200 protein-coding genes, 5 tRNA genes and 6 rRNA genes (1 of these 211 only partly in view) are annotated in these 230,686 nt (G+C 36.3%); 101 read left to right on the forward strand and 110 right to left on the reverse strand.

The window, feature by feature from the left end; all coding sequences use genetic code 11:
* Positions 1–45: 45 nt before the first annotated feature.
* The 5 genes from AC52CF_RS00530 to AC52CF_RS00550 all read left to right on the forward strand — a co-directional run bounded on the left by AC52CF_RS00530 (position 46) and on the right by AC52CF_RS00550 (position 4,772).
* Positions 46–996, forward strand: coding sequence for a LysR substrate-binding domain-containing protein (locus AC52CF_RS00530; protein WP_076396233.1), 951 nt, complete (start codon positions 46–48; stop codon positions 994–996).
* Positions 997–1,236: 240 nt separating this feature from the next.
* Complete coding sequence (gene metK, locus AC52CF_RS00535) at positions 1,237–2,517, forward strand: methionine adenosyltransferase (protein ID WP_214587543.1); 1,281 nt, start codon at positions 1,237–1,239, stop codon at positions 2,515–2,517.
* Positions 2,518–2,598: 81 nt separating this feature from the next.
* A complete protein-coding gene (locus AC52CF_RS00540; protein ID WP_214587542.1) occupies positions 2,599–3,090 on the forward strand; it encodes a hypothetical protein in 492 nt (163 codons plus the stop codon).
* A gap of 192 nt (positions 3,091–3,282) precedes the next feature.
* Entirely contained in the window at positions 3,283–3,873 is a 591-nt protein-coding gene (locus tag AC52CF_RS00545) for an RNA polymerase sigma factor (protein ID WP_214587541.1), read from the forward strand.
* Positions 3,874–4,076: 203 nt separating this feature from the next.
* The gene (locus AC52CF_RS00550) at positions 4,077–4,772 is read left to right on the forward strand and encodes a YjjG family noncanonical pyrimidine nucleotidase (RefSeq protein WP_375181678.1); all 696 of its coding nucleotides are present in this window, start codon (positions 4,077–4,079) and stop codon (positions 4,770–4,772) included.
* Between the two features lie 54 nt (positions 4,773–4,826).
* On the opposite strand, the gene trpS is transcribed toward AC52CF_RS00550, so the two are convergent.
* The 7 genes from trpS to ileS form a co-directional block, all read right to left on the reverse strand.
* Positions 4,827–5,795 (reverse strand): tryptophan--tRNA ligase, encoded by a 969-nt coding sequence (gene trpS, locus AC52CF_RS00555; protein ID WP_375182212.1) that lies wholly within the window; start codon positions 5,793–5,795, stop codon positions 4,827–4,829.
* Positions 5,796–6,116: 321 nt separating this feature from the next.
* Complete coding sequence (locus tag AC52CF_RS00560; RefSeq protein ID WP_375182210.1) at positions 6,117–6,761, reverse strand: SanA/YdcF family protein; 645 nt, start codon at positions 6,759–6,761, stop codon at positions 6,117–6,119.
* A gap of 15 nt (positions 6,762–6,776) precedes the next feature.
* On the reverse strand, positions 6,777–7,415 hold the full coding sequence (locus AC52CF_RS00565) for a lipoprotein signal peptidase (protein ID WP_235131598.1): 639 nt from the start codon (positions 7,413–7,415) through the stop codon (positions 6,777–6,779).
* Positions 7,415–7,606 (reverse strand): DUF2683 family protein, encoded by a 192-nt coding sequence (locus AC52CF_RS00570; protein WP_235131599.1) that lies wholly within the window; start codon positions 7,604–7,606, stop codon positions 7,415–7,417. The genes AC52CF_RS00565 and AC52CF_RS00570 overlap by 1 nt, the downstream gene beginning before the upstream one ends.
* 18 nt (positions 7,607–7,624) lie before the next feature.
* Positions 7,625–7,870: a DUF6576 domain-containing protein gene (locus AC52CF_RS00575; RefSeq protein WP_375182209.1), complete on the reverse strand. Its 246-nt coding sequence runs from the start codon at positions 7,868–7,870 to the stop codon at positions 7,625–7,627.
* Positions 7,871–7,951: 81 nt separating this feature from the next.
* Positions 7,952–8,332, reverse strand: coding sequence for a TraR/DksA family transcriptional regulator (locus AC52CF_RS00580; protein WP_050019754.1), 381 nt, complete (start codon positions 8,330–8,332; stop codon positions 7,952–7,954).
* A gap of 59 nt (positions 8,333–8,391) precedes the next feature.
* Positions 8,392–11,781: an isoleucine--tRNA ligase gene (ileS, locus tag AC52CF_RS00585; RefSeq protein WP_375191032.1), complete on the reverse strand. Its 3,390-nt coding sequence runs from the start codon at positions 11,779–11,781 to the stop codon at positions 8,392–8,394.
* 562 nt (positions 11,782–12,343) lie between these two features.
* Between ileS and flxY the strand changes: the two genes are divergently transcribed.
* Both flxY and AC52CF_RS00595 read left to right on the forward strand, forming a co-directional pair.
* Entirely contained in the window at positions 12,344–13,639 is a 1,296-nt protein-coding gene (flxY, locus tag AC52CF_RS00590; RefSeq protein WP_214587535.1) for a flexirubin biosynthesis putative acyl-CoA ligase FlxY, read from the forward strand.
* Positions 13,640–13,711: 72 nt separating this feature from the next.
* Positions 13,712–14,278, forward strand: a complete 567-nt coding sequence (locus AC52CF_RS00595) for an SHOCT domain-containing protein (RefSeq protein WP_214587534.1) — start codon at positions 13,712–13,714, stop codon at positions 14,276–14,278.
* Between the two features lie 56 nt (positions 14,279–14,334).
* Here the strand turns inward: AC52CF_RS00595 and AC52CF_RS00600 are convergent, their stop codons facing one another.
* Positions 14,335–15,579, reverse strand: a complete 1,245-nt coding sequence (locus AC52CF_RS00600; protein ID WP_375181033.1) for an NAD(P)/FAD-dependent oxidoreductase — start codon at positions 15,577–15,579, stop codon at positions 14,335–14,337.
* A 99-nt stretch (positions 15,580–15,678) separates the two neighbouring features.
* Between AC52CF_RS00600 and flxA the strand changes: the two genes are divergently transcribed.
* From flxA to AC52CF_RS00635, 7 genes are all read left to right on the forward strand, one after another.
* Positions 15,679–17,199 (forward strand): flexirubin biosynthesis tyrosine ammonia-lyase FlxA, encoded by a 1,521-nt coding sequence (gene flxA, locus AC52CF_RS00605; RefSeq protein WP_375181032.1) that lies wholly within the window; start codon positions 15,679–15,681, stop codon positions 17,197–17,199.
* 75 nt (positions 17,200–17,274) lie between these two features.
* Positions 17,275–18,006, forward strand: coding sequence for a flexirubin biosynthesis SDR family reductase FlxB (gene flxB, locus AC52CF_RS00610; RefSeq protein WP_076396267.1), 732 nt, complete (start codon positions 17,275–17,277; stop codon positions 18,004–18,006).
* 74 nt (positions 18,007–18,080) lie between these two features.
* Positions 18,081–19,301, forward strand: coding sequence for a beta-ketoacyl-[acyl-carrier-protein] synthase family protein (locus AC52CF_RS00615; protein WP_290265876.1), 1,221 nt, complete (start codon positions 18,081–18,083; stop codon positions 19,299–19,301).
* Positions 19,302–19,305: 4 nt separating this feature from the next.
* The gene (locus AC52CF_RS00620; protein WP_235131609.1) at positions 19,306–19,560 is read left to right on the forward strand and encodes an acyl carrier protein; all 255 of its coding nucleotides are present in this window, start codon (positions 19,306–19,308) and stop codon (positions 19,558–19,560) included.
* Between the two features lie 34 nt (positions 19,561–19,594).
* On the forward strand, positions 19,595–20,479 hold the full coding sequence (locus tag AC52CF_RS00625) for a lysophospholipid acyltransferase family protein (protein ID WP_290265871.1): 885 nt from the start codon (positions 19,595–19,597) through the stop codon (positions 20,477–20,479).
* 246 nt (positions 20,480–20,725) lie between these two features.
* Positions 20,726–22,264 carry a phytoene desaturase family protein gene (locus tag AC52CF_RS00630; RefSeq protein WP_214587528.1) on the forward strand — a complete coding sequence of 513 codons (1,539 nt, stop codon included), beginning with the start codon at positions 20,726–20,728 and terminating at the stop codon, positions 22,262–22,264.
* On the forward strand, positions 22,254–24,047 hold the full coding sequence (locus AC52CF_RS00635; protein ID WP_250902060.1) for a C45 family autoproteolytic acyltransferase/hydrolase: 1,794 nt from the start codon (positions 22,254–22,256) through the stop codon (positions 24,045–24,047). The genes AC52CF_RS00630 and AC52CF_RS00635 overlap by 11 nt, the downstream gene beginning before the upstream one ends.
* Before the next feature lie 5 nt (positions 24,048–24,052).
* Here AC52CF_RS00635 and AC52CF_RS00640 read toward each other — a convergent pair whose 3' ends face one another.
* The 24 genes from AC52CF_RS00640 to AC52CF_RS00755 form a co-directional block, all read right to left on the reverse strand.
* On the reverse strand, positions 24,053–25,225 hold the full coding sequence (locus AC52CF_RS00640) for a DUF2062 domain-containing protein (RefSeq protein WP_214587527.1): 1,173 nt from the start codon (positions 25,223–25,225) through the stop codon (positions 24,053–24,055).
* 23 nt (positions 25,226–25,248) lie between these two features.
* The gene (locus AC52CF_RS00645) at positions 25,249–25,725 is read right to left on the reverse strand and encodes a hypothetical protein (protein ID WP_214587526.1); all 477 of its coding nucleotides are present in this window, start codon (positions 25,723–25,725) and stop codon (positions 25,249–25,251) included.
* Entirely contained in the window at positions 25,722–26,102 is a 381-nt protein-coding gene (locus tag AC52CF_RS00650; RefSeq protein ID WP_214587525.1) for an ApeI family dehydratase, read from the reverse strand. Before AC52CF_RS00650 ends, AC52CF_RS00645 begins: the two co-directional genes overlap by 4 nt.
* Positions 26,103–26,234: 132 nt before the next feature.
* Entirely contained in the window at positions 26,235–26,846 is a 612-nt protein-coding gene (locus tag AC52CF_RS00655) for an outer membrane beta-barrel protein (RefSeq protein WP_375181028.1), read from the reverse strand.
* Between the two features lie 6 nt (positions 26,847–26,852).
* A complete protein-coding gene (gene lolB2 / locus AC52CF_RS00660) occupies positions 26,853–27,488 on the reverse strand; it encodes a flexirubin biosynthesis protein LolB2 (RefSeq protein WP_214587523.1) in 636 nt (211 codons plus the stop codon).
* Positions 27,454–28,080: a flexirubin biosynthesis/transport protein LolA2 gene (lolA2, locus tag AC52CF_RS00665; RefSeq protein WP_496517724.1), complete on the reverse strand. Its 627-nt coding sequence runs from the start codon at positions 28,078–28,080 to the stop codon at positions 27,454–27,456. Before lolA2 ends, lolB2 begins: the two co-directional genes overlap by 35 nt.
* 109 nt (positions 28,081–28,189) lie before the next feature.
* The gene (locus tag AC52CF_RS00670; protein ID WP_375181026.1) at positions 28,190–28,933 is read right to left on the reverse strand and encodes a polysaccharide deacetylase family protein; all 744 of its coding nucleotides are present in this window, start codon (positions 28,931–28,933) and stop codon (positions 28,190–28,192) included.
* Positions 28,934–29,215: 282 nt separating this feature from the next.
* The gene (locus AC52CF_RS00675; protein ID WP_375181025.1) at positions 29,216–30,277 is read right to left on the reverse strand and encodes a beta-ketoacyl synthase N-terminal-like domain-containing protein; all 1,062 of its coding nucleotides are present in this window, start codon (positions 30,275–30,277) and stop codon (positions 29,216–29,218) included.
* Positions 30,274–31,473: a beta-ketoacyl-[acyl-carrier-protein] synthase family protein gene (locus tag AC52CF_RS00680; RefSeq protein ID WP_496517725.1), complete on the reverse strand. Its 1,200-nt coding sequence runs from the start codon at positions 31,471–31,473 to the stop codon at positions 30,274–30,276. The genes AC52CF_RS00675 and AC52CF_RS00680 overlap by 4 nt, the downstream gene beginning before the upstream one ends.
* 79 nt (positions 31,474–31,552) lie before the next feature.
* Positions 31,553–31,810: a phosphopantetheine-binding protein gene (locus tag AC52CF_RS00685; protein ID WP_116099687.1), complete on the reverse strand. Its 258-nt coding sequence runs from the start codon at positions 31,808–31,810 to the stop codon at positions 31,553–31,555.
* A 97-nt stretch (positions 31,811–31,907) separates the two neighbouring features.
* Positions 31,908–32,447, reverse strand: a complete 540-nt coding sequence (locus AC52CF_RS00690) for a 3-oxoacyl-ACP synthase (RefSeq protein WP_375181023.1) — start codon at positions 32,445–32,447, stop codon at positions 31,908–31,910.
* Between the two features lie 9 nt (positions 32,448–32,456).
* On the reverse strand, positions 32,457–32,744 hold the full coding sequence (locus AC52CF_RS00695) for a type II toxin-antitoxin system RelE/ParE family toxin (RefSeq protein ID WP_214587517.1): 288 nt from the start codon (positions 32,742–32,744) through the stop codon (positions 32,457–32,459).
* Entirely contained in the window at positions 32,741–32,992 is a 252-nt protein-coding gene (locus AC52CF_RS00700; RefSeq protein ID WP_214587516.1) for a hypothetical protein, read from the reverse strand. The genes AC52CF_RS00695 and AC52CF_RS00700 overlap by 4 nt, the downstream gene beginning before the upstream one ends.
* A gap of 39 nt (positions 32,993–33,031) precedes the next feature.
* Entirely contained in the window at positions 33,032–34,204 is a 1,173-nt protein-coding gene (locus tag AC52CF_RS00705) for a beta-ketoacyl synthase N-terminal-like domain-containing protein (protein WP_290265848.1), read from the reverse strand.
* A complete protein-coding gene (locus AC52CF_RS00710; RefSeq protein WP_290265847.1) occupies positions 34,204–34,629 on the reverse strand; it encodes an acyl-CoA thioesterase in 426 nt (141 codons plus the stop codon). The genes AC52CF_RS00705 and AC52CF_RS00710 overlap by 1 nt, the downstream gene beginning before the upstream one ends.
* Positions 34,630–34,818: 189 nt before the next feature.
* On the reverse strand, positions 34,819–36,087 hold the full coding sequence (locus AC52CF_RS00715; protein ID WP_290265845.1) for an ABC transporter permease: 1,269 nt from the start codon (positions 36,085–36,087) through the stop codon (positions 34,819–34,821).
* On the reverse strand, positions 36,074–36,829 hold the full coding sequence (locus tag AC52CF_RS00720; RefSeq protein ID WP_214587512.1) for an ABC transporter ATP-binding protein: 756 nt from the start codon (positions 36,827–36,829) through the stop codon (positions 36,074–36,076). The genes AC52CF_RS00715 and AC52CF_RS00720 overlap by 14 nt, the downstream gene beginning before the upstream one ends.
* A 1-nt stretch (position 36,830) precedes the next feature.
* Positions 36,831–37,826 carry a BtrH-related acyltransferase DarH gene (gene darH / locus AC52CF_RS00725; protein ID WP_214587511.1) on the reverse strand — a complete coding sequence of 332 codons (996 nt, stop codon included), beginning with the start codon at positions 37,824–37,826 and terminating at the stop codon, positions 36,831–36,833.
* A gap of 107 nt (positions 37,827–37,933) precedes the next feature.
* Complete coding sequence (gene DarG, locus AC52CF_RS00730) at positions 37,934–38,335, reverse strand: flexirubin biosynthesis protein DarG (protein ID WP_235131630.1); 402 nt, start codon at positions 38,333–38,335, stop codon at positions 37,934–37,936.
* A gap of 3 nt (positions 38,336–38,338) precedes the next feature.
* Positions 38,339–38,782 carry a hotdog family protein gene (locus AC52CF_RS00735; protein WP_496517726.1) on the reverse strand — a complete coding sequence of 148 codons (444 nt, stop codon included), beginning with the start codon at positions 38,780–38,782 and terminating at the stop codon, positions 38,339–38,341.
* A gap of 69 nt (positions 38,783–38,851) precedes the next feature.
* The gene (locus AC52CF_RS00740; RefSeq protein WP_496517727.1) at positions 38,852–39,283 is read right to left on the reverse strand and encodes a hotdog family protein; all 432 of its coding nucleotides are present in this window, start codon (positions 39,281–39,283) and stop codon (positions 38,852–38,854) included.
* Entirely contained in the window at positions 39,283–40,422 is a 1,140-nt protein-coding gene (gene darB, locus AC52CF_RS00745; protein ID WP_185207106.1) for a dialkylresorcinol biosynthesis protein DarB, read from the reverse strand. The genes AC52CF_RS00740 and darB overlap by 1 nt, the downstream gene beginning before the upstream one ends.
* Position 40,423: 1 nt before the next feature.
* Complete coding sequence (locus AC52CF_RS00750; protein ID WP_496517728.1) at positions 40,424–41,338, reverse strand: dialkylresorcinol condensing enzyme DarA; 915 nt, start codon at positions 41,336–41,338, stop codon at positions 40,424–40,426.
* A gap of 43 nt (positions 41,339–41,381) precedes the next feature.
* Complete coding sequence (locus tag AC52CF_RS00755; protein ID WP_496517729.1) at positions 41,382–45,035, reverse strand: MMPL family transporter; 3,654 nt, start codon at positions 45,033–45,035, stop codon at positions 41,382–41,384.
* Between the two features lie 191 nt (positions 45,036–45,226).
* Here AC52CF_RS00755 and AC52CF_RS00760 point away from each other — a divergent pair, with 191 nt between their 5' ends.
* The 12 genes from AC52CF_RS00760 to AC52CF_RS00815 all read left to right on the forward strand — a co-directional run bounded on the left by AC52CF_RS00760 (position 45,227) and on the right by AC52CF_RS00815 (position 60,189).
* Entirely contained in the window at positions 45,227–46,234 is a 1,008-nt protein-coding gene (locus tag AC52CF_RS00760; protein ID WP_496517730.1) for a hypothetical protein, read from the forward strand.
* A complete protein-coding gene (locus AC52CF_RS00765) occupies positions 46,231–47,370 on the forward strand; it encodes an EpsG family protein (protein WP_214587503.1) in 1,140 nt (379 codons plus the stop codon). Before AC52CF_RS00760 ends, AC52CF_RS00765 begins: the two co-directional genes overlap by 4 nt.
* Before the next feature lie 311 nt (positions 47,371–47,681).
* Positions 47,682–51,149: a T9SS type A sorting domain-containing protein gene (locus AC52CF_RS00770; RefSeq protein ID WP_496517731.1), complete on the forward strand. Its 3,468-nt coding sequence runs from the start codon at positions 47,682–47,684 to the stop codon at positions 51,147–51,149.
* 137 nt (positions 51,150–51,286) lie between these two features.
* On the forward strand, positions 51,287–52,435 hold the full coding sequence (locus AC52CF_RS00775; protein ID WP_375181365.1) for a hypothetical protein: 1,149 nt from the start codon (positions 51,287–51,289) through the stop codon (positions 52,433–52,435).
* A gap of 51 nt (positions 52,436–52,486) precedes the next feature.
* Entirely contained in the window at positions 52,487–55,063 is a 2,577-nt protein-coding gene (gene topA / locus AC52CF_RS00780; RefSeq protein ID WP_375181364.1) for a type I DNA topoisomerase, read from the forward strand.
* 152 nt (positions 55,064–55,215) lie between these two features.
* Positions 55,216–55,827, forward strand: a complete 612-nt coding sequence (locus tag AC52CF_RS00785) for a Crp/Fnr family transcriptional regulator (RefSeq protein ID WP_375181363.1) — start codon at positions 55,216–55,218, stop codon at positions 55,825–55,827.
* Positions 55,828–55,893: 66 nt separating this feature from the next.
* Complete coding sequence (locus AC52CF_RS00790; protein ID WP_375181362.1) at positions 55,894–56,472, forward strand: NAD(P)H-dependent oxidoreductase; 579 nt, start codon at positions 55,894–55,896, stop codon at positions 56,470–56,472.
* A 62-nt stretch (positions 56,473–56,534) separates the two neighbouring features.
* Complete coding sequence (locus AC52CF_RS00795; RefSeq protein WP_496517732.1) at positions 56,535–57,233, forward strand: type 1 glutamine amidotransferase domain-containing protein; 699 nt, start codon at positions 56,535–56,537, stop codon at positions 57,231–57,233.
* Positions 57,234–57,242: 9 nt separating this feature from the next.
* The gene (locus AC52CF_RS00800) at positions 57,243–58,187 is read left to right on the forward strand and encodes an aldo/keto reductase (RefSeq protein ID WP_496517733.1); all 945 of its coding nucleotides are present in this window, start codon (positions 57,243–57,245) and stop codon (positions 58,185–58,187) included.
* A gap of 129 nt (positions 58,188–58,316) precedes the next feature.
* Positions 58,317–58,580, forward strand: coding sequence for a muconolactone Delta-isomerase family protein (locus AC52CF_RS00805; protein ID WP_076396619.1), 264 nt, complete (start codon positions 58,317–58,319; stop codon positions 58,578–58,580).
* A 141-nt stretch (positions 58,581–58,721) separates the two neighbouring features.
* The gene (locus tag AC52CF_RS00810) at positions 58,722–59,099 is read left to right on the forward strand and encodes a cyclophilin-like fold protein (protein WP_496517734.1); all 378 of its coding nucleotides are present in this window, start codon (positions 58,722–58,724) and stop codon (positions 59,097–59,099) included.
* On the forward strand, positions 59,089–60,189 hold the full coding sequence (locus tag AC52CF_RS00815; RefSeq protein ID WP_214587493.1) for an alpha/beta hydrolase: 1,101 nt from the start codon (positions 59,089–59,091) through the stop codon (positions 60,187–60,189). The genes AC52CF_RS00810 and AC52CF_RS00815 overlap by 11 nt, the downstream gene beginning before the upstream one ends.
* 727 nt (positions 60,190–60,916) lie before the next feature.
* Here AC52CF_RS00815 and AC52CF_RS00820 read toward each other — a convergent pair.
* Positions 60,917–61,051 (reverse strand): hypothetical protein, encoded by a 135-nt coding sequence (locus AC52CF_RS00820; protein ID WP_336711091.1) that lies wholly within the window; start codon positions 61,049–61,051, stop codon positions 60,917–60,919.
* Between the two features lie 10 nt (positions 61,052–61,061).
* Here AC52CF_RS00820 and AC52CF_RS00825 point away from each other — a divergent pair, with 10 nt between their 5' ends.
* Both AC52CF_RS00825 and AC52CF_RS00830 read left to right on the forward strand, forming a co-directional pair.
* Entirely contained in the window at positions 61,062–61,166 is a 105-nt protein-coding gene (locus tag AC52CF_RS00825) for a hypothetical protein (protein ID WP_336711089.1), read from the forward strand.
* Positions 61,147–61,473 carry a helix-turn-helix domain-containing protein gene (locus AC52CF_RS00830; RefSeq protein WP_214587492.1) on the forward strand — a complete coding sequence of 109 codons (327 nt, stop codon included), beginning with the start codon at positions 61,147–61,149 and terminating at the stop codon, positions 61,471–61,473. The genes AC52CF_RS00825 and AC52CF_RS00830 overlap by 20 nt, the downstream gene beginning before the upstream one ends.
* Before the next feature lie 247 nt (positions 61,474–61,720).
* Here the strand turns inward: AC52CF_RS00830 and AC52CF_RS00835 are convergent, their stop codons facing one another.
* Together AC52CF_RS00835 and AC52CF_RS00840 are read right to left on the reverse strand one after the other, a co-directional pair.
* Positions 61,721–62,452: a hypothetical protein gene (locus AC52CF_RS00835; RefSeq protein WP_496517735.1), complete on the reverse strand. Its 732-nt coding sequence runs from the start codon at positions 62,450–62,452 to the stop codon at positions 61,721–61,723.
* Positions 62,453–62,474: 22 nt separating this feature from the next.
* On the reverse strand, positions 62,475–62,858 hold the full coding sequence (locus AC52CF_RS00840) for a hypothetical protein (RefSeq protein WP_214587490.1): 384 nt from the start codon (positions 62,856–62,858) through the stop codon (positions 62,475–62,477).
* A 166-nt stretch (positions 62,859–63,024) separates the two neighbouring features.
* Here AC52CF_RS00840 and AC52CF_RS00845 point away from each other — a divergent pair, with 166 nt between their 5' ends.
* From AC52CF_RS00845 to AC52CF_RS00905, 13 genes are all read left to right on the forward strand, one after another.
* Entirely contained in the window at positions 63,025–64,095 is a 1,071-nt protein-coding gene (locus AC52CF_RS00845; protein ID WP_214587489.1) for a formimidoylglutamase, read from the forward strand.
* 3 nt (positions 64,096–64,098) lie between these two features.
* The gene (locus AC52CF_RS00850; protein ID WP_214587488.1) at positions 64,099–65,100 is read left to right on the forward strand and encodes a glycosyltransferase family 2 protein; all 1,002 of its coding nucleotides are present in this window, start codon (positions 64,099–64,101) and stop codon (positions 65,098–65,100) included.
* A 90-nt stretch (positions 65,101–65,190) separates the two neighbouring features.
* On the forward strand, positions 65,191–66,321 hold the full coding sequence (locus AC52CF_RS00855) for a glycosyltransferase family 4 protein (RefSeq protein WP_214587487.1): 1,131 nt from the start codon (positions 65,191–65,193) through the stop codon (positions 66,319–66,321).
* 33 nt (positions 66,322–66,354) lie between these two features.
* Positions 66,355–67,209: a polysaccharide biosynthesis/export family protein gene (locus AC52CF_RS00860; RefSeq protein WP_214591151.1), complete on the forward strand. Its 855-nt coding sequence runs from the start codon at positions 66,355–66,357 to the stop codon at positions 67,207–67,209.
* A 4-nt stretch (positions 67,210–67,213) separates the two neighbouring features.
* A complete protein-coding gene (locus AC52CF_RS00865; protein WP_496517736.1) occupies positions 67,214–69,715 on the forward strand; it encodes an exopolysaccharide transport family protein in 2,502 nt (833 codons plus the stop codon).
* A 213-nt stretch (positions 69,716–69,928) separates the two neighbouring features.
* Entirely contained in the window at positions 69,929–70,822 is an 894-nt protein-coding gene (porG, locus tag AC52CF_RS00870) for a type IX secretion system protein PorG (RefSeq protein WP_214587485.1), read from the forward strand.
* Position 70,823: 1 nt separating this feature from the next.
* Complete coding sequence (gene uppS, locus AC52CF_RS00875) at positions 70,824–71,573, forward strand: undecaprenyl pyrophosphate synthase (RefSeq protein ID WP_214587484.1); 750 nt, start codon at positions 70,824–70,826, stop codon at positions 71,571–71,573.
* A gap of 28 nt (positions 71,574–71,601) precedes the next feature.
* Positions 71,602–74,139 carry an outer membrane protein assembly factor BamA gene (gene bamA / locus AC52CF_RS00880; RefSeq protein WP_214587483.1) on the forward strand — a complete coding sequence of 846 codons (2,538 nt, stop codon included), beginning with the start codon at positions 71,602–71,604 and terminating at the stop codon, positions 74,137–74,139.
* Positions 74,140–74,147: 8 nt separating this feature from the next.
* Positions 74,148–74,693: an OmpH/Skp family outer membrane protein gene (locus AC52CF_RS00885; RefSeq protein WP_087708479.1), complete on the forward strand. Its 546-nt coding sequence runs from the start codon at positions 74,148–74,150 to the stop codon at positions 74,691–74,693.
* Positions 74,694–74,755: 62 nt separating this feature from the next.
* A complete protein-coding gene (locus tag AC52CF_RS00890) occupies positions 74,756–75,259 on the forward strand; it encodes an OmpH/Skp family outer membrane protein (protein ID WP_087708419.1) in 504 nt (167 codons plus the stop codon).
* 72 nt (positions 75,260–75,331) lie between these two features.
* Positions 75,332–75,817 (forward strand): acyl-CoA thioesterase, encoded by a 486-nt coding sequence (locus AC52CF_RS00895; RefSeq protein WP_214587482.1) that lies wholly within the window; start codon positions 75,332–75,334, stop codon positions 75,815–75,817.
* Positions 75,817–76,677, forward strand: a complete 861-nt coding sequence (gene rfbD / locus AC52CF_RS00900) for a dTDP-4-dehydrorhamnose reductase (protein WP_214591150.1) — start codon at positions 75,817–75,819, stop codon at positions 76,675–76,677. The genes AC52CF_RS00895 and rfbD overlap by 1 nt, the downstream gene beginning before the upstream one ends.
* A 13-nt stretch (positions 76,678–76,690) precedes the next feature.
* Complete coding sequence (locus AC52CF_RS00905; protein ID WP_214587481.1) at positions 76,691–77,377, forward strand: hypothetical protein; 687 nt, start codon at positions 76,691–76,693, stop codon at positions 77,375–77,377.
* Here AC52CF_RS00905 and AC52CF_RS00910 read toward each other — a convergent pair.
* Entirely contained in the window at positions 77,346–77,537 is a 192-nt protein-coding gene (locus tag AC52CF_RS00910; RefSeq protein WP_214587480.1) for a hypothetical protein, read from the reverse strand. The genes AC52CF_RS00905 and AC52CF_RS00910 overlap by 32 nt on opposite strands.
* Positions 77,538–78,182: 645 nt before the next feature.
* On the opposite strand from AC52CF_RS00910, the gene AC52CF_RS00915 reads away from it, so the two are divergent.
* From AC52CF_RS00915 to rrf (AC52CF_RS00960), 10 genes are all read left to right on the forward strand, one after another.
* Positions 78,183–79,699 (forward strand): 16S ribosomal RNA (locus AC52CF_RS00915).
* Between the two features lie 195 nt (positions 79,700–79,894).
* Positions 79,895–79,968, forward strand: a tRNA-Ile gene (locus tag AC52CF_RS00920).
* 83 nt (positions 79,969–80,051) lie between these two features.
* A tRNA-Ala gene (locus tag AC52CF_RS00925) sits at positions 80,052–80,128 on the forward strand.
* 154 nt (positions 80,129–80,282) lie between these two features.
* Positions 80,283–83,038 (forward strand): 23S ribosomal RNA (locus tag AC52CF_RS00930).
* Between the two features lie 164 nt (positions 83,039–83,202).
* A 5S ribosomal RNA gene (rrf, locus tag AC52CF_RS00935) occupies positions 83,203–83,310 on the forward strand.
* Between the two features lie 1,873 nt (positions 83,311–85,183).
* Positions 85,184–86,700, forward strand: a 16S ribosomal RNA gene (locus AC52CF_RS00940).
* Positions 86,701–86,895: 195 nt separating this feature from the next.
* Positions 86,896–86,969 (forward strand) — tRNA-Ile (locus tag AC52CF_RS00945).
* Positions 86,970–87,052: 83 nt separating this feature from the next.
* A tRNA-Ala gene (locus tag AC52CF_RS00950) sits at positions 87,053–87,129 on the forward strand.
* Positions 87,130–87,283: 154 nt separating this feature from the next.
* Positions 87,284–90,039: ribosomal RNA gene (locus tag AC52CF_RS00955) — 23S ribosomal RNA — on the forward strand.
* Positions 90,040–90,203: 164 nt separating this feature from the next.
* Positions 90,204–90,311, forward strand: a 5S ribosomal RNA gene (gene rrf, locus AC52CF_RS00960).
* Together the 16S, 23S and 5S rRNA genes with 4 tRNA genes alongside form the textbook arrangement of a ribosomal RNA operon.
* A 335-nt stretch (positions 90,312–90,646) precedes the next feature.
* On the opposite strand, the gene AC52CF_RS00965 is transcribed toward rrf (AC52CF_RS00960), so the two are convergent.
* The 11 genes from AC52CF_RS00965 to AC52CF_RS01015 form a co-directional block, all read right to left on the reverse strand.
* Positions 90,647–91,159, reverse strand: coding sequence for a hypothetical protein (locus tag AC52CF_RS00965; protein ID WP_214587479.1), 513 nt, complete (start codon positions 91,157–91,159; stop codon positions 90,647–90,649).
* Between the two features lie 7 nt (positions 91,160–91,166).
* A complete protein-coding gene (locus AC52CF_RS00970) occupies positions 91,167–91,700 on the reverse strand; it encodes a hypothetical protein (RefSeq protein WP_214587478.1) in 534 nt (177 codons plus the stop codon).
* Complete coding sequence (locus AC52CF_RS00975; protein ID WP_214587477.1) at positions 91,697–94,426, reverse strand: COG1470 family protein; 2,730 nt, start codon at positions 94,424–94,426, stop codon at positions 91,697–91,699. The genes AC52CF_RS00970 and AC52CF_RS00975 overlap by 4 nt, the downstream gene beginning before the upstream one ends.
* Positions 94,419–95,219 carry a WxL protein host-binding domain-containing protein gene (locus AC52CF_RS00980; protein ID WP_375181271.1) on the reverse strand — a complete coding sequence of 267 codons (801 nt, stop codon included), beginning with the start codon at positions 95,217–95,219 and terminating at the stop codon, positions 94,419–94,421. Before AC52CF_RS00980 ends, AC52CF_RS00975 begins: the two co-directional genes overlap by 8 nt.
* Positions 95,220–95,316: 97 nt before the next feature.
* Positions 95,317–95,895 (reverse strand): hypothetical protein, encoded by a 579-nt coding sequence (locus AC52CF_RS00985; protein ID WP_375181270.1) that lies wholly within the window; start codon positions 95,893–95,895, stop codon positions 95,317–95,319.
* 253 nt (positions 95,896–96,148) lie between these two features.
* Positions 96,149–97,753, reverse strand: coding sequence for a BamA/TamA family outer membrane protein (locus AC52CF_RS00990; RefSeq protein WP_375181269.1), 1,605 nt, complete (start codon positions 97,751–97,753; stop codon positions 96,149–96,151).
* 340 nt (positions 97,754–98,093) lie between these two features.
* On the reverse strand, positions 98,094–98,894 hold the full coding sequence (locus tag AC52CF_RS00995; RefSeq protein ID WP_375191126.1) for an SDR family oxidoreductase: 801 nt from the start codon (positions 98,892–98,894) through the stop codon (positions 98,094–98,096).
* Positions 98,895–99,016: 122 nt separating this feature from the next.
* Complete coding sequence (locus AC52CF_RS01000; protein ID WP_214587472.1) at positions 99,017–100,246, reverse strand: 3-phosphoshikimate 1-carboxyvinyltransferase; 1,230 nt, start codon at positions 100,244–100,246, stop codon at positions 99,017–99,019.
* Positions 100,247–100,334: 88 nt separating this feature from the next.
* Positions 100,335–100,661, reverse strand: coding sequence for a nucleotide pyrophosphohydrolase (locus AC52CF_RS01005; protein ID WP_076396420.1), 327 nt, complete (start codon positions 100,659–100,661; stop codon positions 100,335–100,337).
* Positions 100,662–100,853, reverse strand: a complete 192-nt coding sequence (locus AC52CF_RS01010) for a hypothetical protein (RefSeq protein ID WP_214587471.1) — start codon at positions 100,851–100,853, stop codon at positions 100,662–100,664. It lies immediately after the preceding gene.
* 3 nt (positions 100,854–100,856) lie between these two features.
* The gene (locus AC52CF_RS01015) at positions 100,857–102,269 is read right to left on the reverse strand and encodes a hypothetical protein (protein ID WP_214587470.1); all 1,413 of its coding nucleotides are present in this window, start codon (positions 102,267–102,269) and stop codon (positions 100,857–100,859) included.
* 182 nt (positions 102,270–102,451) lie between these two features.
* On the opposite strand from AC52CF_RS01015, the gene AC52CF_RS01020 reads away from it, so the two are divergent.
* From AC52CF_RS01020 to guaB, 7 genes are all read left to right on the forward strand, one after another.
* The gene (locus tag AC52CF_RS01020; RefSeq protein ID WP_002976190.1) at positions 102,452–102,703 is read left to right on the forward strand and encodes a type B 50S ribosomal protein L31; all 252 of its coding nucleotides are present in this window, start codon (positions 102,452–102,454) and stop codon (positions 102,701–102,703) included.
* A gap of 105 nt (positions 102,704–102,808) precedes the next feature.
* The gene (locus AC52CF_RS01025) at positions 102,809–103,969 is read left to right on the forward strand and encodes a GlmU family protein (protein ID WP_214587469.1); all 1,161 of its coding nucleotides are present in this window, start codon (positions 102,809–102,811) and stop codon (positions 103,967–103,969) included.
* Between the two features lie 99 nt (positions 103,970–104,068).
* Entirely contained in the window at positions 104,069–104,578 is a 510-nt protein-coding gene (locus tag AC52CF_RS01030) for a GFO_1088 family ECF-type sigma factor (RefSeq protein ID WP_290265701.1), read from the forward strand.
* Positions 104,553–105,221, forward strand: coding sequence for a hypothetical protein (locus AC52CF_RS01035; RefSeq protein WP_214587467.1), 669 nt, complete (start codon positions 104,553–104,555; stop codon positions 105,219–105,221). The genes AC52CF_RS01030 and AC52CF_RS01035 overlap by 26 nt, the downstream gene beginning before the upstream one ends.
* Before the next feature lie 59 nt (positions 105,222–105,280).
* Positions 105,281–106,552 (forward strand): DUF4252 domain-containing protein, encoded by a 1,272-nt coding sequence (locus AC52CF_RS01040; protein ID WP_214587466.1) that lies wholly within the window; start codon positions 105,281–105,283, stop codon positions 106,550–106,552.
* 25 nt (positions 106,553–106,577) lie between these two features.
* Complete coding sequence (locus tag AC52CF_RS01045; RefSeq protein ID WP_214587465.1) at positions 106,578–107,084, forward strand: DUF4252 domain-containing protein; 507 nt, start codon at positions 106,578–106,580, stop codon at positions 107,082–107,084.
* A 167-nt stretch (positions 107,085–107,251) separates the two neighbouring features.
* Positions 107,252–108,712, forward strand: coding sequence for an IMP dehydrogenase (guaB, locus tag AC52CF_RS01050; RefSeq protein WP_076396406.1), 1,461 nt, complete (start codon positions 107,252–107,254; stop codon positions 108,710–108,712).
* A gap of 58 nt (positions 108,713–108,770) precedes the next feature.
* Here guaB and AC52CF_RS01055 read toward each other — a convergent pair whose 3' ends face one another.
* The 5 genes from AC52CF_RS01055 to AC52CF_RS01075 form a co-directional block, all read right to left on the reverse strand.
* Positions 108,771–108,968 (reverse strand): KTSC domain-containing protein, encoded by a 198-nt coding sequence (locus tag AC52CF_RS01055; protein WP_214587464.1) that lies wholly within the window; start codon positions 108,966–108,968, stop codon positions 108,771–108,773.
* A 60-nt stretch (positions 108,969–109,028) separates the two neighbouring features.
* On the reverse strand, positions 109,029–109,211 hold the full coding sequence (locus AC52CF_RS01060) for a bacteriocin-like protein (protein WP_214587463.1): 183 nt from the start codon (positions 109,209–109,211) through the stop codon (positions 109,029–109,031).
* Between the two features lie 143 nt (positions 109,212–109,354).
* Positions 109,355–110,053, reverse strand: a complete 699-nt coding sequence (locus AC52CF_RS01065; protein WP_214587462.1) for a T9SS type A sorting domain-containing protein — start codon at positions 110,051–110,053, stop codon at positions 109,355–109,357.
* A 9-nt stretch (positions 110,054–110,062) separates the two neighbouring features.
* Entirely contained in the window at positions 110,063–110,656 is a 594-nt protein-coding gene (locus tag AC52CF_RS01070; RefSeq protein WP_214587461.1) for a phage tail protein, read from the reverse strand.
* Between the two features lie 123 nt (positions 110,657–110,779).
* Positions 110,780–111,850 carry a DUF4407 domain-containing protein gene (locus AC52CF_RS01075; RefSeq protein ID WP_496517737.1) on the reverse strand — a complete coding sequence of 357 codons (1,071 nt, stop codon included), beginning with the start codon at positions 111,848–111,850 and terminating at the stop codon, positions 110,780–110,782.
* Between the two features lie 169 nt (positions 111,851–112,019).
* Here AC52CF_RS01075 and AC52CF_RS01080 point away from each other — a divergent pair, with 169 nt between their 5' ends.
* On the forward strand, positions 112,020–112,430 hold the full coding sequence (locus AC52CF_RS01080) for a DUF8479 domain-containing protein (protein WP_496517738.1): 411 nt from the start codon (positions 112,020–112,022) through the stop codon (positions 112,428–112,430).
* Between the two features lie 42 nt (positions 112,431–112,472).
* Here AC52CF_RS01080 and ruvC read toward each other — a convergent pair whose 3' ends face one another.
* Positions 112,473–113,027 (reverse strand): crossover junction endodeoxyribonuclease RuvC, encoded by a 555-nt coding sequence (gene ruvC / locus AC52CF_RS01085; protein ID WP_076396396.1) that lies wholly within the window; start codon positions 113,025–113,027, stop codon positions 112,473–112,475.
* 57 nt (positions 113,028–113,084) lie between these two features.
* On the reverse strand, positions 113,085–113,612 hold the full coding sequence (locus AC52CF_RS01090; protein ID WP_496517739.1) for a 2'-5' RNA ligase family protein: 528 nt from the start codon (positions 113,610–113,612) through the stop codon (positions 113,085–113,087).
* A gap of 82 nt (positions 113,613–113,694) precedes the next feature.
* Between AC52CF_RS01090 and AC52CF_RS01095 the strand changes: the two genes are divergently transcribed.
* The 3 genes from AC52CF_RS01095 to AC52CF_RS01105 are packed head-to-tail and all read left to right on the forward strand — an operon-like array spanning position 113,695 to position 115,367.
* On the forward strand, positions 113,695–114,018 hold the full coding sequence (locus AC52CF_RS01095) for a PadR family transcriptional regulator (RefSeq protein ID WP_116099402.1): 324 nt from the start codon (positions 113,695–113,697) through the stop codon (positions 114,016–114,018).
* Positions 114,015–114,632: a hypothetical protein gene (locus tag AC52CF_RS01100; protein ID WP_235131692.1), complete on the forward strand. Its 618-nt coding sequence runs from the start codon at positions 114,015–114,017 to the stop codon at positions 114,630–114,632. Before AC52CF_RS01095 ends, AC52CF_RS01100 begins: the two co-directional genes overlap by 4 nt.
* Before the next feature lie 9 nt (positions 114,633–114,641).
* Positions 114,642–115,367 carry a hypothetical protein gene (locus AC52CF_RS01105; protein WP_214587454.1) on the forward strand — a complete coding sequence of 242 codons (726 nt, stop codon included), beginning with the start codon at positions 114,642–114,644 and terminating at the stop codon, positions 115,365–115,367.
* 1 nt (position 115,368) lies between these two features.
* On the opposite strand, the gene AC52CF_RS01110 is transcribed toward AC52CF_RS01105, so the two are convergent.
* The 3 genes from AC52CF_RS01110 to AC52CF_RS01120 are packed head-to-tail and all read right to left on the reverse strand — an operon-like array spanning position 115,369 to position 118,217.
* Entirely contained in the window at positions 115,369–116,517 is a 1,149-nt protein-coding gene (locus tag AC52CF_RS01110) for a serine hydrolase domain-containing protein (protein WP_214587453.1), read from the reverse strand.
* A gap of 60 nt (positions 116,518–116,577) precedes the next feature.
* Positions 116,578–117,474, reverse strand: a complete 897-nt coding sequence (locus AC52CF_RS01115) for a peptidase associated/transthyretin-like domain-containing protein (protein WP_214587452.1) — start codon at positions 117,472–117,474, stop codon at positions 116,578–116,580.
* 35 nt (positions 117,475–117,509) lie between these two features.
* On the reverse strand, positions 117,510–118,217 hold the full coding sequence (locus tag AC52CF_RS01120; RefSeq protein ID WP_214587451.1) for a Dph6-related ATP pyrophosphatase: 708 nt from the start codon (positions 118,215–118,217) through the stop codon (positions 117,510–117,512).
* Between the two features lie 208 nt (positions 118,218–118,425).
* Here AC52CF_RS01120 and AC52CF_RS01125 point away from each other — a divergent pair, with 208 nt between their 5' ends.
* Positions 118,426–119,178: a phage tail-like protein gene (locus tag AC52CF_RS01125; protein ID WP_214587450.1), complete on the forward strand. Its 753-nt coding sequence runs from the start codon at positions 118,426–118,428 to the stop codon at positions 119,176–119,178.
* Positions 119,179–119,233: 55 nt separating this feature from the next.
* Here AC52CF_RS01125 and AC52CF_RS01130 read toward each other — a convergent pair whose 3' ends face one another.
* From AC52CF_RS01130 to AC52CF_RS01145, 4 genes are all read right to left on the reverse strand, one after another.
* Positions 119,234–120,358, reverse strand: coding sequence for a polysaccharide deacetylase family protein (locus AC52CF_RS01130; protein ID WP_214587449.1), 1,125 nt, complete (start codon positions 120,356–120,358; stop codon positions 119,234–119,236).
* The gene (locus tag AC52CF_RS01135) at positions 120,358–121,518 is read right to left on the reverse strand and encodes a DUF2135 domain-containing protein (protein ID WP_214587448.1); all 1,161 of its coding nucleotides are present in this window, start codon (positions 121,516–121,518) and stop codon (positions 120,358–120,360) included. The genes AC52CF_RS01130 and AC52CF_RS01135 overlap by 1 nt, the downstream gene beginning before the upstream one ends.
* Positions 121,519–121,625: 107 nt before the next feature.
* Positions 121,626–122,666: a hypothetical protein gene (locus tag AC52CF_RS01140; RefSeq protein ID WP_290265674.1), complete on the reverse strand. Its 1,041-nt coding sequence runs from the start codon at positions 122,664–122,666 to the stop codon at positions 121,626–121,628.
* A gap of 129 nt (positions 122,667–122,795) precedes the next feature.
* On the reverse strand, positions 122,796–126,143 hold the full coding sequence (locus tag AC52CF_RS01145; RefSeq protein WP_290265672.1) for a methylmalonyl-CoA mutase family protein: 3,348 nt from the start codon (positions 126,141–126,143) through the stop codon (positions 122,796–122,798).
* Between the two features lie 240 nt (positions 126,144–126,383).
* Between AC52CF_RS01145 and AC52CF_RS01150 the strand changes: the two genes are divergently transcribed.
* Positions 126,384–126,716, forward strand: coding sequence for a hypothetical protein (locus AC52CF_RS01150; RefSeq protein WP_214587445.1), 333 nt, complete (start codon positions 126,384–126,386; stop codon positions 126,714–126,716).
* Here the strand turns inward: AC52CF_RS01150 and AC52CF_RS01155 are convergent.
* A complete protein-coding gene (locus AC52CF_RS01155) occupies positions 126,713–127,819 on the reverse strand; it encodes a DUF3667 domain-containing protein (protein WP_214587444.1) in 1,107 nt (368 codons plus the stop codon). The two genes, AC52CF_RS01150 and AC52CF_RS01155, sit on opposite strands and share 4 nt — an antisense overlap.
* A 328-nt stretch (positions 127,820–128,147) precedes the next feature.
* On the opposite strand from AC52CF_RS01155, the gene rplM reads away from it, so the two are divergent.
* The 3 genes from rplM to rpsB all read left to right on the forward strand — a co-directional run bounded on the left by rplM (position 128,148) and on the right by rpsB (position 129,964).
* Positions 128,148–128,603 carry a 50S ribosomal protein L13 gene (gene rplM, locus AC52CF_RS01160; protein ID WP_027381190.1) on the forward strand — a complete coding sequence of 152 codons (456 nt, stop codon included), beginning with the start codon at positions 128,148–128,150 and terminating at the stop codon, positions 128,601–128,603.
* 5 nt (positions 128,604–128,608) lie between these two features.
* A complete protein-coding gene (gene rpsI, locus AC52CF_RS01165) occupies positions 128,609–128,995 on the forward strand; it encodes a 30S ribosomal protein S9 (protein WP_072883409.1) in 387 nt (128 codons plus the stop codon).
* A gap of 207 nt (positions 128,996–129,202) precedes the next feature.
* The gene (gene rpsB / locus AC52CF_RS01170) at positions 129,203–129,964 is read left to right on the forward strand and encodes a 30S ribosomal protein S2 (protein ID WP_076396348.1); all 762 of its coding nucleotides are present in this window, start codon (positions 129,203–129,205) and stop codon (positions 129,962–129,964) included.
* A gap of 66 nt (positions 129,965–130,030) precedes the next feature.
* Here rpsB and AC52CF_RS01175 read toward each other — a convergent pair whose 3' ends face one another.
* From AC52CF_RS01175 to tsf, 13 genes are all read right to left on the reverse strand, one after another.
* The gene (locus AC52CF_RS01175) at positions 130,031–130,195 is read right to left on the reverse strand and encodes a bacteriocin-like protein (RefSeq protein ID WP_214587443.1); all 165 of its coding nucleotides are present in this window, start codon (positions 130,193–130,195) and stop codon (positions 130,031–130,033) included.
* Positions 130,196–130,309: 114 nt separating this feature from the next.
* Complete coding sequence (locus tag AC52CF_RS01180; RefSeq protein WP_214587442.1) at positions 130,310–130,759, reverse strand: DUF6759 domain-containing protein; 450 nt, start codon at positions 130,757–130,759, stop codon at positions 130,310–130,312.
* 29 nt (positions 130,760–130,788) lie between these two features.
* The gene (locus tag AC52CF_RS01185; RefSeq protein ID WP_214587441.1) at positions 130,789–131,433 is read right to left on the reverse strand and encodes a DUF6759 domain-containing protein; all 645 of its coding nucleotides are present in this window, start codon (positions 131,431–131,433) and stop codon (positions 130,789–130,791) included.
* 176 nt (positions 131,434–131,609) lie between these two features.
* Entirely contained in the window at positions 131,610–132,287 is a 678-nt protein-coding gene (trmB, locus tag AC52CF_RS01190) for a tRNA (guanosine(46)-N7)-methyltransferase TrmB (RefSeq protein WP_214587440.1), read from the reverse strand.
* Between the two features lie 70 nt (positions 132,288–132,357).
* Entirely contained in the window at positions 132,358–133,158 is an 801-nt protein-coding gene (locus AC52CF_RS01195; protein ID WP_214587439.1) for a DUF6759 domain-containing protein, read from the reverse strand.
* Between the two features lie 208 nt (positions 133,159–133,366).
* Positions 133,367–134,155 carry a hypothetical protein gene (locus AC52CF_RS01200; protein WP_496517740.1) on the reverse strand — a complete coding sequence of 263 codons (789 nt, stop codon included), beginning with the start codon at positions 134,153–134,155 and terminating at the stop codon, positions 133,367–133,369.
* A gap of 162 nt (positions 134,156–134,317) precedes the next feature.
* The gene (locus AC52CF_RS01205) at positions 134,318–137,719 is read right to left on the reverse strand and encodes an FIDD domain-containing protein (RefSeq protein ID WP_496517741.1); all 3,402 of its coding nucleotides are present in this window, start codon (positions 137,717–137,719) and stop codon (positions 134,318–134,320) included.
* Between the two features lie 120 nt (positions 137,720–137,839).
* The gene (locus AC52CF_RS01210) at positions 137,840–140,659 is read right to left on the reverse strand and encodes a T9SS type B sorting domain-containing protein (protein WP_290265655.1); all 2,820 of its coding nucleotides are present in this window, start codon (positions 140,657–140,659) and stop codon (positions 137,840–137,842) included.
* 139 nt (positions 140,660–140,798) lie between these two features.
* Positions 140,799–143,891, reverse strand: a complete 3,093-nt coding sequence (locus tag AC52CF_RS01215; protein WP_214587435.1) for an FIDD domain-containing protein — start codon at positions 143,889–143,891, stop codon at positions 140,799–140,801.
* A 138-nt stretch (positions 143,892–144,029) separates the two neighbouring features.
* Entirely contained in the window at positions 144,030–147,122 is a 3,093-nt protein-coding gene (locus AC52CF_RS01220; RefSeq protein WP_214587434.1) for an FIDD domain-containing protein, read from the reverse strand.
* An 81-nt stretch (positions 147,123–147,203) separates the two neighbouring features.
* On the reverse strand, positions 147,204–150,560 hold the full coding sequence (locus AC52CF_RS01225; protein WP_496517742.1) for an FIDD domain-containing protein: 3,357 nt from the start codon (positions 150,558–150,560) through the stop codon (positions 147,204–147,206).
* A gap of 196 nt (positions 150,561–150,756) precedes the next feature.
* Positions 150,757–155,511 carry an FIDD domain-containing protein gene (locus AC52CF_RS01230; protein WP_496517743.1) on the reverse strand — a complete coding sequence of 1,585 codons (4,755 nt, stop codon included), beginning with the start codon at positions 155,509–155,511 and terminating at the stop codon, positions 150,757–150,759.
* 276 nt (positions 155,512–155,787) lie between these two features.
* On the reverse strand, positions 155,788–156,612 hold the full coding sequence (gene tsf, locus AC52CF_RS01235) for a translation elongation factor Ts (protein ID WP_116100114.1): 825 nt from the start codon (positions 156,610–156,612) through the stop codon (positions 155,788–155,790).
* A gap of 145 nt (positions 156,613–156,757) precedes the next feature.
* On the opposite strand from tsf, the gene AC52CF_RS01240 reads away from it, so the two are divergent.
* A complete protein-coding gene (locus tag AC52CF_RS01240) occupies positions 156,758–157,456 on the forward strand; it encodes a DUF6759 domain-containing protein (RefSeq protein ID WP_214587432.1) in 699 nt (232 codons plus the stop codon).
* A gap of 58 nt (positions 157,457–157,514) precedes the next feature.
* On the opposite strand, the gene AC52CF_RS01245 is transcribed toward AC52CF_RS01240, so the two are convergent.
* Complete coding sequence (locus tag AC52CF_RS01245) at positions 157,515–157,907, reverse strand: helix-turn-helix domain-containing protein (RefSeq protein ID WP_214587431.1); 393 nt, start codon at positions 157,905–157,907, stop codon at positions 157,515–157,517.
* 173 nt (positions 157,908–158,080) lie between these two features.
* Between AC52CF_RS01245 and AC52CF_RS01250 the strand changes: the two genes are divergently transcribed.
* The 4 genes from AC52CF_RS01250 to AC52CF_RS01265 are packed head-to-tail and all read left to right on the forward strand — an operon-like array spanning position 158,081 to position 160,962.
* On the forward strand, positions 158,081–159,340 hold the full coding sequence (locus AC52CF_RS01250) for a hypothetical protein (RefSeq protein ID WP_214587430.1): 1,260 nt from the start codon (positions 158,081–158,083) through the stop codon (positions 159,338–159,340).
* Positions 159,341–159,352: 12 nt separating this feature from the next.
* Positions 159,353–159,943, forward strand: coding sequence for a DUF6705 family protein (locus AC52CF_RS01255; protein WP_214587429.1), 591 nt, complete (start codon positions 159,353–159,355; stop codon positions 159,941–159,943).
* A gap of 37 nt (positions 159,944–159,980) precedes the next feature.
* Positions 159,981–160,286: a hypothetical protein gene (locus tag AC52CF_RS01260; RefSeq protein WP_496517744.1), complete on the forward strand. Its 306-nt coding sequence runs from the start codon at positions 159,981–159,983 to the stop codon at positions 160,284–160,286.
* Positions 160,287–160,344: 58 nt separating this feature from the next.
* The gene (locus AC52CF_RS01265) at positions 160,345–160,962 is read left to right on the forward strand and encodes a hypothetical protein (protein WP_496517745.1); all 618 of its coding nucleotides are present in this window, start codon (positions 160,345–160,347) and stop codon (positions 160,960–160,962) included.
* Positions 160,963–161,122: 160 nt separating this feature from the next.
* Here the strand turns inward: AC52CF_RS01265 and AC52CF_RS01270 are convergent, their stop codons facing one another.
* Positions 161,123–162,079 (reverse strand): acetyl-CoA carboxylase carboxyltransferase subunit alpha, encoded by a 957-nt coding sequence (locus tag AC52CF_RS01270; RefSeq protein WP_076390571.1) that lies wholly within the window; start codon positions 162,077–162,079, stop codon positions 161,123–161,125.
* 47 nt (positions 162,080–162,126) lie between these two features.
* Positions 162,127–163,632, reverse strand: coding sequence for a glutamate--tRNA ligase (gltX, locus tag AC52CF_RS01275; RefSeq protein ID WP_496517746.1), 1,506 nt, complete (start codon positions 163,630–163,632; stop codon positions 162,127–162,129).
* Positions 163,633–163,817: 185 nt separating this feature from the next.
* Between gltX and AC52CF_RS01280 the strand changes: the two genes are divergently transcribed.
* From AC52CF_RS01280 to AC52CF_RS01295, 4 genes are read left to right on the forward strand one after another with little or no spacing between them, the layout of a single operon-like run.
* The gene (locus AC52CF_RS01280) at positions 163,818–164,753 is read left to right on the forward strand and encodes a glycosyl transferase family 90 (RefSeq protein ID WP_214587426.1); all 936 of its coding nucleotides are present in this window, start codon (positions 163,818–163,820) and stop codon (positions 164,751–164,753) included.
* A 16-nt stretch (positions 164,754–164,769) separates the two neighbouring features.
* Positions 164,770–165,114, forward strand: coding sequence for a phosphomannose isomerase type II C-terminal cupin domain (locus tag AC52CF_RS01285; RefSeq protein WP_214587425.1), 345 nt, complete (start codon positions 164,770–164,772; stop codon positions 165,112–165,114).
* A gap of 9 nt (positions 165,115–165,123) precedes the next feature.
* Positions 165,124–166,305, forward strand: coding sequence for a glycosyltransferase family 2 protein (locus tag AC52CF_RS01290; protein ID WP_214587424.1), 1,182 nt, complete (start codon positions 165,124–165,126; stop codon positions 166,303–166,305).
* Positions 166,305–166,961: a glycosyltransferase gene (locus tag AC52CF_RS01295; RefSeq protein ID WP_214587423.1), complete on the forward strand. Its 657-nt coding sequence runs from the start codon at positions 166,305–166,307 to the stop codon at positions 166,959–166,961. The genes AC52CF_RS01290 and AC52CF_RS01295 overlap by 1 nt, the downstream gene beginning before the upstream one ends.
* Before the next feature lies 1 nt (position 166,962).
* Here AC52CF_RS01295 and AC52CF_RS01300 read toward each other — a convergent pair whose 3' ends face one another.
* The 10 genes from AC52CF_RS01300 to pdxA all read right to left on the reverse strand — a co-directional run bounded on the left by AC52CF_RS01300 (position 166,963) and on the right by pdxA (position 176,527).
* Entirely contained in the window at positions 166,963–168,255 is a 1,293-nt protein-coding gene (locus tag AC52CF_RS01300) for a glycosyltransferase (RefSeq protein ID WP_214587422.1), read from the reverse strand.
* Position 168,256: 1 nt separating this feature from the next.
* A complete protein-coding gene (locus tag AC52CF_RS01305) occupies positions 168,257–169,222 on the reverse strand; it encodes a glycosyltransferase family 2 protein (protein WP_214587421.1) in 966 nt (321 codons plus the stop codon).
* Between the two features lie 11 nt (positions 169,223–169,233).
* The gene (locus AC52CF_RS01310; protein ID WP_214587420.1) at positions 169,234–170,226 is read right to left on the reverse strand and encodes a WaaS/CpsH family glycosyltransferase; all 993 of its coding nucleotides are present in this window, start codon (positions 170,224–170,226) and stop codon (positions 169,234–169,236) included.
* Positions 170,227–170,229: 3 nt separating this feature from the next.
* The gene (locus AC52CF_RS01315) at positions 170,230–171,027 is read right to left on the reverse strand and encodes a DUF5672 family protein (RefSeq protein WP_290265621.1); all 798 of its coding nucleotides are present in this window, start codon (positions 171,025–171,027) and stop codon (positions 170,230–170,232) included.
* 7 nt (positions 171,028–171,034) lie between these two features.
* Positions 171,035–172,276 carry an ornithine--oxo-acid transaminase gene (rocD, locus tag AC52CF_RS01320; RefSeq protein ID WP_214587418.1) on the reverse strand — a complete coding sequence of 414 codons (1,242 nt, stop codon included), beginning with the start codon at positions 172,274–172,276 and terminating at the stop codon, positions 171,035–171,037.
* Between the two features lie 225 nt (positions 172,277–172,501).
* Entirely contained in the window at positions 172,502–173,857 is a 1,356-nt protein-coding gene (accC, locus tag AC52CF_RS01325) for an acetyl-CoA carboxylase biotin carboxylase subunit (protein WP_214587417.1), read from the reverse strand.
* 93 nt (positions 173,858–173,950) lie between these two features.
* Positions 173,951–174,436, reverse strand: a complete 486-nt coding sequence (gene accB, locus AC52CF_RS01330) for an acetyl-CoA carboxylase biotin carboxyl carrier protein (protein ID WP_116098646.1) — start codon at positions 174,434–174,436, stop codon at positions 173,951–173,953.
* A gap of 127 nt (positions 174,437–174,563) precedes the next feature.
* Positions 174,564–174,767, reverse strand: coding sequence for a 50S ribosomal protein L32 (rpmF, locus tag AC52CF_RS01335; protein WP_076390581.1), 204 nt, complete (start codon positions 174,765–174,767; stop codon positions 174,564–174,566).
* Positions 174,768–174,826: 59 nt separating this feature from the next.
* Positions 174,827–175,351, reverse strand: a complete 525-nt coding sequence (locus AC52CF_RS01340; protein WP_214587416.1) for a YceD family protein — start codon at positions 175,349–175,351, stop codon at positions 174,827–174,829.
* Positions 175,352–175,435: 84 nt separating this feature from the next.
* Entirely contained in the window at positions 175,436–176,527 is a 1,092-nt protein-coding gene (pdxA, locus tag AC52CF_RS01345; RefSeq protein ID WP_214587415.1) for a 4-hydroxythreonine-4-phosphate dehydrogenase PdxA, read from the reverse strand.
* A gap of 49 nt (positions 176,528–176,576) precedes the next feature.
* Between pdxA and AC52CF_RS01350 the strand changes: the two genes are divergently transcribed.
* From AC52CF_RS01350 to AC52CF_RS01360, 3 genes are read left to right on the forward strand one after another with little or no spacing between them, the layout of a single operon-like run.
* Entirely contained in the window at positions 176,577–177,161 is a 585-nt protein-coding gene (locus AC52CF_RS01350; RefSeq protein WP_214587414.1) for a riboflavin synthase, read from the forward strand.
* Between the two features lie 3 nt (positions 177,162–177,164).
* Positions 177,165–178,619, forward strand: coding sequence for a sensor histidine kinase (locus AC52CF_RS01355; RefSeq protein ID WP_214587413.1), 1,455 nt, complete (start codon positions 177,165–177,167; stop codon positions 178,617–178,619).
* Positions 178,619–179,314, forward strand: a complete 696-nt coding sequence (locus AC52CF_RS01360) for a tRNA1(Val) (adenine(37)-N6)-methyltransferase (protein ID WP_214587412.1) — start codon at positions 178,619–178,621, stop codon at positions 179,312–179,314. Before AC52CF_RS01355 ends, AC52CF_RS01360 begins: the two co-directional genes overlap by 1 nt.
* 135 nt (positions 179,315–179,449) lie before the next feature.
* Here AC52CF_RS01360 and AC52CF_RS01365 read toward each other — a convergent pair whose 3' ends face one another.
* Both AC52CF_RS01365 and rpmH read right to left on the reverse strand, forming a co-directional pair.
* The gene (locus AC52CF_RS01365; RefSeq protein ID WP_214587411.1) at positions 179,450–180,160 is read right to left on the reverse strand and encodes a cell division ATP-binding protein FtsE; all 711 of its coding nucleotides are present in this window, start codon (positions 180,158–180,160) and stop codon (positions 179,450–179,452) included.
* A 153-nt stretch (positions 180,161–180,313) separates the two neighbouring features.
* Entirely contained in the window at positions 180,314–180,472 is a 159-nt protein-coding gene (rpmH, locus tag AC52CF_RS01370) for a 50S ribosomal protein L34 (RefSeq protein ID WP_007843334.1), read from the reverse strand.
* 236 nt (positions 180,473–180,708) lie between these two features.
* On the opposite strand from rpmH, the gene AC52CF_RS01375 reads away from it, so the two are divergent.
* Positions 180,709–181,716, forward strand: a complete 1,008-nt coding sequence (locus AC52CF_RS01375) for a DHH family phosphoesterase (protein WP_214591148.1) — start codon at positions 180,709–180,711, stop codon at positions 181,714–181,716.
* Positions 181,717–182,003: 287 nt separating this feature from the next.
* Here AC52CF_RS01375 and AC52CF_RS01380 read toward each other — a convergent pair whose 3' ends face one another.
* From AC52CF_RS01380 to tilS, 16 genes are all read right to left on the reverse strand, one after another.
* A complete protein-coding gene (locus AC52CF_RS01380; protein WP_235131730.1) occupies positions 182,004–182,798 on the reverse strand; it encodes a patatin-like phospholipase family protein in 795 nt (264 codons plus the stop codon).
* Between the two features lies 1 nt (position 182,799).
* On the reverse strand, positions 182,800–183,582 hold the full coding sequence (locus tag AC52CF_RS01385; protein WP_214587410.1) for an alpha/beta fold hydrolase: 783 nt from the start codon (positions 183,580–183,582) through the stop codon (positions 182,800–182,802).
* 10 nt (positions 183,583–183,592) lie between these two features.
* A complete protein-coding gene (locus AC52CF_RS01390) occupies positions 183,593–184,102 on the reverse strand; it encodes a hypothetical protein (RefSeq protein WP_214587409.1) in 510 nt (169 codons plus the stop codon).
* 75 nt (positions 184,103–184,177) lie between these two features.
* A complete protein-coding gene (locus AC52CF_RS01395; RefSeq protein ID WP_214587408.1) occupies positions 184,178–184,687 on the reverse strand; it encodes a toxin-antitoxin system YwqK family antitoxin in 510 nt (169 codons plus the stop codon).
* Between the two features lie 54 nt (positions 184,688–184,741).
* The gene (locus AC52CF_RS01400; RefSeq protein ID WP_256038889.1) at positions 184,742–185,269 is read right to left on the reverse strand and encodes a biopolymer transporter ExbD; all 528 of its coding nucleotides are present in this window, start codon (positions 185,267–185,269) and stop codon (positions 184,742–184,744) included.
* A gap of 358 nt (positions 185,270–185,627) precedes the next feature.
* A complete protein-coding gene (locus AC52CF_RS01405; protein WP_496517747.1) occupies positions 185,628–187,703 on the reverse strand; it encodes a protein-disulfide reductase DsbD family protein in 2,076 nt (691 codons plus the stop codon).
* Between the two features lie 51 nt (positions 187,704–187,754).
* Positions 187,755–188,807, reverse strand: coding sequence for an ATP-grasp domain-containing protein (locus AC52CF_RS01410; RefSeq protein WP_214587405.1), 1,053 nt, complete (start codon positions 188,805–188,807; stop codon positions 187,755–187,757).
* Positions 188,782–189,492 carry an NRDE family protein gene (locus AC52CF_RS01415; protein WP_214587404.1) on the reverse strand — a complete coding sequence of 237 codons (711 nt, stop codon included), beginning with the start codon at positions 189,490–189,492 and terminating at the stop codon, positions 188,782–188,784. The genes AC52CF_RS01410 and AC52CF_RS01415 overlap by 26 nt, the downstream gene beginning before the upstream one ends.
* Positions 189,493–190,002 carry a DinB family protein gene (locus AC52CF_RS01420; RefSeq protein WP_214587403.1) on the reverse strand — a complete coding sequence of 170 codons (510 nt, stop codon included), beginning with the start codon at positions 190,000–190,002 and terminating at the stop codon, positions 189,493–189,495.
* The gene (locus tag AC52CF_RS01425; RefSeq protein WP_059136181.1) at positions 189,995–190,363 is read right to left on the reverse strand and encodes a DoxX family protein; all 369 of its coding nucleotides are present in this window, start codon (positions 190,361–190,363) and stop codon (positions 189,995–189,997) included. Before AC52CF_RS01425 ends, AC52CF_RS01420 begins: the two co-directional genes overlap by 8 nt.
* Before the next feature lie 97 nt (positions 190,364–190,460).
* Positions 190,461–190,889 carry a DM13 domain-containing protein gene (locus AC52CF_RS01430; protein WP_214587402.1) on the reverse strand — a complete coding sequence of 143 codons (429 nt, stop codon included), beginning with the start codon at positions 190,887–190,889 and terminating at the stop codon, positions 190,461–190,463.
* A gap of 45 nt (positions 190,890–190,934) precedes the next feature.
* On the reverse strand, positions 190,935–191,849 hold the full coding sequence (locus AC52CF_RS01435) for a hypothetical protein (RefSeq protein WP_214587401.1): 915 nt from the start codon (positions 191,847–191,849) through the stop codon (positions 190,935–190,937).
* A gap of 28 nt (positions 191,850–191,877) precedes the next feature.
* Positions 191,878–192,327 carry a YHS domain-containing (seleno)protein gene (locus tag AC52CF_RS01440; RefSeq protein ID WP_271159670.1) on the reverse strand — a complete coding sequence of 150 codons (450 nt, stop codon included), beginning with the start codon at positions 192,325–192,327 and terminating at the stop codon, positions 191,878–191,880.
* Positions 192,328–192,495: 168 nt separating this feature from the next.
* Positions 192,496–193,458, reverse strand: a complete 963-nt coding sequence (locus tag AC52CF_RS01445) for a redoxin domain-containing protein (protein WP_375180802.1) — start codon at positions 193,456–193,458, stop codon at positions 192,496–192,498.
* 99 nt (positions 193,459–193,557) lie between these two features.
* Positions 193,558–194,112, reverse strand: coding sequence for an RNA polymerase sigma factor (locus tag AC52CF_RS01450; RefSeq protein ID WP_214587398.1), 555 nt, complete (start codon positions 194,110–194,112; stop codon positions 193,558–193,560).
* The gene (gene tilS, locus AC52CF_RS01455; protein ID WP_214587397.1) at positions 194,109–195,431 is read right to left on the reverse strand and encodes a tRNA lysidine(34) synthetase TilS; all 1,323 of its coding nucleotides are present in this window, start codon (positions 195,429–195,431) and stop codon (positions 194,109–194,111) included. The genes AC52CF_RS01450 and tilS overlap by 4 nt, the downstream gene beginning before the upstream one ends.
* An 87-nt stretch (positions 195,432–195,518) precedes the next feature.
* On the opposite strand from tilS, the gene AC52CF_RS01460 reads away from it, so the two are divergent.
* Entirely contained in the window at positions 195,519–196,352 is an 834-nt protein-coding gene (locus AC52CF_RS01460; protein ID WP_214587396.1) for an OmpA family protein, read from the forward strand.
* Positions 196,353–196,612: 260 nt separating this feature from the next.
* Here AC52CF_RS01460 and AC52CF_RS01465 read toward each other — a convergent pair whose 3' ends face one another.
* Positions 196,613–196,747, reverse strand: a complete 135-nt coding sequence (locus AC52CF_RS01465; RefSeq protein ID WP_262899422.1) for a hypothetical protein — start codon at positions 196,745–196,747, stop codon at positions 196,613–196,615.
* Between AC52CF_RS01465 and AC52CF_RS01470 the strand changes: the two genes are divergently transcribed.
* The 6 genes from AC52CF_RS01470 to AC52CF_RS01495 all read left to right on the forward strand — a co-directional run bounded on the left by AC52CF_RS01470 (position 196,746) and on the right by AC52CF_RS01495 (position 200,761).
* Positions 196,746–197,393, forward strand: a complete 648-nt coding sequence (locus AC52CF_RS01470) for an O-methyltransferase (RefSeq protein ID WP_214587395.1) — start codon at positions 196,746–196,748, stop codon at positions 197,391–197,393. The genes AC52CF_RS01465 and AC52CF_RS01470 overlap by 2 nt on opposite strands.
* An 82-nt stretch (positions 197,394–197,475) precedes the next feature.
* Positions 197,476–198,192: a C40 family peptidase gene (locus AC52CF_RS01475; RefSeq protein ID WP_214587394.1), complete on the forward strand. Its 717-nt coding sequence runs from the start codon at positions 197,476–197,478 to the stop codon at positions 198,190–198,192.
* 18 nt (positions 198,193–198,210) lie between these two features.
* Positions 198,211–198,678, forward strand: coding sequence for a DUF1648 domain-containing protein (locus AC52CF_RS01480; protein ID WP_214587393.1), 468 nt, complete (start codon positions 198,211–198,213; stop codon positions 198,676–198,678).
* A complete protein-coding gene (locus AC52CF_RS01485) occupies positions 198,675–199,016 on the forward strand; it encodes a cupin domain-containing protein (RefSeq protein WP_214587392.1) in 342 nt (113 codons plus the stop codon). The genes AC52CF_RS01480 and AC52CF_RS01485 overlap by 4 nt, the downstream gene beginning before the upstream one ends.
* Positions 199,017–199,019: 3 nt before the next feature.
* Positions 199,020–199,535: a hypothetical protein gene (locus tag AC52CF_RS01490; RefSeq protein WP_496517748.1), complete on the forward strand. Its 516-nt coding sequence runs from the start codon at positions 199,020–199,022 to the stop codon at positions 199,533–199,535.
* Complete coding sequence (locus tag AC52CF_RS01495; RefSeq protein WP_214587390.1) at positions 199,535–200,761, forward strand: 3-deoxy-D-manno-octulosonic acid transferase; 1,227 nt, start codon at positions 199,535–199,537, stop codon at positions 200,759–200,761. The genes AC52CF_RS01490 and AC52CF_RS01495 overlap by 1 nt, the downstream gene beginning before the upstream one ends.
* On the opposite strand, the gene AC52CF_RS01500 is transcribed toward AC52CF_RS01495, so the two are convergent.
* The 3 genes from AC52CF_RS01500 to AC52CF_RS01510 are packed head-to-tail and all read right to left on the reverse strand — an operon-like array spanning position 200,753 to position 203,134.
* A complete protein-coding gene (locus AC52CF_RS01500; protein ID WP_290265552.1) occupies positions 200,753–201,379 on the reverse strand; it encodes a deoxyuridine 5'-triphosphate nucleotidohydrolase in 627 nt (208 codons plus the stop codon). The two genes, AC52CF_RS01495 and AC52CF_RS01500, sit on opposite strands and share 9 nt — an antisense overlap.
* A gap of 9 nt (positions 201,380–201,388) precedes the next feature.
* Positions 201,389–202,147: a glycosyltransferase family 2 protein gene (locus AC52CF_RS01505; protein ID WP_214587388.1), complete on the reverse strand. Its 759-nt coding sequence runs from the start codon at positions 202,145–202,147 to the stop codon at positions 201,389–201,391.
* A 9-nt stretch (positions 202,148–202,156) separates the two neighbouring features.
* On the reverse strand, positions 202,157–203,134 hold the full coding sequence (locus AC52CF_RS01510; protein ID WP_214587387.1) for an acyltransferase family protein: 978 nt from the start codon (positions 203,132–203,134) through the stop codon (positions 202,157–202,159).
* Positions 203,135–203,332: 198 nt separating this feature from the next.
* On the opposite strand from AC52CF_RS01510, the gene AC52CF_RS01515 reads away from it, so the two are divergent.
* The 14 genes from AC52CF_RS01515 to AC52CF_RS01580 form a co-directional block, all read left to right on the forward strand.
* Positions 203,333–203,806 carry a lipocalin-like domain-containing protein gene (locus tag AC52CF_RS01515; RefSeq protein WP_214587386.1) on the forward strand — a complete coding sequence of 158 codons (474 nt, stop codon included), beginning with the start codon at positions 203,333–203,335 and terminating at the stop codon, positions 203,804–203,806.
* A 185-nt stretch (positions 203,807–203,991) separates the two neighbouring features.
* On the forward strand, positions 203,992–206,805 hold the full coding sequence (leuS, locus tag AC52CF_RS01520; RefSeq protein ID WP_496517749.1) for a leucine--tRNA ligase: 2,814 nt from the start codon (positions 203,992–203,994) through the stop codon (positions 206,803–206,805).
* Between the two features lie 240 nt (positions 206,806–207,045).
* The gene (locus AC52CF_RS01525; RefSeq protein WP_214587384.1) at positions 207,046–207,909 is read left to right on the forward strand and encodes a MotA/TolQ/ExbB proton channel family protein; all 864 of its coding nucleotides are present in this window, start codon (positions 207,046–207,048) and stop codon (positions 207,907–207,909) included.
* Positions 207,910–207,971: 62 nt separating this feature from the next.
* A complete protein-coding gene (locus tag AC52CF_RS01530; RefSeq protein ID WP_214587383.1) occupies positions 207,972–208,580 on the forward strand; it encodes an ExbD/TolR family protein in 609 nt (202 codons plus the stop codon).
* Between the two features lie 12 nt (positions 208,581–208,592).
* Entirely contained in the window at positions 208,593–209,168 is a 576-nt protein-coding gene (locus tag AC52CF_RS01535) for an ExbD/TolR family protein (protein WP_214587382.1), read from the forward strand.
* Between the two features lie 24 nt (positions 209,169–209,192).
* Complete coding sequence (locus AC52CF_RS01540; protein WP_214587381.1) at positions 209,193–210,035, forward strand: energy transducer TonB; 843 nt, start codon at positions 209,193–209,195, stop codon at positions 210,033–210,035.
* A 75-nt stretch (positions 210,036–210,110) separates the two neighbouring features.
* The gene (locus tag AC52CF_RS01545; RefSeq protein WP_250902056.1) at positions 210,111–210,308 is read left to right on the forward strand and encodes a DUF308 domain-containing protein; all 198 of its coding nucleotides are present in this window, start codon (positions 210,111–210,113) and stop codon (positions 210,306–210,308) included.
* A complete protein-coding gene (locus tag AC52CF_RS01550) occupies positions 210,298–211,170 on the forward strand; it encodes a PstS family phosphate ABC transporter substrate-binding protein (protein WP_214587380.1) in 873 nt (290 codons plus the stop codon). The genes AC52CF_RS01545 and AC52CF_RS01550 overlap by 11 nt, the downstream gene beginning before the upstream one ends.
* Before the next feature lie 95 nt (positions 211,171–211,265).
* A complete protein-coding gene (locus AC52CF_RS01555; protein ID WP_214587379.1) occupies positions 211,266–212,915 on the forward strand; it encodes a tetratricopeptide repeat protein in 1,650 nt (549 codons plus the stop codon).
* 78 nt (positions 212,916–212,993) lie between these two features.
* Positions 212,994–213,713, forward strand: coding sequence for a bacillithiol biosynthesis deacetylase BshB1 (gene bshB1 / locus AC52CF_RS01560; RefSeq protein ID WP_375180805.1), 720 nt, complete (start codon positions 212,994–212,996; stop codon positions 213,711–213,713).
* Positions 213,714–213,748: 35 nt separating this feature from the next.
* Positions 213,749–213,824 (forward strand) — tRNA-His (locus AC52CF_RS01565).
* Positions 213,825–214,360: 536 nt separating this feature from the next.
* Positions 214,361–215,521, forward strand: a complete 1,161-nt coding sequence (locus tag AC52CF_RS01570) for a serine hydrolase domain-containing protein (RefSeq protein WP_375180806.1) — start codon at positions 214,361–214,363, stop codon at positions 215,519–215,521.
* 236 nt (positions 215,522–215,757) lie between these two features.
* Positions 215,758–216,258 (forward strand): UpxY family transcription antiterminator, encoded by a 501-nt coding sequence (locus AC52CF_RS01575; protein ID WP_214587376.1) that lies wholly within the window; start codon positions 215,758–215,760, stop codon positions 216,256–216,258.
* A gap of 435 nt (positions 216,259–216,693) precedes the next feature.
* Positions 216,694–230,686 carry the 5' portion of an amino acid adenylation domain-containing protein gene (locus tag AC52CF_RS01580; RefSeq protein ID WP_496517750.1) on the forward strand. Its footprint extends 1,928 nt past the window's final position, so 13,993 of the gene's 15,921 nt are visible here — the first part of the coding sequence; it begins with the start codon at positions 216,694–216,696; the stop codon falls past the right edge of the window.

The following is a 230,686-nucleotide window of genomic DNA, read 5'->3' on the forward strand; positions in this document are numbered from 1 at the left end:
AAATGGCAAAAACATTTTATCTTTGTCATAGATAATATTAATCAGATGAACATTCAGCAACTCGAGTATCTTATCGCGGTTGATAAGTACAAACATTTTGGGAAAGCGGCTCAAGCATGCTTCATTACGCAACCTACACTAAGTGCAATGATACAGAAATTTGAGGACGAACTGGATGTGAAGGTTTTCGACAGGACAACGCACCCGATCCGTACCACAGATGTGGGGCTTCAGATCATTGATCAGGCGAAGGTGATTATAGAATCTGTCAATGAACTTAAAAATAAAGCCAATCTTTTAAACAATATTTTAGGAGGAACCATCAATATCGGAATCATTCCTACCGTTTCTTCTTTCATCCTGCCTACGGAAATTTTCAAATTTTTGGAAGAAAATCCGAAAATCCAAATGAATGTAAAAGAAATGACAACGGACAACATCATCAAAGCTTTGAAAGCTGGGGAATTGGATGCCGGAATTATTTCAACACCATATGATGCGGCAGATGAATTTTATCAGGATTTCTTATTTAATGAAGAATTAATGATCTACAGTTCTGAGAAAGAAGCCAACAAGAAAAACTCTTATGTCGTTCCTGAAGAACTGAATGTAGAAAAAGTGTGGCTTCTTGAAGAAGGAAACTGTCTGAGAAACCAATTCGAAAATATCTGTCACTTAAAAGAAAATACATTAAAGCCCAAAAACTTAGATTTTCTCGCTTCTAATATCCAGACTTTGGTTCATATGGTGGATAAAGTGGGAGGAATCAGTATTTTGCCTGAGTTGGCTCTTAACCAGCTTTCAGATGTACAGAAGGAGAATGTTTTCAGATTTAAGAAGCCTTTCCCGTACAGAGAAATCAGCATTATTTACTACAAACCAACCTTTAAGCAGAAAATTATTGATGAATTGTCGCATTCTATTAGAAATTCTTTAGAGAAAAAACTGAATTATCACGAGAATCCGAAAGAATTTGTAAGCATAAAACCGCAATAGTGTTTTATGTTAAATATCATCAAATCATCAATTTAAAGAAAAGATAATAAGTAGACAAAAATTTTGAGTATTAAAAAATAGTACTTAAATTTGCCAACGTTTACGAACGAGGAAAAATTTGACCTGATTGCAACCTCTATAAAAATATGCTAAAACAGTATTCTTTTTTAGACCTTCATTAGACAATTTATTCTTATTTTTCTTCGTATATTTTTTTAATCTAAAAACAAATAGAATAATATGTCTTATTTATTTACATCTGAATCTGTTTCAGAAGGACATCCGGACAAAATTGCCGATCAGATTTCCGACGCATTAATTGATCATTTTTTAGCATACGACAAAAACTCAAAAGTAGCTTGTGAAACTCTTGTAACAACAGGACAGGTGGTTTTAGCCGGTGAAGTAAAATCTGATGCTTATCTTGATGTTCAGACGATCGCGAGAGAGGTAATCAACGGGATTGGTTATACAAAAGGAGAATATATGTTCAACGGAGATTCTTGTGGGGTTATTTCTGCGATCCACGAACAGTCTCCGGATATCAATCAGGGAGTAGACAGAGTAGTAACGGATGAGTCTTTCGAAGCTAAAGCGAATGCACAGGGAGCGGGAGATCAGGGAATGATGTTCGGATACGCAACCAACGAAACGGCGAATTACATGCCTTTGGCTCTGGATCTTGCACATACTATTCTTAAGGAACTTTCTGCGATCAGAAGAGAAGATTCAGAAATTAAATATCTTCGTCCTGATGCAAAATCCCAGGTTACTATTGAATATTCTGACGATCATAAACCAATCAGAATCGACTCTATCGTAGTTTCTACACAACATGACGATTTCGGATCTGAAGAAGAAATGCTGAACAAAATCAGAGAAGACATCAAAAATATTCTGATTCCTAGAGTAGTTGCTTTACAGACAGAAGAAATTAAAGCGTTATTCAACGATCAGATCAAATATCATATCAATCCGACAGGTAAATTCGTAATCGGTGGTCCTCACGGAGATACAGGTCTTACAGGAAGAAAGATTATCGTAGATACGTACGGAGGAAAAGGAGCTCACGGTGGAGGTGCATTCTCAGGAAAAGATCCTTCAAAAGTAGACAGAAGTGCTGCTTATGCAACAAGACACATTGCTAAAAATCTGGTGGCTGCAGGAGTTGCTGACGAAGTTTTGGTACAGGTTTCTTACGCAATCGGGGTTGCTGAACCTTGCGGATTGTACATTAACACGTACGGAACAGCAAAAGTAGATCTTAACGATGGAGAAATTGCTAAAAAAGTTTCTACCATCTTCGATTTGAGACCTTACGCAATCGAGCAGAACTTAAAGCTAAGAAACCCGATCTATCAGGAAACAGCTTCTTACGGGCACATGGGAAAAGAGCATTATGTTGCCAGCAAAACTTTCAATAAAGGTCATAAAAATGAGCTTACTCTGGAAAACCTTGAGTTCTTTACATGGGAAAAATTAGACAAAGTAGAAGAAATTAAAGCTTCTTTCGGAATTTAATTTAAACTTATACAATATAAATAGCTGCTTTATCTTTTGATAAGGCAGTTTTTTTTATTTTTACATTAAATAAATTTGAAGATGATAAACGCCAGATTTGCAATCGCAATCCTTTCCGTATTTTTCCTGAGTACATTTGCTAAAGCCCAGTTAACCGTACATAAAATGATAAGCGTAGGATATACGTACCAAAACCAGAGTTTCGGGGAAATAGGAGGGAAGCTGCTTTTCTTAAAAAATGATGATGTTATTTACCGTTTGGGAGCTTCCGCATTAATGGGTTCTGCGCATTCCCAATTTGCTGTCATGCCTAAAATTTCAGCCGATGTTCTGTTAAATTTTGAAAAAAATGTAGATTTCAACCATTCTTACTATTTTCTGATGGGAGCGGAAGGAACCAACAAATATATTGCTCCGAAGGTAGGTGTTACGCTTTTCGGGATTCTTGATCTTACGGGAGGATATGCTTTCCCGATCGGAAACAGCGGAATAAATGGTAAGGAACTGAAGGGGATAAATGTTAATTTTACATTAAATATCCCTACTGTATTCATTCACGATATGTTTAAGTAGATTTTTTTAAATTTTTCTCGTAAAAAGTTAATAAATGGTTAACAGTTATTAAAAATTTATTATATTTACACCATAGAAAAATTGTATCCGCCTATTGATTCGACTTTACTCTGAAGAATTGTTTTGTATTTACAGCTGAAGCCAGATAAAATATCTGGAATTACAGTCAGCAATATTTATTGAGAAGAAGTTATGAAATCAAAATCGGATAGTTTACTAATTTCCCTTTACCAAAAAGGAGACGAAGAGGCGTTGTCTACCCTTATACACCGCCATCAGAGAGAGTTGTTTACATTTATTTTTTACAAAATTAATGATGAAGATTTAGCAAATGATGTGTTTCAGGATACCTTCATGAAAATTATCATTATGCTGAAGGAAGGACGCTATAACGAAGAAGGAAAATTCATTCTTTGGGCGAAAAGAATTGCCCATAATCTTATTATCGATCATTTCAGGTTAAAATCTAAAAATATGAAAGTTTCAGAAACTACTTTTGAAACGGACGAATATTCTGTTTTTGATCTTTTGAGAGAGCCTTCCGAAAATATCGAGGATCAGCTTGTAACCAATCAGATTCAGGAAGATCTTTTAAAAATGCTTCAGTTTTTGCCTGAAAATCAGCAGGAAGTAATTAAACTAAGATTTTTTGACGGGTTAAGTTTTAAAGAAATTGCGGATCATACCGACATGAGTATCAATACTACACTGGGAAGAGTGCGCTATGCTTTAATCAACCTGAGAAAAATCATGGATGAAAATAATATTATCTTAACTAGATAAATAATAATTTCTGAAAATTCCCGTTTTTAAGGAAAAACATTTTCGCCTATGAAAAAAAATGATTCCTTAAAAGTGAAAGCTTTGAAACCTAAGAAACAAACCATTGAGTTTTTACTCAACTTTTCAAAGAGCGTCGAGGTAGTGAAAGCCAAAGGCAAGAATTATCCTGTATCCAAAAATTAAAATTATTAATTTTGTGCTGTATGAAAATTCAGCACATTTTTTTTGATCTTGATAATACACTTTGGGATCATCGCCGCAATGCGTATTTAACGATAAAAGATCTTTTTGAGAAGGAAGAAATCGGGTTAAAGTACAATATCATGTTTGAAGAATTCCATTCTGTTTATCATGAAATTAATGAAAAACTCTGGGAAGATATCCGCGATGGAATTATCGATAAAGAATATCTCAGGAAACACCGTTTTTACGATACCTTTAACCATTTTGGGGTTGATGATCCGGAATTGTCGATGTATTTTGAAGAACATTTTTTAGATAAAATTCTCAATTATAATGAGCTGGTAGAAGGAGCAGAATATATTCTGGAATATCTTAAAGTAAAAAGTTACACACTGCATATTATTTCAAATGGGTTCAAAGAAGTTACGGAGAGAAAGTGTATTTTGTCCGGAATTGACAGGTATTTTCAGACCATCACAAGCGCAGATACAGTTGGTGTAAGAAAGCCACGTCCCGAAATTTTTGAATACTCCCTGAACCTTTCAGATGCCACAAAAGAAAACAGTATTTTAATTGGCGATGATTGGGTTGCAGATGTTGTCGGTGCTCAGAATTTTGGTATGGATGTGATTTTCTTTGATGTTTTTAAGGAAAACAAATCTGAAGAAGGCTTGAAAGTGATTACGCATCTTTTGCAGATTAAAGAGTATTTATAAGAGTTTCGGCGGCACCGAAGGTGCCGCCGAAACCATATCTTAAAGCTCAGTACATTAAATTCCCAAACTTTCTCTCACTCTTTTCATCGTTTCCGTAGCAATCACTCTCGTTTTTGCTGCACCTTCCTGAAGTTTTGCTTCAAGTTCCTCAAGATTGTTCATATAATAAGAAAAAAGTTTTCTTTCTTTTTCAAATCTTGTTAAAATAAGATCCAGAAGTTCTTTTTTCGCATGACCATAACCAAAGTTTCCGGCTAAATATTTCGCTCTCAGTTCCTCAGTCTGTTCCGGAGTAGCAATTAACTGATAGATGGCAAACGTTTTATCCGTTTCCGGATCTTTTGGCTCTTCAAGTGTCTTAGAGTCAGATTCAATGCTCATCACCTGCTTTTTCAGTTCCTTTTCAGGCAGGAAAATATTGATGATATTTCCTCGCGATTTAGACATTTTGTGTCCGTCAACTCCGGGAACATACTTTGTATTTTCCTGAAGTTCAGATTGAGGCAAAACAAAAACTTCACCCATCTGATTATTAAATCTGGAAGCGACATCACGCGCAATTTCCAAATGCTGAAGCTGGTCTTTTCCTACCGGAACAATTTCCGCATCGTATAACAAAATATCTGCAGCCATTAAAATAGGGTACGTAAACAAACCGGCATTCACATCCTGCAAACGGTCTGCTTTATCCTTAAATGAATGCGCCAAAGTTAATCTCTGATAAGGAAAAAAACATGATAAATGCCAAGAAAGTTCACAGGTTTCAGGGATGTCGCTCTGTCTGTAAAAAAATGTTTTTTCGGTATCTAATCCACAAGCAAGCCAAGCCGCAGCAATCTCGTAGGTATTCTGTTTCAGTTCTTTCGCGTCTTTAATCTGCGTTAAAGAATGCAGATTCGCGATGAATAAAAATGATTCGTTTCCTTCCTGTTTCGATAATTCTATCGCAGGAATAATTGCACCCAACAAGTTTCCCAAGTGAGGTGTTCCGGTGGCTTGAATGCCGGTAAGAATTCTTGACATTGTTTAAAATTTATATTTAAAAATTAATGAACTGCAAATTTAATTAATTCTCTCACAGATTCCATGGATTTACAGAGATGTTTATATTTTATTGTTTGTGGTATTCGTGAAAACATTAACGTTATTTGTGTTTGGAAAATTTAAACGCAAAGATTTTATTCAAAAGCTATTATTTTTAGAAGGCAAAGCAAATAAATTTGCTGCGCGAAGCTTGAAAACGGAGCTTCATCAAATCAACTTGTTGATGATTTTTTGCACACTTAAAAAAGTAATTATTATCCACTTAAAAACTTTGCGTTAAAAATCTGCAAGAAAAAAATATTAAGGAATCAAAACCTTATCCCCTCCAAACTTCGGCTCTACACCCAAAATTAAATCCAGATACGCTTTTGCTTTCGCAAAATATTCTCTCAGATTCGTCTTCAGGCCTGCATACTTGTTCACATCGGGAGCATTGTAGCCGAAAGCTTCCATTCCGTTTTGTTTGGCTAAGAATACCGCCCTTTCATTATGGAATTTCTGTGAAACAATGATTAATTGATTTTGCCCGAAAATCTCCTTCGCGCGTACAACAGAATCCAGTGTTCTGAAACCGGCAAAATCAAGAAAAATATTATCCTTTGGAACTCCGTATTCCATCAAAGCCATTTGCATATCTTCAGGTTCATTATAGTTTTTCTGGCTGTTATCACCGCTTAGAATAATGTATTTCGCCTTTCCGCTTTTATACAGATCGGCTGCAGCCTGAATTCGGTTATAAAAATAGGCATTAGGTTTTCCGTTACTCAGTGTTTTTCCTGTTCCCAGAAGTAGTGCCGTTTTCATTTTAGGAACTTCTGAGATTTTATAAGAAATATGGGCTTCGCTGTCTTTTTTAATGCTGTAATTCGCCCAGGCAATAAAAATAATTCCTGCCACAAAAAGAAGCAGGAAAATTTTAAAAATGTTTTTAATTAATTTTTTCATCAACAGTATATTCTTTTAAAATTCCAGACCGTTCGGAAATGCTTTTTTTCTGAAAATCAATAATAAAGCAGCTCCCACTGTAATCGCCGAATCGGCTACGTTGAAAATATATTTAAAAAATTCTATATGTTTTCCTCCGATTAAAGGCCAGCTTTCAGGAACATTCCAGTCCACCAGCGGAAAATGCAGCATATCGACCACGCAGCCTTTCATGAACGTAGAGTATCCTTCCCCGAAACTGGTGAATTTCGAAATTCCTCCGTATCCGATCCATCTGTTGATGCTCTCATCATAAACCGTTCCGCTGTCAAAAATAAGTCCGTAAAACATTCCGTCTATTAAATTTCCGATTGCTCCCGCAAAAATCATTGCCATCGGTATCAGAAGATAGTTGGATTCTCCTTTCTGTAACCATTTTTTAAATAAATAGATCATTCCGCCGATCAGGATAATTCTTACCAGAACAAGAAAATATTTTCCGATAATACCTCCGAAATGCAGTCCGTAAGCCATTCCCGGATTTTCAACAAACGTTAATTTAAACCCCGGAAGCACAGAAATGCTGTCATCAAGATTAAAATGCGTTTTTACATAAATTTTTGAAGCCTGATCTATCAATAAAATAAGCAAGGTTACAAATGCTATCTTCTTCATTATAATCCTTTTGGTTTGTAAGGTTTTCCTATTTTTTCGTTCTTTTTCTCAACGATCTTTTTTACGGTTTTCTCGTTGTGATGGGTATTCTTGGTATGGAATTTTTCGAACTTAATGTTCATTTCTTTCAAAACACTTTTCAGGGCAGTAAGCTCCATTGCGTTTTTGGTGTGGACTATTATAGATTCCATTTTTTTTAAATTTAAATTTTACTTTTTAGACAGTTCATCGAGTCTTTTTCTGCCTTTTGCAGACAGGTCATTCACTCCGTTTTTTCCCATCTTACTCAGAAGACGGTCGATTTCTTTTTCCCTTTCCCGTTTATCAGAATTAAACTGATCGTCAATCGTGTAATTGCGTTTTTCATCCGGAAAGAACCTGTTTTTGATCCGGTCTCTGTTGAAAAATGCCAATACGACGGCAACGATAATTGCTAAAATTAATAATTCATTCATGGGTAGATATTAAAAATTAGGTTTATAAAGTATTCCTTGAAATACGATATAAACCCAAATTTATTGTAGCTAACCTTGTGGTTATTTCTGCATATTTTTCGCTTCGATGCTCAGCGTAGCATGAGGAACAGCCAACAGTCTTTCCTTCGGAATAAGTTTACCCGTTACTCTGCATACACCGTAAGTTTTGTTTTCAATTCTTATCAAAGCGTTCTTCAGGTCACGTACGAATTTTTCCTGTCTTCCGGCTAAAATAGAATTCTGTTCTTTACTTAACGTTTCAGCGCCTTCCTCAAATGCTTTGAAAGTAGGGGAAGTATCATCCGTCCCGTTATTCTGATCGTTGATAAAACTTTCTCTGATCAGTTGTAAATCTTTTTCAGCTTTTTCTATTTTTTCCTTAATAACTGCTTTAAATTCTTGTAAATCAGCATCACTGTATCTTACTCTTTCGTCTGACATGTTCGTTTCTCTTTTTTAATAAAATTATGAAATGGAATTTGAAAAACAATAACTATAAGTTAAATTTTTTCAACATTTATCTTAAAATTAACCTCATCTATTTCGATTTCGTTAAAATTTGAAAGTGAAGATACAATTTCTATTTTATTTGACAAGACTTCGGATGAAATATATTCTCCATTCTTCTTGATATCATCAATGAAAGGAGCATTTTCTTCCAGAGAGATGATAATTCTGTCCGTCAAATCGAAATCTTTCTCTTTTCGCAGATTCTGAACCCTGTTGATGAATTCTCTTGCGATACCTTCAGATTTTAATTCATCTGTTAGCGTCAAATCTAATGCCACAGTGGTTTTTCCGTCGGAAGTTACTGTCCATCCCGGAATATCTTTTGTTGAAATTTCAACATCTTCCGGTGTAATTTCGTAACCCTGCACATCAATTTTTCCTTCTTTTTCCAAAGTGGAGATCTGTTCTGCAGTGAAATTGGTAATTTCTCCACCCACCGTTTTCATGTCTTTTCCTAATTTGGGACCTAAAGCTTTGAAGTTCGGTTTGATCTGTTTTACAATTAAATGCGATGCTTCTTCAGCATTAATTAACTGTAATTCTTTAACGTTTACTTCCTGCTTAATTAAATCTGCAACCGCGGAAATCTGCTCTTCCGTTTTCTTATCCAAAACAGGAATCAATACTCTTTGAAGAGGCTGTCTTACTTTTAAACTTTCTGCACGTCTGATGGAAAGCACTAAACTCGTTATTGTTTGCGCCAAGTGCGTTTTTTCAACCAGATCTGCATCAATTAAACTTTCATCAGCAACAGGGAAATCTGTTAAGTGGATCGATTCCGCAGTTTCCTTTCCGGTTACTTTATTTAAATCCTGATACAACTGATCCATAAAGAATGGAGCGATTGGTGCAGATAATTTAGCAACCGTTTCAAGACACGTATATAAAGTCTGGTAAGCAGAAATTTTATCTTCTGAATAATCTCCTTTCCAGAAACGTCTTCTGCAAAGTCTTACGTACCAGTTAGATAAATTGTCATTCACGAAAGTATTGATCGCTCTTGCTACCCTTGTCGGTTCGTAATCTTCGTAGAATGATTTAACTTCTTTAATTAACAAATTCAGTTCAGAAAGAATCCATCGGTCGATTTCCGGTCTGTTCTCAACTTCTTTTTCAGAATAATTAAATCCATCCACATTCGCATACAGTGCAAAGAATGAATAGGTGTTGTATAACGTTCCGAAGAATTTTCTTCTCACTTCATCAATTCCTTCGATGTCGAATTTCAGGTTTTCCCAAGGATTCGCATTGGAAATCATGTACCAACGTGTTGCATCCGGACCGTAAACCGCTAAAGTTTCAAACGGATCCACTGCATTTCCTTTGGATTTTGACATTTTCAGCCCGTTTTTATCCAAAACAAGCCCGTTACTCATTACATTTTTATAAGCAACAGAATCAAAAACCGCTGTTCCGATTGCATGAAGCGTGTAGAACCAACCTCTTGTCTGGTCAACACCTTCCGCAATGAAATCTGCAGGGAACGCTTTATTATTATCAATTAATTCTTTATTTTCAAAAGGATAATGCAGCTGCGCATAAGGCATTGAACCGGAATCGAACCAAACGTCGATCAGATCGCTCTCACGCTTCATCGCTTTTCCTGAATCTGAAAGCAGAACGATTTTGTCTACAATATTTTTATGCAGATCCACAGACGCATAATTGTTCTCAGACATATCTCCGATGATGAAATCCTTAAACGGATTTTCAGTCATCAATCCTGCTTCTACAGATTTTTCAATCTCGTTGTATAATTCTTCTACAGATCCGATGATTTTTTCCTCCTTCAAGTCTTCTGTTCTCCAGATTGGCAAAGGAATTCCCCAATATCTTGAACGCGAAAGATTCCAGTCGTTTACATTCTCAAGCCAGTTCGCAAAACGTCCTTCTCCTGTAGATTTCGGCTTCCAGTTGATTTCTTTGTTTAAATCTACCAAACGGTCTTTTACAGCCGTCATTTTTACAAACCATGAATCCAGCGGATAATACAATACAGGCTTGTCTGTTCTCCAGCAATGCGGATAGCTGTGAACATATTTTTCTACTTTGAAGGCTTTATTTTCAGTTTTCAGCAAAATTGCCAGTTCCACATCCCATGATTTTTCGGGCGCAGTTCCTTCATCGTAATATTCGTTCTTGATGTATTTTCCTGAGAATAATTCAGGAACATTTTCTCCCTGAATAAACCTACCCTGTAAATCTACCAGAGGAACAAGATTATCATTTTCATCTTTTATCAACATAGGCGGAACTCCGGCTTCTTTTGCCGCTTTCGCATCATCCGCACCGAAAGTAGGCGCAATGTGAACAATACCTGTTCCGTCTTCCGTGGTTACAAAATCTCCTAAAATTACTCTGAAAGCTTTTTCAGATGTGTCGTTTGGCGTAAACCATGGAACCAACTGTTCGTATTGCGTTCCGGTTAATTTTTCTCCGGTAAATTCTTTTAAAATCTGGTAAGGAATGGTCTTGCTCTCCGAAGTATAATTTGCGAAGTCTTCATCAGTTCCTTCCGCATATTTTTTTCCGAAATTTTTATTCAGAAGAACTTTTGCCAGAACTACAGTTACCGGCTGAAAAGTATACTGGTTAAAAGTTTTAACCACAACATATTCAATATCTCTTCCTACAGCCAAAGCTGTATTGGAAGGCAAAGTCCATGGTGTTGTCGTCCATGCAAGAATATTTACATCTCCTTCAACATCATTAAACAGATCGGTAGATTCTTTTTTTACTTTAAACTGTGCAACAATCGTAGTATCCGAAACATCGTGATACGTTCCCGGCATATTTAACTCCGCAGAAGAAAGTCCGGTTCCTGCTTTTGGAGAATACGGCTGAATCGTGTAACCTTTATACAGCAAATCTTTGTTGTACAATTGTTTCAGAAGCCACCAAACCGTTTCCATGTATTTTGATTTGTACGTGATGTACGGATCATCAAGATCTACCCAATATCCGATTTTTTCAGTAAGGTTATTCCATACATCTGTATAACGCATTACCGCTTCACGACACGCTTTGTTGTAATCCTCAATCGAAATTTTTCTGCCAATATCTTCTTTAGTGATTCCTAATTCTTTTTCCACACCAAGCTCTACCGGAAGTCCGTGCGTATCCCAACCCGCTTTACGGAAAACCTGCTTTCCGTTCTGGGTCTGATAACGACAGAAAATATCCTTCAACGCTCTGGCCATTACGTGGTGAATTCCGGGCATACCGTTTGCTGAAGGCGGACCTTCATAAAACACAAACTCAGGTTGCCCCTCACGAATCTCAACACTCTTATTGAAAGTTTTATTCTGCTTCCAGAATTCTGCGATGTTCTCGGCTACGTCAATAAGGTTGAGGTTTTTGTACTCTTTAAATTGGCTCATTGTAATATATCAATATCGTTGATTAATTAAGTTGGCAAATTTACTAAAATTTGTCGGTTTATAATATATGTTTTATTTTGATATTTCCTATTAAAAACTTCTGTTTCAGAAAAATAAATGAAAAGATTAATTTTTTGTGAACAATCAGGGGTTGATTATAAACTTTTGAAGAGTTTTTTAAACACAGATAGCACGAATGTTTTCACAAATACTGCGGATTTCTTATGGGTGTTTATCGATAGGGGCGGGCTTTAGCCCGCTTCAATAGTAGTATTTCAAATTGGTTTTAACCGAAACTTACATTTTTGTTTATAAATTAAACGCAAAATTTATTTAATAAGCGATATTTCCAGGCTTCGCGAAGCAAATTATTTGCCTTTACCTTCTAAAATAAAAAAATACAGAACAGGAACTTTGCGTTAACACTTATCGCAAAATGCTTTTCAAGAATAATAAAAACAAGTCATCATCGAAATCTGCAGGAAAATAAATCTGCATAATCGGCAAAACCTGCGACAAATTAAAATAAACTAATAAATTTGTCCTTTAAAAATAAAAACCATTGGACTTTTATCCATCCATCGAAAGATCAGACATTCAGGAAATAAAAAAGTTTCAGGAGCAAAAACTTCAGGAGCTTTTGGCTTATCTTGAAACTTACTCGCCATTTTATCAAAGATTATTCAAAGACAGCAATATCAATATTGCTGATATTCAGACTTTGGAAGATTTGCAGAAAATTCCGAACACGACGAAGAACGATATTCAGCAGCATAATGATGATTTTTTCTGTGTGACTCCCGATAAAATTGTGGATTACAGTACGACTTCAGGAACACTGGGAGATCCTGTAACATTCGGATTGTCAGATAACGATCTTGAAAGATTAGCGTACAACGAAGCTATTTCCTTTGCGTGTGCAGGAATCAAAAAAGGAGATGTAGTACAGATGATTACCACGATCGATAAAAGATTTATGGCGGGACTTGCCTACTTTTTAGGGCTTAGAAAAATGGGAGCAAGCGTAGTAAGAATGGGACCGGGAATTCCCGAACTTCAATGGGATTCTATTTTCAGATACAAGCCGAAATATTTAATCACCGTTCCGTCTTTTTTGCTAAAAATGATCGATTATGCCGAAAAACACGGAATTGATTATAAAAATTCAAGTGTTCATGGAGCTGTGTGCATCGGAGAAAGTATCAAAAATCAGGATTTTACCGATAATATTCTTTCACAGAAAATTAAAGAAAAGTGGGATATTAAACTTTTCTCAACCTATGCTTCGACGGAAATGAGCACCGCTTTTACAGAGTGTGAAGAACAAGTTGGCGGACATCACCATCCGGAATTAATTATCACCGAAATTCTTGATGATGAAGGAAATCCCACGAAAGAAGGCGAAAGCGGAGAATTAACGATCACTACGTTGGGCGTTGAAGCGATTCCGTTGCTGAGATTTAAAACAGGAGATATTGTAAAAGCACATTATGAGCCGTGTAAATGCGGAAGAAATACGATGAGGTTGGGTCCTGTAATCGGACGAAAACAGCAGATGATCAAATACAAAGGAACCACATTATATCCGCCTGCGATGAATGATATTTTAAATGATTTCAATAAAATTCTCTGTTATCAGATTGTTATTCAGTCGAATGAAATCGGGTTGGATGAAATCATCATTAAAGTAAGCACAGACAGCGATTCCGAGAGTTTTGTAAATGAAGTAAGAGATCATTTCAGAGCAAAATTAAGAGTGAGTCCGAAAATTGAACTGGTAGATTTTGATGTTTTATCTAAAACGGTATTTAACCCGAACAGCAGAAAGCCGATTGTCTTTTTAGATTTACGAAACTAAAAATAACGGAGATTACGGGATGGCGTAAGGTTATCGCTTTCTTAGAAATTAAATTTGGGAAAAATTTTAAACATGAAAAAAATAATCTCAATTTTAATCTTTCTTTTTACATTGATCTGTCATGCTCAACATGAACCAAAGTTCGAAAATGATACTTTAACGACTTCAACAGGATTTAAAGTCTATGAAGGGCTTAGTATAAAAATAGGAACAGGCTCAATGAATGACGGGGATTTTAAGTTTATCAGGACAAATGCATCGTCACTTTTCAATTATTATTCAACAACAGGATATCAGGGATTGGCAAATCAGGCGAATTCATTTCGAAGAAGCAATTCAGGTCTTACTTTTAAAGTTAAAAAAATAATGACCAGAGGAAATAAGAAGAACGGATATGTGTATTATGCGAAAATCGGTCAAAGTTTAATTAACTATGAAATGGATGTTGAAAATGCAATTAAATCGGGTGAAATTGTTGTTCCCGAAGAATTTTTACCTAAAACAAAAAATCAGATTCAGGAAATTATAAAAGAATCAAAATACGATAAACTTAAAAAAATTAAAGAGCTGAAAGATTCAGGAGTTCTTTCCGAAGAAGAATTTCAAAAGGAGAAAGAAAGAATCATGAGCGAAAACTGATTTAGAAATCAATTATTCAAATAAACAAAAACGGTCTGAAAATCTCAGACCATTTTTTATGCTTGTTGCTTTTCTGTTTTAATAAATTCCGCCAGATTTTTAATCGCCGTATCATGAATTCTCACAAAAGTATTCTTCTTGTTCCAGACATAACCCGCCAAAACTGCACAGATTTTTCTTTTCACATCAGGATTTTCCGGCTGGTGAAAAAATAATTCCTGAAGATTTCCTGTGTACCATTCTTTTACATAGGTTGTGAAAACATCAACGCCGTACAGAATATAATCGGCAAATTCTTTTTGCCAGTCTACTTTTTCGCCGTTCAGTTGTCGTAAGGCTAATTTTGCTGCGGTCATTCCGCCTTCTGTGGCAAAAGCCATTCCTGAAGAGAAAACCGGATCTAAGAATTCCGAAGCATTTCCTGTTAAGGCAAATCCGTCTCCGAATAATTTTTTTACTGAGCACGAATAATCTTTCAGATGTTGAGGTTCAAAAAGAAAATCTACATCCCCGAAACGTTTTACATAATAATCCGAAAGGGAAATTGCTTTTCTCAAGGCTTCAGTTGTATCGCCGTTTTCAGAGAGTTTATCAATAAAATCGGTTGGTCCTACGATTCCTACGCTCGTGTTTCCGTTGGAGAAAGGAATTACCCAAAGCCAGACTTCCGTTTCGATAATATCAAAAGAAATCAGAGTTCCTTCCGTTCCTTCTTCCCGGTTAATATCTTTTACATGAGAGAAAATCGCAGAATGAGGAGAAAGTTTTGAAGGTTTTTCTAAATCTAAAAGTCTCGGTAAAACTCTTCCGTAACCGCTAGAATCAATCACAAATTTGGCATGAATTTCTTTTATTTCGCCGTTCTTATTTTTTACAGTCGTTACAGAATCTGTTCCGTTGAACTCAATGCCGATCACTTCCGTTTCGAATTCAAGGTCAATTCCTTTATTAATGACTTCCTGAGCTAAAACATTATCAAAATCAGCTCTCGGAACCTGCCACGTCCAGTCCCATCCTTCCCCGAATTTATTACTGAAATCAAAAATGCAGACCTCGTTGCCTCTTAAAAATCGGGCTCCCAGTTTCTTCTCAAAGCCCATTTTATCAAGAGCAGGAAACAGTCCGGCTTCATCAAAATGATCCATCACACGCGGAATCAGGCTTTCTCCAACAACCAGTCTCGGAAATTTTGTTTTTTCAACAACTTTCACGTTGACGTTGTTCTTCTTTAAGTATGAAGAAGATACGCAGCCAGACGGTCCGGCGCCGATTACAAGAACGTCAACAAATTCTTTGCTCATCTTTGATTTTTTATTTTAATAATAACTTCTATCTTTGCCGCAAAATTAATGACAATTAATTAATAATTACAAAATTATCTATTTATTACTTTTTAATTAATGAAAATAAATAACTTTTTAGAACTGAGTGACTTTAAGAAAGTCATCATCAACAATGAGAAAATAGAACTGGATGATACACTTCTTGCCAGAGTGGATGAGAGTTTTCAGTTTTTAAAAGAATTTTCAAAAAATAAAGTAATATATGGGGTGAACACGGGGTTCGGGCCGATGGCGCAGTTCAAGATCAGCGATGAAGATACCCATCAGCTTCAGTATAACTTAATCAGAAGCCATTCTTCGGGGATCGGAAATCCGCTTCCGGCAGACGAAGCAAAAGCCTGCATGCTGGCAAGACTGAATACCTTATCATTAGGAAAATCGGGCGTTCATCATTCTGTAGTAAATTTACTTAAAGAATTAATAAACAGAGATATTACGCCGCTTATTTTTGAACACGGTGGAGTTGGAGCAAGCGGAGATCTGGTTCAGTTGGCGCATCTTGCGTTGGTATTGATCGGGGAAGGAGAAGTTTACTACAAAGGAGAAAGAAAATCAACGAAAGAAGTTTTTGAAATTGAAAACTTACAGCCGATTCAGGTAGAAATCCGTGAAGGTTTAGCTTTGATGAACGGAACTTCCGTAATGTCCGGAATTGGAGTCGTTAATGCACATAAAGCGAATCAGTTAACTGATATTTCAATCAAATTATCTTGTGCAATCAATGAAATTGTTCAGGCGTACGACGATCATTTATCAGAAGTACTGAACGGAACCAAACTTCACGAAGGACAGCAGAAAATTGCAGAAAAAATGCGTGCTCATTTGTCTGACAGTCAATTGATCAGAAAAAGAGCCGATCATTTATATACTCACTTTGAAGAGCAGGAAAAAGTTTTCAAGGAAAAAGTTCAGGAATATTATTCTTTACGATGTGTTCCTCAGATTTTAGGACCTGTTCTCGATACGTTGGAATATACTGAGAAAGTATTGGAAAACGAGATCAATTCAGCGAACGATAATCCGATCATCAATGTAGAAGATCAGCATGTTTACCACGGCGGAAATTTCCACGGCGATTACATTTCCCTTGAAATGGATAAGCTGAAAATTGTAGTCACCAAATTAACAATGTTAGCGGAAAGACAATTAAATTATCTTTTAAATTCTAAAATCAACGAAATTTTGCCTCCGTTTGTCAATTTAGGTAAATTAGGATTCAATTTCGGGATGCAGGGTGTTCAGTTTACAGCAACTTCTACGACGGCAGAAAGCCAGATGTTATCAAACCCGATGTATGTTCACAGTATACCAAATAATAATGATAATCAGGATATTGTAAGCATGGGAACCAATGCTGCGGTAATTTGCAGAAAAGTAATCGAAAATGCTTTTGAAGTTTTGACAATTGAAGCGATTACCATTGTTCAGGCAATAGAATATCTTGGTTTTCAGGATAAAATTTCATCAGCAACCAAAGAATTGTACGATGAAATAAGAAAGATTATTCCTGCGTTTTCTGATGATATGGTGATGTATCCTTATCTGGAAGAAGTGAAGAAATATTTAAAGGCAATGTAATTTTTTAAGGAAATTAATTGTCTTACTTAAGGAAAGAAAATATACATAAAAAAACTAAAACTACATAAGCAACACATGAAATGTGCAATCGTCACAGGAGGCTCAAGAGGAATCGGAAGAGCCATCTGTATAAAACTGGCTGAAGAAAAAAACTATCATATCTTAATCAACTACACTTCAAACGAAGCGGCAGCTAAAGAAACGCTGGCTAAAGTGGAAGAACTGGGATCTACCGGAGAAATTTTGAAATTTGATGTAGGAAATGCCGAAGAAACCCAAAAAGTTTTAACAGAATGGCAGGAAAATAATCCTAAATCCGTTGTTGAGGTGATCGTAAACAATGCCGGAATTACAAGAGACGGATTGTTCATGTGGATGCCGAGTGAAGACTGGAACGCGGTGATTAACACCAGTTTAAATGGCTTTTTCAACGTAACGAATTTCTTTATTCAGAAACTGTTGCGCAATAAATACGGCAGAATCATCAATATGGTTTCTGTTTCCGGAGTAAAAGGAACGGCAGGACAGACCAATTATTCTGCGGCGAAAGGAGCTTTGGTAGGAGCTACAAAAGCGCTGGCTCAGGAAGTGGCGAAAAGAAACATCACCGTAAACGCGGTTGCACCGGGATTCATAAAAACAGATATGACGCAGGAATTTAATGAAGACGAATTAAAAGCAATGATTCCTGCAAACCGATTCGGGGAAGCAGAAGAAGTGGCAGATTTAGTCGCATTTTTAGCGTCTAAAAAGTCATCGTACATTACTGGCGAAGTCATCAATATTAACGGAGGAATCTACTCATAAAATCAGGTGGCAGATAAAAGGAAGCAGTTGTGAGCTGCAACCTAAAACCTAAAACCTAAAACCTTGAACATTACATGGAAAATAGGGTTGTCATTACCGGAATGGGAATTTATTCCTGCATCGGAACTTCTTTGGAAGAAGTGAAAGAATCTTTATTTCAGGGAAAATCCGGAATTCATTTAGTAGACGAAAGAAAAGAATTTGGTTTCAGATCGGGATTAACAGGTGTGGTTCCGAAGCCTGATCTCAAAAATCTTCTCGGCCGCAGACAGCGCGTAAGCATGGGTGAAGAAAGCGAATATGCCTACATCGCAACGCTTGATGCTTTACAACAGGCGAATATAGACCAAGATTTTTTAGATAAGAACGAAGTCGGAATTTTATACGGAAACGACAGTGTTTCCAAGGCGGTGGTAGAATCTATCGATATTGCGAGAGAGAAAAAAGATACAACGTTAATGGGTTCAGGAGCTATCTTTAAATCCATGAACTCTACGGTTACCATGAACCTTTCGACTATTTTTAAACTGAGAGGGATCAATTTAACCATCAGTGCAGCCTGCGCAAGCGGATCTCACTCTTTGGGACTGGCTTACATGATGATTAAAAACGGTTTTCAGGAGATGATTATTTGCGGAGGAGCACAGGAAACCAATAAATATTCAATGGCGAGTTTTGACGGTTTGGGCGTTTTTTCAGTACGCGAAAATGAGCCCACAAAAGCATCAAGACCTTTTGATAAAGACAGAGACGGATTAATTCCGAGTGGAGGAGCAGCAACTTTAATTGTTGAAAGCTTAGAATCTGCCCAAAAAAGAGGAGCCAATATCATCGCAGAAATTGTCGGGTATGGTTTTTCTTCCAACGGAGGACACATTTCCACCCCAAATGTAGACGGGCCTGCTTTAGCAATGGATAGGGCTTTAAAACAATCCGGATTATCGGCAAAAGATATCGATTATATTAATGCTCATGCAACGTCCACACCAATTGGTGACGCCAATGAAGCAAAAGCCATTTACGAAATTTTCGGAAGCGAAGTTCCTGTGAGTTCCACAAAATCAATGACCGGTCATGAATGCTGGATGGCAGGTGCGAGTGAAGTTATTTATTCTATTCTGATGATGCAGAACGATTTTGTAGCCCCGAATATCAATCTGGAAAATCCTGATGATGAGGCGAAAAGGATAAATTTGGTTGCTGAAACAAAAAGTCAAAAAATTGATGTATTTTTGTCGAATTCTTTCGGATTTGGGGGAACCAACTCCGCATTAATTGTTAAAAAATTTAATTAAAAACATGGAAAGGGAAAAAATTGTTGCTGTTGCCAACGACTTTTTAATCAACGAATTTGAAGTAGACGGCGATGAAATAAGCAATGATGCAAACTTTAAAAAAACGTTAGGATTAGACAGCTTAGATTATATTGATCTTGTGGTAGTTATCGAATCTAATTTCGGAGTGAAATTAGGCGAAGCAGACTTCAAAAACATCGTTACTTTTGACGATTTCTATACCGTGATCGAAAACAAGATTACTGAAAAAAGCCTATAATTGATTTAGCTTCTTTGCGTTAAGAACAAAAAATATGAACAAATGGAAAGGTAAATCTAAAGGGACGATTCTGGGCTATAAAATTTTCGTCTGGTGCATTAGAAATATCGGAATCAGAAGTTCATATGTGGTGCTTTACTTTGTTGCGTTCTATTATTTTTTGTTCGAAAAAAACAGCAACAAGTACTACCGTTATTATTTTTCAGAAAGACTGAAGTATGGCTTCTGGAAAACAAAAATTTCTTTATTCAAAAGCTATTTCACTTTCGGAACCGTGCTTATTGATAAAACTGCTATTTCAGCAGGACTACGTGATAAATATACCTACGAATTTGATGGCATCGAAAACCTCAGAAACCTTTTAGCAGAAAAAAAAGGCGGCGTTCTCATCAGTGCGCACATCGGGAATTTTGAAATTGCCGAACATTTCTTTGCCGATATCGATTTCGACTGTCAGATTAACTTAGTAACAACAGATCAGGAAGTTACAGTCATTAAAGAATACCTTGAAAGTGTTTCCGTAAAAGCGAGCAGCATTAAATTTATTTACGTGAAAGAAGATATGTCCCATATTTTCGACATCAATGAAGCCTTGTCTAAAAACGAGCTCATTTGCTTTACCGGAGACCGTTATTTTGAAGGATCTAAATTTTTAGAGGGCGAATTGCTGGGTAAAACAGCGAAATTTCCTGCAGGACCTTTTCTCATTGCTTCCAGATTAGGCGTTCCGGTCGTGTATGTGTATGTGATGAAAGAAAAAAATCTGCATTATCATTTGTACGCAAGAGTTGCCCAAAACGTCAAAAAACGCGATGCACAGGGACTCTTGAACTCTTACACCCAAAATCTCGAATCCATGATCAAAAAATATCCGCTCCAATGGTTCAATTATTTTGATTTTTGGGACGATATTAATTAAATTTCCTACTTTTACCTTCAGAAAACTAATATTTAACTCAAACATTAAATGATTTAGAGATTTAAAATAAAGTCCTGAGTTTCCTTTTATCTTTGCTGAGTGTTAACGCCTTTGCCTCAATTTTATGATTGATTCATTGGATTCGGCGAAACTTCGTTTTGCGAACCTAAAAACAGGAAGCGATTAAGAAAAATCTTTGTGGGCTTTGCGTTTTAAAATTCAAAATCATTAAAGACACTTTCCTCCTTGAAAAAAACGTTCGACATACTCGTAATCGGCAGCGGATTGGGCGGTCTTGTTTCTGCGCTTGTTCTGGCGAAGGAAGGCTTAAAGGTATGTGTTCTGGAGAAAAACAACCAGTACGGCGGAAATTTACAGACCTTTTCCCGCGACAAACTCATTTTCGATACCGGAGTTCATTATCTCGGCGGACTTTCCGAAGGGCAGAACCTTCATCAGTATTTTTCCTATCTGGAAATTATGAACGAACTCCAGCTTCATAAGATGGATGAGAACGGCTACGACAAAATTACTTTCGGAGACGATGAAACCGAATATCCTCACGCACAAGGCTACAGGAATTTTGTTGAACAGTTATCAAAATACTTTCCTGAAGAAAAAGACAATTTAGAAGACTATTGTGAAGAAATTCAGAGAGTTTGCAGTCAGTTTCCCAGATATAATCTTGTGGGAAAAGACAATTATAACGAGGAAATTCTTCACTTAAATACCAAAAGATTTATTGAATCTTTAACCTCGAATAAACAGCTCCAGTCCGTTTTATTGGGTTCTAATTTTTTATACGCAGGAGATTCTGAAAACGTTCCGTTTTACGTTCATGCACTTACTGTAAATTCTTATATTCAAAGTGCTTACAAATGCATAAAAGGAGGAAGCCAGATTTCAAAACTTCTGATTCGCAGGCTTCGTGAATATGGAGCGGAAGTACACAAACATGCTGAAGTTTCCGAATTTATTTTTAATGAAAACAATATTTTATCAGGAGTAAAAACTTCAGGAGGAAAAGGATATTTTGCAAAAAAATTCATTTCAAATATTGAAATTCGTACAACCCTGAAACTTCTTGGTGAAGAAAGGCTTAAAAAATCATTCATCAACAGAATTATAAGCTGGGAACCGGTTCCGTCATGTTTCAGTGTTTATCTCGTGATGAAACCGCAATCTTTTAAGAATTTTAATTATAATATTTACCATTTTACCAATGAGGAAATGGTCTGGAATGCCCATCGTTATCAAAAAGAAAAATGGCCTGAAACGTATATGCTTTCTTCCACAGAATCAAGAAATAATCCCGGTTTCGCAGAAAGTCTTACTGCTATTTCCTACATGGATTTTCAGGAAGTGGAAGCATGGAAAGAAACCTTTAACACTGTTGCAGACGAAAACGAAAGAGGAGCATTGTATGAAAAATTTAAGCTGGAAAAAGCTGAAAAAATGATCGACGCTTTAGAAAAGAAATTCCCTGATTTAAGAAAATCGGTTAAGCGTTTTTATACGTCTTCACCATTATCTTATCGCGATTATATCGGAAGTTTTAACGGAAATATGTACGGCTACATGAAAAGTTCCGAAAATCCTCTGAAAACAATGGTTTCTCCACGCACGAAAATCGACAATCTCTTTCTTACGGGACAATCCGTCAATATGCACGGAATTTTGGGCTGTACGATCGGCGCATTCAATACCTGCGCAGAAATTCTCGGAAAAGAGCTTATTGATGAAAGATTAACACAACTGATTAATAAAAATAAAGGTGAAAAATAGCGAAAATGATATACCGTTTGTTGTCATCCGGAACGAAATGAAATGGAGTGAAAAATCTAAATTGTTTTTTTTGAGATTCTTGCTTCGTCAGAATGACAAGATTCAATGTTTTCGAAGTAGCGGATCTCTAATCTTAATTTTTCTCAGTCTAAACCTTATCCTTTTCCTCAACTCTTGCGGAATAAGAAAATCCATCAAACATATTCCCGATGTAAAACAATATTCGCTTGATGTTCCGAAGGTTAACAAAATAAACGATTCCACTTTTAGTTTTAATCAGAATTATTTAACAAAAAATAAGCAGCAGATCTGGGAACTGTATATTCAGGGAAATCCTCTGCAATTAGGTTACAATAACGGAGCTTTAACCCAAAATCTGATGCAGAAACAGGAAGAAATTTTCTTTTCCAAAATTGAAGGATTTGTCCCGTCAAAGTTTAAACAAAATTTACTGAGAGGTTTCCTGAAATGGTATAACCGTAAAATGTATCTCAATGTAAGGGAGAATTTTCAGGCAGAAATCTACGGAATGTCTCAATATTCTTCGGACAAATATAATTTTATCGCACCAAAGTTTCTGCGAAGTATGTATCTCCACGGTGCGCACGACATTGGTCATGCCATGCAGGATTTAATGATGGTGGGCTGTACTTCTCTTGCGGTCTGGAATGAAAATACAGAAGACGGAGATCTGCTTATTGGAAGAAATTTCGACTTTTACGTGGGAGACGATTTTGCTAAAAATAAAATCATTGAATTCGTTCAGCCCGAAGACGGAATCCCTTATCTTTCTGTGACTTGGGCAGGAATGATCGGTGTAGTTTCAGGGATGAACAAAGAAGGGATTACCGTTACCATTAATGCCGGAAAATCTAAAATTCCATTGACCGCAAAAACACCGATTTCTCTGGTGACAAGAGAAATTTTACAATATGCCAGAACCATTGATGAAGCAATTGCCATTGCCAAAAAGAGAAAAGTCTTCGTCTCGGAATCTATTCTGGTCGGAAGCGCGAATGATAAGAATGCAGTAATTATTGAGGTTTCTCCGGATAATTTTGGTGTTTACAAAGTGAAAAATACGAGCCGTGTTTTATGTACCAATCATTTTCAATCAGAGGCTTATAAAAATGATAAAAGAAATCTGGAACATATTGCGGAAAGTCATTCAGAATACCGCTACGAAAAGCTGCAGGAATTTTTAGCAGAAAATAAAAAGCTGAATCCCGAAAAAATGGCTGTGATTTTAAGAGACAAATCCGGCTTGAAAGGAGAGAAGATAGGGTTTGGAAACGAAAAAGCCATCAATCAGCTTATTGCGCATCATGCTGTAATTTTTTCACCACAGAAAAAATTAGTCTGGGTTTCTGCGAATCCTTATCAGTTAGGAGAATTTGTCTGTTATGATCTGAATGAAATTTTTTCGGATAAAAGATTAAAAAGTGGTGCGTTTGCAAAATCTGAACTGAATATTGCAAAAGATCCTTTTCTCGACTCTCCGGAATTTAAAAATTACGAACAGTACAAAATGATGAGTGGAGAAGTAGAAAAGGGAATTGAAGGAGATGTTTTGCTTACCGACGATTTTCTGCCCCATTATCAATCTTTAAATCCTGATTTCTGGCTCGTTTATTTTCAGGCAGGAAAATATTATTTTAGCAAGAAAGAATATGCCAAAGCAAAAACAGAATTTGAAAAGGCTTTAACCAAAGAAATTACCACCGTTCCGGATAGAAAAAATGTGGAAAAATATCTGAGAAAAACAGTGAAAAAACTGAAATAAGGAGTTTAATCTGTATCAGGACTTACTTTATTCAGGAAAAGAAAAGTTGCTACCCCTAAAATTGCAGAGGCTGAAGTTGCCAGAATAAAACTTCCGATAACGTACTGCAAAAGATTATTTTTTACCAGATCGAAGTTCAGTTCCTGACTGAAAATATTGCTGTCTCCATGTACAAAAGGAGAACCTAAAAACAGGGATGCCGCAATGATAAACGGTATAAAAGGAGGTAAACTTACATTGGATGCAAAAAAGGCAAGTACTTTATTTAGTTTGAATAATACAGCCAGAGAAATTACAATCAGCGTATGAAATCCCCAGAACGGAGAAAAGCCCACAAAAACGCCCAGAGCAATCGAAAAGGCTTTAATCCTGTTGCTTCCGTCACTTTCCAGAACATCTTCTTTTATGAATCTTTTAATGCTTTTTTTTTTGAAATTATTCACGAAGTTTCGCGGAATAATATAAAGTAAAGTGATGGTAACCAGAATAGTATTCAGAATACTGATCCTCGTAAAATCTTTAAAAGGTCTGAAATGAGAAACTCTTTCCGCGGGATCGTAAAGCACCTTCACCGGAACATTTTTTACCGGAACGTGTCTCCACGCAGTTCTTACAATAATTTCAATTTCAAATTCAAATTTTGGTGTAAAATATTTCTTGGGAATTTTGTGTAAAGGATATAATCGATAACCAGATTGGGTGTCTTCAAGCTTGATTCCGGTTTCAAACCAGAACCAGAAATTAGAAAAACGGTTTCCGAAACTGCTTTTCTTCGGAATTCCGTCCTGAGACATATTTCGGTTCCCAATCAATAAAACATCTTCCTTTTCATTCAGCAAAGCCTCCACAAAAACAGGAATGTCATCCGGATAATGCTGTCCGTCGGAATCAATCGTAATGGCGTAATGATAACCGAGTTCTTTAGCCTTTCTAAAGCCAATTTTTAAACCATTTCCTTTTCCTTTATTCTCCGGTAAATCAATGACTTCGATCTGCGAATAACTTCTTAAAATTTCTCTCGTAGAATCCGTAGAACCGTCATTTACAATAATAATGTCTTCCGTATAATCCAGAACACCATCGATTACCCTTTTCAGAGTTTTTTCATTGTTATAAGTAGGAATTAAAACACAAATTTTCTTTTCAGAGATTGCATTTCGTACTTCGGAAAGGTTCATGTAAATAGTTGGTTAATAGTGTTTTATTTAAAATTTAACTTTTCAGTCTCCGTCATGGTTTTAGACTGTGCTGCAAATTTTTTAATATAACTTTTTAAAGCTGAATTCTGTTTGCTGTAATTATTGATTAGAAATACCTTATCATCTTTAAGACTTCCTCTGTATCCGACGATTTTCGGAATGTTTTCCTGAACGCTTATGCGGATCAGTCTTAATTCAGCATTATTCGGATTGCTTTTAATAACCGCTTCAAGATTGGTTGCTCCCGATTTTACCAAAGCTTTCCTGTTGTTTTTGGAAATTTTTGCCTCCATAATCTGCGCCGCTGCTTTGTATCCCTGAATGGCTGCATCCGATCCTGAAGTTTTTTCAGCTAAACTGATGAATGCTTCTGTGTTTGCATTGGAACTGCTGGCTTTGGCGTAGCTTTCTCTCAAAGATTCAAGACCCGACTGAAAAACAAGCATAAAAGCGGTGATGAACGAAAAAATTAATTTCATTTTGTCAATTTTTGATAATTTACCGACATTTTTAATGCAATAGTCTCGCCAAAAGAAGTCGTGTTCTTTACTTTTACATCTTGTTCATTTTCAGTGATATCAAGCTGAATTTTAAGATCAGGCGTTTCAAAAGGATTGATGATTGCCATGAACTTTACATTCGATGCCGTTTTTAAGAATAATGAAGATCCTGTGAATTCTTCCGTAAGTTCCTTCACGATCTGCATCATACAAACTCCCGGTGTTACAGGATTTCCCGGAAAATGTCCCTTAAAAATATCGTGATCTTTATTCAGGGAAATCTGAGCGGTAAAGCTTCCGTTTTCCGTCTTTTCGTAGGATTGTAACGTATAAAAGTCTGTAAGTATTGTCTGCATGATGTATTCTGTTTCAGTTGTTTGAAATCTTTTTCTGAATTTTAAAATTTCAAAAAATTTAGTATTTAAACCTTCGCGAAGATATGTTTTTTTGAAAGGAAAAGAAAATGGTTTTGGTCATCAACATCAATTCTATTTCTTAAAATGGAACGTGTAATAACCGCCAATCTGAAAAACCATATTTGAATTGGAAAACAGGAAGGAGGAATTTTCGTGATCCAGCATCGACGCAAAACCTTTTTTAATTCTTACTTCAATCCCCAGATTTTTAAAAATATCATAACCAAGACCCCCTGAAAAACCAAGATCGAGTCCGGAATTGTTTTCGCCGACAGCCAAATCCAGAAACGGACCGGCAAAAACACTGAAATTTTTGATATAAATTTTGTTTGTAAGCTGTACTCCGATAAAATTGTAATGCAGTCTTTTTTCCGGAAGAACTCCGTTTTCTGTAGTGTACTGTAAATTGGTTCCCTGTCTGGAATAGTTAACTTCCGGTTGCAAAGCATAACGTTCTGTAAATCTAATGTTTCCCTGTAATCCAATATAAAAATCGGTTATCGTTTTCAGGCTTGTATGAATTACTTTTTCCGGATTTTCATCTTCATGGAGATAAAAGGTTTCATTGCTTCGGTTCGTAAGATTGGCAAAATTTACTCCCGCTCTTATTCCGGGATTGAAAGTAACCTGGGCTGATAAAAATCCGGAGATCAGAATCAGCAAGGCAAAAATCTTTGTTTTCATGTAAGGTTATTGGTTTTCGGTGATCTGGAATAGTTTTATATTGATTTTAAAATCTTTATGTTGTAAATTAAGACTGTCTGCAAACGTATTTTTCTTTGCATCAAATGTAAAATCGATCTTTTCCTTCTTGTTTTTCGTATAAACGATTTGTTTTAACAGATTATTTTCTTTGTTGAAGAACAAATAATACCCCTTCTTATCCATTTTAGAAAGGTAAATCTTAGAATTTTCGTTTTCAAAACTTTCTGTTACCGGATATTTCTGCTTCAGAAGCTGCTGAAAATCATTCCTTAAAAAATTAATCACGATTTTCTTATCCAGATCCGGAAGAACATAATTCAGCTTAAAATCATCCTCAGAAATCTCAAAATCAATCAGTTTATTCCCAAAATCAGAAGTCAGAACCACACGATGGGTCGTTTCGCTGATTTTTTTGATAATTAAAATTCCGCTCACATGATTTTTATAAATATCCATCTGACATTTATACACATAATCTTCTTTGGATGAAAAATATAAATTTTCCACCGTTTTTTCAGAAGACGGAATCGGTTTTACAGCAGTTAGCGTGTACGTTTTACACGATGTAAACAGAATGAAAATCAGGCTATAAGCTAAATTCCGAAGCTGCAACAGGCGCATTGATCTTGGTGTTTTTGAAAACAATATTCGTGGTGTCTCCCGAAGCTTCCGTCATATTAACCTGTGAAACCGTGGATTGATTTTTCGGAAAATGAAGCTCGATCTGCTTGATATATTTCAGAAGCTGAGCCGATTTTGGAGTGAATTTAGCAATGTTTGAAGTCGCATTCTTCAGGTAAGAAACAGAGAATTCCGGATCATTGAACATCTGTCCGTTTGAGCTTCCGACAATTAATTTGTTGATTTTTTCAAATGTTTTACTTTTTGCATCCACTGAAGATTTTTTACCCTGATCATTAATCAATATTTTGTTGTCCTTAAAAACAATACTGTATTGATAGGGTTTTGTGTACTTCCAACTCAGCATATTCGGTGTTTTCAGAGACATTCTTCCGTAGGTGACAATGTTCTTATCCAAAAAATCCATCTTTTTGGTCTGGATAAAATCTGCCTGTAACGTTTTTATTTCTTTGGTTTCCGAAGAAACTTTAGCTACAAAAGCTTTTGATTCTGTCGCTGACATCGCCGTGTTTTGAGCAAAAACAAAAGTCGAAATTAATAAAAGAGTGCTTAAAGCTATATTTTTAATCATTGTTTAACGTCTTTAAATTTAACCACATGGATGACAAGGGTTTCATAAAGGACACTATTAAAGAATATTTATTAATAATTCTTGTCTTCCTGGTGAAATCCCTGTGGACTTAGTGGCGTACAAATTTATCAATTGTAAAAGTTGAATAATTTTTCTGTTTCAAAAATACTAATAAATCCTCCAAAACATTGTACGTTTTTTGTGAAGTATCGTGAAGAAGTACAATGCTTCCTTTTTTTAAATTTTTCGTTACTTTCTGGTATATTTTTTTTTCATCTTCCGTAATCGTATCAAGAGAACGGACGTTCCATCCGATGCTTTTTTTGCCGGTTTTTTTGATGGCTTTGGCAATATTCGGATTGGTAACTCCGAAAGGCGGTCTGTACAAATTGGTTGTTAGATTTCCAATTTTAAGCATCACTTCATCACATTTCTTAATTTCCTCAACCATTTTTGAAGTCGATAAAAATCCGGTATTGTTAGAATGTGAAAGAGTATGATTTCCAACGGTATGACCTTCCGCAATGATCCGTTGAAAAGTTTCAGGATATTTTTCAATCTGTTTTCCGATGCAGAAAAAGGTTGCTTTTACCTCGTTTTCTTTTAAAAGATCTAAAAATTTGGGGGTAAATTCAGTCGGACCATCATCAAAAGTCAGCGCTACTTCTCTGATTTTCGTTTTTTTATGAGTAATGCTGTTGACAAAATATCCCAGTTCAATATCGAAAGAACCCCAGATTACAAGCGCAGAAAACAGCAAAAAACAGAACAGATACACCCAAAAACTTCCGTGAAACGCGTAAATGAAAACGTTGCAGAAAAGATAAAATAGGATAAATAGATAATGCTTCATCTGTATTGTCTTTAAATTTTTGGTTTAAAATATTCACAATCTGTATCCATGCTGTCATTCTGATTGGAGCTAAGCGGAATGAAGAATCTCAAATTAATATTCTTAATGTTTACGCTAAAATAAACCATTAAGTTTTAGTTTAGAAGTTAAGATTATTAAGAGATTTCTCCTTCGTCGAAATGGTAATTATGCTGTTTTTCTTTGCTAAATAGAATATTCCTGCGAACGGAGCCTATTTTCAATCAAACCTCACAGGTTTTAAAAACCTGTGAGGTTTTAATTTTAAGCTTTCCCCAACAAAACCAGACTGTGATCATTTCCTCCTAAATGATTGTAAAGCAGAACATTTTTAATTTCTTCTTTCTTCAGATCATTAATCATCATCACTTCCGGAATCTCCTGATTTTTAAGAATATGACAAGCCATAAACGTAGAAAAACCACTTGCCGTATTATATTCTCCACTTAAATGTTTATAATACAGCAAAGCCGAATTTTCAAACGAACCCATTGCATTTTTATAATAAACATCCGATTTTGAATCTCCGCTGAAACCTAAAATAACCGCATCGATATCATTATTCGTTAAATTATTTTTAGCTAAAAAATCTTCAATAAACTGCTGAGTTTCTTCCAAATCTAATTTGTTAGTGATCTGAATATCCGTTAATTGAGCGTAAGAGCTTTCTGTTTTTTCCTTTCCTAAGACAAAAAAACTGGCACCCTCTCCCCAAATGACACCTTCAGTTTCAGAATTCAGAAAGTCAACGGGAAGATTTTCTTCTTTTTTAATGGTTTTGTTTAATTTGTACAGTTCCATCACTCTTTCGGTCTGTTCGTCTGTGGAACCGACCAGAACGTTTTCAGCTTCACCGTCATTGATCTGTAATTTTCCATCTAAAAACGAAAATTCCAGAGACGACGAAGTGTTTACATACGTGAAATTGTACGCGTGACATTGCAAACCTAAAGCGATTTGTCCTGCAACCGTATTGTGGGTAGACTGAATAAAATAGGTTGGAGTCAGAAACTCTTCATGATTATCCAGCACATTTTTCAGAAACTTTTCCGAATCCTGAGAACAGCCCATTCCGGTTCCTGTGATGATCGCATCGGGATTTTCAATTCCTGCTTCTTTTAAAGCGTATTGAGAAGCTACGGAACTCATTTTTACTGTTTTAGACATTCTTCTGCTTGCTGCTGGCGGAATGAATTCCTTGTAATTGGGTTCAATTGCTTTTAAAACCTGAACCGAATTTTCAGGCTTGAGATTCCTGAAAAAATCTTCATTTAAAGTGTCCTGAGCTGAAATACAGGCTGCACTGTTGATGTAAACGGGACTCATGATTTTGAGAAAATTAAAGTGGAACAATTTCCTCCAAAACCAAACGAATTGGAAAGAACGTGATTGATGTTTTTCTCTTTAAGCTCCGTTACAGGCGTTAAATCAAACTCTGCCATTTTTGTTTTAAAGTTCAGATTCGGGAAAATGATATTATTTTGAATCGCCAAAAGAGAATAGACGGCTTCAATTCCCGCCGCAGCAGCCAGCGTATGACCTGTAAATGCTTTTGTAGAACTGAATTCGGGAACATTGTTTTCCCCGAAAATCCGGATCATCGCAATTCCTTCCGAAAGATCATTATTGGGCGTTGCCGTTCCGTGAACGTTGATGTAATCGATATTTTCTTTATCTAAGCCCGAAACTTTTAGTGCTTTTTCCATCGCTAAATAAGCTCCCTGTCCGTTTTCCGAAGAAGCAGTTTGGTGATGTGCATCATTGGCATTTCCGTATCCTGAAAGATATCCTAAGACTTTTTTATTTTCTTTTTTTACGACTTCATCAGATTCTAAAACGATGAAAGCGGCAGCTTCACCCAGATTCAGTCCTTTTCTGTCGTTGTCGAAAGGCGTGTTGTAAGAATCCGTAAGAATCATCAACGTATTGAAACCGTTCAAAGTAAATTTTGAAAGAGAATCTGTTCCGCCGACAATTACCCGGTCTAAAACACCGTTTTTAATGAGTTTTGCGCCCATCATAATCGCATTTGCCGCCGATGAGCAGGCTGTACTGATGGTGGAAACCATACCTTTTAATCCGAGATAATCTGCAATTAGTAAGGATGAATTTCCTGCATCGTGTGAGTCAATGTATTTTTGCTTTTCAGGAAAGTCTTCGTAGGAATAGAAATATTTTTCGGTAACATCCATTCCTCCAACACTGGTTGAAGAAATCAGTCCCGTTTTATATTCATTGATATCAGAAATTCCGGCACTTTCTACGGCTTCTTTTGTAGCCGTCATCCCCAAAAGAGCAGTTCTCGTTGCATGATGATCTTTTTTGAGCTGAAGTTTTGCGGCAAGTTCCTCATTAGACAATTTGATTTCGCCTGTTTTGATATTTCCTTTATGGCGTGTTTCAAACAAAGTAATGTCTGAAATCCCGTGCTTTCCGGAAGTCAGCGAACTCAGATTTTCCTCCACATTGTTTCCAATGGCGGAAATGATGCCCATTCCTGTTATGGCAATTTTTTGACCCATCTTTACAAAATGTATCAATGTATCAATGTAACAGTTTACCAATTACTAAACTGTTGCATTGATACATTGTTAGATTGAATTATTTTGTTCTGTTTTCTTCGATGAATTTTGCCATGGTTTCGATGGACGTAAAAATTTCCTTTCCTTTTTTCGGATCGGCTAATTTTATTCCGTATTCTTTATCCAAAAGCACGATCAGTTCCAGAGCATCAATAGAATCCAAACCAAGACCACCGCCAAAAAGAGGATCTGTATCTTTAATTTCTTCTACTGCGACGTCTTCTAAATTAAGAACTTCTACGATTTTGTGTTTTAATTCTTCTCTTAAGTTTTCCATAAAATTAATTTGAAAATATGTTAATGAGACAATTTGAAAATGTATAACTAATTGTTATGCTTTATTGACATGATTTTACATTTTCAAATTATCAAATTTATAATGTCAGCAAATATACAAAAGCTTTGTAACTTTCCTGATATAGTTCTACCCAGCCGCACAATACTTTATCTGCCTTTCCGGACTGTAAAAGCTGTGCTGAATAATTGCTTAAAAATTCTTCATCCAATTCATCCAAAACAAAAAAAGCATTTTCGGTCTGCATTTTGTGTCTGATGCTGATTTCGCCCACACAGATATTCGGTAAAGTATACACAAAAACCGCGGGACTCGGAAAGTAATTTTCCTGAGAATTGATGCTTTCCTGATATTTGAAATCTGTGTCTAAACTTGATGATCTGTTCGCAAAAACCAAAGCCGTTCTGCTGTGATCTTCATCTTTTAAAATCATTTCAGAAACAAGAAATGCGAGTTTGCTTAAGTTATCCATTTTATGAAATTTCGGATAATTCAGCGCTAAACTTTTATAAGCTTCTTTCGCAAAGTCTGAAAAATTTTCAGTTTGGATTTCAAAAATAATGTCATTATTGAGTACTATTTTTGAATTTTCTATGGTGCAGATGTCTGTTTTCTTCATGAATAAAGTTTAAGGCTTTTTTGTTGGATTTTGATGGGTGTTGAAAACAGCAAAAACAATAATATGATCTCCTATAATTTGATAAATGATCACATAAGGAAACTTCTGAATGTAAGCCTCACGTAAGTTTCCTTTTTTTAAGGGAAAGTGAAATGGATGATTTTGAATTCTTAAAAAATAGGATTCAACTTTTTGTATAAATTTTTCACCAAGTCCGGTCTGTTGATTTTCGTACCAAAGAGCTGCTTCTAACAAATCATTTTCAGCATTCGGAGATAAAGAAAAGTGGTAAATCATAATTTTTTCATCAATCTTTCTTTCACCTCTTCCCAGCTCGATGTTTTTACTTCTCCTTTCATATATTTTTCACATTCTTCTTCAATCCGATCATAAACATAATCAGGAACTTGCGGATAATCTAAAGATTCTAATTCTTGATCTCCCTCTTCAGCATCAATAATTCCTTTGAAAATGCGCAAAATTCTTTCATCTGCACTATCAATGAATTCGTGAATTCTTTTTCTGATGTCTACTGTAGATTCCATTTCCTAAAACTTTAATTTTATAAAATTACAAAATTATTTCTAGCATTTTTCCAAAACAATCGCGGCATTGCATCCTCCAAAACCGGAAGCTGTTTTCAGAATATATTTAATTTCTGTGGATTGGTTTTCTCTGATAATATTCAAAGGTTGAGAAGTTCCGGTTTCTTCAAAATTTTTGGATGGGATTAAAGTATTTTTCAATGCACTTTCCATGGAAATGATGCTTTCCAGCAATCCCGATGCTCCTAAACAGTGTCCGTAATACGCTTTTAAACTATGTAGAGGAATGTTTTGTAAATTCATTCTGTTGAAAGCGATCGCTTCCATTTCGTCATTATAAATGGTTGCCGTTCCGTGTGCGGAGATAAAGTCTATTTTTTCTGCTGAAAGCTGAGCTTCTGTCATTGCGTTGTTGATGCTTGCAAATAATCCGTCTCCCGTTCTCGAAGGTCCGGAAATATGGTTCGCATCGTTAATAGCGGAGTCTCCTAAAATTTTAAAACTAAATTTTTCGTTTTCATCTCGTTTTGAAGTGATGTAAACCGCCGCTGCCGCTTCGCCGATATTAATTCCGTCACGGTTTTTATCATAAGGTTTGCAAATCTTGGTTCCGATTGCCTGAAAAGAATTAAAACCTGAAATTACAAATTCTGAAATTTCGTCTCCGGCAACAACAAAAGCATCTTTATATTTTCCTGCCAAAATCATATTTTTGGCAACACTTATTGCCATTACTCCCGAAACACAGGCGTTGGAAACCACAATGGGCTTTGTTTGAAATCCGAAAAAATCAGCCAGTTTTTGTGCTAAATTGGAAAGAAAAACGCTTTCCGGTAATGTTTCCTGATTTTTTAATAAGCTGATGTTTCCTTTTGTGGTAGATAGAATTAAAGCGGTTTCTTCTGAAATCAAGTGTCTTTCAACCAAAGGTTTTAAGCTCAGTAAAAACATTTTTTCAAGCCTTGTAAAGCTCATGTTGTCATTGGCTAAACGCTGAATCTCCGATTTCTGAGGGGAGTCGAAGAATATATTGAATTCGTTATCTAATTTCTCAGAATCAATCATCGAAGCATAAAAAGGCTTCTGATTTTCGATGATTTTATGTAAACCTACACCAGATTTTCCTTCAACAAGAGCATTCCAGTTTGAAGAAACATCAAAACCCAAAGGTGTGATGCAGTTGTAGTCTGTAATGTAAACTTCTTTCTTCATCAGAGTCCCATTTTATCTTTCCATTCCTGAAAAAACTCAGGATTATACAAGCATAAATTGTTATTAGAATCCAGAAAAACCTGAATGGTTTCACCTGAACAGACCAATTTATTTTCTTCGTTGAAAAGCTCGTATTTATAGATCAATTTTGCAGAATTTGAATTGACGAAAGTCGTTACAATTCTGAAGGTTTCGCCATATTTTAAAGGCAGAAAATGTTCGCAGGTGCTTTTTACAATCGGCGTTACAAATCCCGCTTTCTGAATATCAAGATACGTTAAACCGTGCTGTCTTCCAAAAGCTTCTCTTCCGTCTTCAAAATAAACGATATAATGTCCGTGCCAAACAATTCCCAACGGATCTGTTTCGTTGAATCTTACTCGGACTTCCTCTGTACAGCTTAATATATTTTGACTTTTAGCCATTTTTCTATTTGAAACATTAAGATTTTATTTTAAGAAGTTAAGCGATTTAAGCTTAATGTTCTTAAATAAAATCAATCTATTGATTTCTTAATTATAGTTTAAATTCTTAAATCTTCTTAATGGTTAAAATTATTTAGGTAAGAGAATTAAGATTAAAAACATCTTTTATTATATAATTAATGTCAGTATTTACACTGCATTCTGTTTTCTTTCGTAGAATAATGAAATTGCGACCATTGCTATATAAAATAAAAACAGGAAAATGATTTCTTTCGCAATTCCTCCGATTCCGCTGTTTCTTAAAATAATATCATAATAAGCATTTAATCCCCAATTCATAGGAGAAAATTTAGCGATGGTCTGCATAAATTCAGGCATTAAAAATACGGGAACCCAGATTCCGCCGATTGCAGCCAAAACCACCACAGAAGTCGCACCAAACGGAGCCGATTGTTCCTGCGTATTGGCAACCGTTCCTAAAAGTACACCAAATCCGATGGCTGCCAAACCTGCAAAAATGGTGACGACAATAAGCGGAAACATTTTTCCGGTAACATCAAATTGTGGAAGATCCATGTATGGGAAAAGATAAATTCCCACTGCAACCATTAGCAAAAATTGGATCACACAGATGATGAGATACGTAAATGTTTTTCCTAAAATATGAACGAAATAGGGAGTCGGGCTGATTCTTGCTCTTACGCTTGTTCCCTGACTTTTTTCTTTCACAAGGTTAATAGACAAAGGAACGACAATGAAAAATATAGCAAACAGTGCCCAAGCCGGAACGTTGTGCTGAACGGAATTCGGCATGATGTCTGTTTTTCCTTTTTTCGGAGTGATTTCTTTAAAACAGATTAAATTTTTAGTTTTTCCTAGATCTTCCGTAGTTCCCAACTGATCCTGAAAGGCTTTGTAAATTTTTTTGTTCTCAATCTCAAAAACCATTTTGTTGACGGCGGTCATCACATTGTTTTTGAAACCGATATTGGTTGCCGGATCAAAGTACAGATGAATATCATCAGATTTAACGGGACTTTCCTTCACAGATGTCGAGTCATTTTCAAGCCCAAACGAACTGACGATTGCCTGAACTTTAGATTCTACATTGGAATTGATGTTCTTTGTTAAATTTTTCGGAATAACAATCGCCATCTGATAATCTCCTCCGAAAACCGCTTTTTCAGCAGATTTTTCCGTAAAATTGGTAAGAAGTTCGAAGGTTTTACCATTTTCGAATTCTTTTTTGATGTTTTGTGAAATCTCAGATTTGTCGTTATCAATAAAAATAATCGGAATTTTTGTGCCTTCCAGATTTTTAAAGGTAGAATCCTGAATTAAAGTAATGGTAATAATCAACAGCAAAGGCATCACAAAAATGATGACAATTCCTCCGATATCTCTTTTCAGCAAAAGAATCTCCTTAATGAAACTCCGCCACAATTTATACAACAACATCTCGTAATTCTTTTCCGGTTAATGATATAAAAACGTCTTCTAAATTTTCCGCATTGGAAACCTTACTGATTAATTCTTCAGGTGTTCCGACAGCGTGAATTTTCCCATGATCGATGATGGCGATTTTGGTACAGAATTCTTCCGCTTCCGAAAGGTGATGGGAAGTGTAGATAATGCACGTTCCTTTTTTATTTAAATCCAAAAGATAATCGATAATCGCTTTTTTAGACTGAACATCCACACCAACGGTCGGTTCATCCAGAAATAGAACTTTCGGGTTATGAAGGGTTCCTGCAATCAGATTACAGCGGCGCTTCATTCCTCCGGAAAACTGTTCCACTTTTTTGTCTGCAAATTTCGACAAACCCATGATTTCCAAAGATTCAGTGATCGAATTCTTTAAATTTTTGTGACTTAATCCGTAAAGACTCCCGAAAAACATTAAATTTTCTCTTGCCGTTAAAGTCGGGTACAAAGCATACTCCTGTGGAACAATCCCGATGATTTGTCTCAGCCTAAAACCGTTTTTCTGTGGCGAAAGTCCGTCAATTGTAAAATGTCCGGAAGTCGGTTTTATCAATCCGGAAAGCATGGAAATCAATGTTGTCTTTCCTGCGCCGTTGGGTCCGAGAATTCCGTAGATTTCGTTTTTGGCAATACTCAGCGAAATATTGTTTACAGAAAAGTCTTCTGCATTTTTATATTTTTTGTAGAGATTTTTTATTTCTATGAAATGTTCCACGTTATATTGCTTTTCTCAGTTTTTTATAAAAAGCTTCTTCCAGATCGGCAATGTGAAGCATTGATTTTGATAATTGGTTATAAATATCGCTTTTGGAGTTCCTGTTTTTGTACACTCTTGCAATATCCACCGCAAAATCTCTCCAAAGATCACCAATTGCCGTAATTTCTTTAGAAAGTTCTCTTAATTCATCGTTTTTAAGAATAACGGCTGCTTCCTGCAAAAATGCACCGTAAATAAACCTGAATCCGCCGCCGCCGGTTCCGATTTCTTCCTGCATTCTGATCAGTTGTCCCAGATAATGATTGGTAGTTTTCGTACCTTTTTTGGCTGCCCATTTCGGAATGCTTCTTGCTACCCATCTCATGGCTTTCACCCCGATAATAGGAACCGGAGCCAGCATATTTTTACAGGTGTCTTTGATTCCTTTTTTTATGGCTTCTTCCAGATTTACATGATCCGGAATGTAAGTAGGGTAGTACATATGACCTTTCGGCGGAAGTGCTCCTTTGGCGTATCTCACTTTTTCCAGCTCGGCTTCAGTAAGGGTTGTGGTGTAATCCATCACAGGATCGCTGATCAGGAATTTTCCGTTTTCTTTTCCGTAAACCACGAGATTGTGAGCGTTAAAATGGAATTTATATTCTTCTGGAAAATAAGTAAGGTTAAAAACACCCACCTGTAAACCTGTCGGAATATTATTATTGAGGTTTCTTTCCAAAGCTTTTTGTGCTTCAGCAGGATTGGAGAATTTTTCTCTTTTGATTTTAATTCCCAGTCTTTTTGCGGCTTTGCTGAAAATGGCTCCCGGCATCGGACGATAGCTGAAACCCGGAGCAAAATTAACTTTCAGGAAAGGTAAATACACAAAGAATAATCCGGAACCAATTCCGAAGATCATAGGCTCGCTGAGCTTCAGTCCTTTATTCAATAATAAATTGGAGGCAACACCGTTTTCGCAATGGGCAGTCTGGTGATGTTCAAAATTAAGTTCCATTAGTCTCTTCTCTTTTTATCGCGGGAAATACTTGGTTTTCATATTGTAGAGGTTCTTTCTTCGTCAGAATGACAAGCTAAGCAGCTCTCTACTTTTAAACTAATTATTTAACCCTTGAAGTTTTTTAGTTCATCCACCGAAATACCGAAAGCATCGGCATATTTTTTCAGTACGGAATCGCTTAGTGTTTTAAATATTTTTGGTTTTCCGTGTCTTTTCACGCGCCACTGCCACATTCCAACATAGGCAGCAAGAACCTGCATATCCATTTTATTCAGCTCCATGAAATAGACAATCGGGCTTGCTGTATTGTTAGCAACATTTTGTCTTGCTTCTTCAATTCTTTCATTAATCAAAGCCAAAGATTCGTCCAAAGCAGCTTTTTTAGCTTCCCAGCCGGTGCTGTTTGCGGTCGTGTAGTTGTTATTTTCATCTGTAACGTACAAAACCTCAGTCATATTCGCTGACTTTAAGTTGCTTTCGTCTTGTGGAAGGTCTTGTTTTTTCATTGCTTAATTTTTTACTTCCTGAATAAATAGAGTAATTTCTGCTCTTATCAGCAATTCATCATCATTGAATGTCTCACAAAAAATCTGACAGATATTTTCAAACTGCGAAACCAATGATGCTTTTGAAATGATTTTGTTGCCGACTTTGGGCAAAGTAAATATTTCAATTTTTTTTATGTTGGTAATGAAGCCAATTACTTTTGTTTCTGTTTCAGGATTTTCAAAAAAGCTCTGCCCTAAAATTGAGGAGCAGGTTTGTGCTGCATTTTCTATGAGTCCTGCTTCAACGAATACATTATCGTGAACAAAAATATTGTCTTCTTTTATTTCAAAGGAAGTAATCACTTTTTCTTTCGTCAATTCCAGAATGTAATCTGTCATCAGCATCGGTTCGCGATGCGGGAGAAAGTTGTGGATATTGATGATGTTTTCTTCCTTGATTTTCATTGAAATTTCTATTTTATTTTACCAGACCTCATAGGTTTCAAAAACCTATGAGGTCTACCTAAGTATACATTACATTACAACCGTTTTCATTTGAGATTTTGCAATAACCTCATCGTTTAGCTTTGTTACAACATCTACTAAAGTTACGCCCATCATTTCATTGATAATAGAAACTTCGGAAGTTAAGGTATCGCCCAATTTTGGTAAAGTATACGCTTCAAAGGTTTTAATGGCTCCGATATATCCTGTAGGAGCTTCTTTTCCTAAGAGGTAAAATTTATAGCCGGTGTGTAAAGCAACACTCTGCGCCTGATGTTCTATCAAACCTGAAGCCTGAAAAATGCCGTTCTGAACAAAAATATTGTCTTCTTTAATTTCAAAACCTGAAATCAGGTGGCTTTCTAAATATTCTGAAATGCTGTTGACCATCACAAAAGGAAATCGCTGCGGAATTAAGCTTTCCACAAAGTCCTGATCGGAGGTTGGTAATTTGTTTTCCATTAGCAAACCGTTAGCAAAGCACAGGAATAAGCGAATCTTCCGCTTTCAGGAACACAAAGCAATACTTTTTCTCCTTTTTTCAGCTTTCCGGAATTCATTAATTCTTCTAAAGCGATGAAGATAGAACCTGCTCCGATGTTTCCAACTTCAGAAAGGTTGTAATACCATTTTTCCCAAGGGAAATCCAATCCTACATTGGCAAATTCTTCTTTAAGCCCTTCTTTAAAGTATCCTGAAGAAATATGCGCCAAAACATGGTCGACTGATTCCGGATCAAGTTCATGCTTATCAAAAGATGATCTTAAACTTTCAGCACCTTTTACCAGAATATATTTATCTAAAATTTTTGTGTCCTGTTTCAATGCAAAAATAGACTGTTTCAGCCATTCGTCGGACGGATAATCTGCCCATGATTTCAGGCTTCCGTCTTCCTGTTTTTCGCATCCTGCATACATACAGGCTTCGATCTCGTGTGCGTAAGAATAGAAATCAATCCATTCTACTTTAAGATTTGTTGCGTTTTCTCTTGGTTTGTTTTCAAGTAAAAAAGCGCCTGCTCCGTCGGAAAGCATCCATCTTAAAAATTCTCTTTTGAAAGCAATGATGGGTCTTTCTTCCAGTAAAGCCAGATTTTCTGCTTCATGGTTGAATTTATCTGCCGTCATCCAAGCCGACATTCTCTCGGAACCTGCGCAGACTGCTTTATCCTGAACTCCTGCTTTTACAGAAAGGAATCCGTAGTTCAAAGCATTCATTCCGGAGTTGCACAATCCGGTTGCGGTATTTATTTCGATAGATTTCCCGATGTTCAGTTCGCCGTGTACCATGGATGCGTGAGAAGGCTGAAGCTGATCCGGAGAAGTAGTTCCCACAGACAATAGTTTCATGTCTTCCTTTTTGAAGTTTTCATCAAAAAGTCCTTCAATGGCTTTTGCCGTAATCTGGGCATTGGTATGTGTAGGATTTCCTTCTTTATCTAACGCGTAGTATCTTGTCGTAATTTTGTTATTTCTTAAAATAAGAGCTTTCGCTTTAGATTTTGCACCGTTTATATAACCAAGATACGTTTCCATTTCATCATTAGAAACCGGCTCATTGGGTAGGTATTTTGATGCTTTTGTTATAAATACGTCGTACATTCTATTTTAAATTAATTCCTTGTAAATATTCTCTTTGTTTCTTTCTTTTAAACCAGAAAACAGGTGTTGTTAATAAGTGTAAAACCAATACGATAGGTGAAATGATCCATATCGCAGCCATCAAATATACCTTAAAGAATTTAATAAGCAATGGTCGTTTTTCTTTTTTCTTCATGATGAGGTTTGACCAGATGGTGAAAATTTTGTTTCCCACTTTTTCCACTCTTACCAGAAAAGCGCGGATTTCCACGGCTCCGTTTCTCACCAGATCAGGCTGTAAAGTATCCAGATCATTTCTGCTGAAATGTTTTTCAATAGTTTCTCCGTATTTTACAGAACCTTTTATTTCTTCATCCGAAACTCCGGCGGCAGGAAGAATTCCCGATTTTTCTTTTTTTCCGGTGGTCATCCAGCGAAGAATCGTAAGAACACTGGTGTAATTGTCGTGTCGGTCTACCAAAGCGATATTTCCTACCAATTTGGCGTTTAAGTTCTTTAAATATACTTTCAGTTTTTCCTGAGAATACATCCACATATTTCTCGTTGCCGAAACGGTAACAACCGGAGTATCTTTCAGGATGTTTTCCGCAAAACCACTTTTCAGGAATGAAATGATCGGGATGGACGGTGTTAAATACCAAACCTGATAACCAAAGATAATCAAATCAAACTTTTTGTTAACCACTTCTTCCGGTGGCGGCAGAATTTCACTCGGGATCTGAAGATAAGATTCCGGAAAGGTATTGAAGAATACATCATTCGGCCACGGAAAAGGGAAGTCTTTTTTCAGCGTAATGTTGTAGTATGTTACACGGTACTCTTCCTTTTTGGCTTCAAAAGGGCGGGCAATATTTTTTACAATATCGGTAAGCTGTCCGGTTTGTGAATAGTATATAACGAGTATATCTTTTTGCATGGGTTCTCCTTAATCGTTTACAAAAATATGCTTTTCATATTTATTATTCAGAACGAAATACTTTTAAAGCTTCTGAACTGAATTTCAGTGTATAATTATTATTTTCCGGTAACGTATTTTCCACATTCATAAAAATGATGGTTTCAGGAAGATTTTCCATTCGGTCTGCTTTGAAGTTTTTATCTGAAACCAGAAGAATATCTATCTTTTTATCAATTTCCGTACTGTTTTTTATGTATTTAATTTTCCTTCTTTTTACCAAATAAATCTGTTCGGCGATTTGTCTTTTTTCTTCATCTTTCATTAAGCTGAAGATTCTTCGGCTCGCCTGCTGAAGCGAGAGTAAAACATCTTTCTGCCCGAAATCATCTGCAATGTGCAGAATATTGGCGTCTTTCGGAAGGTGTTTATTCAGTTCAAAACAAACCGATTTATTTTTGTTAAAATCTTCTTTTACTTCCTGTACAACTTCGTTATCTTTATACAGATAGCTCAGGAAGAGTTTTTTCTTAAAATAATTTTCATCCTCCAGCTCACTTCGTAACTTCGCAAACTGCTCCCTGAAAAAAGCATTGATCTTTTTCGTTCTTTCGGAATAGTTTTTCCCGAAGCGTTCGTCATTTTTATCAATTCTGTCGCCCACTTTTACGGTAATTGAACCGTCATAAATGATAAAGTCTCCTTTCGGCTGTACTTCAGAATTTCCATGAATGTATACCGGAACCACATCCAGTCCGAATTCTTCTGCGATATAAAAAGCTCCTTTGTGAAATCTTTTGATATCATTGGTGTAAGACCGTTCTGCTTCCGGAAAAACAACCAGAGAATAACCCTGATCTACTTTTTCTCTCAGCTTTTCCATTCCGTTTTCAATACCCTGAGAAACGGGATAAAATCCTAATGCTCTCACGATTTTTCCGAAAACAGGAGAGTTGTACACCCAGTCATTCACCAGATAAATGATTTTATGCGTTGTCATGGCTAGAGCCAATGTATCCAGAAACGAAGTGTGATTGGCGATAATGACTGCAGGTGTGATGAAATCTTCATTCGGGTTTTTAATGAGCTTTTTCTTTACAAATGGATTCGTATAAAGAACAGAAGTTAAAAACTTCGCTAAAATTAATTTAATAAAGTTTAATGTTTTGCCTTTCGATCGCTTCACAAAGATGCTTCCGATGGCGGAAAACAGCAATCCGCCCAATCCATAATACAGGAAAGACAATACTGCATTGAAAAATAATCTGAAGGTAACCGGCGAAAGTCCTTTTTTAGCCCTGTTCGTAATCAGCAAACGGAACCAGAACGGATATAAGGTTGAGGTGATGATGATCACGGAGAACATCCCGATTAAAGCCACCAAAGCTAATGAATGCAAAGCAGGATGTTTGGCGAAAATTAATGAACCGATGGATAAAATGGTCGTGAAAACCGCCAGAATAATGGATGTTCTGTACGTTGGAAGTTCGTTTTTTCCTGTCGTATGCTCTTTCTGCATCGCCTGCGTAAGAAAAATACTGAAATCGTCTCCGACTCCGAAAACCAAAGTACAGACAACGGTGCTGAAAATGTTCAGTTCCAGACCTAAAAAGTAAAGAATTCCCGCTGTAACGACTCCCGTTAAAACAATCGGGAACATCGTGAGAACCGTTAATTCAAAATTACGGAAGAACACAATAATCGTTAAAATAATCGCCAAAAGGGAATAATTGATTAACGTGTTAAAATCATTTTTCAACAAACCCAGAAAGTTTTCGTTCATTTGTTGACGGTCGATTGCCAAAGCATCATGCTTTTTTTCAACGTCTTTAATGAAGGCATCTCTTTTCTTTTCGTCTACTTTTACCACATTGGAAACCGTGTAAAAATTGTTTTCCTGACTCAGAAATTCAGAAATCTGGAGTGCTTTTACCTTTTCGTAGTCTTTTAAAGTTAATGTAGAATAGTTTTTATTTAAATTTTCATTGAACTGATCAAAGGCAGAATTGTTAAATCCGAATTGATTTCCGTTTTTAATTAATTCAGAAACAGTTTGATTCTTTTTATTTTCATCCCAGAATTTTTTCCAGTTTTCAATTCTTTTTTGCTGATCTTTTTCAGACAAAACTACATTTCCGAGAGAATTGTAGCTTAAAATTTTTCCTTCTTTTTTTTCTTTTTCTAAAAATTGGCTCAGCTCAGAATTTCTCGATAAAGCCTGTTCTTCGGAATCGCCGTAAGAAATCGTGTAGATGGATTTTGACGTAATATCGGATAACTTCTGAAGTTTTGCTTCGCTTATTTTTAAATCTTTCGGAATATAATTCAGATCGCCAATGTCTTCGTTAAAACCTACTTTCCTGAATCCGAAAAGACACGCAATGATAATAACCGAACATATAATAATTAAAGGTTTGTTTTTTTCGTACGGATACGAACCGATTTTATCGATGAAATTTGCATTGACTGCTTTTTCTTTTTTCTTCGGATGATACAGTTGCGGAATGATAATTAAAGCCGTAACGGAAGATAAAATAACCGTTATGGCAGCGAAAAGTCCCAGATCTTTCAATGCTTCCGAACGTACAAAAACAAGGCATAAAAAAGAAACGGCTGTTGTTGCGCTGCTTAAAATAATAGGCTGCGTAATTTCTTTGTAAAGCTCTTCAATATTGTTGTTGTGTTTGTAATGCGTCAGAATGTGAAGGGCGTAATCAATCGTAATTCCTATCAAAATGGCTCCCACGCTCAGAGAAATTGCTGAAATTTTATCTTTAACAAAGTACAAAATCAAAAGAGCGAGTAAAACCGAAAAAACCGTCGGAAGAAATACAATAATCGGTGTAAAAACATTCCTAAAATAATAAATAAGGATCAGAAGAAGCACAGTCATTGAAATAATAACCGTATTCTGAATGTCTTTTTTGATCTGTTGTGCATTCGCAACCGCAATGACAGGCGAACCAAAATAGCTGATTTCTGTTTTTCCTCTGAATTTTGCGTTGAGGTTTTCTTTGATGGTATTTAGCTGATTAACAAATGTTTCGTTGTTTTTGGTGTCGTTGCTTTTGTTTTTGGGATCAATAAAAAGCAGCAGGTTTTTTCCGTCTTTGGTTACGATGTAATTGTCTTCCAGCTTAAAATCTTTGCTGATGTTTAAAGCATTGAGTTTTTTGATTCCCAGAAAAGTTATTCCGAGCGGATCTTTTTTAATGAATTCTTTGGTAACAAGACTGGTGGGCGAAACCAGAGAAACGTAGTTGTTTTCAACCTGTTTGGCAATGCTGTCTTTCTGAAGTTTTCTCTCAATTTCTTTGTAATCGTTTTCATTCAGAAATAAAGGCAGATTCTGATTGACGAAATCAAAGGTTTCCGAAATTTCACTGTCATTTACTTTTCCCTGAACCGAACCGATGTATTTTTCCAGAGGTTCAATTTGATGTAAAAAGGCATCCGCAGTCTCCGAAAGCTGAAAATTTTCTTCTTTGGATCTGTTTTCGATAATCACGATGATCTTGTCTGAAAAATTGAGCTGTTTCAGAACTTTTGCGGTAAGATCGGATTTTTCGTTTTTAGGAATAATCTGATTGATGTCTTCCTCAAAATTGATTTTTGAAGCGAAAAAGACACACAAAACGGCGATTCCGACCGAAAAAAATACGGACAGAAGTTTGTTTTTAGAGATCAGATAATATAAAAATATGAAAAAACGATGCATTACATTATAAAAATCAGGTTTGCAAATTTAAATTTTTCGGGGGGAGTTCAAAATTTTTTATCACAAGTTTTATCTGAAAATCAATAAAATATTTAGTAAAAATGAAAAAAAAATATACTTTTGCAAAAGTTCCCAATTGATGAAGCGTGTTTTAAAACAAAAATTGACTAAGTCTGAACTTAGGTTTTGATATGTTTAAACTATTTGATGAAAAAATAAACGGATTTTTATTTATTATAATCTTTCCTTTCCTTCTCTTTTTCATGTCCTATTACGGATTTGAGACTTCTTACGTTGTAGGAATCAAGTCTTGGGAAAAAGCGCCGGATTTTATGTTTTCGTCGGTCTATGCATATCGTGTAATCCCGAATTACCTCAGTGTACACGTTACAGAAGCGATAACCTCCATTGTAAATAATGATCTTCCTTTTGCAAAAAGTTTTCTTTTGAAGCAGGGTTCGTTGTTTTACCACAGTACATTTTTAATCAATGTTTTCTTTTTTCTTCTGACTTCAGTAATTTTAGATAAAATTCTTGAACTGAAGCCCGTAGAAATTCTTTCAAACCGGAAAATCAGAAGAATGGTTCATCTTATTGCTGTATTTTTTATCGTTATTCTTCAGTATGTTCCGACCAATTGCGACTGTATCGCGATCTTTTTCTATGTTTTTGGAATGTTTTTAACGTTAAAATATTTACAGCATAAAAAACCTACGGATTTATTGGGATTAAGTATTGTGATATTTATTTCAACTTTTGTGCGGGAAACTGCCTGTCTCAATATCGCTTTTTTTGCAGCGGTTTTTATTGATCCTGAAAATCTGAAGAACAGGAATTTCGCTTTCATAAAAGAAACTTTTTTGCTGGTGATTGCGTTTGTGCTTCCTTACATTGCTTTAAGGCTGGTTATTCCGCAGAAAGCTTCTTTTGTGGAGGGAATTTATTTAATTAAAAATTTCACAAGTCCTTATAATCTTACAGGACTTTTATTCGGAATTTTAGGTATCTATTTCAGTTACAGTTTTTCTGATGATACCGGAAAAATAATGATGAAAAAATATTTGTTTTTTGCGCTGCCGTATCTTTTAATGATTACTTTAGTAGGGCTTTTCTGGGAAACCAGATTGTTTATGCCTTTGCTGATTACGGGAATCGTAACGGCTTCTTATCAGTTTAAAAATAGTTTACCGGAAAGATGAGTTTACTGCATCCATATTATATTATTGCCATTCTCTATATGCTGTTTTTCAGCTATCAGGAAGTTTTTCATGGTAAGGTTGAAAAAAAATGGCTTTGGTTCTTGGGAATATATCTCATGATTATTGCAGGACTTCGCGATCAGGTAGGGCCGGATTACGGTAGTTATCGTGGGATTTACGTGTATTCGGATACCAAAGATTACATCTCGCTCATTATGAAGGGTTTGGGAATGAAGGGGCCTCAGCCGATTGAAGTAGAGTGGCTGTATGTATTCATCAATAAAATTTTGCTGAATGTCTTCGATGCGCCGTTTTATATTCTAACCTTGGTTATTGCCATTCTCGCCGTTTACTTTAAAGTAGAATATACGGATGATAATACGTTTTATCCGTTTACCTTTATGCTTTTCATGTTCATTCCCGGCTTTTTTATCGGGGAAAGCGGTCAGATCCGGCAAAATCTTGCTTCATTTATTGCTTATTTTGGAATAAGATACATTAAAGAAAGAAAACTGATTGCTTATCTTCTCTGTATCTATCTTGCAGCGGGGGTGCATACGGTTTGTTATATCCTAATACCGATGTACTGGTTGGTAAGAATACCGCTGAACAGATTTGTAATGCTTTTTATGATTATTACCTCTGTTTTCCTGTCTCCGTTTGAAGTGTATCGCGTCTTTGGGGATTTTATGACGAGTATTGCTTCAGACAGTACCGTTTCCATAGGTTTTAACGGTTATGTAGATGAAACGGTGGAAAGGCTTAACGGGGCGATCGGTATTCCTGAAGTGATGATGGCAATTCTCACCTTTTTCCTTTTTGTTTTTGATGAAAAGATGAAAGAGAAATTTCCTTATTATGAATACCATCGTGCTTATGTTGTAATCGGGGTTTGTTTTTATTTCATTTTCAGAGATAATCCTATTTTCTCTTCAAGACTTGCGGGAGTATTCATCGGTTTTGCATATATTATCATTCCCAATGCAATGTACGTGGTTTCGGAAAATACAAAAAAGTTGATCTATGCTTTTATAATCGCTCTTACAGTGTTCAACTTTGTCGTTTTCTCAAGCTTTAAGAATATTGTAAACGGAAACTTCACATGGGATCTTTATAAGAATCATATTTTACCATAAAATGGCTTCAGACCTTTATAAATAAAAAAGACAATGCTGTTTTGCGTTGTCTTTTTTATTTAATTATCTGCCGAATTATCAGAGTATTAAAATTAATTCAACTTTATAACTAATATGTAAAAAGTTGATGAAAAATGCCTTAATTTCGTATAACCTAAGTTTGAAATGAGATATTAGCATCTGTAATTATAAATTGTAGATAATTGTTTTATAAATTTATTTTATTATAATGTACTTTTATAAAATAATCTGATTTTTTTAATAAGGGTTTAAATGTTGTACTAGTTTGATAACATCACAAATTCAAGGATATGAAAAAGTCATTTACAAATCTTGCGGCACTTATAAGTTGCCTGTTTGCATATGAAGCTTATGCAAAAGAAAGTCCTGAAACAAAGAACTCTGGTTGGACAGTATCAAAAAAAATATATTCCTCATATTCAGATTCTTTAGTGAAATCTTCACAAAAAGAAGATCATCTTGTTACCATTAATGGAAAATTATTAGCTGCGGATTGGACAAAAGCGCCCAACAGTTATATTTTTGACCCAACACAAAGCAGCAGTGGTATTTACATTCCAGTAAAAAAAGCTTATGCAATGTGGGGACAGGATAAATTACTGGGCGGAACAGGAATTCCTTCCGGTAAAATAACGGCAGATGTTCTCTGGGAGGATGTTCATGGCTTAATAAAATCGGATCCTGTTTATCAGCTTGAGATAATAGATTCCGGAGAATATGCTAAAATTAAAGTTCCGGTAAATAAATCTAAAAAGGGAAATGCTGTCATTGCCTTCAGGGTAGATGGAGAAATCTATTGGTCGTGGCACGTTTGGGTTACAGATGACCCTTCCAACGGATCTGCCTATAAAAGTTATCCCGAGGTGAAAAGACAAAAAGCAGACGGAACCATCGAAACGATTCCCGATGAGGAATGGAAATGGATGGACAGGAATCTTGGAGCGATAAGCAGTTCTATCACTGCAAACGACTGGAACAGGAACGGAGGACTGTTGTATCAGTGGGGAAGAAAAGATCCCATTCCGCCATTGGTTTACCGGGGGAATGATTTCTACGAAGTTTCAGGATCAATAGGAAGGGTTAGACATAGGGGAGCCAAAAACTTTACAGGAGCTGCTAATTTTGATAATTTAAGAAAATTTGTACTGCTTTCCAATGCAACGGTTTCCAATAATCTGAAGCTGTCGGTAAAAAATCCTTTGAGTTTAATCTACGTCAATAAAGATGATAACTCAGGAATTGCTTATTATAACAACAATGCAAATCTTATGGTTAATTGGTTTGGCAGAATGCCGGGCTTAAATGACAGCCAGCTACCGGAACTCAATCTTTGGTCAGATAATTCTCTTGGAAAAGTTACTTCAGGATATAATAAAGATATTGGTGCGCAGCCTTACCGGAGCAAATCTCCTTACGATCCCTGTCCGAACGGATGGCGTATTCCTTCGGTATTGGTAGCCAATTTAGCGTCGCCTGCTTATGTTGATGATATCCGTGTAGATTTTTCTCCTTTTGGCGTAAGAACAAATATGTCCAAAAATGTTTTCGAAAGCAATAATTACCATAAAATAAAGCCTACGGATTCAGTAACACCAGGTTTTATGACCAATTTTAAGCTGTATCCAAATTTCGGTTTTGATCTTTCAAATGCGGGAGGTTTGGATATGGGAATTTTTCCCGGAACGGGAGCAATTGTTTGGAATGCGCATCAGGGGCAGTTTACGGATCAGCATCAGACCACCTTATGGACCGCAACGATGGCAAGACATTTTGATTCCACGCCTTCGGTAGGAGCAAGAACACTGTTTTTAATTCCTGATAAAATGCAGTCGGATATTCCGGATTCTAATTATCCTGATGTAAAAGGTCGGTACTGGTATTTTCCGCTTGCCGGAAATTCTACAACAGATGCTGCAGGCTGCAGATGTATAAAAGATCCTCTGTATGTGGTAAACGAATATGATTTCCCTACAGAATATATCGTTTCCGAAACTGAATATCGTGAAGGTTTGAATAACCCGAATACGTATCAGGTGGTAAAAAATACTTCAGCTTTTACCGTGGAAATTCCTGTTAGCAAAGCCTTTTCTGTACAAAGTCAGCTTCTGAATAACAAAGATATTTTAAACTCAGTTAACTTTAATAATCTTAAAGCCAATGTTCTGTGGACAACCAATACAGGTTTAGTGAATAGTGTTACCATTGTTAATCCTTCACCGGCTTCTCTGGGGGCAATTTCTTCCTCCAAAATTGCAGTTACCATTAATCCAAACCAGAGCGGAAATGCGGTGGTAACTCTGCATAACGGTAGCATCACCAATCCGGTGTACTGGTCATGGCATATCTGGATAACTGATACGGCGGTAGGTTCTTATAATTATACAACAGAATTACCCATAACTTCAGTAACGAACTATGTAAATTACGTTCCGAAGGCAGATAATGTTTTTCAGACAGAATTTATGGATAGAAATCTTGGCGCGACCGATGCTTTTCCTGTTGTGGCGAATCCGTTAACGCCAACTGCAGCAGAACTGGCAAAAATTAAAGCTTCCACAGGACTTCATTATCAGTGGGGAAGGAAAGATCCGTTGCCGATCTTCCAATATGCAGACGACAGAACGTCTTATCCTGTTTATCTTGGAAATACCGCAAATGGAACTTTAACCTACACAACACTTTCTGCGGCTTCCTATAATGATTTAGCCGGAAATTATATTGTGCCCTACAATACCTACAGCAATTCGGCAAACGCCAATGTTTTGGCGGCGGATAAAATTTCAGACAAAGTTTCAAAAGTATTGTCGTACTCTGTGAAAAATCCTTTGGTTTATATGATTCCGAGTGCATTTGCACCGTATAACAGCACAACTCCGGTTTATACCAACGGAACAGACTGGCTCGCCAATGAGCCCAATCTTGCTCCCGACCGATGGGGAAGAGGAGGCAAAAAATCGCCGTTTGATCCTTGTCCGGAAGGATGGAGAATTCCTGATCTTACCGGAGTTATGATATCAACGGGACAGGATTTCGGATTCACTCCATGGTATAAAAAAGATAAAAATGCAGCCACTTCATACAGCATCATTACAGATTATCTGGGACAGAGAGTTAGAAGAAGTGCTTCTGCGAGTTATACCATCGGATATATGTTTAACGATTCGTCTTACAAAACAGGAAACTATCCGAATTCCGGATCGCGTGGTTTCAGAAGTGTAACAGCAAACCAAACGGCAACAGGAACGTATAATTTCATCAATTATCAGTATCCCGGAGTGTGGACTGCCGCTCTGAATTCAAATTATATCGGAAGACCGGTTAATATTTTATTTGATGCCGCTTCTACCGCCAACCGAATGATCGCTTTTCATGATAACAACGATCCGTATTTCGGGATGAGCTGCCGTTGCGTAAAAATTAAATATGATGCCGAAGGAAATGAAGAAGGGGTAATTCCTAAGCTTCAGATCACTTCTTTGCCAGCTTCAAAGCCTTCTGCGGCTCTAAGTAAAAATGATGTTCAGGCGATTAGAGAGGATAAGATTTCCTTCTTTCCGAATCCTGTAAAAGAGGAACTGTACATCAAAACACCGGATAGCAGAAACGGATATTATTATCAGATTTACAATATGTCCGGACAACTGGTGAAATCCGGAAAATTTGAAAACGGAAAAACCAGTCTTTCGTCATTAATGACCGGAACCTATTTGCTGAGAATTAACGATTCAAAAGAGATAGTAAAAATCATTAAGGAATAATTGATATAAAATAGCAACCCGAAGAGAAATAAAACGGTAATTAAGTTAAAATCATTATTTTTGAGTCTTAAATAATGAAAACAAACTGAAAGCTGTTTTGTTTCTCTTTTTTTGTTCCAAATTTTTCAAAACACATTATGAGGCTAGAAAAAGTCGTATCGAATTTCAATATTAAAATTGGTATCTATTTTTTAATTGCAGTTACGGCTGTTTATACGCTTGTATTCACTTACTATTACAATCTTAAGGACGACGGATATATTCTTGGAGACTGGCTCATCAATTATCAGGATGGAGGATTTAAAAGGAGAGGTCTTTCCGGAAGTTTCTTTTTCCTGTTGCAGGATCTTACCGGATTACGGCTGAATTATCTTGTTTATTTTGTTCAGTTTTTAATTATCTCAGGATTTTTCTGGCTGTATACCAAACTTATCCGGTATAAAGTCACCGATCTTCTTTATTTTTCACTTTTACTGTCTTCCATTGGTTTTGTGGGACTTTTAAATACAGTAACCTATGTCGGAAAAAAAGAATTTATCGTTTTTCTTTTATTTACATGGTTTGCCTATTTGCTAGACAACGACAAACTATCGAAGAACAAAGAATATTTTTTCTGTATTGCACTTTTCGTAACGACCTTTCTGCACGAAGTTGTTTTGTTTTACGTCCCGTATTTTGCGATTGCTTTATATCTGAAAACAGGAAAATTTGAATTTAAAAGATATCTCAAATATTTTCTCTCCGTTGGAATCCCCACGCTTTTAATCCTGGCTTTTGGTAAAAATGTAAACGAAGGAAGATCTCTTCAGATTCTTTGTGAAAGAGGAGTTCATCCTACCTACGGAATTTTTTATTGGAACATCAATGAAAGAGATTATATCAGACAGCACAGCAGCGAATATGTTCTTTATTTTTTAAGTTTAGCAATAAGTATTTTTCATATCGGGTATTATTTAAAATTTCTAAACAACCGAAAGATTTTATCTATATTGTTAATCGCAGCCTTTTTGTTTTCATTTCCCTTGTTTTATCTCGCCATCGATTGGGGAAGATGGATGTATATTCACATGATGCTCATAATTGTCCTCTTTGCTTTGCTGTTAAGGAAAGAACGCAGCATTTACGCATTCGAACCCATTGTGATCAGCCGTAAATTTTACATTACCCTTTTCATCATTATTTTCTCATTATTATATAGAGTAGAGATGTCCGGAAAGGGCTTTACTTTCGAAGGAATTATCTACAGAGTCTTCGTTGCGCCGCTTGAATTATTAAATAAAATGTAATTCAAAAAAACTATCTAATAAAAAAACTTTACTTTTGCAAAAATTTCTGGAATGTCGAAAAATTTAGTAATCGTTGAGTCACCGGCAAAAGCAAAAACTATTCAAAAGTATTTAGGTAAGGATTTCGAGGTAAAATCAAGCTTCGGACACATCCGGGATTTGCCTAAAAAAGGAATGGGGATTGATCTGTCGACCTTCAGTCCGGATTACGAAGTTTCTGCCGACAAAAAGAAATTGGTAACCGAACTGAAAGCTGCCGTGAAAAAAGCCGATATGGTCTGGCTGGCTTCCGATGAGGACCGTGAAGGAGAAGCTATTGCATGGCATTTGGCAGAAGAGCTGAAACTGAAGCCCGAAAACAGAAAAAGAATTGTTTTCCACGAAATTACCAAAAATGCCATTCTGAAATCTATTGAAAATCCCAGAGATATCGATCAGAATCTCGTCAACGCTCAACAGGCAAGAAGAGTTCTCGACAGGATCGTAGGTTTTGAAATGTCTCCGGTTCTATGGAAAAAAGTAAAACCGGGATTATCTGCGGGAAGAGTACAGTCCGTTGCCGTAAGATTAATTGTGGAAAGAGAAAAAGAAATCCGTGAGTTTGTACCGAAAGCAAGTTTTAAACTGGACGGAATTTTCTTAAATAAAACAAAGCAGGAAATTTCTGCGAAACTTAAAAAGGATTTCGACAAAGAAGAAGAGGCTGAAAAATTCTTAGAACAGGCAAAAACCACCGAGTTTAAAGTTTTAAATGTTGAAACAAAACCCGGAACACGTTCTGCTTCTGCACCTTTTACCACTTCTACATTGCAGCAGGAAGCTTCTTCAAGACTAGGATATAATGTAACGAACACGATGCGTCTTGCGCAGAGATTATATGAAGAAGGATACATTACCTATATGAGAACCGACTCGGTAAACCTTTCTCAGGAAGCGATTGAAGGCGCAAAAAAACAAATTATATCAGAATACGGAGCGGAATATTCTGCACCGAGAAATTATACCACAAAATCGGCTTCTGCACAGGAAGCGCACGAAGCGATCCGTCCTACAGATTTCGCTGTGAAAACAGTGGGAGATGCCCAATTGAACAGATTATACCAGTTAATCTACAGAAGAACACTCGCTTCTCAGATGGCGAATGCTAAAATTGAGAAAACGGTAATTGAAATCGGGAACGCAAAACTTCCGCAGCATTTTGAAGCACAGGGTGAAGTCATTATTTTCGACGGTTTCCTGAAAGCTTACGGAATTGTAAAAGCTGAAGAAGATGACGAAGAAAACAACGAAAAATTGCTTCCGAAAGTTACCGTAGGAGAAATTTTAGACTATAAAAAAATAACCGCAACCGAAAAATTCACAAGACCGAGCGCAAGATATACCGAAGCAGGTCTGGTAAAAAAACTGGAAGAATTGGGAATCGGTCGTCCATCGACGTATGCACCGACCATTCAGACTATCCAGAACCGTGAATATGTGGATAAAAGAGAAATTGAACCGCAGACGAGAGAAGTGGTGAAAATTTCTTTAACCAACAATACCATTAAAAAAGAAGTCCTTGATGAAAAATTCGGAGGGGATAAAAATAAATTCGTTCCAACGGACACGGGTGAAGTTGTAAGTGATTTCTTAACCGATAATTTTAAAGAAATCTTAGATTACGGTTTCACGGCAAGAGTAGAAGAGAGCTTCGACGAAATTGCAAACGGTGACCAGAAATGGAAAGAAATGATGACGAATTTCTACTCGAAATTCCATCCGAGAATTGAAGATGTAGAAGAAAATGCAGACCGGGCAACGGGAGACCGACTTCTGGGAGTAGATCCGAAAACAGGGAAAAATGTTCACGCAAGAATCGGAAGATTCGGAGCAATGATTCAGATCGGGGAAACAGACGATGAAGAAAAACCGATCTTTGCCTCGTTAATGGCGGGACAGAATATTGCAACCATTACTTTTGAAGAAGCGCTGGAACTGTTCAAGCTTCCATTCGATTTAAATGAAGTGGACGGACAGCCGGTTTCTGTGGGAGTCGGAAGATTCGGACCGTATGTGAAATGGGGAGAAACGTTCATCAGCATTCCGAAAGGGGAAGATCCGCTTTCTATAGATCAGAAACGTGCAGAAGAGATTATCAACGAAAAGAAAATCGCCGATGCGCCGATTGCAACCTATAAAGGTGAACCGGTAACGAAAGGAACGGGAAGATTCGGACCTTTCATCAAGTACAAAGATATTTTCGTAAACGTTCCAAAACGATACGATTTTGAAAACCTTTCTCAAAGCGACATCAATGAATTAATTGATGCCAAACTCGAAAAAGAAGCGAACCGATACATCCAGCAATGGGAAAAAGAAAAGATCTCTATTGAAAACGGAAGATGGGGACCTTTCATCAAATTCGGAAAGGCGATGTTCAAGATTCCGAGAAAAGCAGATGATACCAAATATGAAGGAGAGGAGTTAAAAGAAATTTCTCTTGATGAGGTTAAAAAATGGATTACCGATCAGGATCCGAAAGCTTTTGCAGAGAAAAAGAAACCTGTGGCAAAGAAAGCTACAACCGCTAAGAAAACAACCACTACCAAAAAGACAACGGCAACAAAGAAGCCTGCCGCAAAAAAGTAGATGGATTTTTAAGAATAGAAAAGCACAGATTTTGGTCTGTGCTTTTTGCTTTTCTATGAATTCATCTTTAAATTAAAACAATAATTCTTTCTCTTTTAATCGAATACAGGATTATTAATCAAATGATTTTATAAATTTGAGAAAACAAAAAAATGAAGAAAGCCCCCAATATATATCAGCCGATTATAGATTATTTTGAACGTGTTGCCGCTTTGGATGAAACCGAAAAAGATCTTGTTAAAGAGTTCTTTACCTATCATAGCTTTAAAAGAAAGGAATTTTTATTGCGCGAGGGAGAAATCTGTAATAAGTTCTGTTTTATTGTAAAAGGCTGTATGCGGATGTATATGATCGATGAAAAAGGGACCACTCACATTCTTCAGTTCGCTGCTGAGAACTGGATTATTGTTGATGCTTTGAGCTTTAGACAGCGTACTGCTTCAAACCTCAGTATTGATACTCTGGAAGCTTCTGAAGTTTTGTACATTACACCGGAAAACTTAAAGTTGTTATACGAAAAAGCGCCGATATTCAATTATATTATTCGTGATCTGCTGGAGAAACATTTAACAACGATCCAAAGAAGGCTTCTGCAATACATGAGTTCTACGGGCGAGGAAAGATATCTGGCTTTCCTGAAAACATATGCCCAGTTTGCCAACAGGCTTCCGCAAACCCAGATTGCAGCTTATTTGGGCATTACTCCGGAGCATTTAAGTAAAATACGCAAAGATATTACCAAACCCAGACATTTTATTTCTTAAGATACATTAAGGGTAAGAGGCACCGTGCCGTTCTACATTTGCATTATCAAATTAAAATAAATGAAAATGCAAAATGTACTGATTGTCTCAGGACACCCCGATTCAGAAAATTCTTATGCCAATACAGCCGTTTTAGAAAATATTTTAAAACTTTTTCCCGATGCCGGAATAAGCCGTTTAGACCAGCTTTACCCTAATTTTCAGATTGACGTAAAATCTGAGCAGGAAAAACTTGTAAATGCGGATGTCATTATCTGGCAGTTTCCTCTGCACTGGTATTCTTTTCCGGCTTTGATGAAAAAGTATATTGATGATGTGTATGCTTTCGGTTTTGCGCACGGCGCAGGTGGAGATAAGCTGAAAGGTAAAAAGCTGATTCTGTCATTCACTACAGGCGCATCAGAAGATTTGTATGATTATGGAAAAGCAATGAATTATCCGATTGGGGATTTTCTGCCTCCGCTTATCCAGACTGCAAAACTTTGCCGGATGGAAATTCAGGAGCCTGTTTATTCCATGGGAATGCAATATATCCCCGGCGTTTATCCCTTTGAAACTTTAGAAATTATAAAAGCCAAGGCTAAAGATCATGCCCACAGATTAGCTACCCTGGTGAGTGAAATGCTAATGACTAAGAAAGATTAAACACAAATTTCATTCATAGAATTATATAACAAACTAAAAATAAATTCAAACAAAACAAAAAGATGAATACAGTATTAAAACCCGTTCTTTGTGTTGTTACAAGCAATAATGTAAAAGGATCTACAGGTATTCCGACAGGATTCTGGTTAAGTGAATTAACGCACGTTTTAGAACAGTTGGAAAAATCAGGTGTACCTTATGAATTAGCGTCTGTTAAAGGTGGGGAACCTCCCGTTGATAAAGACAGCCTAGATGTGTCTGATCCTGTAAATGAACATTATCTGAATGATGCGGAATTTCAGCATCAGTTAAAAAATACCATTAAGATCGATGATGCAGATGCTTCCGGATATTCCGCAATATTTTTTGCAGGCGGTCACGGTACCATGTGGGATTTTGCAGACAGCGATGGCATACAGAAAGTGACGAAAGAAATTTATGAAAACGGAGGCGTTGTTTCTGCGGTTTGTCACGGTCCTGCAGCATTAGTGAACGTTACATTAAGCGACGATACGTATCTGGTAGACGGTAAAAAATTAGCTGCTTTTACCAATGACGAAGAAGCGGAAGTTCAGGCTACGGATATCGTTCCTTTTCTTCTGGAAACCGCTTTGATTAATCACGGAGCATTGCATCATGCAGCATCGAACTGGACGAAAAATGTAATTGCAGACGGACGTCTTATTACAGGACAGAATCCGGCTTCCGCAGCAGGTGTGGGAGAAGAACTTGCAAAACAGCTTACCAATAGTAACAAATAAAATTCAACAATGAAAAATTTACCAAAAATAGCATTAGGAACATGGTCCTGGGGAGCAGGTTTTGCAGGAAGCGATCAGGTTTTCGGAAACCATTTAACCACCGGTGAGCTAAAACCCGTTTTTGATGAGGCAGTGAAATCAGGACTTAACCTGTGGGATACGGCACTGGTTTACGGGATGGGATCTTCCGAAAAAGTACTGGGCGAATTTATAAAGGATTATCCGCGTGAAGATCTGTTCATATCAACCAAGTTTACCCCTCAGTTTGCAAAAGAATCGGCGAATCCTGTGGAAGAGATGCTTCATCAAAGCTTTGAAAACTTAGGAACAGAGTATGTCGATTTTTATTGGATTCATAATCCCGTAGGAGCGCCCAAATGGGTTTCCCACCTTATCCCTTTATTGAAAAGCGGAAAGGTTAAGAATGTGGGAGTTTCCAATCATAATCTGGAGCAAATACAACAGGCGAATGATATTCTGGCAAAAGAAGGTTTTAGAATCTCTGCCGTTCAGAATCATTACAGTTTATTGTACCGTTCTTCGGAAGATGCAGGAATCTTAGACTACTGCAATGGGAATAATATTACATTCTTTGCTTATATGGTTTTGGAGCAGGGAGCTTTGTCTGGAAAATACAATACGCAGAATCCTTTGCCTGAAGGAAGCGGAAGAGGCAATACCTACAATAAGATACTTCCTCAGTTGGAAGAGTTGACGGATGCAATGCGCATTATTGGAGAGCGTAAAAATGCTTCAGTTGCACAAATTGCTGTCGCGTGGGCGATCGCAAAAAAAACGTTGCCCATTATTGGTGTGACAAAAGCTGCTCAGGTAGAGGAGATGCTTAAAGCATCTGCTATAGAACTTTCTCAGGATGAAATGAATACTATTGAAACACTTGCCCGAAATGCAGGCGTAGATACCAAAGGTTCCTGGGAAGAATCTATGGTGTAGTATCTTGTTTACCACATCCGATATAAACGTATTTCTTAAGATAGATTAAGGGTAAGAAACAGATACCCTGTCTACATTTGCAGTATTAAAACAGTTGATAACAATTTAAAATGATAAAAAAATAAAAAAATGAAAACAGTAATCGCCAACGTAATTAATGATTTAGCTAAAATTCCAAATCTGGACGAATTAATGCCTAAAGAAATGGCAAGAGCAACAGAATTGGTAGAACAGGGAACATTAAAACATCTGTTTATAAAGGATGATCATATGGGAGCCGTATTGGTTTTAGCAAATGTAAATGCAGAAGAAGCCAAAAAAGTAATGGAGTCTTTCCCGATGTTTCCTCACTTTCAGGAAATTATCTATACCGAAACAGAACAATCTTTTTAAGCCTTACGTAATAGAAAGCCAGTAGTATTGCTGACTTTCTATTTTTACTAAAACGAGTTTTTTGTTCTGAAAGTTTCTGCAGGCAAACTATTCATTTAAAATAGGATAAGCACAAAGATTTAAAAATCAAATACAGAAAAAATGAATCTTAAGATCACAATAAACAGCAAAGTATTTAAGGTTAATCTACAGGATAACGCCACTGCTAAAGTCTTTAAAGAATTATTGCCTCTTACGCTTGATATGAAGGAGCTTAACAGCAATGAAAAGTATGCGGAATTGCCTGAATCTTTGCCTGTTAAAGCATACAGTCCAGGTAAGATTCAGAATGGAGATCTCATGCTTTATGGAAACAATGTTGTCGTGTTGTTTTATAAAACGTTCTCAACTTCTTACGCTTATACCAAAATTGGAAATGTAGATCATGCAGATGATTTGGCGGATGCTTTAGGCTCAGACAATGTACTTGTAAAATTTGAATCAGACTCACCATATGAAACCGTTTATAATGAAAAATAGAGTCAAAATATTTATCATGACCTTATTCGCTTTAGGAATCTCCTTCAGCCAGGCTCAGCAGTCAAAAACTAAAAAATTAAACACAATGGAACATTCAGACCAATATACTTTCCTTTTGCATGAAAATGTACTTCGCAAAAAAGTAAGCTTCAAAAACCGTTACGGAATTACCCTTGTGGGAGATCTCTATACTCCAGAAAATGCGGGCAACAAAAAACTTCCTGCATTGGTGGTGAGCGGACCTTTCGGAGCTGTGAAAGAACAGTCGTCAGGATTATATGCAAATGAACTGGCTTCCCGGGGTTTTATCACCTTAGCTTTTGATAATTCTTTCACAGGAGAAAGCGGAGGTGAAGTCCGTAATGTCGCTTCGCCTGATATTTTTACGGAAGATTTTTCGGCGGGGGTAGATTATTTAGGATTATTGCCGAATGTAGACCGTGAAAAAATTGGGGTTATGGCAATCTGCGGATTAAGCGGAATGGCATTAACTGCCGCGACAAGCGACAGCCGGATAAAAGCTGTAGCAACGGCTTCTATGTACGATATGTCCAGAAGCATTTCAAAAGGATATGCCGATTCTTATACTGATGAACAGCGTCACAAAATTATCGATTATCTGAGTGAGCAACGCTGGGCAGACGCGAAAAACGGTACATATGATGTGGCTTTGCATGAAATTCCGTTTGATGATAAAGGAAACTTAATCATTATAAAAAGCGGATTGCCGGATCAGCTTCCTCCCGATTCCAATCCTGTTTTAGCGGCATTTTACGATTATTATAAAACGCCGAGAGGATTTCATCCGAGATCTGTTAATTCTACAACAGCCTGGACGGCTACAACGCCGGTTGCGTTTTTCAATTTTCCCATGGCAGCCAATATAAAAATGATTTCACCGCGTCCGATCTTGTTGATTGCAGGAGAAAAAGCGCATTCCCGTTACTATTCTGAAGATGTCTATACATCAGCTTCCGAACCAAAGGAATTGTATATTGTTCCCAACGCTAATCATGTTGATTTGTACGATAGAATGGATAAAATTCCATTTGATAAAATTGAGGCTTTTTTCAAAATGAATTTGAAATAGAACTAAAAGTCTGTCTAAAAAATACCAAGGGAATCCGCATCAGTTCTGATGCGGATTCATCTGTTTAGAAACCATATTCGGAAGTCCGGCGTTCCGTAGGAACGCTATCTTGTTAAAATTTTTTTCAGAAGAAAATTTATGATGGTATTTTTATTATTCCTCATTGAAATAGATTTTAAATAAAAGATGTTCCGAGATTTCCGCGTCGGCAGATATGAATTCAATTATAATAAATCCTTCTGATGGTGGGTTGGTGTTAATTTATATTTCAAAGTATATCTAAGTAGCATCATTGAGTATAGATGAGTATATTTCCTTAAGGTTTCCTTTGTGCATTTTCTTTTTATTTGCAAAAAAATGCAATGAAAAAATTAATATTTTACTTCCGATTTCTCATAAACGGACTTACGGGAACAAATTCCGATGATATTTCTGATAATTTTTTTACGATAACCGGATTCGGCAAGGCTGTATTGTCTATCAATACATCTCTACTGTGTAAGGAATATCCTCTCTAAAAAAAATCGTGGTTCATCGAAATGAAAATAGTATCAAATTTTAAAGAAATCCATATAGGCTCATATGTTAAAATGAGAGTGGATGAATTGGATATAGATTTAGTACGGATATGCAATTTTCTGAAATGCTCAGAAGCTGAGGTTGCAGAGATGTATAGAAAAGAAAGCATAGATTGCAATGTACTTTTAAAATGGAGCAAATTACTGAATTACGATTTTTTCAGATTGTATTCCCAGCACATTATATTGTATGCTCCACCTGTTAAAGCATCCGATTCCACAAAGATATCGTCTCTTCCGAAATTCAGGAAAAACATATACACTAAGAATCTTATAGAATACATTTTGGAACTTATGAGATCCGGAGAGAAAAGTGCAGACTCTATTATGCGGGAATACGGAATACCCAAGACAACATTATACAAATGGAAAGCCAAGCATGATGAGAACAATTCCTGATTATAAGAAAATTTATCATGACATTATTTTAAAAATATGTCCTGAAAGGGAAACGGAGTTTAAGTATTTTTTAGATAAAGAGACTTTGTTATCCTGGGATATAGTGAAACTTGATAATTTAATTTTTAATAAGAAAGATCAGGACTCTGTAGTATTTAATCAGAGACACCGATCATATGATGATGAGACGATTCTGTACATCATAAAATATCAGAAAGAGCATAAGATGAATAATTTTCATACTTCAAAGTATTTTAGAATCAGCAGAAACACTTTAACGAAATGGAAAAAAATATATAAAATTTAATTATATCAGAAAAAATATAGGTACTGTTTAGAATATTTAAATCATTCATTTCTAAGTTAAATTTTTTATTAGGTACAATCATCCGTCTCACAAACATTTGTGAAACGGATTTTTTATGAACAAAACGATAATTTGTATTGATAAATCAGGGAGTAATATCCATTCTGAGCTCATAAGTATACGTACGCAATTCCGGTCTGATTTTGTCACTCACCGGATATCATTCCGTATTTGGTATTCGAATTCTTTAGGGAAACTTCTCTATATTGGTTTTTACAAATTCATAAAGACGTTCTTCAAGGAGCGGTTTCAGGAGGATAAACTTCTCTTCTGCTGCAATAAATTCTTTATTGTTGCGCAGCTCATTGGTTGCTTTTACGTAATTATTATGGTCTTTTGAAGTTTCGTATTTTTCGTAAAAAGAATTTGAAATATTCTGAGCTTTTTCCAGATAATCTGCAAGTTGAGTCAGATTCAGCTTTGTTCTCATTTGTTCAGTTACCATGTCGAAATGATGAAATAAAGCACTCTCAAAATCTTCCCAGTTTTCAAAATAGAGCCATTCCATTACAGTTACAAAACTGTATAATTCGATTGGAAAATCTTTTATTTTGTTGGGAGCATTCAGAAAATTTCTTTTCCAGTCATATTTTTTTACAATTGCTGAAAAGATTTTATCCAAAGCTTCCTCCTTATCATGATCTTTCTTTAAAATAAGTTCCGTTGTGGTAAAATATTTAGTTTCAATTATTTTGATGGTCTGCTTAATATCAAAATTATTTTCCCGAAGATGATGAAGAGCAATTTTAGCTTGTATTCCGGTCTTATTCACAATGATCGAAATACGTTCTTCTGTAAAATATTTTTCAGCTTTATCTGTATTTCCTTCGGCTTTTTCTAACAAAGCCAAACCCTGTCTTTCTCCGATCGGGATTCGCTGCTGTAATATTTCAAGCTTGTCTTTATACATTTTATTCATGCGGAAAGGATTTTAGGATCAATCAGCCAACCAGAGTGCTGTCGGTAATTTCCCAGTTGTTTATCTCTAAGATTACCTGTGTAGAACCAAACCTAAGCCTTCCAATCGCTATTTTCCAGGATACAGGATCACTGAAACTCTCCGGAAGATCAATTTCATGAATGTTTACAGGCATTTTATAATTTACCAGACCTTTAATATCTTCTGCATGAAAATCTTCAAGATCAGCTCTTGCAAAATCCTTGTATTTTTCTAAATGAACATTGAGCAATTCCAACAGAAAATCAATATGTTCCTCTTTTAATTTTGTGAGTTTAATTTTATTCTCATTTCCACCGTGTGTTCTTAATTCTTTATTAATGGGGGCTAAAAGTTTTTTTAATTCGTCTCTTTTCGTGCTGCTCATGTATTTTTGTTTTAACGGTTAATTTAGAATCTGAAATTTAAGATTAAATTTTTTATCAGTTTTAAAGAATAAACGATTTTGATTTTTAAAGTGCTTTAGTATTTAAAATGAGATAAATAAGAGTTCTAATATTTTTGTAAGTTTGCGAAAACAATGGAGACTACAAATGAATTTTGAAGATTTTATCATTTCCCCAAGAAATTTCAGGACAGAAAACTGGCATATCGGGGCAGGAATCACGAAGGAAATAAAAGAAGACAGTATCGTACTTCTTTTTGTTTCGGATTACAGAGGCGCAAATGGGGATGCAGAAGTTCAGGATTTTACAGGGATCAGGAATGAATTCTATAAACTCTCACAGCTCGATTTTGAAATTCCGATAGTTGATCTTGGAGACCTTGTTTCCGGAAAATCTGTTCAGGATTCTCATTATATTCTGCAGGAAGTATTGTCTGCCTGTCATTACAAAAGAGCCATTCCGGTGATTGTGGGCGGTTCCAATGATTTTGCTTTTTCGCTTTTTTCGGCGCTTAATTTCCATACCAAAAGCATCAATTATACCCAGATCAGCAATATTATTTCCCTGAAACAGGGCGAAATGATTAATGAACATACCTTTTTAAGCAAGATTTTCGGAGCTAAAACTTTTTCTATTAAAAATTACCATCATTTAGGCTATCAGAAACATCTGAATGAAGCAGATTCAGTAAGATTAATCAAAGAAGTTGAATTTGATATTATCCGCCTTGCTGAAATGATGAATTCTACCGAAAAAACAGAACCCTTCTTCAGAAAAGCGGATCTGGTGACAGTAAATTGTGATGCCATCGAAAGTTTCAGCGAACCTTTTTCCATGAATCCGCAGGTAAACGGACTGAACCGGAGAGAAGTCTGCGCATACATGAAGGAAATCGGTTTAAGTGAAAATTTAAAGTCTGTCGGGATTTTCAACTATAATATTTACTCCGAAAACCAGCTGAATCAACAGCTTCTCGCACAAATGATCTGGTATCTGATCGAAGGAATCAATATTCAGAGATCACACCCGAAAGAAAGACATTATGAAGTGTTTTATGTTTTGGTAGACGACAGACAATATGCCTTCAAACGGGATACTTTCAGTAATCTCTGGTATTTCGGGGACGATGAAAATATAGAAAACTGCGTTCCCTGTTCCCGAAAAGATTTTGATGATGCCAAAAAAGGCTGGCTGAATGCACGACTGACGAAAATATAATGTATGAAAAATGTTCCCTCAAAAGTTTCTGTTATTGTTCCCGTCTATAATGTCCAAAATTATCTCGCAAAATGTCTGGATTCATTAGTCCGTCAAACCTATCAGAATATTGAGATTCTTGTCGTAAATGACGGAAGCAAAGATGATTCTGAACACATTATTCAGGAGTATGCGCAGAAATATCCCGAAAAAATTAAGCCTTTTATAAAAGAAAACGGCGGTTTGAGTGATGCGCGGAATTTCGGCATCGATCAAGCAACAGGAGATTATCTCGGATTTGTAGACAGTGATGATTATGTTGCGCCTTCCATGTTTGAAGAAATGGTACATCTTGCTGAAAAACATCAGTCGAAGATCGTAATCTGCAATATTCAGAAAGTAGATGAAAACGGAAAAGTAACGCAAAAACTTACACAGATTCCCAATATGCCGGAAAAAATTGATCTCGGAAATAATTTTTCCGTTTTTTCCGATCTCAGCTACTTTGCATGCAACAAATTGTTTAAAAAAGAACTTTTTAGGGACAAAAGATTTAAAAAAGGGGCGCATTTTGAGGATATTCAGTTAATCCCCCAGCTTTTGCTGGAATGCGACACCATTTCTCAAACGCAGAATTTCCATTATCAGTATCTTGAACGTACCGATTCCATTACCAAAACCCATACGGAAAAAGGACTGGATATTCTGAAAGCGGTAATAGATGTAGAAGAGGTTTTTGAAAAGTCCGGATATTCCGGCAGAAAGAAAGAACTTAAAAATTTTCAGATTTTTGAAGGAGTGTATTCTTTTCTGGCTTATCTTGCTTTTGTAAAAGACGAAAGAACTTTTTATGATATGTCGGCAAAATTAGAGATATTTATCAAAGATAGAGAACTGAAATTGAAAGATATATTGAATTATAATCGTTTTGATAAGAATTATCTGCTATCTTTGCCACTGAAAAAAAAGATATACTATCTGTTGTTTTTTGCAGGGCAGAAAAAACTGATAAGAAAATTAGTGTAAACACAAATGTAAGTACTGTGTTACTTAGCTCATAAGCCAGACACAAGGTTTTTAGTCGTTAAGCCTTCAAAGTACTTGAATAGAAAAAAAATGAAGAATTTTGAATTGTTCTTAAACCAGTCAGGGATTCCTATTTTTTATGTAAAAGTAGGCTTTGGTTTTTTATTTTCTTTTTTAATCACCTATTTTTCCGTTCCCACGATCATTAAAATTTCCCGCAGGAAAAATTTAATGGACGAACCTGGGGTAAGAAGTTCCCATCTCCGAAAAATCCCTAATCTTGGCGGGATCGCGATTTTCTATTCTATCGGAATCTGTGCTTCTATTTTCGCTTACGAACTGTTTGATCTCTATAAATTTCTATTCGCTTCCCTCGTTATTTTGCTTTACATTGGAGTAATGGATGATATCGTTGTAATGAGAGCCTACAAAAAACTGGTAGCACAGATTGTGGTATCTGCGTTTATAGTTATTGGCTCAGATATAAGGATCAGAAGCCTTTTCGGAATTTTCGGGATCTATGAAATGGAGTATGTTATAAGTGTTATTTTCAGTATTTTGACTTTTATAATCCTTATCAATGCATTCAATCTCATAGACGGAATTGATGGGCTTGCCGGAGGGTATTCTGTTATCTGCAGCGCGCTTTTCGGGATCAGTTATTACAGATTGGGAGAATATAATTATCCTCTGGTTGTTTTATCTACAATTATAATAGGAGCAGTTCTGGCATTTTTGTATTATAATTTATCCAACTACAGAACCAATAAAATATTTATGGGAGATACGGGTTCCATGCTTCTGGGATTCCTTCTTGCTTTTACTTCCATTTGTTTTATAGACATTTTTATAGATAAAAAACTTCCCGGAATTCCAAGATATCACCTCCAGTCTGCACCTGTGGTAGCGGTAGCAATATTAATTTTGCCCATTGTAGACACTCTTAATGTTATTATGGTAAGATTAATTAACAAAAAATCTCCCTTTGATGCAGACAAGAATCATATCCATCATAAACTGTTAAAACTTAATCTTACACACAGAAGATCAAGCTTTTATATTGTTGTATATTATCTCTTTATTGTAACGGTAGCCTATTATCTCCGACATATAAATGTAAATCTTTTATTATTGATTGTACTTTTTCTGGGTTTTTTGGGAGCTTATATTCCGGATTTTATTTATCTTTTGAAGAAGAATAATAAAAAGACTATCAATTAAATCTTTACTTTTGCAAACAACTTGAAAAATATGATGAAGAATTGTAAGCATTTATTACTTTTAGCCCTGCCACTTTTAATCACCACATCTTGTATTACTACAAAAGATGTAAGATATATGCAGCCCAGCGAAAGCCTTGTAATTAATGAGGAAGGTTTGATCCCCTATAATATTCCTGTCTACAGAATTACAAAGAACGATATTTTGAACCTGAACATTGTGACTACGCCTAAAGGGGACGCCGCACAGTTCTATTCTTCCCTGAATACTTCAGGATCTGGAGCCGCTACCAATTCCATTGCTAATGGAGGAGGTGCTTCTTCGGGAGGGACAGGTGGAAATAGTACTTTTTACTTTAACGGATTGAAGGTTGATAACAACGGAGATATTAATGTTTTCGGAATAGGGTTTATCAAAGCGGAAGGAAGGACCATTGCGGAGGTGAGTAGTGAAATTCAGGATAAGGTTAATGAAAACTTTCAGGAAGGCAAGTCTGAAGTACGCTTAAATACCAACGGAATTACATTTTATGTCTTGGGAGATGTTGAAACCACAGGCGTTACCGGCGAGAAAGTTGTTCACAAAAATACACTTACTATTACAGAAGCAATTGCAATGAGTGGTGGATTAAACAGAACTGTTGACCGAAAAAACATTGTCATTCACCGGAAATTACCTGAAGGAATTAAAAAAGCAATTATTGATCTCACCCGTGAAGATGTAATGAATTCTCCATATTTTTACGTTCAGAACGGAGACGAAATTTACCTGAATACAAGAGCGAAAAGTCTGAACGGATTAGGAAAAGATCCTATCCAGACTTTAACAACAGGAGTTTCTGTGATTACAACAGCCTTATCTATCTACCTACTTTTAAAAAACCTTTAATACTATGATTCCGGGAAAAGAAACAAAGGTAGAGAAAGCAGATTCTCACAAAGAAAAGCACGGCAGTTTTGCCTTATTTGATGTTGAGCACTTTTTACGCAGAATACTGAGAAATTGGTATTGGTTTGTTTTAATGCTTTTTATCGGGTATGGAATTTCGTGGATGTACAGTAAATACTACGCTCAGAATATTTATGCATCGACCTTGTCTTTAAGTATTTCCAATAATACTTCAAGTTATTTCACGCCCAGCCAGTCTATTAATTTTATCTGGGGACAGGGAGGAAATCAGGACGGGGTATATCTGAAAAAAATGCTTTTATCCAGAACCCACAATGAGTTTCTGATAAAGGAGCTGGATCTTTTTGTAAATTATTCCACAAAAGGACTTATTAAATCAACTTATCTGGATAAAGATGATTCTCCCGTTTTTTTACAGGTAGACAGAAAGCATGGGCAACAGGTAAATTATCCTATTACATTAATTCCTAAAGGAGGGGATTCTTACGAAGTCGTATTACCTGAAGAAGGACAATCTCAGAATTTATATAGTTTTGAATCTGAAAGTTATACAACCATTGATCCTTATGGAAGACCTGCGAATAAAATTATTCGGGTAGGAGAGTGGTATACTTCTCCTAATTTGAGATTCAGACTGTTAAAAAATCCTGTGAATCCAAAAATTAAATTAACCAATATAATTGTAAATTTAAATACGGTTAATCAGACGGTTAATGATATTGTTTCCACAATCGGAGTGGAGTTTGATAAGGAGATTAATACCATCATGATTATCACCAAGAAAGGTTATAACCTTAACAGTACGGTGAATTTCCTTAATATGTCCGTAAAACAGCTTCAAAAGAAAAGACAGGCTGATAAAGTTTTGGTGGATCAGAATACCAATGTATATTTAAAGCAAAATCTGGATAATATCAGAAAAAAGTTAGATTCCAGTGCCAATGTTCTTAATTACATGAAGACAACCGAAAAGCTTTATGATATTAAAGACAGAGATGAAAAATCATTAACAGAAATTAAAGATCTTGAAGCCAAAAAAGCTGATATTGAAAGCAAAATAAGCTCCCTGAATCAGATTAAAAACAGTCTGGAAACCCAGAATTTCGAAAAAATGATCAGCACTAATGCTGCAGGTTTCCAGGACGGATTTTTCAGTGCTTCTGTAGCAGAACTGAAGGCTTTATATCTTAAGAGAAGAGAAATGGCTTTAATTTACAAGCCAAATTCTGAGCCGATGAAAGAGATCAACAGATTGATTGATGAGGCCAGAATCAGTTCAAATGGTGCTTTACGAAATTATTATACTGCTTATTACACAGAAATTAATAAAATTAACCAAAAAGTCGGGAATGCAAATTCCGAATTGGCAACATATCCTGAAAAGCAGAGAAAATATCTAGATGCAGAAAGAGGATATAATATGATTGAGGCTACCTACAACAGCTTGCTTACGAGACAGAACGATACAGAGCTGAGAATGGCGGGAAACCAGTCGGATATCAGTGTAATAGACCCTGCTAAAAATGTAAGCCAGCCACCAATTGGCCCGAATGTAAAAGCTACAAAAGCCGCAATTATAGGAGGGCTTCTTGCTTTGCCATTACTGTTTATTTTTATTGGAGAAATATTAGATAGTAAAATTCGGAATATTAAAGAATTGCTTAATGCAACTAAAATTCCGCTTCTTGGAGTTATCGGAAATAACAATCATGAAAATATGCTTACCGTTCTGGATCAGCCAAAGTCTTCTGTTTCGGAAGCGTTCAGAGGGGTTAGGGCAAATGTAAGATTCTTATCCGGAGAAAATGATGGCAGCAAAGTAATTCTTGTTACTTCTTCAATTGGGGGGGAAGGTAAAACCTATGTTTCTATCAATTTGGCTTCCGTTTTGGGATTAAGCGACAAAAAGACCATTCTTTTGGGGATGGATTTAAGAAAGCCTAAGATATTTGGTGATTTTAAAATTGATAATAAATATGGTATCTCAAATTACCTTACAGGTGAAGTGGGAATAGATCAGATTATCAATAAAACAAGAATTCCAAATTTGGATGTGGCAACCTCCGGTCCTATTCCTCCGAATCCGTCTGAGTTGCTGATGAGTGAAAAAAACATCAAATTTATCGAAGACCTTAAAAAAATATATGATTTCATCATCATCGATTCTCCTCCGGTAGGTCTGGTCGCGGATTCTTATGAGCTGATGAAACACTCGGATGCTAATATTTATGTAGTCCGCCATGAATACACAGAGAAGTATATGCTGAAAATGATTACAGAGAAATACCATACCGGAGAAATCGGACATTTAGGTCTTGTTTATAATGATTATAATACAAAACAGGGCTATGGATATGGTTACGGCTACGGTTATGGCTACGGATATGGTTACGGTTATGGCTATTTTGATGAAGATAAAAATTACAGAGAACCAATGCTGATAAGAATTAGAAATAAAGTTCAGTCAATATTCAATAAAAAATAATACATTTAAGCCCTCATCTAATGGGGGTTTATTATATCGTGATAATTTTGATTCTATTAAAAAAAGAATAATTTTGCTACTTTATCGTTTACTTTATAACAAATTATGTTTTTTTGTTTATTTTTAACTAAACATTAAGATTATCATTAATATAAAAAAGTTTTATATTTGCAAAAATTAAATTTTAAAATAACCATAAATCCATATTCTTTTATGAATAGAAAATTATTGTTTAGCTTCCTTGCCGCTCTAGGAACTGTGGTAAGTGTTAAAGCACAAAGAAACGAACTTGGAGTTCGTCTAGGTATGAGTAACCTAGTTGGGGATATAGGGAGAACGAATTATATTTTACAAAAGCCATTGGATTTAAGTAAAGTTTCAGATTGGGGTGTTCCTTTTTATGGTGGAATTTTATATAGATTTAATTTTAATCCTCACCAGACTGTAAGATTGGATCTTGGATATAATCAGATCCAGTTTAATGACAAGGTGGCGAAAGAAGAATATAGAAAAAACAGAAACTCATTCGGGAAAAACAATGTATATGAGGCAAGTTTGGTCTTCGAATACAATTTCTTTCCGGTAAACAACGAGCAGAAAAGTATGGTGAGCCCATATATTTTCGGAGGGGTAGGAGCATTAATGTTCGACGCTCCCAAAGCTACGATGATTAATGATTTCAGAAGAGATGCAGATGGGGTGGCTCAGGCTCCTATTAATGAACTGGATTTTACAACAACTCCGGTGTATTCTACAGGAACCAAAACTACAATGCATATTCCTTTTGGAGTAGGTTTAAAATATAAATTTAATTATAACTGGGCGCTTTTTGCAGAAGCTACATTCAGATATACGCTTACAGATCAGCTGGATTACAGCAAAATCCAAAGCAAAGATGTGGTTGCTACATATAACGGAGATATTCTCAGCCCCGTTACAGGCGGATCTCTTCTACAGACAGATGCTTATTATGTAGTATCTAAAGAAAGAGAAGCTGCGATTATAGGAGAAAGAAACGTAGGAGATTTTAAGTCTAAAGACTGGATGAATACCATTAGTTTAGGACTTACCTATTCGTTCGGAAGACCTCCATGTTATTGTGATTAATATGTCGTTGATAAAAGATAAAATAGATCCTGAGAATTTACCACAGCATGTGGCTATCATCATGGATGGTAACGGAAGATGGGCAAAATCTCGTGGCGAAGAAAGAACTTTCGGCCACAGAAATGCCATTAATGCTGTTAGGAATGCCATAAATGCGTGTAATGAAATACACATTCCGTATTTAACTCTTTATACCTTTTCTTCGGAAAACTGGAACCGTCCGGCAGAGGAAGTAAATACTTTAATGAATTTACTTGTAGAAACCTTATTGCTTGAAGCGGAAGAAATTTTCAGCAAAGGATTAAGAATGCACGTTATTGGAAATCTCGAAAAACTTCCCTCACTGGTAAAAGATCAGCTTTTACGCGTGGTGGAACTTACAAAAGAAAACACAAAAGGCAATTTGGTATTAGCAATCAGTTATGGTTCGCAGCATGAAATACTAAACGCCGTTAAAAGCATTAGCGAAGACGTAAAGGAAGGAAAGGTAGACATTGAAGATATTGATGAAAAATTATTCGAAAGTCACCTTTACACAAAAGATTTTCCGCCGGTGGATCTTTTAATAAGAACCAGCGGAGAAATCAGAATCAGTAATTTTCTCCTTTGGCAGATTGCTTATGCAGAGCTGCAGTTTTTAAACGTTCTGTGGCCGGACTTTACAAAAGATATTTTCTTTCAGTGTATTGTGGATTATCAAAACAAAGAAAGAAGATTCGGAATGACCGGAGAACAGATAAAAATTCAGTAAAATTTAAGAAAAGAAAGACTACGATAAAATGAAGTTTAGACTATTACCCATCATTATGTTTGTTGCTTCTGCACATTTTTATGGACAGGTAACTCCACAGGACAGCACACAGGTGAGCAATTCTGTACACGCAGAAAACCAAGCAGGGACGTACACCTTAAAAGACATCGTTGTAGATGGGGTTAAAAAATATACGCCGGCTCAGATCCTGAGATTTACAGGTTTGGTGAAAGGAGAATCGGTAGATATTCCGGGGCAAAAAATCAGCAATGCGGTAAAAAAACTTTGGGACACCCAATCTTTTTCTGAAGTAGAGGTTTATGTACAAAGCATTGAAGGCGAAACCGTTATTCTGAAGTTTTATCTGCAGGATCTTAAAGATCTTGGAGAAGTAAAATTTACAGGTAAAGGAATCGGAAAATCCAAAAATGAAAAAATGGCTAAAGATAATAATCTGAAGCCGGGAACAAAAATTACACAGAACTTGGTGTCAAGCCTTAAAACAAACGTTCCGAAAGATTTCATTAAAAAAGGATATGCCGATGCTAAAATTTCGATCCAGGAAAAAGTAAATGCAGGAGATCCTAATTTAGTAGACTGGACGATTAATGTAGATAAAGGCAAAAGAATCAAAATCGATCATATCGAATTCGAGGGAAATCAGTATGTATCCGACAGAAAACTTAGAAAAAAAGCCTTTAAAGAAACAAAACAAAAAAGATTCGGAATTGGAGGAATCCTGAAATCTTCAAAATTCATTGAAGACAAATATCAGGAAGACAAACAAAACCTGATCAATTATTATAACTCTTTAGGATACAGAGATGCTGCCATTGTTTCAGACTCAGTTTGGAGAAACAAGAGAAACAATTATGAGATTAATGTAAAACTTAAAGAAGGTAAACAGTATTACATCGGGGATATTACATTTACCGGAAATACCGTTTATTCTACAGACTATTTACAAAGACTTTTAGGATATAAAAAAGGAGAAATTTACGATGCGGTAGGTTTCAATAAAAAAGTAGGTGAAGACGGAGGTAAAGAAGACGATTCTGATCTCAAATCTCTTTATATGAATAGTGGATATCTTTTTTCTAATGTAACACCAGTAGAAAAATCGGTAGATGGAGATAAAATCAACCTTGAAATTCGTATTAATGAAGGAGAAAGAGCAACATGGAATAAAGTGACTTGGCAAGGTAATACAACTACTCATGATCATGTTATTCTACGTGCTCTTAGGACAAAGCCTGGTGAGCTCTTTAAAAAATCTGATATTAAAAGGACTTATTTCGATTTGGCAGGGATGTCATTCTTTGATCCTCAACAGGTTGGACAGGATATCCAGCCAAATCAGCAGGACAATACGGTAGATATCAACTGGAAGTTAGTAGAGAAAGGTTCTTCACAGGTTCAGTTACAGGCAGGTTACGGAGGTAACAGCTTTATCGGAACTTTAGGTTTAACGTTCAATAACTTCTCGTTAAAGAATTTCCTTAAATTCAAAGACTTTAAGCCGGTTCCTCAAGGTGATGGACAGACGTTATCTCTTCAGGCACAGGCTGGACAATATTTCCAGAATTACGGAGTTTCATTTACAGAACCTTGGTTGTTCGGAACAAGACCGACTGCGCTTTCTGTAAGCTTAAATAACTCACGAGTAAAATATTCTGATGTTTACGGAAACGCACAGAAACTTAACATCTTCTCCGCTTCCGTTGGTTTAAACAGGTTGCTGAAATGGCCGGATGATTATTTCTCATTGTATACAGGTCTTCAGTACCAGAAGTACGACTTTAAGAACTATCCGTTCCAGTTTGGAGATGCCACAGAATATTATGGTTCTGCCAACAACTTAAGCATCAACTTAGGATTAAGCAGAAACTCGGCAGGTATCGACCCGATTTTCCCGACAGTAGGTTCCAACATAGACCTTTCGGTGAAATTCACATTGCCGTACTCTGCATTCAACAATAAAGATTATTCTACTTTAAGTCCTACGGAAAAATACAAGTGGATGGAATTCTATAAAGTGAAGTTCAAAGCAGATGTTTACAATGAAATTATTGGAAAACTGGTTTTGAGATCTTCTGCTGAAATGGGCTTCATGGATGGATATAACTCTAAATTGGGAGCTCCGCCGTTTGAAAGATTCTATGTAGGGGGAACCGGTTTATTCGGAGGTAGATATGACGGTAGAGAATTAATTCCGTTAAGAGGTTATGAAAATGCTTCTACTTACGGAGGAACTTCTCAGGACATTACTCCGACGGGGGGAGGTACTATTTATAACAGATTTACGTTAGAATTAAGATACCCGATTTCATTGAACCAGACAGCAAAAATTTATGCATTAACGTTCGCGGAAGGAGGTAACGTTTGGAATTCTTGGGGAAATTATAATCCTTTCCAGTTGAAAAGATCAGTGGGTGTTGGTGTGAGAGTTTATATGGGAGCATTTGGTTTAATTGGATTTGATTTCGCTTACGGATTCGACAAAACAGTTTCGGGAACTGAGCCTTCCGGATGGAAGACGCACTTCTTGATGAACCAATCATTATAATCCACCTTATGAAAAATTTTAGAATTGTTTTATCATTTGTTTTATTCTTGCTTTTCGGTCTAAGCAACGCACAGAAAGTGGGTGTTGTGGATACGGAATACATTCTGAATAAAATGCCTCAATATAAAGAAGCTGAAGCAAGACTGAATGCACAAATTGATACTTGGCAGTCCGAACTTCAGAACCTTCAGTCTGAATACGAAAGAAAAAGATCTGCTTTTGAAAGTGAAAAAGTTCTTTTGATCGGAGATCAGCTTAAACTGAGAGAAAAAGAAGTAATGGACCTGGAAAAAAATATCAAAACAACAACCAGTTTACGTTTTGGTGCTACCGGAGAAATTAAGAAACTGAGAACGAATCTGGTTCAGCCTTTTCAGGATCAGATTTGGGAAGCTATCAAAACAATGTCTGAAAAGAACGGTTTGGCGATAGTTTTAGATAAAACAAGCAATAATGTTATTTTTCTTCAGAAAAGATCCGATTATTCTGATAAAGTTTTAGCAATCTTATTGAAAGATGCTGAACCAAAAGAAAAAGGCAAAACAAAAAAATAAAAGTTTAACTTTTATTACATTTACAAATCTAAAAACAAAATTAAATTATTTATTTACCAGTTATGAAAAAATTAAGTGTATTATTTGCAGCGGTAATGATGGTTGTATCGGTAGGTATGGCAAAAGCTCAAAAAATTGCAACTTTAGATGTTATAGGAATTCTTAACGCAATGCCTGAAAAGAAAAAAGCAGATGCTGATCTTAAAACTTTCTTAGATACAAAACAGGCTGAAATTAAGAAAAAAGCAGATGCAGGACAGGCTAAACTAAAGCAGTACTCTGAAGAAGCTCCAAAGAAAACAGCTGAAGAAAACAAAGCCAGAGAAGCAGAATTGGCAAAAATGCAGGAAGAAATCCAGCAGATGAACGATAAAGCTCAGAAAGATTTTGTTGCTAAACAGGATCTTGCTTACGAACCAATCGAGAAAAAACTGAATGAAGCAGTTTCTAAAGTAGCAAAAGCTAACGGTTATGATTATATTATGGATGCAAATTCTTCTGCATTCGTATTCAAAGGAGGACCGGATGCTACAGCTGCAGTGAAAAAAGAATTGAATATTCAGTAATTTTTTAGAAATTAATAAATATTTATAAAAATGAACCATCTCACTTCGAGGTGGTTTTTTTATTTTTGCGGAATGGAAAAAGAAGTATCAACCACGGTAAAGGTCAGATTCAGCGACTGCGATCCCATTGGTCATTTAAACAACGTGAAATATCTGGACTATATGTTCAATGCCAGAGAAGATCATGTGGAAACATTTTATGGTTTCACCTATGAAGAATACACCAAAATGACGGGATGCACGTGGATTGCAATTCAGAATGAAATAGCCTATTTAAAGGAAGTACGATATAATACCTCCGTTATTATCAGCAGCAAGACCATTGAAGTGGCAGACAGAACAGCAAAAGTAGAGATCCTGATGAAAAGTTTAGATGAGAAAACAATTCATGCAGTATTATGGGTTACGGTAATCTACTTCAATGTTAAAACCAGAAAATCGGAAGTACATCCCGAAGAAATTAAAGAAACATTCAATAAGTTTTATGTAGATTTGGAACAGAAAGACTTCCAGTCGAGAGTTAAATATTTAAGATCACAAAACGCGAGAAACTCATGATGAAAAAAATTTTAGTAGTAGGAGGAAACGGGCAGCTAGGAAACTGCATCAGAAAAATAGCTCCGGATTTTGAACTGGATTATGAATTCATTTTTACAGATTCGCAGACTTTAGACATCACCAACGAAGATCAGATCAATACTGTTTTTACAGAAAATAAACCAGATTACTGTATCAATGCTTCAGCTTATACAGCGGTAGATCTTGCAGAAACTGAAAAAGAAAAGGCTTTTGCTGTAAATGCAGATGGAGTGGCTTCCCTTGCACAGGCGTGTAAAGATGCTAAAACAACTTTTATCCACGTTTCTACAGATTATGTCTTTGATGGAGAAACCAATTTAAGTTATTCCGAAGACGATTTCACAAGTCCGATCGGAGTTTACGGAGAATCCAAGTTGAAAGGGGAAGAGCTTGCATTGGAAATTAATCCGAAAACAATCATCCTAAGAACTTCATGGCTGTATTCCGAGTTCAATAAAAACTTTGTGAAAACAATGCTCAATCTTTTTTCTCAGAAAGACGAGTTGGGAATTGTAGCAGATCAGTTCGGGCAGCCTACCAATGCAAATGATCTGGCAGAAGCCATCATGAACATTATCGAAGCAAAAGAAAAAATATACGGTGTTTTCCACTTTTCAAACTATCCGGAAACCACATGGTTTGAGTTTGCAAAAAAAATAGCTGAATTTTCTAAATCTTCAGTTAAATTAAATGAACTAACCACCGAGCAATATCCTACACCGGCAAAAAGACCCAAAAGAAGTACAATGTGTCTGGATAAAATTGAAGAAACGTATAAAATAGAACCTAAATATTGGGAAAACAGTCTTGAAGAATGCATTACTGTTCTTACAAAATAACCTATAATAAAGAATGAAAAATTTCATCATAATCATTTTCGCCTTTTTTATCCAACTTTACAGCGCACAAAATGTATATCTTACAAAAGTTGTAAAAACCAAAGATAATACCGACAGATTTCTATATACAATTAATGAAGAAACAAAAGATGCTGAATATTTGGGCGAAATTGAAGTTCAGGGGTTCTGGAAGTACGATGATGAAGTCTTTTCATTAGTCTATAAAAAGGCAAAAGAAATCGGAGCCAATGCATTTTCATGGAAACCTTTTGAAAATATCGATGGCACTCCTCAGAATTTTAATCCTTCCAATTACAGATTAAATCTTTATTTTCTTCCGAAAGAACAATTTAAAGATCAGACGGGATATATGTATATCTTTGCTTCTTCTGAAAAAGATCAGAAAATAGCCATCAATAAAGCAGATTATATTATTCCTCCCAGATCATTTTTAAAATTGAAAACGATCCCGGGGGAAGTCTACACAATCTCGACAAAAAAATTATTAGGCTCCACCATTAAAATCCAGCCTAAAGAAAATAGTTCCAATCAGTATTTCCAAATTTCGTCCGCAAAAATAAAATCGGACGAAAGTGGAGTAGGAGGGCTTAATCTGAAAAGCGGGGACATCATCGGTCTCGAAAAATCCTACGGAGAATTTTTAAGCACTATATATAATAAAGAAAAGCAGAGTAATTAAACTCTGCTTTTTTGATTTTTTCAATAAACCTTTCCTCTTTAACTCCTTTTTTCACCCGCAAATTTCCTCCTTTCCATACTTGCATCCTCAAATCCATCCATTTTCCCCTCAATCCAACAAAATCTTCCCGCAGAACGCAATATTTCCTTCTTTTTTCCATGATTTCATTGTTCGTCCAACGGTTTTTCAAAATCAAAAATATCAAATCGTTTAATGTGGAAAACTATGGATATCCTTATAAAGATAAATAAACCAGTGTTTTATCGCCTGAAGTTACCCACAATCGTGTGTATGGCTTAAATATTATGTTAAGTATATTTGGAAGCGGAGGGTTAAAGCCCCTATCTTTGCCCCACTGAAAAACGATAGAGAATCAGTAAGCGCAGAAGAGCTTTTAGCTAAGCAATATTACTTAATGAATCCTGAGGGAAGACGGTAAAAGTCTTTTTAAAGCTACAGATTGAAGCGGCTTTTATTTTAAACTTTTTTTTAAAAAATATAAAATAAGATTTGCGGGAATGAAAAAGATTTGTATCTTTGCAGTCCCTAAACGGGGGAGCGCAGGAGAGTATAGATTGAGTGTTTAGAGAGGGGTTAAGGTTACAGAAAAAACTTTAAAATTTTCTTGAAAAACATTTGGTCAAATCAAAATAAGTTATTACTTTTGCACTCGCAAATACGAAACGAAAACGACAGATACTAAGTTTTGTAGGAAGCGGAAGAAATGAAGATCATTGACATACAATATAACAACCAAGTAAGGAAAAACTAAAGCGTCAAAACTTTGAGTGAGTCAGACAAACATACAATGGAGAGTTTGATCCTGGCTCAGGATGAACGCTAGCGGGAGGCCTAACACATGCAAGCCGAGCGGTAGAGATTCTTCGGAATCTTGAGAGCGGCGCACGGGTGCGGAACACGTGTGCAACCTGCCTTTATCTGGGGGATAGCCTTTCGAAAGGGAGATTAATACCCCATAATATAATGAGTGGCATCACTTGTTATTGAAAACTCCGGTGGATAGAGATGGGCACGCGCAAGATTAGATAGTTGGTGAGGTAACGGCTCACCAAGTCAATGATCTTTAGGGGGCCTGAGAGGGTGATCCCCCACACTGGTACTGAGACACGGACCAGACTCCTACGGGAGGCAGCAGTGAGGAATATTGGACAATGGGTGAGAGCCTGATCCAGCCATCCCGCGTGAAGGACGACGGCCCTATGGGTTGTAAACTTCTTTTGTACAGGGATAAACCTTTCCACGTGTGGAAAGCTGAAGGTACTGTACGAATAAGCACCGGCTAACTCCGTGCCAGCAGCCGCGGTAATACGGAGGGTGCAAGCGTTATCCGGATTTATTGGGTTTAAAGGGTCCGTAGGCGGATCTGTAAGTCAGTGGTGAAATCTCATAGCTTAACTATGAAACTGCCATTGATACTGCAGGTCTTGAGTAAGGTAGAAGTAGCTGGAATAAGTAGTGTAGCGGTGAAATGCATAGATATTACTTAGAACACCAATTGCGAAGGCAGGTTACTATGTCTTAACTGACGCTGATGGACGAAAGCGTGGGGAGCGAACAGGATTAGATACCCTGGTAGTCCACGCTGTAAACGATGCTAACTCGTTTTTGGGTTTTCGGATTCAGAGACTAAGCGAAAGTGATAAGTTAGCCACCTGGGGAGTACGAACGCAAGTTTGAAACTCAAAGGAATTGACGGGGGCCCGCACAAGCGGTGGATTATGTGGTTTAATTCGATGATACGCGAGGAACCTTACCAAGACTTAAATGGGAATTGACAGATTTAGAAATAGATCCTCCTTCGGGCAATTTTCAAGGTGCTGCATGGTTGTCGTCAGCTCGTGCCGTGAGGTGTTAGGTTAAGTCCTGCAACGAGCGCAACCCCTGTCACTAGTTGCCATCATTCAGTTGGGGACTCTAGTGAGACTGCCTACGCAAGTAGAGAGGAAGGTGGGGATGACGTCAAATCATCACGGCCCTTACGTCTTGGGCCACACACGTAATACAATGGCCGGTACAGAGGGCAGCTACACAGCGATGTGATGCAAATCTCGAAAGCCGGTCTCAGTTCGGATTGGAGTCTGCAACTCGACTCTATGAAGCTGGAATCGCTAGTAATCGCGCATCAGCCATGGCGCGGTGAATACGTTCCCGGGCCTTGTACACACCGCCCGTCAAGCCATGGAAGTCTGGGGTACCTGAAGTCGGTGACCGTAACAGGAGCTGCCTAGGGTAAAACAGGTAACTAGGGCTAAGTCGTAACAAGGTAGCCGTACCGGAAGGTGCGGCTGGAACATCTCATTTTAGAGCGTCTTAAAGACGAAAAACAAAATTAGTACGCAAGTACAAAGTACTTACTTAAAGTAAAGCTTTAGTTTTTTATTTGGTTGATATATCATAATACACACCCACTAGAAATTAGTAAAAGGGAAAGAGATTGAGAAATGAAGAATGGGAAAAAGTATATTACTTATAACTCATCACCCATTACTCATACAAAGTCTCGTAGCTCAGCTGGTTAGAGCGCTACACTGATAATGTAGAGGTCGGCAGTTCGAGCCTGCCCGAGACTACTAATTAAGGCGGCTGGCAAATCGCTTATGGCTGATGGCAAAAAAGTCAACAGCAATTAGCAAGAAGCCAACAGCACCTAGAGGGGGAATTAGCTCAGCTGGCTAGAGCGCCTGCCTTGCACGCAGGAGGTCAAGGGTTCGACTCCCTTATTCTCCACCATCATAGATGGTTTAATTTTAAAAAAGCAGATAGAGCCAAAAACAATATTTGCGAATTAGATCAGAAGTAGAATTAAGATCATTGACATTAACGGTAAAGACATCACAAAGAGAAAACCGAGCACTTATAAGTGCTTGAGTAACCTAAAAATAGGAAAGAAATCGTTAAGGGCGTATGGCGGATGCCTAGGCTTTCAGAGGCGACGAAGGACGTGGTAAGCTGCGAAAAGCTGCGGGGATTGGCACACACGAATTGATCCGCAGATGTCCGAATGGGGCAACCCAATACATTGAAGATGTATTACCTCGTAAGAGGAGCAAACCCGGAGAACTGAAACATCTAAGTACCCGGAGGAAAAGAAATCGAAGAGATTCCGTAAGTAGTGGCGAGCGAAAGCGGATTAGCCCAAAAGTCTTTATATGTTTAATAGAATGTTCTGGAAAGAACAGCCATAGAGGGTGATAGCCCCGTATATGAAAGGCATACATAGATGATAAATGAGTAGGGCGGGACACGTGAAATCCTGTCTGAATATGGGGGGACCATCCTCCAAGGCTAAATACTCCTGAAAGACCGATAGTGAACAAGTACTGTGAAGGAAAGGTGAAAAGCACTTCGAATAGAAGGGTGAAATAGAACCTGAAACCGTACGCCTACAAGCGGTCGGAGCAGATTAATTCTGTGACGGCGTGCCTTTTGCATAATGAGCCTACGAGTTAATTTTACTAGCGAGGTTAAGTAATTAAGTTACGGAGCCGGAGCGAAAGCGAGTCTGAATAGGGCGCATAGTTAGTAGGATTAGACGCGAAACCTTGTGATCTACCCATGGGCAGGTTGAAGCTTTGGTAACACAAAGTGGAGGACCGAACCGGTTGACGTTGAAAAGTCTTCGGATGACCTGTGGGTAGGGGTGAAAGGCCAATCAAACTGGGAGATAGCTCGTACTCTCCGAAATGCATTTAGGTGCAGCGTCGTATATAAGTTTATTAGAGGTAGAGCTACTGATTGGATGCGGGGGTTTCACCGCCTACCAATTCCTGACAAACTCCGAATGCTAATAAATGTTCTACGGCAGTGAGGGCATGGGTGCTAAGGTCCATGTCCGAGAGGGAAAGAACCCAGACCAACAGCTAAGGTCCCCAAATTTCTGTTAAGTTGAAGCAACGCGGTTGGACTGCATTGACAGCTAGGATGTTGGCTTGGAAGCAGCCATTCATTTAAAGAGTGCGTAACAGCTCACTAGTCGAGCGGTCCGGCATGGATAATAATCGGGCATAAACAGAATACCGAAGCTATGGATTTATAATTAATTATATCTGGTAGGAGAGCATTCTATCGGCGCCGAAGCAGTATCGTGAGGTATTGTGGAGCTTATAGAAAAGAAAATGTAGGCATAAGTAACGATAAAGGGGGCGAGAAACCCCCTCACCGAAAGACTAAGGTTTCCTCAGCCATGCTAATCAGCTGAGGGTTAGTCGGGACCTAACGCGAACCCGAAAGGGGTAGTGGATGGACAATGGGTTAATATTCCCATACTTGCTCACACTAAAAAGGGGACGGTTCGATGTAGCTATAGAAGACGGACGGAAGTGTCAAGGCCTAGCCTTCGGGCGAAGCTGTTATAGTGTAATCGGATCCAAGAAAAGCCGAAGTGAAGCAACCCGTACCAAAACCGACACAGGTAGTCGAGGAGAGAATCCTAAGGTGCTCGAGTGAGTCGTGGCTAAGGAACTAGGCAAAATAGTCTCGTAACTTCGGAAGAAGAGACGCCAGCAGCAATGCTGGCCGCAGTGAAGAGGCCCAGGCGACTGTTTATCAAAAACACAGGACTCTGCTAAATCGAAAGATGCTGTATAGGGTCTGACACCTGCCCGGTGCTGGAAGGTTAAGGAAGGGCGTTAGCGTAAGCGAAGCGTTTGACTGAAGCCCCAGTAAACGGCGGCCGTAACTATAACGGTCCTAAGGTAGCGAAATTCCTTGTCGGGTAAGTTCCGACCTGCACGAATGGTGTAACGATCTGGGCACTGTCTCAGCCACGAGCTCGGTGAAATTGTAGTATCGGTGAAGATGCCGATTACCCGCAATGGGACGAAAAGACCCTGTGAACCTTTACTATAACTTCGTATTGACTTTGAGTAAGTAATGTGTAGGATAGGTGGGAGGCTTTGAAGCAGGCACGCTAGTGTTTGTGGAGCCGACGTTGAAATACCACCCTTTACTTACTTGGAGCCTAACTTCTTTAGGGAAGGACATTGCGTGGTGGGTAGTTTGACTGGGGTGGTCGCCTCCAAAAGAGTAACGGAGGCTTTCAAAGGTACCCTCAGCACGCTTGGTAACCGTGCGTAGAGTGTAATGGCATAAGGGTGCTTGACTGTGAGACCAACAAGTCGATCAGGTGCGAAAGCAGGACATAGTGATCCGGTGGTTCCGTATGGAAGGGCCATCGCTCATAGGATAAAAGGTACTCCGGGGATAACAGGCTAGTCTCCCCCAAGAGCTCACATCGACGGGGAGGTTCGGCACCTCGATGTCGGCTCGTCACATCCTGGGGCTGGAGAAGGTCCCAAGGGTTGGGCTGTTCGCCCATTAAAGTGGCACGCGAGCTGGGTTCAGAACGTCGTGAGACAGTTCGGTCTCTATCTATTGCGGGCGTTAGATGTTTGAGAGGGCTTGATTCTAGTACGAGAGGACCGAATTGAACAAACCTCTGGTGTATCAGTTGTACCGCCAGGTGCACCGCTGAGTAGCTATGTTTGGAAGAGATAAGCACTGAAAGCATATAAGTGCGAAACTCGCCTCAAGATGAGACATCTTTTAAGGGTCGTGGGAGATGACCACGTTGATAGGCTACAGGTGTAAAGTTGGTAACAGCATAGCCGAGTAGTACTAATTACCCGTAGATTTATAGCCTATTCATAAGTAATGAGTAATAGGTAATGAGCAATCATGCTTATCATAACTTAGCTTAAGTATTTATAAGTGCAACACTGGTTTTGCCTTTGTGATGAAATTTACCGATAAAAAGCGAATGGCCAATGGCAATAAGCCAATAGCCAACAGCTATATACAACCTTTAGGGTGGTTTTAGCGGTGGGGCTCACCTGTTCCCATTCCGAACACAGAAGTTAAGCCCACCAGCGCCGATGGTACTGCGAAAGCGGGAGAGTAGGTCGCCGCCAGTTTTTATTTAAAAGTCTCATAGAATTTATTCTATGAGACTTTTTTTATGCCCATACCCCAGATAATACCCCAAGGGAAGAACCAAAAGAGCCAAGTGAAAAGTAACAAGTAAAAAGTAAACGTAAAAAGTAAAGAAGCCCCAGGATATAGTCAATCATCATTCATCAATTATCAATTATCTTTCATTACTCATTACTCATTACTCATTACTCATTACTCAGCCACGATAGAAACACAATCCTTTTGGGTTGCGGGCGGAGCTAAGCGGAGTCCGCAACCCAAAAGATACAGTGGATAGCGGGAAAAGTTCATGAATAGAAAGAACTTCACCTATAGGTATTCATCATGGCTTTTTTATATTTTCAGTTTTTGATTAATTATTTTTATTCTTAACATTTATACGTTTTACCATATTTGTTATAATGTTTAAACTAATTCAGAATTAACACAAAAGATATAAAAGATAATAATACAGCAAATTTCCAGAATGATCTTAGCCGTCCAAAGAATAAAAATCAAAGATTTTAAAACTATTGTGATCTTTTCATTCATAGTACCAACTTTCAATAAAAGTACAGACAGACATATATTCTAAAATTTGAATAAAAGTATTTATTTAAAAATATTCTGGATCAGGTAACATTATTTAAAGCAATTTGTATAACTCTTTAATAATTTTAGACTGCCAATTTTTTGGATTTACATTTTTCTTTTAAGTATGATTTTGCCGGATAATAATATTATCGAACTAATCAATATGATGGTCTGAACTTAGACATTGTATTTTGTACCATTCGGAATTATTTTGTTAAGAAAAACTTCAAAAATAAATGACATTATTATTCTTAACTTCATAATAACTCAAAAATTTTATTCTACGGCAAGACGGAGCAAGTTGCTGTATCCGGTTTCAATAAGAAATACGCTAAACCTTCCTTTTTCCCAATATTCCTATGTTTCCTTATTAAAATTCTTCTTCTTATCAAATGAGTTACTTAAAAAGTTTATGTAACTGCGTTTCTTATATCTGTTTGATACTATGTAAAATGATGATATGAATGATTTTATATAGGAATGCTTCTTAAAATAAAACTACATACATAACTTTAAAAACTGAATTAGCTCAATTATTCTTTATTTAATAAACTTTTTTTAAATAAAAAAGACGCTGTTGTTGCTGAGCAGAACGACATGATCTTTTCAGGAATTGAATTTTTCCTCTTCAATAATCCAATTGCTTTGTTGAAAAAGACTTTTTTTACTTCTCTTCTTCCGCTTTTTCCATCGGCAAACCAAACAATGGTTTAAAATTACAGAAATTATTCTCCCAGTCACTCAGTGCTTTAGGATTAAATATGAATTAAAGATGAAATTTATGTTAACAAAAGTTGGATTGTAAGGAATAAAGCCCCTATCTTTGCCCCACTGAAAAACGATAGAGAATCAGTAAGCGCAGAAGAGCTTTTAGCTAAGCAATATTACTTAATGAATCCTGAGGGAAGACGGTAAAAGTCTTTTTAAAGCTACAGATTGAAGCGGCTTTTATTTTAAACTTTTTTTTAAAAAATATAAAATAAGATTTGCGGGAATGAAAAAGATTTGTATCTTTGCAGTCCCTAAACGGGGGAGCGCAGGAGAGTATAGATTGAGTGTTTAGAGAGGGGTTAAGGTTACAGAAAAAACTTTAAAATTTTCTTGAAAAACATTTGGTCAAATCAAAATAAGTTATTACTTTTGCACTCGCAAATACGAAACGAAAACGACAGATACTAAGTTTTGTAGGAAGCGGAAGAAATGAAGATCATTGACATACAATATAACAACCAAGTAAGGAAAAACTAAAGCGTCAAAACTTTGAGTGAGTCAGACAAACATACAATGGAGAGTTTGATCCTGGCTCAGGATGAACGCTAGCGGGAGGCCTAACACATGCAAGCCGAGCGGTAGAGATTCTTCGGAATCTTGAGAGCGGCGCACGGGTGCGGAACACGTGTGCAACCTGCCTTTATCTGGGGGATAGCCTTTCGAAAGGGAGATTAATACCCCATAATATAATGAGTGGCATCACTTGTTATTGAAAACTCCGGTGGATAGAGATGGGCACGCGCAAGATTAGATAGTTGGTGAGGTAACGGCTCACCAAGTCAATGATCTTTAGGGGGCCTGAGAGGGTGATCCCCCACACTGGTACTGAGACACGGACCAGACTCCTACGGGAGGCAGCAGTGAGGAATATTGGACAATGGGTGAGAGCCTGATCCAGCCATCCCGCGTGAAGGACGACGGCCCTATGGGTTGTAAACTTCTTTTGTACAGGGATAAACCTTTCCACGTGTGGAAAGCTGAAGGTACTGTACGAATAAGCACCGGCTAACTCCGTGCCAGCAGCCGCGGTAATACGGAGGGTGCAAGCGTTATCCGGATTTATTGGGTTTAAAGGGTCCGTAGGCGGATCTGTAAGTCAGTGGTGAAATCTCATAGCTTAACTATGAAACTGCCATTGATACTGCAGGTCTTGAGTAAGGTAGAAGTAGCTGGAATAAGTAGTGTAGCGGTGAAATGCATAGATATTACTTAGAACACCAATTGCGAAGGCAGGTTACTATGTCTTAACTGACGCTGATGGACGAAAGCGTGGGGAGCGAACAGGATTAGATACCCTGGTAGTCCACGCTGTAAACGATGCTAACTCGTTTTTGGGTTTTCGGATTCAGAGACTAAGCGAAAGTGATAAGTTAGCCACCTGGGGAGTACGAACGCAAGTTTGAAACTCAAAGGAATTGACGGGGGCCCGCACAAGCGGTGGATTATGTGGTTTAATTCGATGATACGCGAGGAACCTTACCAAGACTTAAATGGGAATTGACAGATTTAGAAATAGATCCTCCTTCGGGCAATTTTCAAGGTGCTGCATGGTTGTCGTCAGCTCGTGCCGTGAGGTGTTAGGTTAAGTCCTGCAACGAGCGCAACCCCTGTCACTAGTTGCCATCATTCAGTTGGGGACTCTAGTGAGACTGCCTACGCAAGTAGAGAGGAAGGTGGGGATGACGTCAAATCATCACGGCCCTTACGTCTTGGGCCACACACGTAATACAATGGCCGGTACAGAGGGCAGCTACACAGCGATGTGATGCAAATCTCGAAAGCCGGTCTCAGTTCGGATTGGAGTCTGCAACTCGACTCTATGAAGCTGGAATCGCTAGTAATCGCGCATCAGCCATGGCGCGGTGAATACGTTCCCGGGCCTTGTACACACCGCCCGTCAAGCCATGGAAGTCTGGGGTACCTGAAGTCGGTGACCGTAACAGGAGCTGCCTAGGGTAAAACAGGTAACTAGGGCTAAGTCGTAACAAGGTAGCCGTACCGGAAGGTGCGGCTGGAACATCTCATTTTAGAGCGTCTTAAAGACGAAAAACAAAATTAGTACGCAAGTACAAAGTACTTACTTAAAGTAAAGCTTTAGTTTTTTATTTGGTTGATATATCATAATACACACCCACTAGAAATTAGTAAAAGGGAAAGAGATTGAGAAATGAAGAATGGGAAAAAGTATATTACTTATAACTCATCACCCATTACTCATACAAAGTCTCGTAGCTCAGCTGGTTAGAGCGCTACACTGATAATGTAGAGGTCGGCAGTTCGAGCCTGCCCGAGACTACTAATTAAGGCGGCTGGCAAATCGCTTATGGCTGATGGCAAAAAAGTCAACAGCAATTAGCAAGAAGCCAACAGCACCTAGAGGGGGAATTAGCTCAGCTGGCTAGAGCGCCTGCCTTGCACGCAGGAGGTCAAGGGTTCGACTCCCTTATTCTCCACCATCATAGATGGTTTAATTTTAAAAAAGCAGATAGAGCCAAAAACAATATTTGCGAATTAGATCAGAAGTAGAATTAAGATCATTGACATTAACGGTAAAGACATCACAAAGAGAAAACCGAGCACTTATAAGTGCTTGAGTAACCTAAAAATAGGAAAGAAATCGTTAAGGGCGTATGGCGGATGCCTAGGCTTTCAGAGGCGACGAAGGACGTGGTAAGCTGCGAAAAGCTGCGGGGATTGGCACACACGAATTGATCCGCAGATGTCCGAATGGGGCAACCCAATACATTGAAGATGTATTACCTCGTAAGAGGAGCAAACCCGGAGAACTGAAACATCTAAGTACCCGGAGGAAAAGAAATCGAAGAGATTCCGTAAGTAGTGGCGAGCGAAAGCGGATTAGCCCAAAAGTCTTTATATGTTTAATAGAATGTTCTGGAAAGAACAGCCATAGAGGGTGATAGCCCCGTATATGAAAGGCATACATAGATGATAAATGAGTAGGGCGGGACACGTGAAATCCTGTCTGAATATGGGGGGACCATCCTCCAAGGCTAAATACTCCTGAAAGACCGATAGTGAACAAGTACTGTGAAGGAAAGGTGAAAAGCACTTCGAATAGAAGGGTGAAATAGAACCTGAAACCGTACGCCTACAAGCGGTCGGAGCAGATTAATTCTGTGACGGCGTGCCTTTTGCATAATGAGCCTACGAGTTAATTTTACTAGCGAGGTTAAGTAATTAAGTTACGGAGCCGGAGCGAAAGCGAGTCTGAATAGGGCGCATAGTTAGTAGGATTAGACGCGAAACCTTGTGATCTACCCATGGGCAGGTTGAAGCTTTGGTAACACAAAGTGGAGGACCGAACCGGTTGACGTTGAAAAGTCTTCGGATGACCTGTGGGTAGGGGTGAAAGGCCAATCAAACTGGGAGATAGCTCGTACTCTCCGAAATGCATTTAGGTGCAGCGTCGTATATAAGTTTATTAGAGGTAGAGCTACTGATTGGATGCGGGGGTTTCACCGCCTACCAATTCCTGACAAACTCCGAATGCTAATAAATGTTCTACGGCAGTGAGGGCATGGGTGCTAAGGTCCATGTCCGAGAGGGAAAGAACCCAGACCAACAGCTAAGGTCCCCAAATTTCTGTTAAGTTGAAGCAACGCGGTTGGACTGCATTGACAGCTAGGATGTTGGCTTGGAAGCAGCCATTCATTTAAAGAGTGCGTAACAGCTCACTAGTCGAGCGGTCCGGCATGGATAATAATCGGGCATAAACAGAATACCGAAGCTATGGATTTATAATTAATTATATCTGGTAGGAGAGCATTCTATCGGCGCCGAAGCAGTATCGTGAGGTATTGTGGAGCTTATAGAAAAGAAAATGTAGGCATAAGTAACGATAAAGGGGGCGAGAAACCCCCTCACCGAAAGACTAAGGTTTCCTCAGCCATGCTAATCAGCTGAGGGTTAGTCGGGACCTAACGCGAACCCGAAAGGGGTAGTGGATGGACAATGGGTTAATATTCCCATACTTGCTCACACTAAAAAGGGGACGGTTCGATGTAGCTATAGAAGACGGACGGAAGTGTCAAGGCCTAGCCTTCGGGCGAAGCTGTTATAGTGTAATCGGATCCAAGAAAAGCCGAAGTGAAGCAACCCGTACCAAAACCGACACAGGTAGTCGAGGAGAGAATCCTAAGGTGCTCGAGTGAGTCGTGGCTAAGGAACTAGGCAAAATAGTCTCGTAACTTCGGAAGAAGAGACGCCAGCAGCAATGCTGGCCGCAGTGAAGAGGCCCAGGCGACTGTTTATCAAAAACACAGGACTCTGCTAAATCGAAAGATGCTGTATAGGGTCTGACACCTGCCCGGTGCTGGAAGGTTAAGGAAGGGCGTTAGCGTAAGCGAAGCGTTTGACTGAAGCCCCAGTAAACGGCGGCCGTAACTATAACGGTCCTAAGGTAGCGAAATTCCTTGTCGGGTAAGTTCCGACCTGCACGAATGGTGTAACGATCTGGGCACTGTCTCAGCCACGAGCTCGGTGAAATTGTAGTATCGGTGAAGATGCCGATTACCCGCAATGGGACGAAAAGACCCTGTGAACCTTTACTATAACTTCGTATTGACTTTGAGTAAGTAATGTGTAGGATAGGTGGGAGGCTTTGAAGCAGGCACGCTAGTGTTTGTGGAGCCGACGTTGAAATACCACCCTTTACTTACTTGGAGCCTAACTTCTTTAGGGAAGGACATTGCGTGGTGGGTAGTTTGACTGGGGTGGTCGCCTCCAAAAGAGTAACGGAGGCTTTCAAAGGTACCCTCAGCACGCTTGGTAACCGTGCGTAGAGTGTAATGGCATAAGGGTGCTTGACTGTGAGACCAACAAGTCGATCAGGTGCGAAAGCAGGACATAGTGATCCGGTGGTTCCGTATGGAAGGGCCATCGCTCATAGGATAAAAGGTACTCCGGGGATAACAGGCTAGTCTCCCCCAAGAGCTCACATCGACGGGGAGGTTCGGCACCTCGATGTCGGCTCGTCACATCCTGGGGCTGGAGAAGGTCCCAAGGGTTGGGCTGTTCGCCCATTAAAGTGGCACGCGAGCTGGGTTCAGAACGTCGTGAGACAGTTCGGTCTCTATCTATTGCGGGCGTTAGATGTTTGAGAGGGCTTGATTCTAGTACGAGAGGACCGAATTGAACAAACCTCTGGTGTATCAGTTGTACCGCCAGGTGCACCGCTGAGTAGCTATGTTTGGAAGAGATAAGCACTGAAAGCATATAAGTGCGAAACTCGCCTCAAGATGAGACATCTTTTAAGGGTCGTGGGAGATGACCACGTTGATAGGCTACAGGTGTAAAGTTGGTAACAGCATAGCCGAGTAGTACTAATTACCCGTAGATTTATAGCCTATTCATAAGTAATGAGTAATAGGTAATGAGCAATCATGCTTATCATAACTTAGCTTAAGTATTTATAAGTGCAACACTGGTTTTGCCTTTGTGATGAAATTTACCGATAAAAAGCGAATGGCCAATGGCAATAAGCCAATAGCCAACAGCTATATACAACCTTTAGGGTGGTTTTAGCGGTGGGGCTCACCTGTTCCCATTCCGAACACAGAAGTTAAGCCCACCAGCGCCGATGGTACTGCGAAAGCGGGAGAGTAGGTCGCCGCCAGTTTTTATTTAAAAGTCTCATAGAATTTATTCTATGAGACTTTTTTTATGCCCATACCCCAGATAATACCCCAAGGGAAGAACCAAAAGAGCCAAGTGAAAAGTAACAAGTAAAAAGTAAACGTAAAAAGTAAAGAAGCCCCAGGATATAGTCAATCATCATTCATCAATTATCAATTATCTTTCATTACTCATTACTCATTACTCATTACTCATTACTCAGCCACGATAGAAACACAATCCTTTTGGGTTGCGGGCGGAGCTAAGCGGAGTCCGCAACTCGAAAGATACAGTGGATAACGGGATAAAGCTCATGAAAATAAAATTATTTTATTGAAATTATAAGTCGCTTATTGTAAAGATAATCTGGCTGTTATAGCTTGTAGCAGGAAGTGTAACAGATACTCCGGAAAGCTGTAATTGTACTGGAATATTGGAATAGGAGGCTAACGACAGTACAGCTGTAATTCTAAATAGTTCTATATCCGCCGTTGGTGGAATGATGGTATAGGTTGTACCGCCGGAAATTGAGCATGCAACGCAGGTTGTAGTTCCGTCTCCGGTTCGTTTTGCGCTTAAAATAAGATTAGAATTCCATATAGGATTGGCAATATAGTGCATGCTTACTTTACCATTGGTTAACAATAAGGGAACGCTTGCAGCCAGAATAATTTGGCTTGTAGAACTTTCGTAAGTTCCGGCGTAATTATCTCCTGCTTCAGTTATAGATGGAATTGTAACCGTCCAATTTGTTCCGCCTACAGTTAATGTACGTTGTGATTGTAACTGAGAAAATACAATCATAATCACAATGAAAATATTTTTAATAATAAATTTCTGTAAATACATCATTTTTTCTTTATTCTGTTATCGTATAAGTAATGATGACCGGTGTGTTTGATCTGGCATCTAAGTTAGAATAGTTGTTAATTCCAAGGGTTATGATCAGCTGATGCCCGTTATTTGCTCCGTTTCCTGTAAATGCACCGCCGATTCCGCTTATTATGGTTTGAGCTGATGTTGTAAGTGTAATCTGAGGAGAAGGTACTCCCAGCGTTCCTCCGCCTGATCCTGTTGCAACGGCTGCCATAATTTTAATGTCGATACCGGGAATAGTTTGGTTAACAGATGCCGTAATTCTGCGTGCTAATCCAGAAGGAGCAATTGCAGATGTATAATTGATCCATTTTGAAGAATTACTTGCAGGTGCTGTTACAGCATTTCCGGCTTCGGAAGGTGCGGTGTAGTTTAAACTAATTGCTCCGGAAGGTTCAATATCCATAAGTGTTACTACAGGCAGACTAATGGCAACACTTCGGTTTCCTGATGTTTGAGAAAATATCTTGCAGGATAATGTAAGAAAAATTAAAAATATAGATACTGAATGCTTCATTTCTTTTTTCTGAATTCGTTATAAGTTACTTTAATTGGCTCCTGCTGAAATTTTATTTCCGATTGCTGTTTTATAACATTGATGATTAATGTTTTTATTTCTGAAGGTTTCAGGACAAAATCAAAATGATCTACCGGAATTTTATACTTTTTGTCCAGTCCGTTTCTGTAAACTTTTACTTTCCATTCTCCCGGCCGCAAATAGGTGAAATCAAAATTTTCTCCGACATCAATTATTTTGCGGTAAATCTGATTTCCGTTTGATATTTCAAGCATAATGCTTTCTCTTTTCTTATTAGACAGATGAACAAAGTCTGGTTTCGGACTTTCAGAATATTCGATTTTTCCCTGAATCTGTGAAGCACTTGTTAAGCCAAAATTAAAGATATTTTCTCTGTTGGATATTGTTACTGAGGCGGGAAGATCAATATCCGGAATGTCATTGATATCGCCTGTAGAACGGTCGATCTCTAAAACATAGTTTCCCGGAATTACATTTTTAAATACAAAATTTCCGCTTTTATCAGTTACTGATAAATAATGCCCTAGTAAAATTCTAATTCCGTCTACTTTTTTTACTCCCAAATTGTTAATTGTTCCGTAAAGCGCAGCGTAATCTGCTGTTTTTTGAGTCGGAATATCCAGTCTTGCGGTATAACGAAGAGAGAAGATAAAATCTTTATTGCCCAGTTCTCCACGCTGTAAAGTATATCTTCCGGAAAGATCAAATTCATGTCCCGGAAAGATCTGCTGATGAAATATTAATTCAAAAAGATTTCTGTCTGCAAAATATTCTTCTGGCATATAATTGTTCTGATAAGATAAACTGAAGTTTGTTTTTTGTGAGAAACGGCTCAGAATTCTAACTCCGTAATACATCTGCTTCTGATTTTGCATCTGATATCTTGAAGTAACAGCATAACTTCCATAAATATTAAAGGAGGTTCTGAATTTTTCAAATCCTACATTGGCGGTGTAAAAACTTGAATTGCCAGAAAAGTTCAGAAGATAGTTGTTGGTTTTGCCAAACTGACTTTCAAAATTAAGTTGAAAAATTCCCAGCTGCTGTTCCATGCTGATTCTGAAAAACTGTTCCTTATAATCAAATTCCTTTGGAATCAGACGGTCTTCGTATCTCTGAAATCCATTGAAGATCGTTATAGAACCTTTTTTGGTGTATCTGTACTGAATTCCATACTGTAGATATTTTCGGTATGGCGCGGCGAGAAGCAGCGTGTCGCGCTGAAAGTTTTTTGCATCCTGAACATAATTGGCAAGTATATTCACTTTATTAAAAATCTGAAATTGAATATTTCCGTTAAATGTATTTGTATTGTTAAAGTACCCTGCATATTCTGGAGAGGAATGCATATACATAAGATTTCCGCTGATTTTATTAAAATTGGCGACTGTTTGCAGCATAAAAGCACTTCCTTCAGTTTTTCCGGTTTTGCTGTAAGACGTTTCACCGGAGATTTCAATGCTTTTATTTAATTTGAATTTTCCCGCTAAATAAGGCAGCTGCGCGTCCGAATGAAATCTGAAGCCGGAGAAGCTTAATAAAGAATTATCTTTACGGGGAATTTTGTATAAATAGCCGGCTGTAATTTCCGACTCTTTAGCAATTTTAATTTTTGAGTATATATTAAATTCATCCTGAATATCCCGGAAAAATCTGGGATGATTGTAAAAGCCTCCGAAACTTAATTTTTCTGTATCATAAAGAACTTCTGCGCCACGACCGTACCTTGCATATTCCGTTAAAAATGAAGAGAAATAATTTTTATCTCCGAGATGAATAAAGAAATTTTCTCTTTTGTAATTCACAAAATATTCCTCATATTTCGTGAAAGAATTAAATGCCACAGGATTTTTTGTCACCGCATGAAATTCAATAATATTTCTGTTTTCTTTATCCAGACTGCCTTTTCCGTAAATTTCTCCCTGAAATCCGTTTTGAAATTCGCCTCGGTTCTGCATTCCGGTAAATGCCAGAGAAAAGGCTGCAGGAAGTCTGTGGAATATATCTTCTTCTGATGGTTTTACGGAAATAATTTTTACGCTTGTATAAGCAGACTGATTTTCTTTCGGGTTATCTGCAGAATAAACAGAGAGCATAATATTCTGCATTTCGTTTTTACCTAATTCCGGGTTTGTTTTTTTTAAAACTGTAATTATTTTTTGTTCACTGGCTGATAAAATCAGTGATGTATTTTGATCAATTATTGCATTTTTGCTCTCAAGAATCAGGTTTTCTGTAAAGTTTCCATTGTTTTTTAAAAGAAAAGTAGAAATAATAGTTTCTCCCGCCTTCACAAATTCCGGAGCATTTAATGAAGTGAGTGAAAGTTTTCGGCTTTCTGAAATTATAAATTCAAAATGCTTTGAAAATCTTTCGCCGGTGCTTTTTTCGGAGCCGTACAAAGTGATTCCGTATTTTCCGTGAGGAGTTTCAGATGCTATTTTTACAGGAACAAGATAGATGGTTTTCTCTGCTGGTGAAATTTCAATTTCTCCTTTCGTAAGGATAGGAATAATATTCGGATCGGAAGTTTCGACGGTAAGATTATATGATGTACGAACAGAAAATTTATTTTCTACAGTAAAAGGAATAGAAGTAATACTTCCCGGCAGCAGACTGTCCTTTTTTTCAATAAAATTTTTTGTCTGAGAAAAAAGGAATGCCGGAAATAGCGTAAAAATATATAATGCACGTATTTTAATCATTTTTTACGTCGAGTTCTACATTGAGAGCAAAAGAATTTTCATCTTCATCTGTAGCGATAAGAACGGCTTTATACTGAGCCGGAGGAGTTTTTTCCAGATCAATGTAAAAAGATTTTGATGTTTGGGGCAGCAGACCCATTGCCTGACTGGAGAAAGTCCCTGCCTTTTGTCCGCTCTTTTTATCATACATTTCAATTACCACGATAGGTTTGCAGTAAAGATTTCCTTTATTGGCAATGGCAACTTTCAGAAGCTGTCTGCCATTTTCTTTTTCAATTTTTACCCCTTCGAATTTAAGATCAGGTCTTGCCTTTTCCGTATTCAGATCAGTAATTACCTGAATGGCATACCGGATAACAGAAGTTATATTTACTCCCTGTTTATTATCGTTTGGGGTTATTTCTTCTATAGGTTCCACAATAATAACGCTCCAATAACTTCCGGGTTCAGTAATTCTATCCGGAACCATAATTTCATAATAAACCTCTGTCGTTTCCTTTGCTTTCAGAACAATCATATTGGTGTTCATCTTAATCCAGTCTGCATTGGTTTTTAGATTTGTATGAGGAGCAGAATATTGAATAGACCCATCCGACTGATAACTGAAATCCTGAAGAAATAATTTTACACTTTGCGGCAGGTTGCCTGTGTTTTCAATAGCTATTTTGCCTTTATAGATTTTTCCGTTTTCAACTTTATAGGTATGGGAAAGTCCGTTCAGTACTACAATACCCGCTTTCAGGAAAGTAAACTGAATCAGGAAAACAGAAAACAGAAGGATGCTCTTTATCATAATCTATGTAAAGTTTTAAGTTTGAAAAACGACTATACAAAACAGAGAAGAAATTGGCGCAACTTCTTCCTGTCTGTATATATGGGAAATGTAATAGTTAGTTGTCCGAAATCGTATATGTAACGGTTGCAATAGTATTGGCGGCTGCCGTTAAATCTGCATAGGCGGCAACACCACCCGGAGTACTTCCTGGAGCTAAAGCGTAAGTAAGATTATGCCCGTTATTGGCTCCGTTACCGGTATATGCACTTCCGATTCCGGAAATGATGGTTTGGTCTGCAGTACTTAATGTAAGCTGTGCGGAAGGGGTGCCTAAAGTTCCGGCTCCGGATCCTGTTGCAGTTGCTGCGGTTACATTAATATCGACACCGGGAATTACGGCATTTAATTTCACAGAAACATTACGGGTAGGATCTGCTACAGATTTTATGGAAGAATAATTAAGCCATAGGGTGGTATTGGCTGCGTTTGCTACGATTGGGTTTCCGGCTTCAGCTGGAGCTGTAAATCCTAAAGTAATGTTTTTACTGGCAGCAGGCTCAATGTCTACCAATGCTACTTCCGGAACGGAAATCGTTAATGTATGATTGTCTGTGTTGGTGTCCTGTGCGCTTAAATTACATGATACAGCAATGGCGGCTAAAGACAAAGCTAAAGTGAATTTAAATCTTTTCATGGTGAAATTTTTAGTACAATGAAGTTAATAAGTTTTAAATTAATATGCAATATTTTTAACAATAAACTTTTACTGTTGTCATTTATTTATCAATAGCTTATAATTTTAATTGTTTATTCAAATTAATGATAAGGGTAGTGAAATTTTATAATTTTTACCCTGTACAAAAGGAAAGTCTTATAAAATTTTATATAAAACTTTAGCTGTTTTTATTGCAGAAAGATTGGGAAAGAAATGGTGAAAAAAAATGAAATTAAAATCTACTCAGAATTCCCCAATGGATTTTAATGTCATTGAATTTAAAAGGATTTCCGAACTCGTTACCATTGGAAAGCTGGAAGCTCATTAGCCCGATCGGAATAAAGAAATTAAAACCCAGCCCCACACTGTAGAGTTTAGGCTTTACATTCAGAGATTTATTATTGAGCTGTCCGTACTGCCCGAAAACATCAAAAAATGCCTGACTTCCGATGAGATAACGGTACTCTAAACTGCCGTAATAAAAGAAATCTGCGGCAAGAGAATTTTCATTAAAACCCCGCATGGAATTCCAGCCTCCGAAACGGTACAATTCATTGGCAGAAAAATCGATTTTAGAATCCATCATAGCTCCTTCTGCCTTGAGGTTGAGGAAATGATTTCCGTTAATATGATAATTATGCTCTCCAAAGAAGTAAAACTGATTCTGTGGAGATTGTATATTGTCTTTGGTGTAAGTGGTCGTTAAATAATCGTATCCGGCGTTAATTTTTGTTTTATAAAGGAAAAGATCAATATCGGTAGGCTCTACCATTTCAAACCAGATCCCGATTCCCTTTTTGCTGTAATCTTTACCCTGAACATACAACGTATCGATGATGCTGGAGCTTTCGAAAGTTCCTCTCAGTCCAAGTTTATTTCGGGAGTTCAGATGGTAATAAAATGCAGGAAGAGCTTTTACGTTGGCAAATGTAGAATCCTGACGGAAAATATTCACCTTCATATTCAGACCCACGTTGGATTTGAAAAGATAGGGAATATCAGTCTGTAAATCAAAAGTCTGTCCTTTATCCGGATTTCTCTGCCAGTAAAGATTGATAAGTTCGAAGCTATTGAAAATATTTCTGAAATTTACATTCAGGGTTCCGTTCAGCGTAAATTTGTCTGTTTTATCGTTTCCGAAACCAATGACCCCGTCAAAACTGTTGGTCTTTTTCTTTTCCATGAAAAGGTAGATGCTCGTGGAATCTTTAGTGAATAAGGTTTGCGGAGGACGCTCCAGAGCAACAAACTGATGACTCTGAAATGATTTATTAATGGCAATCAGGTTTTTATCGTCGTAGGTTTTCCCTTTAAATTCCTTCTCAAGGTTTTTAATGAATCTTTTGGGAACGCTTGTATACCCTTTTACCACGAAATTATCGATGGTTCTTTTATTGTTTTTATTAATATCGATTTCAACAACAGGATAACCGTTTTTCTGACCTTTGTATTTCGATTTTATTCTGCTGAATGCAAAACCTTCATCAATATACTTTTTGTTGATGCTTTTTTTGGTTGAATCTAAATTTTTGGTAAAAAACTCTTTCTGAAGCTTTGTTTTATCTGAAATAGAATCTGAAAGATTAACGTAAGTCTGGTTGAAATTTTTCCCTTTATCGTAAAATATTTCAGTGCTGTCACCTTTTTTTCTGACTTCTTTAAGCTGAGTAAAAAAGTAATTGGTCTGAGCCAGGGAATCCAGAAATTTTACTGCCGAAGCGGAATCTTTTATCTTTTTCTTCACTTTTGTTTCGGAATCGATCAGGAAATAATGCTTCTTCTGCGCCTGTACAAAAACGCAAAACAGTACAAAAAATATTTTTAGAATTAATTTCAATGTTACATTTTTAAACCATTAAGATTTTATTTAAGAAGTTAAGAATAGTAAGCTAAACTTAAGTTTTATACATTTAGGATAACAGAATAAGTTTTCTTAGGAATGATCTTAACTTTTAATGATTGTCCGTAATTTGTCATCATTGAAAAACCTTTGAGTTCTTTGCTGAATGAATAGTTTATGCTGAGCTTGTCGAAGCACCTTTGCAAACTTAAAACAGTTGGTATATAAAAAGAATCTTAGCGATCTTTGCGTTAAAATTAAGCATTATGATCAATGACGGATAATCAAACAACTTTTTAAATATTCATTAGATTAATTTTTTTTAAAATAACTGAAACTAAGCCAATTTATTGTATTTCTTCATCAGATTTTCATAAGTTCCCTGCGGAAGAATCCATTTTAACGGAACCCCGATTTTCTGTCCGAATTTACCAAAATAATAATGTGCTTTCCATTTATTTTTGCTTAAAAGCTGATCTACATATTCTGCCACTTCCAGAGGTTCTGTTCCGTCGCCCACGTGAGAATTCATCAAAGCATACACTTTGTCGAAAATATTTTTGTAAGGTTCTGAAACCTTTGTTCTCACTCTGTTTTCTGCGATATTGGTTTTAATATCTCCTAAATGAAGCGAGCAGACATTTACATTCCAAGGATAAACTTCGTATCTCATCGCTTCCGTTACTTTATCCAAAGCCGATTTTGAAGCCGAATAAAATCCTCGGAAAGGAAGTCCCATTTCACTTCCGATGCTGGAAACATTGATGATCTGCCCGAATTTGTTTTCACGCATTTTCGGCATTACAGCACTCATCATTTGTACAGCTCCAACCAAATTCAGATTAAACAGTTTCAAAATATCTTCTTTGGAAGAATCTTCCACAGCTCCTACCATTCCCATTCCGGCATTGTTGATGAGAACGTCAATTCTGCTTTCTGTTTTCAATACTTCAGCAATCGCATTTTGTACGGCTTGATTATCCGTAACATCTGTTGGAATAGATTTAAAATACTGACTTTCGGTGTGTTTTCTGCTTAAGCCATAAACTTTATGACCTTTTTTCCCGAAATATTCTGCTAACACGAAACCAATTCCTGAGGAAGTTCCGGTGATGATGATGGTTTTATGTTGTGACATCTGATTGTATGTAAATTTAAACTCCGTTGTCATTCTGAATGAAACTCAGTGGAATGAAGAATCTGTTTTTAGATTTCTCCTTCGTCAAAATGACAACTATAAATTGATATTATGTGTAAATATTATTCTTTAATTAATAAATTTTCCAAATCCTCCCAAAACATCGGATACGATTTCTCCACAACATCTTCCTCTTCAATATTTAATTCTTTGATCAGGCAAAATGGAGCAAAGCTCATCGCCATTCTGTGATCCTGATACGTTGCAATGGAAATATTTTCCTGAGGTTCGTTGAAGCTAATGGATTTAATCGTCAAATCTGTAAATTCTGTTTCCGTACCCAGCTTTTTCAGTTCATTATGTAAAGCTAAAAGACGATCGGTTTCTTTTACACGCAAAGTTTCCAATCCTGAAATTTCAAAAGGAATTTTCAGGGCTGCTGCAGTTACACAAAGCGTTTGGGCAATGTCCGGACAATTATTCATATCCAGAACGATCTTTTCGGGAAACTGAAAACCTTCAATTGGCTTAAGCGTGAGTTTATGCTCCTGTTCCGTGAAAGTCGTTTTAATTCCGAAAAATTCTTCATAAATCTTTACAATTGCCGAGTCTCCCTGTGTAGATTCTTTGTAAAAGCTTTTCAGATGAATGGTTGTTCTTCCCAACGCAGCAAAAGAGTAGAAGTAAGATGCCGAACTCCAGTCGCTTTCGACTTCATAATTGATAATTGACGATTGACTATTCACATCAAATTTTTCAACTTTGATCGTATTTCCGATGAAGCTGCTTTTAATTCCGAATCGGGTTAAAATGTTGAGCGTCATTTCAATATAAGACCGTGAAGTCACTTTACCGACTAAATTTATTTCCAGTCCGTTTTCCAGTTTTCCGGCAATCAGAAGAAGAGAGGTGATGAACTGGCTGGAAATATCCGCCGGAACATCCACTTTGGTCTCCGTAATTTTTCTTCCGTGAATTTTAAGAGGCGGAAATCCTTCATTTTCCAGATACTCAATTTCTACACCCAGATTTTGCAGAGCAGTAACCAGATTTTTGATCGGTCTTTCTTTCATTCTCTTGGAACCCGTAAGAATTGTTGTCTTTCCTTCCTGAATAGAATAATAGGACGTAAGAAAACGCATCGCCGTTCCCGCATGATGAATATCCACAATTTCCGAATCTTCAGACAGAGCTTTTTTCAGAAGTTGTGTGTCCTGAGAATTCGATAAATTCCCGATTTCTATATTTTTAAACAGACTTTCTAAAATCAACAAACGATTCGAAATACTTTTCGAACCGCTGATCTGTATGGTTTTGTTTTCCTGTAATTTTGATTTTTCTAGCTTCTTCATTATTCTTCTAAGTTGAAAGCCCGAAGCTGGAAGATGGAGGTGAAAAGTTTAGTTTAAAAACTTCCGGCTTCCAACTTCCGGCATCCGGCTATTTTAATTTTTCATTATTCTGATGGCGGTCCTTGTCGCGATCCGTCTTGATCTTCATTTTTCTATCAAAAGCTTCCTGCAGATTAACTCCGGTCTGATTGGCCAGACATAACGTTACAAACAAAACATCTGCCAGTTCCTCGCCCAAATCTTTACTTTTGTCGCTTTCCTTCTCGCTTTGTTCTCCATATCTTCTGGCGATGATTCTCGCCACTTCGCCTACTTCTTCCGTCAACATTGCCATATTGGTCAATTCATTGAAATAACGAACGCCAATGGTCTTAATCCATTCGTCAACTTGCTGCTGCAGATGTGTAATTTCCATTTATGGTTTGTTATTGATCTTTTCTTCTAATGCAACTATTTTTTCTTCCAGTGTTTTTATTTCTTCTTCATGATAGGCAGAATCTCCGATGTTCGCAGTAAAATCTGCAAATCTTTTCAGAAGCTTTCTTACCGTGAGATACACAATAATTAAAACGGCAAAAGCCCCGATTTTTACAATATCAAAATCCATTTTTTAAAAGTATTGATAAGCTCCCACTGTAGGATTTGAAGTTCTTGAAACATTGGCTATATCTGTTGGAACAGTTGCCGCAACAGCTGTACTTCCTTTTCCGATTGCCGGAGAATTCTGTTTTACCCTCAGGTTCATCTTGGCTGCGAAATAATTAACAAACAGCGGATCCAAATTTTTAAGAGACTGAATAACTCCCGGACTTGTATTAAAATCAAAACCGGCTTCCGAAGTTCCGGAATATTTAATGAGACAGTTCTGAATGGTAAAATTAAATAAATTCGGCGGAGTCTGTTCAAAATTAACAGAATTGTCACGGTCGGAATACACGATGCTGTTTCTTAAATTAAAGATCAGTGCTCCGTATTCTTTCACTCCGGATGTATTCGTCCATTCATTAGCGGCTAAGATTCCGTTTCGGTTATAAGAATGCAGAAGATCCGAATAATTGGCAATCGTACAGTGGGTAAAGTTATGCGTTCCTCCCTTGAAGATTCCTACCGCAGATTCTCCGCAATTATTCATCACAAGATTTTTTGCAGTAATTGTAGAAGCAACGGCATAAATTCCATATTCCTGAAAGGTGTGGATAAAAGAATTGCTGATATTGGCACTGGTCTGTTTCATGTCAAGACCTTTTGTTCCTCCGAAGAGCCTTGCATAATTCATATTAAGGGTGGAACCTGCTTCCATTTTAATAGAATTCCAGTTTTTAGGAATTGTATCGTAGGCAGGATCATTTCTGTCTCCGCGAAGTGTAACATTGTTGGCTAAAGTACCGTTAATATTCAGTGTGGCTCCCGAAAGTACTTTCATTCCGCTGTTTTTGTGAAAATAGACTTTTGTTCCCTGTTGAATATTCAGAATAACATTCTGGTCAATCGTCAAATCTCCGTAGATAATTTTAGCTTTATTGTTATTCCATGTTGCATCGGAAGTAATAATATTCGGATTCGTAGGTGTTTTTATAAAAAATTCCGCATCCTGAACCACAGAGAACAATACAACCTGTTGTTGTCCTACAGGACTCTGGAATAATATCTTATCTTCGGCAATCGCTTCAGGACCGCTCGCTTCCGGTGCAATTTCAACGAAAATATACAGACTGTCTTTTTTTCTTAACGGGACATCCTTAAAATCATATCCCGGTTTTCCGTCCACATTGATCTTATACAGAGAAGTAGCCCCTTTTTGAAGGTGAATTCGAGGGATCAGAATATCTTTGTCTTCATTATTATATACTTTTACCGCATATGTTTCTGAACGAACCTGATGATAAACCGTATCGCAGAAAACCGTGTCTTTGGAAAAGCTTAGTTCCTGAGAAGGAGCGTCGAAACTGATGTCGTCCTTATTACAAGATACAGCCATAACAAGCATCCAGAAAGAAAAAGCCAGTAATAATTTGAATTTCATCGAAATTAAAGTTTAAATAGATTTCAAATTTAACGAAAATACTTTGAATTTCTTATGAAGAAAAAAATATTGATTGTCTATTTGTAATTTTAAAAAATTATTGTATTTTTGCACCCTAAAATTAGCAGAGAAATATCCATTACTATTTCGAAAGCAAACTTTAATTTTTTAAAAATTGTATTATGAAAAACGGAATCCACCCAGAAAATTATAGACTTGTTGTTTTCAAAGATATGAGTAACGACGAGGTGTTTCTTTGCAAGTCTACTGCAGAAACAAAAGATACTATCGAGTACGAAGGACAAGAATACCCATTGATCAAAATGGAGATCTCTTCAACTTCTCACCCTTTCTACACTGGTAAAGTGAAGTTAGTTGACACTGCAGGTAGAGTTGATAAGTTCATGAACAAATACAAAAAATTCGCTAAGTAATTTTTTTGTGATCATAATATTTAAAAGTCTTTCGGTTTCCGGAGGACTTTTTTATTGTATTTTTGTTTAGACGTTAAACATTCATTTTAAACTAAAAACTGAACGATGCAATTAGTATTTTCAGATGCACAATATTGGGAAGATTTTCTTCCGCTTACTTTTACACGTCCCGTTGCAGAAATGCGATGCGGAATCCTTACTTTCTCTGAAAGATGGCAGAAAATTTTAGAAAACACCGAGATTTCTTTCTTCACGGAAATGTATCTGCAGGGAAAATTTCCAGAACCAGCAAAAAAAGAAAGTCTTTTTCTGGTAACGAATTTTTTACCGACAGAAAATGTGATTCAGCAGATCAAAGATCTGAAACAGGGAGAAGCATTGGTTTATGAAGACGAATTGGTCGCTGCAAAAATCAATATGGATGGTTTTTCTCTGCACCAGATCGAAAAAATGACGGACATTAAGGAAGAACTTATTTTCTTTAAAAAACCTACAGATCTTTTTACTTATAATAAAGAAGCTATAGATTTCGATTTTGCATTGCTTACGAAAGGCAGAGTTTCTCAGGAACTTTCTTCAACCAATGGATTTTTAGGGAATAAAGAAGATCTGTTTATAGAAGAAGGAGCACAAATTGAATTTTCAACCATCAATACAAAAACAGGCAAGATCTATATCGGGCAAAATGCTGAGGTGATGGAAGGCTGTAATCTTCGGGGCCCGATTGCGCTTTGTGAAGAGTCTAAGTTTAATTTAGGTGCAAAAATTTATGGGGCAACGACAATTGGTCCTCATTGTAAAGTTGGCGGAGAAGTCAGCAATATTATTATTTTTGGATATTCCAATAAAGGTCATGATGGTTTTGTCGGAAATTCAGTGATCGGAGAATGGTGTAATCTGGGAGCAGATACCAATTCTTCCAATCTTAAAAATAATTACGCTCCTGTAAAATTGTGGAACTACAGAACAAAATCTTTTGAAGATACAGGATTGCAGTTTGCCGGTTTAATTATGGGAGATCATTCTAAAACAGCGATCAATACACAACTAAATACAGGAACTGTAGTTGGAGTTGCTTCCAATATTTTCAAAGAGGGTTTCCCGCCGAATCTGGTGGAAAGTTTTTCGTGGGGCGGTTTTAAAGGCGATGAGAAATTTAAATTAGACAAAGCCTACGAAGTAGCAGAACGGGCAATGGCAAGAAGAAAAGTGCCTTTAACCGATGAAGATAAGGCTATTTTTAAACATATTTTTGATGCGTATTAATACGATCAATAAAGGAAACTTCAAATTTTTTTGAAGTTTTTTTATTTTTAATGTAATAAAATGTAAAATCCGGTTGTCTTACTTATAGAAACAAAACTTATGACTCAAGAAACTTTCAGAAGTACGGTATTCATTCTCAAAGATGAGATGTATCGCTTTGCGAAAAGGTTTGTCATGAGCAGTGATGAAGCAGAAGACGTGGTGCAGGATCTTATGATTAAATTCTGGCAGAAGAAAGATGAGCTGGAGCAGTTTGGGAATTTAAAATCATATGCCCTGAAATCGGTCCGGAATGAATGCCTTAACAGACTGAAGCATCACGATGTAAAGTTAGGATTTGCAGATATGCAGCTACACCGTTCCGAGCTTTACAGTATGGAAGTCAATAATTTAAAGGAACACATTATCGGTTTCATTAATCAGCTTCCGGAGAAACAGAAAATGGTAATTCATTTGAAAGATGTAGAAGAATATGAAGTCTCGGAAATCGGCGAAATGCTGGAAATGGAGGAAAATGCAGTAAGAGTGAATCTTATGCGGGCAAGACAAAAAGTAAAAGAACAAATTTCACAATTGATGAGCTATGAGCAACGAAAAATTTCAAGATAAATACGAAGAAATCTTCCATAATTTAAAGGAAGAAAAAATAAACTGGGATTTTGATGACTTTCTGAAAAAAGCACAAGGAAAAGAAGAGGATAATCAGGAAAATGAAACACCGGTTATCCCGATTGATACGAAAACAAAACCATCGTTCCCGAAATGGTTCTGGATGGCTGCAAGTGTAGTTTTGCTTTTGAGTGTTGGTTTGATATTTAAATATACTCAAAATTCAGATGTAGAAAATCAGGCTCAGATAGTTGAAAATCAGATAAAAAAGCAAAAAGATAATTTTATCAAGGAAAATAGTGAACATACGGAACAGGTCGCGGTAAATCTGCCGAATGATTCAGTTTCCGGAGCAAAAAAAGATTCTGTACTTCAGGAAAATCCGGTTGCCGACAAAGATTATCTGGATGAAATTTTACCCAAAAGAGGAAGGCTGAAGAAAGAAAGAAAACCGAAGTATGTCTATAATTCCTCTAAAGCTTCAGATTCTACAGGATATAAAGATTCTTATGTTATCGTCAACGGAAAAAGAATCGAAAATGTAGAAGAAGCAATCAACGTGACTAAGTATTCATTTCAAATATTTGCAAATAACGTTAGTGAAAAATTAGCAAAACCAGCCGTCGTAGACGACGATTATTAATTAACCTTAAAGATTATGCACCTGATCAGGCAATAATAATCAAAAATAAAAATTGACTCATGAAAAAGATATTCATAATATTTGCACTCGCTTTTTCCCATTTCTTTAATATTTACGGGCAGGAAAAAGATAAATTAGATCAGCTTTTTGATAAATATCAGGAAGTGGAAGGAGTAACCTCCATTAAAATTGCCAAACCGATGTTCGGAATGTTAAGCAGTCTGGATCTTGGAGATGCTGAACTGGATCAGATCAAACCGTTATTATCCAAAATTAACGGACTGAAAGTTTTCATTGCCGAAAAGCCACAGGACGGAAGCTCTTCCAAAGGACAGAAGCTGTCGCAAATCAACAAAGACATTTCTTCTTATTTAAGCAATCTGAAGTACAGTGAAATTATGACAATGAACAGTAACGGTGCTAAGATTAAATTTCTTTCGGCGGAAGAGAAAAACGGAATTTTGGATGATCTTTTGCTGAGCATCGATAGCGGAGGAGAAGAAAACATTCTGGTAAAACTGGACGGAAAACTTTCGATGAATGATATCAATAAAATCATCAATTCTACAGAAACAAAAACAAATCCGGTTACCAATACCAGAAATAACCTCACTTCGGAAAATACTTCTTCCTATCTGAATGGCGAATCCAGAAATGTGGGCGAATTCTCAGGAATTCAGGTGAGTACAGGTGTAAATTTGGTGTTCAAACAGGAAAGTCCTACCAATGTAAAGGTAATTGCCGATGCCGATAAGCTTCAGTATATTGTAACAAAAGTAGATAATGGTGTTCTGAGAGTTTATGTGGATAACAAAGGGCAGAAAAATTTAAAGTTTAAAAACATCAGTGTCAATGTTTCTTCGCCAAGAATGGATAATATTAAAGCGTCTTCGGGAGCAACTTTTACCACTATTAATTCTGTAAAAGAAGATAATCTTACCATTGATGCATCTTCTGGTTCTGTAGTGAAAGGGAAGTTTAATATCTCAAATAATGCTTTAGTAGAAGCGTCTTCAGGAACAAGCGTAAAAGTTGAGGTAAATTCCAGAAGTTTAGTATTTAAAGGATCAAGCGGTTCTGATACAAGTCTTGAGGGAGAAGCCGGAACAGCAACTTTCGATATCAGCAGCGGTGCAGTATGTAAAGGTGAAGATTTTCAGGTAAAACAGGTGGAAGCAGAATCAACTTCAGGATCCAGCCTTTCTGTAAACGTTACCGATAAATTAAAAGCGAAGGCTTCATCAGGCGGAACCATCCGATACAGAGGAAATCCGGAAATTACTTCAGACATCAGCAAAATGTCAGGAGGAAGTTTAAAACCCATCAACTAAAAATTTAATTTAAATCCAAATTGCCATGAAAATATTAAAAAACCTTTTTTTTGTTGCTTGTGCAATGTTCATGTTACAGTCTTGTATTGTTTCTTCGGGAACGGGTAAGATGGCTTACTTTTCAGATTCGGGAAACGATTTTAAAGGAGCAAAATTTACTACCATCAATGTTCCGATGTTTTTAGCAAAACCTGTTATTAAAAAAGCATTAAGGGAAGATGGTGAAGATAACGAAGAGATGATCCGCCTGATCAGAAAAGTTTCAAAAATTAAAGTTTTGACTGTTGAAAACGGAGATAAATCGATGCTGAATGATTTTGCAAAGTATTTAAACAACAATAATTATGAAGAATGGGCAACCATAAAACATAATGGAGAAAATGTAAATATCCGCGTGAAACAGAAAGATGATGTTATTAAAAATATGCTGATTACTGTAAATTCAGACAAAGAGCTTGTTTTTTTAGATGTTCGCGGAAATTTTACAGCCAATGATATTTCAAAAATGATTGCTTCGGCATCCGATAAATAGCATTTCATATTTATATTATATACCCAAATTGTCTTTGTACAAAAAAACGTTTCATAAAAAGGAACGTTTTTTTTTGATTTAATGTATTGATTATTAAGTTTTATTTAAACTATTAAAATCGATTTTCGTATTTCGGTAAAATACCTTAATTTTGCAAGAAAGTAAAGATGTCTATTCATAACAAAATTGTAGAGACAGCCATCACTTTCGATGACGTGCTTCTAGTCCCTTCTTATTCAGAAGTTTTACCTAATCAGGTTTCTTTAAAATCAAGACTTACCGACAAAATTACGCTTAATGTTCCGATTGTTTCCGCTGCAATGGATACCGTTACAGAAGCTGAACTGGCAATTGCACTGGCAAGAGTTGGCGGTTTAGGATTTATTCATAAAAACATGACGATCGCTGAACAGGCTGCACAGGTTAATCGTGTAAAGCGTTCGGAAAACGGAATGATTTCAGATCCTGTTACGCTTTCAAAAGATCATACTTTGGCTCAGGCTAAAGAAACAATGGCGAAATATAAAATTTCAGGACTTCCTGTAGTAGATGCCGAAAATACTTTAATCGGGATCATTACCAACAGAGACGTAAAATATCAGGAAAATCTTGAGATGAAGGTAGAAGAGATCATGACGAAAGAAAAGCTGATTACTTCTGATAAAAATACCAATCTGGAGAAAGCGAAAGAAATTCTTCTTAAAAACAGAGTGGAAAAGCTTCCGATCGTAGATGCTGAAAATAAACTGGTAGGATTAATTACCATTAAAGATATTGACAATCAGTTAGAATATCCAAATGCTAACAAAGATCAGAGCGGAAGATTAATCGTTGGAGCAGGAGTTGGAGTAGGAGAAGATACACTGGAGAGAATTGAAGCACTTGTAAAAGCTGGTGTTGATATCATCGGTATCGATTCTGCTCACGGACATTCCATCGGAGTTTTAAATAAAATTAAAGAAATAAGACAGGCATATCCTGATCTGGATATCGTTGGAGGAAATATAGTAACGGCTGAAGCGGCTAAAGATTTAATCGAAGCCGGAGCCAATGTTCTGAAAGTAGGAGTTGGTCCCGGTTCAATCTGTACAACGAGAGTGGTTGCAGGAGTAGGAGTTCCTCAGTTATCCGCAATTTACAATGTTTACGAATACGCAAAAACGAAGAACGTAGCAGTAATTGCAGACGGTGGAATCAAGCTTTCTGGAGATATCGTAAAAGCGATTGCAAGTGGAGCAGGAGCAGTAATGCTAGGTTCGCTTTTGGCAGGAACGGATGAAGCTCCGGGTGAAGAAATCATTTTCCAGGGTAGAAAATTCAAGACTTATCAGGGAATGGGAAGTCTTTCTGCGATGAAGAGAGGAGGAAAAGAGAGATATTTCCAGAGTGAGGCTAAGAAATTCGTTCCGGAAGGAATCGAAGGAAGGGTTCCAAGTAAAGGATCTTTGGAAGAAGTGATTTTCCAGTTAACAGGAGGTCTGAGAGCCGGAATGGGATATTGTGGTGCTAAAGATATTGAAGCTTTACAGAACGATACAAAAATGGTGATGATTACAGGAAGCGGATTAAAAGAATCTCATCCACACGATGTCATCATCACGCAGGAAGCCCCTAATTATTCTTTATAACAGAGTATAATAAGCAAAAAATAATATTAAGGCTATCTCAATTTTGTTGAGGTAGCTTTTATTTTATCTTTTTAAAACTGAATTTTGGCTTGATTACGTAGTTCAGAAACCGACCTTTTGATTGAACGGAACGAAATCTCTCGAATATATCAGCAGGAACTTCAAGATAATCATAAACGGAACCTGACTGATAGATAATTCTTAAGATTTCAGTTTCAGGAAAGTAAACGTAATTAAGAATAACAGAAGAAGGCATATTAATTTTATTGTATAATTAATAAAAAAGCCACTGCAATAGCAATGGCTTCCAATCTTATTAGAACGGAGAGACAATACAAGATCCCGGTGGAAGATCAGCAATTCTTCTGCATCCTCCGGGCCCGCAACAAAAAATTGTTGCATCACCGCATCCGAAGTTTTCCTGATTTGCATCACACATTTTGAATCCTCCTTTGATGCTTTTTAAGCTTTGTCTTGAAATTTTTTTAAGATTTTTCATAATAGATTGATTTTGATTTGTATTCGGCTCAAATATATAAAAAATATCTTCTTATTCTTTAAAAATCTAGAAATTGTGAATTATTTATTTTTAATAAAAAACCTCCGCTTTTGGCGAAGGCTCAATAATTTTAAGGGTAAAATTTATTTCTTTACAAACTTAAATTCGTGAGTCTGAAAGTTTTTAGTATTGATCTTCAGAAGATAGATTCCTGCACTCAGTTCAGAAACATTTACTTTCTCATTAAATTCTTCAGATTTCACAATTTGTCCTGCCATATTGTAGATCTGGACAGATTTGCCATCTTTTATACCGGAAATTCTGATAATTTCTGCAACCGGATTAGGAAAGATCTGAATGGCAGAAGCACCGTTTCTCACATCAGAAGTTGCAAGAGATGTACTGTGCAGATCACCCGTCATTGTTGCATTGGAAGTCGTAAGATTTCCTCCGCAGGCTCCGTTTGTAACGGCTGTATTTTCAACCCAGGTTCCAAAAGTTATCGCTGGTGGATTAGATACAAAGTTATTGTTTCCTGTAGAATTATAATAGATCAGATTCGGATTTGTGAATGTCCCGTTTCCCTCATCTGCAAGAAATTCCCATCTTGATAGTGCATTATTCCACTGAATTTTAAATTCGCAGGTTCCCAATCCTCCGCAATCCTGATCTCCTGTTACCGGAGTGGTAATATAAATTCCTTTATTATAAGCATCAAGACCGGTTTTTGTAAAAACAAAAGTATTACTGGCATCAAACAAAGTATGGCAGCCATTAAAGGTAATTGTCTGCGCAAAAACCGAACTTCCTAAAGCAAGGCATAATAGGTAAAAAGTTTTCATGCTGATATTTTAGAATTGGGTAGGGAAAATACCTTGTAGAGCAATAATACACTTCAAAGTCACAAAAGGTGGTCTGTTTTCGTGTGGTTGTCCTCCTCCTGTCTGATTAATCATGGTAGACTTCATAGTAGTGTTTGCGCTTGCATCAGAATATTCTTTGTCCAGCGTTTTTGTGTCTGCAGGAAGATTATTCGTAGGAGAATTTTGGTTTCCGTCTGCCGTTACAGCATTTACTGTGTGTGAGTGAGGCGGCATTTGTGTCACCTGAAGTGTTACAGATTCTGTTCCTCCGCTTTGTCCCATCGTGTAGTTGGTAGGTCCTCCCGGAGCCTGTCCTTCGTGTACCAAAACTCTTCCTCTCATATCAGGTAATGCGAATGTAGTAGTCCCGTTACCTCCGTAAGTTGTTCCCAAAAGAGCAAACAGAGCCTGATTTTGCGAAATCGATAAAAGTTGTCCGTTACAGGCAGCCCAGTTTTTCGGAACGAAATTGTAAGGTACGAATGCGATTTGTCCTAAGAAAGGTTCTGTAGCCTGTGCTTTTAGAATAGAAGTAGATGCAATGCTCAATAGCAGAGTGCATCCGAATACAAGTTTCTTCATGATGAATAGATTAGTTTTAATTAGGTCCTGTAAAGGTAGATATTATTCTACATATTTTTATTATATTAATAAAAAACCTTTCAGAACTTGCTGAAAGGTTTCGTTTTTAATAATAGTAACGGGTTATTTTTGAAGATTGTCTTTAAAGTCGTCGATCCTGAAATCTGTTAACGCATTGCCTTTTTCCACTTTTTCCTTAGCGTACAGCCTGAAATCGTTTTCTGTTTTTTCTAAAAGATAATCGTAAGGTCCGACGTGGGAAATTAATTTAACCAAAACCGGAGAAATTTCAAGACAGATAAAAAGCCCCATAATGAACGTGGCAGCGAGACCAATGATGGCAGAGTTTTTTCCTAATTCGTCCAAAGCCTGAAGTCTTGCCGCAAACCCGTTGAATTTATCTTCAAAGGTTTCTGTGGATTTTCTTTCGGTTTCCAGATTGGTGTACACTTTAGAAATTTCTTTATCTAAATATTCCAGTCTTGGAGCAACCTGTTTCTGGTAATTTTCCAGATCCTGTCTTCTCTGTTCTTTCAGTTCCTGTTTACGTTTTGCATTAGGCCCGAAGCCTTCTTTTCCGCTGGTTAATCCGGACTGTTTTCCTAAAATTTCTTTTTCGAGCTCTACAGAAGCAGAATCATACGATTTTTGATAGCTGGCGATTTTATCGGAGATTTGTTTCTTTTCAGTTTCGAAAGGTCCGCTTTGCTGAAGAATTCTTCCGTTCATTTCGCCCTGAAGCTGTTTTTTATTTCTCTGAATAATCGTATTCAGTTGTTTGTTTACCTCCTTTTCAAAAATTTTAAGTTCCAGAGGTTTTGAGATGATAATTCCTAAAAAAGTCGCTAAAATTAATCTTGGAATTGCCATTAACATCTGATTCCACCATGTTCCTGTTTTTTTGATGGAAGAAACAATGTATCGGTCCAGATTAAAGATCATCAATCCCCATAAAATACCAAAGCCAATCGCTGTCCAAATGTCATCAAACACAGTATACATGGCGTAACCTGCGGAAAGCGTTGCAAATACAGCGGTAAAAAGTACAATTCCTCCGATCCCTGCGAACTTGTTCCATTCGCTCGGTGTTTTTCTCAGAATATGAATGTTTCCTCCGGAACACACCATCAGAAACTTTTGGAACCAGTTTATTTTATGATTCACCTGATTTATAGTTTGTTGGTTGTTTTTCATGATAGAAAAATTTATACAAATGTACTACTAAAAATCATACCAATGTAAAAGATAGTATTATGTTTTACCAAGTATATGGGTTTGTTTTATTATTTTACTGTAAATCAATTAATTAAATTTATTAAATAAAATATTCTTATCTTTATGTATAATCACTAAATATCAGAATATGAAAAATGTAATCTGCCTTTCCCTGGCATTGGCTTCTTTTACGCTTGTTTCCTGTACAAAAGAAAAATCAATAGATGATGATCTGAAAGAAGTCGCTGCAAATATTAATAAAACAACACCTCAGAATCTTGCTGATGGAGTTCGTCTTGACAGCGTTTCTGTACAGCCCGGAAAAATTTTTAAGTACAATTACACGCTTACCGATGATGTAAAAGAGAGTGTAACTCCTCAAGAAATCGAAAGTTTCAAAGTCAATGCGAAAGAAGGTGCTCTGAAAGTCATAAAAACATCACCGGACATTAAAGAATTCAGGGATAATAATGTAACGATGGTATATATGTATTACGATAAGAACGGAAAACCAACCGCAGATTTCAAAATTACTCCTGAAGAATATAAATCAAAATAAACAAAACAGTCACTCACAAAATATTTATCTGTGAGTGATTTTTTATTTCAGCCGATCCGGATTCTGTTTTAAGAAACTTTCCCAGCCTGTGTAAGATTTTGTATCGGCTATTGTTCCGGAATTAAAATGATGACACACGGCAACTGCCAATCCATCGGAAGCATCGAGATATTTTGTAGGGAATTCCTTCAGATTTAAAAGACTTTGCAGCATTCCTGCAACCTGCTCTTTACTGGCATTTCCGTTTCCGGTGATCGCCATTTTTATTTTTTTCGGAGAATATTCTGTAATCGGGATATTTCTGTGAAGACTTGCTGCCATCGCAACGCCTTGCGCACGACCTAATTTCAGCATACTCTGAACGTTTTTCCCATAAAAAGGAGCTTCCAGAGCAACTTCATCAGGATGAAATTCGTCAATCAGCGCTAAAGTTTTATCAAAAATATATTTAAGTTTGGTTTCATGGTTCGGATACTTTTTCAGCAATAATTCATGGATGGAAATCATTTCCATTTTTCCTTTTTTTATGGAAATAATCCCAAAACCCATTACGGTTGTTCCCGGGTCGATTCCTAAAATAATCTTCTCTGCAATCATTGCTTCAAAGATATGAACTTTCAGACTTTTAAGAATGAATTTTTTTGAATCATAATTTTAAAGCAGTTCCAATTTCTTTTCTGCAATAGGAATCCAGTTTTCATCATGACGAAGCAAAGTAATTTTGTCAACTAAGAATTTAGTTTTGTATTCTTTGTCTTGATATTTCTCCCATGCTTTCAGATAGTTTTCCCACGTCAAATTTCGAAAACCCACCGTTACATGAGGGTGGAAAGAATAATTCATAAAGTTGAATATCTCTTTCACACGAAGATAAAGTTCATTTAATTGTTCATTGTTTTCAGGTCTCACAAAGACTACGGGATTTTTAGTATGGGCAAAACTTCCGAAACCATTCAGTTCAATTTCAAAAGGAGAAACAGCGGTATCAATCTTCTGGAAAGCTTCCAGAATGTCATTTTCTAAAGTGACCTCTCTGGAAAACGGCGGAAACAAAGTAATGTGCGCTTCATTTTTCAGAGCTTTGGAATTGTCAAAATTTAATGCAAAGTCCTGTTTGAAGATTTTAACCTCTTCGATAATATTTTGTGGCGGATAGATGGCGATGAAGTACATCTTTTTCATTCATTGAAATTAAGAATTTTAAAATTAATTATAATACATAAGAAAATTATGTATAGATTTGCTAGGTATAAAAGATGAGATATTGAAAAAGAACAGTCTTTATAAAGGAACCCTCCAAAACATCATCCTTAAGCTTCTTGCCAAGGAAGTAAAGATGTATGGATACCAGATCACGCAGCGCGCGAAAGAACTTACGCAGGGCGAACTGGAAATGACGGAAGGTGCGCTGTATCCGCTTTTGCATAAGCTGGAAGCGGAAGGAATGATTTTGTCTGAAATCCAGAAGATCAACGGAAGAGACCGGAAATATTATCTTCTGACCGAAAAAGGAAAAAAACAACAGGCAGAGCAGGAAACGGAAATGAAAAATTATTTGTTTAACCTCAATACGATTTTTAATATATGATAACCAAAGAACAGGAACATCAAATAGAATTATATTTAAATTCAAAAAAGCTGACTGCCCAGATTTTAGCTGAAGTGAAAGATCATTTTATTTCTCAGATCAGTCATCTGATGCTGTTTGAGAGCTTAAGTTTTTCCGAAGCTTTTCTGAAAGCTAAAGTCAGTTGGAAGAATGAGTTGGAAATGGTAAACGCAGATTTTCTTTCGTTCAAAAAAATAGCCAGAATCGAAAGAGTTATTTTACAGCAGAGGTTTAGAAAGATTGCCGTTCTTTCTTTCATTCTTGCAACAGCAGCAACATGCATGATGTTTTTAAATACGGATGTTTTTTTTACAGTTCAGATTGTATTATTGGGGAGCTTAGCAATTCTTTTGGCATATAGTTTCATTACTAAAAAGATGAAATTTTCCAATTATATCGCCATGAGCTTTCATCCTTTACTGCTTAGAAATCTATTTTTCGGAGTGCTGATATTTGCTTTTGGATCTTTTATAACAGCGGAAAACTGGAAAATAATGGATATGAATGTTTCAAAATTTCTGTCGGTGTATTCTTTGGCGGTTCAGCTTCAGTTATTGTATTTCAACTCAAAGAAAATTAATGTTTTGATTTAAATTTTTAAAATGATGACTAAAGAACAGGAAAAGGAGATTACAGATTATCTTATTTTTCACAGACTTCCTCTTGATATTTTAGTGGAAGTGAAAGATCATATGATTTCTCAGGTTACTGATATTCAGATAGAAGAAAATTTAAATTTTCAGGAAGCTTTTCATAAAACCCAGAAATTGTGGGAAAGTGAATTTAAAATGACGAAATATTCTGTTTTCTACAGTGAAGAAATTCCGGTTATTGTAAAAAAAATAGCGAAAGCCAGATACAATAATATTCTTAAACGATCATTGTTATTGGGATTGATTTCTTTTGCTGTCAATATTCTTTTAATTTTTTTAGCCAATAATGAGGAAGTTTACAGTAGTCTTTTCAAAATACAAAATGGATTGTTCGTTCTGTTTACTTTTGGAGTCTGGTTTTTTAATCGTAAAATCTGGAAATATGTAAAACAGGATTTTAAATACAGAGGCAGACTTTTTTATTCTATGTATCAGCAAAATACTGGCTTACTGGTTGTTTCTATGACTTCAATGGCACAGATCATTTCCAAGAAAGGTATTTATCCGTATCTGTTTTTCAGAACTAACGATCACAGCGAAATTATTTTTGTTCTGGCAACGTTAGTTCTTCCTTACTGTATACAGGTAATGATTATTTTCGGTCTTATGAATTTTTTCGAACATAAAAAATCATTAGAAAAAATGAAAAACTTTCTGAATCTTTCTTCTGAATAATCTACATTTTCATTGCATTTCCTTTTGAAGAATTCATCTCCGAAATGGTACTTTCCAGAGCATCTGTGATTTTTTTGATCTCAACGTGAGGTTTAAAAGTAAATCCTTTTCCCTGTTCTTCATCCGAAATATTGGAAAGAATAATAACCGAAGTTTTTGTTTCCGGATAAAAGATATTTAATGAAGGAGAACCTTTAACATAACCGCTGTGAAAAAATGCCAACGGTTTCCCGATGTTGCTCATAATTCCGTAGCCGTAACCCATTTTCCCGAAAATCGCATGATGTCTTTCTGCGCTTTTAGATTCAAACTTTTTCAGTGTTTCAGGACGGAGGATTTTTCCGCTGTATAAAGCATTATTCCACGCATGAAGATCGTTAATGGTGGATAAAATTCCGCCTGCAGGAACTCCGATGTCTTTACCGGCAAGTCTTTTCGGCATATTCTGGATTTTTTCGAAGTTTTTTTGGTTGCCTAAAAAAGCTCCGGCAAAGTTTTCGCCTTCAAAAGAGGTTGCGGTTGAAGAATGATTCATTCCAGCTTCTTTGAATAAATCCAGAATATTTTCGTCATACGATTTACCCGAAACTTTCTCCACAATTTTTCCCAGAGTATTAAAACCGTCATTGGAATAAAAAAAATCTGTTCCGCTTTTAAACTGGAGCTTTCCGCCTAAAGTATTCAGTCCCGAAGTATGATTCAGAAGCTGATGAATGGTAATATTTTCGTAATTTTTGTTTTGAAACTCCTTTAAATAAGTTGAAACTTTATCGTCTACATTCAGTTTTCCCTGTTCCATCTGAAGCAGAATTAAAGCAGCGGTAAATTGCTTGCTTACAGAACCGATGGCAAAAACAGTACTGTCATTAATCTTTAACTGATCTTTGAAATCTGCAAAACCCTGATTTTTTCGGTACAACTCAACAGAATCTTTAAAAACAGCGACACTCCCGTTAAACTGATATTTTTTGAAAACAGAATCGATCTGGTTTTTCAGAAGACTTTTTTCGAAAGCAATCATGGTGCTGTCTGCAATTGCCTGTCGGTCAGTTATTTTTGCAGAGGGGATGAATTTTATTTCCTTTTCACATGAAATTAGACCGATAAAAAGAAAAGCAGAAAGAGTAGAAAAGAGAAAATTTTTAATCATTTATTGTTTTTCTTTTGGGAAGCAATTTTTATGCCTTGTGAAGAAAAATTACAGAAATAATTATTTTACAAAAACAATAAAAATATCTTTTACCAGATCGCTTTCTGTGAAAAATTTAGTAAAAGGTTTTGGAATGTAATAAATGGAGTATTTGCTGCTGTACAAAGAATAGCTTTTGTTGAAAAGTTTATAATCCAATCGCTTTCCGTGCAGAAAAATGACAGAATTTTCTTCTGCATAAGGCGGTCCGAAACTTACTTCACCTAATTCTTTATAAATTCCGTTATCCGGAAGTTTTATGACGGACTTTTGTGTGATTTCATTTCTGCTGAAAACTTTCAGTTTTTGATCGAAATTATAAGAAAAAGGGCTGAATTCCAAAAGATAATTCTCTTCCTGAGCTAACTCCTGAGGAATTTCCAGTGAATAAAAACCGTCTTCGTTAGTTTCGGTGGAATATACTTTATTAATGGTGATTAAATTTACATACGCTTTAATTGGCTTTCCTTCTTCGCTGGTTACAATTCTTCCGGAGGCTGTTAATTTTTCGCCACCTTCTGTGTTTTTTCTTTGAATTTTTTCTGCGGATAAATTTTTTCCGGTAAGAATGACCTGAGTTTTTGCAACATCTTTGGTCTGCGCAGCAAGCGTATTCATTACGCTTGCCGTTAAAGCGATTCCTGCTGCAACTTTTGTAAAAGTATTTTTTCTGTGTGAAATGTGTTCAGGAATTGAAAAAGTTTCTTCCCGTTTTTGTTCAGGCTCTTTGTTAATGAGTATTCCGCAGAACTTTTTGCCATGATTTTGCTCTGCGATACATGAAATTTCAGAATGAGTAAGCTTGGTAAGATCGTATACTTTTTTCGAACACAAATCGCAGAATTTTCCTTCCGGAATCGTGTGCATGTTTTTCAAAGATTCTTCACAGGGTTTTTCAATTCTAAGATAAGGTCTCATTGTTTAGTTTACACAAAAACGGAAAAACACAGGAATTATTTTAAAATCAAATCACAAAACCAGAAAACGTATTCTCCAGTCTCGGTTTCGTCAGATTTCGGTTTTGGATATGTTTTTTTAACGATTTCCCCGATCTCGAATTCAACAGGACTTTTAAAAAGAGGTCCGTCAAAAGTAAAAGTGTGAAATTCTCCATTTTCTCCGCAGGGATCTACATTTTTCGGTAAATCTTTAATAAAGTCTTTATCAATAATTCTTCCTGCAAAACTTTTGTCGAGATAAGTCTCGTTCACGCAGGTAACAATCGTTTTGAAACCCAGATCTAAAAATTCGTGGATGAGGTTAGTGGTATTGATTTTCCACAATGGAAAAACAGCTTCCATCCCGATCGATTGCAGTTGCTCTTCTCGGTATTTTTTTAAATCTTCCAGAAAAATATCTCCGAAAATAGAATGCGTAACGCCTTGAGATTGTATTTCCGTCATGGTTCTGCCCATAATTTCGCGATATTCTTCCATAGAAGGTTCTTTGGGAAGTTCCATTTTAATTAAAGAAAAGCCTAAACTTTCTGCCTGTTTTTCCAGTAACAAAACATGAACGCCGTGCATGGAAATTCTCTGATATTCTTTATTAATGCTTGTCAGCAAAGAAATAACATCAAATTTTTCTTCTTTTAAAGTTTTATACAGAGCTAAGGCAGAGTCTTTTCCGCTGCTCCAGTTAAAGATGGCTTTCGGTTTCATTGTTGAGGTAATATTTTTCAAAAATAATCAGATTGATTCAAAATTCACTTTTCATTTTTATATTTATTGGATTTGTTATTTTTCATTAATTATTGTTTTATTTTAATTAAATATTAATAAAAATTCATATATAATTTTATTTTAGTCAGTTATAAGAATTTATGGTGTTTAATAATGTTATATATTTGCAGTTGCTAATTTTTGTGCCGTGAAAAAGTTTTTTTTATTTCTATCGATTGTATTTCTGAGTCGGGCGAATGCTCAGAATGTGGGAATCAATTCGCTTACACCGCAAATGACTCTGGATGTAAATGGTGTGGCTTCTACCGTTACCAAAGCAGACGGAATGAGAGCGCCCAGAATAACGTTGGCTCAGCTGAATGCAAAGACAGGGTATAACTCCAGTCATGTAGGTGCTTTACTTTATGTTACAGATATTACAGGAGGTTCCACGGTATCTGCAACAGCACAGATCGCGACGGTTGGATATTACTATTTTGATGGTACCGCATGGCAATCTGTAGTTGCTAAAACAGGAACAGCGGTTTTTATTGCTTCACTGGGAAGCGGAAATGGTTCTGCAACAGCGGCTAGTATCAATTCCGGTGGTTTTACAACGGTTCCTCTTTCAACCGTAACTAAAAATGTAGGCGGAGGAATCTGGAGTCCTGCAACCAGCACATATACTGTTCCAAGTTCGGGAACATATCTCATCAAATCGAGTATCAGACTTGTAGATGGAAGCCCAAGTAGAAATGTGTTTCAGGCGGTGCATACTGATAATTCAGATATTCCGGAGGGAATCTGGAATACCAACTCGGGAAACCGCTGGACAATGCTTTATACAAGAATTGCCTATTTTAACAAAAACGATCAGTTAAGACTTTATATGTATTCTGACGGAGCAGTAGCTAATATTTCTGACGCTTCGTTAAATATTGTTTTGCTAAGCCAGAACTAAAGTTCTTTTGAAATATAATAAACCCCTTCATAGAATTTCTGTGAGGGGTTTGTTGTTACTTTATTTCTTCAGGTGTTAGCCATTTAACGGGACAATCCTTAAAATATTCATTAATCGCAGGAACTGCAATTTCAGCTTTAGGATGAACATCGTGAAACAAGATAATTCCCTTTCTCCATAAAAGCATCAGCGTAATAACTCTTGAAGAGACCTGTTGTGAAGATATTTTTTCACTCCAGTCCTGCGAATCGATATTCCACAAAAGAACAGGCTGCTTGTTTTTTATTAGATATTGTATCATCTCCTTGCTTCTTTGTCCATAAGGCGGACGAAAATAAAACGTCTTATGATTAAAATCAAAAACATCTTTAACAATACCATTGCTTTCGTCAATCTGTAATTTCCAGTCGGGAAGATACTGATGCGATTTATGAACCATACTGTGAGAGCCGATCCAGTTTTCTCCGTACATAGATGAAACACTGTTTTTGCTGTTTGCAGCAATTCTCTGTTGTAACTTATCTCCCGATAAAAAGAAAATACCTGTTAAGTTTTGCTCTTTTAAAACGTGAATCAACTGATCTGTATGACCGTTTTTTAGAGTCGGACCATCATCGAACGTGAGAAGATAATTTTTGTCATTTAGTTCAAAACCATTTTTCTCGCTTGGATCTAATGTGTTGATTTCGCTTGTCCTTTTATTGGATTTTGCAGCCAGCCGCAGGCACTCTAAAATATATGTTTTATAAAAACTTTTAGAATTCTGATACCAGTTTTTTAGATTTTCAGGTAATCCGCCTGAAAGCTTTTTTGTTACCAAAACCAGTTCCGGATAAGTGGGATTTGTCTTTACAGAAACTACCTCCGAAAGCGCATTTGCCTCTAAGCTTTTAAAATTTTGAACCAGACGATCCTGAGTCTGTTTTTTCCAGATTTTTACCCCTTCGGAAGTTCCGTCTTTTACGGCTAAAGTTTTGAATAATTCCGTTTCGTTGGAAGCATTAATTTCAGTGAATGTTTCCAGAAACACCAGCATTTCCATTTTGGAAGCAACATCAAAATCTTTACTGCTTTTCATGGGTAAATTCCAAAGATCACGATTGGCGGTCGCAATGTTGGATGGACCTTGTGAGAAGATAAAATCTGAAATCAGAATGAACAATAAAAGTAATTTTTTCATTATCTCATTTTTGATTTTACTCTCAGAATAGCTTTATCGTAGACCTGATTTTCCTTATTTTCTTTCGCTAAGCCATAATAATAAAGGGCTTCAGAAAATTGTCCGCTGTTTTCGTAAATTTTCGCAATATTATAATAAGAATTTGCTTTAATCGTATTGTCGGCTGCAAATTTAATGGCTTCACGATTTGCCCATATCGCTTCTGCGTTTCTTCCGATTTTGCTGAACGCAAGTCCGAGATTACTGTAGATCTGCCCGTCGAAAGGATTATATTCCAACGCTAGTTGATAATAATTAACCGCCTGTTCTATTCTGCCGGAATGATAAAAATTTTCGCCCTGTTTATTAATGTCGAACGCTGTCTGTCTGTAGTTTTCGGTGATAGAATTACTTGGTGTTGAAGAAGACCGGTAGTTACTTAATAAGCTTCTCACGCCTTCCCATGAAGCAGAATTTTCAAAATTATTGATATCAATAATGTTTCCGGATTCATCAATCATAAAAACAACCCAAACTGTCCCTTTTTTATATTTTGGCACATCATAACTTTTAATCAGGGTGTTTCCTATATAAACATAAACTTTTGCATTGCTTATATTGGAAAGGTTATCATTATCCATTCTGTTTTTATCGGAATAATCATGAACCGCATAAATATATTTCTTGTTTTGAGCTCTTTTTTCAATCGTAATAGTTTCAGGACCAAAACTGTCTGTATCGTCTACATCAAGATTGGCGTTTGTTCCTTCTTTGTGATAATAGCAAATATGATTGTTCGGATAAGAAAGATGCGAATCCAGATCAGAAGGAGATTTTCCCCAGCTTAAAACGATTCTCATTCCATCCAGATCTTCCATAACAGGACTTAAAGCGTACGTCAGACCGCCAAAAGGACCTTTTGTAACCAATGTGGAATAGCCTTCTTTTTTGATGATTAAAGTGATCTCATTGTTGGCATCAACAAACTGTGGAGGAATAACGGCTTTTCCTGAAGCATCCGTATTGACCGTTTCTGAAGTTTCTCCGTTTTTCTGGAAGATAATTTGTGCATTGGGAATAACCTTGTCTTTAACGACTGCACTTAAAACCAATAACTCATTGTTCTTCTGAGCAAAAATAAAGGATTGCCAAAAAACGAACAGCAAAAGAATTTTTTTCATGGAATGTTTTATTTAATTGGCATCAAATATAAAAAATCCTCCAAGATTTTGAAGGATAATATTTCATATAGATTCAAGATTAGAATTTTACCTGAATTTATTTACTGTTAATATTTTTTCGACTGAATTTCTTTAACGGGAATAAATGCTCCGTTGAGATAATCTATTTTCTGTTCAAAAGGATAAGCCGGATTTGATGTCATTAAGACTCCCACAACGCCGAAAAACATTCCGATGCTTAAATTTCCAATATTGGGACTTCCGGATCTTAATTTTCCGACGAAATAATAGTCATTGTCTCTTTTTTCTGCCTTCGTGAAAAGATTTTCGATAGGAAGATAAACATATAATTCTCCTTTGTAAACCAGGGCATATACATCATCTTTCTTTATTTCTTTTTCTTTTCCGTCTGCTGTTTCAAATATTCTGTGAATTTTGGGTTGGTTTCCGTAAAATTTAACGCTGCTGATTTCCTGTTGAGGCTGCTGGTTTTTCAGAGAAGTATAATCTTTGTACAGTCCGTCTTTCAATTCAGAAGAATTGAAGAGGCTGATTGATTGTTTATAGACATCATCAAAATTTTTAAGCTGTTCCCATGTGTAACGCTCTGTTGTATTAGGTTTTTTCGCTGCATTTTCGGTAATGAATTCTCCCAGCATTTCGCTGCCTTTTCTTAGGATTTCTTTCGTTACATCGGCTGATTTATGCTCTGTCACAGTATCTGTTTTTTCAAGTAAAGAATAGGTTCCGTCATCATTTTTTGCAAAAAGGAAACTCTGGAAATAACAGTATCCCAACTCAGTAAATGCTTTTGAGACTTCAGCAAAATACAATTGTTTAAGATATAAAACCAGATTTCCGTTTTCTGCATTTTCTCCGTTTATGCTGTTTAGAACATTTTGAAACTGATCAGAAAGGGGAGACGTAGGAACTACTCTGGCTTTTGCATTCAATGCGCCCTGCTGCACAATTCCAACGGCTGTTGTATCAATTCTGGCATCAATAATTGTAATGGTTTTATAATAGCTTTTCTCTGCTTTTTGAAAAGGCGGGGTAATCGTAAAATCTTCCGTTCGCTTCTGGGCAAATAAAATGGCAGATAAACATAGGAATACAAATAGTACATTTTTTCTTAAAAATATTTTCATGATGGTTGTTTATTTTATTTTACTAACGGTTTAAATGGATGATTAGTCTATAAAAGTATAAAAACCTCAAAGAAAATTCTCTGAGGTTTGATTTATAAATCGTAAAAAGGCAGCTGAGCAAAGTCGAAGCTACATATTTCTTCTGTACTTTCCACCCACTTCAAACAAAGCATTGGTAATTTGCCCAAGAGAGCAGTATTTCACGGCATCCATCATCACTTCGAATAAGTTTTGCTGATTGATTGCGGCGTGTTGCAGGGTTTTCAAAGCGGCTTCCGATTTGTCTTCATTGGATTTCTGGAAATTATGAAGCATTTCAATCTGGAACTGCTTTTCTTCCTCTGTTGAACGGATGACTTCTCCCGGACGAACTGTTGGCGAACCGTCTTTTCCTAAGAACGTGTTCACTCCGATGATCGGATATTCTCCGGTGTGTTTCAGCCATTCGTAATGCATCGATTCTTCCTGAATTTTTGAACGTTGGTACATCGTTTCCATTGCACCCAAAACGCCGCCTCTTTCTGTAATTCTGTCGAATTCTGCGTAAACAGCTTCTTCCACCAGATCCGTTAATTCTTCAATAATAAATGAACCTTGTAGTGGATTTTCGTTTTTCGCCAATCCTAATTCTTTATTGATAATCAACTGAATTGCCATCGCTCTTCTTACCGATTGCTCAGTAGGAGTCGTAATTGCCTCGTCATAAGCATTCGTGTGCAATGAATTACAGTTGTCGTAAATTGCATACAACGCCTGTAAAGTTGTTCTGATATCGTTGAAGTCAATTTCCTGCGCGTGAAGAGAACGTCCTGAAGTCTGAATGTGGTATTTCAGCATCTGGCTTCTTTCGTCTGCTCCGTATTTCAGTTTCATTGCTTTTGCCCAGATTCTTCTTGCCACACGTCCGATTACCGAATATTCAGGGTCGATACCATTCGAGAAGAAGAACGATAAATTTGGTGCAAAATCGTTGATATCCATTCCTCTTGACAGATAATATTCAACATACGTGAAACCATTTGCCAAAGTAAATGCCAACTGAGAAACCGGATTGGCTCCTGCTTCCGCAATGTGATATCCTGAAATGGAAACAGAGTAGAAGTTTCTTACTTTTTCTTTGATGAAATATTCCTGAACATCGCCCATTAATCTCAAAGCAAATTCAGTAGAGAAAATACAAGTATTCTGAGCCTGATCTTCCTTTAAAATATCTGCCTGAACGGTTCCACGAACAGTTGCAATGGTTTTTGCTTTAATTTCTGCATACACATCGGCAGGAATTACTTCATCTCCTGTAATTCCCAGTAGTTTTAAACCTAAACCGTTATTGGAAGGAGGCAATTCTCCGTTGTATTTTGGTCTTTCTAAACCTTTATCGTCGAATTTTGCTTTTAAAACTTCCTCAACCTTTGCTTCAAGCTTATGCTCAACAATATATTTCTCCACATTTTGATCGATGGCTGCATTCATAAAGAAAGCCAACAACATCGGTGCAGGTCCGTTAATTGTCATTGAAACCGAAGTTAATGCATTCACCAGATCAAAACCTGAATATAGTTTTTTAGCATCGTCCAAAGTAGCAATAGAAACGCCCGCATTTCCGATTTTACCATAAATATCCGGCGGTAAAGCAGGATCCTGTCCGTAAAGAGTTACCGAGTCAAAAGCCGTAGATAAACGTTTTGCAGGCATTTCTGCAGAAACGTAGTGGAATCTTCTGTTGGTTCTTTCAGGACCTCCTTCTCCGGCAAACATTCTCGTTGGATCTTCTCCGGTTCTTTTGAAAGGATAAATTCCTGCAGTGTATGGGAAACTTCCCGGAAGATTTTCCTGACCTTTCCATTTGATCAGATCACCCCAGTCATTGTATTTTGGTAATGCAATTTTCGGAATTCTTAGGTGAGATAAAGATTCTGTTGAGGTTTCAACCTTAATTTCTTTTCCTCTTACGAAATAGGAATAAAATTCAGCTTTGAAAGCTTCTTTCGTATCATCCCATGTTTTAAGGAAGTCGATGTTTTCCTGTTGAAGTTCTTTTTCAGCTTTCTGATATTCAGCATCTAAAGTTTCATTGGAAAGGAAATTTTTAACCCCTTCAATATGATACATTTTTCTTGCTAACTCAGCCTGCTTTTCAACATTCGCATCGTATTGTCTGTTGTTTTCAATGATTTCGGAAAGATAACGGACTCTCTTTGGCGGAATAATCGTTACTTCGTCGGTAACTTCCTGTTCAACAAATGTTTTTAAATTTAAATCAGCAAATTTATCGTTGACTTTAGAAACCAGTCTGTTGTATAATTCCGTCGTTCCGTGGTCGTTGAACTGAGATGCCTTTGTGGCATAAACCGGCATTTCATCCAATGGCTGTTCCCACAGCAAATGGTTTCTCTGGAACTGTTTTCTTACGGCTTGAAGGGCGTCAAGAGCGCCACGTTTGTCAGATTTATTTAAAGCAACCAAATCTGCATAATCCAACATATCGATTTTTTCCAGCTGTGTGGAAGCTCCATACTCCGGAGTCATCACATACATCGAAACATCCGCAAAATCGGAAACTTCCGATCCGGATTGCCCAATTCCTGAAGTTTCAAGGATAATAACATCAGGATGAGCCAGTTTCAAAACATTTAATGCAGAATGAATGAACGGAGAAACAGAAACGTTGTTTTCTCTCGTTGCCATCGAACGCATATAAACTCTTGGATCATTGATTGCATTCATACGGATTCTGTCCCCCAAAAGTGCACCTCCTGTTTTCTTTTTCGAAGGGTCAATTGAGATAATCGCAATTTTTTTATCGGTGTTTGAACGCAGGAAACGTCTTACCAATTCGTCTGTTAAAGAAGATTTTCCGGCTCCTCCGGTTCCTGTGATCCCGATAATCGGAATATGTAAGTCTTTTGATTTTTCGTCGATCGCTTTTACCAGCTCAGGTTTTTCTTCTGAAAAATTTTCAACTGCTGAAATGATTTTCGCAATACTTGTCGAATTTTCAAAACTGATGGAATCCAGATCTTTTACATCAACATCTTTTCCTGTTGCGAAGTCTGATTTTTGAACCAAATCATCAATCATTCCCTGCAAACCAAGTTCACGGCCGTCGTCCGGAGAATAAATTCGGTCGATTCCGTAAGACATGATATCTTCGATTTCTTCCGGTAGAATTACACCGCCGCCACCACCGAAAATTTTGATCTGCGGAGAGTTTTTCTCTCTTAAAAGGTCATAGATATATTTGAAATATTCATTGTGACCACCCTGATAAGAGGTTAATGCAATGGCATTTGCATCTTCCTGAATCGCAGTATTTACTACTTCTTCAGCCGATTTGTCGTGTCCAAGGTGGATAACTTCACATCCTGTTCCCTGAATGACACGGCGCATAATATTAATGGCAGCATCATGACCGTCGAATAGCGACGCAGCCGTCACGATTCTGACTTTATTTTTTGGAGTATATTTTTGGGTTTCCATAAAAGATTTAGAAAATTTCTGAATTTCCAAATATAATAATAAAATAGAAACCCGATGTTTAATGTTAATGTATTGTAAATTATTAAGTTAATTTGGTTTGATTAATTATTTTGAACTTCATTTAAACTAACATTTGTTAGAAATGATAACTGCTTAGAAGTTACGCCGCTGATTTCTCAGAAAATCTTTCACAGAATGATATCATTAATTTCTATAATTTTGCATCACATTAAATAAGGTATGAAAAAGGCATTGCTGTATTTCGCACTCGGAACGATTCTGAGTTTTTTAATCAATTATTTCTTTTACAGTTCAGAAAATATCGGACTCGACATTTATTATGCCATTGCCTTTGGTTTTGCATGGGGAGTTGCCTATTATCTGGATACGCCCAATTTTACTTTGCCCCAAAAGCTGGGATTGTCATTTGTTGCCATGGGAATTTTAGTTCTTGTGGGAGCTTTAATTTTTAATATTGAACTGGCTATTCCTTCCGTCCTGAAATTTTCGACGGTTTTTGTGGCGTATTATTTAATTGCAAGTTTCAGAGCCAGTAAAACACTGCGCGATTAATGCATTGTTATAAAACTTACATACATCAATATTAGGAACATACAGAAAAGCCCGAATAAATTTACAATAAATAAAAGTATTCCTTTTACAACACTTATGCTTCGGGCATTTTCATAAACTCTGTGATGTGCTGCAAAAAAATATACCAGCATATAAATAATTGCTGCTGAATAGAAGAAAAATCCCAGAATACTGAAGAAATTATTATCCGGCAGAAATGATGCTAGATGTGAAATGAATATCATAATCAGGATGCTCAACAATAAAAAGGAAAAATAATGAAGCGTAAAAATACCATGATCAAAATACCACCATTTCTTTTTATTGTGAAACACCCAAAGAAAAAAGGCAAAAATAGGAAGATAGACAAATAATGCTTTTGGAAGTGTGTGTACCATGGTTTCCTTGAATTTGTCGAAAATCTCATCTTTTTTTAATCCCCGTTCCTGAAAATGAAATATTTTTTTCGCAAAAGGTTTCATAAACACATATACAGGCTTTTTATCCTGATTTATGATGCTTAAAGAGTCATACTGATTCATCGTAGTCGCTCCTAAAATGCTCATTTTGCCGTTTTCTGTCATTCCTAATGCATCCGTTTCAATGCTGTTTCCATTGATTTGAGTGATTTTTATATCTTTATTTTGTTCAAAAGGTTTCTCTTCTTTCAGCTGATTTTTTTGGATTGAATATTTCAGACTGTCCGTAAACTTTGTAATCTTATCATCCTGTTCTTTTTCTTTTAAAATCTGTTCCTTTTTGTCCTGTTCTGAAAGTTCTTCTTCTGAACCAGAAAATAGAGTAGGAAGGAAAAAAGTAATAAAACTGATGAAGATATATAGTTTTACGGGAGCCACATACAGTTGTCGCTTTCCTGCAAGATATTCTTTAGTTAATCTCCCGGGACGCGTGAGCAGATATTTTATGGTTTTCCAGAACTGCCCGTCATAATGGGTAAAGTCTTCAATGAAATGAGTGAAAAGATAATGGAACGGTTGTTTGGGCTCCGTGTTTTCCTGTCCGCAATGAGGGCAGAATCTTTCTTCAACATGGTGTCCGCAGTTAAGACACGTTTTATCTTCTCTAATTTTTCCGTGGCTCATGATATAATTATGGATTTCAGCAAATATAATTATTTAAAGAAATTAAATAATCAAATCGATATGTTTTTGAGGAAAATATTAAATTTAATTAATATTTATCTTTAAATAAATTTGAAATTTAGGGTTATTGCTGAATTTATCATGTTATTTATTAATTCTTTATTCTTTAGCGAAAGAGTCAATTTACAGCTGTTAACTTTATCATTCTGTTAGCGTTGAACAGATAATCAGCCTATTAAAATAAAATATGTTTTTGCATTCTAAAAATAATTTGTACCTTTGCACACCCTTTTAGGGGAAAATTATGTTTAATCTTTAACTAAAACGTGTGAATACATTAAGTTACAAAACTGTTTCAGCGAACAAAGCTACTGCTAATAAAGAATGGGTTGTGGTAGACGCTGAAGGACAACCGTTGGGAAGACTAGCTTCTACGGTTGCAAAGATTTTGAGAGGTAAGCACAAAACGAACTACACACCTCACGTAGATTGTGGTGATAACGTAATCGTTTTGAACGCTGGGAAAGTAACTCTTTCCGGAAACAAGTGGAACGACAAGACTTATATCTGGCATACAGGTTACCCTGGAGGACAGAAGTCTATGACTGCGGCTGAACTTCAAAAGAAAGATTCTTTAAAAGTATTGGAAAAATCAGTAAAAGGAATGTTGCCTAAAAACAGACTTGGAGCTGCGATCCTTAAGAATCTTTACTTATATGAAGGAACTGAGCACAAACATGAAGCTCAACAGCCTAAAACAATTAATGTTAACGAATTTAAATAATTAATATGTCTACAGTTCACAAAATCGGAAGAAGAAAAACTTCTGTAGCAAGAGTTTATGTAAAGCCAGGAACTGGTAACATTACAGTAAACGGTAAAGATGCTAAAGAATACTTCTCTACAGATGTAATGGTTTACAAATTAAACCAACCATTTATCCTTTCTGAAACTGTTGGTCAGTATGACGTTACCGTAAACGTATTCGGTGGTGGAAATACAGGTCAGGCAGAAGCTATCAGATTAGGTATTTCAAGAGCTTTATGCGAAATCAACGCTGAGTTCAGATTAGCATTGAAGCCTGCTGGTTTACTTACAAGAGACGCAAGAATGGTGGAAAGAAAGAAGCCAGGTCAGAAAAAAGCAAGAAAGAGATTCCAATTCTCAAAACGTTAAGATTTGCTGTTGGCGAATGGCTTATGGTTGTTTGCTACAGAAATGTATTAATTTTTATTTAAACTTAATCTCGGCGAAAAGCCAATTGCCACAAGCAAAAAGCAAAACGCCAATTGCCCGTTACGTTTAGCATCCAAACGCTTCTCCCATCTAAAGAAGTTGTTGATTGTTTAAAAGACGGAAAGTAAACTAACAAAAACAAAAAACATGGCAAAAGCAAATGTAAAAGACCTTCTAGAGGCTGGTGTACACTTCGGTCACATGACTAGAAAGTGGAATCCAAATATGGCTCCATACATTTTTATGGAGAAAAATGGTATTCACATTGTAGACTTACATAAAACAGCTGTTAAATTGGATGAAGCTTGTAACGCTTTAGAAAAATTAACTTCTGCAGGCAAAAAAGTTCTTTTCGTAGCTACTAAGAAGCAGGCGAAAGAAGTTGTTGCAAAACACGCTTCTGAACTTAATATGCCTTATATTACAGAAAGATGGCCGGGAGGTATGTTAACAAACTTTGTTACTATCAGAAAGGCTGTTAAAAAAATGAACTCTATCGACAAAATGAAAAAAGATGGAACGTTCGAAACTTTATCTAAAAAAGAAAGATTACAGGTAGACAGACAAAGAGCTAACCTTGAGAAGAACTTAGGTTCTATCGCAGACATGGTGAGACTTCCATCTGCTGTATTCGTAGTAGATATCATGAGAGAACACATCGCGGTAACTGAAGCTAAGAAATTAGGTATTCCGGTTTTCGGTATTGTTGATACCAACTCTGACCCAAGAAAAGTAGATTTCGTTATCCCAGGAAACGATGATGCTTCTAAATCTATCGATATGATTCTTAGCGTAGTTTCTGAATCTATCAAAGAAGGTCAGTCTCAGAGAAAAGCTGATAAAGAAAAATCTAAAGAAGAAGGAGAAGTAGTATCTGCTGATAAAGATGCTGACTTTGATGCTGAATAATTAAAGGTTTTCTTTACTATAGAAAAACGTCGAATCTTAGATTCGACGTTTTTTTGTTTATGTCTATTAAGGGCAAACAAGCATTCCTGGGAAATTTGGATTATCTACACCTATTCTGCATACTCCTGCACAGCATATTTCAGTTTCTTCATTACAGCCGTCACTACATTTTCTATAACCTCCTTTAATTGTTCTCAATTCTTTTCTTGAAACTTTTTTCAAATTTTTCATAGTTCTTAATTTGTAATTTTCCTACTCTGTATGCTTTTCGGATTCCGCAATGATCTTTTTCAAATGTAATGAATAATTTAATATGTCACTATTTTTTTGATAAAATATTTTTTGCTAATTAGAAACCTTCACATTATAAGATGAACTGATGAACTTTGTTTTATTGTAAACTGAATTACAAACCATTCCAGAAATATTGTAGTTTTGGTTTTTCGGAACCATTGCAGAACCTATTTTATTGGCGCCAATCGGAATTTTCTTGAAATAATTGTTACCGCTGATCGTAAGAACCATATTACAGCGCGAATTATTTTCAACTGTAATCGAAGTATTCGGGCTGTCTTCCGAACCATTTAGAAGATCTGTTAGAACGGCTGCTGTTTCCGATTTATATGTTTTTATTAAAGTCTGATATTCTAATTCAGTCTGATTAGCAGATGGATTCCGCACACCTGCAGAAGTAGGCGGCGTACTCTTCACAGAATTGTTTGTCGTTCTGTAATGGGTGGCTTCACAACTGCTTAAAACAAGAATAATAAAAACTGAAGGGAAAAATTTTTTCATACGAAATTTTCTTAGTGTAAATTTAAAAATTACTTGCTTCCCAACATTGCTTTATTTTCAGTTTGTACCGGATTATTAATGGTTAAAAAAATACTTTTCCTGATGTCTTTCTGAGAAGAATATAAAACATCACAAACATGACTTGTAAGTGTATAATTTCCTTTATTGATAACAATGGAGTTTTCACCTTTCGCCGGAACTGCCAAATTATAAAAATCCTTTCCCTGAATTCTTAAAACAATATTGCAGTCTGAATTATTTTTAAACAAAAGAATAACTTCTTTGCTGCTGATATCTTCATTAAACATCGCATTAAGCAGTTTTACGGTTTTATCTTTATGTTCAGCCGGGGTCGAGGCAATCAGACGTTTAAATTCTTCTGTTTCCGCTGCATTAGAGTTTCTCATTAAGTTATTAGAAATCTCGGAAATAATAGGTCTTGCAGTCATTGGTTTGGCATCTTTCTTTCCTTTAGTCCATTCCGAGTTTTTTAAAGCAATCAGTTTGGATTTTAGTACGCTCCTTTTGGGATCATCGGGATGAGCTGTTTTCAGGTAGTTTTCAATTTCAGCAATATTTTTACTTTCTAATATATTTTGCGAATGGTTTTGTACGCTTGCTGAATTGCAGCACACGAGAAGTGTTGTTGAAATTACCAACAGAATTTTTTTCATGATTTATCTTATTCTTTTTGAATAATTTTTGTGTTTTTATACAGTGGTAAAAGGATGCAGAAGTCTGCAGCCTTAATAATTTTCAAGTAATTTATTTACGTAAAAATGTAAAGATAAATCAGATTTTATAAAGTGTTTTTCGAAATAATAATGTCTTTTTTCATCATCTTTTTTGTTTAATTAATCCTGAATTTAATATATGTTATTGTTTTTCCTTTTGCTGAGAAAAGTTCCTCGTAATAGGTTTTTATATCTCTCAAATGCGGAGTATTCGGATCATATTCCAAGGCTCCGTATATATCGTGATGAGCAGTAATGATTTCATAACCTGCTCCCTGCAAAAATCCTAAAGTATATCCGTGAAGAAATTCCGAATCTGTTTTCAGATGAACAATGCCGCCGGGTTTCAGAAACTTTTTATATCTGTCTAAAAAATCGGGGTGAGTTAACCTATGTTTGGTTCTTTTGTACTTAATCTGCGGATCAGGGAAAGTAATCCAGATTTCATCAACCTCATTTTCTGCAAAAAAATAGTCTACAAGCTCAATTTGTGTTCTTAAGAATGCTACATTCTTCATGCCGTTTTCTACGGCTTCTTTAGCGCCGAACCAGAATCTTGCCCCTTTAATATCAACTCCGATAAAATTCTTCTCTGGAAATGTTTTTGCAAGCCCCACCGAATATTCACCTTTTCCACAACCCAATTCCAAAACGATAGGATTGTCGTTTTTAAAGAAATCCGTTCTCCATTTTCCTTTAAGATCGAACCCGTTTAAAGCATCTTCTCTTGTTGGCTGAATAACGTTTGGTAATATTTTGTTTTCTGCGAATCTTGCTAATTTATTTTTACCCATGAGAAATTTATAAAATCCTGCAAAAATAGCGAATTTTAAGCAAATGCTTCATTTTTAAATCTGAAAAAGATTATTTTCTGGCAGAACTTCCCAAAGCCACCATTAAAGGTTTCTGAATCGTTTTCTGGGATGCATACTGGGCTCCGCATACTATACTTGTAAAAAGATAATCGCCTTTCTGTATCACAATCGAATTGTCTCCGTGCGAAGGCACAGGAAGTCTGTATTTTGTAGTGCCGATTCCTTCCATACGTACAATAATATTACAGTCGGATTTATTCTCTATCATCACGATACATTCTTTCGCATTGGGATCGTTATCAAAAAGAGAATTCAGGATCTTTACGGTCTTATTTTTATGCTCTGCCGGATTTTCTGCCATAAGCATATTAAATTCTGAAGCTTCCGTATCAGGAATTGCTTCAGCAGGTTTCGGGTTTACAGATGGTGTAGCAGAAAAAGCAGGAGCGATATAAACGTTTTTTGGATTGCTTGGTGTATAAACTACAGCAGATTGTCCAACCTGCAGTTCTTTCTGATATTTTGCAATCTGTTTTTGTTTGATGATGGCATTCATCTCATCGAAAGATATTTTGGTAGAAGGTCTTCTCTTCAGCATGGCAAGCCAGTCCTGCATTTGCTTTACTTTCTGGTCTCCGGGCTGTGCGTTTTTTATGTATTCTTTCATCATTTCCATCACGCGGGGTTTCAGGACAGATCTCCGCGGATCATCAGGATGGGCATCCCTCAGGAAAGCATTAATTTCGTAAATATTTTTACTTTTTAAAATTTCACTGTAATCTTTCCCTTTCGACTGAGCAGAAAGAATGATGCACAGAGTCATACTAAAAAAAATAAATAGCTTTTTCATTCACTGGTATTAAAGTGTAAAAGTAAATATTTTTCTCGTTTAATTGATTTATTTTTAGGGTATTAGTATTCAAAATTGCAGGGCAAATTACTTCAATCGTAATGAACATTCAATTTTTTCTAAATTTAAAAATAATTTTAAGTAAAACAAAAAAATGTACATCCCGGTTGGAAAATGTACATATTTTTTGTTTGTATGATATGAAATTTTATTTCAGGACATCCTGAAGATGAGAATTTCTTAATCGTCTTTGGTAAATCGGAAGATATTTTTCTATCGGGATTTTTATTGCATCAAAATTTCCGGCAAGAACGTAAGGTTCTATATTTTCTGAACTATAGACAAACTGCAGGAAATTATCTATTAGGTTTTCAGGAATTTTGAATTTTGTAAAGTAATCTTTCCCTAAATAATTTTTAATCTGTGTTACAGAATTATTCATTCTTTCATAGGCTACATAACGCTGCTTTTTCTTTCTTTCTCCGGATAAAATATCATAAATGCTTTCCAGGCTGAAGGTAAGTCCACCGTCCCGCAGACCAGCAACAGGAAGTTGTGGCGGAGTTCCGTCTCCTTTAGGCTCCGGAAGACCAATTACTTTTTTAATGGCTAAAGCCTTATCTTCTTTTCTTATAGAATTAACATCATACCGTAAATTTCCGGTAGGCTTAAAACGGCTGATTACAACCTCCTGAATATCATGATACGCCACCTTCAGCTCAACCAGATTTTTCTGATCCATCATTTCAGGAGTAAGTTTAATATCTTTTCGCTCTGTAATAATGGAAGTGAAGCGGATGACATCGCCCGGATTGGCAGAAATAGAAAAATCACCATTATAATCACTTAAAACAGTTTTCAGTGTGGTAAGATTCGTAACATACATCTGGTTTAGATATAAAACTGAATTATCTCTTAGAAAAACTTCTCCGGAGTATGTTTGTGCATTAATTTTTGCCAGAAAAACTAAAAGCAGCAGAGTAAATAGCTTCTTCATATATACCGCAAAATTACGCAGAAAACCAACAAGCTATACCTATTTTAGTAGTGAAAACAGGTTAAAGTTATATTAAACTTTAATTCGGAATTGTTAATGAATGTTATAAGTATGCTTACAAATTTAAAATGTGTGAAAACTCTTACGGATTCTTCAACTAATTTAATAATTCTTTACCAAAAGCCAGCTCGTATATTTTACTGTTGTGGTACCCCCAAATTCTGTCCAGCTGATGAAATACCAATACGTAGCTGTATTTACATGTCTTCCTCCGATTTTTCCGTCCCATGTAAACTTATTGGATGGTGCTCCACGAAATACTTCTGCACCATATCGGTCGAAAATTCGGAAAATTACATTGTCATAATTCATCAGGTCAGAATAATTTATCGCATCATTGTAGCCGTCAAGGTTGGGCGTAATCGTATTGATAAGATTTATAATGACAAAAGGTCTTGTGACTTCTTCGCATCGATTTGTATCCCGAATGTGAAGAATATGATTTCCTCTCGGCACATTCATGAAAACATTTGAGCTCTGCCAGTTTACACCGTCCAGAGAATATTCATAAGGCGGAGTTCCGCCACTTGCTCCTACTGTAACTGTACTTCCATTAATTTCAATCATTGTGATAACAGGAAGGGAAGATTCTGCAACGGTTACGCTTTGTCTGTAAGTACAGCCTTCTGCAGTAAGGTCTACCCAATAATTTCCGGGTGCAACATTGCCTATGGATGATGTGGTAGCTCCTGTACTCCATAAGTAACTGTCGAATCCAGGTCCTGCATCTAAAGTGGTAAATGTTTTAGGACAGATTATTTTATCTTTCAGAATCAGTGAAGATTTCGGAGTTTTTACCGTTACAGTGATTGAAGCAATATTAGGGCATACTCCGGATTTTTCAAATCTTATAAAAATCGTCTGAGTTCCTGATAAATTCATTGGATTTACGATCTGTGCCGTATTATTCTGAGCATCCGGAAGCGTAGGATGAAAAGTTACTGTAACAGACGGATCTGTTGTAAACTGACTGATATAAGGCATCAGGTCAATAATTTTAGTTCCGTCCAGATTGTCATCACACATCGTAACAGCATGCGTGGTTTTAATTAAAGGAATTTTATTTCCAATAACGAAAACAAGCGGCTTCACAACAGGAGGACAGCCGTCCGGAGAATCCACTCTTATATAAATTGTAGTGGTTGTTGTATAAGACCAGTTATTGGGTAAAGTATTCGTGTTTCCTGCGTTGGCATCCGTTAGGTTGGCGTAATATCTTACATTCGTAAAATAAGTGGTATTGCTTAAAACAAGAGGTGTGATATTTGACAGGATAATGTTTACTGTTCCGTCCAGATTATCATCACAAAAAGTCCCTGTATAATTGTTAACAACGTTTGCGAAAGGATAAAGATTAAGTGTAATCTGAGCTATTGCTTTACATCCAAGATTATTTTTTACCACAGCATAAACAATAGTTCCGTTTGCGGCAGTGTAAGAAGTCGTATTGGTAATTGCTGTTCCCGGAGTTTCGTTCTGGGCATCCAACAGATTCGTATAATAGGTAATCGTTACCGGAGAATTACTGGTAATATTTGCTGAGGTTAAATTAAATACTCCCTGTCCGGAACCGTTATCACAAACTTTTAATGTTACATTATTAACCGTTAAAGCCTGAATGTTGATAGTAACAGTTACCGTTTCACAGTCTGGAAAGTCAGGATTGTTTCCACAAAATGTATAAGTAAATGTATCTGTTCCTGCAGTCCCGGGATTAGTAACGGTATACGTGATGATTCCCGTGGTTGCATTTACTGTCGCTGTTCCTAAGGTTGGAGCCGTAAGCACAGCAACCGTGGAAGGAACCGGAGTCTGGGTAGAACTGGTAAATGCGGGAGTAATTGTTTTTGTTGTACAAACATCGTAAGCAGCGTTAGACAATTTTGTACAGTTCTGTACTTTGTATTGTGCAGTAATTAAAGGGGCGCAGCTTCCCATTGTTACCGAGCAGGTATAATAACCGGACTGAGTGGGCGAGTAAGAAGCTCCTGTAGCTCCCGGAATTAAAACTCCGCCAACATACCATTGATAGGTGTCATAAATTACAGGATCTACCGTAAGTACAATTCCCGGAGCACAGTCTCCACCGGATTTTAAAATTACAGGCTGCGTGGGAAATCCAGCAAAAAAACCGCCATATCCTACTGCATCACTTCCCGCATTAATTCCCGCTGTTATCGCTTTAGACGAAACAACGGTTACTGTTCCTGCGGTATTCGGAATGCCGTAAGTTACCCAGTTAAGAGTTCCCGTCATATTGAAAGGACCTGTTGAAATCGGGGGTGTAACTCCATTTACGGTAACTACTGCACCTCTTTCTGTGATGAGATTTAATTTTGTGGGAACATTTAAAATACCATTCGGATTCCCGTTGGAATACACAAAGTTTTCATCAATTAATCCAAGTTCGTTAATCTGTTTCGGTAAGTAACAGTTCAGAGCAGGAATAAAATTGAATCCGCCTGTTGCCACTTCATTTCCTGCGGTACTCGCACCCGCAAGAACCTGATAAATATAGACGTTCTTGGTTGTTTTAATGTATAAATTATAATGTCCGCTCCCCTGAAGCTGATATTTGGAATCAGGAATCATAAAATATTGCCCTGTGTTTAAAGTAGCAACAGGAACAACTTCGTTATTCACACGGATTTCCGTATTGTCTTCGGTGGCAATTACCAAAGCACCTTCCATGTTTGATCCTATACTTCCGTTGCCTTTTACCAAAGCGAATTCATTTCCTAAGCGGTCTACCGGAACTGACTGATCCATGAGAATATCAGAACTCTGAGGATAATTTCCTGCATATTGTCCATTGAAATTTCCATTGGTGACGTTGATGTTTTTATTGGCTGTAATTTTGGCACCGATAAATCCGTCAAAGTTTCCTGTAATATTTCCGATTCCGTCGATGATGTAAGATTGTCCTTTATTTAAATTGAAAGTAATCGTAGGGTTTGTTGCTCCGGTGGTTCCGTTTGAAAACTGTACGGTGGGTTTGTACCCTGTTATGGTAACCGTAGTATTGTCTTCAGTTGCCAGAACACTCGTCATAAAATTCAGGATTGAATTACTCACGGAGATTGGTGCATTGGCTGCATAAAAAGTTTTTCCGGTGGAAGGAATTCCTTTTGAAGTAATAATTTCAGCATGATTAAATACCGAAAATCTTAGGTTGGCGTAGAAAGGAAATTCTGCTTTTACATAAAGTCCTTTGGTTGTTGGGGTAAAAAGATCTGTCTGCTGGGATGTAATAATATAATCTCTTAAAATATCAACTTTTTGAGGATTTCCTTTGCTGATTGTTGCCGTGGCAATTAAAGTATTGTTGTTATAAATTTCTACCGGAAAAGGCGTAGTACGGTTAGTAGAAAGATATAATTTCTGATTGGGATTTGAATTTCCTGTACGGTCTACCATGGGCGCAAACCAGTGTTCTCTATCCAATTGTGCAAGTGTAGAGGTGAAAAACAGAATTAAAAATAGAAAAGATAGAATTTTCTTCATTCAGGTATAGCCTTTAACACAAATTTAATAATAAAAAGCTTTCTGAACTAAAAAAAATAAAAAAACCATGATATCAAATCATGGTTTTTTCGGAGAATATTTTTTAAAGAATATTTAAAATTAATTTCTGTTTTTCACTAGAATCCATCCGGAATATTTAATCGGAGTCTGCTTACCGTTTGGCTCGTTCCAGCTTACATCGTACCAATAGTTTCCTGTAGGTACTTTTTTGCCGCCCACTGCGCCATCCCATTTATATCCGTTTTCTTTATTTCCCTGATGCATTTTTGCTCCGTATCTGTCGTAAATATTGAACACAAGGTTTTTCTTGTTTCCTAACGCGGAATAATCAATCATATCGTTTACACCATCTCCGTTTGGCGTAATTACGTTAATAAGATTAGGTACGGTAACCTCTACCTGCATTGGAGAACAGTTATAAGAATCCTTTACGTAGAACGTATTATTTCCTCTCGGAACATTTGTAAATACATTAGAATCCTGCCAGTGAATATTATCTATTGAATATTGGTAAGGAGCAGTTCCTCCCAATACATTTACCGTAACGGTATTGTTTGAAATATCAATGTTTGAAATAACAGGCTGTTCTGAGGCGTATACTTTTACCGTCTGTCTTGTTACGCAATTTCCGGTTTTAAGATCTACCCAGTAAGTTCCTGTAGTGACATTGCTGATCGACTGTGTAGTTGCTCCTGTACTCCATAAATAGGCAGTAAATCCGGGACCTGCATCTAGCGTTGTTTTATTTTCAATACAGATAATTTTATCCTGCAAAATACTGGAGTAAACCGGAGGGAGAACAATTAATGTAACTTTGGCAATTCTGAAACATCCGTTTGCGTTGCTTACTTTTACGAAAACGACTCCGTTTGGTGCAATATAGTTCGCCGGATTAATGATTTCATTGGTTCCGAGCTGTGCATCCGTTAAAGAAGGATAATATTTTTTTGTAATTCCTGTAGTGGTAGATACAAGAGCCGTTGTAAGGTCAAATAATGCCGTAGCAGGATTAGACGGAATAAAACATGATCTCAGTGTTGCATCCGTTACTGTAGGACTTGCAGAAACAGTTAACGTTAAAGTTACCTGCTCACAATCTGTAAAATCAGGATCATTTCCACAGAATTTATAAACAATAGTATCTATACCCGTAAAACCGAAATTAGGTGTATAAATGATGACTCCGTTCGGATCAATAACCGCAGAACCATTTGTTGGAGGAGTAACAATTGTTACGGTGCTCGGGACGTAAGTCTGAGTAGAATTTGTAAAAGACGGAACCACTGCCTGGAAGCCTTCGCAAACTGTAAGAGCTTTTGTGGATTTCTGAAGACATGTATACACTTTATAAACCGGAGTGATGGCAGGAACGCATGATCCCACAGTAATTCTTACCGTATAATTTCCCGCTACTGTCGGAGTATAGCTATTCGAATTGGCTCCGGGAATAGGATTCCCGTTTAGGAACCATTGGTAGGTTTCATAACTGTCGTCCACTTCAAGAACAAGTCCGGGAATACAGTCTCCCGTCTGTTTTGTAATTAAAGGGATAGAAGAGAATCCGGCGAAATATCCTCCGTAACCTGCCGTACTGTATCCTCCGTTTACTCCGGCTGTTACAGCTTTTGTTGAGGTTACCGTCACATTTCCTGTAATTCCTGTAATAGCATAAGTTACCCAGTTCGTATTTCCTGTTAACGGATAAGGTCCCTGAGCAGCAGTTGGAGTGGCTCCATTCACCGTAACAGCAGCTCCGGCTTCTGTAAGAATATTAAGCTTTAAGGTTACTCCGGAAACACTAGGCATTTCGTTGATCTTTCCGATCTCATCAATTTTTCTCGGAAGGAAACAGTTTAACGGCGGGATATAATTGTATCCTCCAGTATTATTTTCCGTTCCTACACCCACCAATTGATATAAATATACATTTTTGGAAGTAGAAATAAACATATTAAAGTGTCCGCTTGCACCTCCTTGCTGGATGTAGTTTGTTTCATTAATTCTGTACCATTCTCCTGCATTGATTGTGGCAATAGGAGCGGTAGCTCCGTTAATGAAAATCTGTGTATTGTCTTCTGTCGCAATTACAATTCCACCCTCCATGTTTTCTGCCGGAGCGGTAGACCTTGTCTTTACCATGGCAAAGGTATTCCCGAGTCTTTCCACAGGAACAGACTGGTCCATAATTAAATCTGAACCGCTTGAACTTAATGCTCCGAAATTTCCGTTTGCACTTCCGTTGGTTAATGTGATGGGTTTGTTCGAAACTACTTTTGCCCCGATGAATCCGGTAAAGTTTGCCGAGGTACCATTGTTTCCGGCCATAATGTAAGACTGACCTTTGTTCAGTGTGAATGACTGTGAGTTGGCTCCGGAAGGAGTTCCCCCTAAAAATACCAGTCCGGAAGTATTCCATGTAACAGTAACCTGAGTATTGTCTTCCGTTGCTAAAATACCTGCCGTGAAATTATTAGAAGTACCCGTCCCTGCGTTTGTATTGGGAGGATTAGCTACAAAGAATAGTTTCCCGATTCCGGCCTTCCCTTTAGAAGTAATAATTTCTCCGTGAGAAGTCTGGGCGGATCTTAAAGTACAGTAAAAAGGTTTGTCGCCTTTTAAGTACAATCCTTTTGTAATGACCTGAAGGGCTTCCGATGGAGTTGTTGCGGAAATAAGATTTGCGGTCACTGTATACGTTTGAGGATTTCCTTTGCTGATGGTCACAGTAGTAAGCAGTGCATTGTTGCTGTAGATTTTCACATCAAACGGGGTGGTAGAGTCAGTAGAAAGATATACGGCATTGGTATATCCTGTTGTGGATGCATAATAAGGCGCAATCCAGTGCTCAGTATCCCTCTGTGCAAATATGGTACTAATGCTGAAAAACATTAATACAAAAGACAGTAGAATTTTATTCATAATTATAGAATTAGGATTCGTGCAAAAATAACGGAATTTTCTGTTATACCTTCAAATTATATTTGTTAAATGATAACATTATGTCATAAAAAAGCCACGATTTAGATTCGTGGCTTTAATAATTCTTTTTTTTAGTCTTTTAGTCAATATTTTTTACAAGGATCCATCCTGAATATTTGATTGGTGTTTTTTCCTTGTTGGGTTCATTCCAGTTGATGTGGTACCAGTAGGTTCCCGTCACAATTTTCTTGTCAAAATGTTTACCGTCCCACTTGTAATTATTGAATTTATTTCCTGTAAAGATTTTATTTCCGTATCTGTCATAGACCACGAAACTTAAATTTTCTTTGTAAGCAAGCTCGCTGTAATCGATGAAATCATTTTTATTATCACCGTTCGGCGTGATGGCATTTAATAAATTCGGTACGGTTACTTCTACAAAGATCGGGGTACAGTTGTATGCATCTTTCACATAAAAAGTATGCTGTCCTCTTGAAAGCCCTGTGAATACGTTGGAATCCTGCCAGTTTGCTGGAGAATCGACAGCGTATTTGTAAGGCGCCTGTCCTCCTGTCACCTTTACCGTTGCGGTATTGTTTGAAATTTCGATTTCTGAAATCACAGGATCCACCGCTTTTTTCACGCTTACAAACTGTTTTACAGAACATCCGTTGTCTTTAAGGATAACCCAGTAATCTCCAACAGGAACTCCCGATAAAACCTGAGTGGTTGCTCCCGTGCTCCACAGATAGGACTGATAACCCGGTCCTGCATCAAGATTTGTTCTGCCATCGATACAGATGATTTTATCCACAAGAACAGCTGATCTTTTCGGAGGAATCACCACGAGGTTCACTTTGGCAATAGCATAACATCCGTTTGAGTTGTAAACCCTGATGTAAACCGAAGCATTCCCTGAAACATATGCCAAAGGATTTAATATTTCATTGGTTCCGTTGCTTGCATCTACAAAAGTAGGATAATACTTTTTGGTAATCGGCGATTCGGCTGAAACATTGGCAAGCGAAAGATTAAATGCAGCTTTTGTTTCATTATTTTCAAGGTAACATTCGCTGATGGTAGCTTCCATTACCACCGGAGTCGGAAGATAGGCTAAAGTAATTTTAGCATTTCCTGTACATCCTTCGTTGGTGGTTACTTTTACATAAACATTTCCTGCTGCCGAAAGATAACTGGCAGGGTTTGTGATTTCGTTGGTTGCTGCATTCAGATCGGCAAGGGTAGGATAGAACTTCTTCACAACCGGAGTGTAAGTTGTTACATTGGCTGAAGTAAGATCAAAGAACCCTTTACCGTTGTACTGGCATGCTTTGATAGTAGTATCTGTTAAAATAAACGGTACTACGGTAAGATTTAACGTTACCTTTTCACAGTCTATAAATTCGGGAGCATTTCCGCAGAATTGGTAAACGATGGTGTCGGGACCTAAATATCCGGGATTCGGAATGTAGGTAATCTGCCCAGAAGAGTTTACGGTTGCTGTACCGTTTGCAGGATAGGTAAGAATAGTCACCGTACTTGCCACGGGAGTCTGTGTTGTGGTGAACGAGAAAGCAGGAGTAATGACTTTCGTAGCACATGCATTAAGAGCAGCAGTTGTGTTTTTTACGCATGAAAAAACTTTATAGATCGGTGTTGTTACCGGCGGGCATGTTCCCATGGTTACTTTCACGGTATAATTTCCGGCTACGGTAGGCGTGTAGACGTTTTGTGTAGCTCCGGGAATCGGGTTTCCGTTCAGATACCACTGATAAGTTTCATAGCTGTCGTCCACTTCAAGGATAATCCCCGGAATACAGTCTCCTGTCTGTTTTGCAATTAAAGGAATTGAAGAGAATCCTGCAAAATAGCCACCGTAACCTGCGGTACTGTATCCTCCGTTTACTCCGGCTGTTACAGCTTTTGTTGAGGTTACCGTCACATTTCCTGTAGGGTTATCAATAGCATAGGTTACCCAGTTTGTATTTCCTGTTAACGGATAAGGTCCCTGAGCGGCAGTTGGAGTGGTTGCGGGTCCGCCATCAATACTGTACGTAACTGCGGCTCCTGTCTCTGTTAAAATATTTAATTTTAAAGTGATGCCTGAAATACCAGGCATTTCGTTGATCTTTCCGATCTCATCAATTTTTCTCGGAAGGAAACAGTTTAGCGGCGGAATATAATTGTATCCTCCTGTATTATTTGCTGTACCTACCCCTACCAATTGATAAAGATATACATTTTTAGAAGTGGAAACCAGCATATTGAAATGTCCGCTTGTTCCCTGCTGAACATAATTAGTTTCATTGATTCGATACCATTCTCCAGCATTGATTGTCGCTAACGGAGTGGTTCCGCCATTTACAAATATCTGTGTGTTGTCTTCTGTCGCAATTACAATTCCGCCCTCCATATTTTCTGCCGGAGCAGTAGACCTTGTTTTTACCATGGCAAAAGTATTCCCTAGTCTTTCCACAGGAACAGACTGGTCCATAATTAAATCTGAACCGCCAGAAGTTCCTGCACCGAAATTTCCGTTTGCACTACCATTGGTTAAACTAATGGGTTTATCCGAAACAACTTTTGCCCCGATGAATCCGGTAAGGTTTGCCGAGGTACCATTGTTTCCTGCTAATATATAAGACTGTCCTTTATTTAAAGTAAAAGTTTGAGAATTTCCAGTAAAAGTTGAAGGAGCCCCTATGAACTGAATTCCTGAAGTTGTCCATGTAACAGTAACCTGAGTATTGTCTTCCGTTGCTAAAATACCTGCCGTGAAATTATTAGAAGTGCCTGTTCCTGCGCTGGTATTAGGCGCATTGGCTGCGAAGAACAGTTTCCCGATTCCGGCCTTCCCTTTTGAAGTAATAATTTCACCATGAGCGGTCTGAGCAGATCTTAGAGTACAGTAAAATGGCTTATCACCTTTCAGATAAAGCCCTTTATTGATTACAGTAAAAGCATCTGTTGTAGCTGTAGCTGTTATATTTACAAGAGGAACCGAATACGTTTGAGGATTTCCTTTGCTGATAGTCACAGTAGTAAGCAGTGCATTGTTGCTGTAGATTTTCACATCAAACGGGGTGGTAGAGTCAGTAGAAAGATATACGGCATTGGTATATCCTGTTGTGGATGCATAATAAGGTGCAATCCAGTGCTCTGTATCCCTCTGTGCAAATATGGTACTAATGCTGAAAAACATTAATACAAAAGACAGTAGAATTTTATTCATAATTATAGAATTAGGATTCTTGCAAAAATAATAGAATATTTAATATGTTCTTAATAATATTCTCAAAAAAAAACTTATAAATACATAAAAAAGCCACGATTTAGATTCGTGGCTTTAATAATTCTTCTTTTTAGTCTTTTAGTCAATATTTTTAACAAGGATCCATCCTGAATATTTGATTGGTGTTTTTTCCTTGTTGGGTTCATTCCAGTTGATGTGGTACCAGTAGGTTCCCGTCACAATTTTCTTGTCAAAATGTTTACCGTCCCATTTGTAATTATTGAATTTATTCCCTGTAAAGATTTTATTTCCGTATCTGTCATAGACCACAAAGCTTAAATTTTCTTTGTAAGCCAGCTCGCTGTAATCGATGAAATCATTTTTATTATCACCGTTCGGCGTGATGGCATTTAATAAATTCGGTACGGTTACTTCTACAAAGATCGGGGTACAGTTGTATGCATCTTTCACATAAAAAGTATGCTGCCCTCTTGAAAGCCCTGTGAATACATTGGAATCCTGCCAGTTTGCCGGAGAATCCACAGCGTATTTGTAAGGCGCCTGTCCTCCGGTTACTTTTACCGTTGCGGTATTGTTTGAAATTTCAATTTCTGAAATCACAGGATCTACCGCTTTTTTCACACTTACGAACTGTTTTACAGAGCATCCGTTGTCTTTAAGAATTACCCAGTAATCTCCAACAGGAACTCCCGATAAAACCTGAGTGGTTGCTCCCGTGCTCCACAGATAGGACTGATAACCCGGTCCTGCATCAAGATTTGTTCTGCCATCGATACAGATGATTTTATCCACAAGAACAGCTGATCTTTTCGGAGGAATCACCACGAGGTTCACTTTGGCAATAGCATAACATCCGTTTGAGTTGTAAACCCTGATGTAAACCGAAGTATTCCCTGAAACATACGCCAAAGGATTTAATATTTCATTGGTTCCGTTGCTTGCATCTACAAAAGTAGGATAGTACTTTTTGGTAATCGGCGATTCGGCTGAAACATTGGCAAGCGAAAGATTAAATGCAGCCTTTGTTTCATTATTTTCAAGGTAACATTCGCTGATGGTAGCTTCCATCACCACCGGAGTCGGAAGATAGGCTAAAGTAATTTTAGCATTTCCTGTACAACCTTCATTGGTGGTTACTTTTACATAAACATTTCCTGCTGCCGAAAGATAACTGGCAGGGTTTGTAATTTCATTGGTTGCTGCATTCAGATCGGCAAGGGTAGGATAGAACTTCTTCACAACCGGAGTGTAAGTTGTTACATTGGCTGAAGTAAGATCAAAGAACCCTTTACCGTTGTACTGGCATGCTTTAATAGTAGTATCTGTTAAAATGAACGGTACTACGGTAAGATTTAACGTTACCTTTTCACAGTCTATAAATTCGGGAGCATTTCCGCAGAACTGGTAAACAATAGTATCGGGACCTAAATATCCGGGATTCGGAATGTAGGTAATCTGCCCCGAAGAGTTTACGGTTGCTGTACCATTTGCAGGATAGGTAAGAATAGTTACCGTACTTGCCACGGGAGTCTGTGTTGTGGTGAACGAGAAAGCAGGAGTAATGACTTTCGTAGCACATGCATTAAGAGCAGCAGTTGTGTTTTTTACGCATGAAAAAACTTTATAGATCGGTGTTGTTACCGGCAGGCATGTTCCCATGGTTACTTTCACGGTATAATTTCCGGCTACGGTAGGCGTGTACACATTTTGTGTAGCTCCGGGAATCGGGTTTCCGTTCAGATACCACTGATAAGTTTCATAGCTGTCGTCCACTTCAAGGATAATTCCGGGTACGCATTCCCCGGTTTTTTTCGCAATGATCGGAATAGAAGAGAATCCTGCGAAATAGCCTCCGTAACCCGCTGTTCCATATCCTCCGTTAATCCCTGCCGTTACAGCTTTTGTTGAATTAATGGTTAAGTTTCCTGTCGGATTTTCAATGGCATAGGTTACCCAGTTTGTGTTTCCTGTTAAAGGATAAGGTCCCTGAGCAGCAGTTGGAGTGGTTGCCGGTCCGCCATCTATGCTGTATGTAACAGCAGCTCCAGCTTCTGTAAGAATATTAAGCTTTAAAAAAGTAATATTGCTTGTTGCGATGCCGGGCATTTCATTAATTTTTCCCACCTCATCAATTTTTCTCGGTAGGAAACAGTTTAGCGGTGGAATGTAATTGTATCCTCCATTGTAAGAGAATCCCTGAATGCCTATGAACTGATATAAATATACATTTTTAGAAGTGGAAATGAACATATTAAAATGTCCGCTTCCCGGATTTTGTTCTACATAGCTGGTTTCATTGATTCTGTACCATTGCCCTTCATTAATTGTGGCAACAGCAGTAGTGGAACCGTTGATATATATTTCAGTATTGTCTTCTGTCGCAATTATGATTCCTCCTTCCATATTCAAAGTAGGATTGGTTGCTTTGGTTTTTACCATGGCAAAAGTATTTCCGAGTCTTTCCACCGGAACAGACTGATCCATAATTAAATCGGAACCATCAGAAGTGTTTGTTGCAAAATTTCCGTTCGCATTTCCGTTGGTAAGGGTTACAGGTTTGTCTGAAACCACTTTGGCGCCGATAAATCCATTTAAATTGGCTGAAGTTAAATGATTTCCTGCCAAAATATAAGACTGCCCTTTATTCAGAGTAAATGTCTGTGAGTTTCCTCCGGGGGTACCTCCGATAAAAACTAAACCTGCGGTATTCCATGATACGGTAACCGACGTATTATCTTCTGTGGCAAGAATTCCTGCAGTGAAATTATTACTGGAGCTGTTTGCCGTACTGGGAGTTGCCGCTACATAGAATTTTTTCCCGATCCCTGCTTTGCCTTTCGAGGTTATGATTTCACCATGAGCGGTCTGAGCAGATCGTAAAGTGCAGTAAAAAGGCTTGTCGCCTTTTAAATATAATCCTTTTGTCCCCACTGTAAAAGCATCTGTGCTTGTTGTTCCGTTAATAAGACTGGCGGGAACAGTATAAGAAACAGGTGCTCCTTTTGCAACTGAAACGGTCTGGATCAGGTTATTATTGTTGTATATTCTTACATCAAACGGAGTGGTAGAATCCGTGGAAAGATACACTGCATTAGTGTACCCGGTAACGGATGTGTAAAACGGAGCGATCCAGTGATCTGTGTCTCTTTGGGCAAAAAGCGCGTTAATCGTACAAAATATTAATACGAAAGACAGTAGAAATCTTCTCATATACAATTAATTATGATTTCTACAAATTTAAAATAATATTTAATAAATGTTAACGAAAAATAAAAGAAAGTTTGAAATTTATTAATGATTCTTAATTAAAATCCATCCTGAGTATGAAACAGGTAATTTTGTATCGGGTTCAATCCATTTTAGCAGATACCAGTATGTTCCTGTAGACAGAGGTCTTCCGTTAATCTTGCCGTCCCATCTGTAATTTTTATCCGAAGATCTGTATACAGGAGCTCCGTAACGGTCTACAACTTCTATTGAAACATTTTGCTTAATTCTTAAATCTGAATAATCCAACACATCATTTAGCCCGTCTCCGTTTGGAGTAATTGCATTGATAAGATTTAATACTAAAAATTCTTTAATAACCGGTGAACATCCGTCTGCACTTACAACATAAACAGTATGCATTCCTCTGGATAAACCCGTGAAAATATTAGAGGTCTGATAATCAATTCCGTTTAATGAATATTTATATGGAGGAGTGCCCCCTGTAACGGTAACGGTAGCATTATACCCTGAAACCTCAATTTTAGAAATAGAAGGAGATTCAGCTGTGGTAATCTTTACATACTGTCTGTATACACATCCGTTAAATCCAAGATCCACATAATAATTTCCCGCTCCGGCAATGATGGATTGTGTAGTTGCTCCGGTACTCCATAAATAAGAAGTAAATCCGGCACCAGCGTCTAATGTTGTTGTATCATTAGGACATATGACTTTATCAGCAAGTCTTGTAGATTTTTTTGGTGATTTTAAATTGATTGTTAAAACTCCCGTACTCGGACATTCTGTAGCGGAAGTAAATCTGATGTAAAAGGTATTTGTTGCAGAAATATTCTGGTTTGGTGAAATCGCATTGGTTCCCGCCTGTGCATTGGCCAATGTAGAGTAGAACGTAAGGCTTACTCCTGCATTCGCCGTAAAAAGGTTTTTGTAATCATTTAAATTTACTGCTTCAGAACCACTAAGATCACTATCACAAACATCTGTTGCTGCATTTGCTGTAATTAAAGTAATTCTGTTTCCGATAGTAAAGTTAATCTGACCAAAAACCTGAGGGCAGCTTCCTGTAAGTGCATCCACTCTTACATAAACAGTAGTGTTAGCTGTATATGTCCAGTTTGCTGGAAGTGTATTGTTATTACCCGCATTTGCATCAGCCTGAAGTAAATAATATCTTACATTAAAGTTTGCAGAATTGGTCACAATAACAGGAGTGATGCTTGGGAAATTCACGTTAACGATACCGTCAAAATTATCATCACAAAGGGTCGCATTATAATTACCTGTGTTAATATTTGGAGACGGAGTCGTAGTTAATGTAATTTGTGCGACTTTTGTGCAGCCGTATGATGATGTTACATTTGCATAAATGGTTCCTGCCGGTCCCGAATAATTTCCCGGTGCTGCAATGGGAGTTCCTGTTAATGCAGCATTGGTGAAATACTGTACTGTAGTTCCCGAATCCGGTGTTACACTGGCTGAGTTTAAATTGAAAGTCCCGTTTCCGTTGGTATCTGCGCATGAAGTTAAGGATGCATTTGTGGTCTGCAAAACATCCGTATTGATGATGATTTTAAAATATTCAAAACTTGCAGGGCTTCCGTTTCCTTCTATGTAATAAATGAAACTGTCCGTTGTATCTGCTGTAAGTCCTGCATTGGGAGTATAGGTGATTTGCCCCGTTGCAGAATTCACAGTTGCAGTTCCGGAAGTAGGAGCCAAAATAATGCTTGTATTACCCGGAACAATAGCCTGTGTAGAATTAGTAAAAACAGGCGAAATCACTTTTGTATTGCATGATCCTATATTATAAGTCGTCGTTGTGATCGGAGGACATAATGTATAGGAATACGGATCTGTAAGCAGAGAACCACAATTATTTTTAGAAACCATACAGGTATAGTTTCCCGCGCCGTATAATTCAGGATTGATGGAATATGAAGTGGCTCCCGGAATAGAATTTCCATTCAGATACCATTGGTAATTGTCGTATGTGTTATCTACCTGTAATAAAATCCCGAGATAGCAATCTCCGGTTTTTGAAATCACAGGGACAGAAGAAAATCCTGCAAAATAGCCTCCATAACCCACTGCGCCACTCCCTGCAGCAATTCCTGCGGTAACAGATTTGGTAGAATTTACGGTAACAGTTCCTGTAATATTAGGAACAGTGTAGGTAACCCAGTTAGGATTTCCGTTGACAGGATAAGGTCCGTTAGCGGTAGCAATCGGATTTCCGTTTAAAGTTACGGTTGCTCCAGTCTGGGTGATAATATTGAGGCGGGTATTAAATGTCTGACTTCCGATTTGATTGATAAATCCTATTTCGTCTACTTTATTGGGCATAAAGCAGCTTAACGGAGGAATAAAGTTCATCCCTCCTGTAGCGTATTCATTGCCACCTGTTGTAGAAGAAACTCCTGCTAATAACTGATAAACATAGATGTTATTATTGGCAGAAATGCTCATGTTATAATTGTCTCCGGTTCCGTGCTGTATATAATTATTACTTGGAACCATATAATACTGTCCCTCATTCAGTGTAATGCCTGTAGCAATACCGTTAATTGTAATTTGGGTATTGTTTTGTGTTGCCACAATCAGGGCTGTTTCCATTTCGGAAACTACGGTTCCGTTTCCTTTTACCACAACAAATTCTTTTCCCAGTCTGTCTGTAGGGGCTGCCTGATCCATAAGGATATCGTTGTTGGTAAAATTTAAATTGGTATAAATTCCGTTAAAATTTCCGTTGGTTACAGAAATAGGTTTCGTAGATTGTATTTTCGCCCCGATTAACCCATCAAGATTCACTGCCGAATCTGTACTTAAAGCATCTACGATATAGGATTCTCCTTTATTTAAGGTAAATGTTTTTGTAGGGCTTGAGGAGCCATCAGAGAAAACAACATTCGGATTATATCCTGATATCACAACCGAAGTATTGTCTTCCGTAGCAGTAACTCCTATGGTAGAGTTTACATAAGTTGCAGCACCTGTAATAGGTGCCATTCCTACGTAGAACGTTTTTCCTAATCCGGCTAAACCTTTAGAGGTAATAATTTCAGCGTGATTGGGAACCGAAAATCTATAATTGGCAAAGAATTTTTTCGTTCCTTTCAGGTAAACTCCCATTGAATTCGGACTAAATAAATCCGATGGATTAGTAGTGCTTAAAAAACTGTTTGGAATACTTACCTGAGCGGGATTTCCTTTACTAACCTGTACTGTGGTATAAAGAGCATTGCTATTATAAATTTGTACGCTGAAGGGAGTGGTTTCATTGGTGGATAAATATAAATATCCCTGAAGATTCCCTGTTCCAGACTTTGAAGCCATCGGAGCAAACCAATGATCGGTGTCAAGCTGTGCATTGAATAATAGACAAAGAAATGTACAAATGGTTAGTAAAAGTTTTTTCATATTTCTCAATAAGGGATGCAAATGTAAGTATTAAAAGTCAATTTTTTATATAAATTTTAATTAGTAATTTCTATAATTATGAATATTGTTGAATATTTAATATTTTTTTAATAATTGAAAAGATATTTAAATATTAATAAAATATCCTGATGATTTTAATTCATCAGGATCAGTGGTATAGTGTAAAGTAAAAAAGTTATTCTCTGTTTTTTATTAAAATCCATCCGGAGTAAGAAACCGGAAGTTTTGTATCGGGTTCAATCCATTTTAAAATATACCAGTAAGTCCCTGTCGGAAGAGGTCGTCCTCCTGATTTTCCGTCCCAGATATAGCTTTTATCTGTAGATTTATAAACAGCAGCTCCATATCTGTCTGAAATTTCAATCGACACGTTTTGCTTTATTTTCAGATCAGAATAATTGAGAACATCATTGATGCCGTCTCCGTTCGGGGTAATTGCATTGATAATATTTACAATTAAAAACTCCTTAACCACAGGTAAACAACCGTCTTTTCCTAAAACATAAACGGTATGAATTCCCCTTGAAAGCCCCATAAATGTATTGGAAGTCTGATAGTCTATTCCGTTTAACGAGTACTGATAAGGAGGAGTTCCGCCTGTAACATTTATTGTTGCATTAGAAGCTGTTACGTTGATGCTGGTGATTGTCGGAGCCTGCGAAGTCGTCACATTTACATACTGACGGTAAAAACATCCGTTAAAACCTAAATCTACATAATACGTTCCCGCACCGGCAAGAATAGTCTGAGTAGTTGCTCCTGTACTCCAAGTATAAGAACTGAATTCCGCACCCGGATCCAATACCACTTTTTCTGTAGAACAAACCACTTTGTCAGTAAGCTGACTGGATTTTTTAGGCGATTTAAGTGTTACATTAATTATTCCTGTATTCGGACATTCGGTTCCGCTTACAAATCTTACATAGAAAGTTTTTGGAGAAGTAATCGTCTGGTTTGCAGGAATTGTATTAGTGCCATTCTGAGCATCCGCTAAAGTGGCATGAAAAGTTAAAGTAATGGCAGGATTAGTGGTAAATAAATTTTTATAGTCATTAAGATTTACGTTTTCAGAACCGTTAAGATCATTATCGCAAACATCCATATTCACAACGTTGGTAAGCAGCGTAATTTTATTTCCGATTTTAAAATTAATCTGTCCGAAAGCCGGAGGACAACTTCCTCCCGCTGCGTCTACTCTTACATAAACAGTCGTATTCGCTGCGTACGTCCAGTTTACAGGGAGAGTATTACCATTTCCGGCATTTGCATCTGCCTGACTTAAATAATATCTTACCGTAAAATTCGCAGCATTGGTCACAATCTGAGGAGTAACGGTTGAAAAATTCACGTTAACAATACCGTCAAAATTATCATCACAAAGACTCGCATTATAATTTGTGGTGTTAATATTAGGCGATGGAGTGCTTGTTAAAGTAATCTGTGCCTGTCTGGAACATCCATTCACAGAAGTAATATTTGCATAAATAATTCCCGCCGGTCCTGAATAATTCGCAGGATTGGTAATCTGTCCGGTTAAATTTGAATTGGTAAAATAAGTTACCGTAACTCCCGGATCGGAAGAAACGTTAGCTGTGGTTAAATTATAAGTTCCGTTTCCGTTGGCTCCTGCGCACGAAGATAAAGTGGCGTTCGTAACATTAGGCAAAGAATTTACCGTTAAAGTAATCTGAGCTGCTTTTGAACAGCCTGCTGCGGAAGTTACATTGGCATAAATAATTCCTGAAGCTCCCGAATAGTTCGCAGGGTTTGTAATCTGTCCTGTTAAATTTGAATTGGTAAAATAAGTTACTGTAACTCCCGGATCAGAAGAAACGTTAGCTGAAGTTAAATTGAAAGTTCCGTTTCCATTAGTTCCGGCGCAAGACGTTAAAGTCGCGTTATTCGTGTTGGGTAAAGAATTTACCGTTAAAGTGATCTGAGCAGTTTTCGAACATCCGTTTGCAGAAGTCACATTCGCATAAATAATTCCTGCCGGACCTGAATAGGTTGCAGGGTTGGTAATTTGCCCTGTTAAATTAGAATTCGTAAAATACGTCACCGTAATTCCCGGATCAGAAGAAACATTGGCTGCCGTTAAATTGAACGTTCCGTTTCCGCCTGTTCCTGTACATGAAGCCAGAGAAACATTATTAACATTCGGTAAAGCATTTAAAGCTAATGTAATCTGAGCAGTTTTTGAACAGCCGTACTGTGAAGTCACATTGGCGTAAACAGTTCCTGCCGGTCCTGAATAATTCGCAGGGTTTGCAATCTGTCCGGTTAAATTTGAATTGGTAAAATAAGTTACCGTAACTCCCGGATCGGAAGAAACGTTAGCTGTGGTTAAATTATAAGTTCCGTTTCCGTTGGCTCCTGCGCACGAAGATAAAGTGGCGTTCGTAACATTAGGCAAAGAATTTACCGTTAAAGTAATCTGAGCTGCTTTTGAACAGCCTGCTGCGGAAGTTACATTGGCATAAATAATTCCTGAAGCTCCCGAATAGTTCGCAGGGTTTGTAATCTGTCCTGTTAAATTTGAATTGGTAAAATAAGTTACTGTAACTCCCGGATCAGAAGAAACGTTAGCTGAAGTTAAATTGAAAGTTCCGTTTCCATTAGTTCCGGTGCAAGACGTTAAAGTCGCGTTATTCGTGTTGGGTAAAGAATTTACCGTTAAAGTGATCTGAGCAGTTTTCGAACATCCGTTTGCAGAAGTCACATTCGCATAAATAATTCCTGCCGGACCTGAATAGGTTGCAGGATTCGTAATCTGCCCCGTCAGATTAGAATTCGTAAAATACGTCACCGTAATTCCCGGATCAGAAGAAACGTTGGCTGAAGTTAAATTGAACGTTCCGTTTCCGCCTGTTCCTGTACATGAAGCCAGAGAAACATTATTAACATTCGGTAAAGCATTTAAAGTTAATGTAATCTGAGCGGTTTTTGAACAGCCGTACTGTGAAGTCACATTGGCATAAACAGTTCCTGCCGGTCCGGAATAGTTCGCAGGATTTGCAATCTGTCCGGTTAAATTAGAATTGGTAAAATAAGTTACCGTAACTCCCGGATCAGAAGAAACATTTACAGAAGTCAGATTGTAAGTTCCGTTTCCGTTGTTTCCTGCACAGGAAGCCAGAGAACCGTTGTTTACCTGTAAAACATTTGTATTAATAATGATTTTAAAATATTCAAAATCAAAAGGATTTCCATTTCCCTGAACGTAATAAATGAAATTATCAGTAGTGTTCGTTGCAGAAGGATTGGGAGTATAAGTAATTTGTCCTGTTGTTGGATTTACCGTAGCAGTTCCCGATGTTGGTGGTGAAATAATACTGGTAAGCGATGGAACGATAGTCTGCGTAGAGTTTGTAAACGCCGGAGTAATCACTTTTGTGTTACAAGACCCGATATTGTAAGTTGTAGTGGAAATCGGAGGGCATAAAGTATAGCTGTAAACTCCTGTTAATCTGGTTTCACAGTTGTTTTTTGTAATTAAACAGGTATAATCTCCGGCTCCGTATAATTCTGGATTGATTGAGAAAGAGGTTGCTCCTGAAATTGGATTTCCATTTAAAAACCACTGATAAGAATCGTAATTATTATCAACCTGTAAAAGAATTCCTGCGTAGCAGTCGCCGGTTTTTGTAATCGCCGGAACAGATGAAAACCCTGCAAAATACCCGCCGTAACCTACTGCACCGTTTCCGGCAGCAATTCCTGCCGTAACAGGAAGGGTGGAATTTACCGTAACATTTCCGTTAACACCCTGAAGGGAATACGTTACCCAACCCGGATTTCCCGTTACAGGATAAGGTCCGCTGATCGCGCCGATGGCACTTCCGTTAAACGTTACATTGGCTCCTGTCTGGGTAATGATATTAAGTTTGGTATCAAAAGAATTGCTTCCTATTTTATTGATAAAGCCGATTTCGTTAATTTCTTTCGGTAAAAAACAGCTTAAAGGCGGGATGAAATTCATTCCTCCGGTTGCGTATACCGTACTTCCTGAAGTTCCTGCAAGAAGCTGATAAACATACACATTATTATTGGCAGAAATACTCATGTTGTAGTGTCCGTTCCCCTGATTGATATAGCTGGTTCCCTGAACAATGTAATATTGTCCTGCATTCAGTGTGACATTTCCTAAAAGAGTACCGTTTACGGTAAGTTTGGTGTTATTTTCCGTGGCGATCACCAAAGCAGCTTCCATTCCGGAATCTGCAGGTCCGTTTCCTTTTACCAAAGCAAATGTTTTTCCTAATCTTTCTACAGGAACAGCCTGATCCATCAGAATATCCACATTGCTGTTGTTCTGTGTGGTATAGATACTGTTGAAATTACCGTTGGTTACCGAAATAGGTTTATTCGCCGTAATTTTTGCACCAACCAATCCTGTTAAATTGCTTGAGGATAGATCACTCTGCGCTTCAATAATATATGATTTCCCTTTATTGATGGTAAACGTTCTTGTAGGCGATGAAGTACCGTCAGAGAAAATAACGTTCGGATTGTAGCCGGATAATGTTACGGTTGTATTGTCTTCCGTTGCAATAAATCCAATGGTTGAATTAACGTAAGGTTTTGCGGTTGTATTCGGGGCAACACCTACGAAAAAGTTTTTCCCGATTCCTGCCAGACCTTTGGAAGTGATGATTTCTGCCTGATTGGGAACTGCAAATCTGAAGTTGGCAAAGAATTTTTTAGGACCTTTCACCTGTAATCCCATTGATCTCTGTGTAAAAAGATTGGATAGGGTAGAGGCAATCATATAATTACTTGGGATGGTAACCTGTACCGGATTGTTTTTACTCACCTGAACGGTAGAAAAAACCGTATTGTTGTTGTAAATCTGAACAGAAAACGGAGTTGTTTCATTGGTGGATAAATACAGATAGCATTCCGGAGTACCCTGAAGTGAACTTGCTGACATTGGAGCAAACCAGTGTTCCGTATCCAGTTGAGCATTAAGAATTAAATAAAAAAAAGAGCAAAAGATTAGTAGAAATTTTTTCATGTCTAATAATAAGGGCTGCAAATCTAAGCATTAATAATCAATTTTTTATGATGATTTTTATCTAAATAACTCCATTTAATGTAATTTTTAAATATTTAATAATACGTTAATATTTAGAAGGTTCGCTGTTTTCGGCATAAAAAAATCCCGATGAAAAAATCACCGGGATTAATATTTTTAATCTTAAAAAGATTATAAGCTGATTCTGATAAATCCTGTTACTTTAAGATCTGCATTTACAGACTTCACATAGTCAGCAACTGACATAGAGCTGTCTTTAATGAAATCTTGGTGTACCAAAGTATTGTCTTTGTAGAATCTCTGCATTTTACCTTTAAGGATATTATCGATAATGTTTGCCGGTTTACCTTCTTCTACAAGTTTGTGTCTTTCGATTTCTAATTCTTTATCGATGGTTTCCTGAGAAACAGAAGTTTCGTCAAGAGCAATTGGGTTCATCGCAGCAGCCTGCATAGAAACAGATTTTGCAACTTCGTCTGCTCCGTCTACTTTTGCAGAAAGAGAAGTGATGGCTGCGATTTTGTTTCCAGCGTGGATGTAAGCTCCTAAATAAGGACCTGTAATTCTTTCGAATGCACCGATCTCGATTTTTTCACCGATAACACCTGTTTGCTCGATTAATTTTTCAGCAACAGTGATTCCGTGGAAATCTGTAGCCAATAATTCTTCTTTAGAAGCAGCAAAAATTGCCATTTCAGCCAATTCATAAGCTAGTTCGATGAAAGCTTCGTTTTTACCTACGAAGTCAGTCTCACAATTTAAAGAGATAATAGCACCTAACGTGTTATCTTCGTTTACTCTAGCGATTACTGCACCTTCAGTAGACTCTCTGTCAGCTCTGTTAGCAGCAACTTTCTGTCCTTTTTTTCTAAGGATATCTACCGCTTTTTCGAAATCTCCTTCAGCTTCAACTAAAGCTTTTTTGCAGTCCATCATACCTGCACCTGTTTGGTTTCTCAATTTTGCTACGTCTGCAGCAGCTGGTGTATAAGACATAATATCTATTATTTTTTTTATTTAAGATTAGTATTAATTTTTAGCTTAATTTTAAAGCGATGCAAAGATAATGATTTTAATGATAAACTAAAAAATGACTTTTTGCGTTATTTGTATATTTAATAAATTTTTAAATGTTTACTTAATGAAAAAAATATTTCTCCTCATATTTCTATGCATTTTCACTCTCGGGTTTTCGCAAAAAAAGAAAAAAACGAAATCCAAAGGCATCGTAGAAAAGGAAACTGCCATCATCTATACAGAAAGTGATGCGGAAACCACTGCGGAAGCAAGAGTGATTGCAGGATTTCTGAAACAAAATCCCGGACATGCCAAAACAGATTATTTCAAAAGAAAACTGATTGCCATCATCACGGCAGGAAATTCTCCTGAAGCCAAGCCAACCATTAAACCCTTAAGTGAAGATAAAATAAAACAGATGGTTTTGGATAACAACAGCCTGAACAATTCTAAAACCATTGCAGCCAATGCTTCTAAAGCGGAAAGAACGGTAAACTACGCGAGTGTTTCCGGATCGAATAAAAAATCTTCCGGAGCAAGTGAACAGAATAAAAAGACAGCAGCCATGTTAACCCATCTTTTTAATAATGATCCGATGGATAAGGAAGCGTATATCAATATTAAAAACAGGTCTAAATGTAATCTGATTGTAAAGATCAATGGGAAAAAATATTATAATCTGGGTGTTCCGGCAAACGGACAAAACTTTTTATTGGTAGAAAAAGGAGAATATATTTTAACCACAATGGTGTGTGATGCCAAATATTCGTCCCTGAAAAAGATAAACAAAGATATTGAGATCGAGCTGAATCTGAGTGAATAATTGAATAGAGAAAAGAGCTAAAAAAAACCGGTTAAGAAAATTTTTCTTAACCGGTTTTTTAATTTACAGGATTGTTGGAGTTTCCAGCCTGATCTTTCCAGAATTCTACCTGCTCCTTTAATTCTTTTATACGTTCTTCGTAGAGTTCAATTACCTTTTCTGATAAGGAATTTATAGTATTAATAGTGCCTACAAATTGAAATGCCATTCCTCCTTTTTGATCTGTATTTTCTTGTTCAAGATTATTGGCTTCATCCGTAAGAAAGTTCTCAGGTTTTATTTCAAAAATTTCACTTAATTTTTCAATATGATGTACCCATGAATTGCTTTCCCCGCTTTCTATGCGTGCATAGGCAGACTGGGAAATGTGTAGTTTATCTGCCATATCATCCTGAGAAAACCCTTTGGATTTTCTTAATCTTTTTATTTTCTCAGCTACGGTATTTGTCATCGGTATAAATATTTAAAACAAATATAGAAAATTATTTCAAATCACAGGCTTTACCCGATAATCGGGTAATTTTATGCAAATATAGGTTTTTGGGGAAGTGTTATTTTTCACATATTTGTAGAGTAATTTAAAAAAACAGTATATTTAACCCATTAAAAAAACAACAAATAACTATGACGAAAAAAATGATTTCGTGGCTGTCCTTCATGGCAGTGTTTCTTTTTCTTCTGCACTCCTGTGTGCACGATGAGATTTATTCTTCTTCCGATCCTGCATCTGCAGAGTACCATTCTAAAAGTCTTTGGAAAGAAGATGAAAAGTACATTAAAAATGTAATGAAAATTTACTCCGAACATGAGGACAACATCAAGAAATTTTCCGGAACTCCAGACTGGGATTATGCCATGAGTATGGGAAGATATGATGAATCTTTTATGGTGGTTCCCATCATAGAGAATGGTAAAGTAGTAAATACATTGGCTTGCGCAAGGTTCGATAAAAAAGTTTACTTCCGTTACGAAAATTCTGAAACCAATGAGGCTTTTTTCCAGAACATCATCTACGGAAAATATACCCGGTACAAAACAGAAGCGGATAACACCAAAACAAACACACAGAAAGGGATAGTTTGTATAACCAAAACGATATCCATGTGGTATCCTGATAACGAGTCTAATCCTAATGCGGGAGGTTATTGGGAAACCAACTACTATACCAATTGTTATAACTTTCTAGATTATTCCGGTCCGGGATGGGAAGATAACGGTGGCGGAGGCTACGACTACGGCGGTGGTGGAGGAAGTGGAAATAATGACCCGAATAATCCTAATAACCAGACGCCCTGCGAGAAAACGAAAAATATTATAAATAATACGGCAATTAAGGCGAAAATTGATGATCTGAAGACAAAATCTACCGGAAGTTTAGAAAATGCGTATAAATTTAAAGCAGACGGTACAACATCTAACCTTATTGTAGGAGGAAAACATGAAGTAGATTTTGGTGATAAAACAGGATTTCAGGGAGGATATCATAATCATACTACAGGGACTGAAATGTTTTCTCCAGCTGATATAGAACAATTGCTTCAATTTGCATTGGCACAAGGAAATTATGGAGATCCTTCAAATGCATTTCTAGGAATGGTAGCTCCAAATGGCTTTCATTATGTAATGTACTTCAATGGAAATTATCAGGATGCCTTAACAAGTTTTTCACAAAATGAAATAGATGAAATTAAAAAGGACTTTCAAACAAGATATGGTTTATACAACTCGCTCGGACAAACAGGTTTAGAAAAATTATTTTTCAGTGCTTTGAAAGATATGAATCTTGAAGGAAAAGTTACTTTGCAAAGAATTGATAATAATGGAATGATAAATACTATAATAAAAAATAATGATGGAACAAGATCAGATATTCCTTGTTCATAAAAATGATAGACAATGAAAAAAATATTGCAAAAAAAATCAACAGTAATATGTTTTGTATTACTTTTTGTTTTCTCGTGTAAAGCACAACAAATTTATCCTCTTAAAACTGACTATACAGAGATACCTCAAAACTCTTATTTAAAGGACATAAACCATGAATTGGATTCATATGTGGGAACTTGGAAAACAAATTTTAATGGCAAAATAGTTACAATCTTTATTACTAAAGAAGATCACAAGTTCTTTAATGGAAGTAAGTATAAATACTATAGAGACATACTTACTGTAAAATATATTATAAAAAATAGTTCGTATGTAATTGAACAAGATACGCAAAATATGAACATTTCACCAGAACAAATAAGACACACTATTAATAGTTTATGGGGAGAAGATAACGGCAATAAAATTTTATTTTATTATGGAGGAACTAATTGTGGAGTCGGTTGGGGGAGTATTTATTTAAAAAAAATAAACTCTACACAACTTTCATGGGAATATATTCCTAATAGCACAATCATAGATAGTAGTAAATGTCCGCCGGCAACAGATACAACTATTTATCTACCAGAAACAAAAGATTTAATCTTTACAAAACAATAATATAAGCCTCTCCAGAGGCTTTTTCAAAAGATGATATATGAGACCAATATTATTAAAATTCTGTCTGATTCTATTAGTTTTAATAATGAATTTTTATAATTCTCAAACGGTAACTTTTAAAGGTGTTGTTAAAGATTCATTAGGGACAAATGGTATTGCCATTAGTGTTAATGATACCGTAAGGAAGTTTAGGGACAGAGCTTTTAAAGACTCAATATTTAAAGAAAAACATTGGGATAAATATGACGAATTGATTCATAATCAAAATCTCTTTACATATCCTGATTCTATTGGAAACTATACAATAACAGCAAAGCCTTACAGATACGTTATATTTTTATAAGAGAAAATATACCACCCAAAAATATAAAATTGAAGATATTGTAAAAAATAAAATTAAGGTGAATTTAAAGCGTTCACCTTGTATACCCAATAAAGAATGTAATCAGGATAAACCATCAAAACTATATATTTTCATTGGAAAAAAAATAAATGTTTCTTCTGTAGATACTTCTAAATATTGTGGAGAAATGATGGACAGTGAATATAAGGCTGAATATAAAATCGAACAGGAGTTTGAAGATCATTATCCTGAGAAAGAAATTATTTTTACGGCATATGATCATAATAGTAAATATGAATACATGTTTCAACATTATGAAAATGTTTTAATCTTTATTGGGGAATATTGTGGAGATTTAATTCAGCTTAAATATCAATTTTTTCCAGTGTATAAAACAAAAAACGGAAGATGGGCAAGTCCTGTAGACACTTACATGGAACCATATTATAAATCTGATCAATTTACTCCTGTAAATATTCTTTTCGATAAATCCGTAGCTTTTGATGTATTAAAGACGACTAAAAATCCATCTGATGAGCAAATTGAACAGTTGAAAAAATTCAAATTCCCTGAAAAATACTTTAAAATAGAAAACGGAAAGGCAATACCTATTATGGGAAGATATGCGGAAGATTTAGTAAAACTCTGGAAAGAGATTTCTGAAAAGAATAAATAACAAAATTTATTAAGTTGATACTACTACTAATCTTTCCCCTGATTTGCCTACCAGAAACAAAAGATTTAATCTTTACCAAGCAATAGTGAAAGTTAATCTTTGTTTTGTACAATAAAAATAAAAACCGGTTAAGAAAAATTTTCTTAACCGGTTTTATATTTTATCCTTTAAATTGCCCCATCGCGATGAATTTCTCCTGTCTCTGGGTTTCAAGTTCTTTTCCAGTGAATTTTGAAAAGGCTTTAATGTTCTGCAATATTGAATTTTTAAGGTTCAGATACGTTGTTTCCGGATCGTAATGCGCGCCTCCGAGAGGTTCTTCCACAATTCCGTCGATGAATTTTTCTCTTAAAGCATCTTTCGGAGTCAGGTTCAGAGCGTTTGCCGCATCTTCTTTATGATCCCAGTTTCTCCAAAGGATGGATGAACAGCTTTCCGGTGCAATTACCGTATACCAAGTGTTTTCCAACATATATACTTTGTTTCCTACACCAATTCCTAATGCTCCGCCACTCGCTCCTTCCCCAATAATGTAGGTGAAAATAGGAGTCTTAAGCATCGTCATTTCAAAAATATTTCTTGCAATAGCTTCTCCCTGTCCTCTTTCTTCTGCTTCAAGACCAGGATAAGCTCCCGGTGTATCTACCAAAGTGATTACAGGAATTCTGAATTTTTCTGCAAGCTTCATCAGTCTTAAAGCTTTTCTGTATCCTTCAGGATTCGGCATTCCGAATCTTCTGTGCTGTCTTTCTTTTGTAGTTCTTCCTTTCTGAGTTCCGATGATCATTACTTTCTGACCGTCCAGGGTTGCTAAACCACCGATCATGGCAGGATCATCTGCGAAATTTCTGTCTCCGTGAAGTTCTAAGAAACTGCCTTTATCCACCATTCCGTGGATGTAGTCCAGTGTATAAGGACGATCCGGATGACGGGAAAGTTGTACTCTTTGCCAAGGGGTAAGATTTCCATAGATTTCTTTTTTCTTTTCTATGATTTTATCCTCGATCTGGCTACATGCTAATTTTACATCAACACCACTTTCTTCTCCTACTAAAGAACAGGTTTGGTATTGGTCCATTAATTCTTTTATAGGAAGTTCGAAACTTAAATATTCCATTCTTGAAGTAAATTAAATCTTTCAAATTTATGAAAAATTATCAAAAACTATTTAAAATTATTTACTGCATTGTTTATTCTGGAGATAGTCTCCTCTTTTCCAAGAAGTTCCATAATGTCCGGAACATCTGGTCCTTTCAGTTCTCCTACCAACGATAAACGTAAAGGCATCATCACTTTACCCATTCCCAGACCTTTATTTTCCGCGAAATCATGAACCGTTTGCTTAAGATTTTCAGCATTAAAAGCAGCTCCTTCAAGATTTGAAGCCAATTCCCCTAAAATTGCCGAAGTTTCATCATTCCAGGCTTTTTTAGATGCTTTTTCGTCATAAGAAGTGGGGGCTTCGAAGAAAAACTTTCCGTTTTCATAGATGTCTTTCGGGAAAGCAGCTCTTTCCTTCATCAGCTTAATCACTTTTAACAGTTTGTCGTCTGACAATGTTAAATTTAAATCTGAATTTTTAAGAATATTCAATAATTCATCATCCGAAGTTTTCTGGATGTACTGATGATTGAACCATTCTGCTTTTTCTTTGCTGAATCTTGCCCCGGCTTTATGAACTTTATTCAGATCAAATTCTTTTGCCATTTCATCCAGAGATAAAATTTCTTTATCGTCTGCAGGAGACCAGCCTAAAAGCGCAACCATATTGATAAATGCTTCAGGAAGATATCCGCTTTCTCTGTATCCTTTGGAAACATTTCCTGTTGCAGGATCTGTAAAATTCAAAGGAAAGACAGGAAACCCGAATTTATCGCCATCTCTTTTGCTTAATTTTCCTTTTCCTTCAGGCTTTAAAATCAAAGAAAGATGGGCAAACTGAGGCGCTTCCCAACCCATTGCTTCATATAATAAAGTATGCAGTCCCAGAGAAGGCAGCCATTCTTCACCACGGATAACGTGAGAAATTTTCATTTCGTGGTCATCGATGATGTTGGCGAAATGATAAGTCGGCATTCCGTCGTTTTTTACCAAAACTTTGTCATCTAAAGTATTGGTGTTCACAGATGAATTTCCTCTGATGATGTCTACAAGATTTAATGTCCTGTCGATTGGCATTTTGAATCTCACTACATACGGCGTTTTTTCATCCAGCAATTTCTGAACTTCCTCTTCAGAAAGTGCAATGCTGTTTCTCAAACGGTTTCTGGATTTATTGTCATAAGAAAAAACTTCTCCTCTTGCCTCATATTCAGCACGGATCTCGTCCAATTCTTCAGCGGTATCAAAAGCGATATAAGCATAATCTGTTTTTAAGATCTGCTCTGTATATCTGTCATAAATGTCTCTTCTTTCAGATTGTCTGTAAGGTGCAAATTTACCTCCTTTTTTCGGGCTTTCGTCGGCAATAATTCCACACCATTCAAGGGCTTCTTCAATGTATTCTTCTGCTCCTTCAACGTATCTTGCGGTATCTGTATCTTCAATTCTCAATACAAATTCACCTCCTTGGTTTTTAGCAAAAAGATAATCGTATAATGCGGTTCTTACGCCTCCTAAATGTAAAGGTCCCGTAGGACTTGGAGCAAAACGTACTCTTACTTTGTCCATTTTAAATAAAAATTTTTGCAAATTTACTTAAACTAATATAAAAAGGTACATTTATTTGCGATAAAGTAATTTTAATCATGTATTTGAATGATTTAATTTTAGGATAATAAAAATCAATTAAAATAATTTCCTTTTCGAAAAATAACAGATATAATGCTGTATTTTTGTGGAGTTTTAAATTCACCATGGCACAAGTTAAAAAACAGAATAAGTTATCTTTTTATATTAAGGGATTTGCACGAGGATTATTTCCTGTACAATCTTTTGAAAAAAAAATTGATGATCTCCATAAAACAGTCTCCAAAGAACAGCTTAAAACTGTTGAAAAAAGAGTAGACTATTACAATAAAATTTCCGTTGAAACTCTGGTAAATCATTCCGGAACTACGATTGCAGATCTTTTGAAGCCCAAAACTCCGAAAGCCTATTATTTTGATACCTATGAGTATGCAAGATATTTTCCGAAAGATTTAAAGATTGATTTTGCATTTGGTGATGTCAATACCATCCTTGATTTTCCCAAAATAACGAAAAGCCGTCCTATTCACGGAAATAATGAAAACAATATTTTACTGAATCTGGACAAAGCAAGACATTTCGTATCAGTAAAGGATAATCTTAATTTTTCTGAAAAGAAAAATATCATGATCGGAAGAGCGGCAGTTCATCAGGAACACCGAAAAAGATTTTATGAAAAATATTTTCACAATCCGCTTTGTGATCTGGGACAGGTAAACAAAAACGGAAATCAGGAATGGATAAAACCTAAGATTTCGATCGGGGAACATCTGAAGAATAAATTTATTCTGAGTCTTGAAGGAAATGATGTTGCGACAAATTTAAAGTGGATCATGTCTTCGAATTCCATTGCTGTTTCTCCTCCTTTAAAAATGGAAACATGGTATATGGAAGGAACTTTAAAACCGGATGTACATTTTATCGGGATAGATGAGAATTATGAAAATTTTGAGGAAAAGCTCCAATATTATATCGATCATGAAAATGAAGCTTTGGAAATAATACGAAATGCCAAAGAATACAGAGCGCAGTTTAATGATAAAAATGTTGAAAATTTAATATCACTTTTGGTATTGAAAAAATATTTTAACTACATTCGCTAAAAATTATTAGAAAGATATGCTAGAAATCGGAGAAAGACCTTGGGGAAAATATTATGTTTTAGCGGATGAGCCACATTATAAGCTGAAAAGAATAGAAGTAAATCCGGGACAGAAATTATCTTACCAGTATCATCACAAAAGACAGGAACAATGGACAATCATTGAAGGTGATGCTACCATCGTTCTGGATGATAAGGAGATCAGTTTATCTTACGGTGAAAGTATTTTTATACCTCTTGGCGCCAAACACAGAATAATGAACCTTTCGGATAAGCCGGTTGTATTTATTGAGGTACAGACCGGAACGTATTTCGGCGAGGACGATATTGTGAGGCTTGAGGATGAATATCACAGAGACTAAACTTGCCGAATGAAAAAAGAAGTATCTTTCTTAATTGGCCTGAAAAATAATCTGAAGTATACCATTTTTTTTTACGAAAACGTAAGGAAAATATATCCAAATGTGGAAATAGTTTTTGTTAGCTTTGGAAGCACAGACGGAACGCACGAATGGTTAGATCAACTTCAAGACCAAAATCTAAAATATTTTTACTCTGATGAAAGTAAGACATTGTCTGATACTTATAATAAAGCGACCAAGCTTTCAACTGGAGAATATGTTTGTTTTTTGCATAATGATATGGTTTTAGGAAAGTATTTTCTAAATAATCTTGAGAAAGGCTTATTAGAAAATGAAATAAATTTTTATAAAGTCATAGAGCCACCAATTTTTACAGGAGATTTCCGTGATTGGAAATTAAATCAGGATTTTGGGGAAGCTATTGAAACATTTGATGCGCAAAAATTTTTCGATTTTGAAGAAAGTTATCTCACTGCTTCGAATAATTTAACTACTCCTACAAACCATATTTCTTTCTTTTTATGTGCTAAAAGATCAACATTGTTAGAAATCGGAGGATTAGATAACCTCTTTAATCCGATGTTCTGTGAAGATGATGATTTAATTATACGTTTAAAATTATTGGGTTTAAGAACTGTTCAGTTACACAATGCTTTGGTTTATCATTTTGTAAGTAAAACTTCAAGATTTTCTGAAGAGTACAAAAGTAAAACAGAAGCAATTGAACAAAGATCTAAAAGAAATTTTATCAGAAAATGGGGCAGTAAAAGCAGTTCAGAAATTTCTACGAAATATGACATAGGTATAATTTTAAAAAAAGGGAATTTCGCACAATTGTATGAATTAGAACCTTATGCAAATACTATTTATGTGGATTTTTCTTATGACGAATATATTGAAAAAGAGCAAAATTTAACAAAATTTGATCTGAAAGAGAGAGTAAAACCGCACACAAAAATTCAACATCATGATGTTATGATTTTTGTTGATGGGCAGTCTTTTAATGGCAAAACACTCAACACAATTTTAGATCTTTCTTCTATTATCAAAGAAAATAAGAAAAATTATCTAAACCCCAGTATTTTTATTAAATCGTTTTTGAAAATTATAAAACCCTATCGTCCTTTAATATTCTTTAACAAACCACAAGGTATAGAAAAATCGATGATCTTTAAAAACCTTGAAATTTAATGAAACTGCTAAGAAAAATATTACCCCTGCCTGCTATCTCCTATGCGATTACTGTAAATAATGAAGCTGAAGAGATTACAAGACTATTGGATATTTTACTCCCTCTGATTGATAAAAAAGACGAGGTCATAGTTTTGCAGGATATTACAAGAAAAGATGAAAAGGTTACCGCTATTTTAGATAAATACGGAGAAAAAATTATAAGAATTGAAGCTTGTCTTGATGGCGATTTCGCTTCATTTAAAAATAACCTTATAAAGGCTGCCAAAAAGAAATATTTATTTCAAATAGATGCAGATGAGTATCCTACGGAATATCTTATAAAAAATCTTAAAGATTATTTACGTAATAAAAGCAATATAGATTGTTTCTATGTGCCGAGAATAAATATTGTGGACGGTATTACAGCGGATTATATCCAAAAAATGAAATGGGATATAAATAATAAAGGATATATTAATTTTCCAGATTATCAATCGAGAATTTTAAAAAATAATAAGAAGATATTCTGGAAGAACAAAGTTCATGAAGTTTTTTACGGATATAAAAAGATCGCAGAGATGCCTAAGGATTATAATTTTTGTCTAATTCATTATAAGAGTTTTGAAAAACAGAAAACGCAGAATGAATTTTACAATAATTTAGAATTGGATTAATTTAGTCCTCCCAAAAATATTTTTTATTTTTTCCACTTATTTTATTTTGAAAATTTTTAAACTTAATTTTTAGTTGTACACATTTCAGGCTCCTTATTTTATCAAGTTTTTCTTTTAATGATTTGTTTTCCTGTCTTAAAAGTATTTTCTCCTTTGTTTCTTCATTAGTCGAATTTATCATCATAAGATTATTTTGGATGATTTCAACTCGATGTTTTATTTTATCGCCAATAGCTTTTGGTGATAAAAATTCCTTTACATAATTTTGACCGTTTTGTGCAATACTTAGGGCTAATTCTCTGTTATTAAATACAATTGACATTTGTTGAGAGGCATCATCAATATCTGCATCTGCCCAAAAATCTTTATCGGAACTGAAATAATATTCATTTCCAGTTTTTATTAAATTATATTTTACAGGAAAATAATTATTGATATTCATAAATTCTATATTAGCAGAATAGGCAGTTGCAATAACGGGTTTTCCCAAGTACATAGCTTCTGCCATTGTTAGCCCAAATCCCTCGGAACGATGTAAAGAAACGAAACAATCGCAACAATTAATAAGACTATAAAGCTTTTCATTTTCAAAAATTTCTTCGATTAAGATAATACTTTTATTATCTATAATTCTATCAGTAATCAATTTTTTATCTTCAGGGAATTCTTTGCTTATTGACGTTTTAATTATCAATAATGTTTTATGATCATTTAGCCCAAAAGCTTTTTCATAAGCATCTATAGTTGCTATCGGATTTTTTCTTTTGATAGAACTATGATAATCAAACATTGTCATAAATATGAATTTATTGTCAGGTAGAGCAAAGTCTTTTCTTTTATAAGGAGTATCTTTAATTTCTATAGAATGCATAATTTTAATGACAGGGCAAGGCGAAACTTTTGCTATAGCTTCTGCACAAAAGTTACTCGGAACCCAAATTTCATTAAATAAGTCAAAATAAGTTATAAACTCCTCAGGGAAATTTTCTAATTCCCATGCCCAGAAAGCAATATTGTATTTATTCTTAAAATAGTTTGGACTTACCGTTTTTAAAGTATTGGAAAGATTATCTGGATTTATCTGGATCAGATTTATCTCAAAAGGATTTTCTTCAGAAATAATTTGGTGAAAATTGATCTCACGAGTTGTCTCCGGCATGATCAAATTAAAATCATTTACTACAAAAGGAATTTTTGCAGATTTTATAGCGTTTATGTTTGCTCTTACAGCTGTTCCGAGTCCTAAAACTTTGTTTATGTATCCAGAAATATTTATACCAATATTTTTACTCATTTTAGTTGATTTTTCTTTTTTGAGTTAAAGAATCAAGAGAATTCAAAATTGAGTAACTGATGGGATAATCCTTTCTAAATTCTTCTTTATAGCGTGTGTACTCTAATTCAATTTTTTTGGTGTTTTCTTCAAAAATTTCTTTTAAAAATGTTGGTTGTTTGGAAAGATATAAATTTTTTACATGAGCTTCTGCCAATCTTTTTAAAATTTTTTTGTAAGCTGAAAAAGATTTTTTTCCAATTAATACTTCATAAGGCTTTAGTAGCATTTTCTTTTTTTTCTCGGACTTTTCTATGAAAACATTTCCAACTTGTTGATTGACATGTATTCTGTAATAAAAAAGTTTTTCATGTAAGATTACAAAAGAGTTTTCATATGCAGCACAAGTTGCTAACCACTCATCATGATGATAATTTTCTATGACAGGAAAAGGTACACATCTTTGAAAAAACTCTCTTTTTAAAGCCATTGTTGCACCAGTCGCAATATTAGAAATTTTTGTTATAATGTCAAAATAACTTATTAGAATGTTATGCTCCTGTAAAAAATAAGGAATATCCCATAAAGAATAGGCGTCAATCTTTTTTCCATATTCATCAATCCCAAAACCATTAGAAGCAATGACTTCTATTTCAGGATGAGTTTCAAAATAGTTCAGATATTTTTCGACTTTATTCTCAACCCAGATATCGTCCTGATCGCTAAGAAAGATAATTTCATGGGTGCACAAAGAAATTGCTTTTTCAAAGTTTTTTACACTTCTTAAATTTTTTTCGTTGATATGAATTTGAAATAGTTCGGGATATTTTTCTTTGTAAGAATTTAGTATTTCTACTGTAGCATCAGCCGATCCGTCATCGCATACGATGATTTCATCGACAGGATGAGTCTGATTCAGAATAGAATCAATTTGTTGTTGTAAAAATTTTTCACCGTTATAGGTACAAACCGCTACAGAAGTTTTCAAATAAATCTTTTTTAATTACTATTCAGAATATGCTTTATCCACTCAGTGAAAGAATATTTTTCTCTTATTTCACTGGGAAGTTCCACGAAATCCTGTTTTAAAAAATGTTCTGCCTCATGAATGTTTTCATTCGAGAATACAAAGATATTATTAGGATTATAAAAATCATAATTTTTCACCAAAGGATTGTTGGTAATCAGTTTTTTCTGATAACCGACCGCTTCAAAAACCCTGAATGAAACTCCGTTGTGCATGGAATTCTGAAAATCTAATATCACGTTGGATTGCTGCGTGTTCAGGATACTGTCTTTAAAATCCATCCCTGATTTTGTGAAATGGACAGGAAAGTCACTATACTTTTTATAATACTTTGATTTGCTGCATATGATATTAATGCTGCTTTTAAGACCAATCTTTTTAAAAATTAAAGATAGCTGCAGTAATTCATTAATACGGTCTTTCATAAAAGTTCCTACAAAAAAGATATCCTGTTTAATTTCTTTTTTCGGATGCAGGTAATCGAAGTAAAAATTATTAATAGGTTGTACATTAGGATACTTTTTTACATCGTTACTGTCAAAAACAAAAAAACGATTAAAATAAGGAATCATATTTTCAGCCAACGGAAATCGCTTCATTCCATCCCATTGATAACCAACGGTATGATTGCTTTTAGATTTGATTTTTTGAAGCACATTTTCACTGAAAAGATCAGGTCTTACTACCAAAGCATAATCTGCAGATTCAATTCCGTCAAGAAAAGTAATTTGTGGACTTTCTTTTTCCAGTGCGGTGATTATGGCTTTATGAGTTTTATTCTTACTAAACGTTTTTTTATAAAGATGAATAAGAGAATCTTTGGTTTTAAGTTTGATCTTGGAATTATCGTGCTTCACCAGATAGACTGTAAAGCCCAAAAACTCAAGATTTTCTTTAAAAACCTGAGGAAGTCCGAAATGATCCGGAACTGCTAATATGATGCTTTTATCATTGAAGTTATTCATGCTTTATATAGAATATCCTGCTTTAGAGAAGTAAGGTTTCCAGAATTCTCGTTCTTTATTCCATCGGTGGCAGCCAAAAGGAAGCCTGCCGTTATTGATCTTCAGTGCTTTCTGCTGCTTGTTTTCAATAGAAAATCCACACGCTTCTTTATAGTCTGGTTTAGAAAAATTAATTCCATTTCTTTCCGGCTCTATGCTGAAAAATACATCTTCAGCATAAAATTCACATGAATTTTCTTCCCTCAGATATACTTCTTTAGCTTCAGAAAGCTTTTGTAAAGTTTCGATAAATTTTTCTCTCTTTCTTAAAGATAATCCACCGTTTCCTACCTTATTGTACAACAGAGATTTATCTTTCTGCCATTTTGAGTTGCCTTTAAAATTGATGAAAGCTTTTAATTTTGCCAAACCTCTGTCCGAAATAAGCTTAAGCAATGGTATCTTCTCAGAACTTCTGATCCAGGGAGCACCGATATAATCAAAGTCTTTCCTGCACCAATCCAGAAGCTCGTCTTTAAACACGAAACAGTCAGTCTGGTAAATCAGTAAATATTTTTCCGAAAAGCTGTTGTAGAAATCTACACTCAGCATAAGACGGTTGTAGCCATGGATGTTTTTAAAATAAACATCGTCAAACGCCAAAAATCTGGAAGTGAACATTTCATAATTGCTCACATCCAAACTTTTGGGATGAATAAAGGTAATTTTGTGATTTTTTAAAACATGAAATGCCTGATTTATCGAAATCAGATCGTCTGCATCAGGTGTTTTTTTGTATATCGGAATAATAATTTCTACCAAAATAGGTCTATTCTAAAATAGTTTTTTCAATAATTTTCACACAATCCAGCAATTGCTCTTCTGTGATCACCAAAGGCGGTGCCAAACGGATGATATTTCCGTGAGTTGGTTTTGCAAGAAGTCCGTTTTCTTTTAGCTTCAGACAAAGATTCCATGCCGTGGAACTTTCCGGAGTATCGTTAATTAAAATGGCATTCAGCAACCCTTTTCCTCTAATCTTTGTAATGAGGTCTGTTTTTTCAATAATCTTTTCAACTTCGGAACGGAATAATTTTCCCAGTTCTTCCGCTCTTTCAGAAAGCTTTTCTTCTTCAACAACATCTAAAGCGGCAACAGCAACTGCACAAGCAATTGGGTTTCCTCCAAACGTAGAGCCGTGCTGTCCCGGTTTAATCACATTCATGATCTCATTATCTGCTAAAACTGCTGAAACAGGATACATTCCGCCGGAAAGAGCTTTTCCTAAAATTAAAATATCAGGTTGTACATCTTCGTGATGACATGCGATTAACCTCCCTGTTCTTGCAATTCCTGTCTGAACTTCATCGGCAATAAAAAGAACATTATGCTTTTTACACAATTCAGAAGCATTCTTTAAAAATCCGTCATTCGGAACATATACTCCTGCTTCACCCTGAATAGGCTCTACCAAAAATGCAGCAATATTTCCTGCTTCTCTGTTCAAAACTTCTTCTAAAGCTTCAAGGTCGTTGTAAGGAATTTTAATAAATCCTGGAGTAAACGGGCCGTAATTCTGGTTCGCATCAGGATCATTAGAGAACGAAACAATCGTTGTGGTTCTTCCATGAAAATTATTTTCACAAACTACAATTTTTGCAGCATTTTCAGAAATCCCTTTTACTTCATAACTCCATTTTCTGGCTAATTTTACCGCCGTTTCCACTGCTTCAGCACCGGAATTCATCGGTAAAACTTTATCAAAACCAAATAGGGTAGTAATCTTTTTTTCGTATTCCCCCAATTTCGAATTGTAAAAAGCTCTTGACGTTAAAGCCAGTTTCTGAGCCTGCTCAACTAAAGCTCCTACAATTTTCGGATGAGAATGACCTTGGTTCACAGCAGAATAGGCAGAAAGGAAATCGTAGTATTTCTTTCCTTCCACATCCCAGACAAAAACACCTTCTCCCTTATCTAAAACAACCGGAAGAGGGTGGTAGTTATGGGCTCCGTGTCGGTCTTCAAGATCAATGAAATATTGTGAGTCTTTTACTGTTTCTACTGTTGACATAAATTTAGGTTTTGTACAAATTTAAACATTATAATTGATATGAATAAACAGAAATCTTCTACTGAAAAATTTCGTGGGAAAAGTACATTTTAATGACAGAACAGATTGTTTTGGAAATTATTATTCCAATCACTTGTCAATTACAGTTTAAATATCTTTTCGTTTTGATTTTAATAAAAAACCGCCCCAAAAATGAGGCGGTTCAAATATTTTAAATAATCAATCTTAGTGATTATCATATTTTCTGTCCATCACAAAATCCTCCATGAATTTTGTAGTATAGTTTCCTGAAAGGTAATCCTCATTATCCATCAGTTGTCTGTGGAAAGGAATTGTTGTTTTTACACCCTCAATATAAAATTCCTCCAGTGCTCTTCTCATTTTTGCAATAGCTTCTTCACGCGTCTGAGCCGTTGTGATTAGTTTTGCAATCATAGAATCATAGTTAGAAGGAATTGTATATCCTGAATAAACGTGCGTATCCACTCTTACTCCGTGTCCTCCAGGAATATTTAATCCTGTGATTTTCCCCGGAGAAGGTCTGAAATCCATGTAAGGATCTTCCGCATTAATTCTGCACTCAATTGAGTGTAATTTCGGATAATAATTGATTCCTGAAATCGGAGTTCCTGCAGCCAGAAGAATCTGTTCTCTGATCAGGTCATAATCGATAACCTGTTCAGTGATAGGGTGCTCTACCTGAATTCTTGTATTCATTTCCATGAAATAGAAATTTCTGTGCTTGTCTACAAGGAATTCTATAGTTCCTACACCTTCATATCCAATGAATTCTGCAGCTTTTACAGCAGCTTCTCCCATTTTTTCACGAAGTTCGTCCGTCATGAAAGGAGAAGGAGTTTCTTCCGTAAGTTTCTGATTTCTTCTCTGAACCGAACAGTCTCTTTCAGAAAGGTGACAAGCTTTACCAAACTGGTCTCCCGCAACCTGAATTTCGATATGTCTTGGCTCTTCGATCAGTTTTTCCATGTACATTCCTCCGTTTCCGAATGCCGCTACAGCTTCCTGAATCGCAGATTCCCAGTGGTCTTTAAGGTCTTCCGCTTTCCAAACGGCTCTCATCCCTTTTCCGCCACCACCTGCAGTTGCTTTGATCATCACCGGATAACCAATTTCCTCAGCAGTTTTAGCAGCGATTTCATAAGACTCGATCAAACCGTCAGAACCCGGTACGCAAGGTACCCCTGCAGCTTTCATGGTTGCCTTAGCGTTTGCTTTGTCTCCCATTTTTTCAATTTGTTCAGGAGTCGCACCGATGAATTTAATACCGTTCTTTTGACAGATTCTGGAGAAGTTAGCGTTTTCAGATAAGAAACCGTAACCTGGGTGAATTGCGTCTGCATTGGTAATTTCCGCAGCAGCAATAATGTTAGGGATTTTAAGATAGGAATCTTTGCTCATTGCAGGACCAATACAAACCGCTTCATCAGCAAATCTTACGTGAAGACTGTCTTTATCTGCAGTAGAATATACCGCAACGGTCTTGATTCCCATTTCTTTACAAGTACGTAAAATACGCATTGCAATTTCGCCACGATTGGCTATTAATATTTTTTTGAACATCTCTCCGAAATTTTAAATTATAAATTTTGAATTTTAAATTATTTTAAATGAAAAGGATTCATCTAAAATTTATAATCTGTAATCTAAAATTCCTTAAGATGGATCTACTAAGAATAAAGGTTGGTCGTATTCTACAGGAGTTGCATCGTCTACTAAAATTTTAACGATTTTTCCGCTTACCTCAGATTCGATCTGGTTGAATAACTTCATTGCCTCGATAACGCAAACAACTTTTCCGTTAGAAACCTCATCACCAACATTTACGAACACGTCTTTGTCCGGAGATGGCTTTCTGTAGAAAGTTCCGATCATTGGAGACTTAATGGTCACGTATTTGCTGTCATCAGATGCAGCTTCTGTACTTGCAGCAGGTGCAGCAGCAGGAGTTGCAGCAGGTGCAGGAGCAGCCGCTACTTGTTGAGGAGCTGTGTGGTAAACCGCAGGTTGAGCATAAGCAACTTCGCTTCCAGCCAATGGAGTTTTAATAGTGATTTCGAAATCTTTAGTTTTGTATTTTACTTCAGAAACTTCTGCCTTAGATACAAACTTGATAAGATTTTGGATGTCTTTAATGTCCATAAAATTGATATTTGATTTTGTTCCAAAGATACCAAAAAAACATAAAAAACAACAAAAAACCGCCAAATTTTATCAAAATTGGGCGGTTTTTGTATTAAAATGAGTGTTTTTCGAGGAAAAGCGACTCTTAGTTTTCTTCAGTAGATGCTACTTCTTTTTCCAATACTACTTTACCTCTGTAGTAAAGTTTTCCTTCATGCCAGTGAGCTCTGTGGTATAGGTGAAGCTCTCCTGTTGTTGCATCTTTAGCTAATTGAGGAACTACAGCTTTGTAGTGAGTTCTTCTCTTATCTCTTCTTGTAGACGACTGTCTTCTCTTTGGATGTGCCATTTTGTAATAACTTTTTTAATTGATGAGCGATGAGATTCATCATCTCATCATTAAACTATTTAATTTTTATTCTTCAAATTTTTCAGTGCGTCCCATCTCGGATCGCTTTCATGTTCTTCCTCTTCCTGACTTTCTTTTGGACTGAACTTTTCCAGAATGGCAAGATCATCATCACTTACATTCGGAGAAATCTTTTTCATCGGAATAGAAAGGGCTACGTTTTCGTAAATCAGTTGTGCGATGTTAAATGCATGATCTGAAGTCGGAATGGTGATTACGTCTTCTTCACTGTCATCATACTCTTCGCCAAACTTTACCAAAACTTTGATCTGGTTTTCGATAGGATGATCGAAATTTTCATTCGAAATATCACAAACCAGTTCTACTGTTCCCTTTACCTTGATCTCAAATTCTAAAAAAGTAGAATGCTTGTCTAATAAAACATCCACTGTAATTTTAGGATCTGTAAATTCCTGTTCAGTGTCAAATAATTGAAAGAACTCTTTATCTATCTCAAACCTGAACTCGTGCTTGCCGGTTTTTAACCCGGAAAAGCTTACGTCATAGTTTCTTAACTTGTCCATAAAATGAGTGTGCAAAAATATGCAATTTTTTTATAATAACAAATAAAATTTCTAACAAATTAATTTAAAATCTTTATTAAAGATTTATCCTTCAGTTTCATCCGGTAGATCTTCATCTATTCCGTTGTCTACTGCTATTTTTCTTGGCTGCAGACGATTGCCCATCAGTTCATTGTATTCCGTTCTGTTTCTGAAAATTTTAATGGCAGTGAAAATAGCTTCCGTAAAACTTTGTGCATCAGCAACATTTTTTCCTGCAATATCATAAGCTGTTCCATGATCCGGAGAGGTTCTGATGAACGGGAGTCCTGCGGTATAATTTACCCCTTCTTCATAAGCCAGAGTTTTAAACGGAGCTAGTCCTTGATCATGATACATCGCTAGTACAGCATCGAAACTTTTATATTTTCCGGGCTGGAAAAAACTGTCTGCCGGAAAAGGCCCGAAAGCAAGAATTCCGTTGTCTGAAAGTTCCTTAATTGCCGGAGCAATAACTTCAATTTCTTCTTTTCCGATCACTCCGCCGTCTCCAGCGTGAGGATTTAAGCCCAGAACGGCAATTTTAGGTCTGGTAATATTAAAATCTTCAATTAAAGTCTGGTTTAAAACTCTGATCTGTTTTTTAATTTTTTCCTTGGAAATATTCTCCGCAACCTGTGCAATCGGAATATGATGCGTTGAAACTGCCACCTTCAGATCTTCCGTTACCAGAAACATCAATCCTTTTTTATTGAATTTCTCTTCAAAATATCCTGTGTGACCAGCGTGTTTAAAGCCCATTTTCACCATTTCATCTTTATTGATGGGTGCTGTAACCAAAACATCGATTTCCCCTTTCAGTAAAGCTTCGGTAGCCGCTTCCAGAGAATCGATCGCCATTTTGGTAGATTCTTCCGTAGGTGTTCCCAGTTCTACCATCGAATTTTCCTTCACCAGATTTACCATATTCAGTTTTCCTGCATGTGCCTGTGAAGCTTCGTTGATGTAGTTAAAATTTAAATTTAACTTAAAAATATTTTTCTGATAGGTAAATAATTTTCCCGAACCAAAAATTACAGGAGTGAAAAAATCCGTAATGGTTTTGTCTGAAAGAGATTTCATGATGATTTCGGGACCGATGCCGTTGAAATCTCCGATTGAAATTCCTACTCGTACTTTATGGTTTTTTGGGCTCATTTTGATTATCTTTGAACATTATAATTTTACAAATTTAGCAAAAAATAATATGTTCACAGGAATTATTGAAGCAGTTGGAGTAATTGAGAAGATCGAAGAAAACGGAAGCAATATAGATTTTACCTTAACATGCCCGTTTACCAACGAATTGAAAATAGACCAGAGTCTTGCACACAACGGATGTTGTCTTACGGTTGTGAAAATCGATGGAGACCGATATGTTGTAACCGCCATCAATGAAACTTTAGAAAAAACAAATCTTGGAAAATGGCAGGAAGGAACCGTAGTGAACCTTGAACGCTGCATGAAAATGGACGGAAGACTGGACGGGCATATTGTTCAGGGACACGTAGATAAAACCGGAGAAGTGGTGAATATTGAGAATAAAGACGGAAGTTATTTTATCACGATGAAGTATGAAGATAATGGTAGTTTTGTAACTGTTCCGCAGGGCTCAATTACAGTAAACGGAATAAGTTTAACCGTGGCAAAAAGTGAAGATAAGGAGTTTTCTGTAGCGATCATTCCGTATACATGGGAATTCACAAATATGAAATATTTAAAAATTGGAGATAAAGTTAATCTGGAATTTGATATAATTGGTAAGTATATTGCTAGGTTAATTAAAAAATAGCGGATGTCAATTAATGTGTATAAAGGATATAGCTTAAGGAACCGGGTTTTTTTCGGTTTCCTGTTGGTTTGCCTTTTAAGTGTTGTCGCTTCTTCGCTGGTGCCTTACTTTGTTTTGAAAGAAAATTATGAGAAACAGAGTGAGATTGATATGCAGAACAAGACAGGTACTGTAATGAGTTATCTGGATTATGAACTGAGCAGAGTACGTGTAAAAACCGATGATCTGAAGAAAGTTCTGGGAACTAAAATTTATGAGATTGGTGATATTAATCATCATGATATCTATATATATGATCTCAAAGGAAATTATATTTTGTCTAATCGGGAAGGTAACCATATTGAACAAAAAATGGTTCCTATTAACATCATCAACAAGATTTTAGCCACAAAAGCACGAGTTGATACCAAAGGTTATGATGCTAAAAAAGATGCAGTACTCACTTCCTCGTATTTATTGTTGAAAAATAATGATTTAGAACCTATAGGTATAGTTTACATTCCGCTTTATCATGATGAAGCGGCTTATTTTGATGTCTTAAACGTTTATGTAAAGTATATTGTTCTTGTAGATGTTTTATTGATTTTGTTCAGTGTGTGGTTTAGTTGGGTGATGTCTAACAGTTTAGCAAAAAATATTACGAAATTCTCGGATATGATTACCCGCATTACATTGTTTGAAAATGAAATGCGTCCGATCCGTTACTATAAAAACGATGAACTGAATGCTTTGGCAAGAGCATATAACAGAATGATTCTCCAGATTCAGGATCAGAAAGAGAGGCTTCGTTTTAAAGCTTCGGAAGAAGCATGGAGAGAAATGGCAAAACAGGTTGCGCATGAGGTGAAAAATCCTTTAACTCCAATGAAATTGACCATTCAGAATTTTGAAAGAAAATTTGATCCCGAGGATCCGAATATCAGAGAAAGAGTAAAACAGATGAGCAAAACCATGGTCGATCAGATCGATTTGATTGCAACCGTAGCTTCTGCATTCTCGGAATTTGCCAAACTTCCTGAAAAAAACAATGAAATCATCAATCTGAACACTGAGGTGGAAGATATTCTCCGTGTTTTTAATGATGATAGTATTTTCATGCATTCCAATAAAAGCAATATCATGATTAATATGGACAGAATCTATTTGTCCAGAATCATTACCAATCTTGTAACGAATGCAAGACAGGCGGAAAGTGAAGAGCGAAAATTAATCATCAATGTAGATCTGGAACAACATCAAAGGCGTGTAATGATCTCTGTTCAGGACAACGGAATCGGAATTCCGGAAAATATTTACGAAAGGATTTTTGAGCCGAATTTCACCTCAAAAAACAGCGGAATGGGACTTGGTCTTTCCATGGTAAGAAAAATGGTGGAAGATTATAAAGGAGAAATTACCGTAAAATCCGAAGTCGGAAAAGGATCGACATTTACCATCACATTACCGACTAATTTATAGTGAAACCTTTTACATTCAGACAATTTGAAATTCAGCAGTCTAAAAATGTCTTTCGCGTAGGAACAGACGGCGTTTTGCTGGGGGCTTTAGCGGATGTTGAGAATGCTTCCAAAGTGTTGGAAGTCGGAACAGGAACCGGATTAATTTCGATGATGTTAGCGCAAAGAAATAAAGATACCAGATTTTTAGGAATTGAAATCAATGAAGAAGCGGCGCATCTCACCAAGCTTAATTTTGAAAATTCACCTTTTGCTTTAAGATTAGAAAATATTCATCAGGATTTTAAATATTTTGAATCCGAAGAAAAATTTGATCTCATTGTTTCCAATCCGCCGTATTTTGAAGTTTCCGACTCAGAAAAGGATAAAATCGCAAGGCAGACCGTTGAATTGAATTTCCGACAGCTCATTTCAAAATCGTCTTCTTTGCTAACGGAAAAAGGAATATTTTCAGTCGTTATTCCTGTTGAAGCCGGAAACGCTTTTATTCAGATTGCGAATGAAAATCAGCTTTTTTTAATTAAAAAAATCAACATTAAAGGCATTGAGAACTCAAAAACAAAAAGACTGATTCTTGAATTTTCTTTAAACGAGCAATCGTTCGAAGAACTCGAATTTACTATAGAAAAAAGTCCGAGACAATACTCGGACCAATATCTTGAACTCACTAAAGAGTTTCATGTTTTTAGAAAATAAAACCTATTTTTAACCATTAAGCCGTTTGTTAAGGAGTTAAGAATATTAAGTAATCCTTATTTTGAAATCAATAATTTAAATTTAATCGATTTTTTAAATAAGCTTAACTTCTTAAATGTCCTTAATGGTTAAATTTTACTCAAATAACTCTGCTGTATCAAGTACGGAAACTTTTCCGTCTTCACATCTTATGGCTTCACCCGGAAAATTCTGGATCATATGATAATCGTGTGTTGCCATAACAACAGCCGCTCCGTTTTCAAGCGCAACCTGCTTCAGTAAAGTCATGATTTCATTGGACGTTTCCGGGTCAAGGTTTCCTGTAGGCTCATCCGCAAGAATAAGATCCGGATGATTCAGAAGCGCTCTTGCGATGGCAATACGCTGTTGTTCCCCTCCTGAAAGTTCGTGCGGCATTTTGTGCTTCTTGCTTTTCATATTTACGCTGCCAAGAACTTCGTTAATTCGGTCTTCCATTTTTGTCTTATCGCTCCATCCTGTTGCTTCCAGTACGAATTTCAGGTTTTTTTCAACCGTTCTGTCAGAAAGCAATTGGAAATCCTGAAAAACAATTCCTAATTTTCTTCTCAGGTTCGGAACATCGGAAGCTCTCAGTTTGGCAAGATCGAAACCTACCACTGCGCCGTGTCCGGAAGCTAAAGGAATATGCCCGTACAAAGTTTTCAGCAGGGAACTTTTTCCGGAACCTGTTTTTCCGATAAGGTAGCAGAATCTTCCTTTTTTGATGTTCAGATTCACATCAGAAAGAACCGTGAAGTTTTTTTGGGCAATCTTCGCGTGCTGTAAGCTGATGATATTGTCTCCGGCGATATTTGTATGTGGCATAATTCAGTTTTAAAGTACTTTTTCTTAAAATTTTTTCAGATTTTAAAAATAGGAAAAAGAAGAATAAATAATCTAAATTTTGGGAAAATTTAACAACAAAAAATGCCTGAAAAACTACTTTTCAAGCATGATTTGTATATGATAATAAAAAGATTATCTCTTAGCGCGTGAAGCACTTACAGTTAAACTCTTTCTGCCTTTAGCTCTTCTCGCAGCCAAAACTCTTCTTCCATTTGGCGTAGACATTCTTTCTCTGAAACCGTGTTTGTTTCTTCTTTTTCTTTCTGATGGCTGGAATGTTCTTTTACTCATTACTATATGTTTAAATCGTAATTATCTATTAATTTTCAGGTTGCAAAGATATGGAATTTTTTAAAAGTTGCAAACTTTACAAATCTTTTTTTTTAAAAATTACACTGTTTTTTCATGCATTCTTTGCAAATGCCGACGGGATGCCTACTTTCCCGATATTATAAAATAATGCACAATGATTTGTTTAAAAGCTCTATCTTTGGAAACTCAAATTTAAAGAAAAAATAAACATCATGATGTTTACACCAGCAGAACTTTTAGAAATCAACAAGTTACTTACTCCGGAGCATAAAATTGTAATTCTTACCCATTATAATCCGGATGGCGATGCTATTGGTTCCAGCCTTGGTTTAAAACATTATCTGAAAGCAAAAGGAATTCATGCAGAGGTTATCGTTCCGAACGATTTTCCTAAGTTTCTGAAATGGATGCCGGAAGCAAAAAAAGTGCTGATTGCAGACTACAAAAGAAAAGTAGCTTCTGATCTTATTTATGAAGCAGATGTTATTTTCTGTCTGGATTTCAATGCACCTTCCAGAATCGGGATTTTGGGAGACTGGCTTACGAATTCCAGAGCAAAAAAGATTCTTATCGACCATCATCAGCAGCCTGAGAAATTTGATTTTGTTTATTCCGATACCGTAATTCCTGCGACCTGTCAGATGGTTTATCATTTCATAGAAGCGATGAATGATGAAAATCTGGTGAATAACGATATTGCAGAATGTCTTTATACCGGAATTATGACGGATACAGGAGGTTTCAGATTCCGTTCTACCAGTGCAACCACACACAGGATTATTGCCAATCTCATCGAACACGGAGCAGATCCCGCTATGATTACCTCCAATACATGGGATACGAATACTGTTTCCCGTCTTCATTTATTAGCCCTGATTTTAGGAAGAATAGAAGTGGTAAAAGACGGAAAAGTAGCTGTTCTTTATTTAACAAGGGAAGAACTGAAGGAATATGGCTTCCAGAAAGGCGATACGGAAGGTTTTGTTAATTACGGACTGAGTATTTTAGGTGTGAAAATGGCAGCATTCTTTATGGAAGATCTGTATGAAGATTTTATTAAAATTTCTTTCAGAAGTAAGGATGATATGGATGTGAATCAATTCTCAAGAAAATATTTCAATGGAGGAGGTCACATCAATGCAGCCGGAGGAAAATCTTACGAATCTTTGCAGGGAACTATTGAAACATTTAAAGTGAAAATAGAAGGAGAGGAGAGTTTGTAAGTTTGATTTAGGTTTAGGCTGAGATTGAGGTTAAGTTTAAGGTTTAGGCTGAGAAAGCTGCATATATTTTTTATTCAGAAAGAAATAAAGTCGGGTAAAGAATCTGGATTTTATTGATTTTAAATTCCTGAAAAATAATCAACGCACAATTTAAATCTTCTTCTGAAGAGATGGATTCTTCGCTCCTGAACTACGTTTTTGCAGACATTCATTCTGTTCGCAATAAAACTCATTCACATTCTAAAAACTCTCAACGCTATAACTCTAAGACTCTAAAACCCTCAACTCTAACCTCTCGAATATCCTTTTTCCTCAAGTTCTTTACAAGTGTATTCATAAACTTCCTGAAACATAATATCTAAAAATTTTTTGTTGAAAAGACTGAATTTCGTCATTTTCGGAGGATCAAGAAAAATATCACAGGTCTTAGCTTTGGAATACACGGATTTTGCGATCGCCAAGTGTAAAATCCGGTCAAATTCTTTCATTAAGCTCATTCTTTCAAGACTGTCATAACTGATAGAATTAACGTGCGAAGCAATCAGAAAATCGCATTTGTCTACAATGGGTTCAATCGGAAGATTGTCTAAAACACCACCGTCTACATAAATTTTTTCGCCAATTTTCACCGGAGGCAAAACAAAAGGAACGCTCGAAGAAGCTAATAACGGGATGAAAAGTTTACCTTCCGAGAAAAAATCTACAATTCCGTGCGTCATTTCAGTGGCGGCAACATACAGAGGAATTTTTAAAATGTTAAAATCATCTTCCGGAAAATGATCGGTGAAGAGTTTCAGAATAAATTTCGAGCTGAAAATTCCGTTTTTGGAAAGTTTAAGATAAGACCTCGAAAAAAAAGTTGTCTGTTTTACGATTTCCATCATTTCATCCGGAGATTTCCCGAAAGAATAAAACGCTCCTACAATTGATCCTGCACTGGTTCCTGAAATAATGTCCGGTTTCAGATCATACTCTTCCAAAGCCTTTAAAACCGCAATGTGAGCAATTCCGCGCATTCCTCCGCCTGAAAGAGTCAGACCGATGACGGGTTTCTTTTTTTTGAAAGAGAAAAAATCCAGCATATTAAAAGACCAAATGTTTCGGCATATTGTGAAGAAGCTCCGTATTGATGATCTCTGCACAGATTTTTGGCTTTTCCCAATGTCCGTTGTGTCCGCAATCAAGAATGTAGGATTTAATGTTGGTGCGGTCGGGAAGATGTTTAATCATGGTTTCGGTTTTCACTGCATTATCGTGCTTTCCGGCAAGAACCAAAATTTTTGCCTCAAGATTTTCCATAATATGCTTTTTGTCCGTTCGTTCCACCATTCCTTTTACGGAAGCCAATGCTCCGAGATTATTCGTAGAAAGGGCAACTTCCAGAGCGGTTTCTATTTTTCCTTCCAGAATGTCTTTCTCGTTCGGATTGAACAGATTCGGAACTCCCGCTCTTGCGTAATGTGCGAAAGCATCTTTAATGATGCGGTAACTTTTGATGCGTTGTTCTTTCTTCTCAGCATCATCAGGAAAATACGTGGAGAAAAATAAAGTTAAACTTTTCAGGTATTCAGGATATTTTTCTGCGAAAGCCAGAGAAATGTAACCTCCCATCGAATGTCCGAGTAAGTGAATTTTGGTTATATTTTCATGATCCAAAACTTTTTTTACCTCTTCCGCCATCAGTTCCATCGTCTGAACTTCCGCAATGATTTCAGATTGTCCATGACCGGGAAGATCTATTTTTAACAATGAAAAATTGTCGGAAAGATGAGGCTCCATATCGCTCCAGATAGAAAGATTTTCCATAAAGCCGTGAAGCAGAACCAAAGTTTCTTTTCCGTTTCCTTTTCTCTCGAAGTTCAACATATTTCAGTAATTAAAAGTGGATGTCAATATATTCAACAAATCCCGAACCATTTACCATATCCTGAAGTCGGTATGTTTTTCCGCCGTCCTTTGACATGAAAGTTTTTGTTCCTTTTCTGGTATAAGGTTTTCCGTTGTCGTTTGCCGAAATACTTTCTGTAATTTCTCCTGTAAAATTCATGTGTTTGTCTGAAACAACTGCCATAAATCCTTTTATTTCTACGGTGTTTTTTCCGGAGCTGATATTTCCTGAAACGTCGTAATGGTCTCTTTCGCCATCAATTTTTTTGAAATTTACAGAACCTGAATTTTTAATTGAATTATGGGTGAATTTATGAGATCCGCTGAAATCTTTAAAATGATTTTTGGATTTTATGCTGTCGTTGATTTTTGTTCTCGCCGCGTTAATGGAATCGATGATTTTTATACTATCAGTCTTATCGGAAGTAGAAGTTGCTTCTTTTTTGGAGCATGAAACAGCAAAAGCGGCTAAAACAACTGCGGTTAAAAAGTTTTTCATTAATGAATAAATTATACTCAAAAGTAAATAAAAAATACAAGACTAAGTTTAAAATCGATTCAGTGTATTGACTAATTAAAGCATTTTTCCATTTTCATCAAAAGAAGTCCATTTACCTGTCTTTTTATCGTCTTTGTATTGACCTTTTGTTTTTATTTTTCCATTCTTATAATATTCACAATATTCTCCATTTTTCTTTTCAAGCATATCTTCATCATTAAAAATAAAACTAATGGAATATTTCTTTTTAATCAGGCTCGTATTGTTTTCATAAAATTCATGTACTGTCAATTTGTTTTGATTTTTTAAAGGATATTCTCTGCGGATGATTTTATTATTAAGATCCCGAATGTCGCGGTACACTAATCTGTTATGGAAATAATAATTAAATATTTTATAAGATTCTTCATTTTCGTACCATCCCCAACCATTAAACTCTTTATTGTTCTGTGTGTTTATAACTTTATAAAGATCATTGTGTTTATTAAAGTGTAAAGAAAGATTATGATGCTCTATAGTATCTTTTATTTGAGCATTTAAAAATAAGGTAGAGCAGAGAATTATGAATATTGCTTTTTTAATCATTTTTAAAAGAAATTTATAAATAAAAAAGAGCATTTTAAAAATGCCCTTCTTATTTTATCTGATTAATTCTTCGTAAACTTTCTTTTCCCAAGGTTTAATGTCGGTAACTCCGTATCGTTCTTTCTTCGAAATGGCAATGTTATCCAGAACATCTACAAAGTTTTTATAGTTTGCGTCGTCTGTAGGTTCAACGATAATGGTGAATTTTCCCTTGTTTGGAGCGTTATTGTAGGCTTCAGAAATAATTTTAGTGATATTAATTCCGCTAAAATTTGTTTCTTTTAGATTGTTTTTATTTAATTCTTCCTTATAACTTTGATGATAGAAAACTCGATTATCTTTTCCTAAAATAAAGGTGATTTGATTTTTCTGGTCAATTACAACATCACTAATTGTTGGTGGATGTGGATCCTTCGCAGGCAGTCCTAAATCCATCACATTAGGTTTTGTAAAATTCGTGGTAAACATGAAAAAGGTGATGAGTAAAAATCCTAAATCTACCATTGGAGTCATGTCAACTCGGATCAGTTTTTTTCTTTGTTTGCTTCCTCCCTGCTTCTCTTGTGCAATAACTTCAGCCATAATTAATAGTTTTTAAAATATTAAACAATTTTCAATAAAGGGTGTTGTATCTCTATTTTTATTTTTGAATCAATGCAAAGTTTATACCTAAAATTTAAAAATGGTATTAATTTGACATTTTTACTGTGTGTTTTTATTTAAATCTTTTAAAATCAATATATTAAAAAAATAACGGTTTCTAAAGCCTAAGAATTTATTAAGCAAAGTTTCTGCTATCATTTGCTGAACGAAGTGCCTTTGCGAACAGAAAATATTTTCAACATATATCAATAAACTTTGCGTATATAGCGTTTAAAATCAATTCATAAAAAAAGCCTTACCAAAAAATTGATAAGGCTTTGTGTATTTTAAATTAAAATTATTTATTTTTCTTGTAGTAATTTACCCCACATTCAAGGAATTTTTTGAATTTTTCTTTCTCCATATATCCTGAAACCGGCATGTTGATTACTTTTCCGTCCGGCGTTAATAAAACATAATGCGGCTGGGAATTATTATTGAAATTCACCTGCTGGAAAAGACTCCATCGGTCACCGATTGTTTTTACTTTTTTCACCTGTCCGTCACCAAGATCAATTTTTGTTTTCTGATCTTCAGGAAGCTCTTCTTTATCATCCACATAAAGAGAAGCCAGAACAACGTCGTTTTGAAGAATTGGTAAAATATCCGGTTCGCTCCACACAAATTCTTCCATTTTTCGGCAGTTTTCACATCCGTACCCCGTGAAGTCAATTAAGATCGGCTTGCCTTCTTTTTTCGCTAATTCAATAGCGGTAAAGAAATCGTGTTCAGGATGCATTCCCAGAATTCCGTCTTTTTCGTCATGGAAATAACTTACATTTAACGGAGGTAAAATTCCGCTTAACAGTTGCAGTTTTGGTCTGTCAGAAGGAATTAATCCCTGAACCAGATATACCACAAAACCAATTCCTAAAATCCCTAAAATTTTTCTGGTAACAGAAATTTTCGGTTTCTTGTCGTCATGCGGAAATTTGATTAATCCGAATAAATAAATGGCTAAACCAATGGCTACGACAATCCAGATTCCGATAAAAATCTCTCTTTTAATGAAGAATGTTTTAGAAACCAAATCTGCTTTGGATAAGAATTTTAAAGCAAGAGCCAGTTCCACGAATCCTAAGACAACTTTCACCGTATTCATCCAGCCTCCTGATTTCGGAAGACTTTGCAGCGCCTGCGGAAATAAGGCCAGCAAACCGAAAACAATCGCCCAAGCCAATCCGAATCCTGCCAAAGCAAAAGTAAGCAGCATCGGAACATTCGCCGAACCTGTAATCGCACTTCCCAATAAACTTCCCAAAATAGGACCTGTACACGAGAAAGAAACGATAACCAGCGTTAAAGCCATGAAGAAAATTCCGATAATTCCTCCCGCTTCTTCCGCTTTTGAAGATTTATTGGCAATAGAACTTGGCAAAGTAATATCATAGTAGCCGAAGAAACTTCCCGCGAAGAAAATGAATATGATGAAGAACGCAATATTCAGCCATACATTGGTTGAAATTTCGTTGAAGATATTTCCTGCAATTCCATCAATTAAATGGAAAGGAACGCTCAGTAAAACAAAGATTAAAAGAATGAAAAATCCATAGATTAAAGCATCTCTTTTTCCTTTTGCCGGATTTTTATTTCCTTTGGTAAAAAACGAAACCGTTAAAGGAATCATCGGGAAAACGCACGGTGTTAACAAGGCAATTAAACCTCCGATAAATCCTAACAGCAGATAAGTCCAGTAGTTTTCGCTGATTTTTGATGATCCTGTTCCGCAGTCCGTTAATGGTTTCTGGAAATTAATGGATTCTATTTTTAAATTTTTAGGATCAAGTTTTTGGGTTTCCGCACTTGGAACAGCAGGTTGAACAACATTGCCCAACGTATCCACAACTGGCTGCAAAGAATCTTTTGCCGTTGTTTTTTCATCGGTTTTTACTTCCTCAGTCGCACCTTTTGGCGTAACCTGTTTGTTGAATTCTAATGTGTTCGGAGCAAGACAGACTCTGTCGTCACAAGTCTGATACGTAATTTCAGCAACAACATCTCCCGGTTTTGTTCCGTCTTTCAGCTTAAATTTCTGTTTGAAACCTGCGGTATTGGAATAGAAAATGATTTTTCCGCCGAAAGCCTCAGAAAATTCTTCATGCTTTTTACCCACTTCGGTAAATTTCCCGATCAGTTCTATGTTTTTCCCTGAAACTTTATAATCAGTAGGAATTCCCGTATCTTCAGGAATATCTTTGGAGTAAATATGCCAACCGCTTTCCATGGTAGCATTAAGGACGGCTTCATATTGATTGTCGCCTAGTTCGTTGATGGTAAATTTAAATTTTACAGGATTTTTGATTTGTCCCGAAACTGCAAGGGTAATAAAAAAGAAAAGCAGCAACGGGATTTTATAAATCGAAGAGAATTTCATATTGTAATTTTATGTAAATACTTTACTACAAAAGTAACTGTTTTTTGCAGATTAATCAACCGAAGAAATCTTCCTCAGCCTTTTTTCTATGGCAAGATTGTTTTTCAGCGCAGAAAATCCCTCTTTTACATCCAGATAAGGAAATCCGGTTTCGTGGTTTTTTCTGCTGATTTCTGCCATGATGTTCCAGTGTTTTGCAATTTCTTTCCATGCAAAAAATAAGGAGTGTTTCGGATCGTACATATGCGTTGGTTCGCTTTTAGCACCGTTTATTTCGATGATTTTTAAATTCTTTCCCTCTTTTAGAAGTTCCAAATTTTCAAACATCACATCCAGTCTTCCGAAATAAAAGCCATTCACTTTGGTACAGATTTCATCTATTTTTTGTTCTAATTTTTCGGTAACTTCACTTGAAATATCAATAAATTTCGCGCCTCTCGTATGGCTTCCGAACGGGATCAGAATTATTTCTTCGTTTTCAGGAACTGTTTTCTGCATTTCGCTTCCCATTTTCTGTTCTATGGCTTTGATCTGGAACGCACTTCTGGGATTTTCCATCACCAGTTCTCTCAACGTTTTTCTGCCGTTTCCTTTTACGGAAAGAAATTCTTTTTTCACCATTCCTGTAATCTTTCCTTTTTTTTCGTCCGGAAAACGGTGGTAAAAAATCCCGACTTCATGCTGATAATTTATTTTTTCCTGAATTAAAAAATCACAGGCATTATTTTTTTGATAATCTTCCAGTTCGTTTAAATTTTCAACCTGAACAACGCCCAAACCTTTCAATCCGATATTGGGTTTTACAATAACGGGGAAATTGATGGTTTGTGATTTTAATTCAGATAAAATTTCGTTAAATGAAATTTCTGAAGACACAAAAACCGTTTTCGGGATCCAGTTTTCGGGAATCAGATCGTAGATTTCTTTTTTGCTTTCCATTGCCATTCCTCCGTATCTTATAGAAGGATTTGCACCGTGGAAGAACAACAGTGTTCTTGCTTTATATGCACAGTATAGCCAAACCGGAAAAAGCGGCAGGTAAATGGAAAAAGTAGACCAGTATTCCCAATGTGCAATTTTATGAAGGCGATGTTTGAGTTTCATTTTTGAGGGAAATTTTTTCGGGTTTAGAATCTGGGTTCAGTCGGTCGTAATGTTTCAGTGTCGTTTCATCGGAAATAACGAGCTGTGTCGTACTGATGGTTTGTATCGTATTTTGTCTTTTGATGGTAATTCCGTTTTCCAGATCATCGGTTTTCTGATGATGGAAATCTAAAATATCTTCTTCGGAAATCGGCTCGATTTGCAGAAATTCTTTGAAAATTTCCCTTCTTTTTTCCTGTGCTTTTGCATCGTACAAAGTTGCGGAAGACCAGATGCACGGAAGATGAACGTCTAATGTTTTAAAATGTTTTTCGGTTCCGTTCCAGCGAAATTCCGCCAATTGTTTTTCCTGAAAAATCACCAACGTAAAAGGTTCAATGTTTTCTAAATCAATAAATTGTAAAACGTTGAAAATGTTTTCTTCATTCATTAAATCCAAAACAATCAGTCCACGGCTTTTCCGGTAATTTGTTTTTACCGGATGATTTTCAAAAGCACCGTTTAATAAAATGAGGACATTTCCGTTTTCTGAAACCGCAAACCAAGTTCCGTTTTTGGTGGCATCTTTCGGATAAAAGATACCTTTTTCACGATGAATTTCCTGTGCAGAACGATTGGGTTTCTCGTCCCTGTTGGAAGTCAGAACAATTTTATTTTTAAGCGGAAAATACGTTACAGTACACATTTAGTTTAAATTTTGGGTTTCTCTGTATTGAATTGTTGAAGGGGCAATTCCAAAATTTTTGTTGAGAAGATGGCTCATTTTAATTTCGTTAAAAGCTACTTTTATCAAAGCCTGATGATGAATGCAATGCTCAATATTGTACAAAAGTTCCCGAAAGAAATTGGTCGGAATTTCTAAAGAAATAGTTCCCACGGTTTGATGCATTGTCAAATTTTTGTTGGGCAAATTAATGCTGAAAAGTATTTCGGAAATAATTTCTATTGCCTTTTCAGGATTCTTTTCCAGTTCCGGATTTCTCTGTCTTTCGTCATAATTAATCTGATTCGTGTGGTAAGAATTCCGTAAAATTTCCAGAAACTCAATAATATGTCTTGTGTGACCGCCAATGGTAGAACCGTCCAGAGAAGGAATACTCTGAGTGTACATTTTTGCCGAAACTTTTCTCAGTAAATTCTGTTGTTCGGTAAGGATCTCGTGTAAGATCGCATAAACCGATTGGTCTTTATTCATACTTTCCTTTTTTAAATTTAATTAAAAGAATCACACAGAAAACAAAAACGGTAAGCGCAAGGTAAAACAATTTTCCGCCATCGTTATTGGTATCGATTCCCAGAATGAAAATGTGTGAGGCAATTGCTCCAATCATCGTTACCAGTCCCAGAACGGCACCCCAAAAAGTGGTTTTAGGGTTCAGAATTAAAACTGCTGTGATGAGTTCCAATACTCCTGAAAAAATCCTTCCGAAAGGTTCTGCGTGAAGTTGGGAAAAAATGGCGACAGAATCCGGATGAGCCGTAAATTTGAAGAATAAAGTCTGCAGTAAAATTAGGGCGGGAATTAATCGTAATGCCCAATTGATATAGTTTTTCATATGTATATTTTATTGTTTTTAAAGGTCATATGTTATCGCTACATCTTCATCGGTGTTTGCTTCCAAATTCGTTAATGGCGATTTCATATTTGTAATGTTATTTTTTCTCCAGTAAAGCGTAAGAAAACAGATGATTGTATTGTTGACAATGAACGACTGCGTATTTGTACTCATCGAAATTTACTGAACCCGTAAAAGTGTAGGTTTGTCCGCCGTTCACAGATTTCAGCTTACCTAAAGAAACAAATTGCGATGGCTGCTGTTCTTTGCTTACATACACGTAAAGATCCGGACCGTTGCTGATGGTGAAGTTTTCATTTAAAACCAATGTGAAGACTCCGTTTTTTTCATAGATTTCTGCTTTTCCGTTAACGTTATTTCCGTAAGGTCCCTGCATAAAATCTCCGGAATATTTTAAGACCGAATTTTCAGGAGCCATTTCCATTAAATCTTCTGTTGCAGTGCTTTCTCTGAGGCAGGAAACCAAGAGAAAGGACGCAAAAATAAAGGTGATCATTGTTTTCATAATTTCTGATGTTTTTATTTGTTGTAAATTTTCTGATTAAAGAATTTAAAATTTCACTCTGTATTCAACATTGGCAATGAAGCTTCTCGTCAGTCCATCGGGTCTGGATGTTCTCACGACAAAAGGAATACCCACATTAAGCTGAAGTCCATTTCTTCGGTTGATTTCGTAATCCAGATAGACATTTCCGTTCAGTGTAAGTCCTTTCGAATTGTTAATTTCCAGTTCTACATTGTTTTGGTTGGTAAAACGGTCGTTCTTCAGGTGATAAATAGGCAAAATACTTGGCGTAAGTCTTATTTTCGGATGAATCATTAAAGGATAAGAAACTCTCAGCAAAACATCGCCGCTTCTCTGGAATTTATTGGTGGACAAAAATCCTCTCAGTGCTGAACTTGCGGGATACTGTGATGCCAGAAACTGATTCTCGTTCTGCGTTAGAGGCTGTTGAAGAGCGGCAACTAACTGGATTTTTTTGATTTCGTAACCCACACCTACAATTAAATCCAGCGTTCCTAAACTGGACTGATAATCCATTGGCAACGGGATATTATTCTTAGATTTCCCTGCATCTGACAAAGGGATTTTCGCACCTAATGTAAATTTTAGTTTTTCGTTAGCTTTATAATTGGCATTCAGAAACAAATCAGAAAGCCCAAAAGTGGAAATATTATTACCGTTTTGCGCCAAAGTCGTCAGTTTTGCATCAACTCCAAATTTATCATTGATTTGTCTGTTGTATTCCACATAATTCCCGAAAACAGAAATCGAATTATCTGCTTTACCAAAGAAAATTCCGGTTTTAATCTGATTATGATAAGTTTTGATGCTGTCATTGTTATTCGGCTGAAAACTGTTAACCGTACAGAATCCGGCGTCACTGCATCCCTGTGCAACTAAATGATTGCTTTGCAAAAGCAGTAAAAAAGCAGTTCCCAAGAAAATTTTAAAGGTTTTCATATGTAGATATTTATTTTTTTTGTGAGGATTAATTGGTCAGTTTTTTCCAGTTTTGGTCTGCACTTTTTTTCAGTTTTGCCTCGTTCTTGTTCCATGAAGTCAGGGTATTGTTGAAAAATTTATTGTAGAACAGGTGTGTTTTTCCGTCAATGATTTTAAAAGTCGTGGGATTGATTTCTACTTTCTCACCATCATCTCCCATTGCAAAAGCGCACCAACCGCCGTAAACAGGTTCGTATTTTGCGGGATCTTTTTTCAGGAGTTCTTTATTTTTTTCCGAAGAAGTATAATAAATGGCTCCGTTTACATTGACCGCAAATTCTTTTTTCCCTTTTACCGCTTTTTTCTGTTCGATGTAAGAAACGGGATCATAGCCCTGAATTGCCAGTTTGTTTTCTAAATTTCTATGTTCTGCTTTTTGGGAAAATGCCAAAAAAGGAAGCAGAAATACGAGAATAAGGGTGATTGTATTTTTCATGATTTTTTAATTAAAGTTGTTTATATAAAATGTTTTAACCGCAAAAGAATCAAAGGTTTGCATCGGATTTTAGATTTTCAAAAGTTTTCAAAATATGCGTTTTTGCTTTCTTTTATGTTTCTTTTTATTAGTCATTTCTTTTGCCACTTTTGCGGTGAAAATTTTTAATTAAAGTTGTTTTAAAATATCCTCCAGTGAAGCTCTTTCTTTGTAATCGGGATTGAAATGTCTCCAGATGATTTTTTGATTTTCATCTAAAATATAGGTCGCAGAAATGGGTAATCTTCCAGACTCATCGGAACGGCTTTTCTTGAAATCGTCTCCAAGATGTTTTTCGTAGAAGTCGAGCGTTTTTTTCTCGGGTGTGTACAGAACATCAAAAAGTTCTGCGATTTTGTAGTTTTCATCATACAAAACGGAATACGCGGTTTTGGTTTTGCTGATGGTTTTTGCGATAAACTCAGGTTTTTCGGGAGAAATGATGACCAGTCTTGTGTTTTTCGACTGTAATTCGGGAGCAAGATTTTGTAGATTTTCAACATATTTATTACAATACGGACACCATTGTCCACGAATGAAAACCACCACGGTTTTCTTTTTTTCCTGAGACAGAGAAAATGTTTTTTCAAACTGATCTTTTGCTGTAAAGTTGGGAATCGTTTCACCCACCATTTTGCCCTTCACTTCGCTGATTGTCGGTGTTTTTTTGTCTGAATTTCTTTTCTCTGTAACCGACTTTCCGATATTTAAAAATTGTGCAGCGTTGTAATATCCATATTCGTACTGCACCAATTCGCCGTCCTGGTCTAAGAAAAGAAAGGACGGATAATTAACGATTTTAAATTTTTTGGCAAGCTCTGTTCCTTCTTTTTCGGCATCAATATAAAGGCTGATGAAATTTTTATTGAAAAATTCTCCCAGTTCAGGATTCGGGAACGTATTCTTTTTCATCAGTTTACAGGGACCACACCAAGTGGTGTACAGATCGATGAAGATGAGTTTGTTTTCCTGTTGTGCCAATTTTTTGGCTTCTTCTAAATTTTTAGTCTGAAATTGAATTCCGGTTTTGCTTTGTGCATTGAACGAAATGGCAACTAAGAAAAAAAACGTATAAATTATTTTGGTGAACATAAGATAAAGTATTTACTATGAAGTTCCCAAAAGCAGAAAAAATCACCCGATGAAAAGGTGATTTTTTAATTATTTTATTTAAAGTACTGATAATCAGTTTTAAAAATTATCGTCTTTTTTTATTTTCCGGATTTGTTCTACACATTTATGCTTTTGATTTTGCGCATTATGCTTGGTAGAATACTTGTATTTTTCCTGTATTTCTTCCATATTTTTATTCTTCATAAAAATATCGTGGATGAGGTTTTGGCAGTGCGAAGAAATTTTATTGATGTAATCATTAAGTTTATCATAATAATTCCTTTCGTTTTCTATTGCCTGGTTGATCTCTTCTTTGTTTTCAAAATAATAGCTTTCGTGCATTTCCACAAAAAAGTTTCGGTTGCGCAATTTTTTCAGCCAAAGGTTTTTGGAAATTCCGGTAACGTAGTTCGCAAGACAAGTGTACGCTTTGAAATCGTCATCGTACAGTTTTTCGTACAGAATAATCAAAGCATCCTGAAAAACATCTTCAGCATCTTCCATATTTCCTTTATTTCCCAAAACAAATTTCCGGGTATAAACGAAATATTTTTGATAAAGAACGCCAAAAGCAACATTGTTGTCTTCTTGGAAATCTTCGATGGCTAAAGCATTTGTTTTTCTTTTATTCATCGTATCTTCAGTGTTTTTTTTGTGTCTTTGGTCGCCATGAAATTTCTGTCCTGCCGGAAAGGAATAATTCCGAGTACGGAATCTTCGCCATCGGTAAGAAGCCAGATTTTTTGCCTTGCTAAAATAGATATTTTTTCGTCCCTAAAAAACTTAGAAACTTTCTTTTTTCCTGAGAATCCCGCGGGAAAAAATTCATCACCGTCTTTCTGTTTTCTTAAACGCAGTGGGAAACGAATTTTCTGAGCATCAAATTCCCACTCAAAACTTTTATTGATTTGCTCAATTTCAATTATACTTTCGAGATTAAAGGTAATTTGGTTTTCAGAAAAATCAAAATTTTCCATCAGAAGAATTTCATCATTACTTTGCTCTTCAGGTTTCCATTTTCCGTTTTCCATTTTTTTGCTTACAACCAGTTCGTCATAATTGACGATTAGCCGATAGTCTTTTGAAAAAAAAGTGCTTCCGTTTTCAGCTTTAAAAATTTTCGGTATTTCTTCTTCCTGATTGAAACCATATTTTTTTAAAATCTCAAATTTTACAAAATCACTTTCTTGATTCAGCTTGTTTTTAGATAAAACTTTATATTCTTTGTTAAAAACGGAAATCCTGTTTTCGATCTCCTGAATCTGCTGCTGAACAAAATCTTTGGTCTGGTTTAAATAAGAAGAGCTTTTTTTGAAATTTTCCAGAAAATGATCGTTGGTTTCCAGAAGTTTCGGAATAATTTCGTTTCGGATTTTATTTCTTAAATAATCATTTTTCTTATTAGACAGATCTTCACGATATTCAATATTATTTTCTTCTGCGAATTCGTAGATTTCTCCTTTTGTGAAATTTAAAAGAGGTCTTAAAATATGATTGTCGTTTGCCGGAATTCCGCTCAATCCGTTAATTCCGGCTGCTTTTGAAAGATTGATGATGAAAGTTTCCAGTTGATCGTTCAGATGATGCGCCGTAACAAGAAATTCAAGATTTTCTTCTTTTTGAACCTTTCTGAAAAATTGATACCGCAGTTCTCTTGCCCAAAGCTGAATAGAATTTTCCGGCTTCTGATCTTTTTCTGAAACTTTGTATAAATGAAATTTAATATCGTTTTTCTCACAAAAATCCTCCACCGTTTTCTGATCCAGATCCGAGTCTTCTCCCCGAAGTTTATAATTGATATGAGCAACCTGAAAACGAACGTCTAAGTCCTTAAAACAGTGTGCTAAAACCATAGAATCTGCACCTCCGCTCACCGCAAGAAGATAGCTTCGGTTTTCGGGGGAATCAACAATATTTTTGAGCTGATTTTTAAAGTGGTCTAGGTTCAGCATGGATCTCCGGAATTTCTTTTATGCAAAGATAATTCATATAATTAAAATGAATTTCGTTACCTTTGGTTCGTCTAAAAATGATTATTTATGAAAATTTTTAAAATTTTAGCAGTATCTGCAATGGTGTTGGGAATGACATCTTGTATCAGCAAAAAGCAGTATGATGCATTAAGCTCAAATTACAAGCAATGTATTGAAAACGTAGGTGAAAGACAGAGAGAAATTCAGGAACTGAAGTCTCAGAATTCAGCTTTGGCAAGTGAAAATAATTTATTGAAAAGTCAGCATGATGCTTTGAAATCTTCATTAGATGCGTGTCTTTCGAACTCAGGGAAAAGCTCTGCGAATATCGACAAGCTGGTTGGAGAAATCAATGCGTCAAACTCTTATATCAAACAGCTGATCTCAAGCAATGCAAAAAACGACAGTTTGAATTTGGCATTATCAAACAAACTGAAAAGATCGTTGGATAACGTAGCAGACAGCGATGTTCAGGTGAAAGTTCTGAAAGGGGTGGTAATGATATCGCTTTCAGACAAAATGTTGTACAAAACAGGAGATTACAACGTTTTACCTGCCGCTCAGGAAGTGTTAGGAAAAGTAGCTAAAGTAATCAACGATTACGATAAATATTCTGTCCTTATCGAAGGAAATACAGATAACGCTCCTTTAAGCTCTCCGAATTTACCAAAAGACAACTGGGATCTTTCTGCTTTAAGAGGAACGGCAGTTGCAAAAGTTCTTCAGACTCAGTTTGGAGTAGATCCTGCAAGAATTACTGCTGGTGGACGTTCCGAATACAATCCTAAAGCGACTAACATGAGCGTTTCGGGAAGAGCGGAAAACAGAAGAACAGAGATCATCATTATGCCTAAGCTTGATGAATTTATGAAACTTATGGATATTGCTCCTAAGAAATAATTTAAGATCAACATTCAGTTATAAAAAAATCCCGAAGCAATTCGGGATTTGTTTTTTTGAGATAAATCAAATTAGTTCTTCTTTTTTCAGCAAAGAAATAATTTTTTGAAAAAATGAATTGGATATTTCCGGTTTAGTTTTTTTAGAAAAAGAATCCACAGTGCTTTTAGGCACTGTAGTCTTCTGATTTCTCTGGTTAATTTGTTTTTTCCCTGCAAGCATTATACCGTGTGTTTTTACCCTTCAATGCAAAGTTAGGCTTATTCGCAGACGAGACCATCCGTATTTTTACGGTAATTGCCATGGGGATTTTCCCATGTCTTCAGAATCTTCAGGATTGTTCCTGCTTTTTTGTTATATTTAAGTAAATTTGACGGAACTAAAATTTGCAGCATGAGCTTTTTTGAAGAAAAACTTCCTGAAATGGACAGGTATCTGGAAACACACGCTTCATCGGAACCTGAAATTCTGAGAAAACTGAGAAGGGAAACATATCAGAAAACTACACAGCCACACATGATTTCCGGTTATCAGCAGGGAAGATTGCTAACCATTATTTCGCAGATGATGCAGCCGAAAAATATTCTGGAAATAGGGACTTTTACCGGTTATGCAACGCTTTGTCTGGCAACGGGAATGGCGAAAGACGGAAAAATTACTACTTTGGATGTGAATGAAGATTTAGCGTACCTTCCAAAAAAATATTTCGCGGAAAGCGAGTATGCTTCTCAGATTCATTTTAAGCTTCAGGATGCAAAAGAATTTTTAAGAGAAACCGATGAGGTTTTTGATCTGGTTTTTATTGATGCTGATAAAGAAAACTATGCAGAATATTTCAGATTAATAAAGCCAAGAACAAAATCGAGCTCGGTGGTGATGTTTGATAATGTTCTCTGGTATGGAAAAGTTCTGGAAGAAAACCCGAAACAGAAATCTACGCAGGTCATTAAGGAACTGAATGATTTGATCGCAAAAGATGATGATTTTGAAAATCTTATTTTACCTTTGCGTGACGGGCTGAACTTTTTACGCAGAAAGTAATTTGAGGTTGAGTGAAGGTGAAGATTTTACAGCGTATTTTCTCAACCTGAACTAAGTCTTAACCTTTTAATCGAAAAAATAAATGGATAAAGGAATTTGTGTTGTTACAGTAGCTCCCGTTCGTGCAGAAGGTTCGGACAGAGCAGAAATTGTTACGGAAATATTGTTTGGGGAAAGTGCAGATATTCTGGAAGTGAATAAAAATTGGACCAGAATAAAAATGCATTATGACGGCTATGAAGGATGGATGGATACGAAACAGCTGAAACCTGTAACAGACGAATATCTGGCTAAAAGAAAAGTAACCGTTGTGACTGAAGATTTCTCTTCTGTTTTAATGAACGACGGCAAAACGCTTCTTTCCATGGGTTCTGAAGTGGAATTTCCTGCTGTAGCATCGAGAAGAAGCCACGACGTGCGCGAAAGTATTGCTTTAACGGCAAAAGAATTTCTGAACGTTCCGTATTTGTGGGGTGGTAAAAGTTTTTTTGCGGTAGACTGTTCAGGTTTTACTCAGTTGGTTTACAAAATTCATGAGATAAAATTACCGAGAGACGCTTCGCAACAGGTTGAAGCAGGGGAGTCATTAAGCTTTGTTGAAGAAAGTCAGCCGGGAGATCTGGCATTTTTCGAAAATCCGGAGGGAAAGATTATCCACGTCGGAATTATGCTGGATAACCAGAGAATTATTCATGCTTCCGGAAAAGTAAGAATTGATACTTTGGATTCTACAGGGATTTTCAATAAAGAAATGAACAAACATACACATAAACTGAGAGTAATAAAAAGTTTGCTTTAATTTAAAAATCTGTCTGAAATGGAAAATATTCTCTTTACGGTTTTTGATATTTTTAATTTCGGACTGCTCGTTTTTTTGTGGTGGTTTACAGTAAAACATTATAAATCACTGCCTCAGATTATACCCATTCATTTTGATTTTGACGGAAAAGCGGATAATTTCGGAAGTAAGAAATATGCCTTTTTAATGCCTGTCGTTTTAACCGGACTTTACTTCTTATTTGCTTTTATTGTGAGAGATCCGGAATCTGCTAACTATCCGGTTAAAATTACTGAAGAAAATCAGGATGCCCAGTTCATGATCATGGAAATTTTTATCAGATGGCTGTTCATGATGATCACATTGCTATTTTTAAACAGTCAGGATTATATGTTCCGGTATTCTGTTGATGAAAACGTAAAACCAAGAGTTCCGATGTCTTCGGCAATCTTTTCGGTGATTGGAAGTTTAATTATTTTGTTCGTTTTTGTAGGTATTTTCAAATGATAAAATCTAAAAATAATTCCGAACATTATATCTGGGGAGATAGCTGTGATAGCTGGATTCTGAAAAACGATGTCCATTTATCCGTAAAACAGGAAATTATGCCTTCCGGAACTTCAGAAAAGCTGCATTTTCATCATTTTGCAGAACAGTTTTTTTATATTTTAAAAGGCAGAGCCGTCTTCTTTATTGATGGTGAAAAGTTATCCGTAAAAAGTGGCGAAAGCATCAACATCACACCAAAATCTAAACATTATATTGCTAATGAATCTGACGAAGATCTGGAATTTTTAGTTATTTCCAGTCCTTCGACTGATGATGATAGAATAAACATTAAATAACTCATGAATAAAACTCTATTAGAGATTACACAGACGAAAAATACGGGTCTGTCCGAAGTTTTGGTCAATTGGAAAAATTATGATCAGAAGACTTTTATTTTGTCTTTGGCGGAACTGAAAAAAAGAAATGTTCCTGTTAATGAGCAAATAGAATCTCTTATTTCCGACTTTTCACAAAACGCAGGAAAGCCTTATGAAGAAATAGAAAAGGAATTTTTTGAAACCAATGGGGCGAAAGATTATGCTGAATATGTTTCTGAAAATACAAAGGTTCCTGAAAAGACGGATGACGAAAAATTATATCTTGAACAATTAAGGAGACTGAGAATAGCACAGATTGAACAACAAGAGCAAAAACAGGCGAAGAATGATGTCTTATACGGCGGTCTTTGGTTTGCCGGAGGATTAATCGTTACCATTGTTTCGCTTAGTAATGGAAACGGAGGGATTATTGCTTACGGAGCGGTAATTTTTGGAGGGATTCAATTTTTTAGAGGTTTAAGCAAAAGCTTGAAATAATGTCTTTCTTTTACAACATATTTATCCATCTGCTCATCTTCGGAATGAAGGTTTTTTCTTTATTTAATGATAAAACTAAAAAAGGCGTTGAAGGCAGAAAGCAGTCTTTAGAAAAGGTAAAATCCGGCTTTAAAAAATCCGATAAAGTGATCTGGATGCACGCTTCAAGTCTTGGAGAATATGAGCAGGGACTGCCTGTTTTGGAGCAACTGAAAGAAAGGTTTACCGATCATAAAATTTTAGTCACTTTCTTTTCTCCATCCGGTTATGAAAATGTGGTTAAAAAGAAACCTATTGCGGATGTGATCTGTTATCTTCCTTTTGATAAAAAATCTGCTGTAAAAGAATTTACAGATCAGTTTGATGTTCAACTATTTTTTACGGTGAAGTATGATTATTGGTATAACCTTCTTTCTGAACTGAAAAATAAAGGAGCAAAAACGTACGTGATTTCAGCTTTGTTCTATGATCGGCAATCATTTTTTACATCTTATGGGAAATGGTTTGTAAAGCAGCTTCAGGAAAATATCGACTGGTTTTTTCATCAGACGCAAATGTCCTTTGCTTTGGCTAAAAGCATAGGATTAACGAAATCTTCGGTAACAGGAGATACGAGATTCGACCGTGTAAAACAACTGCGGCATCGTAACAATCATGTAGATTTTATTAAAGATTTTGTTGGCGAAGATAAAACCGTGGTTTTCGGAAGTTCGTGGCAGGCGGAAGAAAAGATTGCACTGGAAGTTTCGCAGGGAAGTCCTTACGCAAAATTAATTATTGCTCCGCATGATCTGAAGAGAGTTTCCCATTTGAAACAGCTTTTTCCGGAAGCCATTTTATACAGTGAGATTAATTCTGGAGAAAATTTTAACTCGAATATTTTAATTATCGACAGCATTGGTCTGCTTTCAAAGCTCTATTCTTACGCGGATATTGCAGTTGTGGGCGGAGGTTTTCATGAGGCGGGACTTCACAATATTCTTGAGGCGGCAACTTTCGGTGTTCCTGTAATTTTTGGTAATCATTACAGGAAAAATCCTGAAGCAGACGGTCTCATTTCAGCCGATGGCGGAAGATCTTTTGAAAATGCAGGTCTGGCTGCAGATTTTGTTCTGTTTTTAATTAATAATGAAGATTCCCTTCAGACAATGTCTGAAAATGCTGAAAAATTTGTCTCTGAAAAGCCTGATTCTACAGAACTGATTCTACAGAAAATTTTATCGTAAAAATCCCTGATTTTTAATGTCTTTGATGATCTGGTCAAAATTTTCCGGAATCTTATCGCTTGTCAGCCAGTTAAAGTCGATTCCATTGTTAATGAAAAGCTTAGAGAGGTATTTGTTCTCAAGGATTTTATCTTTTAAATTATCCAGATGCTCATCAATTTCCATCCAGTAATCTACATCCAGTTTTTTTGTTAAAAGTAAGGCTTTCACTACTTTATTAATGATGTAGAGATATAATTTGTAAACATTATCAAATCTCTGGCGGCTCAGATCTTCGTTATATTCTAAAATCTTATTAATCAACAATAAATTAAGAGAAACTTCCCCAAACTTATCGGTTGTTATTTTTACGTGCTCTGTGATTTCAGCGCTTATTTTACGGATAATTCCAAGGAAATATTTCTGATTGCTGATGTATTTTGATGCCAGTACAACTTTTTCAGAAACAATTTCTTCCATTGCGTCCCTTTTGTTATCTGTAGTTTCAGGATCAATAAGTTCGAAGTATAGTTTTTTAGATAAAAGTTTGTCTTTTTTTAATAATCTGAAAATCAGGCGGTCTTTTTCTACAGAAGAAAAATTGCTCAGGGCAGCCTTGAACTCTTTTGAATATTCCATTCAATAAATTTAATTAAAAATTTTCGAATATTTTAAAAATCCGTTGAATGCCCAGTTTGCCGTATAATACAAAGACTTTGTAACGGAAAATCCCATGAAATCTTTATACACCAGATATTGATCTCTGATGATGTTTTTCTTCTTTCTGGAAACGCTGTTTTCGCGCATCCTGTATTTAGCGAGTGTTTTATTCAGGGGATAGCCTTTCGGGATTTTTTTCAGAAGATTCAGCCACATTACATGATCTTCGCGTTTGCTTTTTACAGGAAAGAAAAATTTTCCCACTCTTTTCGTGTCGTACATGGTAGAAACCGGAGCCAGTCTGCAGGTTTTAAGCAGGTTGGAAAAGGTGACGATTTTGTCGGCTTCAAAATCTTTTAAAATCGGTTCCATCGTATGTTCATCACATCTGGAATAATTGCAATATACCAATTCTGCATTGTTTTTATCCATAAACCCGATCATCTCCTCAAGATATTCGGGATACCAGAAATCATCGGAATCCAGAAATGCGATATAGCGTCCTTCTGCTCTTTCGAGGCTTTTATTTCGGGCGTTTCCTGCGCCGCCGTTTTTTTCAAGAACGTGTAATTTTATTCTGGGATCATTGTACTTTCGGATCAGATCAACGGTGTCATCTTTAGAACGGTCGTCCGAGATCAGCCATTCCCAGTTTTCATACGTCTGATTGAGTACAGACTGTATGGTTTCCTCTATAAATTCCGCCGAATTGTAGGAGGGGGTAATTATTGAAACTAAATCTTTCATCCTGTGTTTTTATAAAAATTTTTTCTCGTAAAAATGCCATGAGCTTACCCCAACAGCAATAACAACCATCATACAAACAACAGCCATCACGTAAGGATTGTAATCTTTAAATAATCCCAGTGTGGTAAAAGTTCTGATGATCGGGAAGTGGAAGATATAAATTCCGTAGGTAAAATCGCCGTACTTTCCGAAATTATTTAAAAATTTAAAAGAATACGCGATATACAGAACGATAACCCCGATCATCATCGGAGAAAAAAGCTGAATCTCTGTAAATAAATCAATCCACACTGTTGCTATGGCGATAATAAAAAGCGTGTTTTTGTATTTAATAAATTTATCGAAATTAAAATAAATCAGCATTCCCGGTATAAAATAGGAGAGGGTTCCCGGAAGCTGTTTTGCCATTGAAATTTTTCCCTGATGTTCAAAATAATTAAGATAAACAAGGGACAGGAAATACAGGATAATTAAACTGATGTTTCTGTATTTATTGTTTTTTCCGAACAGTAAAAATATAAGCGGTACTGCAAAATAATAGCACATTTCTATTTTCAGTGTCCAGAGTGCTCCGTTCACTGCCTGATTTCCGAACACTCCGGGAAGCCACGGTGCTTTAAAATTTAAAAAGATGGAATTCCAGAAAAGATATTTGTAAACCTGCGTATTGGTAAAATATTCTCTGAAAGAATAACTGCTTACAAGGCTGAGTAAAATGGCACAAAGAAAAACAACCAGTAAATAAGCGGGAACAATCCTCCTGATTCTTTTGCTTGTGTAGCTTTTGAGACTGGAAGAACGCTCATAACTTCTTGCAATTAAAAAACCGCTCACTACGAAAAATCCGAAAACAGCAACTTCGATAGGACTGTGCTCCAGAAATTTCAGCTCCGGAGAAACGCTTAAAGCTCCGAGATGTCCCAAAAAAACGATAAAAGCGAGGAGAACACGGATAAAATCAAAATTGTTTTTCGTAATGTCTTGCATTTGCATTTGTTTGCTACAAAAATAGTTTTTTTCGCAGAAACATAATATTGAAGACGATGAATGTTTGCCAAATCAGGGAAAAACATCCGTTTTAAAATATCAATACACAGAAAATAATAAAATTTAATAATATTTCTTTAAAAAAATTGTATAATAATGTAAATAAATCATAATTTTAGCGCTTGAAAAATTTGATATATGAAGAAATTAGCATTATTATTTGCAGGTTTATCATTATTTGTAGCGACAGGATGTAATAACAACGACGAAACGGTACTCGAGGCTCCGTTGGTAGGAGTCTGGCAGCCGGTGAAAAAAGTTGTAACTGTGGTTGCAACAGGGCAGGTTCCTGTTTCCGACGGTATTTCTTTTGACACAACTTGCCAGAAAACTTCAAGATGGACGTTCGCTTCCGGAAATGCAGGGAAGAGAACGGATATGGGAGACAGCGCAACACCGGGAACCTGCACGCCGACTTTCGACAGAACATTCACTTATACTTACGATAAAGACAGCAAAGCTATTCAGATAAAATATCAGGGTATCGTTCAGCCGGATCAGGGAAAAATCATCAGCATCAGCGATACTGCATTAAATATCATGTTTGAAGATAAAACAGATCCTACAAAATTCCATTCTGAAACCTATACATTCAAGAGAGTCACTCAGTAATAGTCTGATTTATCAATATAAAATACAAATCTCATCCACGGATGGGATTTTTTTGTACATTATTTAATCAAATTTAAATTTCCATTTCTTTTAAAATCATTATTTTTGTGCATCTTGATTTTGGAATTAATAATGAAAATTAAATCTGATCTCTAAAGTCTAACATCTAACATCTATTATAAAAAGTGTTTTACGATCATCAGCAGATAGAAAAAAAGTGGCAGAAGTACTGGGAAGAAAATCAGACCTATAAAACTTCCGATAACACAGACAAACCTAAATTTTATGTTCTCGATATGTTTCCGTATCCATCCGGAGCGGGACTCCATGTAGGACATCCTCTTGGATATATTGCTTCCGACATTTATGCGAGATACAAAAGACATCAGGGTTTCAATGTACTTCACCCTGTTGGTTACGACAGTTTCGGGCTTCCTGCTGAACAGTACGCTATTCAGACAGGGCAGCATCCTGCGATTACGACTGAGCAAAACATTACAAGATACGAAGAGCAGCTTAGAAAAATTGGTTTCTCGTTCGACTGGAGCAGGGAAGTGAGAACATCCGATGCTTCTTATTATAAATGGACACAGTGGATTTTTATTGAACTGTTCCATTCATGGTATAATAAAGATACCGATAAAGCGGAACCTATTTTATCTTTAATTAAACGTTTTGAAGAAAAAGGAACGGAAGGATTAAATGCCAATCAGAACGATGAATTAAATTTCACGGCTGAAGAGTGGAAAGAAGCTTCGGAAATTGATAAAGAAGACATCTTATTAAATTACCGTTTGGCTTACAGAGCGGAAACCACCGTGAACTGGTGTCCTGCTTTGGGAACCGTTCTGGCAAATGATGAGGTAAAAGACGGAAAATCCGAAAGAGGAGGTTTCCCGGTTTTCCAAAAGAAAATGATGCAGTGGAGCATGAGAATTTCTGCGTACTCTGAAAGATTATTGCAGGGATTAAAAACTCTGGACTGGCCACAGCCTTTGAAAGATTCTCAGGAATACTGGATCGGAAAATCGCAGGGAGCGCAGGTGAGATTCAATGTGGATGGACATGACGAAATCGTTGAGGTTTTTACAACAAGACCGGATACGATTTTCGGAGCGACTTTTATGGTTCTGGCTCCGGAAAACCCTTTGGTGGAAACCATCACAACTGCAGAGCAAAAAGCTGAGGTAGATTCTTATATTGAAGAAACTTCTAAGAAAACGGAACGTGACAGAATGGCGGACGTGAAAAATGTTTCGGGGGCTTTCACGGGAAGTTATGCTTTAAATCCTTTCAGTGGAGAAAGAATGCCGATCTATATTTCAGATTATGTTTTGATGGGTTACGGAACAGGTGCTGTAATGGCGGTTCCTGCACATGACGAGCGCGATCACAGATTTGCAAAGAAATTTAATTTAGAAATTAAGAAAGTCGTGGAAACGGAAGAAGATGTTCAGGAAGCTTCTTTCGATTCTAAAGATTCAGTTTGCGTAAATTCTGACTTCTTAAATGGATTAAATTATAACGATGCAAAAGCATTGATTATTTCAGCTATTGAGAAAAAAGGAATCGGTCACGGAACAACGAACTACAGACAGCGTGATGCGATTTTCTCAAGACAAAGATATTGGGGAGAACCGGTTCCTATCTATTATAAGGATGGAATGCCTTATACATTGCCGACTTCCGCTTTGCCTTTGGAACTTCCGGAAGTTGAAAAATATTTACCAACAGAAGATGGCGATCCACCATTAGGAAATGCAAAAACGTTTGCGTGGGATGAATCCAACCAAAAAGTAGTCGATACCAATTTAATTGATGAAAAAACAGTTTTCCCTTTAGAATTATCCACAATGCCGGGTTGGGCAGGAAGCTCATGGTATTTCCTAAGATACATGGATCCTAAAAATGATGAGGTTTTTGCTAAAAAAGAACTTTCAGATTATTGGGGACAGGTAGATTTGTACATCGGAGGAAGTGAACACGCAACTGGACACTTATTGTATTCCCGCTTTTGGAATATGTTCTTAAAAGACAGAGGATATATTAATCAGGATGAGCCTTTCCAAAAGTTGATTAATCAGGGCATGATTTTGGGGATGAGTGCTTTTGTGTATAGAATTGACGGAACTAATCAGTATGTTTCTAAAAATTTAGCAAAAGAGTATACAACTCAGTCAATCCACGTTGATATATCATTATTAAAAGGAACTTCTGATGAATTGGATACGGAAGCATTCAAAGCCTGGAGACCGGATTACGCAGATGCAGAATTTATTTTAGAAGACGGGAAATACATCACAGGTCGTGAAGTGGAAAAAATGTCTAAATCAAAATACAATGTGGTAAATCCTGACTATATTTGCGAAGAATACGGAGCAGACGGTTTAAGATTGTATGAAATGTTCTTAGGACCGCTGGAGCAATCCAAGCCTTGGAACACGCAGGGTCTGAGTGGAGTTTACGGTTTCCTTAAAAAGTTCTGGAATCTTTATTTTGACGGAGATACGTTCTCGGTTTCCGATGAAGAGCCAACTAAAGCAGAATACAAAGTTTTGCATACCTTAATAAAGAAGGTGGTTTATGATATTGAAAACTTTTCTTTCAATACGTCTGTCTCTTCTTTTATGATCGCTGTAAACGAACTGCAAAAAATAAAATGCAACAAACGCAATATTTTAGAACCTTTAGCCGTTATCATTTCTCCGTATGCACCTCACATCTGTGAAGAGCTTTGGAACTTATTAGGGCATCAGGATTCTATTGAATTTGAAAAATTCCCTGTCCTGAACGAGGATTACTTAGTGGAAGACGAAATTTTGTATCCGGTAAGTGTAAACGGAAGAATGAAGTTTAAAATTTCACTTTCTGCGCAGCTTTCTCCGAAAGAAGTAGAGGAAATTGTACTTAAAGACGAAAAAATGCTGCAGATTCTGGAAGGTAAAACCCCGACGAAAATCATTGTAGTTCCTCACAGAATTGTGAATATAGTAATTTAAAAAAAAATTAACATTGGCAAATTAAAAAAAATGAAGGCTTAAATTTTTTGATTTTTTAACGTAAATGCTAAAATTGAAAAATATTACCAAAAAAAGAGAAAATAATTATAATATCGAAAGTGTATTAAAATTTCTTTATCAAAAAAATGGTAAATGTTTATTTAAGACTCTTGCATTTTAATTATTTTTGCCTTTAATTTACACCTTGTAAAATTTTAAAACAATATAATTTAGTTAAATATGGAAATGAATGTTTCAAAAAATGATGAGCAAGTAATTGCTAGAAAGTCGGGAGGTTTAAACCCAGCTGTAATTATTCCTATTATCTTTGCAATAGGAATTTGTATTTATTTATTCGTTTTGGGAAGTCCAGGTAACTTTAAGGATGCCGATAAGTTAGGTGCAGGGTCTGTTGCTTTCTCTGATGTTGAAGGAAAAGACATTCACCCGGAATCGTTCTTAGGGATTATCTACAAAGGAGGGGTTATTGTACCTATCTTGATTACTTTCATGCTTACCGTTATTGTTTTTTCAATTGAAAGAGCTTTAGTTTTAGGAAGAGCAGCAGGAAAAGGTAACCTAGATAACTTCGTTGTACAGGTAAGAAGCTTACTAAACCAGAACAAAATTGATGAAGCTTTAGAAGAGTGCGACAGACAGCAGGGTTCTGTTGGTAACGTTGTAAAAGAAGGTCTTACGACTTACAAAGCTTTATCTCACGATACTACTTTAAACAAAGAGCAAAAAATGGTAGCGCTTAACAAAGCAATCGAAGAAGCGACAACTCTTGAAATGCCAATGCTTGAGAAAAACATGATGATCCTTTCTACTTTAGGTACTGTTGCAACGTTAGTAGCACTTTTAGGTACGGTAATCGGGATGATCAAGGCGTTCTTCGCATTAGGTTCAGGAGGTGGTACTCCGGATGCTGCTGCACTTTCTACTGGTATCTCTGAAGCTTTGATTAATACAGCTTTAGGTATTGGTACTTCAGCAATCGCTATTATCCTTTATAACTTCTTTACTTCTAAAATCGACGGATTAACTTATAAGATCGACGAGATCGCAATGAGTATCCAACAGTCTTTTGCTGAATTCAACTAAGAATTTTTAGCAAGGAATTTGCAGTAAGTAAAACGAAGTTTAATTAAAAATCATTAATAATAATGGCGAGAGTCAAACCAAAAAGACATGGAGTAGTGACGGATATGACGGCAATGTGTGACGTTGCGTTCCTGTTGCTTACGTTCTTTATCTTGACCACTCAGTTTAAAAAACCTGATGTGGAGCAGATTAAACCGCCATCTTCAATATCAGAGAAGTTACTTCCTGATGCAAGTTTGATGACCATCAACGCTACTCCGGACGGAAAATTTTATTTTCAGCCAGTAGAAAATGCATCTGAGAGAATACAGCTTTTAGACAATATGGGAAGAAAGTATGGAATTACTTTTGACAATAACGAAAAAGCTGCATTCCAGAAAGTACAAGCAATTGGGGTTCCTATGAACCAGCTTAAAAGCTATCTTGATTTGCCAGATGACGAGCAGAAAAATTTCAAGAGTCCTACAGGGATTCCTATGGATAGTACAAATAAGCAGTTAGTAGACTGGGTAAAAGAAAGTTTGAACGTAAATCCTGATTACAAATTAGCAATTAAAGGAGACGTTACAACAGAATACCCAAAAGTGAAAAGCTTATTTGAGGGTTTAAGAGATATCGATTTTCTTAAATTTTGGTTGATTACATCACAAGAAGGTAAACCTAATGAATAATATCATTTAGAAATGGCAGAAGTACAAGTACAGGAAAAGGGCGCCAAAGGCGGCAAGGTACGTTCCAAGAAACAGAGTACCAGAGTCGATATGACTCCGATGGTGGACTTGGGTTTTCTATTGATTACCTTCTTTATGTTCACAACCACATTCTCTAAACCGAATGTAATGGATTTGGGTCTTCCGGCAAAACCGAAGGATGAAACAAAAAAACCACCTCCAACAGAAATTAAACTTTCTAACTCTATATCTTTATTATTAGGTAAAGACAATAAGATATTCTGGCATCAGCAGGACAACACGTCTTTAACAGATCAGAATCTTAACGAAACTACTTTTGATAGAGAAGGAATCAGAAAAGTAATTGAGCAGGCAAAAGCAAACGCGGCAGATAAAACTAAATTTACGGTTATTATTAAGCCAACTGACGATGCTGTATATAAAAACTTCGTAGATATCCTTGACGAAATGGCAATTACAAAAAGCGAGCAGTACGGTGTTACTGATCTTAAACCTTGGGAAAAAGCTATTTACGATAAAAAAGTGGGTAATTCTGGAGCTGCAGCAGCAACTCCGGCTACTAAGTAATTTAAACCATAAAATTGTAAATCTATGGCAAATGAAAATGTATACGATCCGAATCTTACTTTAGATGAGATTGTATTTGAAAATAGAAACAAGGAATATGGTGCATACGATTTAAGACATCAGTACCCAAAACTTCTGACAAAATCTTTCATCGTTGGAACAGCATTATTCCTTATTGCTGCTTTGTCTCCATTTATCTATCTTACCATTAAGAGACTTACTGCTCCGCCTAAACAGGAAGTTAAGGCTGATCTGGTAGATGTTCTTCAGGAAGATAAAATTATTGAGCAGCCAAAAGAAGAAGAACCACCACCACCACCTCCGCCAAAAGAGGAAGAGAAAATTGAAATTATTCAAAACGTGGTTCCAGAGCCTGTAAAAGCTCCAAAAATTGAAACACCGCCGCCACCAATTTCTAAGCAATTAGAAACAACAACTGGTCTGGTAAATCAGGAAGGGGTAAAAGCTCCGGCTTACACTCCGCCGCCACCGCCGCCATCAACAGGTACAAAGGCGTCTACCGCTGAAGTAAAACCACAGGTAAGCGATACTCAGGTTTATACTGAAGTTGAGCAGACTGCTGAATTCCCTGGAGGTATTAATGCTTTCAGAAATAAAGTATCCAGTAACTTTGATGGTTCAGCAATGAACGGAGATGAAGGTACTGTAAAAACTGAAATTACCTTTGTAGTAGAGAGGGACGGAAGTATTACTGACGTTAAAGCAAGTGGTGGAAATTCTGACTTCAATGCTGAAGCAATCAGAACCATTAAGTCTATTAAAAATAAATGGACTCCTGCTAAGATTAACGGTCAGTCTGTACGTTACAGATTCAGATTACCTTTAACAATGAATTTTGAAGGATAAGATTTATCTTTAAAATAATAATTAAAAAAGAGAAGCATTTGCTTCTCTTTTTATTTTTTTTGGTATTTTTGTTATATGATGTTCAATTGGTTATCTCTGGTTACGGGATTATTTTATATCGTTCTGGGAATTGTAGTGATATTCTACAAATTTTTCTTTACAGTTTTGGATCCGGGAGTTGCCTACGCGCTAGGTGGACTTCTTATTTTATATGGAATTTTCAGAATTTACAGAGCAATTACTAGAATTAAAAATTCAGGAAATGAAGAATAGTATTAAACTTATAATGCTGTTTTTCGTTAGCATTGTAGCAGTAGGTTGTAAAAAAGAAGATAAATCTGCGTCATACCATAAAGGTGAAATGACAATTCTCACCGATGAATCTTTTAAAAGTGTAACAGAGGCTTTAGCAGAAGGCTATATGATCAATTATCCTGAAACAAAAATAAAAGTAACTACCAAAAAAGAAGATCTCGGATTTATTGATTTACTTAACAATAAAGTAAGAATCGCTGTAATGTCGAGAGATCTTACTCCTGAAGAGATTAAAGAATATGAAAAACAGATTGAACTGAAATTTCTGCCCGCAAAATTTGCAGCAGATGCTGTTATTTTTGTTGTTCCCAAAGATTCTCCCAAAGAAAAGATTACAATTGATGAGATTCAGAAAGGATTACAGTCTGACGATAAAGAATTTATTTTTGACGGAGCAAATTCCAGCAATCTGAATTTTGTTGCGCAAAAGCTTAAAAAACTCCCAAAAGATTTAAAATTTTCAGTCATTCCGGGAAGCAAGAATATTATTGAAGAACTCAATAAATATCCTGATAAAATAGGGGTTATCGGTCTTAATACTTTCAGCCGTCCTTATGATAAGGAATCTGAACAGCTGAGAAGTATGGTGAAAATTCTTCCTGTTGAAGACAAGGGAAAACTTTACAATACAGATTTTGAAAACCTGCGTAAAATGAATTATCCATTTACAAGAGTCCTATATTTTTTAACAAACGAAGGAAACTTCAATCTTGCCAATGGTTTTATAAGGTATTCGTGCACACAACTTGGACAGATGATTGTTCAGAAAGAAGGCTTGCAACCTTATAATCTTTACAGAAGAGAAGTTCAGATGCGTTAAAAAGTATTAAATTAATCCTTTAACCAAAATAAATGTATTATTTTGGTCTGAAAATTGTGTATTACTTAAATTGAATTTTGATTAGAAAATATAAAATGAAAGATATAATGAATATGAATGTAAAGAAGCTTGCTTTTGGAGCAGCTGTAATGTTTTTTACCAACTTTGCCGTTGCACAAACTGTACAGGATGGTATCAACAGTATCGATAGTGATAAATATGCTCAGGCAAAAACTAATTTTACGAACATGATCGCTTCAGCACCTACTGCAGAAAACTATTTCTATTTAGGGAATACGTATCTGAAGCAGGGAGAACCTGATTATGTGGCTGCAACTGAGAATTTTAATAAAGGTCTTGCAGCAGACAGTAAAAGTTATTTAAATAAATTAGGTTTAGCAACTGTAAAACTTGGAAAAGGAGATAAAAATGCTATTGCTGAAATTCAAAAAATTGTAACAGATTCAAAAGAGAAAGATGCAGAAGTTCTTTTCAGAGCAGCAGAAGCATTGACTTTATTTGAAAAAAATAACTCTCCTGATCTTGCAATTCAGTATTTGAATAAAGCGATTGAAAGAGCTGAGAAAAAAGGAGTTCCGGCTCATTACTATTATACTTTAGGAGATGCTTACAGACTAAAAAGAATGCCCGGAGATGCAATGTCTGCTTATGACAAAGCTCTTCCTCTGGCTAAAAATAAAGCGTCGGTTTATACAAGAATTGGTACTTTATGGATGGCTGCACAACAATGGCAGCAAGCTAAAACAAGCATAGATAAAGCAATCGCGACAGATCCTTCTTATGCTCCTGCGTATAAAGCTCTTGCTGCTTATGATATCAGATATCAGCAAAATGCAAAAGCAACTCAGGATCTTATCAACTATACAAAATATGCTGATGAAGATCCATATACTCAATTAGAAATTGCAAAGCTTTATTTTACCAATGAAGACTATGCAAATTCCAAGCAGGTTTTAGATAAGATTTTTGATAAGATCAATGATCCTATTAAATTTAAATTAAGAGCGTATCAATTATATGCTGACGGAAAATATGCAGAAGCAAAACAGAATATGGATAATTTTGTTTCCCAGGCTGATAAATCAAGAGTACAACCTGCAGATCAGGGGCTGCAAGGGCTTATCGCAGCAGGTTTAGCAAAAACTGAAAAAGATACCGCTAAGAAAGCTGCATTAACATCTGAAGCACAACAAAAAATAGCTATTGCAAAAGCTGCAAAAGATGAAACATTAAAGTGGGATATGGAATTGGTGAAAATAGCAGGAGGAGGCGCTTCTCAGGCTGACATTGATGCAGGACCAACAAACCCTACAATCGAAGGATTGAAGCAGAAAGTTGCAGCGAATGCCCAGGATTCAGACTCTCTATTTAAGTTGGCAACAGCCTATCAGGATGCAAAAAACTGGAACGGTGCAATCGCGACATGGCAAAAAATGAATGCTTTATTGCCTGATTGGGCACCTGGTTATTACAGTTTAGGTTACTCTTATCAACAAGCCGGAAATAGTGACGCTGCGAAAATGGCATACGAAAAATTCATTAGCACTGTGAAACCTACAGAACAGGATGCCAACAAGCAAACTCTTGCTTACGCTTATTTTGCTGTAGCATACATGTCTAAAGATTCAGACTTGGCAAAAGCAAAAGATTATGTTGCAAAATCTGTACAGTTGGATCCAACTTATCAGGACGCAGTAAAATTAAATGCAGAAATTAATAAATAATTTAATACAATTATAAATAATGAAACTTCCCATTCTTAATGTTTGGGAAGTTTTTAATTTAACCCTATCTTTGATAGTATGAAAACAGATATACTAGCTTTTGGTGCACATCCTGATGATGTAGAATTGGGATGTGGAGGAACGATAGCCAAAATGGTTTCAGAAGGAAAAACCTGCGTTATTGTTGATCTTACGAGAGGAGAGCTCGGAACGAGAGGAACTGAGGAAACCAGAAAAAATGAAGCATTAGATGCTGCAAAAATTCTTGGTGTTTCTATCAGAGAAAATTTAAATATGAAAGATGGGTTTTTGGAAAATAACGAGGAGTATCAGATGAGGATTATAAAAATGGTTCGTAAATACAGACCGGAAATCGTCTTTTCTAATACAACTGATGACAGACATCCCGATCATGCAAAAGGATCGAAATTAGTGTCAGATGCGTGCTTTTTAGCCGGTTTAAGAAAAATCGAAACAGTTTTGGAAGGCGAAAATCAGGAAGCATGGAGGCCAAAACATATTTTTAACTATATGCAATGGAAAAATGTGGAACCTGAATTCGTTATTGATATTTCAGAATTTCTGGATGCGAAAATTGAAGCTTGTAAGGCTTTTAAGACTCAGTTTTATGATCCGGATTCTAAAGAGCCGGAAACTCCGATTACTTCAAAAAACTTTTTGGACAGCTTAACTTACCGCGCGATGGATTTAGGTAGATTATCGGGAGTGGCTTATGCTGAGGGATTTACGTCTGAGAAGCTAATTGCATTGAAAAATTTTGACGGAATTGTTTGGTAATTAAAAAATCTTTCCTATATTTGCACTCACAAAACGGTGATTGTAGCTCAGTTGGTTAGAGCGTCGGATTGTGGTTCCGAAGGTCGTGGGTTCGAGACCCATCATTCACCCAATAAAAGTGCACTTTTCAAAAGTGTACTTTTTTATTTTACAACAGATTTTAATTTCAACAAATTAAATTAAAAGTTTATTCCTGAGATTTTCTTGCGTATATTTTTTTGATCAAGTGCAAAAGTTGGAGGCTAAGCAAAAAGTTTAGTTAATCTGAATAGAAAGAAAGTTTTGCCTTTTACTCCCCGGAGTTGTATTCTGAAGTTTTTTATTTTCGCATTAAAAGATTCCGCAGCGGCATTGGTGCTTCTTGCTTCAAAATACAGGTGAAGCAGACTTTCTTTTCTTCAATTTTACAGCATTATAATATTCCGCTAAGTATTATGGAGGCAAAAAATTGGTAATTCTTGTTTGCTGAACATATAACAATGTTGTAAAGAAAAACATACAGGATATTATATCTTTTTGTAATATTGAGAAGTTAAATTTTACCTATTTTCTATATAATTAAAGAAAATCAAAAAAAATATGTAAAGTAAGTTCTGGTAATTAGTTTTGCAGATTACAAATAATATGATACATTCGTTAAAAAAACCATGAAAAAAACATTGAAATTTTTAAAAAAAACGATATCATACTTTATTATTTTTTGGTTTATAATATTCGCAATATTATATTTAACAGGAAATAAATATTTTTTTAGGGCAATTAGATTAACTTATTTACAAGGCAATACAACATCCAATATATCTGATGCAAAAGACTTTGATGTTAATACTATTAAATCTTCAAAACCCCAAGATTGGGAACTACATCCAAATTACAATAAAGCAAAATTGTCAAATGAGTTTGTAAAAGAATTAGAAAAATATAAGACTGCTGCTTTTTTGGTAATTAAGGATGGTAAAATACTTCAGGAACATTATTGGAGGCCATACTCCGAAAAATCCCTGACCAATTCTTTTTCAATGGCAAAATCTTTGGTGACGCTTTTAGCTCAAAAAGCAATTGAAGATGGGTATATTAACAGTTGGGAACAACCTATTACAGATTATTTACCAGAATATAAAAATGATCCCAATGCTCAAAAATGTACCATAGCTGATTTATCTAAAATGACTTCGGGTTTTAATTGGAAAGAGGATTATTATTTTCCATTAAATCCAACTTCGAAGGCGTATTATGGAAAGAATATGGACGAAGTAATTCTGAACAGAAAATTTATACAAGCCCCTGATACAAAATGGAAATATCTTAGTGGAAACACCCAATTATTGGGATATATAATTAGTAGAGCTACAAAAAAAACTTTGTCTGAATATTTATCCGAAAAATTTTGGAAGCCTTTGGGAATGAGTCAAGATGCAACATGGACAGTGGATCATACAGGAGGTATTGAAAAAGCTTATTGTTGTGTTAGTAGTTGTGCGAGGGATTTTGCAAAATTTGGACAGTTGTACTTACAAAAGGGAAATTGGAATGGAAAGCAATTAATAGATAGCACGTTTTTAGAAAAAGCAACCCATCCTAATTCTCTATCTCATGGAGTATATGGTTATGGTTTTTGGATGGATTATACACATAAATATCCATTTTATATGATGAAGGGACATTTGGGACAATATGTGATTTGCTTACCCAAACAAAATGCCATTATTGTCCGTTTAGGAGAAAGTAGAACAAAAGAGCTTGGTGAAAAAAATAAGTTTTTAACGAAAGATATTTATCTGTATATTAATGAAATAGAAAAATATTGAATTAATTTTTTGTTAAATTCATACTTTAGTGATATTTTTAAATGTTTTTTTAATATTTTAGCCAAAAAAGAAAAACCAATGATTAAAAAAACACAAGAAAAGTAATATTTATTATTTAGACTTAAAACTTCTTTTAATTATTTTCTTTTGTCTTTTTATCTCTCTTTATCTCTTTTGCGCATATTGATATGTGACTTAAGGGGCGAAGCCATAAACAACCATGATCTCTTACTCAAATGAATTTTATTGAAGGATGGTATGTTATTTATACCAAGTCTCGTTACGAAAAAAAAATTGCTCAAAAATTGACAGAAGAGAACTTTAAAGTTTTCTTACCACTTAATTCAACGATATCTCAATGGAGCGATCGTAAAAAGAGGATAGAAAAGCCTCTTTTTAGTTCTTATGTTTTTGTTTATCTAGAAACAATTAAAGATTATCTGAAAGCTCTAACTGTAGATGGGGTTGTATTATTCATAAAGTTTGGAGGTAGATTAGTTAGAGTTCTTGACGAAGAAATTAACAGTATTAAAATATTTTTGAACCAATTTTCTCAGGTTGAACTTAAGAATTCTTTAGCTATACAAGTCGGAGAAAAGAAGAGGATAATATCCGGTCCTTTTGAAAGTTACGAATGCGAAATTATAAAAATAGATAATAAGCAAAAGATTTGTGTAAGGATAGGTTCATTAGAGCAAAGCCTTATTGCTGAAATACATTCTTACCATTTAATTTGAAGAATCTTCACAGATTATTTTCATCAATTTTATGAAATGAACTCTGAAAATTAAGTATCTGAACTGATTTTTAAGTTTAAATAGAATGTTAATAGACTACTGATTTAATGATTTTAGACTATATTTTTCATGATTCAAATGTAGATTAATTCGAATAGATCATTTCAAAATTCAAGAAATAGTGCATGATTTCATTAACTAAATGAAGCGTTATAAATACAAAAAATAAATCCTAGTTGTTAAAAGGTTTGCAATAAAGAATCTAATATAAAGATAATAACGCAAAACTTTAAATACATTTTAAATTCTTAAAGAATACCTCCTTTTCTAAAAATAGATAATGATAAATTATTAGATAAGTATTCATATAAATTTGAATTTAATTCATCCTTATAATTCAAAATATTTTTAAACCAGCATAAAATAAGTGTAATAATGGGAGATAATCAGTTTTTATCCAATAATTTTTGGAGTAAAAAAATTAGATATAAAGACAGAGCTGTTTTTTCAAAGAAAGAGATAAATAATCTTAAAATAGAAATATCTAAAAATGATTTGAAAGATTTCATTAAGATATCAAAGAACAATCATCTTTCAAAGTTCACAATAATTTCGTCCATCTTTTCTTTTTTGATAAAAAAATATTTTTCAAGCTTTCAAAATATTGTAAAAATATATCCTTCCAATCTTCTTAATTTAGAAAAGCTTGTGCTGCTGGAAATTAAAGACAATGATATTGTAACATTTAAAGAATTATTGCAGTCTACGGCTAATGAAATTAAGGAAACATTTTCTTACAAAGATTATAATTCTACAGAATTAGAGCTGGATTCATTTTCAAATTATTCAATCAAATTCGGTTCAGAAGTTCATGATGTAAATGATATAAAAGATAATGTTTCTTTGTTATACGAAGAAACTGATGATAAAATAATTCTAAGCATTTATCATCAGGAAATTAATAAAGAATATCTTCTAGAAAGCTTGCTTAATAATTTTGAAGATATTCTTTCTAATTATGAATCATTTCTAAATCGAGAAATAAATTCATATTCTCTTACTGATTCTAAAGCAAGAGAACAGATTCTTTTAAATTTTAATGCTACAGAAGTTACATATCCATCTGATAAAAATGTTCTAGATTTATTAGAGTCTCAGGTTATTTCTAGACGCAATTATACAGCTGTTGTATACAAAGACAGAGAACTCAGCTATGAGGAATTAAATGAATTGTCCAATCAATTAGGTCATTATCTTATAGATAATTATAACATTCATGGTGATGATTTAATTTGTATAAAACTTCCTCGAAGTGAGAAAGTGATCATCGCAATATTGGGAATTTTAAAGTCAGGAGGTGCTTATGTTCCAATAGATCCGGAGTATCCCAAAGAAAGAATAGATTATCTTTTGAAGGATACACGGTGTAAAGTCTTAATAGATGAATCTTTTTTATCAGAGTTTGAAAATCAAAGAAAGAATTACTCAATTAAAAATCCTGAAGTAACCATACAATTGGATCATTTGGCTTATGTGATTTATACCTCTGGTACTACAGGTAATCCAAAAGGTGTAATGATTGAGCATAGGAATTTATTTCATTCGACAATAAATAGAATTAATTTCTATTCCATTGAAAGCATGTTACTGGTTCCTTCCTTTTCCTTTGATTCTTCAGTAGCTGTTATTTTTGGCGTTTTATGTAGCGGTGGAAGGCTATTGCTTGAAGATAATAATAAAATAAAGGATTTAGAATATATATCCAATCAGATTATAAAATATAATATTGATGGGGTTTTATGCGTTCCAAACTATTATTCTAATTTAATTCCATATCTTAATGAAAATGGTGCTGGGAAAAATAATTTAAAACATATTATTGTAGCAGGAGAAGAATTAGTAAAAAACTTAGTATTAGATCATCAGAAACACAGTAAGGCTACATTGTATAATGAGTATGGTCCTACCGAATGTGCGGTTTGGTCATCTGTTTCTGTTGTAGAAAATACTAATGTAAATATTGGACGATCCATTCCAAATACTGAAATTTATATTCTCGATGAAAACAGGCATTTGTTACCGATTGGAGTTGCCGGAGAATTGTATATATCGGGTGCAGGTCTGGCTCGTGGATATTTGAATCTTCCAGATCTGAGTTCTGAAAAATTTGTTGCTAATCCTTTTGTTGATGGAAGGAAGATGTACCGAACGGGAGATTTGGGACGCTGGTTACCAGACGGGAATATTGAGTATCTGGGGAGAATCGACCATCAGGTAAAGATTCGGGGACATAGAATAGAACTTGGAGAAATTGAGAACCAGGTATTTTCTTATAATACTTCAATTAAATTTACTATAGCTGATGTTAAAGAACATGAGGGGGAAAAGAGTTTGGTTGTTTATTATGTAAGTGATACTATTATAGACAAGCAGAAATTATCTGAATATTTAGAAAGCAAATTACCTCAATATATGCTTCCAAGTTTTTATGTAGCCTTGGAAAGCATGCCCTTAACCAGTAATGGTAAAATCGATAGAAAAATGCTTCCTGAGGTAAGTTCAATAGATTTAATAAAGACAGAGTATATTGCTCCAAGAAGCTCAGAAGAACACGCTTTAGTATCTGTTTTTGAACAAGTATTGAAGTATAATCCTATTAGTATCCGTGATAATTATTATAATCTGGGAGGAGATTCAATAAAATCAATTCAGATTGTATCAAGATTACGTCAGCTCGGTTATAACCTTAAGGTAGAACATATTTTACGCTATCCTGTATTAGAAGAGCTAGCTCGTTACATTACAATAGATGTTTCCGAGATTAACCAATCAGCAGTTACGGGAGATAGTGTTCTTACCCCTATCCAAAGATATTTCTTCGGGAATGAAAATATAGTTAATAAAAACCATTATAACCAAGCTGTTATTTTAAAGAGCAGCGAAAGACTTTCATATTCTGTATTGGAATCTTCAATCCAGTCTTTAGTTAATCATCATGACGCTTTAAGGATGTTGTATCGTGAGGAGAATGGAAAATGGAGTCAGTATAACTCAGGAACAGAAGGGAATCATTACCATTTTGAATATTTTGATGTAAGAGAAGAGGGTTCTCTCGAAGCAGAACTTGCTTCTTTAGAAAAAATAGGCGAGCATCTCCAGAGTAATATAGATATAGAATCGGGTATTCTATTCCATATAGGCCATGTTTCGATGAGCGATATGGATAGAATAATATTAGTTATCCATCACTTGGTTGTAGATGGAGTTTCCTGGAGGATTTTGCTGGAAGATTTAGGAAACTTATATGACTCTGGAATTAAAGGAGTATCTTATGAACTTCCATCCAAGACAGATTCTTTTCAGAGTTGGGGCACCACTTTGGAAGCTTACAGTAAGAGTCCTATTCTTTCCAAAGAGTATTTGTATTGGGATAGTATAGAATCAGATGTTTATCCTGCTATAGCCACTGATTATACTTTGAACGGCAAACATATTTTAGATACCAGCATAAACTTTTCGTTGAATGAAGAGTCTACGAAATTATTACAAACCCATGTAGGTAAAGAGTACAGTGCAGAAATTAATGATGTATTATTAACGGGTCTGGCATTGTCACTACAAGAGGAGTTTGGAATTAATAAGACTAAAATCTTAATGGAAGGTCATGGCAGAGAGGCTATGAGTACAGGTCTTGATATCAGCAGAACAGTAGGATGGTTTACCACTTTATATCCTTTTAGCCTTGATATCAGCAATAATAACCAACCGGCTTTAGTTAGTGTAAAGGATGGCTTACGGGGAATTCCAAACAAAGGAATCGGTTACGGAATCTTAAATTATCTGGGAGATTCATTTTCATCAACAAATAACCCATCTATTCAATTCAACTACCTAGGAGATTTTGATGATGCTATAGGACATCAGTTTTATTATAGCTCAGAGTCTATCGGCATTTCGGTATCTGAAGAAAACCTTGGAACGGACATTTTATTAGATGTTTCGGGAATTACGATTAGTGGTAAAATGAATCTCACGATCCGTTATTCTAGTAGTGTCTTTCATGCAGCAACAGTTCAGAAATTGATGGACAATTATCAGAGTCATTTAGAAAAAATGATTCATAAGGAGAAAGAATCAGAAGTAATTTTAACCCCATCGGATCTTACTTATAAAGAGTTGCCATTCAATACTATTCAGGAGATTAATAAGAGTTTTGATATTGAAGATATTTATGAACTTTCTCCGATGCAACAGGGATTGTATTATCATTGGATGGCGGCTCCGAAAGGATCTGCATATTTTATGCAGACCTCCTACAGATCTAAATTCGAGGGTTTTGAAGTATTAGAAGTAGAAAGAGCCTTTGGAATTCTTGTCAATCGTTATACGGTTTTACGAACTTCATTTGACAATCGTTTTGGAGAAGTTCCTTTGCAGATTGTTCATAAGAAAGCACAAGTTGATTTTGAATACCTTACCATAGCATCTGAAGATTCTTTAGAAATCGATCTGGAGAGTATTAAGCAAAATGATATTACCCGTGGTTTTGACCTGAGTAAACCTACTCAAATGCGTCTAATAATAGTTAAATTACCAAACGATACATATGAGTTTATATGGAGCTATCACCATATTGTAATGGATGGCTGGTGCTTAAGTATTCTAATCAATGATTTCTCTGCAATACTAGATTCGGTTAAGCAAGGTCTGGAAATCAATTTACCGGAGCCTCAGAAATATTCTGCTTATCTTAAATGGCTTGGAGGAATTGATAAAGACTCTTCAATGCTTCACTGGAAAAACTATTTAGAAGGAATTAGCGCTCCAACCCTCATCCCTTTTGAGAAAAGAACCAAAGATGAGTTGCCTCATTTCGTTACCGAGAAATTTAATGTAACGGGAGATGAATTTAAAGAAATTAGCCAGCTGTGCCAAAATTTGGGAGTCACTCTCAATACTTATATACAAGCTATTTGGTCTTATCTTTTAAGTAAATACAATTCTTCAGAAGAAATTATATTCGGAGCTGTTGTGTCGGGAAGACCAGCTGAGATTGATAACATAGAGCATATGGTAGGGTTGTTCATCAATACCATTCCTGTAAGGATTTCGGTTAAAAATGATGACACACCGTATAGCTTATTGAAGAAAGTACATCAGGATTCTATACAAAACACAGAGTATCATTTTAACAGCTTGGCTGAAGTACAATCTTTATCTCCTTTAGGTAAAGATTTGTTGAGCAACATTATTATATTCGAAAACTATGTGAAGCAAGATGTCAGTAATACGTCTAACTTGGGTTTGATTGATGAAAATGTAGATACTTTTGAACAAACAAATTATGATTTTAATATTGTCGTAGTTCCTGGAAGGAATAATTTGTCCGTATATTTTAAATACAATGCATCTGTATTCTATGAATCTTTAGTAAAATCTTTAGTTAGCCACTTTAAACATTTATTAGGACAATTTGTAGCTTGTCCTGATCAGCAGATAAATAACTTCAGCTATTTAAGTACTTCGGAAGTAAAAGAATTATTGGATGATTTCAATGAAACAGAGATTTCTTATCCTTCAGAAGAAACTATTGTAAGCTTATTTGAATCCCAAGTTGCAAATACTCCTGATAATATAGCTGTTGTTTTTGGAGATATAAACCTGAGTTACCAGGAATTAAATAAACAATCTAATCAATTGGCTCATTATCTTAGTGAGAAGTATGATATAAAATGCGATGATCTAATTTGTATTCAGTTACCACGTAGCGAGAAGATGATAATTTCAATTCTTGGGGTTTTGAAATCAGGAGGAGCGTACGTGCCTATTGATAATGATTATCCTCAGAATCGGATTGACTATATAGTAGAAGATACAAAGTCGAAAGTAATTATTGATGAAAAATTTTGGTTAGAGTTTAATCTTTTAAAGGATGATTATTCGGTTGATAAACAGGATGTTGCTGTTAAGTCTTCGGATCTAGCTTATGTAATTTATACCTCTGGTACTACAGGTAATCCAAAAGGTGTAATGATTGAACACAAAAACGTAGTAAGATTATTTTTCAACGATAATGCTCTTTATGATTTTAATAGCAATGATTCATGGACATTATTTCATTCCTATAATTTCGACTTTTCAGTATGGGAATGTTATGGTGCACTCCTTTTCGGAGGTTGCTTGCATGTTATTCCAAAAAGAGTTGCTCAGGACGTAGGAATGTTTTTAAATTATCTAATAACCAATAAGATTACAATATTGAATCAGACACCTGCCGCATTTTATAACTTAGCAGGGTATGATCGGGCGTTTAATCATCAAGAGTTGGCATTACGTTATATAATTTTTGGAGGTGAAGCGTTGAATCCTTATTTGCTTAAAGACTGGCAAAGTAAATATCCAGATATAAAATTAATTAATATGTATGGAATTACTGAAACTACTGTGCATGTTACTTATAAAGAACTTAGTGTAAAAGATACTAATTCTGTTCTGTCAAATATTGGAAAGCCTATCCCAACACTTAATTGCTATATTCTCGATGAAAACAGGCATTTGTTACCGATTGGAGTTGCCGGAGAATTGTATATATCGGGTGCAGGTCTGGCTCGTGGATATTTGAATCTTCCAGATCTGAGTTCTGAAAAATTTGTTGCTAATCCTTTTGTTGATGGAAGGAAGATGTACCGAACGGGAGATTTGGGACGCTGGTTACCAGACGGGAATATTGAGTATCTGGGGAGAATCGACCATCAGGTAAAGATTCGGGGACATAGAATAGAACTTGGAGAAATTGAGAACCAGGTATTTTCTTATAATACTTCAATTAAATTTACTATAGCTGATGTTAAAGAACATGAGGGGGAAAAGAGTTTGGTTGTTTATTATGTAAGTGATACTATTATAGACAAGCAGAAATTATCTGAATATTTAGAAAGCAAATTACCTCAATATATGCTTCCAAGTTTTTATGTAGCCTTGGAAAGCATGCCCTTAACCAGTAATGGTAAAATCGATAGAAAAATGCTTCCTGAGGTAAGTTCAATAGATTTAATAAAGACAGAGTATATTGCTCCAAGAAGCTCAGAAGAACACGCTTTAGTATCTGTTTTTGAACAAGTATTGAAGTATAATCCTATTAGTATCCGTGATAATTATTATAATCTGGGAGGAGATTCAATAAAATCAATTCAGATTGTATCAAGATTACGTCAGCTCGGTTATAACCTTAAGGTAGAACATATTTTACGCTATCCTGTATTAGAAGAGCTAGCTCGTTACATTACAATAGATGTTTCCGAGATTAACCAATCAGCAGTTACGGGAGATAGTGTTCTTACCCCTATCCAAAGATATTTCTTCGGGAATGAAAATATAGTTAATAAAAACCATTATAACCAAGCTGTTATTTTAAAGAGCAGCGAAAGACTTTCATATTCTGTATTGGAATCTTCAATCCAGTCTTTAGTTAATCATCATGACGCTTTAAGGATGTTGTATCGTGAGGAGAATGGAAAATGGAGTCAGTATAACTCAGGAACAGAAGGGAATCATTACCATTTTGAATATTTTGATGTAAGAGAAGAGGGTTCTCTCGAAGCAGAACTTGCTTCTTTAGAAAAAATAGGCGAGCATCTCCAGAGTAATATAGATATAGAATCGGGTATTCTATTCCATATAGGCCATGTTTCGATGAGCGATATGGATAGAATAATATTAGTTATCCATCACTTGGTTGTAGATGGAGTTTCCTGGAGGATTTTGCTGGAAGATTTAGGAAACTTATATGACTCTGGAATTAAAGGAGTATCTTATGAACTTCCATCCAAGACAGATTCTTTTCAGAGTTGGGGCACCACTTTGGAAGCTTACAGTAAGAGTCCTATTCTTTCCAAAGAGTATTTGTATTGGGATAGTATAGAATCAGATGTTTATCCTGCTATAGCCACTGATTATACTTTGAACGGCAAACATATTTTAGATACCAGCATAAACTTTTCGTTGAATGAAGAGTCTACGAAATTATTACAAACCCATGTAGGTAAAGAGTACAGTGCAGAAATTAATGATGTATTATTAACGGGTCTGGCATTGTCACTACAAGAGGAGTTTGGAATTAATAAGACTAAAATCTTAATGGAAGGTCATGGCAGAGAGGCTATGAGTACAGGTCTTGATATCAGCAGAACAGTAGGATGGTTTACCACTTTATATCCTTTTAGCCTTGATATCAGCAATAATAACCAACCGGCTTTAGTTAGTGTAAAGGATGGCTTACGGGGAATTCCAAACAAAGGAATCGGTTACGGAATCTTAAATTATCTGGGAGATTCATTTTCATCAACAAATAACCCATCTATTCAATTCAACTACCTAGGAGATTTTGATGATGCTATAGGACATCAGTTTTATTATAGCTCAGAGTCTATCGGCATTTCGGTATCTGAAGAAAACCTTGGAACGGACATTTTATTAGATGTTTCGGGAATTACGATTAGTGGTAAAATGAATCTCACGATCCGTTATTCTAGTAGTGTCTTTCATGCAGCAACAGTTCAGAAATTGATGGACAATTATCAGAGTCATTTAGAAAAAATGATTCATAAGGAGAAAGAATCAGAAGTAATTTTAACCCCATCGGATCTTACTTATAAAGAGTTGCCATTCAATACTATTCAGGAGATTAATAAGAGTTTTGATATTGAAGATATTTATGAACTTTCTCCGATGCAACAGGGATTGTATTATCATTGGATGGCGGCTCCGAAAGGATCTGCATATTTTATGCAGACCTCCTACAGATCTAAATTCGAGGGTTTTGAAGTATTAGAAGTAGAAAGAGCCTTTGGAATTCTTGTCAATCGTTATACGGTTTTACGAACTTCATTTGACAATCGTTTTGGAGAAGTTCCTTTGCAGATTGTTCATAAGAAAGCACAAGTTGATTTTGAATACCTTACCATAGCATCTGAAGATTCTTTAGAAATCGATCTGGAGAGTATTAAGCAAAATGATATTACCCGTGGTTTTGACCTGAGTAAACCTACTCAAATGCGTCTAATAATAGTTAAATTACCAAACGATACATATGAGTTTATATGGAGCTATCACCATATTGTAATGGATGGCTGGTGCTTAAGTATTCTAATCAATGATTTCTCTGCAATACTAGATTCGGTTAAGCAAGGTCTGGAAATCAATTTACCGGAGCCTCAGAAATATTCTGCTTATCTTAAATGGCTTGGAGGAATTGATAAAGACTCTTCAATGCTTCACTGGAAAAACTATTTAGAAGGAATTAGCGCTCCAACCCTCATCCCTTTTGAGAAAAGAACCAAAGATGAGTTGCCTCATTTCGTTACCGAGAAATTTAATGTAACGGGAGATGAATTTAAAGAAATTAGCCAGCTGTGCCAAAATTTGGGAGTCACTCTCAATACTTATATACAAGCTATTTGGTCTTATCTTTTAAGTAAATACAATTCTTCAGAAGAAATTATATTCGGAGCTGTTGTGTCGGGAAGACCAGCTGAGATTGATAACATAGAGCATATGGTAGGGTTGTTCATCAATACCATTCCTGTAAGGATTTCGGTTAAAAATGATGACACACCGTATAGCTTATTGAAGAAAGTACATCAGGATTCTATACAAAACACAGAGTATCATTTTAACAGCTTGGCTGAAGTACAATCTTTATCTCCTTTAGGTAAAGATTTGTTGAGCAACATTATTATATTCGAAAACTATGTGAAGAATGAACCTAATGAAAATTTTGAAAATATAAAAGTTTTTGACCAGTCCAATTATAACTTTACATTAGTAGTAGAACCTTACGAAGATTATTTACATATAGATTTTGAATACAACGCATCTGTATATTCTTCTTATATCAAGGTTTTAGTTTCTCATTTTAAAAATACACTTAACCAATTTAAAACTCATATTAATACCCCACTTTCAGAAATTGATTATTTAACTTTTGAAGCTCGTGAAGAATTATTAAAACACTTTAATTCCACCTTGGTTTTATATCCCGAAGATAAAACTATTGTAAGTTTATTTGAAGATCAGATAAGTCTTACCCCAGACAGTACTGCTGTTGTTTTTGAGGATATTAGATTGAGCTATGCAGAATTGAATGCCAAGGCATCTTGCCTTGCCCATCAGCTAAAAGATACTTATGGGATTAAGAAAGGCGATCAGGTAGGAGTGATGCTTAATCGAGGTGAGAATCAGATTATTTCTATACTGGGGATACTAAAATTAGGAGCAATTTATGTACCTATTGATGCTAACCTTCCTAAATCGAGAAAAGAGGTGATGACATCTGGTTTATCTTTACTAATCACTGAATCTTACTATTTCTTTGATCTGGATTTCTATTCTGGTAATTCATTTTCAATAGATTTAGAGTTTACAGATGAAGATGCTTCAGATTTCAAGTCCGAAGTTTTAGGAAAAGATGATATTGCCTATATCATTTATACCTCCGGTTCCACCGGAGAGCCCAAAGGAGTTTTGAATACCCATCGAGGTATTTTGAATACGATGCTTTTCCAGAAAGACTTCTTTGAAGTACCCTCGTGTGAAAATGTAGCTCAGTTTGCTTCTTTTTCATTTGATGCATCTATTTCAGAGATATTTATGACACTGCTTTGTGGCAAGTCTCTTCATATTCTTAGTGATTCAGTGAGAAAAGATGCGTATGCTTTTGAGGAATATGTAGAAAAACACTCGATCGATTTAGTGACCTTGCCTCCTGCCTTTTTCAGTTTATTAAATGTCAATAAGCTTCAGAAATTAAAGGGATTAATTACAGCAGGGGAATCGGCCGTTATCGTTAAAACAAAAGAATACCTAAAGTATGGTACTTTCTACAATGCTTATGGACCAACCGAGACAAGTATTTGTGCTACTGTATATAAAATAGAAAAAGGGAGTGAGCTGAAATCATCTGCCATACCGATTGGCAAGCCTATTGCCAATACTCAAATTTACATTCTTGATTCACACGGTCATTTAGTACCTATAGGTGTTGTTGGTGAGCTTTACATTTCGGGTTCAGGACTGGCCCGAGGCTATCTTAATCTTGAAGAATTGACAGAAGATAAGTTTTTAGACAATCCATTTGTTCCAGGAACAAAGATGTACCGTACGGGAGATTTGGGACGCTGGTTGCCAGATGGTAATATTGAGTATTTAGGCAGAATTGACCATCAGGTAAAGATACGTGGGCATCGGATAGAGCTGGGAGAGATCGACAGTTATGTTTTAACTTACAATGCAGATATAAAGAGCGTAGTTACTGAAGTTAAGGAACATGGAGGAGATAAGATTCTGGTGGTATATTATGTTTCCGGCTCCCCGATAGATAAGCATGATTTATCACAATATCTTGCAGGAAAGCTTCCCCAGTATATGCTTCCGGGTTTTTATGTAGAATTGGATCATATTCCTTTAACGAGCAACGGGAAGGTTGACCGAAAGAGTTTACCTGAGGTAAGCAGTACGGATATGATTAAAAATGAATATGTAGCGGCGAGAAATGAAGAAGAACAAGTGCTGGTTTCTATTTGTGAGCAGGTCTTAAAGTATAGACCTATCAGTATTCGAGACAATTATTATAACCTTGGAGGAGATTCCATAAAATCAATTCAGATCGTTTCCAGGCTTCGTCAGCAAGGGTATAGCCTTAAGGTAGAACATATTCTTCAGTATCCGATTTTAGAAGAGCTGGCAGGTTATATCACGACAGATATTGTTGAGATTGATCAGTCTGTTGTTATAGGAGAAAGTATACTTACTCCTATCCAAAGATATTTCTTTGAGAGTGAGGATATTGTTAACAAGAATCATTATAACCAGTCTGTTATCCTAAAGAGTACAGAAAAGCTTTCGGTAGCTGCATTAGAAACTTCTATAAAACGTCTTGTCGAGCATCATGATGCCTTGAGAATGGTTTATAGCGAGAAAGCTGGATTTTGGGTTCAATATAATTCAGGAATAGAAAATAATCACTATCATTTGCAATCTTTTGATCTAAAAGATAGCGGAAGTAACTCAGAAGAATTATCCCGATTACAAGAGATAGGCGAGGAGCTTCAAAGCTCCATAGATATAACTTCAGGAGTTCTATTTCATGTAGGCCATGTATCAATGAGTGATGGCGAGCGTCTTATATTAGTGGTTCATCACTTGGTAGTTGATGGTGTATCATGGCGTATCTTGTTGGAAGATTTAGGAAAGTTATACAAATCGGAAGTTCAGGGGCTATCTTATGAGCTTCCCTCCAAGACAGATTCTTTCCAGCGTTGGGGTAACGCATTGGAGGATTATAGCAAAAGCTCAGCATTATCTAAAGAGCGTTTGTATTGGGAAGGAATAGAATCCGAAACATATGCTTCCATTACTACGGATTATCCGGTGAAAGGCAAACAGATCTTAGAAAACAGCTTAGGTTTTGACCTGAATACCGATACTACAAAATTACTACAAACACTTGCGGGTAGGAAGTATAATGCAGAGATCAATGATGTTTTATTAACCGGCTTAGCATTGTCTCTAAAGGATCAGTTTGGAGTATGCAAGACGAAAGTTTTGATGGAAGGCCATGGTCGTGAGACTATGGGTACAGGTTTAGATATCAGCCGTACGGTGGGTTGGTTTACCAGTGTGTATCCTTTTAATCTTGATATCAGTGATGATAGCCAACCCGTCATGGTAAGTGTAAAGGAGGGTATGCGAGAGATTCCGAATAAAGGAATCGGTTATGGTATTCTGAATTATCTGAATGAGCCATTTACTCCAAAGAGTTTGGCTTGGTTACAGTTTAACTACCTTGGCGACTTTGATGATGCAGGAAATTATGATACAGGAGAATCTCAATCATTATTCAGTTATAGTTCTGAAAATATAGGTCCTTCCGTTTCCTTGGATAATTTATTTACAGATATCTTACTGGATGTTTCCGGGATGACGGTTAATGGAGTAATGAATATCAATATTCGTTTCTCGAATAAAGTATTTACAGCAAATACGATAGAGTCTCTTTTATCAGCATATCAGTCTCATTTAGAATCTATGATCAGAGAAAGCGAAGATTCATCAGTGGCTTTAACCCCATCAGACCTTACTTACAAATACAAAGGCTTATCATTCAGTATCATTGAAGAAATCAGTAAAGATGCTGAAATAGAAGATATTTACGAACTTTCTCCGATGCAGCAAGGATTGTATTACCATTGGTTAGTAAATCCTAAAGGTTTGTCATATTTTATGCAGACCTCCTATCGTGTTAAGGCTTCTGACCTAGATTTATCTCTGATAGAAAAGGCATTTGGAGCATTGGTTAACCGTTATACCATTCTTCGTACTTCCTTTGAGAACCGTTATGGAGAAGTTCCTTTACAGATTGTTCATAAAGAGGCTCGAGTTGACTTTAAGCATTTGATCCTGGCATCCGAACTTGAATTAGATAATATTAAACAAGGCGATATAGACCGAGGTTTTATTCTGAGTGAGCCTACGCAGATGCGTTTACTTGTGGTTGAATTACCGGATGGATATTATGAGTTTATTTGGAGTCATCACCATATCATTATGGACGGTTGGTGCCTGAGTATTTTAATTAATGATTTTTCCACAATATTAGGGAGCCTTCAAAATGGTATTTCGATTCCGTTACCTGATACAGAGAAATACTCATCCTATATTAAGTGGCTTGAAAGTGTGGATAAAGAAGAAGCTTTAGCATATTGGAAAAACTATCTTCAGGGCATTGATTCCCCTACATTGATTCCTTTTGTTAATACAGATGAAGCATCCTCTTCCCATTACCTTACCGAAACCCTTAGCATAAGAGATCATGATTTTGGTGCTATTGAAAATTTCTGCCAAGATTTAGGGATTACATTGAACACTTACGTTCAAGGAGCATGGTCTTATCTTTTAAGTTCATATAATTCCTCAGAAGAAGTAGTCTTTGGCAGCGTAGTATCCGGAAGACCTGCAGAGATTCCAGGTATTGAGAATATGGTGGGCCTTTTTATCAATACGATCCCCGTATGTGCACGAATTGGGGAAGAGGATACTCCACGAAGTTTATTAAATCAGATTCATCAGGATTCTATTCAGAGTAGCCGTTATCACTTTAATAGTTTGGCAGAGATCCAGTCTTTATCCTCTTTAGGAAAAGAACTGATAAATCATATTATTGTTTTTGAGAACTATGTAAAGAATGATAAAGGTAATGTAGAAACAAGTTCATATGCGGGCTTATCGTCTGAGTCAGTAGGTTCTTTTGAACAGACAAATTACCCCCTTACGATTGTAGCAGTTCCTGACCATGGCGGTCTGCATATTGAGTTCCGTTATGATGCTTCATTGCTTTCGACATCCTCAATGAAGTTTTTGGTATCTCACTTTA

It is taken from the genome of Chryseobacterium sp. 2P, assembly GCF_059579425.1.

Bases quoted from the DNA above. Each gene is read 5' to 3' on its own strand.
- AC52CF_RS00530 (WP_076396233.1), top strand. From the start codon at position 46: ATGAACATTCAGCAACTCGAGTATCTTATCGCGGTTGATAAGTACAAA.
- metK (WP_214587543.1), top strand. From the start codon at position 1,237: ATGTCTTATTTATTTACATCTGAATCTGTTTCAGAAGGACATCCGGAC.
- AC52CF_RS00540 (WP_214587542.1), top strand. From the start codon at position 2,599: ATGATAAACGCCAGATTTGCAATCGCAATCCTTTCCGTATTTTTCCTG.
- AC52CF_RS00545 (WP_214587541.1), top strand. From the start codon at position 3,283: ATGAAATCAAAATCGGATAGTTTACTAATTTCCCTTTACCAAAAAGGA.
- AC52CF_RS00550 (WP_375181678.1), top strand. From the start codon at position 4,077: ATGAAAATTCAGCACATTTTTTTTGATCTTGATAATACACTTTGGGAT.
- trpS (WP_375182212.1), bottom strand. From the start codon at position 5,795: ATGTCAAGAATTCTTACCGGCATTCAAGCCACCGGAACACCTCACTTG.
- AC52CF_RS00560 (WP_375182210.1), bottom strand. From the start codon at position 6,761: ATGAAAAAATTAATTAAAAACATTTTTAAAATTTTCCTGCTTCTTTTT.
- AC52CF_RS00565 (WP_235131598.1), bottom strand. From the start codon at position 7,415: ATGAAGAAGATAGCATTTGTAACCTTGCTTATTTTATTGATAGATCAG.
- AC52CF_RS00570 (WP_235131599.1), bottom strand. From the start codon at position 7,606: ATGGAATCTATAATAGTCCACACCAAAAACGCAATGGAGCTTACTGCC.
- AC52CF_RS00575 (WP_375182209.1), bottom strand. From the start codon at position 7,870: ATGAATGAATTATTAATTTTAGCAATTATCGTTGCCGTCGTATTGGCA.
- AC52CF_RS00580 (WP_050019754.1), bottom strand. From the start codon at position 8,332: ATGTCAGACGAAAGAGTAAGATACAGTGATGCTGATTTACAAGAATTT.
- ileS (WP_375191032.1), bottom strand. From the start codon at position 11,781: ATGAGCCAATTTAAAGAGTACAAAAACCTCAACCTTATTGACGTAGCC.
- AC52CF_RS00595 (WP_214587534.1), top strand. From the start codon at position 13,712: ATGAAAAAAATAATCTCAATTTTAATCTTTCTTTTTACATTGATCTGT.
- AC52CF_RS00600 (WP_375181033.1), bottom strand. From the start codon at position 15,579: ATGAGCAAAGAATTTGTTGACGTTCTTGTAATCGGCGCCGGACCGTCT.
- flxA (WP_375181032.1), top strand. From the start codon at position 15,679: ATGAAAATAAATAACTTTTTAGAACTGAGTGACTTTAAGAAAGTCATC.
- flxB (WP_076396267.1), top strand. From the start codon at position 17,275: ATGAAATGTGCAATCGTCACAGGAGGCTCAAGAGGAATCGGAAGAGCC.
- AC52CF_RS00615 (WP_290265876.1), top strand. From the start codon at position 18,081: ATGGAAAATAGGGTTGTCATTACCGGAATGGGAATTTATTCCTGCATC.
- AC52CF_RS00620 (WP_235131609.1), top strand. From the start codon at position 19,306: ATGGAAAGGGAAAAAATTGTTGCTGTTGCCAACGACTTTTTAATCAAC.
- AC52CF_RS00625 (WP_290265871.1), top strand. From the start codon at position 19,595: ATGAACAAATGGAAAGGTAAATCTAAAGGGACGATTCTGGGCTATAAA.
- AC52CF_RS00640 (WP_214587527.1), bottom strand. From the start codon at position 25,225: ATGAACCTTTCCGAAGTACGAAATGCAATCTCTGAAAAGAAAATTTGT.
- AC52CF_RS00645 (WP_214587526.1), bottom strand. From the start codon at position 25,725: ATGAAATTAATTTTTTCGTTCATCACCGCTTTTATGCTTGTTTTTCAG.
- AC52CF_RS00650 (WP_214587525.1), bottom strand. From the start codon at position 26,102: ATGCAGACAATACTTACAGACTTTTATACGTTACAATCCTACGAAAAG.
- AC52CF_RS00655 (WP_375181028.1), bottom strand. From the start codon at position 26,846: ATGAAAACAAAGATTTTTGCCTTGCTGATTCTGATCTCCGGATTTTTA.
- lolB2 (WP_214587523.1), bottom strand. From the start codon at position 27,488: ATGCGCCTGTTGCAGCTTCGGAATTTAGCTTATAGCCTGATTTTCATT.
- lolA2 (WP_496517724.1), bottom strand. From the start codon at position 28,080: ATGATTAAAAATATAGCTTTAAGCACTCTTTTATTAATTTCGACTTTT.
- AC52CF_RS00670 (WP_375181026.1), bottom strand. From the start codon at position 28,933: ATGAAGCATTATCTATTTATCCTATTTTATCTTTTCTGCAACGTTTTC.
- AC52CF_RS00675 (WP_375181025.1), bottom strand. From the start codon at position 30,277: ATGAGTCCCGTTTACATCAACAGTGCAGCCTGTATTTCAGCTCAGGAC.
- AC52CF_RS00680 (WP_496517725.1), bottom strand. From the start codon at position 31,473: ATGGGTCAAAAAATTGCCATAACAGGAATGGGCATCATTTCCGCCATT.
- AC52CF_RS00685 (WP_116099687.1), bottom strand. From the start codon at position 31,810: ATGGAAAACTTAAGAGAAGAATTAAAACACAAAATCGTAGAAGTTCTT.
- AC52CF_RS00690 (WP_375181023.1), bottom strand. From the start codon at position 32,447: ATGAAGAAAACAGACATCTGCACCATAGAAAATTCAAAAATAGTACTC.
- AC52CF_RS00695 (WP_214587517.1), bottom strand. From the start codon at position 32,744: ATGATTTACCACTTTTCTTTATCTCCGAATGCTGAAAATGATTTGTTA.
- AC52CF_RS00700 (WP_214587516.1), bottom strand. From the start codon at position 32,992: ATGGAATCTACAGTAGACATCAGAAAAAGAATTCACGAATTCATTGAT.
- AC52CF_RS00705 (WP_290265848.1), bottom strand. From the start codon at position 34,204: ATGAAGAAAGAAGTTTACATTACAGACTACAACTGCATCACACCTTTG.
- AC52CF_RS00710 (WP_290265847.1), bottom strand. From the start codon at position 34,629: ATGGCTAAAAGTCAAAATATATTAAGCTGTACAGAGGAAGTCCGAGTA.
- AC52CF_RS00715 (WP_290265845.1), bottom strand. From the start codon at position 36,087: ATGTTGTTGTATAAATTGTGGCGGAGTTTCATTAAGGAGATTCTTTTG.
- darH (WP_214587511.1), bottom strand. From the start codon at position 37,826: ATGGAACTTAATTTTGAACATCACCAGACTGCCCATTGCGAAAACGGT.
- DarG (WP_235131630.1), bottom strand. From the start codon at position 38,335: ATGAAAAAACAAGACCTTCCACAAGACGAAAGCAACTTAAAGTCAGCG.
- AC52CF_RS00735 (WP_496517726.1), bottom strand. From the start codon at position 38,782: ATGAAAATCAAGGAAGAAAACATCATCAATATCCACAACTTTCTCCCG.
- AC52CF_RS00740 (WP_496517727.1), bottom strand. From the start codon at position 39,283: ATGGAAAACAAATTACCAACCTCCGATCAGGACTTTGTGGAAAGCTTA.
- darB (WP_185207106.1), bottom strand. From the start codon at position 40,422: ATGTACGACGTATTTATAACAAAAGCATCAAAATACCTACCCAATGAG.
- AC52CF_RS00750 (WP_496517728.1), bottom strand. From the start codon at position 41,338: ATGCAAAAAGATATACTCGTTATATACTATTCACAAACCGGACAGCTT.
- AC52CF_RS00755 (WP_496517729.1), bottom strand. From the start codon at position 45,035: ATGCATCGTTTTTTCATATTTTTATATTATCTGATCTCTAAAAACAAA.
- AC52CF_RS00760 (WP_496517730.1), top strand. From the start codon at position 45,227: ATGTTTAAACTATTTGATGAAAAAATAAACGGATTTTTATTTATTATA.
- AC52CF_RS00765 (WP_214587503.1), top strand. From the start codon at position 46,231: ATGAGTTTACTGCATCCATATTATATTATTGCCATTCTCTATATGCTG.
- AC52CF_RS00770 (WP_496517731.1), top strand. From the start codon at position 47,682: ATGAAAAAGTCATTTACAAATCTTGCGGCACTTATAAGTTGCCTGTTT.
- AC52CF_RS00775 (WP_375181365.1), top strand. From the start codon at position 51,287: ATGAGGCTAGAAAAAGTCGTATCGAATTTCAATATTAAAATTGGTATC.
- topA (WP_375181364.1), top strand. From the start codon at position 52,487: ATGTCGAAAAATTTAGTAATCGTTGAGTCACCGGCAAAAGCAAAAACT.
- AC52CF_RS00785 (WP_375181363.1), top strand. From the start codon at position 55,216: ATGAAGAAAGCCCCCAATATATATCAGCCGATTATAGATTATTTTGAA.
- AC52CF_RS00790 (WP_375181362.1), top strand. From the start codon at position 55,894: ATGCAAAATGTACTGATTGTCTCAGGACACCCCGATTCAGAAAATTCT.
- AC52CF_RS00795 (WP_496517732.1), top strand. From the start codon at position 56,535: ATGAATACAGTATTAAAACCCGTTCTTTGTGTTGTTACAAGCAATAAT.
- AC52CF_RS00800 (WP_496517733.1), top strand. From the start codon at position 57,243: ATGAAAAATTTACCAAAAATAGCATTAGGAACATGGTCCTGGGGAGCA.
- AC52CF_RS00805 (WP_076396619.1), top strand. From the start codon at position 58,317: ATGAAAACAGTAATCGCCAACGTAATTAATGATTTAGCTAAAATTCCA.
- AC52CF_RS00810 (WP_496517734.1), top strand. From the start codon at position 58,722: ATGAATCTTAAGATCACAATAAACAGCAAAGTATTTAAGGTTAATCTA.
- AC52CF_RS00815 (WP_214587493.1), top strand. From the start codon at position 59,089: ATGAAAAATAGAGTCAAAATATTTATCATGACCTTATTCGCTTTAGGA.
- AC52CF_RS00820 (WP_336711091.1), bottom strand. From the start codon at position 61,051: ATGTATTCTATAAGATTCTTAGTGTATATGTTTTTCCTGAATTTCGGA.
- AC52CF_RS00825 (WP_336711089.1), top strand. From the start codon at position 61,062: ATGAGATCCGGAGAGAAAAGTGCAGACTCTATTATGCGGGAATACGGA.
- AC52CF_RS00830 (WP_214587492.1), top strand. From the start codon at position 61,147: ATGATGAGAACAATTCCTGATTATAAGAAAATTTATCATGACATTATT.
- AC52CF_RS00835 (WP_496517735.1), bottom strand. From the start codon at position 62,452: ATGAATAAAATGTATAAAGACAAGCTTGAAATATTACAGCAGCGAATC.
- AC52CF_RS00840 (WP_214587490.1), bottom strand. From the start codon at position 62,858: ATGAGCAGCACGAAAAGAGACGAATTAAAAAAACTTTTAGCCCCCATT.
- AC52CF_RS00845 (WP_214587489.1), top strand. From the start codon at position 63,025: ATGAATTTTGAAGATTTTATCATTTCCCCAAGAAATTTCAGGACAGAA.
- AC52CF_RS00850 (WP_214587488.1), top strand. From the start codon at position 64,099: ATGAAAAATGTTCCCTCAAAAGTTTCTGTTATTGTTCCCGTCTATAAT.
- AC52CF_RS00855 (WP_214587487.1), top strand. From the start codon at position 65,191: ATGAAGAATTTTGAATTGTTCTTAAACCAGTCAGGGATTCCTATTTTT.
- AC52CF_RS00860 (WP_214591151.1), top strand. From the start codon at position 66,355: ATGAAGAATTGTAAGCATTTATTACTTTTAGCCCTGCCACTTTTAATC.
- AC52CF_RS00865 (WP_496517736.1), top strand. From the start codon at position 67,214: ATGATTCCGGGAAAAGAAACAAAGGTAGAGAAAGCAGATTCTCACAAA.
- porG (WP_214587485.1), top strand. From the start codon at position 69,929: ATGAATAGAAAATTATTGTTTAGCTTCCTTGCCGCTCTAGGAACTGTG.
- uppS (WP_214587484.1), top strand. From the start codon at position 70,824: ATGTCGTTGATAAAAGATAAAATAGATCCTGAGAATTTACCACAGCAT.
- bamA (WP_214587483.1), top strand. From the start codon at position 71,602: ATGAAGTTTAGACTATTACCCATCATTATGTTTGTTGCTTCTGCACAT.
- AC52CF_RS00885 (WP_087708479.1), top strand. From the start codon at position 74,148: ATGAAAAATTTTAGAATTGTTTTATCATTTGTTTTATTCTTGCTTTTC.
- AC52CF_RS00890 (WP_087708419.1), top strand. From the start codon at position 74,756: ATGAAAAAATTAAGTGTATTATTTGCAGCGGTAATGATGGTTGTATCG.
- AC52CF_RS00895 (WP_214587482.1), top strand. From the start codon at position 75,332: ATGGAAAAAGAAGTATCAACCACGGTAAAGGTCAGATTCAGCGACTGC.
- rfbD (WP_214591150.1), top strand. From the start codon at position 75,817: ATGAAAAAAATTTTAGTAGTAGGAGGAAACGGGCAGCTAGGAAACTGC.
- AC52CF_RS00905 (WP_214587481.1), top strand. From the start codon at position 76,691: ATGAAAAATTTCATCATAATCATTTTCGCCTTTTTTATCCAACTTTAC.
- AC52CF_RS00910 (WP_214587480.1), bottom strand. From the start codon at position 77,537: ATGGAAAAAAGAAGGAAATATTGCGTTCTGCGGGAAGATTTTGTTGGA.
- AC52CF_RS00965 (WP_214587479.1), bottom strand. From the start codon at position 91,159: ATGATGTATTTACAGAAATTTATTATTAAAAATATTTTCATTGTGATT.
- AC52CF_RS00970 (WP_214587478.1), bottom strand. From the start codon at position 91,700: ATGAAGCATTCAGTATCTATATTTTTAATTTTTCTTACATTATCCTGC.
- AC52CF_RS00975 (WP_214587477.1), bottom strand. From the start codon at position 94,426: ATGATTAAAATACGTGCATTATATATTTTTACGCTATTTCCGGCATTC.
- AC52CF_RS00980 (WP_375181271.1), bottom strand. From the start codon at position 95,219: ATGATAAAGAGCATCCTTCTGTTTTCTGTTTTCCTGATTCAGTTTACT.
- AC52CF_RS00985 (WP_375181270.1), bottom strand. From the start codon at position 95,895: ATGAAAAGATTTAAATTCACTTTAGCTTTGTCTTTAGCCGCCATTGCT.
- AC52CF_RS00995 (WP_375191126.1), bottom strand. From the start codon at position 98,894: ATGTCACAACATAAAACCATCATCATCACCGGAACTTCCTCAGGAATT.
- AC52CF_RS01000 (WP_214587472.1), bottom strand. From the start codon at position 100,246: ATGAAGAAGCTAGAAAAATCAAAATTACAGGAAAACAAAACCATACAG.
- AC52CF_RS01005 (WP_076396420.1), bottom strand. From the start codon at position 100,661: ATGGAAATTACACATCTGCAGCAGCAAGTTGACGAATGGATTAAGACC.
- AC52CF_RS01010 (WP_214587471.1), bottom strand. From the start codon at position 100,853: ATGGATTTTGATATTGTAAAAATCGGGGCTTTTGCCGTTTTAATTATT.
- AC52CF_RS01015 (WP_214587470.1), bottom strand. From the start codon at position 102,269: ATGAAATTCAAATTATTACTGGCTTTTTCTTTCTGGATGCTTGTTATG.
- AC52CF_RS01020 (WP_002976190.1), top strand. From the start codon at position 102,452: ATGAAAAACGGAATCCACCCAGAAAATTATAGACTTGTTGTTTTCAAA.
- AC52CF_RS01025 (WP_214587469.1), top strand. From the start codon at position 102,809: ATGCAATTAGTATTTTCAGATGCACAATATTGGGAAGATTTTCTTCCG.
- AC52CF_RS01030 (WP_290265701.1), top strand. From the start codon at position 104,069: ATGACTCAAGAAACTTTCAGAAGTACGGTATTCATTCTCAAAGATGAG.
- AC52CF_RS01035 (WP_214587467.1), top strand. From the start codon at position 104,553: ATGAGCAACGAAAAATTTCAAGATAAATACGAAGAAATCTTCCATAAT.
- AC52CF_RS01040 (WP_214587466.1), top strand. From the start codon at position 105,281: ATGAAAAAGATATTCATAATATTTGCACTCGCTTTTTCCCATTTCTTT.
- AC52CF_RS01045 (WP_214587465.1), top strand. From the start codon at position 106,578: ATGAAAATATTAAAAAACCTTTTTTTTGTTGCTTGTGCAATGTTCATG.
- guaB (WP_076396406.1), top strand. From the start codon at position 107,252: ATGTCTATTCATAACAAAATTGTAGAGACAGCCATCACTTTCGATGAC.
- AC52CF_RS01055 (WP_214587464.1), bottom strand. From the start codon at position 108,968: ATGCCTTCTTCTGTTATTCTTAATTACGTTTACTTTCCTGAAACTGAA.
- AC52CF_RS01060 (WP_214587463.1), bottom strand. From the start codon at position 109,211: ATGAAAAATCTTAAAAAAATTTCAAGACAAAGCTTAAAAAGCATCAAA.
- AC52CF_RS01065 (WP_214587462.1), bottom strand. From the start codon at position 110,053: ATGAAAACTTTTTACCTATTATGCCTTGCTTTAGGAAGTTCGGTTTTT.
- AC52CF_RS01070 (WP_214587461.1), bottom strand. From the start codon at position 110,656: ATGAAGAAACTTGTATTCGGATGCACTCTGCTATTGAGCATTGCATCT.
- AC52CF_RS01075 (WP_496517737.1), bottom strand. From the start codon at position 111,850: ATGAAAAACAACCAACAAACTATAAATCAGGTGAATCATAAAATAAAC.
- AC52CF_RS01080 (WP_496517738.1), top strand. From the start codon at position 112,020: ATGAAAAATGTAATCTGCCTTTCCCTGGCATTGGCTTCTTTTACGCTT.
- ruvC (WP_076396396.1), bottom strand. From the start codon at position 113,027: ATGATTGCAGAGAAGATTATTTTAGGAATCGACCCGGGAACAACCGTA.
- AC52CF_RS01090 (WP_496517739.1), bottom strand. From the start codon at position 113,612: ATGAAAAAGATGTACTTCATCGCCATCTATCCGCCACAAAATATTATC.
- AC52CF_RS01100 (WP_235131692.1), top strand. From the start codon at position 114,015: ATGATAACCAAAGAACAGGAACATCAAATAGAATTATATTTAAATTCA.
- AC52CF_RS01105 (WP_214587454.1), top strand. From the start codon at position 114,642: ATGATGACTAAAGAACAGGAAAAGGAGATTACAGATTATCTTATTTTT.
- AC52CF_RS01110 (WP_214587453.1), bottom strand. From the start codon at position 116,517: ATGATTAAAAATTTTCTCTTTTCTACTCTTTCTGCTTTTCTTTTTATC.
- AC52CF_RS01115 (WP_214587452.1), bottom strand. From the start codon at position 117,474: ATGAGACCTTATCTTAGAATTGAAAAACCCTGTGAAGAATCTTTGAAA.
- AC52CF_RS01120 (WP_214587451.1), bottom strand. From the start codon at position 118,217: ATGAAACCGAAAGCCATCTTTAACTGGAGCAGCGGAAAAGACTCTGCC.
- AC52CF_RS01130 (WP_214587449.1), bottom strand. From the start codon at position 120,358: ATGAAAAAATTACTTTTATTGTTCATTCTGATTTCAGATTTTATCTTC.
- AC52CF_RS01135 (WP_214587448.1), bottom strand. From the start codon at position 121,518: ATGAAAAAAATTCTTTTGCTGTTCGTTTTTTGGCAATCCTTTATTTTT.
- AC52CF_RS01140 (WP_290265674.1), bottom strand. From the start codon at position 122,666: ATGAAAATATTTTTAAGAAAAAATGTACTATTTGTATTCCTATGTTTA.
- AC52CF_RS01145 (WP_290265672.1), bottom strand. From the start codon at position 126,143: ATGGAAACCCAAAAATATACTCCAAAAAATAAAGTCAGAATCGTGACG.
- AC52CF_RS01150 (WP_214587445.1), top strand. From the start codon at position 126,384: ATGAAAAAGGCATTGCTGTATTTCGCACTCGGAACGATTCTGAGTTTT.
- AC52CF_RS01155 (WP_214587444.1), bottom strand. From the start codon at position 127,819: ATGAGCCACGGAAAAATTAGAGAAGATAAAACGTGTCTTAACTGCGGA.
- rpsI (WP_072883409.1), top strand. From the start codon at position 128,609: ATGTCTACAGTTCACAAAATCGGAAGAAGAAAAACTTCTGTAGCAAGA.
- rpsB (WP_076396348.1), top strand. From the start codon at position 129,203: ATGGCAAAAGCAAATGTAAAAGACCTTCTAGAGGCTGGTGTACACTTC.
- AC52CF_RS01175 (WP_214587443.1), bottom strand. From the start codon at position 130,195: ATGAAAAATTTGAAAAAAGTTTCAAGAAAAGAATTGAGAACAATTAAA.
- AC52CF_RS01180 (WP_214587442.1), bottom strand. From the start codon at position 130,759: ATGAAAAAATTTTTCCCTTCAGTTTTTATTATTCTTGTTTTAAGCAGT.
- AC52CF_RS01185 (WP_214587441.1), bottom strand. From the start codon at position 131,433: ATGAAAAAAATTCTGTTGGTAATTTCAACAACACTTCTCGTGTGCTGC.
- trmB (WP_214587440.1), bottom strand. From the start codon at position 132,287: ATGGGTAAAAATAAATTAGCAAGATTCGCAGAAAACAAAATATTACCA.
- AC52CF_RS01195 (WP_214587439.1), bottom strand. From the start codon at position 133,158: ATGAAAAAGCTATTTATTTTTTTTAGTATGACTCTGTGCATCATTCTT.
- AC52CF_RS01200 (WP_496517740.1), bottom strand. From the start codon at position 134,155: ATGAAGAAGCTATTTACTCTGCTGCTTTTAGTTTTTCTGGCAAAAATT.
- AC52CF_RS01205 (WP_496517741.1), bottom strand. From the start codon at position 137,719: ATGAAGAAAATTCTATCTTTTCTATTTTTAATTCTGTTTTTCACCTCT.
- AC52CF_RS01210 (WP_290265655.1), bottom strand. From the start codon at position 140,659: ATGAATAAAATTCTACTGTCTTTTGTATTAATGTTTTTCAGCATTAGT.
- AC52CF_RS01215 (WP_214587435.1), bottom strand. From the start codon at position 143,891: ATGAATAAAATTCTACTGTCTTTTGTATTAATGTTTTTCAGCATTAGT.
- AC52CF_RS01220 (WP_214587434.1), bottom strand. From the start codon at position 147,122: ATGAGAAGATTTCTACTGTCTTTCGTATTAATATTTTGTACGATTAAC.
- AC52CF_RS01225 (WP_496517742.1), bottom strand. From the start codon at position 150,560: ATGAAAAAACTTTTACTAACCATTTGTACATTTCTTTGTCTATTATTC.
- AC52CF_RS01230 (WP_496517743.1), bottom strand. From the start codon at position 155,511: ATGTCAGCAAGTTCACTTCAGGGTACTCCGGAATGCTATCTGTATTTA.
- tsf (WP_116100114.1), bottom strand. From the start codon at position 156,612: ATGTCTTATACACCAGCTGCTGCAGACGTAGCAAAATTGAGAAACCAA.
- AC52CF_RS01240 (WP_214587432.1), top strand. From the start codon at position 156,758: ATGAAAAAAATATTTCTCCTCATATTTCTATGCATTTTCACTCTCGGG.
- AC52CF_RS01245 (WP_214587431.1), bottom strand. From the start codon at position 157,907: ATGACAAATACCGTAGCTGAGAAAATAAAAAGATTAAGAAAATCCAAA.
- AC52CF_RS01250 (WP_214587430.1), top strand. From the start codon at position 158,081: ATGACGAAAAAAATGATTTCGTGGCTGTCCTTCATGGCAGTGTTTCTT.
- AC52CF_RS01255 (WP_214587429.1), top strand. From the start codon at position 159,353: ATGAAAAAAATATTGCAAAAAAAATCAACAGTAATATGTTTTGTATTA.
- AC52CF_RS01260 (WP_496517744.1), top strand. From the start codon at position 159,981: ATGAGACCAATATTATTAAAATTCTGTCTGATTCTATTAGTTTTAATA.
- AC52CF_RS01270 (WP_076390571.1), bottom strand. From the start codon at position 162,079: ATGGAATATTTAAGTTTCGAACTTCCTATAAAAGAATTAATGGACCAA.
- gltX (WP_496517746.1), bottom strand. From the start codon at position 163,632: ATGGACAAAGTAAGAGTACGTTTTGCTCCAAGTCCTACGGGACCTTTA.
- AC52CF_RS01280 (WP_214587426.1), top strand. From the start codon at position 163,818: ATGGCACAAGTTAAAAAACAGAATAAGTTATCTTTTTATATTAAGGGA.
- AC52CF_RS01285 (WP_214587425.1), top strand. From the start codon at position 164,770: ATGCTAGAAATCGGAGAAAGACCTTGGGGAAAATATTATGTTTTAGCG.
- AC52CF_RS01290 (WP_214587424.1), top strand. From the start codon at position 165,124: ATGAAAAAAGAAGTATCTTTCTTAATTGGCCTGAAAAATAATCTGAAG.
- AC52CF_RS01295 (WP_214587423.1), top strand. From the start codon at position 166,305: ATGAAACTGCTAAGAAAAATATTACCCCTGCCTGCTATCTCCTATGCG.
- AC52CF_RS01300 (WP_214587422.1), bottom strand. From the start codon at position 168,255: ATGAGTAAAAATATTGGTATAAATATTTCTGGATACATAAACAAAGTT.
- AC52CF_RS01310 (WP_214587420.1), bottom strand. From the start codon at position 170,226: ATGAATAACTTCAATGATAAAAGCATCATATTAGCAGTTCCGGATCAT.
- rocD (WP_214587418.1), bottom strand. From the start codon at position 172,276: ATGTCAACAGTAGAAACAGTAAAAGACTCACAATATTTCATTGATCTT.
- accC (WP_214587417.1), bottom strand. From the start codon at position 173,857: ATGTTCAAAAAAATATTAATAGCCAATCGTGGCGAAATTGCAATGCGT.
- accB (WP_116098646.1), bottom strand. From the start codon at position 174,436: ATGGACATTAAAGACATCCAAAATCTTATCAAGTTTGTATCTAAGGCA.
- rpmF (WP_076390581.1), bottom strand. From the start codon at position 174,767: ATGGCACATCCAAAGAGAAGACAGTCGTCTACAAGAAGAGATAAGAGA.
- AC52CF_RS01340 (WP_214587416.1), bottom strand. From the start codon at position 175,351: ATGGACAAGTTAAGAAACTATGACGTAAGCTTTTCCGGGTTAAAAACC.
- pdxA (WP_214587415.1), bottom strand. From the start codon at position 176,527: ATGAGCCCAAAAAACCATAAAGTACGAGTAGGAATTTCAATCGGAGAT.
- AC52CF_RS01350 (WP_214587414.1), top strand. From the start codon at position 176,577: ATGTTCACAGGAATTATTGAAGCAGTTGGAGTAATTGAGAAGATCGAA.
- AC52CF_RS01355 (WP_214587413.1), top strand. From the start codon at position 177,165: ATGTCAATTAATGTGTATAAAGGATATAGCTTAAGGAACCGGGTTTTT.
- AC52CF_RS01365 (WP_214587411.1), bottom strand. From the start codon at position 180,160: ATGCCACATACAAATATCGCCGGAGACAATATCATCAGCTTACAGCAC.
- rpmH (WP_007843334.1), bottom strand. From the start codon at position 180,472: ATGAGTAAAAGAACATTCCAGCCATCAGAAAGAAAAAGAAGAAACAAA.
- AC52CF_RS01375 (WP_214591148.1), top strand. From the start codon at position 180,709: ATGTTTACACCAGCAGAACTTTTAGAAATCAACAAGTTACTTACTCCG.
- AC52CF_RS01380 (WP_235131730.1), bottom strand. From the start codon at position 182,798: ATGCTGGATTTTTTCTCTTTCAAAAAAAAGAAACCCGTCATCGGTCTG.
- AC52CF_RS01385 (WP_214587410.1), bottom strand. From the start codon at position 183,582: ATGTTGAACTTCGAGAGAAAAGGAAACGGAAAAGAAACTTTGGTTCTG.
- AC52CF_RS01390 (WP_214587409.1), bottom strand. From the start codon at position 184,102: ATGAAAAACTTTTTAACCGCAGTTGTTTTAGCCGCTTTTGCTGTTTCA.
- AC52CF_RS01395 (WP_214587408.1), bottom strand. From the start codon at position 184,687: ATGATTAAAAAAGCAATATTCATAATTCTCTGCTCTACCTTATTTTTA.
- AC52CF_RS01400 (WP_256038889.1), bottom strand. From the start codon at position 185,269: ATGGCTGAAGTTATTGCACAAGAGAAGCAGGGAGGAAGCAAACAAAGA.
- AC52CF_RS01405 (WP_496517747.1), bottom strand. From the start codon at position 187,703: ATGAAATTCTCTTCGATTTATAAAATCCCGTTGCTGCTTTTCTTTTTT.
- AC52CF_RS01410 (WP_214587405.1), bottom strand. From the start codon at position 188,807: ATGAAACTCAAACATCGCCTTCATAAAATTGCACATTGGGAATACTGG.
- AC52CF_RS01415 (WP_214587404.1), bottom strand. From the start codon at position 189,492: ATGTGTACTGTAACGTATTTTCCGCTTAAAAATAAAATTGTTCTGACT.
- AC52CF_RS01420 (WP_214587403.1), bottom strand. From the start codon at position 190,002: ATGAATAAAGACCAATCGGTTTATGCGATCTTACACGAGATCCTTACC.
- AC52CF_RS01425 (WP_059136181.1), bottom strand. From the start codon at position 190,363: ATGAAAAACTATATCAATTGGGCATTACGATTAATTCCCGCCCTAATT.
- AC52CF_RS01430 (WP_214587402.1), bottom strand. From the start codon at position 190,889: ATGAAAACAATGATCACCTTTATTTTTGCGTCCTTTCTCTTGGTTTCC.
- AC52CF_RS01435 (WP_214587401.1), bottom strand. From the start codon at position 191,849: ATGAAAACCTTTAAAATTTTCTTGGGAACTGCTTTTTTACTGCTTTTG.
- AC52CF_RS01440 (WP_271159670.1), bottom strand. From the start codon at position 192,327: ATGAAAAATACAATCACCCTTATTCTCGTATTTCTGCTTCCTTTTTTG.
- AC52CF_RS01445 (WP_375180802.1), bottom strand. From the start codon at position 193,458: ATGTTCACCAAAATAATTTATACGTTTTTTTTCTTAGTTGCCATTTCG.
- AC52CF_RS01450 (WP_214587398.1), bottom strand. From the start codon at position 194,112: ATGAATAAAAGAAAAACAAATGCTTTAGCCATCGAAGATTTCCAAGAA.
- tilS (WP_214587397.1), bottom strand. From the start codon at position 195,431: ATGCTGAACCTAGACCACTTTAAAAATCAGCTCAAAAATATTGTTGAT.
- AC52CF_RS01460 (WP_214587396.1), top strand. From the start codon at position 195,519: ATGAAAATTTTTAAAATTTTAGCAGTATCTGCAATGGTGTTGGGAATG.
- AC52CF_RS01470 (WP_214587395.1), top strand. From the start codon at position 196,746: ATGAGCTTTTTTGAAGAAAAACTTCCTGAAATGGACAGGTATCTGGAA.
- AC52CF_RS01465 (WP_262899422.1), bottom strand. From the start codon at position 196,747: ATGCTGCAAATTTTAGTTCCGTCAAATTTACTTAAATATAACAAAAAA.
- AC52CF_RS01475 (WP_214587394.1), top strand. From the start codon at position 197,476: ATGGATAAAGGAATTTGTGTTGTTACAGTAGCTCCCGTTCGTGCAGAA.
- AC52CF_RS01480 (WP_214587393.1), top strand. From the start codon at position 198,211: ATGGAAAATATTCTCTTTACGGTTTTTGATATTTTTAATTTCGGACTG.
- AC52CF_RS01485 (WP_214587392.1), top strand. From the start codon at position 198,675: ATGATAAAATCTAAAAATAATTCCGAACATTATATCTGGGGAGATAGC.
- AC52CF_RS01490 (WP_496517748.1), top strand. From the start codon at position 199,020: ATGAATAAAACTCTATTAGAGATTACACAGACGAAAAATACGGGTCTG.
- AC52CF_RS01495 (WP_214587390.1), top strand. From the start codon at position 199,535: ATGTCTTTCTTTTACAACATATTTATCCATCTGCTCATCTTCGGAATG.
- AC52CF_RS01500 (WP_290265552.1), bottom strand. From the start codon at position 201,379: ATGGAATATTCAAAAGAGTTCAAGGCTGCCCTGAGCAATTTTTCTTCT.
- AC52CF_RS01505 (WP_214587388.1), bottom strand. From the start codon at position 202,147: ATGAAAGATTTAGTTTCAATAATTACCCCCTCCTACAATTCGGCGGAA.
- AC52CF_RS01510 (WP_214587387.1), bottom strand. From the start codon at position 203,134: ATGCAAGACATTACGAAAAACAATTTTGATTTTATCCGTGTTCTCCTC.
- AC52CF_RS01515 (WP_214587386.1), top strand. From the start codon at position 203,333: ATGAAGAAATTAGCATTATTATTTGCAGGTTTATCATTATTTGTAGCG.
- AC52CF_RS01525 (WP_214587384.1), top strand. From the start codon at position 207,046: ATGGAAATGAATGTTTCAAAAAATGATGAGCAAGTAATTGCTAGAAAG.
- AC52CF_RS01530 (WP_214587383.1), top strand. From the start codon at position 207,972: ATGGCGAGAGTCAAACCAAAAAGACATGGAGTAGTGACGGATATGACG.
- AC52CF_RS01535 (WP_214587382.1), top strand. From the start codon at position 208,593: ATGGCAGAAGTACAAGTACAGGAAAAGGGCGCCAAAGGCGGCAAGGTA.
- AC52CF_RS01540 (WP_214587381.1), top strand. From the start codon at position 209,193: ATGGCAAATGAAAATGTATACGATCCGAATCTTACTTTAGATGAGATT.
- AC52CF_RS01545 (WP_250902056.1), top strand. From the start codon at position 210,111: ATGATGTTCAATTGGTTATCTCTGGTTACGGGATTATTTTATATCGTT.
- AC52CF_RS01550 (WP_214587380.1), top strand. From the start codon at position 210,298: ATGAAGAATAGTATTAAACTTATAATGCTGTTTTTCGTTAGCATTGTA.
- AC52CF_RS01555 (WP_214587379.1), top strand. From the start codon at position 211,266: ATGAAAGATATAATGAATATGAATGTAAAGAAGCTTGCTTTTGGAGCA.
- bshB1 (WP_375180805.1), top strand. From the start codon at position 212,994: ATGAAAACAGATATACTAGCTTTTGGTGCACATCCTGATGATGTAGAA.
- AC52CF_RS01570 (WP_375180806.1), top strand. From the start codon at position 214,361: ATGAAAAAAACATTGAAATTTTTAAAAAAAACGATATCATACTTTATT.
- AC52CF_RS01575 (WP_214587376.1), top strand. From the start codon at position 215,758: ATGAATTTTATTGAAGGATGGTATGTTATTTATACCAAGTCTCGTTAC.